At 63.0% G+C, this 205,822-nt stretch carries 217 protein-coding genes, 1 tRNA gene, 5 pseudogenes and 1 other annotated feature (1 of these 224 cut by a window edge); of the genes and pseudogenes, 157 read left to right on the top strand and 66 right to left on the bottom strand.

Translation table 11 applies throughout. From position 1 onward, the window contains the following. Nucleotides 1-92 (top strand): annotated as a pseudogene (locus V8359_RS12960) (IS200/IS605 family transposase); the annotation flags it as partial. Next, nucleotides 79-1,383 (top strand): IS1182 family transposase, encoded by a 1,305-nt coding sequence (locus V8359_RS12955; protein ID WP_442970374.1) that lies wholly within the window; start codon nt 79-81, stop codon nt 1,381-1,383. The pseudogene V8359_RS12960 and the gene V8359_RS12955, both read left to right, overlap by 14 nt. A 549-nt stretch (nt 1,384-1,932) precedes the next feature. Here the strand turns inward: V8359_RS12955 and pgeF are convergent. The 3 genes from pgeF to lgt are packed head-to-tail and all read right to left on the bottom strand — an operon-like array spanning nt 1,933 to nt 4,645. Beyond that, a complete protein-coding gene (gene pgeF / locus V8359_RS12950; RefSeq protein ID WP_336429367.1) occupies nt 1,933-2,688 on the bottom strand; it encodes a peptidoglycan editing factor PgeF in 756 nt (251 codons plus the stop codon). Next, on the bottom strand, nt 2,685-3,758 hold the full coding sequence (locus V8359_RS12945; RefSeq protein ID WP_336429366.1) for a class I SAM-dependent methyltransferase: 1,074 nt from the start codon (nt 3,756-3,758) through the stop codon (nt 2,685-2,687). The genes pgeF and V8359_RS12945 overlap by 4 nt, the downstream gene beginning before the upstream one ends. Continuing rightward, nucleotides 3,755-4,645 carry a prolipoprotein diacylglyceryl transferase gene (gene lgt / locus V8359_RS12940; protein ID WP_336429365.1) on the bottom strand — a complete coding sequence of 297 codons (891 nt, stop codon included), beginning with the start codon at nt 4,643-4,645 and terminating at the stop codon, nt 3,755-3,757. Before lgt ends, V8359_RS12945 begins: the two co-directional genes overlap by 4 nt. Before the next feature lie 95 nt (nt 4,646-4,740). Between lgt and V8359_RS12935 the strand changes: the two genes are divergently transcribed. Continuing rightward, entirely contained in the window at nt 4,741-4,989 is a 249-nt protein-coding gene (locus V8359_RS12935) for an accessory factor UbiK family protein (RefSeq protein WP_336429364.1), read from the top strand. Between the two features lie 15 nt (nt 4,990-5,004). Here V8359_RS12935 and V8359_RS12930 read toward each other — a convergent pair whose 3' ends face one another. After that, nucleotides 5,005-5,658 (bottom strand): hypothetical protein, encoded by a 654-nt coding sequence (locus tag V8359_RS12930; protein ID WP_336429363.1) that lies wholly within the window; start codon nt 5,656-5,658, stop codon nt 5,005-5,007. Nucleotides 5,659-5,864: 206 nt separating this feature from the next. Here V8359_RS12930 and V8359_RS12925 point away from each other — a divergent pair, with 206 nt between their 5' ends. The 7 genes from V8359_RS12925 to V8359_RS12895 all read left to right on the top strand — a co-directional run bounded on the left by V8359_RS12925 (nt 5,865) and on the right by V8359_RS12895 (nt 10,895). Beyond that, the gene (locus V8359_RS12925; RefSeq protein ID WP_336429361.1) at nt 5,865-6,071 is read left to right on the top strand and encodes a hypothetical protein; all 207 of its coding nucleotides are present in this window, start codon (nt 5,865-5,867) and stop codon (nt 6,069-6,071) included. A 275-nt stretch (nt 6,072-6,346) separates the two neighbouring features. Beyond that, on the top strand, nt 6,347-6,847 hold the full coding sequence (locus tag V8359_RS12920) for a YbjN domain-containing protein (RefSeq protein ID WP_336429359.1): 501 nt from the start codon (nt 6,347-6,349) through the stop codon (nt 6,845-6,847). A 113-nt stretch (nt 6,848-6,960) separates the two neighbouring features. Beyond that, on the top strand, nt 6,961-7,776 hold the full coding sequence (gene proC, locus V8359_RS12915) for a pyrroline-5-carboxylate reductase (protein ID WP_336429358.1): 816 nt from the start codon (nt 6,961-6,963) through the stop codon (nt 7,774-7,776). After that, nucleotides 7,769-8,107: a tRNA-binding protein gene (locus V8359_RS12910; protein ID WP_336429356.1), complete on the top strand. Its 339-nt coding sequence runs from the start codon at nt 7,769-7,771 to the stop codon at nt 8,105-8,107. Before proC ends, V8359_RS12910 begins: the two co-directional genes overlap by 8 nt. After that, complete coding sequence (locus tag V8359_RS12905) at nt 8,104-9,057, top strand: 2-hydroxyacid dehydrogenase (RefSeq protein ID WP_336429355.1); 954 nt, start codon at nt 8,104-8,106, stop codon at nt 9,055-9,057. Before V8359_RS12910 ends, V8359_RS12905 begins: the two co-directional genes overlap by 4 nt. 135 nt (nt 9,058-9,192) lie before the next feature. Then, nucleotides 9,193-10,314, top strand: a complete 1,122-nt coding sequence (locus tag V8359_RS12900) for a beta-ketoacyl-ACP synthase III (RefSeq protein ID WP_336429353.1) — start codon at nt 9,193-9,195, stop codon at nt 10,312-10,314. Nucleotides 10,315-10,436: 122 nt separating this feature from the next. After that, nucleotides 10,437-10,895 (top strand): hypothetical protein, encoded by a 459-nt coding sequence (locus tag V8359_RS12895; RefSeq protein WP_336429352.1) that lies wholly within the window; start codon nt 10,437-10,439, stop codon nt 10,893-10,895. A gap of 76 nt (nt 10,896-10,971) precedes the next feature. On the opposite strand, the gene V8359_RS12890 is transcribed toward V8359_RS12895, so the two are convergent. After that, nucleotides 10,972-11,913 carry a GlxA family transcriptional regulator gene (locus tag V8359_RS12890; protein WP_336429351.1) on the bottom strand — a complete coding sequence of 314 codons (942 nt, stop codon included), beginning with the start codon at nt 11,911-11,913 and terminating at the stop codon, nt 10,972-10,974. 77 nt (nt 11,914-11,990) lie between these two features. On the opposite strand from V8359_RS12890, the gene V8359_RS12885 reads away from it, so the two are divergent. The 12 genes from V8359_RS12885 to V8359_RS12830 all read left to right on the top strand — a co-directional run bounded on the left by V8359_RS12885 (nt 11,991) and on the right by V8359_RS12830 (nt 26,078). Next, nucleotides 11,991-12,902 (top strand): 3-keto-5-aminohexanoate cleavage protein, encoded by a 912-nt coding sequence (locus V8359_RS12885; RefSeq protein WP_336429350.1) that lies wholly within the window; start codon nt 11,991-11,993, stop codon nt 12,900-12,902. Between the two features lie 88 nt (nt 12,903-12,990). Then, nucleotides 12,991-13,755 (top strand): SDR family oxidoreductase, encoded by a 765-nt coding sequence (locus tag V8359_RS12880; protein ID WP_336429349.1) that lies wholly within the window; start codon nt 12,991-12,993, stop codon nt 13,753-13,755. A 67-nt stretch (nt 13,756-13,822) separates the two neighbouring features. After that, nucleotides 13,823-15,229 (top strand): carnitine 3-dehydrogenase, encoded by a 1,407-nt coding sequence (locus tag V8359_RS12875; RefSeq protein ID WP_336429348.1) that lies wholly within the window; start codon nt 13,823-13,825, stop codon nt 15,227-15,229. 1 nt (nt 15,230) lies between these two features. Then, nucleotides 15,231-16,394 carry an acyl-CoA dehydrogenase family protein gene (locus tag V8359_RS12870; protein ID WP_336429346.1) on the top strand — a complete coding sequence of 388 codons (1,164 nt, stop codon included), beginning with the start codon at nt 15,231-15,233 and terminating at the stop codon, nt 16,392-16,394. A 227-nt stretch (nt 16,395-16,621) separates the two neighbouring features. Then, on the top strand, nt 16,622-18,655 hold the full coding sequence (locus tag V8359_RS12865; protein WP_336429345.1) for an acetate--CoA ligase family protein: 2,034 nt from the start codon (nt 16,622-16,624) through the stop codon (nt 18,653-18,655). Beyond that, nucleotides 18,652-19,254: a DJ-1/PfpI family protein gene (locus tag V8359_RS12860; RefSeq protein ID WP_336429344.1), complete on the top strand. Its 603-nt coding sequence runs from the start codon at nt 18,652-18,654 to the stop codon at nt 19,252-19,254. The genes V8359_RS12865 and V8359_RS12860 overlap by 4 nt, the downstream gene beginning before the upstream one ends. A 4-nt stretch (nt 19,255-19,258) precedes the next feature. Then, nucleotides 19,259-20,044: a carnitinyl-CoA dehydratase gene (locus tag V8359_RS12855; RefSeq protein WP_336429343.1), complete on the top strand. Its 786-nt coding sequence runs from the start codon at nt 19,259-19,261 to the stop codon at nt 20,042-20,044. Nucleotides 20,045-20,235: 191 nt separating this feature from the next. After that, nucleotides 20,236-21,270, top strand: a complete 1,035-nt coding sequence (locus V8359_RS12850; RefSeq protein WP_336429342.1) for a BMP family protein — start codon at nt 20,236-20,238, stop codon at nt 21,268-21,270. After that, entirely contained in the window at nt 21,267-22,805 is a 1,539-nt protein-coding gene (locus tag V8359_RS12845; RefSeq protein ID WP_336429341.1) for an ABC transporter ATP-binding protein, read from the top strand. Before V8359_RS12850 ends, V8359_RS12845 begins: the two co-directional genes overlap by 4 nt. Next, nucleotides 22,795-23,847 carry an ABC transporter permease gene (locus tag V8359_RS12840; RefSeq protein ID WP_336429339.1) on the top strand — a complete coding sequence of 351 codons (1,053 nt, stop codon included), beginning with the start codon at nt 22,795-22,797 and terminating at the stop codon, nt 23,845-23,847. Before V8359_RS12845 ends, V8359_RS12840 begins: the two co-directional genes overlap by 11 nt. A 3-nt stretch (nt 23,848-23,850) precedes the next feature. Next, nucleotides 23,851-24,798 carry an ABC transporter permease gene (locus V8359_RS12835; RefSeq protein WP_336429337.1) on the top strand — a complete coding sequence of 316 codons (948 nt, stop codon included), beginning with the start codon at nt 23,851-23,853 and terminating at the stop codon, nt 24,796-24,798. Next, the gene (locus tag V8359_RS12830; RefSeq protein ID WP_336429336.1) at nt 24,798-26,078 is read left to right on the top strand and encodes an amidohydrolase family protein; all 1,281 of its coding nucleotides are present in this window, start codon (nt 24,798-24,800) and stop codon (nt 26,076-26,078) included. Before V8359_RS12835 ends, V8359_RS12830 begins: the two co-directional genes overlap by 1 nt. Nucleotides 26,079-26,183: 105 nt before the next feature. Here V8359_RS12830 and V8359_RS12825 read toward each other — a convergent pair whose 3' ends face one another. The 7 genes from V8359_RS12825 to V8359_RS12795 form a co-directional block, all read right to left on the bottom strand. Then, nucleotides 26,184-26,831 carry a DUF1523 family protein gene (locus V8359_RS12825; RefSeq protein ID WP_336429335.1) on the bottom strand — a complete coding sequence of 216 codons (648 nt, stop codon included), beginning with the start codon at nt 26,829-26,831 and terminating at the stop codon, nt 26,184-26,186. A 12-nt stretch (nt 26,832-26,843) separates the two neighbouring features. Then, nucleotides 26,844-27,110, bottom strand: coding sequence for a hypothetical protein (locus tag V8359_RS12820; RefSeq protein WP_336429334.1), 267 nt, complete (start codon nt 27,108-27,110; stop codon nt 26,844-26,846). Between the two features lie 5 nt (nt 27,111-27,115). After that, nucleotides 27,116-28,462, bottom strand: a complete 1,347-nt coding sequence (locus V8359_RS12815; RefSeq protein WP_336429333.1) for a DUF6638 family protein — start codon at nt 28,460-28,462, stop codon at nt 27,116-27,118. Then, the gene (locus V8359_RS12810; RefSeq protein WP_336429332.1) at nt 28,459-29,199 is read right to left on the bottom strand and encodes an HNH endonuclease; all 741 of its coding nucleotides are present in this window, start codon (nt 29,197-29,199) and stop codon (nt 28,459-28,461) included. Before V8359_RS12810 ends, V8359_RS12815 begins: the two co-directional genes overlap by 4 nt. After that, on the bottom strand, nt 29,196-31,130 hold the full coding sequence (locus V8359_RS12805) for an AAA family ATPase (protein WP_336429331.1): 1,935 nt from the start codon (nt 31,128-31,130) through the stop codon (nt 29,196-29,198). Before V8359_RS12805 ends, V8359_RS12810 begins: the two co-directional genes overlap by 4 nt. Nucleotides 31,131-31,205: 75 nt before the next feature. Further along, the gene (locus V8359_RS12800) at nt 31,206-32,351 is read right to left on the bottom strand and encodes a hypothetical protein (protein ID WP_336429330.1); all 1,146 of its coding nucleotides are present in this window, start codon (nt 32,349-32,351) and stop codon (nt 31,206-31,208) included. Nucleotides 32,352-32,438: 87 nt separating this feature from the next. Then, nucleotides 32,439-33,515 (bottom strand): hypothetical protein, encoded by a 1,077-nt coding sequence (locus tag V8359_RS12795; protein WP_336429329.1) that lies wholly within the window; start codon nt 33,513-33,515, stop codon nt 32,439-32,441. A gap of 203 nt (nt 33,516-33,718) precedes the next feature. Here V8359_RS12795 and V8359_RS12790 point away from each other — a divergent pair, with 203 nt between their 5' ends. From V8359_RS12790 to V8359_RS12740, 11 genes and pseudogenes are all read left to right on the top strand, one after another. Then, a complete protein-coding gene (locus V8359_RS12790; protein WP_336429328.1) occupies nt 33,719-34,597 on the top strand; it encodes an MBL fold metallo-hydrolase in 879 nt (292 codons plus the stop codon). 133 nt (nt 34,598-34,730) lie between these two features. Then, nucleotides 34,731-35,018, top strand: a complete 288-nt coding sequence (gene yajC, locus V8359_RS12785) for a preprotein translocase subunit YajC (RefSeq protein ID WP_336429327.1) — start codon at nt 34,731-34,733, stop codon at nt 35,016-35,018. A 66-nt stretch (nt 35,019-35,084) separates the two neighbouring features. Further along, nucleotides 35,085-36,653 (top strand): annotated as a pseudogene (secD, locus tag V8359_RS12780) (protein translocase subunit SecD); the annotation flags it as partial. Between the two features lie 153 nt (nt 36,654-36,806). Continuing rightward, nucleotides 36,807-37,809: pseudogene (gene secF, locus V8359_RS12775) on the top strand (protein translocase subunit SecF). Nucleotides 37,810-37,831: 22 nt separating this feature from the next. Further along, entirely contained in the window at nt 37,832-38,554 is a 723-nt protein-coding gene (locus V8359_RS12770; RefSeq protein ID WP_336429326.1) for a sulfite exporter TauE/SafE family protein, read from the top strand. 26 nt (nt 38,555-38,580) lie between these two features. Continuing rightward, on the top strand, nt 38,581-38,934 hold the full coding sequence (locus tag V8359_RS12765; RefSeq protein ID WP_336429325.1) for an Mth938-like domain-containing protein: 354 nt from the start codon (nt 38,581-38,583) through the stop codon (nt 38,932-38,934). 6 nt (nt 38,935-38,940) lie between these two features. Further along, a complete protein-coding gene (ccmA, locus tag V8359_RS12760; RefSeq protein WP_336429324.1) occupies nt 38,941-39,570 on the top strand; it encodes a heme ABC exporter ATP-binding protein CcmA in 630 nt (209 codons plus the stop codon). Next, on the top strand, nt 39,567-40,223 hold the full coding sequence (ccmB, locus tag V8359_RS12755; RefSeq protein WP_336429322.1) for a heme exporter protein CcmB: 657 nt from the start codon (nt 39,567-39,569) through the stop codon (nt 40,221-40,223). The genes ccmA and ccmB overlap by 4 nt, the downstream gene beginning before the upstream one ends. A gap of 11 nt (nt 40,224-40,234) precedes the next feature. Further along, nucleotides 40,235-40,966, top strand: a complete 732-nt coding sequence (locus V8359_RS12750) for a heme ABC transporter permease (protein ID WP_336429321.1) — start codon at nt 40,235-40,237, stop codon at nt 40,964-40,966. Continuing rightward, entirely contained in the window at nt 40,963-41,121 is a 159-nt protein-coding gene (gene ccmD, locus V8359_RS12745; RefSeq protein WP_336429320.1) for a heme exporter protein CcmD, read from the top strand. The genes V8359_RS12750 and ccmD overlap by 4 nt, the downstream gene beginning before the upstream one ends. After that, a complete protein-coding gene (locus V8359_RS12740) occupies nt 41,114-41,653 on the top strand; it encodes a DsbE family thiol:disulfide interchange protein (protein WP_336429319.1) in 540 nt (179 codons plus the stop codon). The genes ccmD and V8359_RS12740 overlap by 8 nt, the downstream gene beginning before the upstream one ends. 93 nt (nt 41,654-41,746) lie before the next feature. Here the strand turns inward: V8359_RS12740 and V8359_RS12735 are convergent, their stop codons facing one another. Then, nucleotides 41,747-41,881: a hypothetical protein gene (locus V8359_RS12735; RefSeq protein WP_336429318.1), complete on the bottom strand. Its 135-nt coding sequence runs from the start codon at nt 41,879-41,881 to the stop codon at nt 41,747-41,749. Nucleotides 41,882-42,090: 209 nt separating this feature from the next. Then, complete coding sequence (gene acnA, locus V8359_RS12730) at nt 42,091-44,865, bottom strand: aconitate hydratase AcnA (RefSeq protein WP_336429317.1); 2,775 nt, start codon at nt 44,863-44,865, stop codon at nt 42,091-42,093. 216 nt (nt 44,866-45,081) lie between these two features. On the opposite strand from acnA, the gene V8359_RS12725 reads away from it, so the two are divergent. Beyond that, on the top strand, nt 45,082-45,780 hold the full coding sequence (locus tag V8359_RS12725; protein ID WP_336429315.1) for a DUF1223 domain-containing protein: 699 nt from the start codon (nt 45,082-45,084) through the stop codon (nt 45,778-45,780). Here V8359_RS12725 and V8359_RS12720 read toward each other — a convergent pair. The 5 genes from V8359_RS12720 to purB all read right to left on the bottom strand — a co-directional run bounded on the left by V8359_RS12720 (nt 45,777) and on the right by purB (nt 50,233). Further along, complete coding sequence (locus V8359_RS12720) at nt 45,777-46,745, bottom strand: lysophospholipid acyltransferase family protein (RefSeq protein ID WP_336429313.1); 969 nt, start codon at nt 46,743-46,745, stop codon at nt 45,777-45,779. The genes V8359_RS12725 and V8359_RS12720 overlap by 4 nt on opposite strands. A 188-nt stretch (nt 46,746-46,933) precedes the next feature. Next, entirely contained in the window at nt 46,934-48,004 is a 1,071-nt protein-coding gene (locus V8359_RS12715) for a flagellar motor switch protein FliG (RefSeq protein ID WP_336429311.1), read from the bottom strand. 110 nt (nt 48,005-48,114) lie between these two features. After that, the gene (locus tag V8359_RS12710) at nt 48,115-48,279 is read right to left on the bottom strand and encodes a hypothetical protein (protein WP_336429310.1); all 165 of its coding nucleotides are present in this window, start codon (nt 48,277-48,279) and stop codon (nt 48,115-48,117) included. 57 nt (nt 48,280-48,336) lie between these two features. Beyond that, complete coding sequence (locus V8359_RS12705; RefSeq protein ID WP_336429308.1) at nt 48,337-48,864, bottom strand: hypothetical protein; 528 nt, start codon at nt 48,862-48,864, stop codon at nt 48,337-48,339. Between the two features lie 64 nt (nt 48,865-48,928). Next, a complete protein-coding gene (gene purB, locus V8359_RS12700; RefSeq protein ID WP_336429307.1) occupies nt 48,929-50,233 on the bottom strand; it encodes an adenylosuccinate lyase in 1,305 nt (434 codons plus the stop codon). 81 nt (nt 50,234-50,314) lie between these two features. Here purB and V8359_RS12695 point away from each other — a divergent pair, with 81 nt between their 5' ends. After that, entirely contained in the window at nt 50,315-50,722 is a 408-nt protein-coding gene (locus V8359_RS12695; RefSeq protein WP_336429306.1) for a DUF6314 family protein, read from the top strand. Nucleotides 50,723-50,752: 30 nt separating this feature from the next. On the opposite strand, the gene metG is transcribed toward V8359_RS12695, so the two are convergent. From metG to V8359_RS12680, 3 genes are all read right to left on the bottom strand, one after another. Continuing rightward, nucleotides 50,753-52,465 (bottom strand): methionine--tRNA ligase, encoded by a 1,713-nt coding sequence (metG, locus tag V8359_RS12690; RefSeq protein ID WP_336429304.1) that lies wholly within the window; start codon nt 52,463-52,465, stop codon nt 50,753-50,755. 102 nt (nt 52,466-52,567) lie between these two features. Continuing rightward, entirely contained in the window at nt 52,568-53,803 is a 1,236-nt protein-coding gene (locus V8359_RS12685) for an MFS transporter (RefSeq protein ID WP_336429303.1), read from the bottom strand. An 89-nt stretch (nt 53,804-53,892) separates the two neighbouring features. Further along, nucleotides 53,893-54,462 (bottom strand): YceI family protein, encoded by a 570-nt coding sequence (locus V8359_RS12680; RefSeq protein WP_336429302.1) that lies wholly within the window; start codon nt 54,460-54,462, stop codon nt 53,893-53,895. 167 nt (nt 54,463-54,629) lie between these two features. On the opposite strand from V8359_RS12680, the gene V8359_RS12675 reads away from it, so the two are divergent. Beyond that, nucleotides 54,630-55,673, top strand: a complete 1,044-nt coding sequence (locus V8359_RS12675; protein WP_336429300.1) for an aldo/keto reductase — start codon at nt 54,630-54,632, stop codon at nt 55,671-55,673. A 90-nt stretch (nt 55,674-55,763) separates the two neighbouring features. Here V8359_RS12675 and V8359_RS12670 read toward each other — a convergent pair whose 3' ends face one another. Beyond that, nucleotides 55,764-56,639: a helix-turn-helix domain-containing protein gene (locus V8359_RS12670; RefSeq protein WP_336429299.1), complete on the bottom strand. Its 876-nt coding sequence runs from the start codon at nt 56,637-56,639 to the stop codon at nt 55,764-55,766. Nucleotides 56,640-56,746: 107 nt separating this feature from the next. Between V8359_RS12670 and V8359_RS12665 the strand changes: the two genes are divergently transcribed. The 3 genes from V8359_RS12665 (at nt 56,747) to V8359_RS12655 (ending at nt 59,020) form a co-directional block, all read left to right on the top strand. Beyond that, nucleotides 56,747-56,953: a DUF2061 domain-containing protein gene (locus V8359_RS12665; RefSeq protein WP_336429298.1), complete on the top strand. Its 207-nt coding sequence runs from the start codon at nt 56,747-56,749 to the stop codon at nt 56,951-56,953. Between the two features lie 283 nt (nt 56,954-57,236). Next, nucleotides 57,237-58,097, top strand: coding sequence for a fatty acid desaturase (locus V8359_RS12660; protein ID WP_336429376.1), 861 nt, complete (start codon nt 57,237-57,239; stop codon nt 58,095-58,097). 20 nt (nt 58,098-58,117) lie between these two features. Further along, nucleotides 58,118-59,020 carry a DMT family transporter gene (locus V8359_RS12655; RefSeq protein WP_336429295.1) on the top strand — a complete coding sequence of 301 codons (903 nt, stop codon included), beginning with the start codon at nt 58,118-58,120 and terminating at the stop codon, nt 59,018-59,020. 15 nt (nt 59,021-59,035) lie between these two features. Here V8359_RS12655 and V8359_RS12650 read toward each other — a convergent pair whose 3' ends face one another. Both V8359_RS12650 and V8359_RS12645 read right to left on the bottom strand, forming a co-directional pair. Further along, nucleotides 59,036-59,755, bottom strand: a complete 720-nt coding sequence (locus V8359_RS12650) for an NUDIX hydrolase (RefSeq protein WP_336429294.1) — start codon at nt 59,753-59,755, stop codon at nt 59,036-59,038. A 41-nt stretch (nt 59,756-59,796) separates the two neighbouring features. After that, entirely contained in the window at nt 59,797-60,204 is a 408-nt protein-coding gene (locus V8359_RS12645; protein WP_336429293.1) for a DUF983 domain-containing protein, read from the bottom strand. A gap of 225 nt (nt 60,205-60,429) precedes the next feature. On the opposite strand from V8359_RS12645, the gene V8359_RS12640 reads away from it, so the two are divergent. From V8359_RS12640 to V8359_RS12625, 4 genes are all read left to right on the top strand, one after another. Continuing rightward, on the top strand, nt 60,430-60,903 hold the full coding sequence (locus V8359_RS12640) for an EF-hand domain-containing protein (protein ID WP_336429292.1): 474 nt from the start codon (nt 60,430-60,432) through the stop codon (nt 60,901-60,903). A 71-nt stretch (nt 60,904-60,974) separates the two neighbouring features. Next, the gene (locus V8359_RS12635; protein ID WP_336429291.1) at nt 60,975-61,562 is read left to right on the top strand and encodes a sigma-70 family RNA polymerase sigma factor; all 588 of its coding nucleotides are present in this window, start codon (nt 60,975-60,977) and stop codon (nt 61,560-61,562) included. Then, entirely contained in the window at nt 61,552-61,923 is a 372-nt protein-coding gene (locus tag V8359_RS12630) for a hypothetical protein (protein WP_336429290.1), read from the top strand. The genes V8359_RS12635 and V8359_RS12630 overlap by 11 nt, the downstream gene beginning before the upstream one ends. After that, entirely contained in the window at nt 61,923-62,420 is a 498-nt protein-coding gene (locus tag V8359_RS12625; protein WP_336429289.1) for a periplasmic heavy metal sensor, read from the top strand. Before V8359_RS12630 ends, V8359_RS12625 begins: the two co-directional genes overlap by 1 nt. A 62-nt stretch (nt 62,421-62,482) precedes the next feature. On the opposite strand, the gene V8359_RS12620 is transcribed toward V8359_RS12625, so the two are convergent. After that, nucleotides 62,483-63,886, bottom strand: a complete 1,404-nt coding sequence (locus V8359_RS12620; RefSeq protein WP_336429288.1) for a diguanylate cyclase domain-containing protein — start codon at nt 63,884-63,886, stop codon at nt 62,483-62,485. Between the two features lie 86 nt (nt 63,887-63,972). Here V8359_RS12620 and V8359_RS12615 point away from each other — a divergent pair, with 86 nt between their 5' ends. The 10 genes from V8359_RS12615 to V8359_RS12570 all read left to right on the top strand — a co-directional run bounded on the left by V8359_RS12615 (nt 63,973) and on the right by V8359_RS12570 (nt 73,236). After that, entirely contained in the window at nt 63,973-64,260 is a 288-nt protein-coding gene (locus V8359_RS12615) for a DUF3572 domain-containing protein (RefSeq protein ID WP_336429287.1), read from the top strand. Next, nucleotides 64,257-64,988 (top strand): HAD family hydrolase, encoded by a 732-nt coding sequence (locus tag V8359_RS12610; protein WP_442970372.1) that lies wholly within the window; start codon nt 64,257-64,259, stop codon nt 64,986-64,988. Before V8359_RS12615 ends, V8359_RS12610 begins: the two co-directional genes overlap by 4 nt. Beyond that, nucleotides 64,985-65,884, top strand: a complete 900-nt coding sequence (locus V8359_RS12605; RefSeq protein WP_336429286.1) for a DMT family transporter — start codon at nt 64,985-64,987, stop codon at nt 65,882-65,884. Before V8359_RS12610 ends, V8359_RS12605 begins: the two co-directional genes overlap by 4 nt. Before the next feature lie 299 nt (nt 65,885-66,183). Next, nucleotides 66,184-67,746 carry a trimethylamine methyltransferase family protein gene (locus V8359_RS12600; RefSeq protein WP_336429285.1) on the top strand — a complete coding sequence of 521 codons (1,563 nt, stop codon included), beginning with the start codon at nt 66,184-66,186 and terminating at the stop codon, nt 67,744-67,746. 13 nt (nt 67,747-67,759) lie between these two features. After that, nucleotides 67,760-68,134, top strand: coding sequence for a GFA family protein (locus tag V8359_RS12595; RefSeq protein ID WP_336429284.1), 375 nt, complete (start codon nt 67,760-67,762; stop codon nt 68,132-68,134). Between the two features lie 132 nt (nt 68,135-68,266). Beyond that, entirely contained in the window at nt 68,267-70,012 is a 1,746-nt protein-coding gene (locus V8359_RS12590) for a DUF4153 domain-containing protein (RefSeq protein ID WP_336429283.1), read from the top strand. A gap of 62 nt (nt 70,013-70,074) precedes the next feature. After that, nucleotides 70,075-70,662, top strand: coding sequence for a heme NO-binding domain-containing protein (locus tag V8359_RS12585; RefSeq protein ID WP_336429282.1), 588 nt, complete (start codon nt 70,075-70,077; stop codon nt 70,660-70,662). After that, nucleotides 70,663-71,715 carry a GGDEF domain-containing protein gene (locus tag V8359_RS12580; RefSeq protein ID WP_336429281.1) on the top strand — a complete coding sequence of 351 codons (1,053 nt, stop codon included), beginning with the start codon at nt 70,663-70,665 and terminating at the stop codon, nt 71,713-71,715. 279 nt (nt 71,716-71,994) lie between these two features. Then, the gene (locus V8359_RS12575; protein WP_336429280.1) at nt 71,995-72,831 is read left to right on the top strand and encodes an ADP-ribosylglycohydrolase family protein; all 837 of its coding nucleotides are present in this window, start codon (nt 71,995-71,997) and stop codon (nt 72,829-72,831) included. Nucleotides 72,832-72,846: 15 nt separating this feature from the next. Further along, nucleotides 72,847-73,236, top strand: a complete 390-nt coding sequence (locus V8359_RS12570) for a carboxymuconolactone decarboxylase family protein (RefSeq protein WP_336429279.1) — start codon at nt 72,847-72,849, stop codon at nt 73,234-73,236. A gap of 95 nt (nt 73,237-73,331) precedes the next feature. Here V8359_RS12570 and V8359_RS12565 read toward each other — a convergent pair whose 3' ends face one another. Next, nucleotides 73,332-73,961, bottom strand: a complete 630-nt coding sequence (locus tag V8359_RS12565) for a ribonuclease T2 (RefSeq protein WP_336429278.1) — start codon at nt 73,959-73,961, stop codon at nt 73,332-73,334. Nucleotides 73,962-74,092: 131 nt separating this feature from the next. Between V8359_RS12565 and V8359_RS12560 the strand changes: the two genes are divergently transcribed. Further along, a complete protein-coding gene (locus tag V8359_RS12560; protein WP_336429277.1) occupies nt 74,093-74,854 on the top strand; it encodes a DUF1013 domain-containing protein in 762 nt (253 codons plus the stop codon). A 161-nt stretch (nt 74,855-75,015) separates the two neighbouring features. Here V8359_RS12560 and recR read toward each other — a convergent pair whose 3' ends face one another. From recR to V8359_RS12535, 5 genes are all read right to left on the bottom strand, one after another. Beyond that, entirely contained in the window at nt 75,016-75,609 is a 594-nt protein-coding gene (recR, locus tag V8359_RS12555; RefSeq protein ID WP_336429276.1) for a recombination mediator RecR, read from the bottom strand. Nucleotides 75,610-75,748: 139 nt separating this feature from the next. Further along, on the bottom strand, nt 75,749-76,093 hold the full coding sequence (locus V8359_RS12550) for a YbaB/EbfC family nucleoid-associated protein (RefSeq protein ID WP_336429275.1): 345 nt from the start codon (nt 76,091-76,093) through the stop codon (nt 75,749-75,751). A gap of 91 nt (nt 76,094-76,184) precedes the next feature. Beyond that, nucleotides 76,185-76,538: a TM2 domain-containing protein gene (locus V8359_RS12545; protein ID WP_336429274.1), complete on the bottom strand. Its 354-nt coding sequence runs from the start codon at nt 76,536-76,538 to the stop codon at nt 76,185-76,187. Nucleotides 76,539-76,634: 96 nt separating this feature from the next. Then, entirely contained in the window at nt 76,635-78,440 is a 1,806-nt protein-coding gene (locus tag V8359_RS12540; RefSeq protein ID WP_336429273.1) for a DNA polymerase III subunit gamma/tau, read from the bottom strand. Between the two features lie 127 nt (nt 78,441-78,567). Beyond that, nucleotides 78,568-78,954 (bottom strand): YidH family protein, encoded by a 387-nt coding sequence (locus V8359_RS12535; protein WP_336429272.1) that lies wholly within the window; start codon nt 78,952-78,954, stop codon nt 78,568-78,570. Between the two features lie 156 nt (nt 78,955-79,110). Between V8359_RS12535 and V8359_RS12530 the strand changes: the two genes are divergently transcribed. The 9 genes from V8359_RS12530 (at nt 79,111) to V8359_RS12490 (ending at nt 86,624) form a co-directional block, all read left to right on the top strand. After that, nucleotides 79,111-79,275 carry a hypothetical protein gene (locus tag V8359_RS12530; RefSeq protein WP_336429270.1) on the top strand — a complete coding sequence of 55 codons (165 nt, stop codon included), beginning with the start codon at nt 79,111-79,113 and terminating at the stop codon, nt 79,273-79,275. 10 nt (nt 79,276-79,285) lie between these two features. Further along, nucleotides 79,286-79,765 carry a phosphatase domain-containing putative toxin gene (locus tag V8359_RS12525; protein ID WP_336429269.1) on the top strand — a complete coding sequence of 160 codons (480 nt, stop codon included), beginning with the start codon at nt 79,286-79,288 and terminating at the stop codon, nt 79,763-79,765. A 267-nt stretch (nt 79,766-80,032) separates the two neighbouring features. Further along, entirely contained in the window at nt 80,033-80,821 is a 789-nt protein-coding gene (rpiA, locus tag V8359_RS12520; RefSeq protein WP_336429267.1) for a ribose-5-phosphate isomerase RpiA, read from the top strand. A gap of 29 nt (nt 80,822-80,850) precedes the next feature. Further along, on the top strand, nt 80,851-81,312 hold the full coding sequence (locus tag V8359_RS12515) for a hypothetical protein (RefSeq protein WP_336429265.1): 462 nt from the start codon (nt 80,851-80,853) through the stop codon (nt 81,310-81,312). Then, nucleotides 81,309-82,664: a glutathione-disulfide reductase gene (gene gor, locus V8359_RS12510; protein WP_336429263.1), complete on the top strand. Its 1,356-nt coding sequence runs from the start codon at nt 81,309-81,311 to the stop codon at nt 82,662-82,664. Before V8359_RS12515 ends, gor begins: the two co-directional genes overlap by 4 nt. A gap of 79 nt (nt 82,665-82,743) precedes the next feature. After that, nucleotides 82,744-83,910 carry an FtsH protease activity modulator HflK gene (gene hflK / locus V8359_RS12505; RefSeq protein WP_336429262.1) on the top strand — a complete coding sequence of 389 codons (1,167 nt, stop codon included), beginning with the start codon at nt 82,744-82,746 and terminating at the stop codon, nt 83,908-83,910. Between the two features lie 4 nt (nt 83,911-83,914). Beyond that, nucleotides 83,915-84,793, top strand: a complete 879-nt coding sequence (hflC, locus tag V8359_RS12500; RefSeq protein WP_336429261.1) for a protease modulator HflC — start codon at nt 83,915-83,917, stop codon at nt 84,791-84,793. Further along, nucleotides 84,790-84,987, top strand: a complete 198-nt coding sequence (locus V8359_RS12495) for a DUF2065 domain-containing protein (RefSeq protein ID WP_336429260.1) — start codon at nt 84,790-84,792, stop codon at nt 84,985-84,987. Before hflC ends, V8359_RS12495 begins: the two co-directional genes overlap by 4 nt. Before the next feature lie 245 nt (nt 84,988-85,232). Then, complete coding sequence (locus V8359_RS12490; protein ID WP_336429374.1) at nt 85,233-86,624, top strand: Do family serine endopeptidase; 1,392 nt, start codon at nt 85,233-85,235, stop codon at nt 86,622-86,624. A 165-nt stretch (nt 86,625-86,789) separates the two neighbouring features. Here V8359_RS12490 and V8359_RS12485 read toward each other — a convergent pair whose 3' ends face one another. After that, nucleotides 86,790-88,616: a BCCT family transporter gene (locus V8359_RS12485; protein WP_336429258.1), complete on the bottom strand. Its 1,827-nt coding sequence runs from the start codon at nt 88,614-88,616 to the stop codon at nt 86,790-86,792. A 511-nt stretch (nt 88,617-89,127) separates the two neighbouring features. Between V8359_RS12485 and V8359_RS12480 the strand changes: the two genes are divergently transcribed. From V8359_RS12480 to V8359_RS12425, 12 genes are all read left to right on the top strand, one after another. Beyond that, nucleotides 89,128-89,547, top strand: a complete 420-nt coding sequence (locus tag V8359_RS12480; protein ID WP_336429257.1) for a universal stress protein — start codon at nt 89,128-89,130, stop codon at nt 89,545-89,547. 67 nt (nt 89,548-89,614) lie between these two features. After that, the gene (locus tag V8359_RS12475) at nt 89,615-91,315 is read left to right on the top strand and encodes a BCCT family transporter (RefSeq protein WP_336429256.1); all 1,701 of its coding nucleotides are present in this window, start codon (nt 89,615-89,617) and stop codon (nt 91,313-91,315) included. Nucleotides 91,316-91,408: 93 nt separating this feature from the next. Beyond that, nucleotides 91,409-92,635, top strand: a complete 1,227-nt coding sequence (locus tag V8359_RS12470; RefSeq protein ID WP_336429254.1) for an aminotransferase class V-fold PLP-dependent enzyme — start codon at nt 91,409-91,411, stop codon at nt 92,633-92,635. A gap of 54 nt (nt 92,636-92,689) precedes the next feature. Beyond that, nucleotides 92,690-94,114 (top strand): cryptochrome/photolyase family protein, encoded by a 1,425-nt coding sequence (locus tag V8359_RS12465; protein WP_336429253.1) that lies wholly within the window; start codon nt 92,690-92,692, stop codon nt 94,112-94,114. An 87-nt stretch (nt 94,115-94,201) separates the two neighbouring features. Beyond that, the gene (locus tag V8359_RS12460) at nt 94,202-95,410 is read left to right on the top strand and encodes a cyclopropane-fatty-acyl-phospholipid synthase family protein (RefSeq protein ID WP_336429252.1); all 1,209 of its coding nucleotides are present in this window, start codon (nt 94,202-94,204) and stop codon (nt 95,408-95,410) included. 2 nt (nt 95,411-95,412) lie between these two features. Then, complete coding sequence (locus tag V8359_RS12455) at nt 95,413-95,871, top strand: TrgA family protein (protein ID WP_336429251.1); 459 nt, start codon at nt 95,413-95,415, stop codon at nt 95,869-95,871. A 4-nt stretch (nt 95,872-95,875) separates the two neighbouring features. After that, the gene (locus V8359_RS12450; protein ID WP_336429250.1) at nt 95,876-96,826 is read left to right on the top strand and encodes an NUDIX domain-containing protein; all 951 of its coding nucleotides are present in this window, start codon (nt 95,876-95,878) and stop codon (nt 96,824-96,826) included. Nucleotides 96,827-96,878: 52 nt separating this feature from the next. Continuing rightward, complete coding sequence (locus V8359_RS12445; RefSeq protein WP_336429249.1) at nt 96,879-97,910, top strand: cysteine synthase A; 1,032 nt, start codon at nt 96,879-96,881, stop codon at nt 97,908-97,910. After that, nucleotides 97,907-100,378, top strand: a complete 2,472-nt coding sequence (locus V8359_RS12440) for a DUF3772 domain-containing protein (RefSeq protein ID WP_336429248.1) — start codon at nt 97,907-97,909, stop codon at nt 100,376-100,378. The genes V8359_RS12445 and V8359_RS12440 overlap by 4 nt, the downstream gene beginning before the upstream one ends. A 3-nt stretch (nt 100,379-100,381) precedes the next feature. After that, complete coding sequence (locus V8359_RS12435) at nt 100,382-101,098, top strand: alanyl-tRNA editing protein (RefSeq protein ID WP_336429247.1); 717 nt, start codon at nt 100,382-100,384, stop codon at nt 101,096-101,098. A 63-nt stretch (nt 101,099-101,161) separates the two neighbouring features. After that, nucleotides 101,162-101,251, top strand: a tRNA-Ser gene (locus tag V8359_RS12430). Between the two features lie 182 nt (nt 101,252-101,433). After that, nucleotides 101,434-101,766, top strand: coding sequence for a hypothetical protein (locus V8359_RS12425; RefSeq protein WP_336429246.1), 333 nt, complete (start codon nt 101,434-101,436; stop codon nt 101,764-101,766). A gap of 611 nt (nt 101,767-102,377) precedes the next feature. On the opposite strand, the gene V8359_RS12420 is transcribed toward V8359_RS12425, so the two are convergent. After that, a complete protein-coding gene (locus tag V8359_RS12420; protein WP_336429245.1) occupies nt 102,378-102,716 on the bottom strand; it encodes a hypothetical protein in 339 nt (112 codons plus the stop codon). A gap of 803 nt (nt 102,717-103,519) precedes the next feature. Between V8359_RS12420 and V8359_RS12415 the strand changes: the two genes are divergently transcribed. The 4 genes from V8359_RS12415 to V8359_RS12400 all read left to right on the top strand — a co-directional run bounded on the left by V8359_RS12415 (nt 103,520) and on the right by V8359_RS12400 (nt 105,629). Then, nucleotides 103,520-103,774 (top strand): hypothetical protein, encoded by a 255-nt coding sequence (locus tag V8359_RS12415; RefSeq protein ID WP_336429243.1) that lies wholly within the window; start codon nt 103,520-103,522, stop codon nt 103,772-103,774. Further along, nucleotides 103,764-103,952, top strand: a complete 189-nt coding sequence (locus V8359_RS12410; RefSeq protein ID WP_336429241.1) for a hypothetical protein — start codon at nt 103,764-103,766, stop codon at nt 103,950-103,952. Before V8359_RS12415 ends, V8359_RS12410 begins: the two co-directional genes overlap by 11 nt. Nucleotides 103,953-104,253: 301 nt before the next feature. After that, nucleotides 104,254-104,754 carry a hypothetical protein gene (locus tag V8359_RS12405; RefSeq protein ID WP_336429240.1) on the top strand — a complete coding sequence of 167 codons (501 nt, stop codon included), beginning with the start codon at nt 104,254-104,256 and terminating at the stop codon, nt 104,752-104,754. Between the two features lie 218 nt (nt 104,755-104,972). Beyond that, nucleotides 104,973-105,629 (top strand): recombinase family protein, encoded by a 657-nt coding sequence (locus V8359_RS12400; protein WP_336429239.1) that lies wholly within the window; start codon nt 104,973-104,975, stop codon nt 105,627-105,629. Between the two features lie 71 nt (nt 105,630-105,700). On the opposite strand, the gene V8359_RS12395 is transcribed toward V8359_RS12400, so the two are convergent. Then, on the bottom strand, nt 105,701-105,940 hold the full coding sequence (locus V8359_RS12395; RefSeq protein ID WP_336429238.1) for a hypothetical protein: 240 nt from the start codon (nt 105,938-105,940) through the stop codon (nt 105,701-105,703). 235 nt (nt 105,941-106,175) lie between these two features. Here V8359_RS12395 and V8359_RS12390 point away from each other — a divergent pair, with 235 nt between their 5' ends. From V8359_RS12390 to V8359_RS12350, 9 genes are all read left to right on the top strand, one after another. Then, on the top strand, nt 106,176-106,454 hold the full coding sequence (locus tag V8359_RS12390) for a head-tail joining protein (RefSeq protein WP_442970373.1): 279 nt from the start codon (nt 106,176-106,178) through the stop codon (nt 106,452-106,454). After that, a complete protein-coding gene (locus V8359_RS12385) occupies nt 106,451-107,083 on the top strand; it encodes a DUF6441 family protein (protein ID WP_336429236.1) in 633 nt (210 codons plus the stop codon). The genes V8359_RS12390 and V8359_RS12385 overlap by 4 nt, the downstream gene beginning before the upstream one ends. A gap of 283 nt (nt 107,084-107,366) precedes the next feature. Beyond that, a complete protein-coding gene (locus tag V8359_RS12380; RefSeq protein ID WP_336429235.1) occupies nt 107,367-107,795 on the top strand; it encodes a phasin family protein in 429 nt (142 codons plus the stop codon). A 215-nt stretch (nt 107,796-108,010) separates the two neighbouring features. Further along, a complete protein-coding gene (locus V8359_RS12375) occupies nt 108,011-108,430 on the top strand; it encodes an acyl-CoA transferase (protein WP_336429234.1) in 420 nt (139 codons plus the stop codon). 28 nt (nt 108,431-108,458) lie between these two features. Further along, nucleotides 108,459-109,403: a phage tail tube protein gene (locus V8359_RS12370; protein WP_336429233.1), complete on the top strand. Its 945-nt coding sequence runs from the start codon at nt 108,459-108,461 to the stop codon at nt 109,401-109,403. Then, nucleotides 109,403-109,840, top strand: a complete 438-nt coding sequence (locus V8359_RS12365; protein ID WP_336429232.1) for a hypothetical protein — start codon at nt 109,403-109,405, stop codon at nt 109,838-109,840. Before V8359_RS12370 ends, V8359_RS12365 begins: the two co-directional genes overlap by 1 nt. 38 nt (nt 109,841-109,878) lie before the next feature. Next, nucleotides 109,879-110,079 (top strand): DUF7697 family protein, encoded by a 201-nt coding sequence (locus V8359_RS12360; protein ID WP_336429230.1) that lies wholly within the window; start codon nt 109,879-109,881, stop codon nt 110,077-110,079. Nucleotides 110,080-110,082: 3 nt separating this feature from the next. Next, on the top strand, nt 110,083-112,329 hold the full coding sequence (locus V8359_RS12355; protein WP_336429229.1) for a phage tail tape measure protein: 2,247 nt from the start codon (nt 110,083-110,085) through the stop codon (nt 112,327-112,329). Continuing rightward, nucleotides 112,322-113,515, top strand: coding sequence for a hypothetical protein (locus V8359_RS12350; protein WP_336429228.1), 1,194 nt, complete (start codon nt 112,322-112,324; stop codon nt 113,513-113,515). Before V8359_RS12355 ends, V8359_RS12350 begins: the two co-directional genes overlap by 8 nt. 144 nt (nt 113,516-113,659) lie before the next feature. On the opposite strand, the gene V8359_RS12345 is transcribed toward V8359_RS12350, so the two are convergent. Continuing rightward, nucleotides 113,660-114,025: a helix-turn-helix domain-containing protein gene (locus tag V8359_RS12345; protein ID WP_336429226.1), complete on the bottom strand. Its 366-nt coding sequence runs from the start codon at nt 114,023-114,025 to the stop codon at nt 113,660-113,662. A gap of 303 nt (nt 114,026-114,328) precedes the next feature. Between V8359_RS12345 and V8359_RS12340 the strand changes: the two genes are divergently transcribed. The 11 genes from V8359_RS12340 (at nt 114,329) to V8359_RS12290 (ending at nt 122,993) form a co-directional block, all read left to right on the top strand. Further along, nucleotides 114,329-115,189 (top strand): phage BR0599 family protein, encoded by an 861-nt coding sequence (locus tag V8359_RS12340; protein WP_336429225.1) that lies wholly within the window; start codon nt 114,329-114,331, stop codon nt 115,187-115,189. 39 nt (nt 115,190-115,228) lie between these two features. After that, on the top strand, nt 115,229-115,477 hold the full coding sequence (locus V8359_RS12335) for a hypothetical protein (RefSeq protein ID WP_336429224.1): 249 nt from the start codon (nt 115,229-115,231) through the stop codon (nt 115,475-115,477). Continuing rightward, complete coding sequence (locus V8359_RS12330; protein WP_336429223.1) at nt 115,474-115,725, top strand: hypothetical protein; 252 nt, start codon at nt 115,474-115,476, stop codon at nt 115,723-115,725. The genes V8359_RS12335 and V8359_RS12330 overlap by 4 nt, the downstream gene beginning before the upstream one ends. Further along, the gene (locus V8359_RS12325; protein WP_336429221.1) at nt 115,712-118,843 is read left to right on the top strand and encodes a phage tail protein; all 3,132 of its coding nucleotides are present in this window, start codon (nt 115,712-115,714) and stop codon (nt 118,841-118,843) included. The genes V8359_RS12330 and V8359_RS12325 overlap by 14 nt, the downstream gene beginning before the upstream one ends. Nucleotides 118,844-118,865: 22 nt before the next feature. Further along, nucleotides 118,866-119,615 carry a DUF2793 domain-containing protein gene (locus V8359_RS12320; RefSeq protein WP_336429220.1) on the top strand — a complete coding sequence of 250 codons (750 nt, stop codon included), beginning with the start codon at nt 118,866-118,868 and terminating at the stop codon, nt 119,613-119,615. Next, the gene (locus V8359_RS12315) at nt 119,615-120,520 is read left to right on the top strand and encodes a hypothetical protein (RefSeq protein WP_336429219.1); all 906 of its coding nucleotides are present in this window, start codon (nt 119,615-119,617) and stop codon (nt 120,518-120,520) included. Before V8359_RS12320 ends, V8359_RS12315 begins: the two co-directional genes overlap by 1 nt. A gap of 3 nt (nt 120,521-120,523) precedes the next feature. Continuing rightward, nucleotides 120,524-121,522, top strand: coding sequence for an FscB (locus tag V8359_RS12310; protein WP_336429218.1), 999 nt, complete (start codon nt 120,524-120,526; stop codon nt 121,520-121,522). After that, the gene (locus tag V8359_RS12305) at nt 121,519-121,812 is read left to right on the top strand and encodes a hypothetical protein (protein ID WP_336429217.1); all 294 of its coding nucleotides are present in this window, start codon (nt 121,519-121,521) and stop codon (nt 121,810-121,812) included. The genes V8359_RS12310 and V8359_RS12305 overlap by 4 nt, the downstream gene beginning before the upstream one ends. A gap of 80 nt (nt 121,813-121,892) precedes the next feature. After that, complete coding sequence (locus V8359_RS12300; RefSeq protein WP_336429216.1) at nt 121,893-122,564, top strand: YcbK family protein; 672 nt, start codon at nt 121,893-121,895, stop codon at nt 122,562-122,564. A gap of 11 nt (nt 122,565-122,575) precedes the next feature. Further along, the gene (locus V8359_RS12295; protein WP_336429214.1) at nt 122,576-122,821 is read left to right on the top strand and encodes a hypothetical protein; all 246 of its coding nucleotides are present in this window, start codon (nt 122,576-122,578) and stop codon (nt 122,819-122,821) included. Continuing rightward, on the top strand, nt 122,793-122,993 hold the full coding sequence (locus V8359_RS12290) for a hypothetical protein (RefSeq protein WP_336429213.1): 201 nt from the start codon (nt 122,793-122,795) through the stop codon (nt 122,991-122,993). Before V8359_RS12295 ends, V8359_RS12290 begins: the two co-directional genes overlap by 29 nt. A gap of 19 nt (nt 122,994-123,012) precedes the next feature. On the opposite strand, the gene V8359_RS12285 is transcribed toward V8359_RS12290, so the two are convergent. Beyond that, the gene (locus tag V8359_RS12285) at nt 123,013-123,429 is read right to left on the bottom strand and encodes a MerR family transcriptional regulator (protein WP_336429212.1); all 417 of its coding nucleotides are present in this window, start codon (nt 123,427-123,429) and stop codon (nt 123,013-123,015) included. A 76-nt stretch (nt 123,430-123,505) separates the two neighbouring features. Here V8359_RS12285 and V8359_RS12280 point away from each other — a divergent pair, with 76 nt between their 5' ends. The 25 genes from V8359_RS12280 (at nt 123,506) to V8359_RS12160 (ending at nt 141,635) form a co-directional block, all read left to right on the top strand. Continuing rightward, nucleotides 123,506-123,895, top strand: a complete 390-nt coding sequence (locus tag V8359_RS12280; protein WP_336429211.1) for a mercuric transporter MerT family protein — start codon at nt 123,506-123,508, stop codon at nt 123,893-123,895. A 16-nt stretch (nt 123,896-123,911) separates the two neighbouring features. Then, nucleotides 123,912-124,217 carry a heavy-metal-associated domain-containing protein gene (locus V8359_RS12275; protein ID WP_442970369.1) on the top strand — a complete coding sequence of 102 codons (306 nt, stop codon included), beginning with the start codon at nt 123,912-123,914 and terminating at the stop codon, nt 124,215-124,217. 128 nt (nt 124,218-124,345) lie between these two features. Continuing rightward, nucleotides 124,346-124,570, top strand: coding sequence for a mercury resistance system transport protein MerF (merF, locus tag V8359_RS12270; protein WP_336429209.1), 225 nt, complete (start codon nt 124,346-124,348; stop codon nt 124,568-124,570). Between the two features lie 12 nt (nt 124,571-124,582). Next, on the top strand, nt 124,583-124,741 hold the full coding sequence (locus tag V8359_RS12265; protein ID WP_336429207.1) for a hypothetical protein: 159 nt from the start codon (nt 124,583-124,585) through the stop codon (nt 124,739-124,741). Further along, the gene (locus V8359_RS12260; RefSeq protein WP_336429205.1) at nt 124,738-126,093 is read left to right on the top strand and encodes a dihydrolipoyl dehydrogenase family protein; all 1,356 of its coding nucleotides are present in this window, start codon (nt 124,738-124,740) and stop codon (nt 126,091-126,093) included. Before V8359_RS12265 ends, V8359_RS12260 begins: the two co-directional genes overlap by 4 nt. A 61-nt stretch (nt 126,094-126,154) precedes the next feature. After that, nucleotides 126,155-127,606: a mercury(II) reductase gene (gene merA / locus V8359_RS12255; protein WP_336429204.1), complete on the top strand. Its 1,452-nt coding sequence runs from the start codon at nt 126,155-126,157 to the stop codon at nt 127,604-127,606. A 144-nt stretch (nt 127,607-127,750) separates the two neighbouring features. After that, a complete protein-coding gene (locus V8359_RS12250) occupies nt 127,751-130,300 on the top strand; it encodes a heavy metal translocating P-type ATPase (protein ID WP_336429203.1) in 2,550 nt (849 codons plus the stop codon). A 10-nt stretch (nt 130,301-130,310) separates the two neighbouring features. After that, nucleotides 130,311-130,715: a Cu(I)-responsive transcriptional regulator gene (gene cueR, locus V8359_RS12245; protein ID WP_336429202.1), complete on the top strand. Its 405-nt coding sequence runs from the start codon at nt 130,311-130,313 to the stop codon at nt 130,713-130,715. Continuing rightward, nucleotides 130,715-131,158: a hypothetical protein gene (locus V8359_RS12240; protein ID WP_336429201.1), complete on the top strand. Its 444-nt coding sequence runs from the start codon at nt 130,715-130,717 to the stop codon at nt 131,156-131,158. Before cueR ends, V8359_RS12240 begins: the two co-directional genes overlap by 1 nt. 138 nt (nt 131,159-131,296) lie before the next feature. Beyond that, nucleotides 131,297-132,754 (top strand): multicopper oxidase family protein, encoded by a 1,458-nt coding sequence (locus tag V8359_RS12235; protein ID WP_336429200.1) that lies wholly within the window; start codon nt 131,297-131,299, stop codon nt 132,752-132,754. 4 nt (nt 132,755-132,758) lie between these two features. Then, nucleotides 132,759-133,691, top strand: coding sequence for a WD40/YVTN/BNR-like repeat-containing protein (locus V8359_RS12230; RefSeq protein ID WP_336429199.1), 933 nt, complete (start codon nt 132,759-132,761; stop codon nt 133,689-133,691). 16 nt (nt 133,692-133,707) lie between these two features. Further along, the gene (locus V8359_RS12225) at nt 133,708-134,187 is read left to right on the top strand and encodes a DUF411 domain-containing protein (protein WP_336429198.1); all 480 of its coding nucleotides are present in this window, start codon (nt 133,708-133,710) and stop codon (nt 134,185-134,187) included. A gap of 132 nt (nt 134,188-134,319) precedes the next feature. Next, nucleotides 134,320-134,496 (top strand): hypothetical protein, encoded by a 177-nt coding sequence (locus tag V8359_RS12220; RefSeq protein WP_336429197.1) that lies wholly within the window; start codon nt 134,320-134,322, stop codon nt 134,494-134,496. Continuing rightward, on the top strand, nt 134,493-134,975 hold the full coding sequence (locus tag V8359_RS12215; protein ID WP_336429196.1) for a c-type cytochrome: 483 nt from the start codon (nt 134,493-134,495) through the stop codon (nt 134,973-134,975). The genes V8359_RS12220 and V8359_RS12215 overlap by 4 nt, the downstream gene beginning before the upstream one ends. Beyond that, on the top strand, nt 134,972-135,544 hold the full coding sequence (locus tag V8359_RS12210) for a DsbE family thiol:disulfide interchange protein (protein WP_336429195.1): 573 nt from the start codon (nt 134,972-134,974) through the stop codon (nt 135,542-135,544). The genes V8359_RS12215 and V8359_RS12210 overlap by 4 nt, the downstream gene beginning before the upstream one ends. After that, nucleotides 135,541-136,071 (top strand): TlpA family protein disulfide reductase, encoded by a 531-nt coding sequence (locus V8359_RS12205; protein WP_336429194.1) that lies wholly within the window; start codon nt 135,541-135,543, stop codon nt 136,069-136,071. The genes V8359_RS12210 and V8359_RS12205 overlap by 4 nt, the downstream gene beginning before the upstream one ends. Further along, nucleotides 136,068-136,340, top strand: coding sequence for a hypothetical protein (locus V8359_RS12200; protein WP_336429193.1), 273 nt, complete (start codon nt 136,068-136,070; stop codon nt 136,338-136,340). Before V8359_RS12205 ends, V8359_RS12200 begins: the two co-directional genes overlap by 4 nt. A gap of 28 nt (nt 136,341-136,368) precedes the next feature. Beyond that, nucleotides 136,369-136,674, top strand: coding sequence for a hypothetical protein (locus V8359_RS12195; RefSeq protein WP_336429192.1), 306 nt, complete (start codon nt 136,369-136,371; stop codon nt 136,672-136,674). 63 nt (nt 136,675-136,737) lie between these two features. Further along, on the top strand, nt 136,738-137,394 hold the full coding sequence (locus V8359_RS12190; protein ID WP_336429191.1) for an SCO family protein: 657 nt from the start codon (nt 136,738-136,740) through the stop codon (nt 137,392-137,394). Further along, nucleotides 137,391-137,831 carry a copper chaperone PCu(A)C gene (locus V8359_RS12185; protein ID WP_336429190.1) on the top strand — a complete coding sequence of 147 codons (441 nt, stop codon included), beginning with the start codon at nt 137,391-137,393 and terminating at the stop codon, nt 137,829-137,831. The genes V8359_RS12190 and V8359_RS12185 overlap by 4 nt, the downstream gene beginning before the upstream one ends. Next, the gene (locus V8359_RS12180; RefSeq protein WP_336429189.1) at nt 137,828-138,430 is read left to right on the top strand and encodes a cytochrome-c oxidase; all 603 of its coding nucleotides are present in this window, start codon (nt 137,828-137,830) and stop codon (nt 138,428-138,430) included. Before V8359_RS12185 ends, V8359_RS12180 begins: the two co-directional genes overlap by 4 nt. Further along, nucleotides 138,427-138,927, top strand: a complete 501-nt coding sequence (locus V8359_RS12175; RefSeq protein WP_336429188.1) for a hypothetical protein — start codon at nt 138,427-138,429, stop codon at nt 138,925-138,927. The genes V8359_RS12180 and V8359_RS12175 overlap by 4 nt, the downstream gene beginning before the upstream one ends. Then, nucleotides 138,920-139,648: a cytochrome c biogenesis CcdA family protein gene (locus tag V8359_RS12170; RefSeq protein WP_336429186.1), complete on the top strand. Its 729-nt coding sequence runs from the start codon at nt 138,920-138,922 to the stop codon at nt 139,646-139,648. Before V8359_RS12175 ends, V8359_RS12170 begins: the two co-directional genes overlap by 8 nt. Before the next feature lie 4 nt (nt 139,649-139,652). Next, nucleotides 139,653-140,267, top strand: coding sequence for a class I SAM-dependent methyltransferase (locus tag V8359_RS12165; protein WP_336429185.1), 615 nt, complete (start codon nt 139,653-139,655; stop codon nt 140,265-140,267). Between the two features lie 531 nt (nt 140,268-140,798). Further along, complete coding sequence (locus V8359_RS12160) at nt 140,799-141,635, top strand: DUF3883 domain-containing protein (RefSeq protein ID WP_336429184.1); 837 nt, start codon at nt 140,799-140,801, stop codon at nt 141,633-141,635. Between the two features lie 87 nt (nt 141,636-141,722). On the opposite strand, the gene V8359_RS12155 is transcribed toward V8359_RS12160, so the two are convergent. The 9 genes from V8359_RS12155 to V8359_RS12115 all read right to left on the bottom strand — a co-directional run bounded on the left by V8359_RS12155 (nt 141,723) and on the right by V8359_RS12115 (nt 149,753). Then, the gene (locus V8359_RS12155) at nt 141,723-142,385 is read right to left on the bottom strand and encodes a hypothetical protein (protein WP_336429182.1); all 663 of its coding nucleotides are present in this window, start codon (nt 142,383-142,385) and stop codon (nt 141,723-141,725) included. Nucleotides 142,386-142,512: 127 nt separating this feature from the next. After that, a complete protein-coding gene (locus V8359_RS12150; RefSeq protein WP_336429181.1) occupies nt 142,513-142,896 on the bottom strand; it encodes a hypothetical protein in 384 nt (127 codons plus the stop codon). Continuing rightward, a complete protein-coding gene (locus V8359_RS12145) occupies nt 142,896-144,221 on the bottom strand; it encodes a recombinase family protein (protein ID WP_336429180.1) in 1,326 nt (441 codons plus the stop codon). Before V8359_RS12145 ends, V8359_RS12150 begins: the two co-directional genes overlap by 1 nt. Next, entirely contained in the window at nt 144,218-144,715 is a 498-nt protein-coding gene (locus V8359_RS12140) for a DUF2924 domain-containing protein (RefSeq protein WP_336429179.1), read from the bottom strand. The genes V8359_RS12145 and V8359_RS12140 overlap by 4 nt, the downstream gene beginning before the upstream one ends. After that, on the bottom strand, nt 144,712-144,930 hold the full coding sequence (locus V8359_RS12135; protein ID WP_336429178.1) for a hypothetical protein: 219 nt from the start codon (nt 144,928-144,930) through the stop codon (nt 144,712-144,714). The genes V8359_RS12140 and V8359_RS12135 overlap by 4 nt, the downstream gene beginning before the upstream one ends. A gap of 242 nt (nt 144,931-145,172) precedes the next feature. Beyond that, nucleotides 145,173-147,791 (bottom strand): S8 family peptidase, encoded by a 2,619-nt coding sequence (locus V8359_RS12130; RefSeq protein ID WP_336429177.1) that lies wholly within the window; start codon nt 147,789-147,791, stop codon nt 145,173-145,175. A 3-nt stretch (nt 147,792-147,794) separates the two neighbouring features. Then, nucleotides 147,795-148,829: an AAA family ATPase gene (locus V8359_RS12125; protein ID WP_336429176.1), complete on the bottom strand. Its 1,035-nt coding sequence runs from the start codon at nt 148,827-148,829 to the stop codon at nt 147,795-147,797. Further along, entirely contained in the window at nt 148,777-148,968 is a 192-nt protein-coding gene (locus V8359_RS12120) for a hypothetical protein (protein WP_336429175.1), read from the bottom strand. Before V8359_RS12120 ends, V8359_RS12125 begins: the two co-directional genes overlap by 53 nt. 107 nt (nt 148,969-149,075) lie before the next feature. Then, nucleotides 149,076-149,753, bottom strand: coding sequence for a LexA family transcriptional regulator (locus V8359_RS12115; protein ID WP_336429173.1), 678 nt, complete (start codon nt 149,751-149,753; stop codon nt 149,076-149,078). 109 nt (nt 149,754-149,862) lie between these two features. Between V8359_RS12115 and V8359_RS12110 the strand changes: the two genes are divergently transcribed. From V8359_RS12110 to V8359_RS12030, 17 genes are all read left to right on the top strand, one after another. Next, entirely contained in the window at nt 149,863-150,546 is a 684-nt protein-coding gene (locus V8359_RS12110) for a hypothetical protein (protein WP_336429172.1), read from the top strand. Between the two features lie 211 nt (nt 150,547-150,757). Then, nucleotides 150,758-150,970 (top strand): helix-turn-helix transcriptional regulator, encoded by a 213-nt coding sequence (locus V8359_RS12105; RefSeq protein WP_336429171.1) that lies wholly within the window; start codon nt 150,758-150,760, stop codon nt 150,968-150,970. Further along, the gene (locus V8359_RS12100; protein ID WP_336429170.1) at nt 150,970-151,332 is read left to right on the top strand and encodes a hypothetical protein; all 363 of its coding nucleotides are present in this window, start codon (nt 150,970-150,972) and stop codon (nt 151,330-151,332) included. Before V8359_RS12105 ends, V8359_RS12100 begins: the two co-directional genes overlap by 1 nt. Nucleotides 151,333-151,360: 28 nt before the next feature. Further along, nucleotides 151,361-151,849 carry a hypothetical protein gene (locus tag V8359_RS12095; protein WP_336429169.1) on the top strand — a complete coding sequence of 163 codons (489 nt, stop codon included), beginning with the start codon at nt 151,361-151,363 and terminating at the stop codon, nt 151,847-151,849. After that, a complete protein-coding gene (locus V8359_RS12090; RefSeq protein ID WP_336429168.1) occupies nt 151,846-152,724 on the top strand; it encodes an ATP-binding protein in 879 nt (292 codons plus the stop codon). Before V8359_RS12095 ends, V8359_RS12090 begins: the two co-directional genes overlap by 4 nt. 13 nt (nt 152,725-152,737) lie before the next feature. Then, on the top strand, nt 152,738-153,331 hold the full coding sequence (locus V8359_RS12085) for a hypothetical protein (protein WP_336429167.1): 594 nt from the start codon (nt 152,738-152,740) through the stop codon (nt 153,329-153,331). 10 nt (nt 153,332-153,341) lie between these two features. Continuing rightward, nucleotides 153,342-155,009 carry a DEAD/DEAH box helicase gene (locus tag V8359_RS12080; RefSeq protein ID WP_336429166.1) on the top strand — a complete coding sequence of 556 codons (1,668 nt, stop codon included), beginning with the start codon at nt 153,342-153,344 and terminating at the stop codon, nt 155,007-155,009. Further along, on the top strand, nt 155,006-155,434 hold the full coding sequence (locus V8359_RS12075; RefSeq protein WP_336429165.1) for a DUF6511 domain-containing protein: 429 nt from the start codon (nt 155,006-155,008) through the stop codon (nt 155,432-155,434). The genes V8359_RS12080 and V8359_RS12075 overlap by 4 nt, the downstream gene beginning before the upstream one ends. Continuing rightward, nucleotides 155,434-156,201 carry a PD-(D/E)XK nuclease family protein gene (locus V8359_RS12070; protein WP_336429164.1) on the top strand — a complete coding sequence of 256 codons (768 nt, stop codon included), beginning with the start codon at nt 155,434-155,436 and terminating at the stop codon, nt 156,199-156,201. The genes V8359_RS12075 and V8359_RS12070 overlap by 1 nt, the downstream gene beginning before the upstream one ends. Next, nucleotides 156,198-158,495 carry an AAA family ATPase gene (locus tag V8359_RS12065; protein ID WP_336429163.1) on the top strand — a complete coding sequence of 766 codons (2,298 nt, stop codon included), beginning with the start codon at nt 156,198-156,200 and terminating at the stop codon, nt 158,493-158,495. Before V8359_RS12070 ends, V8359_RS12065 begins: the two co-directional genes overlap by 4 nt. Before the next feature lie 384 nt (nt 158,496-158,879). Next, nucleotides 158,880-159,416, top strand: coding sequence for a crossover junction endodeoxyribonuclease RuvC (locus V8359_RS12060; protein WP_442970368.1), 537 nt, complete (start codon nt 158,880-158,882; stop codon nt 159,414-159,416). Then, nucleotides 159,413-159,610 carry a hypothetical protein gene (locus V8359_RS12055; protein WP_336429162.1) on the top strand — a complete coding sequence of 66 codons (198 nt, stop codon included), beginning with the start codon at nt 159,413-159,415 and terminating at the stop codon, nt 159,608-159,610. The genes V8359_RS12060 and V8359_RS12055 overlap by 4 nt, the downstream gene beginning before the upstream one ends. Beyond that, a complete protein-coding gene (locus V8359_RS12050) occupies nt 159,607-160,035 on the top strand; it encodes a DUF6362 family protein (RefSeq protein WP_336429161.1) in 429 nt (142 codons plus the stop codon). The genes V8359_RS12055 and V8359_RS12050 overlap by 4 nt, the downstream gene beginning before the upstream one ends. Before the next feature lie 453 nt (nt 160,036-160,488). Continuing rightward, nucleotides 160,489-161,808, top strand: coding sequence for a site-specific DNA-methyltransferase (locus tag V8359_RS12045; RefSeq protein ID WP_336429160.1), 1,320 nt, complete (start codon nt 160,489-160,491; stop codon nt 161,806-161,808). Then, complete coding sequence (locus tag V8359_RS12040; protein WP_336429159.1) at nt 161,808-162,803, top strand: DNA cytosine methyltransferase; 996 nt, start codon at nt 161,808-161,810, stop codon at nt 162,801-162,803. The genes V8359_RS12045 and V8359_RS12040 overlap by 1 nt, the downstream gene beginning before the upstream one ends. After that, nucleotides 162,800-163,009 carry a DUF7220 family protein gene (locus V8359_RS12035; RefSeq protein ID WP_336429158.1) on the top strand — a complete coding sequence of 70 codons (210 nt, stop codon included), beginning with the start codon at nt 162,800-162,802 and terminating at the stop codon, nt 163,007-163,009. Before V8359_RS12040 ends, V8359_RS12035 begins: the two co-directional genes overlap by 4 nt. Before the next feature lie 57 nt (nt 163,010-163,066). Next, nucleotides 163,067-163,507 (top strand): hypothetical protein, encoded by a 441-nt coding sequence (locus V8359_RS12030; protein WP_336429156.1) that lies wholly within the window; start codon nt 163,067-163,069, stop codon nt 163,505-163,507. 20 nt (nt 163,508-163,527) lie between these two features. Here the strand turns inward: V8359_RS12030 and V8359_RS12025 are convergent, their stop codons facing one another. Further along, nucleotides 163,528-164,115 (bottom strand): DUF3489 domain-containing protein, encoded by a 588-nt coding sequence (locus V8359_RS12025; protein WP_336429155.1) that lies wholly within the window; start codon nt 164,113-164,115, stop codon nt 163,528-163,530. Nucleotides 164,116-164,209: 94 nt separating this feature from the next. Continuing rightward, nucleotides 164,210-164,479 carry a hypothetical protein gene (locus tag V8359_RS12020; RefSeq protein ID WP_336429153.1) on the bottom strand — a complete coding sequence of 90 codons (270 nt, stop codon included), beginning with the start codon at nt 164,477-164,479 and terminating at the stop codon, nt 164,210-164,212. 113 nt (nt 164,480-164,592) lie between these two features. On the opposite strand from V8359_RS12020, the gene V8359_RS12015 reads away from it, so the two are divergent. The 8 genes from V8359_RS12015 (at nt 164,593) to V8359_RS11980 (ending at nt 172,275) form a co-directional block, all read left to right on the top strand. Next, complete coding sequence (locus tag V8359_RS12015; RefSeq protein WP_336429152.1) at nt 164,593-165,144, top strand: hypothetical protein; 552 nt, start codon at nt 164,593-164,595, stop codon at nt 165,142-165,144. After that, nucleotides 165,095-167,089 carry a phage terminase large subunit family protein gene (locus tag V8359_RS12010; RefSeq protein WP_336429150.1) on the top strand — a complete coding sequence of 665 codons (1,995 nt, stop codon included), beginning with the start codon at nt 165,095-165,097 and terminating at the stop codon, nt 167,087-167,089. The genes V8359_RS12015 and V8359_RS12010 overlap by 50 nt, the downstream gene beginning before the upstream one ends. A gap of 2 nt (nt 167,090-167,091) precedes the next feature. Then, on the top strand, nt 167,092-167,298 hold the full coding sequence (locus V8359_RS12005) for a phage head-tail joining protein (protein ID WP_336429148.1): 207 nt from the start codon (nt 167,092-167,094) through the stop codon (nt 167,296-167,298). Next, nucleotides 167,298-168,845, top strand: coding sequence for a phage portal protein (locus V8359_RS12000; protein ID WP_336429147.1), 1,548 nt, complete (start codon nt 167,298-167,300; stop codon nt 168,843-168,845). Before V8359_RS12005 ends, V8359_RS12000 begins: the two co-directional genes overlap by 1 nt. 13 nt (nt 168,846-168,858) lie before the next feature. After that, nucleotides 168,859-170,910: a prohead protease/major capsid protein fusion protein gene (locus V8359_RS11995; protein WP_336429146.1), complete on the top strand. Its 2,052-nt coding sequence runs from the start codon at nt 168,859-168,861 to the stop codon at nt 170,908-170,910. Nucleotides 170,911-170,984: 74 nt separating this feature from the next. Continuing rightward, a complete protein-coding gene (locus V8359_RS11990) occupies nt 170,985-171,320 on the top strand; it encodes a DUF2190 family protein (RefSeq protein WP_336429144.1) in 336 nt (111 codons plus the stop codon). Continuing rightward, nucleotides 171,320-171,631 (top strand): head-tail joining protein, encoded by a 312-nt coding sequence (locus tag V8359_RS11985; protein ID WP_336429143.1) that lies wholly within the window; start codon nt 171,320-171,322, stop codon nt 171,629-171,631. Before V8359_RS11990 ends, V8359_RS11985 begins: the two co-directional genes overlap by 1 nt. A 5-nt stretch (nt 171,632-171,636) precedes the next feature. Continuing rightward, nucleotides 171,637-172,275: a DUF6441 family protein gene (locus tag V8359_RS11980; protein ID WP_336429142.1), complete on the top strand. Its 639-nt coding sequence runs from the start codon at nt 171,637-171,639 to the stop codon at nt 172,273-172,275. Nucleotides 172,276-172,294: 19 nt separating this feature from the next. On the opposite strand, the gene V8359_RS11975 is transcribed toward V8359_RS11980, so the two are convergent. Then, on the bottom strand, nt 172,295-172,972 hold the full coding sequence (locus V8359_RS11975; RefSeq protein ID WP_336429141.1) for a hypothetical protein: 678 nt from the start codon (nt 172,970-172,972) through the stop codon (nt 172,295-172,297). 308 nt (nt 172,973-173,280) lie between these two features. Here V8359_RS11975 and V8359_RS11970 point away from each other — a divergent pair, with 308 nt between their 5' ends. Then, a complete protein-coding gene (locus tag V8359_RS11970; protein WP_336429140.1) occupies nt 173,281-173,700 on the top strand; it encodes an acyl-CoA transferase in 420 nt (139 codons plus the stop codon). 24 nt (nt 173,701-173,724) lie between these two features. Beyond that, nucleotides 173,725-174,312 (top strand): annotated as a pseudogene (locus V8359_RS11965) (phage tail tube protein); the annotation flags it as partial. Nucleotides 174,313-174,366: 54 nt separating this feature from the next. Here the strand turns inward: V8359_RS11965 and V8359_RS11960 are convergent. The 5 genes from V8359_RS11960 to V8359_RS11940 form a co-directional block, all read right to left on the bottom strand. Next, entirely contained in the window at nt 174,367-175,299 is a 933-nt protein-coding gene (locus tag V8359_RS11960) for an IS5 family transposase (RefSeq protein ID WP_336429139.1), read from the bottom strand. A 150-nt stretch (nt 175,300-175,449) separates the two neighbouring features. Beyond that, nucleotides 175,450-178,119: a TnsA endonuclease N-terminal domain-containing protein gene (locus V8359_RS11955; protein ID WP_336429138.1), complete on the bottom strand. Its 2,670-nt coding sequence runs from the start codon at nt 178,117-178,119 to the stop codon at nt 175,450-175,452. Continuing rightward, nucleotides 178,112-180,001 (bottom strand): site-specific DNA-methyltransferase, encoded by a 1,890-nt coding sequence (locus V8359_RS11950; RefSeq protein ID WP_336429137.1) that lies wholly within the window; start codon nt 179,999-180,001, stop codon nt 178,112-178,114. The genes V8359_RS11955 and V8359_RS11950 overlap by 8 nt, the downstream gene beginning before the upstream one ends. Next, on the bottom strand, nt 180,001-182,919 hold the full coding sequence (locus tag V8359_RS11945; protein WP_336429136.1) for an ATP-dependent helicase: 2,919 nt from the start codon (nt 182,917-182,919) through the stop codon (nt 180,001-180,003). The genes V8359_RS11950 and V8359_RS11945 overlap by 1 nt, the downstream gene beginning before the upstream one ends. Further along, nucleotides 182,916-183,134, bottom strand: a complete 219-nt coding sequence (locus V8359_RS11940) for a helix-turn-helix domain-containing protein (protein WP_336429135.1) — start codon at nt 183,132-183,134, stop codon at nt 182,916-182,918. Before V8359_RS11940 ends, V8359_RS11945 begins: the two co-directional genes overlap by 4 nt. A gap of 212 nt (nt 183,135-183,346) precedes the next feature. Here V8359_RS11940 and V8359_RS11935 point away from each other — a divergent pair, with 212 nt between their 5' ends. Further along, nucleotides 183,347-186,559, top strand: coding sequence for a sacsin N-terminal ATP-binding-like domain-containing protein (locus V8359_RS11935; RefSeq protein WP_336429134.1), 3,213 nt, complete (start codon nt 183,347-183,349; stop codon nt 186,557-186,559). Nucleotides 186,560-186,804: 245 nt separating this feature from the next. Here the strand turns inward: V8359_RS11935 and V8359_RS11930 are convergent, their stop codons facing one another. The 3 genes from V8359_RS11930 to V8359_RS11920 are packed head-to-tail and all read right to left on the bottom strand — an operon-like array spanning nt 186,805 to nt 190,144. Beyond that, nucleotides 186,805-187,722 (bottom strand): plasmid partitioning protein RepB C-terminal domain-containing protein, encoded by a 918-nt coding sequence (locus V8359_RS11930; RefSeq protein ID WP_336429133.1) that lies wholly within the window; start codon nt 187,720-187,722, stop codon nt 186,805-186,807. Next, nucleotides 187,719-188,627 (bottom strand): plasmid partitioning protein RepB C-terminal domain-containing protein, encoded by a 909-nt coding sequence (locus V8359_RS11925; protein WP_336429131.1) that lies wholly within the window; start codon nt 188,625-188,627, stop codon nt 187,719-187,721. Before V8359_RS11925 ends, V8359_RS11930 begins: the two co-directional genes overlap by 4 nt. Continuing rightward, nucleotides 188,627-190,144 carry a recombinase family protein gene (locus V8359_RS11920; RefSeq protein ID WP_336429371.1) on the bottom strand — a complete coding sequence of 506 codons (1,518 nt, stop codon included), beginning with the start codon at nt 190,142-190,144 and terminating at the stop codon, nt 188,627-188,629. Before V8359_RS11920 ends, V8359_RS11925 begins: the two co-directional genes overlap by 1 nt. A gap of 150 nt (nt 190,145-190,294) precedes the next feature. Between V8359_RS11920 and V8359_RS11915 the strand changes: the two genes are divergently transcribed. Continuing rightward, nucleotides 190,295-190,696, top strand: coding sequence for a hypothetical protein (locus V8359_RS11915; RefSeq protein ID WP_336429130.1), 402 nt, complete (start codon nt 190,295-190,297; stop codon nt 190,694-190,696). Beyond that, nucleotides 190,653-191,048 carry a DDE-type integrase/transposase/recombinase gene (locus tag V8359_RS19335; RefSeq protein WP_442970366.1) on the top strand — a complete coding sequence of 132 codons (396 nt, stop codon included), beginning with the start codon at nt 190,653-190,655 and terminating at the stop codon, nt 191,046-191,048. The genes V8359_RS11915 and V8359_RS19335 overlap by 44 nt, the downstream gene beginning before the upstream one ends. Nucleotides 191,049-191,283: 235 nt before the next feature. Here V8359_RS19335 and V8359_RS11910 read toward each other — a convergent pair whose 3' ends face one another. The 3 genes from V8359_RS11910 to V8359_RS11900 all read right to left on the bottom strand — a co-directional run bounded on the left by V8359_RS11910 (nt 191,284) and on the right by V8359_RS11900 (nt 196,061). Then, nucleotides 191,284-193,020, bottom strand: coding sequence for a calcium-binding protein (locus V8359_RS11910; protein WP_336429129.1), 1,737 nt, complete (start codon nt 193,018-193,020; stop codon nt 191,284-191,286). A 78-nt stretch (nt 193,021-193,098) separates the two neighbouring features. Further along, entirely contained in the window at nt 193,099-194,421 is a 1,323-nt protein-coding gene (locus tag V8359_RS11905; RefSeq protein ID WP_336429128.1) for an HlyD family type I secretion periplasmic adaptor subunit, read from the bottom strand. Further along, entirely contained in the window at nt 194,418-196,061 is a 1,644-nt protein-coding gene (locus tag V8359_RS11900; RefSeq protein WP_336429127.1) for a type I secretion system permease/ATPase, read from the bottom strand. The genes V8359_RS11905 and V8359_RS11900 overlap by 4 nt, the downstream gene beginning before the upstream one ends. Nucleotides 196,062-196,820: 759 nt before the next feature. After that, nucleotides 196,821-196,877 (top strand) — a sequence feature (sul1 is cis-regulatory element that is thought to sense ions involved in sulfur or methionine metabolism; They are found in Alphaproteobacteria). A 67-nt stretch (nt 196,878-196,944) separates the two neighbouring features. Between V8359_RS11900 and V8359_RS11895 the strand changes: the two genes are divergently transcribed. Continuing rightward, on the top strand, nt 196,945-198,435 hold the full coding sequence (locus V8359_RS11895; protein ID WP_336429126.1) for a SulP family inorganic anion transporter: 1,491 nt from the start codon (nt 196,945-196,947) through the stop codon (nt 198,433-198,435). A gap of 14 nt (nt 198,436-198,449) precedes the next feature. Then, nucleotides 198,450-199,304, top strand: a pseudogene (locus tag V8359_RS11890) (universal stress protein). A gap of 38 nt (nt 199,305-199,342) precedes the next feature. Here the strand turns inward: V8359_RS11890 and V8359_RS11885 are convergent. The 5 genes from V8359_RS11885 to V8359_RS11865 form a co-directional block, all read right to left on the bottom strand. Then, a complete protein-coding gene (locus tag V8359_RS11885; protein ID WP_336429124.1) occupies nt 199,343-200,062 on the bottom strand; it encodes a hypothetical protein in 720 nt (239 codons plus the stop codon). Nucleotides 200,063-200,864: 802 nt separating this feature from the next. Further along, nucleotides 200,865-201,638 (bottom strand): SDR family NAD(P)-dependent oxidoreductase, encoded by a 774-nt coding sequence (locus V8359_RS11880; RefSeq protein WP_336429123.1) that lies wholly within the window; start codon nt 201,636-201,638, stop codon nt 200,865-200,867. Further along, nucleotides 201,635-202,564: an SDR family oxidoreductase gene (locus V8359_RS11875; protein WP_336429122.1), complete on the bottom strand. Its 930-nt coding sequence runs from the start codon at nt 202,562-202,564 to the stop codon at nt 201,635-201,637. Before V8359_RS11875 ends, V8359_RS11880 begins: the two co-directional genes overlap by 4 nt. Continuing rightward, nucleotides 202,561-203,457 (bottom strand): bile acid:sodium symporter family protein, encoded by an 897-nt coding sequence (locus V8359_RS11870; protein ID WP_336429121.1) that lies wholly within the window; start codon nt 203,455-203,457, stop codon nt 202,561-202,563. The genes V8359_RS11875 and V8359_RS11870 overlap by 4 nt, the downstream gene beginning before the upstream one ends. Further along, nucleotides 203,454-204,770: a flavin-containing monooxygenase gene (locus tag V8359_RS11865; protein ID WP_336429120.1), complete on the bottom strand. Its 1,317-nt coding sequence runs from the start codon at nt 204,768-204,770 to the stop codon at nt 203,454-203,456. Before V8359_RS11865 ends, V8359_RS11870 begins: the two co-directional genes overlap by 4 nt. 59 nt (nt 204,771-204,829) lie before the next feature. Between V8359_RS11865 and V8359_RS11860 the strand changes: the two genes are divergently transcribed. Then, the gene (locus V8359_RS11860) at nt 204,830-205,498 is read left to right on the top strand and encodes a TetR/AcrR family transcriptional regulator (protein WP_336429119.1); all 669 of its coding nucleotides are present in this window, start codon (nt 204,830-204,832) and stop codon (nt 205,496-205,498) included. Nucleotides 205,499-205,710: 212 nt separating this feature from the next. Here V8359_RS11860 and V8359_RS11855 read toward each other — a convergent pair whose 3' ends face one another. Beyond that, on the bottom strand, nt 205,711-205,822 hold the 3' portion of the coding sequence (locus V8359_RS11855; RefSeq protein WP_336429118.1) for a DUF6064 family protein. Its footprint extends 566 nt past the window's final position; only the last 112 of its 678 coding nucleotides appear in the window; its start codon lies beyond the right edge, outside the window; the stop codon is at nt 205,711-205,713.

Here is a 205,822-nt window from a genome sequence, read left to right as displayed (position 1 = left end):
GCTTTTGGGCGCGTGGGTATTTCTCCACGACCTCTGGGAACGTGACTGACGACGTCATCAGGCAGTACCTGGAATTACATTCCTCCAAATGATGCCTCCGGCGTCAGCCGGTGCGTCCTTCACTTCGGCTTCATCCGGGAGATGACCGAAGACCTTTATTGCCCGGATAATGGCCGTCCGCCGATTGCGCCGGAGGTGCTCTTCAAGGCGCTGTTTGTCGGATACCTTTTCGGCATCCGCTCGGAGCGTCAGTTGATGCGCGAGATCGAGGTAAACGTGGCCTACCGCTGGTTCATCGGTCTGCGCCTGACGGACCGGGTGTTTGATGCCTCGACCTTCAGCCAGAACCGCCGCCGCCGGTTTGACGGCACGGAGGTTGCGCAGCGCATCTTCGATCACATCGTCGAGCAGGCGATCGCGCGCGGGCTGGTGGGCGGTGAGGTGCTTTATACCGACAGTACCCATCTGAAGGCCAACGCCAACAAGGGCCGCTTTGACAAGGAGATGGTGGCCAAATCCCGCGCCGCCTATTGGGACGATCTGGATGCCGCGGTCACCGCCGACCGGGTGGCGCATGGCAAGACGCCTCTCAAGCCCGGGGACCGCCAGCCGCCCATCAAGGAAACCAAGATCAGCCGCACCGACAGGGACGCGGGATACATGGTGCGGGACGGCAAGCCGAAAGGGTTCTTTTACCTTGATCACCGTACAGTGGACGGGAGATTCGCAATCATCACCGACACCCATGTGACGCCGGCCAATGTGCATGACAGTATTCCCTACCTGGCGCGGCTCGACCGGCAGCGCGCGCGGTTCGGGTTCGACGTGCAGGCGGTCGGGCTGGACGCAGGCTATGCCAGCGCGCCCATCGCCAAGGGGCTGGAGGACCGCGATATCCTCGGTGTGACCGGATACCTGCGCCCGTCAAACCCAAAGGGGAGGCTGGCCAAGCGCGCCTTTGCCTTTGATGCAAGCGTGGATGCCTATCGCTGCCCCGAAGGCCAGATCATCCCCTATGCCACAACAGACCGGACCGGCTACCGCCACTATAAGTCCGATCCGTCACAGTGCCGCACCTGCCCGCTGCTGGCCTCCTGCACGACCAATGCCAAGGCGCAGAAGACCGTCACCCGCCACGTTTGGGCGGATGCCCGCGAACGCACCGACGCGCATCGCCTGACCGACTGGGGCAAGCGGCTCTACAAGCGACGGAAGGAAACCGTCGAGCGCTCCTTCGCCGACGCCAAACAGCTCTTCGGCCACCGCTACGCCCGCTTCCGATCCCTCGAAAAAGTCCAGACCCAAGCCCTCCTCGCCGCCGCCGCCCAGAACATCAAGAAAATCGCAATGGCTCTGTGGATGGCCCCAATCCGGGCGGCCTGAACCGGCCCTGAGCCGGAGTCTTCAAAACAAAACCCCGCCAAAATAACGGGGTTTGTCAGTGGTCTGAGGCCCCTCCGGTTGGGAGGGGCCTTCTGATACTCGGTAACACTTGGGGGCACTGGTTAAATGACTGGTTCGTCCCGCCGTCCCAAGGGGATCAGGCGCTGCGCGACAGGGTGGGTTTCATCTGACGGTAACCGCGCTGAAACGGGAGGATGGTTTTCTCGGACTTGCTGGCCTCGATGACCGATTTCATCCAGCGGGGGTGCTTTTTCATCTGTCTCTTCCTCATTCACTGCCCGGGTAATGCCGGGTCGGTTTGTGTTCCGTTTGAGATCACTATGGCGGTGCAATGGGGCCGGGATTTGGCGAAACTCTCGCATTCACCGAAAATTTTCGGATATTTTTGGTGATGGAATTGTGGCGGGGAACAAAGGCGTCTTGCGCCTTTGAAAACGGGGGTTTTGAGGCGTGGGGAGATCGCCGCAGCGATGAAATCGGGCTGGAATGCGGCGATGAGCGGGGTGATTTGCCCCGATCCCGCCGGATTCAGAGGCGGATCGCCGCGATGAGCCGACCGTAATCGGCTTCGCCCGCATGAGTGGCGCGCCGATAGGAAAAGAATCGCGCCGGATCGGAATAGGTGCAATGGCCGGTCCATTCGGCATCGCCCACCCCCGCGGCGCGCAGCCGTGCCAGCCCGTAGCCGGGCAGGTCGAACTGAACCCGGTCACCTTCGCCACCGGCGAAGAAGCGGTCGCTGTCGGGATCATCGAGGAGAAAATCCTCCATGAACTCGGGGCCGACTTCGTAGGCGCGCTGACTGATCGAGGGGCCGATGACGGCGCAGATGCGGGCGCGATCAGCTCCGAGCCCCTCCATCGCGTCGAGCGTGGCTTCCAACACCCCGGCCTGTGTCCCCTTCCAGCCGGCATGTGCCGCGCCGATGACACCGGCCTTCGTGTCGGCGAAAAGCACCGGCTGACAATCGGCGCTCAGAACGCCGAGAGCGAGGCCCGGTGTGGCCGTGACCATCGCATCGACCTTGGGCTTCTCGGAAAAGGGCGCGGTCAGTGTCACGACATCGGGGGAATGCACCTGATGGACCGACACGAGATGCGAAGGCTCGACCTCCATCGCGCTTGCGACCCGAGCGCGGTTGATCGACACGATCTCGGACTGATCCGACGACCCATGCCCGCAATTGAGGCCGTGGAATATCCCTGAGGACGCGCCCCCCCTGCGTGTGAAAAACCCGTGACGCAGGGGCGCGAGACAATCGGCGGTTATGATCTCGAGTGTCATGAATCGGCCTTTTTGGGATCGAGACCCGGTGGCGGTTCGGCGCCGCGTGGATAGAGCGCCATCACCTTGAAGAGCGTCCCCATTTCATCGGGGTGCGTCAAGCGGCGATGTGCGGCGACATGCTCATTCAGCGTTGCGCCGCTGAGGCGTTTTGCAAGCGCCTGTGCGCGCGGCGTGATGCCGAGACGTTCGAGGAATACGCCCTGTGCGGTCGCGTCGGTATGCGACGCGGGGGCGGCGGCGCGGGCGAGATTTTCAAAATCCACATGGGCGGTGAGGTCGGCCATACCCGGCGCCCCGAGCGGGTCGGCCTTGGCGTGATCGCGCACGGCCTGAAACGTGTCGCCCGATGTCCGCCAGTCGCCATAGTCGATGATGAGTGCCGCGCCGCCCCGGTCCGCGATCCGCGCGCCGAGTGTTCCGACCACGGCTGCGGCGGGGGTGCAAAGGTTGACCATGTCGCCTTGGGACGTGTCGCCAAGGCGGTGGTCGAGCGCGGCGAGCGGCAGTGGCGCGGAGAGGCCGAAGGCAAGGTCGCCGTCGGCGAGGCCCACCATGCGTTCACGCCACTGATCGCCGTCGCGGATGAATTGACGGATGGGCAGGGCATCGAAGAATTCGTTGGCGACCGCGAAGAGCGGCAGATCGGGGAGGGTTTCGGGGCCGTCGTGATGCGTGACATCGCTCAGAAGGTTGGCTTGGGCATCGCGCAAGGTTGGCGAAGCCTCGATCAGGTGGAGGTGCGCGGCTGCGTGAAAGCCCGGAACATCGCGCGTGGCGCGCAGGAGATCGGCCATAAGCGTGCCGCGGCCCGGCCCCAGCTCGACCAGTGCGAAGGGCGTGGGCGCGCCCTGATCCATCCAGACCTGCGCGAGGGCCAGTCCGACAAGTTCCCCGAACATCTGGCTGATTTCCGGGGCGGTGGTGAAGTCGCCCTTGGCCCCAAGCGGGTCACGCGTGATGTAGTAGCCATGTTCGGGGTGGAGCAGGCAGAGGGCCATATACTCCGCAATGCTGAGCGGGCCGGTTGCCGTGATCTGGCGGGTGATCTGTGCCTTGAGCGGCGTCATGCCCGCCCCGCGCGGCGGGCATGCAGCACGAGGTAAAGGCCAAGTGCGATCATCGGGAGCGAGAGGATCTGACCCATGGTCAGGCCGTAGCCGCCCACATGCCACGCAAGACCCAGCGGATTGCCCGGAGAGACGAACTGTGCATCCGGTTGGCGAACGAACTCCACGATGAACCGTGCGATGCCGTAGCCCATGATGAAAAGCCCGGTGATCAGGCCCGGCTGTTTGAAGGCCCCGCGCCGCCCTGTGAGCCACATCAGGAGCGCCAGCAGGAGCGCGCCCTCGAGCAGCGCCTCGTAGAGTTGTGAAGGGTGGCGCGCACAGAGCCCGGCAACCGTGGGACAGTCCTGTGCCGCCGGGCCGGGAAAGATGACGCCCCAAGGCAGGTCGGTCGGGCGGCCCCAAAGCTCGGCGTTGATGAAATTGGCGAGCCGGCCCAGCAGCATGCCCACCGGTGTCACCGCGGCGAGCGCGTCGGCCCCTGACAGAACCGGGATGCCATGTTTGCGCCAGAACAGGATGCAGGCCAGCATGACGCCCAGAAAACCACCGTGAAAGGACATCCCGCCCTGCCAGACCATCAGGGTTTCGGACGGATTCGCGAGGTAATAGCCCGGCTGATAGAATAGCACATAGCCAAGCCGCCCGCCGAGGATCACGCCGACGATCACCCATGTCAGCAGGTCGTCGGCCTGTGCGCGGGTCATCGGCGGAGTGTCGTTGGGCCAAAGCGCCGGACGTTTGAGCGAGGTGATCACCAGCCACCAGCCCAGCAGGAGGCTGACCACGTAGGCCATCGCATACCAGCGCAGCGCAAAAGACATGCCAAAGACCGAGAACGAGACGATCTCGGGCGAGATTTCGGGGAAGGGGATCGCAGCCAGCATAACGCCCTTTGGCCCCGAGTGGCGGGGGAAGTCAAGGTTGTGGCCGGGATCGAAGCACCCCATATAGAGCGAAAGATCAGGACCCGGAGGCCGACATGCAAACCCGCAACAAGGTATTGGACGATATCTCGCAGCTCATGACAAACGCGATGGGCGTGGCGCAGGGCGCGAAAGACGAGGCCGAGACAGCGATGAAGTCGATGATCGACCGTTGGCTCGCCGAGCGCGATTTCGTCACCCGAGAAGAGTTCGAGGCGGTGCGCGCCATGGCGCAGAAGGCCCGCGAGGAAAACGCGGCGCTGTTGGCCCGGATCGAGGCGTTGGAAGCCAAGAGCGGGCGCTGAAGTCTGACCGGCGGGTCAGAGCGGTTTGGGCGCGTTCGCGCCATACCAGACAACACGGCCCAGAAGGCGCAGCCCGTCAAGGTCTGGCCCTGAACAGACCCGCGGCGTGGCCGCCGCGAGCGGGGTCGCGATGACCATGGTGCCGGGTTTGGGCTGACTGATCAGATCGAGTCTGAGCCGGCCTGCGTCGAGATGCGCCCAGATCGCCTGAGCCGCGACAAGGCGAAGTGATGTATCGACAAGGCAGAGTGTTCCGGCGGGCATGAACGGACCGAGCCTGTCATCCGGGGCGGTCACGAAGGTGAGGTTTTCGGGATCGAGCGCCTGCGCCGCCAGCCACTCACGCGAAAAGGCGACCGGCGCGCGCGCCGAATAATCACCGCAGGCGGGATGGAACGGAATCGGCAAATAGCCCATACGGGTCGCTTCGGGCCCCGAGGCCGGGGTGTCGCGCCCCTCGGCAAAGCCTGAGGGGGCGGACTGTGTCTTGCGTGCCGTGCCGGTGCGCAGTTCGATCTGCATCGCCCGGAGTATCCGTAGAAGTTTGGAAACCTGAATGTCGCGCCCGTCGCGCAAGCTACGCAACGTGCCGAGATCGAGGTCGAGCTTGCGCGCGTAGCCGCGCAGACCATAACGGGCAATCCCCTCTTCCGCGAGGGTGCGTAACATATTGAGATCAAATTCCGACACGCCTGCGGTTTTGCATGGAAAAGCTGTGGTTGACTAGGCGGATAAAATTTAGCACAATGTGTAAAAAATCACACATTACAATGACTTGCACGCTATGATTGTGGTATATTCGGGAGTTCATGGTTTGATTGTTCGTTGTTTCATTGCAGGGCTGTCGCGCGGCTCTTGGCTGCGGCTGTTGATGCATGGCCTATAAGGACCGCGATCCTTTCGGGGACATACGTGCCCTGATCCTCAAGGCACGGTTGCTGCGCACCGTCATTCGCAATGATGACAGCCAGAAAAGCCGCGACAACGCGATCCGGGAATACACCCATACGCTCGATGCGCTTCTTGACCGGCTGAGCGAGATGTATGATGCAGGCGACCTTGACGCGCCTGACGACCATTAACGCGGAACTGACTTCGATCGCACGGTGCGCCCCGGTGTCCTAACCCGATGCGGCCCGCCGGACTGCTGCGATGCGCCCTGTCGCAATGACTTGGTGCCTGAACAGACCCATCCACAACTTATTGCGGTTATCCACAACAAATCGCTTTACAGACGGTTTTCCGTGTCCCACCATATCTGGTAAGGACAGGCGGAATAGCCCCTGTCCATAGAGCAGGCACCTAGCGCTTGGGGCGCTGCCAGGCCCCGGCGCTAACAACAATAAGAGGTGGCGCCATGGCCCTGTCCGAGCAGTTTTTGTCAGATGAAATTCATCCCATCGACCTTGTGGAGCACATCGCGGCCCACCACGATTGGGATTTCGACCGGATCGGAGACGATCAGATCGCCATGGCCGTCGAGGGCCAGTGGCGCACTTATTCGATCACCCTTGCGTGGTCGGGATACGATGAGACCCTTCGCCTTGTCTGCACCTTCGAGATGGAGCCGCCCGAGGAGAAGCTTGGCGAGCTTTACCATGTCCTCAACGAGGTTAACGATCGGTGTTGGGCCGGTGCGTTCACCTATTGGCGTGAACAGAAGCTGATGGTGTATCGGTATGGCCTGCTGATGACAGGGGGTCAGGAAGTCGGTGCCGAGCAGCTTGATACGCTGATCCGGGCCGCGGTGCTGAGTGCCGAGCGGTTCTATCCCGCCTTCCAGCTTGTCGTATGGGGCAACCGCACGCCCGAAGATGCGATGCAGGTGGCCATAGCCGAAGCATACGGGCGCGCTTGACGCGTCATCCCGGCAGCGCCTTGTCCGCGGCTTTTCGCGGGCTTGCCTGAAACCGGATTGCCCTTGGAGAAGGTGCGCCGTAACGTCTGGCCAAAGATGATTGGAGGGACAAGATGGCGAGTTCGGAACTCACCCGGCGCGGGTTGGTCCTGTTGGGCTGTGGCAAGATGGGCTCGGCGATGCTCGAGGGATGGCTGGCGGATGGATTGCCCGCCACATCGGTCTGGGTGATCGACCCGAAGCCGTCGGATTGGCTGACATCCACGGGCGTGACGATCAATGGCGATCTTCCTGAAAGCCCGGCCATTGTCCTTATTGCCGTAAAGCCGCAGATGATGGGGGACGCGCTACCCGCGATCGCCGCAATGGGCGGGGGCGATACGCTTTTTGTTTCGGTCGCGGCAGGCACGTCCATCGCGGCCTATGAAGACGCGTTGGGCGAGACGAGCCCGATCATCCGCGCCATGCCGAACACACCTGCCGCCGTGGCGCGGGGCATCACCGCGATCATCGGCAACGCACAGGCGACGGCGGCACAGCTTGACCTTGCCGAGGATCTGTTGAGCGCGGTGGGGCAGGTCGTGCGGCTGGAAAGCGAGAGCCAGATGGACGCGGTGACGGGAGTGAGCGGATCGGGACCCGCCTATGTCTTTCACATGATCGAGTGCATGGCCAAGGCGGGTGAGGCGCAGGGCCTTGCGCCCGAACTGGCGATGCAGCTTGCGCAGGCCACGGTGGCCGGGGCGGGCGCGCTGGCCGAGGCGGCGGACGAGACGCCCGAGCAATTGCGCGTCAACGTCACGAGCCCAAATGGCACGACACAAGCAGGGCTTGAGGTGCTGATGGATGCGCAAAACGGCCTGCCACGCCTGATGGCGCGCACGGTCGCCGCCGCTGCGGACCGCTCGCGGGAGTTGTCGCGTGGCTGAGATCGGGATCGAAGACTTTCTTAAGGTGGATATCCGGGTGGGCACCGTGCGGCGGGCCGAGCCGTTTCCCGAGGCGCGCAAGCCCGCGATCAAGCTCTGGGTGGATTTCGGCCCCGATCTGGGTGAGAAGAAAACATCCGCGCAGATCACGGCGCAGTATGCGCCCGAGGACCTTTTGGGCCGGCAGGTGATGGCGGTGGTGAACTTTCCGCCCCGCCAGATCGGGTCGTTCATGTCCGAAGTTCTGGTGCTGGGCCTGTCGGACGAGGGCGGCGATATCATCCTTCTGGGGCCGGACAAGAAGGTGTCGGACGGGGAGCGGATGCATTGACCCGGGTTCTGATCACGCGCGCGCTTCCGTCTACCGTTTTGCGTGAGGCGGAAAAGCACTTCGAGATCGAACTGCGCGAGGATCCCGCGCCGCTCAAGCTTGGTCAGATGCGGGGGGCGCTGTCGCTTTATGATGGGATACTGCCGACGCTGGGCGACCTCTTCGGCGCGGAGGTATTCACCGATGCCGAGAACCCGCGCTGCAAGATCCTTGCCAATTTCGGGGTTGGATATAACCATATCGACGCCGCCGCCGCACGTGAGGTGGGCATCACGGTGACCAACACGCCCGGTGCGGTGACCGACGCGACCGCCGACATCGCGATGACGCTGATGCTGATGAGTGCGCGGCGCGCAGGCGAGGGCGAAAGGCTTGTGCGGGCAGGGCGCTGGACCGGGTGGGAGCCCACGCAGATGCTGGGCCTGCATATGACCGGTAAAACTGTCGGCATCTATGGCATGGGCCGCATCGGTCAGGCGATCGCACGACGCTGTCATTACGGGTTCGGGATGGATGTGCTTTATGCCAACCGCTCGGAAAAGGCGGTGGATTTCCCGGCTGAACACCTGCCGCCGCTGGCCATGGCGGCGCGGGCCGATATCGTGGTGGTGGCGGTGCCGGGTGGGCGCGCGACCCATCACCTTATCGATGCGGAGTTTCTGGATGCGATGCAGAGCCACGCGCATTTCATCAACATCGCGCGCGGGGACGTGGTGGATGAGGCCGCCCTGATCGCCGCGCTGGAGGCGGCGGGGATCGCCGGGGCCGGGCTGGATGTCTATGAACACGAACCCAAGGTGCCCGACGCGTTGAAAGCGATGGAGAATGTCGTGCTGTTGCCGCATCTGGGCACGGCCGCACTCGAGGTGCGGGAGGCGATGGGATACATGGCCGTGGAAAATCTGCGCGCCTTATTTGCCGGAGAAACGCCGCCCAACCTTGTGAACTGAGCCACGGGCGACCGGCGTTTCCGGGCTGCTGTTCCATGGGGAAACTGGCTGTTTTCCGCGCCCTTGCGGGGGTTTGGCGGCTTGACCTTGGCGGGGTGCTCGGGTCATGTGATCAAACGCTATCGGGAGCCCTTCATGATCACACCAGCCATCACCGGAACCGGCGTCTTTACGCCGCGCGAGACGATCACCAACGATGAGTTGGTCGAGGCGTTCAACGCTTATGCCGAGAAGTTCAACATCGAGAACGCCGAGGCCATCGAAGCCGGAGAACTGGAAGCCAAAAGCCCGTCATCGACCGAATTCATCCTAAGCGCCTCGGGGATCGAGCAGCGGTATGTCATGGATAAGTCCGGTGTGCTGGATCCCGAAGTCATGCACCCGGTACTGCGCCCGCGGGCCGACGAAGAGCCGGGCCTGATGGCGGAGATGGCGCTGAGCGCGGCGCGCGACGCGCTGGCGCAGGCGGGGCGCACAGCCGAGGATGTGGACCTCGTGATCTGTGCCGCCTCAAACCACGAGCGGGCATATCCGGCGATTGCCATCGAAATTCAGGAGCTTCTGGGCGCGGGTGGGTTTGCCTTCGACATGAATGTCGCCTGTTCGTCTGCGACGTTCGGGATTCAGGCGGCCGCGGACATGATCCGTGCCGGTTCGGTCAAGTGCGCGCTTATCGTGAACCCCGAGATATGTTCGGCGCATCTGGAATGGCGCGACAGGGATTGCCATTTCATTTTCGGCGATGTGTGCACCGCCGCCGTGATCGAACCCGCCGAGGCGGCGCAGGGCGCGCATTTCCTGATCCGCTCGACCCGCTGCGCGACGCAGTTTTCCAACAATATCCGCAACAATAACGGGTTTCTGCGGCGCACCCGCCCCGGTCAGATGGAGGACCGGCGCGACATGCAGTTCATGCAGGAGGGGCGCAAGGTTTTCAAAGAGGTGCTACCGTTGGTGTCGCGCCACATCGCGGATCATATGGCCGAGGAGGGGGTCGCGGCGGACGACCTCAGGCGGCTGTGGCTGCATCAGGCGAACAAGTCGATGAATGATTTCATCGGGCGCAAGGTTTTGGGACGGGTACCCGCGCCGGAAGAGCAGCCCAATATTCTTCAGGATTATGCGAATACATCTTCGGCGGGGTCGATTATCGCGTTTTCGAAATATTCCGACGACCTGAAACCGGGCGACACCGGCCTGATCTGTTCGTTCGGGGCCGGCTATTCCGTGGGCTCTGTTCTGGTGGAGCGCGCCTGAAGGGGACAGATCACAGATTTGGCATTACTCTGCGTCAAGGGTTTACATAGAAGTTTTCAAGCCTGAAATGATTGCACATATTGGATACACGGTTACCGGGAACCGTATTTGAGAGGTGAATTATGTCTGCTATTCGCGGATACCTTAAGAAACATACCGAGGCGTTGGTCAAGGATGTGGGGATCGAGCCCGCCTGTGAATTGACAGGCAAATCCAAGGCGACGCTGGGGCGTTATTATTCGGATCACGAGGAACATGCCGACCGGTTCATGCCGATCGACGCGGTTGCGGCGCTGGAAGAGGCGGCGAGTTATCCGCATGTGACGGCGGCGCTGGGGGAATTGAAGGGTATCAGCCTCAATTTCAGCGGTGAACGGCGCAACGCCAGCGAAAAAGGCGGGGTAAATTCGGACGTGATCGCGTTGAGCCAACGGTTCGCGATGCTGATGGCCGAGTATCAACAATCCATCGAAGACGGGGTCATTACCGTGAACGAGGCCAAGCGCCTGCTGCGCGAGACCTCACAGCTTCAGCAGGTGTTGATCGACATGAAGCTGCATCTGGAAGATGAGACGATCTGAGTGCGGCGCGCCGTCCGTGCCGTGAGGGCGCAGATGGCAAGGGGGTGAGACCTCATAAGCGCCGCCTGCAAACCCGTCAGAGCGTGCGCTTGCGCAGGGCCGAGGGCGTTGCGCCGAAGCGGTCACGCACCGCGCGGGCAAGGGCCGCAGGTGACTCGTATCCGCATCTGAGCGCGATTTCCGCAACGCCAAGCCCCGTGCCTTCGAGCATTTTTCGCGCCGTGGACAGGCGCAGATGGCGATAGACGGTGCCCGGAGGCGCCCCGAGGCTACGGCGGAAATGCCGGTCAAGGGTTCGGGGCTGACAGGAGAGCCGGTGGGCCAGAGCCGGAAGGGAGAGCGGACGTTCGACATGATCGCGCATGAGGTCGAGCGCGCGTGACACGAGAGGATCGCCGGGGCCGGTCCCGTCGGTGCGGGGCGGATCCTTGATGAACTGATCCTCGACATCAAGGCGCGCGGCCTCGCCCAGATGTGCGCTGACCAGATCGAGCACCATGTCGAGCGCCGAGAGCGCGCCGGCGCAGGTCATGACCGGTCCGTCGCGCAGATAGCGGGCGCGCACCACCTCGACATCGAGGAAGCGTTCGGAAAAGGCGGTCAGCATGTCCCAATGCACCGTCGCCCGCCGACCGCGCAACAGCCCCGAGGACGCCAGAAGCCAAGGCCCCGCATCGAGGCCGATCACCGTCACGGCGCGCGCGGCGGCGGCGCGCAGGGCTTGTCGCGTCGGCCGGGTGTCGTGGCCGGTATGGCCATAACTGGCGTGGACGAAGAGGTAGTCGCAGGAGGTCATGGAGCGCAGTTCGCCATGCGGCACGATCTGAATTCCCGACGAGGTGCGGGCCGGCGAGCCGTCGAGCGTGAGGATGCGCCAGTCGAACATGTGGTGGTGCGTCACCGCGTTGGCGGCGCGCAATGGCTCAAGGCAGTTGGCCATGCAGAGATTCGAGAAATCATCGAAGACCAGAAAGGCGATTCGCACCGGCGACGTGATGGTTTTTGTCCATTTCTGCATCATGAATGTCCGATACTGCAAAATCCGGGGCGTGGCCAGCGCAGTAGGCTACGCGCAACCAGTTATCGGAGGATTCCATGCCGCTTACCATGAACCGCGACGTTTTCATCACCTGTGCCGTGACCGGATCGGGCGGCACACAGGACCGCAGCCCGCATGTGCCACGCAGCCCTGAACAAATCGCAGAGAGTGCGATCGCTGCTGCCAAGGCGGGCGCGGCCGTCGTGCATTGCCACGTCCGCGACCCCGAAACCGGCGCACCGAGCCGGGACGTGGGCCTGTTCCGCGAAGTGACCGAGCGCATTCGCGCCGCCGATACGGATGTGGTTCTGAACCTTACCGCCGGAATGGGCGGGGACATCACCTTTGGCAACACCGAAAACCCCCTGCCTCTCAATGAGATGGGCACCGACATGGCAGGCGCGACCGAGCGTGTGGCGCATGTGGCCGAGTGCCGCCCCGAGATCTGCACGCTGGATTGCGGGACGATGAATTTTGCCGAGGCCGATTACGTGATGACCAACACGCCCGGCATGCTGACCGAGATGGGGCGGATGATGACCGAGCTTGGCGTGAAACCCGAGATCGAAGCCTTTGACACGGGCCATCTTTGGTATGCCAAGCAATTGGTGAAGGACGGCGTTCTCGACAGTCCCGCGCTGGTTCAGCTTTGCATGGGTGTGCCGTGGGGCGCGCCCGATGACCTCAACACCTTCATGGCGATGGTCAACAACGTGCCGGATGACTGGACGTTTTCGGCCTTCGGGCTGGGGCGCAATCAGATGCCTTACGTGGCGGCGAGCGTTCTGGCCGGTGGGCATGTGCGTGTGGGCCTTGAGGATAACCTGATGCTGGACAAGGGCGTTCTGGCCGAGAACTGGCAACTTGTTGAACGCGCACGGCAAATCATCGAGCGCATGGGCGCGAAGGTGATGGGCCCCGAGGCGGTTCGCGAGAAGCTGGGCCTGACCAAGCGGGCGCCGGTCTGAGCCGGGTTAACGCGGCGCACGTAACGTCGGTATCCACGTCGGTATTCACGTCAGTATCGCGTCGGTGCGATTTCGGAGGACTGAGGACATGGCGAATCGCAGGGTTCTGATCACCGGGGGTGGATCGGGCATCGGCTATGCCCTTGCCCGTCGGTTCGAGGCGGAAGGCGCGCGTGTGGCCATCTGTGACGCGAGCGCCGACGCCGTGGCCGAGACCGCGCGGGCGCATCCCGGCATGATCGCCGAGACCGTCGATGTGCGCGACGAAGCGCAGATGACAGCCTTCCTTGATCGGGTCGAGACCGAGTGGGACGGGATCGACGTGGTCTGCGCAAATGCGGGCACCGGCGGCCCGGCGGGCCGGATCGAAGATCTGGACTATCAGGAGTGGCAGGATTGCGTGGGCGTCAACCTTTTCGGCACCTTCCTCACCTGTCGTTGGGCGGCGCGCGTGATGCGGGCACAGGGTGAGGGGCTTGTCCTGATCACCACGTCCACCTCGGGCCTTTGGGGCCATCCTTACCGGTCGCCTTATGCGGCGGCGAAGTGGGGCCTTGTCGGGCTGACCAAGACGCTGGCGATGGAGCTTGGCCCCGCCGGTGTGCGGGTGAATGCCATCGCCCCCGGCGCGGTCGAGGGGGACCGGATGGAACGGGTTCTGCGCAAGGAATCCGAGGCCAGTGGCAAAAGCGTGGACGAGTTGCGCGCCGATTACGTGGCCTGCACCTCGCTCCGCAGTTGGGTCAGCGCGGATGACCTTGCGGACATGGCGCTTTTCCTTGCGTCGCCTGCCGCCGCCAAGATCTCGGGGCAGGTGATGGCCGTGGACGGGCACACGGAGAGTATCAATTGACCGGGGCAAGCCCCCGCGATCAGCCGGGCTGTCCCGCCCGGAACCGGGCATTTGAGGAGAGCGACACATGACCAAGACAGCGGCCATCATAGGGGGTGGCGTAATCGGGGGCGGCTGGGCCGCGCGGTTCCTTCTGAACGGTTGGAATGTGCGGATTTTCGACCCGGACCCGGAGGCGGAGCGCAAGATCATGGACGTCATGGAAAACGCCCGAGGCGCCCTGCCGATGCTGTATGATTATGCCTTGCCCAAGGAGGGCACGCTTAGTTTTTGCCCGTCGATCACCGAGGCGGTGGCGGATGCGGACTGGGTTCAGGAAAGCGTGAGCGAGCGGCTCGACCTCAAGCACAAGGTGATGGGCGAGATTCAGGCGGCCAATCCCGGTGCCGTGATCGGGTCATCAACAAGCGGGTTCAAACCCAGCGAGTTGCAGGAGGGCGCGGCGGATTCATCGAAGATCATGGTCGCGCATCCGTTCAACCCGGTCTATCTTTTGCCCCTGATCGAGGTGGTGCCGTCCGAGGCGACGGAGCCCGAAGCGGTGGACCGGGCGACCGAGCTTCTGACGTCGGTCGGGCTTTATCCGCTGCGGGTACGCAAGGAAATCGACGCGCATATCGCCGACCGTTTCCTTGAAGCCGTGTGGCGCGAGGCGCTTTGGCTGGTCAAGGACGGAGTGGCCACCACGCAAGAGATCGACGACGCGATCCGCTTCGGCTTTGGCTTGCGCTGGGGTCAGATGGGCCTTTTCGAGACCTACCGCGTGGCGGGTGGCGAGGCGGGGATGCGGCATTTCATGGCGCAGTTCGGTCCCGCGCTCAAATGGCCGTGGACCAAGCTGATGGATGTGCCCGAGTTCACCGAGGAGCTTGTGGATACGATCGCCGATCAGTCCGACGCGCAATCGGGGCATCTTTCGATCCGCGAGCTTGAGCGCAAACGCGACCGCAACCTGATTGCGATGATGCGCGCGCTCAAGCAGCAGGGCAAGGCCTCGGGCCGCCTGATCAAGACGCATCAGGCCGCGCTGCGCCCTGCGTTGGAGGACACATGTCCGATGCTGTCGATGCGCCGGGTCGTGCCGGTGGATTGGACCGATGTGAACGGGCATATGAACGAGGGCCGCTACGGGCAGCTTTTCAGTGACGCCGCCGAAGAGGTGATGGCGCATGTGGGCGCCGATGATGCCTATATCGCCGCCGGCAACAGCTATTTCACCGTTGAGACGACGACGAAATTCATAGCCGAGACCCATGCCGGCGAAATGGTGGATGTCTGGACCACAGTGACAGTGGGCGAGGGCAAGAAGCTCCGCTGTTTTCACGAGATGAAACGCACGAGTGACGGCACGCTGATGGCGACCTGCGATCAGTTCATGTTGCATGTGAATCTCGAAACGCGGCGCACCTGCGATCCGCTGCCGCATGTGCGTGACAAAGTCGAGGCGCTGGCGGCGCTTCACAAGGAGGATTGAGATGCAGTTTGATGTGACCGAAGAACAGCAGATGATCATCGACACCACCCGGGCCTTTGTCGAGAAGGAGATATATCCGCACGAACTCGAGGTTGAGCGGAGCGGCCATGTGCCGATGGAGATCGTCCGCGAGGTGCAGGCCAAGGCAATCGAGGCCGGGCTTTATGCCGCGAACATGCCCGAAGAGGTTGGCGGTGCCGGGCTCGATACGCTGACATGGCTGATGTATGAAAAAGAGCTGGGGCGCGCGAATTATGCGTTGCACTGGACCTGTGTGGCACGCCCGTCGAACATCCTTCTGGCTGGCACCGAGGAGCAGCGCGAGAAATATCTCTATCCCTGCATTCGCGGCGAGAAGTGGGACTGTCTTGCGATGACCGAACCGGGCGCGGGCTCGGACCTCAGGGGGATGAACGCGACGGCGCGTGCGGATGGCGACGATTTCATCCTGAACGGCACCAAGCATTTCATCAGCCACGCCGATATCGCCGATTTCGCGATCGCGTTCATGGCGACCGGAGAAGAGGACACGCCGCGCGGCAAGAAAAAGCTGATCACCGCGTTCTTCGTGGACAAGGACACGCCGGGCTTTGCGGTGCGCGAAGGGTACCGCAACGTGAGCCATCGTGGCTATACCAACTCGGTGCTGGAGTTCGATGATTGCAGATTGCCCAAGACGGCCGTTCTGGGCGAGGTGAACAAGGGATTTCAGGTGGCCAATGATTGGCTCGGGGCGACACGGCTTCAGGTTGCCGCCTCCTGCCTTGGGCGGGCCGACCGGGCGTTGCAGCACGCGGTGGAATATGCCGCCGACCGGCGCCAGTTCGGCCAGCAGATCGGCAAGTTTCAGGGTGTCTCGTTCAAGCTCGCGGATATGGCGACCGAACTCAGGGCGGCCGAGCTTCTGACATGGATGGGCGGCTGGAAGTTCGATCAAGGCACCGTCACCGAGAGCGATATGTCCATGGCCAAGCTCAAGGCGACCGAGATGCTGGCGATGGTCGCGGACGAGGCGATCCAAATCCATGGCGGCATGGGGCTCATGGATGAGCTGCCGCTTGAGCGGATATGGCGGGATGCGCGGGTCGAGCGGATCTGGGAGGGGACGTCCGAAATCCAGCGCCACATCATCAGCCGCGAGATGCTGCGGCCATTGGGTGCATGAAAAGCTTTCCGCCTCCGGCGGGGATATTTGGAGCAAGAAGAAAGGGAGAGGTGCGACCCCCTCCCCCGAAAAAGACCAGCGGGCTTTCTCCTTGCACGGTCATCGGCGTCCCCGCCTGTACCGTGGTGTCAGCTTGGACCAACTTGGTTAAGACTAGGTTAGTGGCCCTTCTTCTTGCAGATAAATATCCCCGCTGGAGGCAAGAATCCTGTCGGAGCCTGTGACCGATGCGTGACCTCAGCCGTCTTTTTCAACCCCGGTCCATCGCCGTCATCGGCGGCGGTTTCTGGTGCGCGAACGTGGTCGCGCAATGTCTCAAGATGGGGTTCTCGGGCCCGATCTGGCCGGTGCATCCGAAACGTGCCGAGGTGGCGGGGGTTGCGGCCTTTGCCTCGCTCGAGGAGTTGCCGGGCGTGCCGGATGCGGTCTTTGTCGGTGTGAACCGCGCGCTAACCGTCGAGATGGTGGCCGCGCTCAACGCGATGGGCGCGGGGGGTGCCGTCTGTTTTGCCAGCGGATTCCGCGAGGCGCAGGCCGAGACGGGAGATGGCGACAGCCTTCAGGCCGCGCTTCTGGAGGCGGCGGGCGAGATGCCGATTGTCGGGCCGAACTGTTACGGGTTCATCAACTATCTTGACGGGGCGCTGCTCTGGCCTGACCAACACGGTCATACCCGTCAGGACAGCGGCGTGGCCATTCTTACCCAAAGCTCCAACATGGCGATCAATCTGACCATGCAGGCGCGGGGCCTGCCACTGGCGTATGTGGCGACGGCAGGCAATCAGGCGCAGGTCGGCGGGGCCGAGATCGGAGCCGCGCTTCTTGAGGATGAGCGTGTTACCGCGCTTGGCCTGCATGTCGAAGGGGTGGGCGATCTGCGCGCATTCGAGGCTCTGGCGGCGCGCGCGCAGGCGCTGGGCAAGCCGATCGTGGCGCTGAAGGTCGGGAAATCCGAACAAGCGCAAAGCGCGGCGGTGTCGCACACAGCGTCGGTGGCGGGATCGGATGCCGGAGCGCGGGCCCTTCTGGCGCGGCTTGGCATCGCGCAGGTCGAGAGCCTGCCCGCGCTTCTGGAGACGCTGAAACTTTTGCATTTCGCGGGGCCCTTGGCATCGAACCGGATTGTGTCGATGTCGTGCTCGGGCGGTGAGGCGAGCCTGATGGCCGACAGCGCGATGGCGCATGACGTTGTGTTCCCGCCGCTGGGCGATGCGCAGCGCGCGGGGCTTCGGACGGCGCTGGGACCGATGGTCGCGCTGGCCAACCCGCTGGATTATCACACTTATATCTGGGACGACGCGGATGCGATGACGCGCACTTTCAGTGCCGCCCTGCAGGGCGATGTGGCGCTGGGTGTGATCATCGCGGATTTCCCACGCAGCGACAGGTGTTCGGATGCGCAGTGGGACTGTGTGATCACTGCCACCGGACGCACGGCGCAGGACACGGGCCTGCCCGTGGCGGTCCTTTCGACACTTCCCGAAACGCTGTCGGAGGCGGTGGCGGGCAGGCTCGTCGCGGCCGGGGTGGTGCCGATGACGGGGATCGACGACACGCTCACGGCCGTTGCCTGTGCCGCGTGGCTGGGCCGGGCGCGCGCGCCTGCCGCGCCGCTGTGCCTTCCGGGAGAGGCGGGAGAGGCCTTTACGCTGAGCGAGGCCGAGGCCAAGGCCGCGCTGGCGGCGCATGGCCTTGATGTGCCGAACGCCGCACAGGCGGCGAGCCCTGCCGAGGCGACCGGGATTGCGGAGCGTATCGGCGGGCGGCTCGTGCTCAAGGGGACGGGAGCGGCGCACAAGACCGAAGCCGGGCTCGTGGCGCTCGACCTTGGACCGGGCGACGTGGCGGAGGCCGCCCGCGCCATGCCTTGCGAGACGTTTCTTGTCGAAGAGATGGTCACGGGGGGGGTGGCCGAGCTTCTGATCGGGGTCGTGCGCGATCCGGCGCATGGGTTTGTTCTGACGCTTGGGGCGGGGGGCACGCTGACCGAAATCTTGCGCGACAGCCGGTCGCGTTTGTTGGCGGTCATGGAGGCGGAGGTGCTTCAGGCGCTCGGGGGGTTGCGTATCGCGCCTGTCTTGCGCGGATATCGCGGCAAGGCGGGGGCCGACATGGCGGCCATCGCGTGCGCGGTGTTGGCGGTGCAGGCGTATGTCGTGTCGCGGGACGATGCGCTTGAGGAGGTCGAGATCAATCCGTTGATCGTCACGCCGCAGCGCGCCGTGGCTGCGGATGCGCTGATCCGGACGGCGCGGCCATGAGGCGGCGGAGACTGGGGGCACTGATCTTTCCGGGGTTCGAGATGCTTGACTTATACGGCCCGCTCGAGATGTTCGCCATGCGCCCGGACGCCTTCGAGATCGTGACCGTGGCCGAGCGCGCCGGGCCGGTCGTGGCGGCGGGCGGGCCTGCGACCGTGGCCGACGTGGCAATGGGCGACGTGCGGTTTGTGGATGTGTTGCTTGTTCCGGGTGGCCCCGGCACGCGCGACGCCCTTGGCGATGCCGCGTTGATCGGGTGGTTGCGCGAGACCGCGGCACATGCTGAGATCGTGGCGTCTGTTTGCACCGGTGCGGCGCTTCTCGCGGCGGCGGAGCTTCTGGACGGGGGCCTGGCCACGACGAACAAGCGCGCCTTTGACTGGGTGGCCGGAACGCGGCCCGATGTTGATTGGCAGAAGCGCGCGCGCTGGGTCGAAGCGGGGCCGATTTTCACCGCATCGGGGGTGAGCGCGGGCATGGATATGGCGCTTGCCATGATAGCGCGCCTTATGGGCCGCGACGCCGCAGAGGACGCCGCGCACGAGGCCGAATATATCTGGAACCACGATCCGCGAGAGGATCCCTTTGCCAAGGAGTGATGAGATGTCAGACAGTTCAGTAAAGACAGAGCGGCGGGGCCATGTCCTTGAGGTGACGCTTGACCGGCCCAAGGCCAACGCGATCGACCTCAAGACGAGCCGCGAGATGGGCGAGATATTTCGCGACTTTCGCGACGACCCGGAGTTGCGGACGGCGATCATCACCGGCGCTGGTGAGAAGTTTTTCTGCCCGGGTTGGGATCTCAAGGCCGCGGCGGATGGCGACGAGGTCGACGGCGATTATGGGGTGGGTGGTTTCGGCGGCATTCAGGAGATGCGCGCGATGAACAAGCCCATTATCGCTGCGGTGAATGGTATCTGCTGTGGTGGCGGGCTTGAATGGGCGCTGTCGGCGGACATCATCCTTGCCGCCGATCACGCGAGTTTCGCATTGCCGGAAATCCGGTCGGGCACGGTTGCGGATGCGGCTTCGGTTAAGCTTCCCAAGCGTATCCCTTATCATATCGCGATGGAAATGCTGCTGACCGGGCGTTGGATGGACGCCGAGGAGGCCGCACGTTGGGGCATGATCAACCGGGTTCTTCCGGCGGGCGATCTCATGCAGGAGGCGCGTGATCTGGCCGATCATCTGGCGAGCGGTCCGCCGCTGGTTTATGCTGCGCTCAAGGAGGTCGTGCGCGAAGCCGAGGGCATGACCTTTCAGGAGGCGATGAACAAGATCACCCGCCGGCAATTCGAAACGGTCGATGTGCTTTATTCCAGCGAAGATCAGCTTGAGGGCGCGCGCGCATTCGCAGAAAAGCGCGATCCGGTCTGGAAGGGCAAGTAGGCGCGTTGTGCGGCGGGCATGGGCCCTTGTCCTGCCCGCGCATTTGCCGCACAAATTCGAGAGGGTGACCAGAGGTCCCGTTTGAGCCCGATTTCGCGGGCCGGGCCAAGAGCGTTGCCACGAATCGCTTTAATCTTTACCGTTTGGTCAAAAGTGCAAACCAAACAACCAACTGGGACGGGATGAAAACCATGAAAACGAAAAAGCCACTGATCGCGCAGCCAAGCCGCCGCGCCATTTTAATGGGAAGTGCCGCGCTTGTTGCGGCGGCCGGGGCCGGAAGCCTTCCGGGCAAACTTCTGGCGCAGGAGCCGATCACCGTTGCCGCGATCTATACCGTGCCGGTGGAGCAGCAATGGGTGAGCCGCATTCACAAGGCGGCGGTCGCGGCCGAAGAGGCCGGACAGATCTCTTATGAATATAGCGAGAACGTGTCGAACACCGACTATGCCCGCGTCATGCGCGAATACGCCGAAAGCGGCGTGGACATGATCATCGGCGAGATGTTCGCGGTGGAACAGGAGGCCCGCGAGGTCATCGCGGAATATCCCGATACGGCGTTCCTGATGGGCTCGTCCTTCCCGCCGGATGACAGCTATCCCAATCTCGGGGTGTTCGATAACTATATCCAGGACGCCTCATACCTGACCGGGATCATCGCCGGCGCGATGAGTGAGACCGGCAATATCGGCATGGTCGGCGGCTTCCCGATCCCCGAGGTGAATCGCCTGATGCATGCGTTCATGGCGGGCGTGCGCGAAGTGAAACCCGAGGCGGTCTTTCAGGTGAGCTTTATCGGGTCGTGGTTCGATCCGCCGAAAGCCAAGGAAACGGCCTTTGCGATGATCGAAAATGGCGCGGACGTGCTTTATGCCGAGCGGTTCGGCGTGTCGGACGCGGCGCAGGAAGAGGGTGTTCTGGCCATTGGCAACGTGATCGATACACAGTCGGAATATCCTGACACGGTGGTCGCCTCGGCCATCTGGCATTTCGAGCCGACGCTTCAGGCCGCGCTTGAGAAATACCGCGCGGGCGAGTTCGAGGCCGACAACTACGGCGTCTATTCGTTCATGAAGGAAGGTGGCGCGTCGCTGGCTCCGCTTGGCACATTCGCAGGCAAGGTGCCCGCCGACGCGATGGAGCTTGTGCGCGAGCGCGAAGCCGCGATCAAGGCCGGCGAATTCACCGTGGAAATCAACGACGAAGAGCCGACATCGACACGATGACAAACAAACGAGAGGCGCAGGACACGGTTCTGCGCCTTTCCGGCATTACCAAGCGCTTCGGCGCGCTTACCGCCAATGACGCGATCAGTTTCGAGCTGAAGCGTGGTGAGGTGATTGCGCTGCTGGGCGAGAACGGGGCCGGAAAGACCACCCTCATGAACATCCTTTTCGGTCACTACACAGCCGATGAGGGCAGGGTCGAAGTTTTCGGCCAGCCGCTTCCTCCGGGGGCGCCGGGCGCGGCGTTGGCGGCAGGTGTCGGCATGGTGCATCAGCACTTCACGCTGGCCGACAACATGAGCGTGCTGGACAATATCCTTCTGGGGACCGAGCCGCTTTGGCGGTTGGGAATGGGGCGCGGCGCGGCGCGGCGCAAGGTCGAGACGCTGGCGCGGGATTTCGGCCTTGTTGTTGACCCGGACGCCAAGATCGGCGCGCTTTCGGTGGGCGAGCGGCAGCGGGTGGAAATCCTCAAGGCGCTATACCGCGATGCACGCATCCTGATCCTTGACGAGCCGACGGCGGTTCTGACGCCGCAGGAAACCGATGCCTTGTTCGAGACGCTGAGGAAAGCGGTGGCGCAAGGCCTTTCGATCATCTTCATCTCGCACAAGCTGCATGAGGTGATGTCGATCTCGAGCCGGGTGCTCGTGCTCAGGCATGGGCGGCTTGTGGGGGAGGTGAAGACCGACGAGACCGACCGGCACAGGCTGGCCGAACTGATGGTCGGGGCCGAGATCAAGGCAGTGGCCCCGAGCGAGGCGACGCCGGGGGAAGTTCTTTTGCGGCTCAGCGGTGTCAGCACCCCGGCGCAGGGCAACCGGCCCGGCCTCAATTCCGTCGACCTGGACCTGCGTGCGGGTCAGATCACCGGGCTGGCCGGGGTGAGTGGCAACGGGCAGGGCGCACTGGCCGATCTTCTGTCCGGGCTGGAGGCCCCCACAGAGGGGGAGATGGACGTGGCGGGCACGCGGGTGCGCGGCTGGTCGCCACGGACGGCCGTGGCGCATGGCATCGGGCGCATCCCCGAGGACCGTCACAGGACGGGCACCATCGCGGAATTCACCCTGACCGAGAACGCGGTTCTTGAAGGATACATGAAACCTCCCTTTTCGAATCGTGGCTGGATGGACTGGAGCGGCGCCGAACGACACACCGCCGAGATCATCGACAAATACGACGTGCGCTGTCCGGGGCCGGACACACGTATCCGCCTGTTGTCGGGCGGCAATATGCAAAAGCTTATTCTCGGGCGTGTCTTTGAAGCGGGGCCGAGTATCATTCTGGCCAATCAGCCGGTGCGCGGCCTTGATATCGGGGCAGTCACCTATGTGCAGGAGCAGCTTATCGCGGCGCGGGACGCGGGCGCGGCGGTGCTTCTCATCTCGGAGGATCTGGATGAGGTGCTGGCGCTTTCGGATGTGATACGGGTGATGTCGGAGGGACGCCTTTCGCCTGAATTCGCGCGGGGTAGCATGACGCCTGCGGAACTTGGTGTCTGGATGGCGGGACAAGGGTTTGAAGATGCGGCTTGAGCCTGTGGCAAATCCGACATTGGGACGGTCGATCGGGTTTCCGGCGGCGGCGCTGGCGCTGACGGTGGTGGTGGCCTCGCTGCTGACCCTTCTGGCAGGGGCCAATCCGTTCGAGACGCTGGGCCTGATCCTTGCGGGGGCGGCGGGATCGAAATTTGCGCTTCTGGAGACGTTGAACCGGGCGACGCCGCTTATCTTTACCGGGCTGGCCGTGGCCGTCGCGTTCCGCGCGAAGCTCTGGAATATCGGGGCCGAGGCGCAGTTTTACGCGGGCGCCCTTGTGGCGGTTCTGCTTGGCACCGGAGCATTGGGCTTTCTGCCTTGGTTCGTGCTTGTTCCGGTGATGGCCGCGGGCGCCATGCTGGCCGGTGCGCTGATGCTTCTTGGGCCGGTTGTTCTCAAGGTCAGGCTGGGCGTCGACGAAGTTGTGACGACGCTTTTGCTCAACTTCATCATGTTGCTTTTCATCTCGATGCTGCTTGAAGGGCCGCTCAAGGATCCGATGGGCATGGGCTGGCCCAAGTCCGAGCCGCTGGACCGGGCCGCGCGCCTGCCGCGGATCGTGGACGGGTTGCGCCTGCATTGGGGGTTTGGCATCGCGCTCATTTCGGCGGGGGTGATCTGGGTCATTCAGGCGTGCACGACGCTGGGGTATGAAATCCGCGCCGTGGGTCAGAACCCGCAAGCCGCGCGTTTCGCGGGCATTCCGGTGGGCTGGGTGCTGATCAAGACGGCGCTTTTGTCAGGCGGGCTGGCGGCGCTGGCGGGCTGGTCCGAGGTGGCGGGCCTCAAGGGCAACCTGACGCTCGATATCAGCCCGGGCTTCGGTTATACCGGCATCATCGTGGCCATGCTCGCGCTTCTGCATCCCGGCGGGGTGGTTGTGTCGGCCATTTTCGTGGCGGGCATTTTCGTAGGCGCGGACAGCATGAGCCGCGCAGCCGAAGTGCCCACCTATATCGCCGACATTCTACTCGCCACCGCGCTTTTGTTCATGGTGCTGGCGATTTTGCTCACGCGGTTTCGCGTGGTGAGGGGGTAGGCCATGGCCGAGATCATCGACATCCTGTTGTCGGCCAGCTTCTGGGCCGCAGCCGTGCGCATCGCCTCGCCGCTGATCTTTGCGACGCTGGGCGAGATGATCTGTGAGCGCGCGGGTATCCTCAATCTCGGGATCGAGGGGATCATGGTGCTGGGCGCGTTCGCGGGGTGGATGGCAGTCTATTCGGGTGCGGGGCTCTGGACCGGGGTGGCGGTGGCGATGGGGGCCGGGATGCTCTTTGGGCTGCTGCATGCCACGCTGACGGTGCCCTTTGGCCTGTCGCAGCATGTCGTGGGCCTTGGGATCACCTTGCTGGCGACGTCGGTGACCTATTACGCCTACCGGCTCGCGCTTCCCGAGGTGACGAGCCCGCCGCGCATTGAGCCGTTCCAGCCGCTGGAAATCCCGCTGCTGTCGGAGATACCCATTCTCGGCCAAGCCCTTTTTGCGCAAACACCGCTGACCTATCTGGCGTTCGTGCTGGCGGGGGTGACATGGGTGGTTCTTTATCGCTCTCCCTTGGGACTTGCCTTGCGCGCGGTGGGCGAAAACCCCGGCGCGGTCGAGGCGCAGGGCCTGTCGGTCACCGGTCTCAGAATGGGGGCGGTGATCGTCGGTAGCGGCTTCATGGCGGTGGGGGGCGCGTTTCTCACGATGTCGGCCTTCTCGAGTTTTTTCTTTGAAATGGTGAACGGGCGCGGATGGATATGTATCGCGCTGGTTGTGTTTGGTGCCTGGAAGCCCGGCAAGGCCGTGTTGGGTGCGCTTTTGTTCGCGGCGTTTGACGCGCTGCAAATCCGGCTGCAACAGACGGGGTTGGGGGCGGAAATCCCTTATCAGGTGTTCCTGATGATCCCGTATGTCCTTTCCATTCTGGCACTTGTTCTAATGTCGCGGCGGGCCGAGGTGCCCGCGGCCCTGATGGTGCCGTATAACCGCGGAGAAAGATGATGGCGGGTTTCGACCTTGTCGTGGCCAGGGGCACGCTACCCGATGGCCGCGTCGCCGATATTGGTATTCGGGGCGACCGTATTGCCGCACTGGGCGATTTGGCGGGCGCCGAGGCGGGGCAGGTGATCGACGCGGGCGGCGACCTTGTAAGCCCGCCCTTCGTGGACCCGCATTTTCATCTTGATGCGGTCCTGAGCTATGGCCAGCCACGCATCAACGAAAGCGGCACCCTGCTTGAGGGGATCGCGCTTTGGGGTGAGCTCAAGCAGGTCATGACCCAAGACGAGATGGTCGACCGCGCGCTGCGCTATTGCGATTGGGCGGTGAGCATGGGCTGTCTTGCGATCCGCAGCCATGTCGATGTCTGTGATGACACGCTCAAGGGTGTGGAGGCGATGCTGCATGTGCGCGAGATGGTGAAACCCTATCTTGACGTGCAACTGGTCGCGTTTCCGCAGGACGGGTTTTACCGCGACCCGACGGCGCGGGAGAACACGTTGCGCGCGCTCGACATGGGGGTCGACGTGGTCGGCGGTATTCCGCATTTCGAACGCGGCATGGCCGATGGCGCCGCTTCCGTCCGCGAACTGTGCGGCATCGCGGCCGAACGCGGACTGCAGGTGGATATGCATTGCGACGAATCAGACGATCCGATGAGCCGCCATGTCGAGACGCTGGCCCAAGAAACACAGCGGCTCGGGCTTCAGGGACGGGTGGCCGGATCGCATCTCTCCTCGATGCATTCGATGGACAATTACTATGTCTCCAAGCTTCTGCCGCTGATGGCCGAGGCGGAGCTGTCGGCGATCCCGAACCCGCTCATCAACATCATGATCCAGGGGCGGCACGACACGTTTCCCAAACGGCGTGGCCTGACGCGGGTGCGAGAGATGCAGGCGCATGGCATCCGCGTGGGGTGGGGCCAGGATTGCGTGCGCGATCCGTGGTATTCGCTCGGCACCGGTGACATGCTTGACGTGGCGTTCATGGGTCTTCATGTGGCACAGATGTCGTCACCCGATGAGATGCATCGGTGCTTTGACATGGTGACATCCGAGAATGCGGCGATCATGCAGCTTGAGGATTATGGCCTTCACGAGGGGGCCGTGGCCTCGCTTGTGGTGCTTGATGCGGGCGATCCGATCGAGGCGGTGCGATTGCGCCCTGACCGGCTCTGCGTGATCTCAAAGGGCAAGGTCGTGGCCGGAAAATCGCGCAACGACAGCAGCCTGTGCCTGCCGGGACGGCCCGGTCATGTCAGGCGGCGGCACCCTCTCTGAGATAGCGCGCCGGACGCGTTGGCGGCTTTGAGTATTTACAGAAAGATGAAGCACGCCCAGCACTTCATCTTTCTGTAAATACTCAATGCCCGTCCGTGGATTTGGTTACTTCGCCCGCCAGCTGTCGAGCCAGCGCTTGGCGCGTGATCTGCGGTCGGCCACGGCATCGCCCGCCGCATCCCAGCTTTCGGTCATGTCCTCGACCATTGGATCGATCCGGGCGGCGCGGAAGCGGCGCCAGCGCACCCAGATGGCCCAGACAAAGGCGAAAAACACCGTCAGGATGATGATGTTGAGCCACGGGATACCGGTGCCCGCATCGGGCCCGGCGACCGGTTTCACGCTGACCGCGTTGGGAAAGATCGACATGAATTCGTTGCGCCAGCCGTAATGTTTGATCATCACCCATTTCGGTGCATCCGACGTGGATTTGAGGTCGGCCGCCTCGGCCTGAAGGTTCGAGGTGTCGAATTTGAAATAAGGGGGCCAGCCCCAGCCGGTATCCTCGTTGCGATAGACCATGACGCGGTCGTTCGTGCGCACCGTCTGAATGAAGAACACGTCGCGGTTTACGGTTCCGGTGTCATTGCCCACATCCGCAGAGGCCCAGAAGATCGAGTTTTCACCGAAATCTATGCGTTTTTCATAGGTGTCGGTGATGCGCGCGATGTCGTGCTGGGGCAGCGTGTAGTGAAAGAACGCGGCGACAAGACCCCAGAAGGTGATCCAGAACGCCCATTTGATGTAAACCATTCAGCTGGCCTTTCAGTGGAAATTGGTCAGGTAGATGATGAGGCCGACAATGCAGACGGGTATGATATAGACCCCAAGGATGAGTTTGCGCCGGAGCGAGCCGTCATACGCCTTGAGCCCGGTCTCGACAAAGGTTTCGCGGTCGCCGGGGCGGCCTTCTTCTTCCCATTCGCGGCGCAGCTTGCGGCGGCGGAGAGCACGCGACCAGAACGACACGATCACGTAAATCACGGTAAGCGCGACGAAACCAATGACGATGAGGCGGGTCAGCGCGAACATCTTCTCTATCTCCTTACTGCGCCCCACGGGCCGACGTGTGCGATGGTCGCCTCGGGTATCGGCGGCGGGGCGGTCTCCTGCATGGGTGCCTCATGGCCGAAAAGTGCCGTGCGCGTGCCCAGCTTGTCCACCTGATACTCGTTTACCAGAAAATCGACCACATAGTCCTTCTTGGTGTCCGACCAGCCGGCGTAGCGCGCGTAAAAGGCGGGTTTGTGGCAGATGAACAACTGCCGGATGTCCTTTGGCGCAAGTTCGCTCAGCAGCATGTTTACAAGGTCGGCATCAGGATGATCGGCGGCGCGGAACGTATAGAAATAGGCCGGGTGCCGCGACGTGATCGCGGGCCACGGCCCGTCATTCTCGGCCCAGTTCACCAGTGCGGCAAGCGCGTGAAACTCGGGTGGCAGCCTTTCGGCGTTCTGACGGGCGAGGCGGCGCATGTCGGCGCGGGTGAGGCCGCGCAGGGTGATGCCGCTGTCGGCGAGCGTATCGACCACGATGAAATCCATCTTCTGACGCAGGATCGCCGCCGCGTCGATGCCGCGCGCCTTGACGATGGGCTCGACAAGGCTGTTTTTCTCGAGGAAGCGCGCGATGGCATCGCGGTCTTCGAAGCCGTGGAGGGCGGCGATGGGCAGGTCGTTGAATATCGACGTGTCGCCGGGGGTGATCAATCCGGGGTGGGCCACGTCCTGAAAGACATAGGCGCCGCCGAAATGGTCGGTCCAGAAATTGCGCTGCTCAAAGCTCATTTCCCTGAGATTGACCGGGTTGCGGACGATATCGCCTGTCTCGCCCGCGAGGGTGATCATTTCGGCGATGAGCACATCGTCGAACCATGCGTCCTCTTCGTTGAGAAAGCGATCGACCTTTTCGTCCAGCCGCGCGGCCTGTTTGATCGCGCCGCCGGTGGTGTCGGCCTCGATGCGCACGCGCCGGATATCAAGAAGGCGCGCGGGGGTGGCTATGTCATAGACGGAATTGGCAAGCTCTCCGGCCACGGCATCGCGGGTGGTGAGGGCAAAGAGCGCGGGCTCGTTTTCCTCGATGAACTGCCGCAGGATGCCCCGGGAGGTGGAAAACCTCGCGTTGAGCAGCGGCGCGGTTTTCTGCTGTGTCGTGAGCAGGATGAACTGCCGGTTGACGCCCGCGTGGTTGAGATAATGGTGGTCATCGAGTTCGTGCCCCACCTCGGGGGAGTAGCCCGAAATATCGATGTAGAAATCGGTGAGGGCGGTGGTGCGCCCGGTCAGATGTTCAAGCGCGCGGTTATACCGTTCCACGAGGGCGGGGGAGTCGACGTGGATCAGGTTGCCGAACATGAGGCCGGTGCGGATGAGGCGGTTCATTGTTTCATTTTGGCCTTTTCAGCCATCATGTCTTTCAGTTCTTGGACCGAGAAAGGCGGAGTTTGTTTGTGCAGCATCGCATGGCAGTTTGGACACACCGGAACCAAATCCTCGGCGGGGTTTATTTTGTATTGTGTTTTACGGTCCGCAACCCGAACAATGTGATGAACGTGGATGAAGCCTGAACCGATGTCCCCATAAATGCTTTGAAAATCCATTTCACAAACAGCGCAAACTGGACCATTTATTTCAATACATTTGTCACGTGCTTGGCGGTTTCGCTCGAAATGTGTTTGCACCACATCGAATCGAGCACCCTCTGAATACATAGTGGGCTCGATTTCAACGGTTGATGCCTGCGGGTCTGTTGTCTTCACTGCGAAGTAATCTGTTCCAACGACAACGAGACGTCGTTCTTCAAGAGTATCGTCGAAGTGGTCAATTCTCGGTATTTCATTTGGGTTTTCGGACACTGCATATTGGCGAAATGTATAAAGCGAATATCCGTCTTCTAGAACGTGCTCGATATGTCTGAGTGAGGGGCCATAGCTTGCAGGCCTTCGACTATTCGCGTCTTTGTCCCACAACTTGGAGAACACCAATTGGCGATCACTTTCCTCATGGTGCGACCACGCTCCGAATAAGACAAACCGCTTGTCGTGGTTTACATACGACCAAGCGTTTCGGGCGTTATGAGGTTCAGCTCCAAAACGCCGAGCAAATGCTAATCGACTCACCCCTTCCCCTCCAGATACCGCTTCTTCGCCTCTTCCGTGCGCTCATACTCCCGCACCATGGCCTCGATGGCGGCCTCGTCGGATTTGTCAGCGTAGCGGAATTCGCTGTCCGCGTAGCGGTTGATTTCCTGAATGACCATGTCGATGGTGATGGGCTGCCGCAATTCTTCGATCATGGCCGTCTTCTCGTCGTAGGATTTGAAGAGGAACAGCTCAGGCTCTTCCATCCATTCATCCGGCAGTTCGAAATCCATCGCGCGGACCTTCACCGCGTCGGTGATGTTCTTGATCGCGCGGCCGGTGAAGCGGGGGTCGGCCTGTTGGATACCTTTGAGATAGGTGCCGAGCTTGGCGATAGTATCGAGCGCGCCGATCTCGGACGAGACGCGGTCATAGACGTTGAGCAGTCCGTCTTCGTGGGGTTTGGAGTGGCTTTCTAATGAGGCGGCCACGGCCTTCTTGATCTCCTGCGCGGCATAGACCTCGTGATCGCCCAGCGGGATGTCGTGGTTGCGGCCCATGAGCAGGTAGAGGATGTCGATGTAATCCTCGCGCGTCTGCGGGCCGTCCACGAGGAAGCGCGCGCCGGCGCGTTGGCGCAGCGCATCGTCCACGTTCTCGGGATAGTTGGAGAACATGCCGAAGGTGCAGTTGCCGCGCACGACCGTGCCCGCGCCCGAGAAGCTTTCCATCAGGACGGCGGTGATTTCGAGCTGGCCCGCGCTTGACTGCCGATCGCCGCGCTTGCCCGCGAGCTGGTCAATATCGTCGACGGTGCCGAAGCCGATGACGCCCGGATCAAGCACGTTGTTGATGAACGCCTTGGCGTTTTGGGCCGATTTGCCCTGATAGCTGTCGATGCTTTCGGTCGAGAGGTTCTGATAGCGGAAGGGATAGCCCGCATTGTCGCAATAGCCCTTGATGAGCCCTGCCATCATCTGAATGAGCGTCGTCTTGCCGGTGCCGGGCATCCCGTCGCCCATGAAGGTGAAGATAAACCCGCCCAGTTCGGCGAAGGGGTTGAGCCGGCGGTCGAAATCATAGGCCATGAGCATCTTGGCCAGTTTGAGCGCCTGATACTTGGCGATGTGGTTGCCCACCACCTCGTGCGGTTTCTTGAACGTCATGGTCAGCGTTGAGGATTTGCCCTTGGACGACGGCGCGAAGCCGCGAATGGTCAGGTCATCGGCCTCAATGCGCCAGCTTGCGCCGGTGAAGGGAGCTGTGCGGGGGGCGGTCTGGGCGCGCAGGGCGGCCTTTTCCATCAGTTGTTCGGCATAGGCGGTGACTGTGGCGACAAGGCGCGCCTCGTCCCCGGCGTGGAGGGTCAGCTTCTGATCCAGCTCCCAGAGGGCGCCGTGCAGGGCAAGCTGTGTGTTGTCGGCCAGAAGCTCTTCGGCCTCGCCCACCTCGACCGTGGTTTCGCCCGCATGGGGGGCCAGCAGGAAAGCTGTGGCATTGGCGAAGACATGCGCGGCGATGAGCGCCTCGGCGGTCATGAGTTCGGTGAACTCGGTCTTGGCGTGGGCGGGGAGGGAACCGGCGAGGTTCTGACGGCGCAGATCGGCAAGGCCGGTGGTCTCGGCGTAGGTCTCGGCTATGGCCAACGCGATGGCGAGCGCGCGGCGCAGGCTGTGCATTACATTGGCCTGAAGCGGGGAGGTGAGCGGGTCATCCCCGTCCGTGCCTGTGATCCGGTCGATCAGGTGGACGCCCTCGGGTCGGGCGGAGGACCGGGTGACAAGGCCCGGTGTGGTGGTGCGGAAACGGCGGCGGGTGCCGAGACCGGAGGAGCGTTCGTTCTGCGCCGCATTGGCCTGTTTCGCGATCCGGGGCGTATGGTCGAACCCGTCGAGCATCGCTGTGGCCGCATCGTAATGCTTGGCGATGTCGCCTTCGCGTAATTCCATCGTGTCGGCGGTGAGGGTCATGTCATCTTTCTCCATCGCGGCGGGCTGAAGCCCGCCCTACGTCTCTCCACGGTCCGGGCGTTGGCCCGGTGCGGTTCAATATCTGAGCACCCGGCCTGTCGGTCCAACAACATATTTCGTCACGCTGGCAAAGCCGGGCGGGGTCTTTTCCGCCAGCACCTGATAGGGGCGTTCGGGCAGAATGATCGCGCGGTCCTGCCGGGTGGCCCCGGTGTCGGCACCACGGCCCGAAAAGGGATCAAGCGCGAAAATCTCGCGCTCGACCGTGCCGAACCAGCCGGATTTCTCTTCCTCGACCCGCTCGCTCTCGAGGAGTTCGTCGGTCCAGGCGAGGGCCCAGTCCTGACCCTCGGGGGCGTTGGCATCGGCCAGAACTTCGCGGATTGGGCCGGATTGCCGTGTGTAGGTGTGCGAATACATCGGCCCGACATGCAGCCGGCGCAAGCGTTTGGGATGCAGGTCATCGAAGGCGCGGTCAAAGGCGCGCGCGATGGTGACAAGCTTGAGCCCGCCAAGCGCCTGCCCCATGAGATGCGCCTGCACCTCGGGCCAGCGGCGCGTGTCACGGCCAAGCGCGGTACCGCCTGTATCTTCGACCTCCATCAGGTAGATCGTCGGCAGGTTCACCTGACTGTCATAGACCGCCCAGTGAAGCAGGTAGCGCAGCCGCCCCGGCGTGGTGTCAAGCACCTTGCCGCGTGGGTCGTTCGAGGCCCAGAATAGTTGACCCTTGGCCAATTCCTCGTAGTAGAGCCGCTGTGAGAGGGCGAATTGCAGGCGGCTGGGGAGCGTGCGGGCCCCGATGATCTCTTCGATCATCTGTTTCTTCAGGCTGTCTGCGGATGGCATGTTTTCAAGATGTTGCGCGGCCTGTTGTGCGTCATTTGCCATGACCAGAAGTTCGTTGAAGACCGGAAACCCACTTTCCTGTGCATCCATCTTGAGCGTTCCAAGCCGGTTTCCGGCATCGCGACCCACCAGAAGATATTTCATCGACAGCGCCCGGAACGTGTAGCTGAGCCCTTGCACGTAAGCCGCCAGTGTCTCGACCTCGTGCTTGTTGAGGGCGCCATCCGCGTGCATCACGGCGGCGACGCGGCCCAGATGGCCGGTGATGCGTTCGAACTTGGAAAAATAGCGGCGTGAGGCGAAGAGGTCGGACAAACCGACATGATCTCGGGTCAGGCGGTCATCGGCGGGATCTTGGGTAAACTCGCTCATTCCGGCCTCATCGGGATTGGTCTGTGACGCGGGCTTGCGCAGGGTGCGAGATGTTCCCCCGCCCACCGCCGAGATGGGCAGGTGTCCTCACGCCCCATACAGGTTCTTGTCGTGTTTCTCGATGATCTCGGAGAAGCGGCGGGCAAAGCGTTCGTCGGCCTTGGCCTTGGCCTCAAGCACGTCGCGGGCAAAGACCATGTGATCTTCGTGCGCCTCGAGCATGTCGGCCATCTTCTGATTGGTGGCAGCCCCGATGCCGGCCATGGCAGATTGCGCCTCCTGATCGGTTTGCACGCCGATTTCGTTGATGCGGTGGGCCACGTCCTGTTGTTGCGCGGTCTTGAGCGATTTCGAAAGCGCGTCATAGAGCACCACGCGCTGCTTGGTGTCGGTTTGCAGCTTGTTGATGAGGACCATCTGGGTGGCGGCCTGATTTTGAAGGGAATCGACCCATGTCTTGCCCTTTTCGATATACCGCTCGAGTGTCTGGGATTTGGCCAGCTTGACCTGTTCGTCCTGAACCATCGCGTTGTAGCGGGTGTTGAGGTCGGCCAGTTCGGTTTCCAGTTTGGTGCGCTTTGCCGCGTCGGTCTCGTTTGCGATGGCATTTTCGAGCTTGATGATCTCGGGGTCCAGCGCCTTGATTTCCTCGCGCAGGCTCTCGAGTTCGCCAACGGTGAATTCGCGTTCGTCCAGGGTTTCGGTCAGGTTGGTCTCGACCTTCTGTTTCTGATCTTCGAGCACGGCAAGCTGACTGTCGAGCAGCCGGGTGATGACGTCCGACTTGGCGATCAGGTCCTGCAACTTGTCGTCGATATTGGCGGTGCGCATCCGGTCCTGCCGCATCGATTCGGATTTGGCGCTGGAAAAGATGCCCACGAAGCTTTCCCAACCGGTCTTGTTGCGCATTTCGTCGAAATCGCGCGAGAAGGCGGCGGTCACATCGTCGAGGCCCATGATCAATTCGGCGATATTGGCGTTCATCACCTCGGTATGGGCGTGGACGTCCTCGAGCGTGGCATTCTCGATGTCGAGCGCCGCGTCTTCGCCGGATTTGATCTTGGCGCGCGCGGATTCGATCCGGCTGGTGATCTCGGCGATCTTGGTCTGGGCCTCTGCGACCTCCGCCTGGCTTTCCTTCACCTGTGTTTCGAGATTGGCCATGTATGTTCCTGTCCCTGTTTGGCGCCGGACCGGATATCATAATGGCCGCCGCATGTTTTCATGTTGGCAGCAATATATGCGTATCTGACGCCTGTTGGAATGTTTTGCTGCTTTGCGTCAAAGAAAAAGGGCCCCGGCCCTTTGACGGATCGACTTTGGAGGTTAGCATATTCAAAGCGCGCAGATCAGGAGAGGGTCATCCCATGCAAAGCCCGGACATGAAGCACCACCCGGATGCCACGCCTTTTTTCGATGAAGGGTCGAACACATTCAGCTATGTCGTGCGCGACCCGGAAAGCCAGGCCTGTGCCGTGGTCGATAGCGTGCTTGATTTTGACTATGCCGCCGGTCGCCTTGCCTTTGACGGCGCCGACCGGATCATCGCGCATATCCGCGAAGCGGGGCTGACGCTTGATTGGTTGATCGAGACCCATGTGCATGCCGACCACCTGTCGGCGGCGCCCTATATTCAGGAGGCGCTGGGCGGCGAGATCATGATCAGCGAGCGGATCATCGACGTGCAGGACACTTTCGGAAAAGTGTTCAACGAGGGCACCGAGTTTCAGCGCGACGGAAGCCAGTTCGACCGCCTTCTCAAGGACGGCGACAGCTATGCGATCGGCTCCTTGCCGGGCTTTGTCATGTCGACCCCCGGCCATACCCCTGCCTGCATGACCCATGTGATCGGGGACGCCGCGTTTGTGGGGGACACCCTGTTCATGCCCGACGGCGGATCGGCGCGGGCGGATTTTCCGGGGGGCGATGCCGGGCAGCTTTACGATTCGATTATGCGAGTGCTGTCTTTGCCTGATGAGATGCGGCTTTTCATGTGCCACGATTACGGGCCGAATGGCCGCGATATCGCCTGTGAGACGACAGTGGCCGATGAGCGCGCGCATAACATCCATGTGGGCAATGGCCGCAGCCGTGCAGAGTTCATCGAGATGCGCGAGGCGCGTGATGCCACGCTTGCCATGCCCAAGCTCATCATACCGTCGCTTCAGGTCAATATGCGCGGCGGCGAAGTGCCCACGGACGCAAGGGGCGACATGGTCCTCAAGGTGCCTGTGAACAAGCTTTGAGCCTTTGCACGGGGGGTGCGACCGGATAGTCGGGCAAGGCGGGTCATAGCGCCTTGCAAATATAGCCGCGCGCCCATAGGTTCGCCCGGAATTTCGCGGGCGTTAACGCCCCCATCGGACAAGGAGCATTCCCATGGAAGGCGGCAACGCACTGGCCCAGTTTCTACCCCTCATCCTGATCTTCGCGATCATGTATTTCCTGCTGATCCGGCCACAGCAGAAAAAGATGAAAGAACATCGCGCAATGGTCGAAGCCCTGCGCAAGGGCGACCGTGTCGTCACCCAAGGCGGCATGATCGGCAAGGTGACACGCGTGCAGGAAGGCGAGCTTGAGATCGAAGTGGCCCAAGGCGTCAAGGTGCGGGTGGTCCGCCACACGATTGCCGAGGTCCGCTCCAAGACAGAGCCTGCGGAAGGCTAATTTGGCCGCTTGACCACGTTTTGACTCGACCCTGCTTTACACGCCCCTGCCGGAAAGCCCCAAGACATGCTGAAGATCGACCTGTGGAAACGAGTTCTCATCTGGGGCGTGGTGGCTCTGGGGCTTTTGCTCGCGGCGCCCAACGCGTTCTACAGCCGCGTCGAGACACATAACGACGCGGTCAAGAGCGTTGAGCAAGGCACCGCCCCGGCGCAAGTTGCCGATGCGCTTGGGCAGTGGCCCGATTGGCTTCCCTCGGGGTTGGTCAATCTGGGTCTCGACCTTAGGGGCGGGGCGCATCTTCTTGTCGAGGTCAAGGTCGAAGAGGTCTATGAGGCGCGGCTTGAGGGGATGTGGCCCGAAGTGCGCAACCTGCTTCGGGAAAACCGTGACGAGGTCGGTCCGATCCGATTGCAGCGCGAGACCGGCGACAGCCTTGTGGTGCGGTTGGTCGAAAATCCAGACGCGGTGGGACAGGCGGCCCAGATCGTGCGCGGACTGGCGCGACCGGTCACATCGCTTTCCGGCGCCGGATCAAGCGATATAGAGGTCACGACCGAAGGCGACAGTGTAATTGTCCGTCTGAGCGAAGCCGAACAGCGCGCCACAGACGAACGCACGGTGCGCCAAGCGCTTGAAATCATTCGCCGCCGGATCGACGAGGTGGGCACGCGAGAGCCGACGATTCAGCGCCAAGGCTCGGACCGCATCCTGATTCAGGTGCCGGGCATCGGCAGCGCGGCCGAGTTGAAGGACTTGATCGGAACCACCGCGCAGTTGACCTTTCAGCCGGTTGTGAGCCGAACCTCGGACCCGGATGAACGGCCCGGCGCGGGCAACGAAATCCTGCCCTCGCTCGACGAAGAGGGCACGTATTACATCCTTGAGCGCGCGCCGGTCGTGACCGGCGATGAACTGGTCGATGCGCAGCCGGATTTCGATCAGAACGGCCGACCTGCGGTGTCGTTCCGGTTCAATCCCACGGGCGCGCGCAAGTTCGGTGATTACACCGCAGAGAATATCGGCAACCCCTTTGCCATCGTTCTGGATAACGAGGTGATCAGCGCGCCGGTGATCCAGAGCCATATTCCGGGTGGGTCGGGCATTATCACGGGCCGTTTCACGGTCGAGGAATCGACCAACCTTGCCGTTCTTCTACGGGCCGGTGCCCTGCCTGCGGGGCTCGATTTTCTTGAAGAGCGCACCATCGGCCCGGAATTGGGCGCCGACAGCATCGAGGCGGGGCAGATCGCCTGTATCGTGGCTTTTGTCCTTGTGCTCGCGTTCATGTGGGCGAGTTACGGCACCTTCGGGCTTTTTGCGAATATTGCGCTCATCATCAATGTGGGGCTGATATTCGGCCTATTGAGCATGATCGGCGCGACACTGACATTGCCGGGGATCGCGGGGATCGTTCTGACCATCGGGATGGCGGTGGATGCCAATGTCCTTGTCTTTGAGCGTATTCGTGAAGAGGCGAAAACCGCCAAGGGCCCGGCGCGCGCGATCGAGTTGGGCTATGAAAAGGCGCTGAGTGCGATCGTGGATGCCAACATCACCACGCTCATCACCGCCGTGATCCTTTTCGCCATGGGGTCAGGTCCGGTGCGGGGCTTCGCGATCACGCTGGGCCTTGGGATCATCACATCGGTCTTTACCGCGATCTTTGTCACCCGTCTGCTGATTATCATCTGGTTCGAGCGTAAACGGCCCAAGACGCTCTTTCAGGGCCGTTCGCTCCGCCTTGTGGCCAAAGATACGGCATGGGATTTCTTTCGCCGTTGGAAGATGTGGCTTGGGATTTCGGGGCTTCTTATCGTTCTTGCGGCCGGGTCCTTCATGCTTCAGGGGCTGAATTTCGGCATCGACTTCAAGGGCGGGACAACGATCCGCACAGAAAGCGCGCAACCTGTCGATATCGGCGAATACCGTGATGCGATCCAGCCGCTGGAACTCGGGGATGTGACGATCACCGAGGTGTTCGACCCGACATTCGGGCCCGACCAGAACGTCGCGATGATTCGCATCCAGGCCCAGGAGGGCGAAGAAAGCGTGAGCGCGGATGTCGTGGCCTCGGTCGAGGCGGCGTTGCAGGAGGCGGTGCCGGATATCAATTTCACCTCGGTCGAAAGCGTCGGACCCAAGGTCTCGGGTGAGTTGATCACCACGGCGGCAATCGCGGTTCTCTTGGCCATCGGTGCGGTGCTTGTCTATATCTGGCTGCGCTTTGAATGGCAGTTCGCGCTCGGGGCCGTGGCCGCGCTCGTGCATGACGNTCTTGGCCATCGGTGCGGTGCTTGTCTATATCTGGCTGCGCTTTGAATGGCAGTTCGCGCTCGGGGCCGTGGCCGCGCTCGTGCATGACGTGGTGTTGACCATAGGGATTTTCTCGGAGCTTCAGATTCAGTTCGATCTGGCCATTATCGCGGCCTTGCTGACCATCGTCGGTTACTCGCTGAACGATACGGTCGTGGTCTTTGACCGGGTTCGCGAAAACCTGCGCAAATACAAGAAGAAGCCGCTGAGCGAGATCCTCAATATCTCGATCAACGAAACACTGAGCCGCACTGTCATGACCTCTGTTACGACGCTTCTGGCACTGCTGGCACTGTTCGCACTGGGTGGCGACGTGATCCGTGGCTTTGTCTTCGCGATGATCTGGGGCGTGATCGTGGGCACCTATTCGTCGGTGTTCGTGGCTTCGACGGTGCTCTTGTGGCTGGGGGTCAAACGGGACTGGTCCAAGCCCGACGCCAACGCGGGCACGCAGTTTGCCAACGTGGATGCCTGAGGGGCTTATACAGACCTTCCAGATGCCCGGAATCTGGTGGCTGATCGCCACGATGTCGATTGCTGGGGTTGTGCGCGGGTTCACAGGGTTTGGCACCGCACTCATCTTTGTGCCGATCGCGGGCATGTTTCTGCCGCCGGCGGCTGTTGTGGGCACGATAACGATGACCGGCATCGCCAGCACCGCAGCCCTGTTGCCGCGCGCGTGGCGGCAATCGGACCGGGGTGAGGTCGGGATTCTGGTGCTGGCGGCGCTGCCATTGGTGCCGGTGGGATTATGGCTCATGCAGATCATGGATGTGCAGACGGTGCGCTGGACCGTGGCCTGCATCGCCGCAGCCACGCTTGCCGCGCTCGTGTCGGGCTGGCGCTATACGGCGCGGATCAATGTGCCGGGCATTTTGATGATCGGTGCCGCGGCGGGCCTTGTCGGCGGGATGACCGGACTGACCGGGCCTGTGGTGATCCTCTTTTACCTTGCTGGCCAAGCGTTGGTTCAATCGGTGCGGGCCAATACCATCCTGTTTCTTGCCGCGCTTGACGTGGTGATCGTCGGCAACCTTTTCCTCAGCGGGAGCATTGAGACACGGATCATCTGGCTCGCCATTGTGCTGGCGGTGCCCTATTTCATCACCACGATGATCGGTCAGTCGTTATTTGATCCCAAGCGCGAGAGAAGCTATCGCTTTCTTGCCTTCGCACTGATCGGGCTTTCGGTGGTGAGCGGATTGCCCATCTGGCAGTGATCACGACAGGACGAGAGGGGACCGCCATGCAGCTCAACGAGATAGAATTCAGCAGCGCCACGCCGATTGACGGCTATGGGCCCGGCTTTTTCCGCGTGGGAGGCCAAGTCTTCGAGGGGCCGGTGATCGTTACCGAGACAGGCGCGAGAGGCTGGAGCGGATACCAAGATCAAGCTCCGCTTGAGGCGCTTGCCGGACAGGTCGATGTGATCTTTTTCGGTACGGGCGTCGAGATAGCGCCTCTACCATCGGGCCTTCGCCGAGAGCTTGAGGAGAAGGGTCTTGGTGTTGAGATCATGGCGTCGGATGCGGCGTGCCGGACGTTCAACGTGCTTTTGTCGGAAGGGCGCCGCGTTGCCGCAGCGCTCATCCCGGTCTAGGTGATCATGGCGCGCGCGCCCTTGTTATCGGTACGGAACCTGCGCGTGGCGCGGGGCGGCGTGGACGTACTCGAAGGGGTGACGATGAGTGTGGCGCCGGGCGAGGCCGTGGTTTTGCGCGGGCCGAACGGGGTGGGCAAGACGACGCTTCTTCGCGCTCTTGCCGGGGTTCAGCCGCCACGCGAGGGCAACGTGGAGCTTGAGCCGGATAGCGCCGTTCTGACGGGCCACAAGGACGGGGTGAAAGCCACGCTGAGCGTGGCGGAGAATCTTGGCTTTTGGGCTGATGTCTTTGGAACCAAAGATATTTCTGCGGCGCTGGCAGCGTTCGATCTGACCGGTTTGCGTGACCGGCTGGCCGGGACGCTCTCGGCCGGGCAGACGCGGCGGCTTGGCCTTGCGCGGCTTTTGGTGAGCGGTCGAAAGCTCTGGTTGCTGGATGAACCGACCGTATCGCTCGATACCGGCGCGGTCGGAATGTTCGCCGCTGCGGTGCGCGCGCATCTGGCGGTTGGCGGCGGCGCGGTGATGGCGACGCATATCGCCTTGGGGCTCGACGGTGTGGCAGAGATGGACCTGAGCACGTTTCGGGCCCGTGCGCCCGCACATGATGATTTCGACGAGGCCTTTCTGTGAAGGCCCTGCTGATCCGTGATCTGCGGCTCGCGGTGCGAGCGGGGGGTGGCTTTGGGCTCGGGCTCGCGTTCTTTCTTATTGTCGTGATGCTTGTGCCGTTTGGCGTTGGCCCGCGCGCCGACCTGCACGCAGCCATCGCGCCGGGCATCCTATGGCTTGGCGCGCTTCTGGCCTGCCTTTTGTCGCTCGACCGTGTTTTCGCGCTCGATTGGGAGGATGGAACGCTCGACCTGTTGGTGACGTCTCCGCTACCGCTCGAGATGGCGGTAAGTGCGAAGGCGCTGGCCCATTGGCTGACCACGGGGCTGCCGCTGGTTCTGGTGGCGCCGGTGTTGGGGGTGTTGCTCAACCTCGCGCCGGAGGCCTATGGCACGCTTGTCCTGTCGCTTCTTCTGGGCTCGCCCGCGCTCTCTGTGATCGGGACATTCGGGGCGGCGCTTACGGTTGGGTTACGGCGCGGCGGCCTTCTTCTGAGCCTGCTTGTCCTGCCGCTTTATGTGCCGACACTGATCTTCGGCACCGAGTTGGTGCGGCGCGCGGCGAGCGGTGGCGACATGCTCACACCGCTTCTGATGCTGGCGGGGATCACCTGCGGCGCAATCGCTCTTTTACCCTTTGCCTCGGCTGCGGTATTACGGGTCAACCTGAGATGAGGAGTGAGCCCATGAATTCGCTCTGGGAATATGCCAATCCGCGAAAGTTCATCGCCACTGCCGAACGGTTTTTGCCATGGGTTGGGGGTGGTGCGCTTCTGTGTCTCGTCGTTGGCCTTTTCTGGGGCTATTTCCTCACGCCCGATGCGGCGCGTTTCGGGGCGACGGTCAAGATCATCTATCTGCATGTGCCCAGTGCGATGATGGCCATCAGTGCGTGGTTCATGATGCTTGTCGCCTCTCTCATCTGGATCATTCGCCGCCATCATGTAAGCGCGCTGGCGGCGCGCGCAGCGGCGCCCATCGGCGCGGTGATGACGGTGATCGGTCTCGTGACGGGCGCGATCTGGGGTCAGCCGATGTGGGGCACTTGGTGGGCGTGGGATCCGCGGCTGACCGCGTTTCTCATTCTTTTCCTGTTCTATCTTGGTTATATCGCCCTTTGGGAGGCGATCGAGGATGACGACACCGCCGCCGACCTGACCAGTATCCTGTGCCTTGTCGGATCGGTGTTTGCCGTGCTGAGCCGCTATGCGGTGAATTTCTGGAATCAGGGCCTGCATCAGGGCGCGTCGCTGAGCCTTGATAAGGAGGAGAACGTCGCGGACGTGTTCTATCTTCCGCTTCTGGTCTGTATCGCTGGTTTCGTGTTGCTGTTCGTGGCGCTCGTGCTGTTGCGGACCGTGACGGAAATCAGGGCCCGACGAATGCGCGTTCTGTTGGCGCGGGAGCGGATGAGATGATGCCTGATCTGGGGAAATACGCACTTGAGGTGCTGGCCTCTTACGTGGCGTCTTTGGCGCTGATCGCCGTGCTTGTGGGGCTAAGCCTTAGACGGGCGCGCAAGGTGCGTGACGCCTTGAACGAGGTTGAAGCAAGGAGACGCAAGGATGGCTAAGGTGTCACCGCTGATGATCGCGCCACCGCTCATTTTTCTGGCGATTGCGGTTCTGTTTTATGTCGGCATGCAGCGCGACAACCCGCAGGCGCACCGGTCGGTCCTGATCGGGAAACCCGCGCCGGCCTTGCCCGAGGCTGGTTTGCCGGGACGCACGACGCTTCGTGATGCGGATTTGCGCACCGGCGAGGTGACGATGGTGAATTTCTGGGCAAGCTGGTGCCCGCCATGTCGGGCCGAGCATCCCACGCTTCAGGCGATGAGCGATGAAGGGCTGCGTGTGGCCGGGGTGAATTTCAAGGATACGGTGGATCAAGCGACCGGCTATCTTGTTGAAGAGGGCGACCCGTTCTTTGCCAATGCGTTCGACCCCAAGGGACGGACCGCGCTTGACTGGGGTGTGACGGCGCCGCCCGAAACCTTCATCGTGGACGGTGATGGCACGATTCTGTTCCGGTATGCCGGCCCGTTGATCGGGAGCGATTATGAGCAGAGGTTCAAGCCGGAACTTGAGAAAGCGCTGGGGGAGTAAGCTACAGCGTTCCGCGAAAGGCTTTAAGCAACTTTCACTTACTCAACATCAACTGGAGTTTTACCCACATAATCAAGCAGACCGCTTGACCTTTCACGAGTCACAATGCTCATCGTGCACAATTTCGGCGGCAGGGCAGATCGCCTTGGCTTCGCCATCGCCATAGGCGCCCATCACGGCCAGCAAGGTGAGCAGACCGGCCTGAACGGCAATCAAAATACCACGCATGAAAAATCCTCCGACATTCTATGACATCAGATGCGCCCTGCCGGTTGATTTGGGAAGTGTGGAAAACCCGACCCGCGCCGCAAGAGCGGTGAGATCGGCGGAAATCCGATCATCGCTATGCGCGATTGGCGAAGTGCCGCCTAAAGTGGCGAAAACCAAAAGACCCCGGTGGGTTACGCCGGGGCCTTGATGTTGGGTTCGACACCCGGTCAGGCGGATTTCGCAAGGTTGCGCAGCACATAATGAAGCACGCCGCCATGTTCGATATATTCGATCTCGATGGCGGTATCGATGCGGCACTTGAGAGTGATTTCCTTGACCGTGCCATCGGCCATCTTGATCTTGCAGGGTGTGTCCTGCTGCGGCGTGATGTCTTTGAGACCTTCGATCGTGACCTCTTCGTCGCCTGTTAGACCCAGCGATTTACGCGTGTCGCCGCCGGTGAATTCAAACGGGATCACCCCCATCCCGACAAGGTTCGAGCGGTGAATGCGCTCAAAATCCTCGGCGATGACGGCACGGACACCCAAAAGCGCGGTGCCCTTGGCCGCCCAGTCGCGGCTTGAGCCCGCACCGTATTGTTCGCCCGCGAAGATCACGAGAGGCTTGCCTTGCTCCTGATAGGCGATTGCGGCGTCATAGATCGAGGTCTGTTCGCCATCGGGACCCTTTGTATAGCCGCCCTCGACACCGTCCAGCATCTCGTTCTTGATGCGGATGTTGGCGAAGGTGCCGCGCATCATCACTTCGTGGTTGCCCCGGCGCGAGCCGTAGGAGTTGAATTCACGCACGGGCACCTGATGTTCGATCAGGTATTGACCAGCCGGAGTGCTTTCCTTGAACGATCCTGCGGGAGAGATGTGGTCGGTGGTGACCATGTCGCCCAGAAGCGCCAGCACCCGCGCGTTCTCGATATTCGAGATTGTGCCCGGATCTTTGGACATGCCCTGAAAATATGGCGGGTTCTGCACATAGGTCGATTGCGGTGGCCAGTCGTAGGTTTCGCCTTCGGAGGTTTCGACCGTGTGCCATTTTTCGTCGCCCTTGAAGACGTCGGCATATTTCTCTTGGAATGCCTCGCGCGTCACAGTCTTTTCGACGAGGTCCGCGATTTCTTTGGTGTCGGGCCAGATGTCCTTGAGAAAAACATCGTTGCCGTCCTTGTCCTGTCCCAGCGGCTCGGTCGTGATGTCGACATTCATGTCGCCCACCAGAGCATATGCGACCACGAGCGGCGGCGAGGCAAGATAGTTGGCGCGGACGTCCGGGCTGATCCGGCCTTCGAAGTTGCGGTTGCCCGAAAGCACGGAAACACCGATGAGGTCGTAGTCGCTTATGCACTTCGAGATTTCTGGCGCGAGCGGTCCCGAATTGCCGATGCAGGTGGTGCAGCCATAGCCGACGAGGTTGAACCCGATGGCGTCGAGATCCTCCTGAAGGCCCGCGGCCTCGAGATATTCGGACACGACCTGCGAGCCCGGTGCGAGCGATGTCTTGACCCATGGTTTGCGGTCAAGGCCCAGTTCGCGTGCCTTACGCGCCACGAGTCCCGCACCGATCATCACATAAGGGTTCGACGTGTTCGTGCACGAGGTTATCGAGGCGATCACGATCGAGCCGTCATGCATTTGGTAGTTGTGATCGTCGGTCAGGACATAGCCACGCGCATGATGACCCTGATCGCCGGGAATGTCGCGGGGTTCGGGCTGTCCGCCTTCGCCTTCCCAACGCACTTCGGAGTTTTCCGAGGTGTCGCGACATTCGCGGAAGCCTTTGACATATTTACGAAATTCGACCGCAGCCCTATCAAGTGCAATGTGGTCTTGCGGCCGCTTGGGCCCCGAGATCGCAGGGACGACAGTGCTCATGTCAAGGCCGAGCGTGTCTGAATAGACCGGCTTATAGCTCTCCTCGCGCCACATGCCGTTTTCGCGGGCGTATGCCTCGACCAAAGCGATGCGATCCTTGTCGCGGCCGGTCAGTTCGAGATAGCGAAGCGTTTCCTGATCGATGGGGAAGAAGCCGCAGGTCGCGCCGTATTCGGGGGCCATGTTGCCGATGGTCGCACGGTCGGCTAGCGGCAGATTGTCGAGCCCGTCACCGTAGAATTCGACGAATTTGCCCACGACGCCCTTTTCCCGGAGCATTTCGACAACCTTGAGCACGAGGTCGGTGGCGGTGGTGCCTTCGACCATCTTGCCGGTCAGCTCAAAGCCCACAACTTCGGGGATAAGCATCGAGATCGGTTGACCCAGCATCGCTGCCTCGGCCTCGATTCCGCCAACACCCCAGCCAAGCACGGCAGCGCCGTTGATCATGGTGGTGTGGCTGTCGGTGCCGACGAGCGTGTCGGGATAGGCCACCTCTTCGCCGTTTTGATCCTTGTCGGTCCAAACCGTCTTGGCGAGGTATTCAAGATTGACCTGATGGCAGATGCCGGTGCCCGGCGGCACAACGCGGAAATTGTTGAAGGCACCCTGACCCCATTTGAGGAACTGGTAACGCTCCATGTTACGTTCATATTCACGGTCCACGTTCATCTGAAACGCGCGGGGATTGCCAAACTCGTCGATCATCACCGAGTGGTCGATCACGAGGTCCACGGGGTTGAGCGGGTTGATCTGCTGAGCATCGCCGCCCAATTCGAGAATTCCATCGCGCATCGCGGCGAGGTCCACCACGGCCGGAACCCCGGTGAAATCCTGCATGAGAACGCGGGCCGGGCGATAGGCGATTTCGCGCGGGTTCCTGCCACCCTTTTCCGCCCATTCGGAAAATGCCTTGATGTCATCGGTCGTGACGGTTTTGCCGTCCTCGAACCGCAGCATGTTTTCCAGAACAACCTTGAGAACGGCGGGCAGGCGCGAAAAATCACCAAGTCCGGCGGTTTCAGCGGCGGTGATGGAGTAATAGGAAACAGTTTGTTCCCCGACAGTCAGGCTCTTGCGTGCCTTGGCTGTATCTTGGCCTACTGTGATGGGCATTGGCTTTCCTCCCGGCTGGAAAATGGGTCTGGCTTGGCTTTGGTATTGACTGATTTAGGGGCCTTGTTCAAGGGAGAAGGCGGGTTTTGTATACCACAGTATGCAGAAAATTGCAACTTCGAGCGTTACAGTGCCATCGCGCAGGTGTGATTGGTGCCCGGCATATGCGATGTCTAGGTAATGAGGGTGGGCGAAGCCCCTTACGGAGGATTTGACATGTTGCGAAAGCTGTGGGCGCCTGTTGTCGCTCTGGTTCTTTTGGCGCAGGCCGCGCTTGCCGGGGATGACCCGGTGGTGGTCGAGCTTTATACCTCTCAGGGGTGTTCCTCCTGTCCGCCCGCAGATGCGTTGATGCATGAACTGGCGGCGCGCGAGGATGTCATCGCACTCGCGCTGCATGTGGATTACTGGGATTATATCGGCTGGAAAGACATTTTCGCCGATCCCGATCATGCCAAGCGTCAAAGGAAATATGCCAAGAACTGGGGGCAGCGCATGGTCTATACGCCTCAGATGGTTGTGGCGGGGCGCAGCGGCATTGTCGGGAACAAGCCAAGGGATGTGAATGCCCTTATTGCCAAACATGCCGCGCGCGAAGATCGCGCCGAACTGAGCATATCGCGTGTGGGTGACACATTACGGATCGAAGCGTTGGCCCGTGAAGGATTGACCGGTCCGCTGGATGTTCAGGTGGCACGGTTCGATCCGTTGCGCACCGTGGATATTACGCGCGGCGAGAACGCGGGACGCCGGCTAAGCTATGCGAATGTCGTGACCGAGCTGCGCGATGTAGGAGATTGGCTACCGGGCACGCGCCTTGATCTCAGTGTTGCATTGTCAGGCGACGATCCGGTCGCCGTGTTTTTGCAACAAAAGGGCATAGGGCCGATCGAGGCGGCGGCGGTTCTGCGCTAAAGTTTCTCAGGGGGCTGAGCGTCTTGGCCGCCGGTGGAGCGCGCATTGCTGCGTCCGACGCGATAATCGGCCAAGGGCCCTGTGCCATCCTTCCAACGGCGGTGTATCCAGAGCCATTGACCCATGTGATCGCGCACCTGCGCCTCAAGGCGTGAGTTGAATTCCTGTAGCATCGTCTTGGGATCGGAATGTTGGATCGGCTCTTCGACGATGATGTCGAAATCGATTCCGTTTTCGGCACGCAACCCCCACACTGGCACCAAAGGCGCATTGAACTTGAGCGCGAGTTCGGCCGTGACAAGAGATGTCAGGGCGGGTTTGCCAAAGAACTCAAGCGGATATCCGTCATGTGCGTTAAGGTCGGCGAGGATGGCCAGAACGCCACCGCCGCGCACGTGTTTGACCATCTGCACCATGCCACGCTTGCCCTGTTCGAACATCGGTTCGCTGAGCGCGGCCATTGCGCCGATATAGTGCCGGTTGAAATAGCGGTTTTTCATCGGACGGTAAAAGACGCCCATGTCAAAGCCTTGCTCGATCATGGCGATGCGCGCGGCATTGAAATTGCCGAAATGCCCCGTCACGAAGATGACGGGGCGCTTTTCGGCGCGGGCCTCGCGGATGGCGGGGAGACCCGGGCCGCGCACCTTGGATGTGCGGGCGCGCTGGGCAAAAGACTCTGGTGAATAAAGCTCGGCGATGTTGCGCCCCGCATTGTCCGGCACATCCCGGGTCAGGCGGCGGATCTCTGCTTCGGGCAGGTCGGGACAGGCATGAGCGAGGTTTTCACGCACCCGCCGCGAATACCCGGCAAGGGGTGCGACGAGACGCGAGGTGAGCCAGCCCATGGCGGGCACGCGCATCCGGTAAGGCAGCAGTCGCACGAGGCCCAGCAGGCCGCGCAGGAACAGGTTCACGACATATTCGCCGGCGCGCATGGGAAGGGGATCTTTTGGAGTGGTCATCGGGGCTCGCGTCGCAATGTGGCTTCGGCATGTCATAGAGCGCGTGTGGAGCAGGGACAAGGCGGCGCGGTGCGTCGCCCTTGATGCGCGGTCTGCCGCAATGCATTGGGGTCGGGGCCCAGGGCCTGTCTGGTGCGGCTTGCATGCGCCAGAGCGTGCCGTGTTCATCCGCACTACTGCGACATGTTTTAATCCTCGTCCGGCTCGTCCGGGGAGATCAGGGTGATCTCGCCCGTGGCCTCGAGCCGCCGGATGGCGTTTACGAATTCGGTCATCGCTTCCTCTCCGGTTTTGGGGCGGACCTTTCCCAATTCCTGCATCTCTTCTCGCAAGCTTCCGGCGAGGCGTTTGGACATGTTGTCGAGGATGAAGTCCGTAACCTGTTCAAGCCCGGCAGGCCCGGCGGCGGCGAGGGCGGTGACAAGCCGTGTTTGATCAACCTCGCGCGCGATGCGGGGCATGTCGGTCGGGGCCACCCGGTCGGGGACATGCACGAAGGTGAAGATGGCCTTGCGAACGCGGGTCGCAAAATCCTGATCCTCTTGGTCGAGGCCGGTCAGAACCTCGTCACGGGTGGCGGATGGTGAGGAGTTGAGGATCGCGCCCACACGTTCGACCGAGCCTTTGTCAAAGGCGACAGGTGGTTTGTCAGCCAGTTGAGACGCCAGCGCGAGGCCTATCCGGTCAACCGCGGCAGGGCTTACCGCCTCGGTCTGGGAGACGGCATAGGTGATGCGGCGCGCGGTGCCGCCGGGCAGCTGGCTCAGAAGTTCGGCGGCGCGCGTGACGTCAAGCTTGGAGAGCAGCACCGCCGCCACCTCGGTGCTTTCGCGGGTGAGCATGGGAATGAGATCATCAAGCTGTGCGGTTCGCACTTGTTCCCATGGATCGCCGATCTGGCGAACCCCGGCCTCCTTGCGGAGGCGGGCGGCGGTTTGCGGGCTGATCCGCCCGTCGAGTGCCGACAGGGCGCCCGCCATGCCGTGGGGAAATGTCAGGCCCAGCGCCTCAAGCTCGGACGAGAATTCGCCAACGACGGCGACGAGCGTGTCACGATCCACATAGCGCATGGCGCCCATTTGCGTTGTCAGGCTTTCCTGAAGGGGTTCCGGCAGATCGGTCAGAGAGATATCCGCCCCTTCGTTCAGCAGAAAGCGCACGATGATCGCCGCCTTCTGCCGCCGGGTGAGATGCGCACCATGAACGGGTGCCCCCACCGCATGAGTGGGTTCTATACGCGCGATGCTGGTTCTGCTCATGCCATTCCCCGGGTGAGTTCTCGGGGAAAGTAAGCCATGAGAGGTAAAGATTTTCTAAGGCCGGCCGGATTTTCCGGCGGCCATCCTCGGTAACCCTGCGGCCCGGCGGATCAGCCCGTGGGAACAGGTGTGCAGGTGCTGGACTCAGCGTCCCATACTGTGCCGTTGGCACAGCTCATGACGTGTTTATCATGGGCGCCGCTACAGCCCGGCCCGGCAAGCGCCGCCGAGCCGAAACAGGCTGCGATGGCGGCGATAATCAGTGGCTTGGTCATGGAAATCTCCCGCGTTGTGCGCTCCAGTGTAGCATGAAACGGGCCAAATTCCTAATCTCAGTAGGCGTAGGTCGCGCCGGTCGTGATCGCCTCGCGCAGCGATGCCTCGGCCCATGTGCCTGCACCACCCTGATCGCGTATGATCAATAGCTGTTCGCGTGCGCCGACCAGATCACCCTGTTCAACAAGTGCCTGTCCCATATAGGAGCGCGCGAGGATGTTGGTGGGGGTCTTCTCAAGCGCCTTTGAGTAGTAGGCCATGCCAAGGACCATATCACCCGCTTTGCGGTGGGTGAAACCCCAGTAGGTCAGCACACGGTCCTCGGTTTGGTCGGACATTTCGCGCAGAACATTCTGAGCGTGGATGATTTGACCGTCATGGGCCAGTTCGCGCACCGCCGCGTATAGCGTGTCATCGTCAAGTGTCTCGGTCGCGGCGGTGACGCAGGATTTCGTTTTCTTGTCCCAGATTTTGCCGTCTGTGCATGTCTTCGTCGTTTCGGTCGGTTCCGGGGCGCTTCCGCCTCCGGCGGCGAGCGCGATGGTCGGGACCAGAAGGGCGGTGGCAAGTATGGCTCGGAACATGAAAAACTCCCTGCAAAGACATGCTTTGCAGAGAGTTTAGCGCGGTTCGGAACCGGGGCGAGGATTATTCGCCGAACACCCGCGAGAAGATCGTATCGACATGCTTGGTGTGATAGCCCAGATCGAATTTTTCTTCGATCTGCTCGGGGGTGAGGGCGGCGAGCACATCGTCGTCGCCCAAAAGCTCGGTCTTGAAATCCTTGCCTTCTTCCCAGACTTTCATCGCGTTGCGTTGCACCAGTTTATAGGCGTCCTCGCGGCTCACTCCGGCTTGGGTCAGGGCAAGTAGCACCCGTTGTGACATCACCAGCCCGCGGAATTTATGCATATTGGCCAGCATGTTGTCGGGATAGATCACCAGCTTGTCGATCACCTGGGTGAGGCGGGCCAGCGCGAAATCAAGGGTGATCGTGGCGTCGGGGCCGATGTTGCGCTCGACCGAGGAATGCGAGATGTCGCGCTCGTGCCAGAGCGCCACGTTTTCCATGGCGGGCACGACCGCCATCCGAACAAGACGTGCCAGACCGGTGAGGTTTTCGGTCAGCACGGGATTGCGCTTGTGCGGCATGGCCGACGAGCCTTTCTGACCCTTTGAGAAGAACTCCTCGCCCTCCAGCACCTCGGTGCGTTGCATGTGGCGGACCTCGATGGCGACGTTTTCGATCGAGCTGGCGACCACGCCAAGCGCGGCAAAGAACGCCGCGTGACGGTCCCGGGGAATGACCTGAGTGCTGATCGGTTCGGGTTCGAGCCCGAGTTTCTCACAGACATGTTCTTCGACGCGGGGATCGATATTGGCGAAGGTGCCGACCGCCCCCGAGATGGCGCCGGTGGCAATCTCGTCGCGCGCCTTTTCAAGGCGGTTCAGGTTGCGGTCCATCTCGGCGTAGAAGCGTGCGAAAGTCAGGCCCATCGTGGTCGGTTCGGCGTGAATGCCGTGGCTGCGCCCGATGCGGACCGTGTCCTTGTGCTCATGCGCCCGCCGCTTGAGCGCCTCGAGCAGCCCTTTCATATCTTCGATGAGAATGTCCGACGCGCGCACAAGTTGCACGTTAAAGCAGGTGTCGAGCACGTCCGAGCTTGTCATGCCTTGGTGAACGAAGCGCGCCTCGTCGCTGCCCACATGTTCGGCGAGATGCGTGAGAAAGGCGATCACGTCATGTTTGGTCACGGCCTCGATCTCGTCGATGCGGGCCACGTCGAACTCCACATCCTTGGCTTTCCAGACGGCGTCGGCGTTTTCGCGGGGGATGACACCCAAGTCGGCCATGGCGTCGCAGGCATGGGCCTCGATCTCGTACCAGATGCGGAATTTCGTCTCGGGCGACCAGACGGCAACCATTTCGGGGCGCGAATAGCGGGGAATCATGCTAGCGGAGTCCTTGGATAGGTATGAAATTAGCGCGGGTTTAGACCCCTGCGCAGATGGGAACAAGGCAGGAGCGGGACATTGCGGTGTTTTGAGCCGGTTCTAAAGGATTTCATCGGATCATGGCAGGTGTCGCGAGAGATCGCGCACGCGGACGGGAGCGGCGCCCGGTTCGACGGTCATGCGGTCTGGACTGTGGCGGATGACGGCGCGCTTTACGAGGAAACGGGCGAGATGCGGTTGCCGGGCCAGCCCCCGATGCGGGCCACCCGGCGCTATTTTTGGGGTGCCGACCTTAGCGTGCGATTCGAGGATGGCCGTTTTTTTCACGATGTCCCGACGAGCGGCGAGCAGGCCGAACACTGGTGCGAACCGGACATGTACCGCGTCGCCTATGATTTTAGCGACTGGCCCGTGTTCCACACCACATGGCAGGTGCGGGGGCCGCGTAAGGATTACCGGATGACGAGCCTTTATCGCCGGATATGACCGGCTTCGCGTCCGGGGGGCACGCCCGTCTCAGTCGCGCGTGCCGGAAAACCGCTCCTGCCACTCTTCGCGAGCGTCGTTGGTGATCTTGGCGAACAAGACATCCGGCACCGTGAAATCGTGACCCGGGCCGAGTGTTTCAAGCGCCGCGCGCACATCGTCGGGCCAGCCAGCATCCTGCGCCTTCATCGCCGCCAGCATCGCGCCGGCCGCGTCGGGGACGAACGGCGCGCTGAGCACGGCATAAAGACGGACGAGGTTGAGCGCGAGGCGCACCTGCATCGCGGCCTGCTCGGGGTCTTCCTTGTAGGTGGCCCAAGGTGCGGCGGATTGCAGGTATTCGTTGCCAGCGACCCAGATGGCGCGCAGCTCGGTCGCGGATTTGCGCACCTCCATCGCCTCCATGTGCGCCTCGTAGGCACGCACGCGGGTTGTCAGCGTTTCGATGAGTGCGGCCTCGGCCCCACCCTGCGTGCCGCCCGAGGGCACTTCTTCGCCGAATTTCGAACGGCAGAACTTGGTCACGCGGCTCACGAAATTGCCCAGAACGTCGGCCAGATCCTTGTTCACCGACGCCTGAAAGTTCTCCCATGTGAATTCGGCGTCCGAGCTTTCGGGCGCATGGCTCAGAAGCCACCAGCGCCAGTAATCGGACGGCAGGATATCAAGCGCCTGATCCATGAACACGCCGCGGCCCTGCGAGGTCGAGAACTGGCCACCGTCATAATTGAGGTAATTGAACGACTTGATGTAATCGACAAGTTTCCATGGCTCGCCTGAACCAAGGATGGTGGCCGGAAAGCTGAGCGTGTGGAAGGGCACGTTATCCTTGCCCATGAACTGCGTATAGGTCACGTCATCCGCGCCCTTGTCGGTGCGCCACCAGCGTTCCCAATCGTCACCCTTGCCAGCTTCGACCCATTCCTGCGCGCTCGCGATATATTCGATCGGCGCGTCGAACCAGACATAGAAGACCTTGCCCTCCATGCCGGGCCAGTCCTCTTCTCCCTTTTTCACCGGCACGCCCCAATCGAGGTCACGGGTGATGCCACGATCCCTAAGCCCGTCGCCATCGTTGAGCCATTTGCGCGCGATCGAGGTGGTGAGCACGGGCCAGTTTGCCTTGCTGTCGATCCATGCGTTGAGTTCATCGCGCATCAGGGATTGGCGCAGATACAGGTGCCGCGTCTCGCGCACTTCGAGATCGGTGGAGCCGGACACGGCCGAGCGCGGATCGATCAGGTCTGTCGGGTCAAGCTGCTTGGTGCAGTTTTCGCACTGGTCGCCGCGCGCCTTGTCGTAGCCGCAGTTGGGGCAGGTGCCCTCGATATACCGATCGGGTAAGAAGCGTTTGTCAGCGTTGGAATAGACTTGTTTTTCAACGACTTCTTCGATCAGGCCCTCATCGGCCAGACGGCCCGCGAAATGCTGAGTAAGCTTGTGGTTCTGTGGGCTGGAGGATCGGCCGAAGTGATCAAAGCTGAGGCGGAAGCCTTTGGCGATTTCGGCCTGCACCCCGTGCATCTCGGCGCAATACTGATCCACCGGTTTGCCCGCCTTGGTGGCGGCCAGTTCGGCGGGCGTGCCATGTTCGTCAGTGGCGCACAGAAACAGCACTTCGTGGCCACGAGCGCGCAGGTAGCGGGCGAAAAGGTCCGCGGGCAACTGGCTGCCGACGAGGTTGCCCAAGTGCTTGATCCCGTTGATGTAGGGGATCGCTGAGGTGATGAGATGCCGTGCCATGTAAGTCCCTGTCTTGCGCGTAGTTCGCGGGCCTGCTGTAGCGCAAGGTTGCGGATGCTTCCAGTGGTTCCGCGAGATTGGTGCCGTCTGTGGCGTCGGACTCTAGTCCTGTTTGTCGTTTTTATCGCGCGAGGCCCCGGTCAGGCGCCCGATAATGAACGAGGTGCGCGGTGACCAGACATAGCGCGTACGGTCGCTTCGGGTGGGGCGTGCGCGCATCCGGCCCAGCCCGAATATGACAAGGGCAAGGTGCCCCACGGCGATCATGACGAACATGGCCTGTGGGCCATACGCTTCGATCAGCGCGGCGGCGAGGGTCGGGGCCGCTATGGCACCAAGCGCATAGAAAAACATGAGCGCCGCCGAAAGTTCGACCCGCTGCGAGGTGTTGGCAAAATCATTGGCATGAGCCGCCGATACCGAGAATATCGGAAACGCGGTCAGGCCGAAGACGAAAGCCGAAAGCATCACCCCCGACGGGGTGAGATTATGCGCCATCGCGGTGACAAAGCAGCTTATGATCGCCGCGATGGAAAACCCGATGAGAACGACCCGGCGGTCATACTTGTCCGAAAGCCATCCGGCGGGATATTGCGCCACCGCGCCACCCAGCACGAAACTGGCGAGGAACCACGCGATCTGATCCACGGCAAGGCCGACCTGTTGGCCATAAAGCGGCCCGACCATGCGGAAGGTCGCGCTTGAGAGGGCGGCGACCACGACCCCAGCCGCCGCCAGCGGCGAGCATGCGATCGCCAGCATCGGGCGCAGGCGCGGCGCGGTCGGGGTTTCGGGCTGTTGCCTACGGGTGAGGGTCAGCGGCAGAAGCGACGCGCAACACAGGATCGCAAGCAGATTGTAGGAGATGTAGGAGGCAGGTTCGAGCACCGAGATAAGCATTTGCGCGACCAGCGACGACCCCATGTCGACAACGCGGTAAATACCCATGGCGCGACCGCGTGATTCGTTCGTGAGCTTGGCTTGAAGCCAGGCTTCGATGATCGTGTAGCAGCCCGCGACACACAGGCCGGTGGCCACCCGCATGACAAGCCAGGCCGTCGGATCGATGATGAGCATATGCGACAAGAGCCCGATCGAGCCCGCTGCTGTGAAGGCCGCGAAGGCCCGGGAATGCCCGACGGACCCCATGAGCCGTGGCGCCCACCAGCATCCCAGGAAAAAGCCGAGAAAATGCGCCGACCCCAGAAGGCCGATCTCTTCTGTGGTGAAGTCGAGGGCAAGGCCCGACAGCGCGTCGAGCGGACCCACGCCACCGGAGGAAAGCTGCATCAAAATGATGGAGAGGAAGAGGGCGGCAAAGGAGATGATCATACGCATGGTGGGGCCACCATGCCACGCCGGTTTTACGGTTGTATGCCAGAATTCGACGTGACGGTGTCGTATCTGGTGAGCGTTCTGCGGGTGCTCTACCTGACGATGCGTGCGAGGATCCTGAGGGCAATGGTGTCGCCGACATATCCCGGAAAGCCGCCGGCGCCGAAGGCCGAGCGGCTGATGCGCCCGGTCAGTAGCACGGTCAGCCGGTCGCGCGAGCCCGCCTCGGTGCCGCGCTGACGGTAGAGACCGGCCTGCATGGTCACGGGCCGGGTCACGTCGCGCACCGTGAGCTCGCCTATCACCGAGGCCGAGGCAAGGGTGCCAACGATCCGTGTGGCGTGAAAGTGGATCGTCGGAAACTGTTTTGTATCAAGGACTTTCGGGCCTTTCATCGTCTGAGTCGCAAAGAAGAACCCGGCCCGTGCGCCGCGCGCATCAAGCGTTACGTCCACCTCTGATGCGCTGATCCGATCAAGATCGAGCCGCATGCGTGCCGCGAGGACGGGCATGGTTCCGGTGGTGGCCGTGCCCTGAAAATCATAGGTGAAATTAACCGAGCTGCGCGCGGCCTCAAGGCGATAAACCTCGGGGTCAGCGATGGCAGGAAGGGCCAGAAATCCAAGAAGGAGCGGTGCCAGAAGGCGAAGACATATCGTCATGTGCGCAGCTATACCGTAGTTTCGCGCCGGGGCGGGACAAATCGTGTCACGCCGCTGTTATTTGCCGGAAAAACTTCTTGGCTTTTCATGTGGCGAGGCCTTCCATCCCGGCACGATCACGTTAGGCTCGGCCCTGAGACGGATACAACACGAAAGCAGGACAGTTCATGAACCGGAATACCCTTGGCCGCACCGGCATCGAGGTGAGCGCGCTGTGCCTTGGCACAATGACCTTCGGCACGCAGACAAGCGCAGAGGACAGCCATGCGCAGATCGACCGCGCGCTTGAGGCGGGCATTGATTTTCTCGACACCGCCGAGATGTATCCGGTCAATCCGGTTCGACCGGAAACCACTGGAAAATCAGAGGAAATTATCGGTGACTGGATTGCGAAAAGCGGCCGCCGGGATGAGGTCGTGGTGGCCACCAAGCATTCTGGCGCAGGCTTCAAGGGGGCCCGTGACGGGGCTCCCATCTCGGGCGAGACGATCCCGGGGGCCATCGAGGGATCGCTGAAACGGCTCAAGACCGATCATATCGACCTTTACCAGTTTCACTGGCCCAATCGCGGCAGCTACATGTTCCGGCAAAACTGGCGCTATGCGCCGTGGGAACAGGACCGCGAGGCGACGCGGCAGCATATGGAAGACGCGCTGGGCGCGCTCTCGCGCGAGGTGGAGCGGGGCACGATCCGGGCCTTTGGCCTGTCAAACGAAAGCGCATGGGGCACGGCGGAATGGCTGCGCCTTGCCGAGGCCGGACATGGGCCGCGCGTGGCCACGGTGCAGAACGAATATTCCCTGATGTGCCGCCTATATGATACTGATATGGCTGAATTAAGTGTCAACGAGGATGTTGGGCTTTTGCCTTTCTCGCCTTTGGCCGCCGGGCTTTTGACGGGTAAGTATCAGGGCGGCGAGGTGCCTGATGGATCGCGCATGACTTTTGTCGACACCCTTGGTGGGCGCAAGGGCGCGCGGGCCTTCGAGGCGGTCGACGCGTATCTTGAGGTGGCGCGCGAATATGGGCTTGATCCTGTGCATATGGCGCTGGCCTGGACGGTGCAGCGGCCCTTCGTGGCGTCGTCGATTTTCGGGGCGACCACGCTTGCGCAACTTGAGCATGTGATCGCCGGAAAAGACCTTGTTCTGAGCGATGATGTGATGGGCGCGTTGGACCGGGCGCACAAGGCGCATCCGATGCCCTACTGAGAAGGTTAACGCGGCGCACGGAACGTCGGCATCCACGTCGGTATTCACGTCGGTATCACGTCGGTGCGCGCGCGGATGGGCCGGATAGCATTAACCGCTGCGGTCGCTGCTTCCGCCGGTCCAGATGGCGCGCATGTGATCGGCAAAGCCACGCGCGGTCACATGCGCCTCCCGCACGAGATGGTCGAAATGTTCGGTCAGCGCGCGGACACGCTCGGTATCGCGGAAGACGATATAGGACTGACCCATGTAAATCGCCCCAAGCAGCGGGCCAAAGATCGTCACGGGCGAGGAATAGAGCCGCCGCGCATCAAAAAGCGTGATCCTCAGGCGCGGATAAAGCTGTTCGGTGACCGTGATGAATTGCTGCACCTGCGCATCGCGCATGTCACGCGGCAGGCCGGTGTAATACCCTTCCCCGCGCACGAAGGAATGCACCTCGTAAAGGGGCATCGCGATTTCGTAATCCGACTGGGTGCGCCGCATCCAGTCGAGCCGATCCTCGGACGCGCCGACCGCCTGATCTATGCTGCGGCCAAGATGCGGCGTGTATTCCCATTCGAGCACGTCGCGTGTCTTGAGCATGTCGGGGAGGCCGGCGGGCACATGGCGGATCTTGTAGCCTTCCGCCTCGGTGTGCCAGCGGAATATCTGTTCATCGGCGGCGGCCCGGCGGGCGCGCGTCAGGGTCAATGAATGGGCGAGGATATCGGCTGCGGTTTCAGGCCGGTCGGTCAGGCCGAGCAGCCAATCGGCGGAAATGCCGAGCGCCGCCGCGCATTCGCCCACCACTTGCGCATTGGGAAGCCGCGCGCCTTCGCCACCCAGAAGCTGTGACACGGTGGAGCGATCCACGCCAATGCGCCGGGCCAGTGCGCTTTGCGAAACGCCACGGTCTGCCAGCGCCTCACGGAGGCGGGTGCGGAAAAGTCGGGCGCGCGCGCGTTTGTCAATTTTTTCAGTCATGCGTTTACTAATGTCATCAAAGTAGAGAAATGTTAACCAATTTTCGTCTGTCGCAGCGGTCCCGATCAGCATAACTGAGGACTCACATCATTCAAAGGAGGACGAAAATGGAGACCCGCAGCCGGACTCTGACTAAGGCGATCATCTGGCAGCTACTGGGCTTGTTGACGATGACGGTCGTTGGCCTGCTTGTAACGGGATCCGTGCTTGAAGGTGGGGCTGTCGCGGGGACAAACGCCATGATCGGTCTTGCCACCTATATTTTTTACGAGCGTCTCTGGGCGCGGATCAACTGGGGCCGCCGCTTGATCTGATGCAGTGAGATGAGTAATTTATTAAACAATTGATGGTAAAAACCAGCATATGAGCGAAATGTTAACTGTTTTCGGGCTGCCCTTATTGCGTTCTGTAACGTAACGATTTTGTGAAGGGAGAAATGGACAAACGATGACTCACTTTCACGAAACGCAGCGTCAGGGCGCGTATGATGCTGTCTCCGAGCAGGCCGTCCAGACGGCGGTACATCCTGGGCCGACACCATTGGAGGACATCCTCGAAGACGCGCGACAGATTGAGCGCGCGGTGGAATGGCCGACCATGCTTGTCATTCTGGGCGTCTACTGCGCTTGGATATGTGCGACACTCTTGCTCACCCAAGTCTGGTTGCCGCTTGCCGTGATTGTCCTGATGCCGGTGCTGGCGCTGCATTCCTCACTGACCCATGAGGCGGTCCACGGTCATCCGACACGCAATGCGCGGGTCAACGCGGCGCTGCTGTTTCCCTGTCTCATTATGTTTGTCCCCTATCTGCGGTTCAAGGATCAGCATCTTGCGCATCACGTGGACAGCGTGCTGACCGATCCCTATGACGATCCGGAAACGAACTTTCACGACCCTGCGGTCTGGGTGCGGCTTCCGCGCTGGTTTCAGGCGGTGCTGAATTTCAACAACACGCTTCTGGGGCGCCTTACTGTCGGGCCGCTTCTGGGACTCGTGAGCTTTGTGCGGGACGATTGGCGTGCGATCCGGGGCGGTGATGCACGTGTCCTGCGCGGCTGGCTCTGGCATTTGCCCGCAGCGGCGATCGTGCTGGCCTGGGTGGCGTGGACGCCGATGCCGCTTTGGGCCTATGTCATCGCCTGTTATGGCGGACTCTCGATCCTGAAAATCCGCACATTCCTTGAGCATCGGGCGCATGAGCGTGCCAGCGGTCGCACCGTGGTGATCGAAGATCGGGGGCCGCTCGCTTTTCTCTTTCTCAACAACAACCTGCACGTGGTCCACCACATGCATCCGCGTGTCGCGTGGTATCGTCTACCCGGCGTATACGAGGCCGACCCGGACAGGTATCTGCAGCGCAATGACGGCTATCGCTACCGCTCATATGCCGAAATTTTCGGTCAGTATTTTCTGCGCCCCAAAGATCCGGTTCCGCATCCGCTCTGGAAAGATCGCTGAATTGAGGCCATGAGGAGCCCATGGACACATGGGTCATCCTATCGGTCGCGGCGGCGGCGTTTCAGACGCTGCGCTTCATGGTGCAGAAATCCCTGAGCATGGGCACGCTGTCGGCCGGGGGCGCGACCTTGGCGCGGTTCGTTTATGCCGCGCCGGTGGTGATCCTGCTGACGGCGCTTTATGCGGTTTCGCTGGGGGTGTCGGTCGCCCTGCCGGATGCGGTATTCTGGGCTTATGCGCTGACCGGGGGTTTGGCGCAGATATTGGCGACATGGTGCGTCGTGGCGCTATTCTCCATGCGCAATTTCGCGGTTGGGATCACCTTCAAGAAAACCGAAGTCATTCAGACCGCGCTTGTCGGTCTGATCGTGCTGGGCGACCGGATCAGCGGTGCGGGACTTGCCGCGATCCTGATCGGACTGGCCGGTGTGATGATCCTGTCGCTTGGGGCCCCCGCGAGAGGCGGCGCGCGCGGTGGTTTCGCCGACCGGGCGGCACTGCTGGGGCTGATCTCGGGGGGATTGTTCGCGATCTCTGCGGTGGGCTACCGGGCTGCGACGCTGGAGGTGGCATCGGACGACCCGCTTTTGCGGGCGGGCCTGACCCTTTGCGTAGTGACAAGCGCGCAGACACTTGGCCTCGGGCTCTGGCTTCGGCTACGCGAGCCGGGGCAGATCAGCCGCGTGTGGCGGGCCCGGCAGCAGGCGATCTGGATGGGATTGATGGGCGTGGGCGGGAGCCTGTGCTGGTTCACCGCCTTCACGCTTCAGAACGCGGCTTATGTCTTTGCGGTGGGGCAGGTCGAAGTGATTTTCTCGATGCTGGCGTCGGTGCTTTTCTCCCGGGAGCGTATAACGGCGCGCGAATATAGCGGCATCACGCTTTTGACCGTGAGCATTCTGGCGCTGGTGATGCTGGGGTGACGAAAGCGGGCCCGGTCAGTCGTCCGCTTGGGGCATGAGCCCGCGCAGACGGAGAAAGAGGCTTTCTTCGTCGTCATTGCGAAAAAACGGCACAGAGGCGGGCGGTTCAGGATTGCGGGCATAGGCCGCAAGCTCGGCCAGGACCACCTCGGTGATAAAAGGCAGTTCTAATTCGCGCGCTCGGGCGAGCGGAAGCCATTGCAGGTGGCTTAACTCATCGCAGGCGGCGGAAAAATCATCCGGGTCGCCGATGATCTCCGAGGCATCCACCACGAAAAACCTCGCATCGAAGCGGCGGGGGCGGCCCGGTGGGGTAATGGCGCGGAAAAAGAACTGTAGCGCATGGGCCGAAGGCACGCAGCCGGTGTCGGCATAGCCCTGCCAGTCGGTCGGCACAGTGCCCGCCCATGTGCCGGGGATGCCGAGGGCGAGGCCGGTCTCCTCCCATAACTCGCGGATGGCAGTGACGGGCAGCGCCGCGTTCAGGTTTTCGTCGCTGTCTTCGCTCAGGCGGGTGGCGCAGGGGTCCGGCAGGGGCCGGGCCAGCGTGATATCGGCGTCCCCGGGGTCAACCGCGCCACCGGGAAATACGAATTTCTTGGGCATGAAGGCGGCGTTGTCCCCACGCTGACCCATCAGAACCCGTGGGGTTGTATCGACGTCGCGCAGCACGATGATGGCGGCCGCGTTGCGGATGGCGGATTTGTCTGTGTCAGCCTGTGATCTGTCGGTCATCGCGTTGCGCGCTCCTGTCGGTCCCGGGGCGCGCGCGCCGGTCAGTCGTCATCGTGTCCGAACCCGTGCATGCGGCGGGCCCACTGGAACGCGACAATCGCGCCCTTTAGTCTAGGCAGAAGGTAAAGCGAAAGCCCGACACAGCCAATGGTGAATGTCGTCGCCAGCACGAGGGGTTCGGGCCGGAACTGAACGAACATGATGTGCAACAGCGGGGCCATGATGTGACCGACCAGCAGGATCGTGAGATAGGCCGGACCGTCATCGGCGCGATGATGGCTGAAGTCCTCGCGGCAGACGGGACAGGTGTCGCGCACCTTGAGATAGCTCTTGAGGATCGGGCCGGACCCGCAATTGGGGCATTTGCGCTGAAAGCCGCACCAGAGGGCGGGCCAGAGCGGGCGCTCGGTCTCGGAGGAGGAGGCGGTGGCGATGGTTTCGTCGGTCATGGGACCCTCGTGTCTGACTTTGCGTAATGTGATCAATGCGGCGGCAAATAGAAAGGGGTGTGAGGGGGCTTGCGGCGGGATGTCGCGCGCAGCCAGAAAATTTTGCATGAGGCGCGACGGAATGCGCGCTGCGCTGCGTATAATGGGGGACAGCGGGCAGATACCTGATGTCATAAACCGAAATTCGCCCGGAGGCACCGGGTGCAGGATACGGAGAAACAAGAGATGACAAGCCGAAACATCACACGGATGACAGTCCTTGCCGCGGCGATCGCGGTGGCGCAGACAGGTGGCGCGATGGCTCAGCCGGACGGCAAGCATCCATCCTTTGAAATGCTTGATACCAATGGCGATGGCAAGATCGAGAAGCATGAGATGCAAGCGCATGGCAAGGCGCGCTTTGACCGGATGGACACCGATGGCGATGGCAAGCTCAGCGCCGATGAGATGACGACCGCCGCCAAGGCGCGCGCCGAAAAACGCGTCGCGCGCATGATGAAGCGCCTTGATGCGGATGGCGATGGGGCCATCAGCATGGACGAGATGGAAAAGCGCGGCAAAGGCAAGGGCAAGGGCCGGCATTTCGACCGGGTGGATACGGATGGTGACGGAGCTCTGTCCAAGGCCGAATTCGAGGCCATGAAAAAGCGCCACGGCAAGCATGGCCATGGCAAGCATGGTGACGACAGCGAGACCTGAGCCAAGCGCCGCGGCGGGCCCGCCCCGCTGCGGATCGCGCAGCGCACAATCAAGGAGTGGGCCGCCTCGGCATGGCGCAAAGCACGACGGATGAGGCAGGGGGCGCGGAGGACGATGCATTGTTGCAGGCCGTCGTGGATGGCGACATGCGCGCGGCGCGCGCGCTGAGCGAGCGGCATCTTGCGCGCGTTCTGGCCCATGCCGCGCATCTGCTGGGCAATGCTGCCGAGGCCGAGGATGTGGCGCAGGAGGCGATGCTGAGGCTTTGGCGGATTGCGCCCGACTGGATGCCCGGACGTGCGCGGGTTTCGACGTGGCTTTATCGTGTGGTGGCCAATCTCTGCACGGATCAGCTTAGGCGGCGGCGCGGAGTTGCACTGGACGATGTGCCCGAGCCGGCGGATGAGCGACCGGATGTCGAGGTGGAAATGCATCGCGCAACGCGGGCCCGCGCGCTTGGCCACGCGTTGATGCGTCTGCCGGAGCGGCAGCGGCAAGCGGTCGTCCTGCGCCATCTTGACGGGTTGGGCAACGCGCGGATCGCGCAGATCATGGAGATCAGTGTGGACGCGGTTGAGAGCCTTTTGGCGCGGGGCAAGCGGACGCTGAGCAGCGATCTTTTGGACCAACGCGAGGAATTGGGGTTGCATGATGGGTGAGCAAAGCGACACCGGCAAGAGGCCGGAGATGGAGCTGGAGACGTATTTTGCGGCGGCGCGCGACACCGCGCCTGTGCCTGATGCCGCCCTTCTGGGCCGGGTGCTGATGGATGCGGGCCGGGTCCGGCTTCCATGGCACCGGCGTCTGGTGCGGCGCTGGCGGGAGATGCGTGCCGCGATGGGCGGCGCGCCGGCGATGGCCGCGCTTGGGTGTGCGCTTGTGGTCGGGTTATGGCTTGGCGTGGCCCGGCCCGATGGGGTGGCTTTGATTGCGGCGAATGTCGTTGGGGGCGATGACGCGGCGGTCATGGTTGATGTGATGGCGGGCGATGCCTTCGCCAGTCTGGAAGGAGCGTTCTGATGTCGGAAACCGAAAGCACGGAAACCGAAAGCACGGGAAACGGGCGCACGCGGCGGTGGCTCGGGATCCTGCTCACGCTGTCGCTGGCGATCAATCTGTTGATCGCCGGGGCGGTTGCGGGGGCCCTTTGGATGCGGAGCGGTGATGGTGACCCGGGCCATCCGCGCAGCGGCATGGTGGGTGGGCCGTTGACCCGGGCGCTGGAACCGGAGGCACGGCGCGAGATCGGCCGTGCCCTGCGCGCGGTGCGCGCGGAAGCCGGCGGCAGCCGCGCGGCGCGGGTGGCCTCGATGGATCGTATTCTTGAAGAGTTGACGCGGGTGCCGTTCGAGCCCGAGGCGCTGGATGCGGCGCTTAGCGCGCATCGGGCGGCCTTTCAGCGGGATGTCGCGGCGGGGCAGCGCCTTCTGGTGGCGCATCTCGCCGGGATGACCGATGCCGAGCGGGCCGAATTTGCCGAACGTGTCGCGCGGCACCGGCACCGCAAGCGGCACTAGAGCGGGGCGCGTCACGGGGATGCGTCTGGAGCGCGCGCCGACCGCTCTGAAGCGTGGCGGGCTCAGGCGGCGGGGCGGGCGCTTCGGAAGGTGACGGTATTGCGGCCCTGCGCCTTTGAGGCATAGAGCGCGTGATCGGCCTGAGACAAGAGCGCCTTGGCGCCGTTTATCGCACCTTCCGGGTCTTTGGCATCTCCGCCCATGACCATCCCGATCGACACGGTGACCGTGATCGGCTCGGGCGCGCCGGAGACATGGATCGGCATTTCCGCGATGCAGCGGCAGAGCCGGTCGGCGGCGATCCGTGCTTCGCTTGGGCAGAGATCCGGGAAGATCAGCAGAAATTCCTCCCCGCCGATGCGCGCGACGACATCCTGCGGGCGCAGCGCCCCGCGAAGCCGTTCGGCCACATGTTCGAGCACCCGGTCGCCGGCGGCGTGGCCATAGCTGTCGTTGATCCGCTTGAAATGATCGAGATCGGCGAGCATCACCGCAAAAGGGGTGCGTCCCTCGTGCGGGGTGCGCGCCGTGCAGAGCCGTTCGAGATACGGAATGGCGTAGCGCCGATTGTATAGCCCGGTGAGCGGGTCGGTGACCGAGGCGCGCAAACCGTCGGTCAGATGGGCGCGCAGCCGGTCATTGGCCTGAGCATGAGTGACCAGCCGGTCGATGCGCGCCGCAAGCTCGGGGAGCGCGGTGACGCCGAGCAGGACATCATCAAGCCCGGCATTGAGAAGCTGTGCCGCAGTTTCCTCGTCCTCGGCATCGAGCATGGCGATGGTGGTGGCGTGGCGTGTATCGGGGGCAGCGCGCAATTCGGCCAGAAGCCTCAGCGCATCGCCGCGCGGCAAATCGGCAAGGTAGAGCAGCACGGCATCGGGCGCACGCCCCTTGGACAACGCGGGAAAGGGACGGCGCGCATCCACAAGGTGAAGCCGGTGCGCCAAGTGCGCATCGAGACCCCGCAGCAGAAGCGTGGCGGGGGCGCCTTCGGGGGCGACGATGGCCACCTTGCCGGGATGCCCGAGCGGCGCGTGGTCTTCGGCGAAGCCGGCGGTGCCGGTGCTGACCTGCTGCCGCAACTCACGCAGGCTGTTGCGGCGAAAGAGCAGACCGCGCAGCCGGGCGAGGAGGAGCGCGTCATGGGCGGGCCGGGCGATCACCGCATCGGCGCGCGACATCAGGCGCAGCCGGGTGTCGGCGTCTGCCGCATCGGCCAGAAGCACGGCGACGGGAATGTCGGGCAGGCCGGGACGGGCGCGCAGCGCGTCGATCAGCTGGTCGGCGGAGAGATCGGGCAGTTCGTTGCTGATGAGGATGAGATCGGGTTGCAGCGTTTGCGAAAGGCGCAGAGCCTCGGACGCGGTCGCGGCTTGCGATACGTCAAAATGCCCGGCGGAAAGCTTCACCTTCAGGACGATCCTGTTGGTGGCGACCGGGTCCGCGATGAGAATTTTTCCTGGCATCGGCGGGATGGCCTTTCTGACTTGCCCTTTTGCTGTGACCCACTATCCATGCGAGGGGTTAAGAAAACCTTTCCAAGGTATTTACAATGCGAACCGATCCGCCGAATTCCGCCGAAACACTGGGCCTCGAGGCACTGGCCTGGCTGGTCGGGCATGACGAGCTGTTGCCTGTGTTCCTTGGGTCCACGGGCGCTTCGGAGGATGATCTGCGCAGCGGTGCGCGGGATCCGGCCTTTCTTGGGGCGGTTCTGGATTTCGTGATGATGGATGACGATTGGGTGCAGGATTTTGCAAAGGCCACCGGACATCCGCCCGAAACGGTCATGTGGGCCCGCCAGACCCTGCCGGGTGGCGCGCAGGTCAACTGGACATGAACAACGGGTCAGCACAGGATGAGCCGGGAGGGCGGATGCGGGTGATCGAGGCCATCGTTTTCGACAAGGACGGCACACTGTTCGATTTTCATGCCACTTGGAGCGCATGGGCACAGGGCCTGATCGGCCACCTGAGCGAGGGGGATGCCACGCGCGAGGACGCATTGGCGCGGGCGATGCATTTCGACCTTCGGGCGGGGCGGTTCCGGCCCACAAGTCCGATTGTCGCAGGCACGAACCGCGAGGCGGCGGAATGTGTGACCGAAGGATTGGGCGGTGGCGATGTCGCCGCGATGGAGGCGCTTTTGATGACAAGCGTGGCCGATGCTCCGCTGGCGCCTGCGGTGCCTCTTGCGGATTACCTAGACGCGCTGAAGGCGCGGGGCCTGAGGCTGGGAGTGATGACCAACGACACCGAAGCCGGCGCGCGGGCGCATCTTACCCGTTCGGGTGTCGAGGACCGGTTCGATTTCATTGCCGGCTTCGATTCAGGCCACGGGGCCAAGCCCGATCCCGATCCGCTTCTGGCCTTTGCGCAGGCGGTGGGGATTGCGCCGGCCCGCGCGCTCATGGTGGGTGACAGCCTGCACGATCTTGTCGCGGGGCGCGCCGCGGGGATGCGCACGGCGGGGGTTTTGACCGGCACGGCGACGCGCGCCGATCTTGACCCGCATGCCGATGTCGTGTTGCCGGATATCGGACATATTCCCGCGTGGCTTGACGGATGAACGGTTCGTCCCGGCTTGGATTGATCATGGCGCTTGTGGGGACTCTGATCCTCGCGCCGGATGCTATGCTGATGCGTCTTTCAGAGATGGACGGCTTTCAGATGGTGGGATGGCGCGGCCTGTGCATGGGCACGGTCATGATCACCGGCTGGGCCCTGTTCACACGGGACCGGGGGGCTGACCTTCGGGCCCTCGGCTCGCGGCCCGGGCTGGGGGTCATCCTGTGCCAGTTCCTGAATTCCATCCTTTTTTGTCTGGGCATCGCATTGGCCCCGGTGGCGATTGTCCTGCTGGGCATCGCGACGGTGCCGGTCTGTGCCGCTGTGCTTGGCTGGGTCATTCTGGGCGAGCGTACGCGGGCCGTGACATGGCTGACCATCGCGGCGGTCATGGCGGGCATTTTCTATGCCATCTCGGAAGAGGCGGGCAGCGGTGTCGTGCTTGACGCCACATCGGCGCTCGGCGCGGTTTTGGGCGTGGGCGTTGCGGTGGTGCTGGCGCTCAACTTCGTGATCCTGCGGGCCAACCCGAAGGTGCCGATCCCGCTGGCCATCGGATGTGGCGCGATGACGGCGGGGGTGGTGTTTTCCATCGTCACCGGGTCCGAACAGATGATGGATGGCAAGATATGGGCGATGCTTCTCACCGGACTCGTGGTGTTGCCGGTGTCTTTCTCGCTCCTGTCATTTGCCTCGCGCTATACGGTGGCGGCGAATGTGAGCCTTCTGATGTTGCTTGAGACGGTTCTGGGGCCGCTCTGGGTTTGGGTGGGGGTGGGTGAGGCGCCGACCACGCGGATGATCACCGGCGGCGGCTTTGTCGTTGTTGTGCTGGCGCTTTATGTGAGCAACCAGTCGCGCAGGCGCAGGCCCGCATCGCGTATTACCGGCTCTTGATCCGGCGATAGCCGCGCCCTTGGGGCCGTGGCGCCTATGCCATCTTCACCCCACTCTGCCGAGGGCCGGGCCGATTCGTGCCGCGAGCCGGAGAGTGGGCGCGCGCGGCCAATAAGGCCCATTCCAATCATATCTCACCGTATGCTCATGCCGGTTTCCCTTCTGTGTCGCTATCACCGGGGCGCTTCGGAGCCATGTGGCGGATGGTGGAATAAATGCGACACACTCTGTCGCAAAACCGCATTCGGTCGGCTTTGGCGTGGTGTCTTGTGAGGGCGACGACGAACAGGGAGGCCCAGATGGCAGAGCGCAGCACACGCAGAAAACGCGGCGGAGGACGGGCCGGCAATGCCGAGCGCCGGGGAACAGCAGCGATCGAACAGATGCCGTGGTCGCCGCCCATCAACTGTGACCGCCCTGTGGAGCCACTGGGCGAGGAGGGCGTGCAGGCCATCCATAACGGGGCGATGCGTATCCTCGAAGAGATCGGGATCGAGATCCTCAACCCCGAGGCGCTTGAGATTTTCCGCGCGTCGAGCGGTTGCACCGTGGCCGGCGAGAACCTTCGCATGGGGCGTGATTTCGTCATGGAGCAGGTGGCCAAAGCCCCGAGCCAGTGGTCCATCACGCCGCGCAACCCGGCCCGCGCGATCACCATGGGCGGGCAGCACCTTAACTTCGGCAATGTGTCCTCACCGCCGAGCTATTGGGACATGGAGCTTGGTCGGAAGGTGACGGGCACGCGAGAGATGTGCCAGAACCTCCTGAAACTCAGCCAGTATTTCAACTGCATCCATTTCGTCGGAGGCTATCCGGTGGAGCCGCAGGACATCCATGCCAGCGTCCGGCATCTCGATGTGCTCTATGATAAGCTCACGCTCACCGACAAGGTGGCGCATGCCTATTGTCTCGGAAAGGAGCGGGTCGAGGATGTGATGGAGATGGTGCGCATCGCGGGCGGGCTTAGCCATGAGGAATTCGAGGCCAAGCCGCGCATGTATACCAACATCAACTCAACCTCGCCGCTCAAGCATGATTATCCGATGCTCGATGGCTGGATGCGGCTGGCACGGCGGGGTCAGGGCCTTGTCGTGACGCCCTTCACGCTGGCGGGTGCGATGGCGCCGGTCACCATGGCGGGCGCGGTGGCGCAAAGCCTTGCCGAGGGGCTGGTGGCGGTTGTGCTCGCACAGCTGATCCGACCGGGCGCGCCCTGTGCCATCGGCACGTTCACCAGCAATGTGGACATGAAATCGGGTGCGCCTGCTTTTGGCACGCCGGAATACATGCGCGCCACGCAGATGACCGGGCAACTGGCGCGGTTTTACGGTCTGCCCATGCGGGCGAGCGGTGTCTGTGCCGCGAACGTGCCGGACGGACAATCGGTCTGGGAGACATCGAACAGCCTCTGGTCGGCGGTACAGGCCGGGGCGCATATGGTCTATCACGCCGCTGGCTGGCTTGAAGGCGGGCTGATCGCGAGCCCGGAGAAATTCGTCATGGATTGCGAGATTTTGCAGCATATTCAGCGGTATATGGACCCGATGCTGACCGCGACGGGGCCTGATGAAATCGCCGTCGATGCGGTGCGGGAAGTGGGCGATCAGGGCCATTTCTTTGGCATTCAGCACACGCAGGACCGCTATACCACCGCCTTTTACCAGCCTTTCCTGAGCGATTGGCGCAACTATGAGGCATGGGAAAGCGCCGGGGCGGTCTGGACCACGCAGCGCGCGCATCAGACCTACAAGGATATCATTGCCAGTTACGAAGAACCGCCCATGGATGACGCCATTCGCCAAGAGCTTGCCGAGTTCGTTGTGAAGCGCAAGTCCGAGGGCGGGGCCCCCACCGATTTCTGAGGAAAGGTGTCAAATGGCGCATGCACGGGGAAGCTGCCTTTGTGGGCAAGTCACATACGAAGTCACAGAGCCCTTGCGCGAGGTGATCGTCTGTCATTGCGGCCAGTGCCGCAAGACGAGCGGGCATTACGTTGCCGCGACATCGGCGGCGCTTGGGCATCTTCACATCACGGGTGAGGTGACGTGGTTTCGATCCTCCGAGACGGCGCGACGGGGGTTCTGTGGCACGTGCGGGAGCAATCTTTTCTGGTGGCCGGATGCGGAGCCGGGCATGTCGATCTTTTCGGGCACGCTTGACGGGGCGACCGGGCTTCGCGTGACCTCGCAGATATGCACCGCCGACAAGGGCGACTATTATGACCTGCCCGATGTGCCGATCCATGGATAGACGGGGGCCTGAATTCGCTTAGACTTGCGCCCCGGTCCGCGATATATCGAAGATCGGCGCAATCGCGTGGTGTCAGGCGAACAACCGGGTCTCGGGGTCTCGTCTCGGCACCCCGCAAAGAGGCAGGGCGACATGAGCAGCAGACCCGATGAAAGCACCATGGATCGCATATCGCTCGCAGCTGTGGGGGCGGTGGCCGGCATCGCGATGTATCTGCTCTTTGACCTGATCCCCGAGCTTGTCGACAATCAACGGCTTGTTCTGCTTGCTGCAACGACGGGGGCGAGTTTCTTTTCCGTGCTTCTCGCGCTACTTGGCCCCACACCCTTGCGGCGGGCGGCGCTTGCGGCGGCGACGGTGAGCTTTCCGGCAACGCTTCTCTTTATCTGGGCGAGCTTCCGCTATGGCGATGTCGAGCAGTTCCTTGAGCGCGGGCATGCGATTTTCGCGCTGATGGTGCTTCTCGGCGTGGCGACACCTTTCATGGCCGCCGCACTTGAGGAGGACGGGGGGTGGAAACGCTATTCCCGGCTTTTCGACAACGCCTGGAGCATTGTCGTGCGCTACACTGCCGCGGTGCTTTTCGTCGCTGTCCTCTGGGCGGTGCTTTTCCTGTCGGACGTGCTTCTGAGCCTTGTGGGCGTGACGATCATTGATGACATCATCGACATGGACCCGATGCCGTGGCTTGTCAGCGGGGTTGGGCTGGGTCTTGGGCTGGCCATTGTGCATGAGCTTCGTGATTACATATCCGCCTTTCTTTTCATTCAGTTGCTGCGCGTTCTTTTGCCACTTCTGCTTGTGGTTCTGACGGTCTTTGTTGTTGCCTTGCCAATTCAGGGGCTTTCGGGGCTGTTCGGGAACCTGTCGCCGGCTGCCACGCTGGCCGCCGTGACCTTTGCCGCGATCACCCTGATCAGTGCGGTGTTGCACCGGGATGCGGAGGCCGAATCCGATGGCCGGTTTCTTCGCATCGCGGCACAGGCGCTTGCGGTTCTGATCGTCGTGCCTGCATCGCTGGCGGTCTACGCGGTGTCGGTGCGTATCGGGCAATATGGGCTGACGCCCGATCGGGTTGCCGCGCTTGTGGTGTGCGGTGTCATCCTTGTCTATGCGATCTGCTATGCGGGGGCTGTCGCGGTGCGCGCCGATTGGACGGCCCGGATACGGCGCGCCAATCTGGGGGTTGCGGTTCTGATCGTTGCGCTGGCGGCGCTTTGGCTGACCCCGGCACTCAATGCCGAGCGAATGAGCGTGACGAGCCAGATTGCCCGGGCCCAAGCGGGAGCGGATATCGCGGATCTGCCGATCTGGGAGTTTCATCGCGAATGGGGCCTTGCCGGCAAACGCGGGCTTGAGACGCTACGCGACATGGAGGCGCATCCCCGGCACGGTGATCTTGTGGCGGCAGTCGAGCGGGCGGAGACCGCGACCTATCGCCACCAGTATGAAGATCAGCGCGAGGGTGAAACACTGGCCAGTCTCGAAGGGGTCGTGCCGATCGTTCCCGAGGGTGCGCGCCTTCCCGAGGGGGCGCTTGATGCGCTGAGGCCAGATGAGCGGAGCCGCATACTCGAAGCTTGCCAGCGGAGCGTGCCCGGAGGCGGGCCGGGCTGCGTTATGGTCGTCGGGCAATTCGATCCACGGGTTGATGGCGCGCAGGCCATCGGACTGTTCCTGCATTCGGGCAATTATGTGCGCGTCACGGGGTTTCATTTCCCGCAAGAGGGCGCAGCCCGGTCAACCGGAGTGAACGGCCTTGCCGGACGTATGAAAGATCAGACGATTGCGGATATTCAGGCAGGGCGTTTCACGCTCGAGCCAATAGAGATTCAGGTGCTTGACGTCGACGGTTTCAGCCTTTTTCCAAACAATTGAATTCATTCGCGGCCTGTTAACGATGCTGTGCCAAGCTTCGGCCACACAAGATGGAGGCTGGCATGCATGGCATGATCAATCGGGCGATCGAACGGTTTGTGCGCGATACCTATGGGCGGGATGCATGGGGGTTGATCACGGCCCGGGCCGAATTGGACTTCGCGGAGTTCGAGGCGATGCTGAGCTATGATGACCATGTGACGGAGGATGTGCTTGGCGCGGCCTGTGACGTGTTGAACAAACCGCGCGAGGCATTGCTCGAAGATATCGGAACCTATCTTGTCTCGCACCCGAATGTTGAGGCGCTGCGCCGCTTGCTGCGCTTTGGCGGGGTCGATTTCCACGAATTCCTTCATTCGCTTGACGACCTGCCGGAACGCGCGCGCCTTGCCGTGCCCGACCTGACGTTGCCGGATATGGAATTACGTGAACATGGCGCAACCACATACAGCCTGATCTGTCGCGGGGCGCATCCGGGGTTCGGCCATGTGATCACCGGCCTGTTGCGGACGATGGCGGATGATTATGGCGCGCTTGTCCTGCTTGAGCACAAAGGCCGGCGCGAGACTGCGGAAATCATCGAAGTGCATCTGTTGACAAGTGCCCATGCCGAAGGGCGCGCCTTTGAATTGAGTGTCGGGGCGGCGTGAATGGCGGCGGCCGGGCCATATCTTGCGGGTCTGCTCGATACGGTGTGTCCGATGCATGCTCTGATCTCGGCGACCGGGCACATCCAACATGCGGGCCCGACCTTGCGAAAGCTTTTTCCGGGGGATGAAGTGCTGGGCCAGCGGTTCCTGGAGCTGTTTGAGATCAAGCGCCCCGGTCATGGCGGGACGATGGCCGGTCTGCGCAGGCTCACGGGGCGGAAACTACATCTGCGGATGCGCCACGGTCCACGCACGGAGGCCAAGGGGGTTCTTGTGGCCCTGCCAGAGGAGGAGGCTGGCATCGGGCCGTCGGGCGGCGCGCTGATCAACCTTTCGTTCGGGATTTCGGTGGTGGAGGCGATCCGCGACTTCGGCCTGACCGGGGGGGATTTTGCCGCAACCGATCTGACCATCGAGATGCTGTATCTGATCGAGGCGAAAACCGCCGCGATGGAGGCGTCGCGCCTTTTGAACCTACGGTTGCAGGGGGCGAAGATCGCCGCCGAGGAACAGGCCTATACCGACACGCTCACGGGGCTCAAGAACCGTCGGGCGCTCGATCATCTGCTGGAACGGCTGGTGATGAGCGAGCAGGATTTCGCGCTGATCCATCTGGACCTCGATTATTTCAAGGCGGTGAACGACACGCTGGGCCATGCGGCTGGCGATCATGTCCTGCGCGAGGTGGCGCGCGCCATGGTTCAGCAAACCCGGAGCGACGATATCCTCGTGCGCACCGGCGGCGACGAATTCGTGCTCGTCCTGTCACGTCTGACGGACGCCGCGCGCGTGCATGAGATTGCCAGCCGTCTCATTGCGCAGCTGGAAGAGCCGGTGGTCTTCAATGGTGACGTGTGTCGAATATCCGCGAGTGCGGGTTCGACCCTGTCATGCAGATATCCCCGGCCGGGCCTTGATCTTGACCGGATGATGGAGGATGCCGATACCGCGCTTTATGCGGCCAAGGCGGCGGGTCGCGGCTGTCACGTTTCGTTCGATCCCCCGATGCAAGGCAAAGGCGCGACAGGGTGCCGCGGCAAATCCGCGGTCTGAACCCCGGCATGGCCGCGCCGGGTGTGACCGTTTCGGGCCGTGCGCCCGGCAGACATGGCGGCGTGCCCTACACGCAGGGCTCCATGCGGGACGGGCGTAATGTCGAACTTTCTGGCGCGCCTTGTGCGATGTCGGGCCTTGCGTCAGTTCGGCGGCAAGCACGCCGCGTGGGCAGATGCGAGTGCAGATGCTATTGTCCCAAGGCCCCCCGAGAGAGCGGCACGCAGGGCATTGAGATGTTGCTGACCCCGCCCTACGCTTGGGGAAAAGGGGCGCATCATGCAGAAACCATTCTCCGAGGATCAGGCACATGGCATGCTTGTGGGGCTTGCGGTCGGCGATGCGCTGGGCATGGCTGTCGCGGGACAGGCGCGTGGTTGCTTTGCGCTGGTGACGGGACTGGGCGCGGGCGGACCGGCAGAGCCACGGGCTGCGCAGTGGTCCGGGGCGGTGTCGATGGCGCTCTGCCTTGCGCAGATGCTTCGGTCGGCCAATGGCTGGGATGCCGAGGACGCGATGAAACGGTTCGTGAACTGGCGCGACTTCGGCTATCTTGCTGCGCCCGGCCGGCACGCGGACCCCGACAAGGAGACGCGCGCGGCACTTCTGGCGTTCGAGGCGAGCGGCAATCCGTATTCAGGGGGCGCCGAAACCGAGGGCAGTGCCGGCATCGTGCGATTGGCCCCCGTGGTGCTTGGCTATGGGGCGGTGAAAGAAAGCGCAATGGCCGTGGCGCAACTTCAAAGCCGCCTGACCCATGCCAGCCCGATCTGTCAGCGCGCGGCGGCCAACCTTGCCGAGGTGCTTGTCACAGGCGAGCATGGGCGGCTGCCGCGCCCAGACGCCCCGCCCGGCGCGGTGACCGGCCATGTGCGCGACACGTTGCATGCGGTGTTCTGGGCGATGGCACAGGGCCGGACCTTTCGCGATGTGGTGCTTGCGGCGGTCAACCTTGGTGGAGATGCCTGTGCAACCGGGGCGGTTGCCGGGCAATTGGCCGGGCGCGTTTGGGGGTATGAGGGCATTCCCGGTGACTGGCTCGAAATGCTGTGGGATCATGACAAAATCCTTGTCACCGCCGACGATCTCTATGCTATGCGCCCCATAGACCAATGACCGGGAGGGTGAACAATGAGTGTTTTTGACGAAGAGCTTTTTCTCAAGGGACTGGAACAGCGCAAGGCCACGCTGGGTGCGGAATATGTCGAGAAGAACCTTGCCGCCGCCGATGAGTTCACCCGCCCCTTTCAGGAGGCGATGACCGCATGGTGCTGGGGCTTTGGCTGGGGCGATGACGTGATTGATCCCAGAACCCGGTCGATGATGAACCTCGCGATGCTGGGCGCTTTGGGCAAGATGCATGAATGGGAGGTGCATTGCCGTGGCGCGCTGACCAACGGGGTGAGCGTCGAGGAAATCCGCGCCATCGTGCATGTGATCGCGATCTATTGCGGGGTGCCGCAGGGCATCGAATGTTTCCGCTCGGCTCGCAAGGTGCTTGAAGAGGCAGGTGAACTCTAAAGCGGCTGGCCTTTGACCTGAGACATCAGGGAAAGGCGAAACCGGTGCCGGACCTGAATGTCGCGCTGCGTTGCGCATCGCAGGACGCCCCGCAATCACGGGATCGGAGCGAAAAGAGCGTCCTTGAGCCGGCAATCGGTGATCACGTCGCTCCCGCATGGCACCGGGTCGAGCGATTTGGAAAGACAGAGCCGGGCCTCTTGGATGTGGCCCGCGCGGCAGGTGATGGTCAGCATGTCGGCCTCCCAGCCCTTGTTTTCCTTGAGGAACGCCTCTTCGATCACATGAGCAGGCAGACGCACCGGAACCTGCAACTTGCGAAAGATCGCGGGACGGGTGACGCGGTCATACGCCTCGCGGGCGAGGGCGAAATAGGCAGGTGCCGAAAGCCCTGAGCAGGCACCGTGCTTTTCCCACTGATACCAGGCGAGGCCCGGACTTCCCATGATGTTGGCCATGTCGCGGGTCATCGCACGCGAGGGCGGGCGTTCGGCGCTTTGACAATACGAGGGCCAGCCACGGTGAAACTGTGGCCAGAGACCATGCAGCACCCAACCGTGATCGGCCTGCGGGGCGCACTGTTCCGCCGCGCGCGCATCGCCTTCGAGCGCGCACCATGTGGGCGACCAACTCAGCGAGAGGACATAATAGTCGAACTCACCTGCCCGGTCGCCGCCGGCGCAAGCCGCGGAGGCCGTGAACAGCCAGATCAGCAAAGCCCGCATGATTTTTCCTTTCATTTCGATCCGTGGCTGACTATATAGCCGCCAAGTTCCCCGACAACGGCAACCCGTCCCGACCCCCGGGACAGCCTTTTCAGGCGACGGGACAGATTTGCGCAAAGGAGGCGTGAGACATGGCAAAACCGATTATGGCCAAGGCAACAGCCGTTTGGCTTGTGGACAATACGACACTCAGTTTCAAGCAGATTGCCGATTTCACCGGCATGCACGAGCTTGAGATTCAGGGTATCGCGGATGGCGACGTGGCCGCCGGCGTCAAGGGCTTTGATCCGGTTGCCAACAATCAGTTGACCCAAGACGAGATTAGCGCGGCCGAAAAGGATCCGATGCATAAGCTGCGGCTCAAGCACAATCCCGCCGCCGTTGGCGAGGAAAAGCGCCGTGGTCCGCGCTATACCCCGCTCAGCAAACGGCAGGATCGTCCGGCCTCTATCCTGTGGCTGGTAAAGTTTCACCCCGAACTGGCGGACAGCCAGATCAGCAAGCTGGTGGGGACAACCAAGCCGACCATCCAAGCGATCCGCGAGCGGACGCACTGGAACATCGCCAATATTCAGCCGATCGACCCGGTCGCCCTTGGCCTGTGCAAACAGTCCGAGCTTGATGCCGCCGTTCAAAAGGCCGCGTCTAAGAAGGTCCGCGAAGGCGAAGCGATGAGTGACGACGAGCGCCGCAAGCTTTTGTCCACCGAGCAGAGCCTTGCCATGGAGGACGAGCCGAAGATTCCCACCGCGATCGAGGGGCTTGAGACCTTTACGCTTGGTGAAGGTAGCGGCGACGATGACGACAAGAGCGACGCCGTGCCCGATGCCGACAGTTTCTTCAACCTGCCCGAGGGCGGGGATGACGACGAGGATGACGACGACACCAAGTAAGGCGGCGGTCGGGTTAGTTCCGGTGCCGTTACAAAAAGCGCCCCGATGCTGGTCATCGGGGCGCTTTGCGTTTGGCGGTGGGTCTGTGGCGACCGACCGGTCTGCTGATGCCTCAGATCAAAGGTTAAACGCTTTGGATATGGCGTGACCTCCGGCCATCCTCAGAAAGCTTTGCGAGCTGAAAGGGCTGCGGTGATCGTTCCATCATCAAGGTAATCCAGCTCCCCGCCGATAGGCACCCCCTTGGCCAGCGAGGTGAGGCTGACCATGCTTTCGATCTGATTGGCGATATAATGCGCCGTGGTCTGACCATCCACTGTGGCGTTAAGCGCAAGGATCACTTCGGTGATCCCTTCCGCCGGGATACGCGCGACGAGGCCGGGGATACGAAGCTCGTCCGGGCCCACCTGATCGAGCGCCGAAAGCGTGCCGCCCAACACGTGATAGCGCCCCTTGAAGGCCCCCGCGCGCTCCATCGCCCAGAGATCCGCGACATCTTCGACCACGCAAATCTGGCCGTTGGCGCGTTTCTCGGACAGGCAGATATCGCAGGTTTCGGAGGTGCCGATATTGCCGCAATTGCCGCATTCACGGGCGGTGGCGGCAACGATCTGCATGAGGTCGGCCAGCGGTGTGAGCTTGAGTTCGCGCTTGGCGATGAGATGCAGCACCGCGCGCCGCGCCGATCGCGGACCAAGGCCCGGAAGCTTGGCCATCATGTCGATCAATGTGTCGATGTCGCGGTTGGAACTCATCTGGTGTCCAATCGGAAAGGTGATAGGGCACAAGGGCAGCCCACCCGGCAAAACGCACGGCGTTTTCAGGGCGCCCCCGGGGATGTCATTGACGCGCAGACAGGCCGCGCCGCGCCGGTGGCAGGCCCGGCGAGAGCCGTCAGAACGGTAGTTTCATGTCCTTGGGCAAGCCCATTTCTTCGGTGATCTTGCCCATCTCTTCCTGTGCCTTGTCAGAAGCCTTGCCCTGCGCGTCCTTGATCGCGGCAAGGATCAGATCCTCGACCACTTCCTTGTCGTCAGAGTTGAAGATCGAAGGGTCGATATCGAGCGCCTTCAATTCGCCCTTGTAACTGGCCGTAGCCTTGACGAGGCCCGCACCGCTTTCGCCGGTGACGGTCATGTTGTGCATTTCTTCCTGCAGATCGGCCATCTTCTGCTGCATGTCTTGGGCGGCCTTCATCATCTTGGCCATATCGCCCATCTGGCCTAATCCTTTGAACATCTCGCGGTCTCCCGTTTTCGCGTCTTGCATCCTAGATACGGGCGGTGGGGCCGGGGGACAAGGCCACAGATGCAAAGGACCAAAGCGACGTTCAGGTGTCAGGGGGATTGGCGGCCTGTGTCATCAGGTTGACCTCTTGCGCGATGACGAGGCGGCGTGCCTTGACGTCGCGGTCGATCATGCCGGGGATGAGAAAGATATCGACAAGCAGCCAGATTGCCACGGGCAGCAAGATGAAAAGCCCCGCGCCATAGACGGGCAGGGTGAAAAACCCAAAGACCGCGAGCAAGAGCATGATCACACCGCTGGCGATACGGCCGATATAAAAGCGGTGCACGCCGAAGAGGCCGAAGAAGAACCAAAGCAGATAGGCCACACCTACCGATTTACGTTCGTTGCCTAAGCGTTGTTCGACAAGCATCTGCTGTTCGGTGGTGAGCGACATATTCCGCGATCTCCTTATGGCCGTCGCGGTATCGTGTCGTGGATCAAGCTTTGGGTGCAAGAAAAATCTGGGATTCTGAGGGCCGTTCGAGGTGCTTCAGTCCTCTTCGAATGGATCCCATTCGTCCTCGACCTCGGGAAGGGCCTCGGTCTCGGCCTCCTGCTCCACGTCCTGCGCGGTGCGGATGTCGATGATGCGCGCCTTGGGAAAACTGCTCATCACCGCCTGAACCAACGCGTGCTGGCTGGCCTCTTCTTCGAGCGCGCGCTTGGACGCGTCGCGGTTTTCGGCGATGGTTTCGCCGCCGCCCTGATTGACGACCGTGACCGCCCAGCGATTCCCGGTCCAGCGTTGAAGCGCAGAGCCGAGCCGCGCTGCAAGATCGGAGGGGGCCGCCTCGGTGGGCACGAATTCGATCCGCCCCGGCTGATAGGCGGCTAGGCGGAGGGTGTTCTCGATTTCAACGAGAAGCTTCACATCGCGGTTGGCGCGGACCAGTTCGACCACATGCTCGAAGCTTGGAAAGCGGGCGAGGGCCTGCTCGGCGGCAAGCGCCGGTTGCGGCGAAGATGACTGAGAGGTGACCCCACGGGACGGAACGTCGGTATCATGTCGGTATTGCGTCGGCATTGCATCAGTGGATTGCGGGGCCGGTGCGCCCCCCGACAGCGTGCCCCCCGGCGCAGAGCCGCCCGATGTCGCGCCGCCCACAGGTGGCTGGCCCGGTGCGGTGACCGGCATGTCCTGAAGCTTGCGCACGAGATCTTCGGGGCTGGGCAGGTCGGCCACATGGGTCAGTCGGATTACGGCCATTTCGGCGGCCATCATGGTGTTGGGAGCCGATGATACTTCTTCCAGCGCCTTGAGCAGCATTTGCCACATGCGGGTCAGCACACGCATCGGCAGCGCCTCGGCCATGGATTGGCCACGGGCGCGTTCGTCGGGCCCGATGGTCGGGTCTTCGGCGGCTTCGGGCGTGATCTTGACCACGGAGACCCAATGCGTGACTTCGGCAAGGTCACGCAGAACCGCGAGCGGGTCGGCGCCGTCGGCATACTGGGTGCTGATCTCGGTCAGGGCGCCAGCTGCGTCGCCCTTGAGAATGAGATCGAAGAGATCGAGAACCCGGCCGCGATCCGCGAGGCCAAGCATCGCGCGCACCTGATCGGCGGTGGTTTCGCCGGCGCCATGCGAGATGGCCTGATCAAGGAGCGAGGTCGCATCTCGTGCCGATCCTTCGGCAGCGCGGGTGATGAGGGCGAGCGCATCTTCGGCGATCTGGGCGTTTTCGGCGTCGGCGATGCGGCGCAGCAGGTTGATCATCACTTCGGGTTCGATGCGGCGCAGATCAAACCTTTGACAGCGCGACAGAACGGTGACCGGCACCTTGCGGATTTCCGTGGTTGCGAAGATGAACTTCACATGCTCGGGCGGCTCTTCCAACGTCTTGAGAAGCGCGTTGAAGGCCGAGGTGGAGAGCATGTGCACCTCGTCGATGATGTAGATCTTGTAGCGCGCCGAGGCGGCACGATAGGCGACCGAATCTATGATTTCACGGATGTCGCCCACACCGGTGCGCGATGCCGCGTCCATTTCGAGCACATCCACATGACGCCCCTCCATGATCGCCACACAATGTTCACAGACGCCGCAAGGTTCGGTGGTCGGGCCGCCCTGACCGTCGGGACCGATGCAATTCATGCCCTTGGCGATGATGCGCGCCGTGGTCGTCTTGCCCGTGCCGCGGATGCCGGTCATGATGAAAGCCTGAGCGATGCGATCGGCCTGAAACGCATTTTTCAACGTGCGCACCATCGAGTCCTGTCCGACGAGGTCGGCAAAGGTTTCGGGCCGGTATTTCCGGGCGAGCACTTGGTAGGGGCCTGTGGCCGTGTCCTGCATGAAAGTATCCTGAAAGGGATTCGGGTTTGACCCAAGGTAGAGGGTTTCGCGGCAAACCTGAATCAGAGATTTCCCCGGCCTTTGCGCATTCCGTTTTGGCGCGCGCCGAAACGTGATCCGGAGGCGGTTACAGCCCCCAGAGGATAACGCCGGTGCCCAGCGTGGCGATGGTCATGACGATCGTGACCACTGTGAAATTCTTGGTCGGCATCGGTTCGGAATCGTAATCGTCAAGGCGGTTGAGCGCTCTGATGGCCTGTCGCCACGCCGACCAGTAGATCAAAAGTGCTGTGACGAGAAACGCGCTGGCCACCAGCTTGGCGGCCCATTTTGGATCGAACTCGCCAAAGACGGCCCTGAGAGCGATGGCCACACCCACAGCCCCGAGCCCGACGCTCATCCACGAATTGAAGGTGCGTTCATTGGCCAGAATGGTGCGTTCATTGGCCCAGTCGGTCCGCTTTTCGGCGTCTTGGGTACGTTGTTCGGCCTTTTCGGTTTTGCTTTCGCTCATATCCGCGTGTCCGTCATTGCCGTCGTGACCCAGAGTTAGGCGGGACCGACACCGATGGATGGTATTTTGAGCACGGGCCGTCATGCAACCGGGTTTGTGATTGTTCCGGGCGTGGCTATACTCCGTGCCTGAACTGGTTTCACCCGGGAGTGTCAGATGCATTTGAGAGGTATCCGGAGCCGCCGGACTGTCGAGGATCGGCGGCAGCGCGGCGATGTTGAGGCGGCGACGACCGCTATGCATCAAACAGAGGGTGATCATCTGCACCGCAGCGCGCGTCATGTGCCGGGCTTTGACATGTTCCGCACCAAGACGCTCTGAGCATCGCGTCATGGGGTTTGTCATTCATGCCGTATCCGTGTCTCGAGGCATCGTGGCGCTTTGTCCGTTCCCCGGGCGAGGCGGCAATTTCGAGGCCGATATGGACCATATTCGCGATTGGCGGCCGTCGATCGTCATGACGCTGACCACCGATGCCGAGATGGCGCGGCTGGGGCAGCCGGCGCTTGGACAGTCGTTCATCGCGATGGGCGCGCGGTGGATTCACTTGCCCATCGAGGACTACGCGGCACCCGTGGGCGACACCTTGACGGCGTGGCCTGATGCGTGCCGCGCCGCGCTGAGCGCGTTGCGGGGCGGGGGCCGTGTTCTGGTGCATTGCAAGGGCGGATGCGGGCGCTCGGGGATGATCGTGCTGCGGCTGATGGTGGCGGCGGGCGAAGCGCCTCTGGTGGCGTTGGAGCGTTTGCGTGGCATCCATCCCGAAGCGATCGAAACGTCCGGGCAATTGAACTGGGCCACCGCGAAATAGCGGCTTTTGGGCAAGACCGGAGCCGGATTAACGCCGTTTTTACAATCGTGGGCGATCATGGACGCGCTCTGTGAGGGAGGCTCTGATGCGATTGAACGCAAGGCTGTTCTGTGTGCTGCTGATCTTGTCCGTGCCCGTGGTGGCGTATGGCGGATCTTTGATGCCCTAGAAATGGCGAAGGGCGTGTGAAACTCACCGATAAATGACCCCTCGCGCGGGCGCGGTCTCTCGCCTATAAGGCCAGAGAGAAAACGAGGAGTCGCTGTCATGTCCGGAGATTTGTCGCCTATCGACAAGGCCAAGTTTGTCGCTGCGAAGAAGGCGGTCGATTATGTCGAGGATGGCATGCGCGTGGGTCTTGGAACCGGAAGCACCGCCGCGTGGATGGTCCGCTGTCTGGGGGAGCTGGTGCGCGAGGACGGCTTGCGCATCAAGGGTGTTCCGACATCGACCCGCACCGCCGATCTGGCGCGCGAGGTGGGGATCGAGGTGATCAGCCTTGATGAGGCCAAATGGCTGGATATCACCATCGACGGCGCGGACGAGTTTGACGGCGAACTGAACCTGATCAAGGGGGGCGGTGGTGCGCTCTTGCAGGAAAAGATCGTGGCCACGGCCAGCGACCAGATGATCGTGATCGCGGATGTCGGCAAGGAAGTCGAAAGTCTGGGTGCCTTTCCGCTTCCGATCGAGGTCATTCCCTTCGGCTGGCAGACGACGCGGGCCCTTGTTGAGGAAATGCTTGTTTCGATGGATGTGCTTGGCCGTGACGTAAGCCTCCGCATGAGCGGCGATCATCCTTATGTCACCGATGAGGGTAACCATATACTTGACCTGCATCTTGGGCGGATCGGCAACCCCCGACAGCTTTCGATGGTGCTCAACCAGGTGCCGGGTGTCGTTGAGAACGGGCTTTTCATCGACATCTGCGACGTGGTTTCGGTGGGCTATGGCGATGGCCGGGTTGAGCTTCGCGATATCAACGAAGGCACGGTGGAAACCGATCGACTCGATTTCGTGGAAAATGAGAACCTGTTCCGCGACCTGGCGGATTGAGCATGGGCAAGCGGGGACAGGCGACGACCATGACGTTCGAGCGTACAGGAAAGCAGACGGTTATGATCGTCGTGAACCTCGTGCTTGTGGCCGGGCTTGCGGCGTGGTCGCTTTGGCAAGGGGTGAGTGCGGGGCGCAACGGGATGCTGATCCTCGGGGTGGGCCTCGCGCTTTGGGCGGCATTCATCGCCATCGGTCTTGTGCGCCGCAGAACGTTGGGCGCGCTGACGCGTGACGGGCTGACCCTGCGCCACGTGACCCACGATAAGCATGTCACCTGGGATCGGATGCAATGGGCCGATATACCCGAAGGCGGAAACGGCGCGATCATCGGATATCGCGCAGATGATGGACACCGGGCGCGCATGGCCGCGTTCAGCCAGAGAGCGCTGGGCCCCGAGGCCGTGGACGCAATCCGGCAGGCGATCAGGACGCAGCGGCCGGACCTGCCGCATGGACCCCCACATGAACAAGGGAAAACAGGCAAATGAGCTTTGACTACGACCTTTTTGTCATCGGTGGAGGATCGGGCGGTGTGCGCGCCGCGCGCGTGGCCGCGCAGACGGGCGCCAGGATCGCGCTCGCCGAAGAGGACCGGTATGGCGGAACCTGTGTCATCCGGGGATGCGTGCCCAAAAAGCTCATGGTCTTTGCCAGCGGCTATCCGCAGATGATGCGTGAGGCCGGGGAATATGGCTGGACCGTGCATGCCGGTGGGTTCGATTGGCACGCCTTCCGGTCAAAGCTTCAGGCCGAGCTTGACCGTCTGGAAGGCGTTTACCGCAAGATCCTGAGCGGAAACGAGGTCGACACCTTCGACGCGCGGGCGACAGTGGTCGACGCACATACGGTGCGGCTTGGCTCGGGCGAGGAAAAAAGCGCCAAGCATATTCTTGTCGCCGTTGGCGGACATCCGATCAAGCCCGACATGCCGGGCGCGGACCACGGTCTGACCAGCAACGAGATTTTCCACCTCGATGAATTGCCGCGGTCGATCCTGATCGTGGGTGGCGGATATATCGCCTGTGAATTCGCCTGTATCCTCAATGGTCTGGGCGTTCAGGTGACACAGTATTACCGGGGCGCGCAGGTGTTGCGCGGCTTTGATGAAGAGGCGCGCGGCCTTGTCGCCAACGAGATGATCCAATCGGGGATCGACCTGCAATTGGGCACCAACATCCTTGAAATGGAGCCCGCCGAGGGGGGCTTCCGCGTCAAGAGCACCGATGGTGGTGAAAAGATCTTTGATCAGGTGCTCTTTGCGACGGGGCGCAAGGCCAATACCGGGGGGCTGGGCCTTGAGGAGGTCGGGGTGGAATTGGGCCGCAACGGCGAGATCGTGGTCGACGACTATAGCCAGACGGCGGTGCCCTCGATTTATGCCATCGGGGATGTGACCGACCGGGTCAACCTGACCCCTGTGGCCATCCGCGAAGGTATGGCCTTTGTGGAAACGGTATTCAATGGTAACCCGACCCCTGTGGACCATGATCTGATTCCCACGGCAATTTTCACGCAGCCCGAGATGGGCACGATTGGCCTGAGCGAAGAGGCCGCGCGTGAACAGGAGGAGATCGAGGTTTATGCCACCTCGTTCAAGCCCATGCGCCAGGCATTTGCCGGATATGATCAGCGCGTGTTGATGAAGTTGATCGTGTCGAAGGCGAACCGCACAGTTCTGGGGTGCCACATTGTCGCGCCGGAAGCGGGGGAAATGATCCAGCTTGTGGGCATCGCGATCAAGAACGGCGCCACGAAAGAGGAGTTCGATCGCACCTGCGCCGTTCATCCGACAATGACAGAAGAGCTTGTGACGATGCACGACCCGGTGCGAACGGCTTGAATTCTGGGCATTAGCCTACAGGTTATGACATAATACGGGGATAAGACCCGTAAGAGATATGGAAAAAGGAAGGTAATCGATGGCTGGACATTCGGGCGGCCCCTGGGGCGGCGGCGGAAACTCGGGCGGTGGCGGTGGAAACCGCGGCGGCAATAACGGCGGCGGTGATGATCGCGGCGGCCGGAAACCGCCCGAAAGCGGCCTTCCCGAAATCGACGAACTGATGCGCAAGGGGCAGGACCAACTTCGCGTTCTCATGGGCGGCAAAGGTGGTGGCGGCAAAGGCGGCTCTGGCGGCAGTGGCGGTGAAGGCCCGGCTTTCGGCAAGGGCGCCATCGGTCTTGCGGCGCTTGGTGCCGTGGCGCTCTGGGTATTTGCCAGCGTCTACACCGTGAAGCCCGAGGAACAATCCGTCGAACTGTTCCTCGGCGACTTCCACCAAGTCGGCAATCCCGGCCTGAACTTTGCGCCATGGCCGTTGTTTTCCTACGAAATTGTCAACGTCACCTCCGAGCGGACGGAAGATATCGGACAGCGCCAGACGCGCGGCAATGAAGGGCTGATGCTGACGACCGATGCCAATATCGTGGACATCAACTTTCAGGTGGTCTGGAACATCGCCGATCCCTCGAAGCTCCTGTTCAACATCCGCGATCCGAAATTGACGGTGCAGGCGGTGTCCGAGTCGATCATGCGAGAGATTATCGCGGCGTCGACCCTCTCGCCGATCCTCAACCGGGACCGTGGACTCATCGCGGATACCGCGATGCGCGACATTCAGGAAACACTTGACGAATATGACAGCGGCATTCGCGTCGTTCGTGTCAACCTCGACAAGGCCGATCCCCCGCGCGAAGTGATCGACAGCTTCCGCGAGGTGCAGGCCGCCGAGCAGGAACGTGACCGCCTGCAACGTCGGGCCGATGCCTATGCCAACCGCGTGTTGGCCGAGGCGCGCGGCCAGGCTGCACAGATCCTTGAAGAATCAGAAGGCTATCGCGCCCGCGTGGTCAACGAGGCCAGCGGTGACGCGAGCCGGTTTACCTCGGTTCTCGAGGAATACTCCAAGGCCCCCGAAGTCACGCGAAAGCGCCTCTATCTCGAACGCATGGAGCAGGTCCTGGGCGATATAGATAAGACAATCCTGGATCAGTCCATCATCGGAGGCGAGGGCGGCAGCGGTGTTGTGCCGTACCTGCCGTTGAACGAACTGCGCCGCGATACCACAACCAATCAAGGAAACTGAGATCATGGGTAAGACGAAATTTATCATTCCGTTCCTCGTCGTGGTCGTATTTCTCGGCCTGTCCGCGATTTTCGTGGTGGATGAGCGCGAAAAGGCGCTGGTCCTGCAATTCGGCCAGATCAAGGCCGTGAAGGAAGAGCCGGGGCTGTCGTTCAAGATTCCCTTCATTCAGGAGGTCGTGCGCTATGACGACCGCATCCTGTCGCTTGATACCGACACGATCGAGGTCACGCCATCAGATGACCGTCGCCTCGTGGTCGATGCTTTCGCGCGCTATCGGATCAACGATGTTGTGCAGTTCCGGCAAGCCGTAGGCGTTGGTGGCCTTGCTGTCGCTGAGGACCGATTGTCCTCGGTTCTGAACGCCCAGATCCGCGAGGTTCTTGGTGCCGATCAGGTGACATCGGACAGAATCCTGTCTCCGGACCGTCGAGATCTGGCACGCCGCATTCGCGCGCAGGCTCGCACAAGTGCCGAGGGGCTTGGCCTTGAGATCGTCGATGTGCGGCTCAAGCAGACCAACCTGCCGGAACAGAACCTCGACGCGACCTTCGCCCGGATGCGCGCCGAACGGGATCGTGAAGCCGCCGACGAGATCGCCCGTGGTAACGAGGCCGCGCAGCGCGTGCGCGCCCTCGCCGACCGGACCGTAACCGAGACCCTGTCGGATGCCGAGCGCCAGGCGCAGGTGACCCGAGGCGAGGCCGATGCCGAACGCAGCGCGATCTATGCCGACGCTTACGGCTCGGATCAGGAGTTCTATTCCTTCTACCGCTCGCTGGAAGCCTATGAAAAGGCGCTTCAGGGCAGCAATTCTTCGATGGTGATGACGCCGGACAGCGAGTTCTTCGATTACCTGCGTTCGGCCAACCCGGACCAATGATCGAAACCGCGCTTCTGGCTCTCGGGCTGGTGCTGATAGTGGAGGGGCTGGTCTATGCGCTGGCCCCTTCGCTTGTTGAGCAACTTCTGGCGGCCCTAAAGCAGATGCCGGAGGAAACCCGGCGGATCGTTGAGGTGGTGGCCATTGCGATTGGCCTCTTCCTTGTCTGGGTGGCCAAGGCGCTTGGAGCATAGCCGCGCTGAGCGCATTCACCAGAGGCGCATCACGCGCGCGTGATTATCATGTCGCAAGCTTTGCGTTCTCGCCAAGCGTTCCTACATTGTAGACAGAGGCCGGTCCCAGGCCGCGGACCGACACGGACTAACCAAACCAAATCCAAGAGGAGAAACGCGTGAGAGCAATAGCCTTTTCCGCACCACAGGATACCACCAGCGCCTTGCGTGCGCTGTGGCTCGGGGTGATCACGATTGCCCTGTTGATGGCACAGGCCATCGCGGCGCAAGCCCGCCCCGAAAGCTTTGCCGGTCTGGCCGAGAACGTCAGCCCGGCGGTGGTGAACATCACCACCTCAACCGTTGTTGCCGCCAACAACAACACGATGCCGATGGTTCCCGAAGGATCGCCCTTCGAGGATTTCTTTCGTGAATTCCGTGACCGGGGCAACAATCAGGGGCGTCCGCGCCGCACCTCGGCGCTCGGCTCTGGCTTCGTGATCAGCGAAGACGGGTATATCGTCACAAACAATCACGTCATCGAACGTGCCGATGAGATCATCATCGAGTTCTACGAAGGCGGTGAACTTGAAGCCGAGGTGATCGGGACCGACCCGAAAACCGATATCGCGCTTCTCAAGGTCGAGGCCGACGAGGCGTTGCCGTTTGTCAGCTTTGGCGACAGCGACACCGCGCGCGTCGGGGACTGGGTCATGGCCATGGGCAATCCGCTCGGTCAGGGCTTCTCGGTCAGCGCGGGCATCGTTTCGGCGCGCAACCGTGCTCTGAGCGGGACGTATGACGACTACATTCAGACGGATGCGGCGATCAATCGTGGCAACTCGGGCGGTCCCTTGTTCAACATGGATTCCGAGGTCGTCGGCGTGAACACCGCGATCCTCAGCCCGAATGGCGGCTCGATCGGGATCGGGTTCTCGATGGCGTCGAACGTCGTCACGCGGGTTGTCGATCAGCTCAAGGAGTATGGCGAAACGCGGCGTGGCTGGCTGGGTGTTCATATCCAGAATGTCTCGGATGACGTGGCCGAAGCCATCGGCCTTGACGAGGCAAATGGCGCGCTTGTCACTGATGTGCCGGAAGGCCCGGCAAGCGAGGCCGGCATGAAAGCCGGTGACGTCATCCTGTCCTTCGACGGCAAGGACGTGGCCGATACCCGCGAGTTGGTGCGCCGCGTCGGCAACGCCCAAGTGGGCAAGACAGTCCGCATCGTGGTGTTCCGCGATGGGGAAACCCAGACGCTCAAGGTGACGTTGGGCCGTCGCGAAGAAGCCGAGGGCGCGGTTCCTGCCGCGCAACCGGGCGGCGGCGTGGACGGCGATGCGGTCGAGGGTGTCGTGATGGGCATGACCCTCACGCCCGTGACCGACGAACTGCGCGAGCAGCTCGAGCTTGACGCGAAATCCGAAGGCCTTGTGGTGACGGATGTCGATCCTCTGTCGGAAGCTCATGAAAAGGGCATGCGCGCGGGGGACGTCATCACCGAGGCGGGGCAGCAGCAGGTGATGACACTTGCCGCGCTTGAGGACCGCTTTGAGGAGGCGCGTGAAGCTGGACGCAAGTCGATCCTGCTTCTGGTGCGCCGCGCAGGCGAGCCACGTTTCGTGGCGCTCTCGCTTGAGGAAACCACCGAAGACTGAACCGGCTCCAAGGTTCTGTCGCAACAATCGGCGTCGCCTTCGGGCGGCGCCTTTTTTGTGCCTGTGAGTGCGGGCGCGGGTATGAACCGGGCATGAAAAAGGCCCCTGCCGGAACAGGGGCCTTGATCGGAGTTTACAACGCTTTAATCAAAGCGTTTGGCCGTTTCACTCGGCGGGTTGCTCGTAGATGCCGAGCTTTTCGCGCTTCCCATCCCGGAAGAGCGCCTTGGCCAAGGATGCGCACATCAGACCCATGACCACCGTGAAGGGCAACGCCCCGATGATCATCGCGTTCTTGAGCGCGTCCATCGGATTGTTTTTCCCCGCCGTCAGGATCAGCGAGCCGATGACCGCGGTGAGGATCAGACCCCATACGATACGGTGCTTGATGCCGGTTTCCTGGCTTCCGCCCGACATGATCGTGTTCATCACGAGGATACCCGAGTCTGCCGATGTGACGAGGAAGGTCATGATCAGCACCACACACATGATGGTGAGTGCCGACAACAGCCCGCCGTCGATCATCTGTGCCAGCGTGACAAAGAGCTTGTTGGTGTTCGACGCGCCGATGATGGCACCGTCGGCCACGCCCGAAAGCTCAAGGTCGATGGCCGTGCCGCCAAGGATGGTCATCCAGGCGAAACAGACAAGCGAAGGTGCAAGGACACAGCCCACGATGAATTCGCGCACGGTACGACCTTTGGAGATGCGCGCAAGGAAGAGACCCACGAACGGTGAGAACGCGATCCACCATGCCCAGTAGAAGGTTGTCCATGCCGACTGCCAGCCGAATTGACGACCATCATTGCCAGCCTCGTAGGCCGCGGCGAGGGTTGCCTCGTCAAGTTCGGCAGCCGCACCTGTCAGACCTTCCTTGAAGCCACCAAAGCTTCCCCAGGGGTTTGTCGCTCCGGGGCGAAGCTCGGCTGCGAAGGGTTGTGCCGCCTCGGGTAGCCCCGAAACGAACTCGGGTGCGGATTGCGGACCCCAAGCGCCAAAGCTGATCTGTGCGAAGTGGATGATGTAATCCACGAAAGCCGCGCCGTATGTCGTCATGGCGAACGCGAACGATCCGAAGATCACGAAGGTCATCAGAAGGACCAGCGACAGGACGAGGTTGAGGTTCGAGAGGTATTTCACCCCGCGTCCAACGCCCGACACCGCCGAAATGATCGACATGCCCATGATCGCGACAAGACCTGCGATGAGACCCACCTTACCGGGAGCCGGAGGGCCATCCTCGGGGAACGCCATCAGCCAGTCCATGCCGGTGATGGCATAAAGACCGTCGATGAACTGACTCACACCAAAGCCGATCGTCACCGAAACGCCAAGGATTGTCGCGACGACGCCGAGAACGTCCACGACATGACCGAGAAAGCCGTTCATCAGCTTGCCGAAGAGCGGCGTCAGAGCCGACCGGATCGTGAGCGGCATGTCGCGCGTATAGGCGTAGTAAGCAAGGCTAAGGCCCGTCACCACGTAAATCGACCACGCGTGAAAGCCGTAATGGGCGAAGGTGTAGCGATAGCCCGATTGCAATGCCTCTTCGGTATTGCCGGTCACTTCGCCGGCAACCACGAGGGGGTTAGACCCCCAAAGGCCCAGCGGTTCGGCCGTTGCGAAGACCATGAGCCCCACGCCGAGACCGGCGCCGAACATCATCGAGAACCACGAGAAATTGGAAAACTCGGGTTTCTGGCCGCGGGTGCCCATCACACGCGCGCCGGTGCGCGGCAGGACCGCGATGGCGAGCAGGAAAAAAGCGAAAATCCCCGTAATCACGATGTAGAACTGGTTGAATACCCCGAGAAGCATGCTGTTCCAGCTTCCCAGAGTGCCATTGGCGTTGGCCGGCCAGATCAGCGCCCAAAGCACGAGCGCGACCATGATGCCCTTTGATATGAGCGCGATCGGCAGACTGTTATCTTTATAGAAGCCGGCATCCTGTGTCTTGATGTCCAGCTCCGTAAATGGAGGTTTTATACTCATTTCATGTCCCTGACTGTTGTTATGATAAAATGGGGCGGACCGCTCTGATTGTGCGTCATTTCGCACCCGGCGATGTGTCCCCGATGCCCCCCTCAGGCCCCATTCGCGCCAACTTGTCACAGGGGGGGAGGGGGGTTGGGGCGAATAACGGCATTGCTTTGTCTTATTGCGACCTTTTGGCGCGCATGCGGCAGTGTGAATCAGCAATCACAACGACCGACGGCGATGTTCCGCGCGGCCCGTCACTATGTGCCCGAGTGGCGATTCCCGGTTCTCTGACATGTCTTTTGATGGATCGAAAACGACCGTGAATCCGGGAAATCTGACGCTTTTGGCCGAGTTGGGTTTGCGAAGCCTGACGATTTCGCGTTACCATCGAGTCATCGGATGGCCGACCCAGCATACCGCATGTCGGTCCGGACAAACGAACGCACGAAGTCAGGCTGTGACCAGACCGCACATGAAAAGTGCGCGTGCAGCTTCGGCCTATCGTGCGAAAGGAGGGAGCGACGTGTTCAAAAAGATAATGGTGCCGGTTGATCTGGCGCATAAAGAGGATCTCGGAAAGGCGCTGAAATGCGCGGCAGATTTGGCCGGGCATTACGGGGCGGAAATCGTCTATGTCGGCGTTACCACAAACACCCCCAGCAGCACCGCGCACAACGCCGAGGAATACAAAGGCAAGCTTGACGCTTTTGCGGACGAACAGGCCGAGGGCCAAGGGTTCACGGCCGGTGCGGAAGTTCTCGTCAGCCATGATCCACGGTCGGATGTGGATGACGTGCTGCTTCAGGCGGTGACGGATACCGGCGCTGACCTGGTGGTCATGGCAAGTCATATGCCGAACATTCTGGATTATGTCTGGCCGTCCAACGGTGGCAAGATCGCGGAGCACGCCAAGTGTACGGTGATGGTGGTCCGTGGCACCTGACGCCACGGCCAAGAGCCGCGACATCGCGTGGCGCCACGATTCCCAAGAATAAAATAGGAGGCCGCACATGGCCGATGAAAATACAAACCAAGGTATCCCCGAGCCGGAAGGCGCGTCGGATATCATCGAAACGGAGTACGAGGTCGGACAAGATAACGTCTCGCCCTTTGGACTCGACATACACAACCCCGTCTTCTTTATCTCGGGGCTGGCGATCGTTGTCTTCGTCTTTTACGCGCTGGCGTTGCCGGAGCAGGCGAATTCGGTCTTTGACTGGCTCTTTGCGTCGGTCACCAAAGGCTTCGACTGGTTCTTCCTGAGCGCGGCCAACATCTTTGTCCTGTTCTGTCTGTTCCTGATCGTAAGCCCTTTTGGCTCCATCAGGCTGGGCGGTGTGGATGCGCGGCCCGACTATAGCTATGTGGGCTGGTTCGCGATGTTGTTCGCGGCGGGCATGGGCATTGGCCTCATGTTCTTCGGCGTATCCGAACCGATGAGCCACTTTTCAAGCTCGCTCGGGGGCACGTCCATGGAAGACGGTGTCCGCACCGACTGGGCGCCGCTTGGCGCTGCGGGGGGCGATGAAGCTGCGGCCACGCGCCTTGGCATGGCGGCGACGATTTTCCACTGGGGTCTGCACCCTTGGGCGATCTACGCGGTCGTGGCACTGGCATTGGCGCTTTTCTCCTATAACAAGGGTCTGCCGCTGACGCTTCGCTCGGCTTTTTATCCCATCTTCGGCGATGCGGTTTGGGGCTGGACAGGCCACGTGATCGATACGCTGGCGGTGTTTGCGACGCTCTTCGGGCTTGCCACGTCACTTGGCTTTGGCGCTGAACAGGCGGCATCGGGCCTCACCTTCCTTTACGGGTCGGGTGACGCGGTCGAAGGTACGCGGTCATTCATCGGGATTCCGTATGGCAACACCGAAGAATCTGGGACCGAAAACTCGAGCACGCTTCTGGTGCTTCTGATCTCGGCGATCACGGCTGTCGCGCTTGTCTCGGTGATCCGGGGTCTGGACGGCGGTGTTAAGGTGCTGTCGGAAATCAACATGGGCCTCGCCGGTCTTCTGCTTGTTTTCACGCTGTTCGTTGGCGGGCCTGTTTTCCTGCTGACATTCTTTGCTGACAGCCTTTGGGCCTATCTTCAGAACTTGATCCCGCTCAGCAATCCGTTTGGACGTGAAGATACGAACTTCATGCAGGGCTGGACATCGTTCTACTGGGCCTGGTGGATCAGCTGGTCCCCCTTCGTGGGCATGTTTATCGCCCGTGTGAGCCGTGGCCGCAGCGTGCGTGAATTTGTGATCTGCGTGCTCTTGATCCCGAGCCTTGTCTGCGTGCTGTGGATGAGTGTCTTTGGCGGCACAGCCATCAGCCAGGTCGTCAATGATGGCTACGAGGCAGCCCAGAATGCGTCGCTGGAACTCAAGCTGTTCTACATGCTGGACCAGTTGCCGCTGGCGACGATCACGTCGACCATCGGGATCATCCTGGTGATCGTGTTCTTCGTTACCTCGTCGGACTCGGGTAGCCTTGTGATCGACACGATCACGGCGGGCGGCAAAGTGGATGCGCCGGTGACACAGCGTGTGTTCTGGTGTGTGTTCGAAGGTGCGGTGGCGATCGTGCTGCTGGTTGGGGGCGGCCTTGCGGCGCTTCAGTCGGCGGTGATCTCGACCGGATTGCCGTTCACGCTTGTCCTGTTGCTCATGTGTTGGGCCATCTTCCGCGGTCTGCAGTCCGAACGCCGCGAAATCAAGTAAAGACGCCGACACAGGCGAAATGAAGGCCCCCGATGCTTGCGCGTCGGGGGCCTTTGCTATCTTCTACGCAAGGAAACAGAGAGGGGTGATTTCATGAACCGGACACTGGATGTCGATTTTGTCAGGGCGCAGTTCCCGGCCTTTGCGGAACCGTCACTCAAGGGGCAGGCTTTCTTTGAAAACGCGGGTGGGTCGTTTACCTGTGCGCCGGTCGTTGATCGCCTGACGCGGTTCTATAAGCAGCGCAAGGTTCAGCCTTATGCACCCTACGAGGCCAGCCAACTGGCGGGCGGCGAGATGGATGAGGCGCGCACGCGGCTTTCGGCCATGCTGGGCGTTGGTGAGGATGAACTGAGCTTTGGGCCCTCGACCACGCAGAACACCTATGTTCTGGCAAGGGCGTTTGCACAATGGATGCAGCCGGGCGACGCCATCATCGTGACCAATCAGGACCACGAGGCCAATAGCGGGCCGTGGCGGCGGCTTGCTGACGAAGGGTTCGAGGTGCGCGAATGGAAGCTCGATCCCGAGACCGGACATCTGAACACGGACGATCTTGAAAAGATGCTGGATGAAAAGGTTCGGCTTGTCTGTTTCCCACATTGTTCCAACGTGGTCGGTGAGGTCAATCCGGTGGTCGAAATCACCGCGCTGGCCCATGCCGCCGGGGCGTTCGTCTGTGTCGACGGGGTGAGCTATGCGCCGCACGGATTTTGCAATGTCGGCGTGATGGGCCCTGATATCTATCTGTTTTCGGCCTACAAGACCTATGGCCCTCATCAGGGCATCATGGTGATGCGCCGTGACCTGGCGCGGCAATTGCCCAATCAGGGACATTTCTTCAACGAGGCGTCGCTTTACAAGAAATTCACGCCCGCGGGCCCCGATCACGCACAAATCGCCGCCTGTGCGGGGATGGCGGATTATATCGACGGCCTTGCGCAGCATCATGGCATCGAAGGTGAGGCCGCAGACCGCTGTGAGGGCGTTCACGAGATCATGCGCGCGCATGAAAGCACGCTTTTGCAACCGGTGCTCGATCATCTGAGTGACCGAAATTCGGTGCGCCTCATTGGTTCGGACCGGGCCGAGGGGCGCGCGCCTACCGTGGCAGTGAAGCTCAACATTCCGGGCGAGGAGGCGGCGGCAAAGCTTGCCCCGATGGGTGTGATGGCGGGAGGCGGTGATTTTTATGCGGTGCGCGCGCTTGAGGCCATGGGCGTTGATCCCGCACATGGCGTGCTTCGGCTGAGCTTTGTGCACTATACGACGCGCGATGAGATTGATCAGCTTCTGAGCGCGCTCGACGACATTCTTTGATCCGGAGGAGGGGCGGTCTACGTGTCATCTGGCACTGACACGTTGCGAGGACAGATGAGCGATACCCCCACCACGATCCTGTGGCTGCGCCGCGATTTGCGGCTCAGCGATCACGACGCGTTGCGCGCCGCAGTCAAGCGCGGCGGGCCGGTTATCCCGGTCTATATCCGCGATCAGATGGTCGATGATCTTGGTGCCGCGCCAAAATGGCGGCTGGGCCTTGGCATCGAGGACATGGCCGAGGCGCTGGACGGCAAGGCAAGCGGGCTTGTCCTTCGGTCGGGGGATGCTTTGGCTGTGCTGCGCGATCTGATCCATGAGACCGGGGCGAACGCGGTCTATTGGTCGCGGCTTTATGACCCTGAGGCGATCGCGCGGGATACGTCGGTGAAGTCCGCGCTCAAGGAGGATGGGATCGAGGCCGAGAGCTTCACCGGTCATCTTCTGTTCGAGCCTTGGACGGTCGAGACCAAGGAGGGTGGGTTCTACAAGGTCTATTCCCCGATGTGGCGCAACGTGAAGGACCGCGATGTTCCTGCTGCCGAACCCGCCCCGTCGCACATTCCCGCACCGGAGCACTGGCCCAAGAGCGAGACGCTTGCGGAGTGGCGCCTTGGTGCGGCGATGAACCGGGGTGCCAAGGTCTGTCGCCCCTATCAGAGGGTCGGAGAAGAGGCCGCGCAAGGCCGCCTTGGATGGTTCATGGGGCATGCCATCGAGGACTACAAGGATGCGCGTGACAAGCCCGCTGTCGATGGCACCTCGGGGCTGTCGGAGAACCTGACCTATGGTGAGATATCGCCGCGTCAGTGTTGGCATGCGGGCATGCGGGCCCGCCACGAAGGGCACAAGAGCGCCGAGGCGTGGCTAAAGGAGCTGGTTTGGCGCGAGTTCGCCTATCACCTGCTGTATCACACCCCGCAGATTGCCTGCCGCAACTGGCGCGAGGAGTGGGATGACTTTCCTTGGAAAGACGATGAGCGCGCAGCCGAGATCAAGGCATGGAAACAGGGCCGCACAGGTGTGCCTTTTGTGGATGCGGCGATGCGCGAAATGTATGTGACCGGCAAGATGCACAACCGTGCCCGGATGGTGGTCGCATCTTACCTGACCAAGCACCTGATGACCCATTGGAAAGTTGGGATGCACTGGTTCGATGATTGCCTGACGGATTGGGACCCCGCATCAAACGCGATGGGCTGGCAGTGGGTCGCGGGCTGTGGCCCGGATGCGGCACCTTATTTTCGGGTCTTCAACCCGGAAACCCAGCTCGACAAGTTTGATCCGGATCACGCGTATCCCGACCGCTGGATCGCGGAAGGTCAGCAAAACCCCGGAGAGGATGCGCTTGCCTATTTCCGGGCCATTCCACGGTCATGGCCAATGTCGCCCGATGATCCATATCCCGACAAGCCCGTTGTCGGCCTGAAGGAAGGACGTGAGCGTGCATTGGCGGCGTATGAAGATCGTAAAAGTTGAGACGCCTGTGTGTCACCTCGCGAAAAACCTTGTGAACGAGGGCGGGGCGGCAATAACTTGGGTGCGTTATTGAGGAGAGGCGGGTTCATGATCCTGACTGATACGGCCGGACAGGCCAACCTTCCGAGGTATTTCAAGCCGGTGTTCGCGACACTCAAGAAGGCGCGATACGGTCGTCTTGACGTGCGTCTTCCCGATGGTCGCGTGTTTCGCGCCGAAGGGGCCGAGCCCGGACCGGTGGCCGAAGTCGAGATCCATGAGCCGGATTGTTTCGCGCGGCTTGTCCGTGAGGGCGATATGGGGTTCTCGGATGCCTATCTCGAGCGGTGGTGGAGCACACCCGATCTTCAGGCGCTCATGGATTTCTTCACGATGGAGAACGATGACATCTATGAGGGCTTCCCCGGTATGGGGCTGGTGCGGTTCTATGAACGGCTCAGACATTGGATGAACGGCAATTCCAAGCGGCAATCCAAGCGGAACATCAGTTATCATTATGATCTGGGAAACACGTTTTACGGTCTCTGGCTTGACGATACGATGACCTATTCCAGCGCCTATTTCGAGACAGGGCAGGAAAGCCTCGAAGCCGCGCAAACGCGAAAATACGCCAAGCTGGTTGATCAAATGGGCGTTCAGCCGGGCGATCATGTGCTTGAAATCGGCTGTGGCTGGGGCGGTTTCGCGGAATATGCGGCGCGGGAACGGGGCCTCAAGGTGACGGGCCTCACGATCAGCCGCGAACAGATGACCTATGCCGAAGAGCGTATCGCCAAGGCCGGTTTGGGCGACATGGTAAGCTTCAAGTTGCAGGATTATCGCGACGAGCGCGGCACCTATGACGGCATCGCCAGCATCGAGATGTTCGAAGCGGTCGGTGAAAAATACTGGCCGGTCTATTTCAAGACCGTGCGAGACCGGCTTCGCCCGGGGGCGAATGCCACGCTTCAGATCATCACTATCGCCGACAAACGATGGGAGGCATACCGAACGCGCGTCGATTTCATACAAAAGCACATTTTCCCGGGAGGCATGCTTCCCAGCCCGTCCGCGCTTCGACAAGAGATCGAGCGCGCGGGTCTGAGCGTGGTGTCCTCGATCGAATTCGGCCAAAGTTATAGCGATACCTTGCGCCGCTGGTACGAGACATTCAACGCGCGCTGGGATGATGTGGCACGGCACGGGTTTGACGAGAGGTTCCGGCGGATGTGGAATTTCTACCTTACCTCTTGCGCGGGGTCGTTCAAAGCGGGACATTGCGATGTGACACAGATCACAATCGCGAGGTCCGGCTGAACATGCGCCCTTCTGACAAGATGCCCACAGCCGCGCGCCTTGTGGCGGCGCTGTGTCTGGCCGCGATCGGCTGGATCGGGTCCGAGATGATCCGACCACTCATGCCGCCAGAGACGAATTTCGGCTGGTTCAACTATGTGAATGCCGGGCTGGGCCTGATTTGCGGTTGGTGGGTGATCGGAAACCGGCTTGGCACCGGGTATGTCGATGCGATCAGCACGGGTTTGACGGGGGTTGGGGCGCTGGTCTTCTGGGCCCTGTTCGCACAGAGCTTCAACCTGATGCTCGCACAAGCACTGGAGCGCAAGTATGACGGTCCGGTCGAGGGGATCATGGGTATGATCCAGAATGCGCTGGATTATGGGCAATACCTTCTCAACTGGCCCCTTGCGGCACTGCTGGTCGGTGGTGGCATCCTGACGGGGCTTCTGGCCGAGCGGTTGCAGAGACGCTGGAGTTGATCCGATGACTCGTGTCAGGCTGAACGGCCCATTGCGCGACGCCGCGATGCGCCGCATTGTTCTGGGCCGCGACGTGGCCTCGGATGAGGCGGTTGCCTTGACCTCCGAGGAGGTGGCCCGTGTCGAGCATTATGTGACGGCGGCGGGCCTGAGCCGGGAAGGCGAGGAGGCTTTCGGTGCGGAGCGGGATGGCGGGGCAGGCGCGCTTGAACGGCTGGCCGCCGAAGAGATCATGGAGGGGTTCGGCCGGTTGGATGCTGGTCTGCTGCGTGAGCGCCGCCCGATGATCCTGTCGCGCGCCGCTTCGCGGATTGCCGCGCGGGAGACGGTTCCGGCCGATGTTCGCAGCGATGCAAACGCGGGCGACGTGGAGCTTCTGCTCCGAGAAAACCTGCATGACGGGTTCTTTGTCACCCGCGCGATGGAATTGCGGCATCCGACCTTTTCGGGCGGGATGGGCCCACGTGTTCGGCGCGAAGTCTTTGTTGCAACGGATGCGGCCATCGTTCTGCCATATGATCCGAGGCGTGACCGGGTGCTGCTGGTCGAGCAGTTTCGCATGGGCCCTTACGGGCGCGGCGATCCAAGGCCCTGGACACTGGAGCCCATCGCGGGGCGGGTGGATGCAGGAGAGATGCCAGAGCAAACTGCGCGGCGCGAAGCCGAGGAAGAGGCGGGGCTTAAACTGTGCCGTCTTGAGCCCGTTGGGGGGCATTATTGTTCGCCGGGATGTTCGACCGAATATTTTCATCTGTTCGTCGGTCTGTGCGATCTGCCGGACAAGGCGCGGGGACGTGGCGGGCTTGAGACCGAGAACGAGGATATCCGCACACACACCTTGCAGTTCGACCGGGCCATGGGCCTGCTTGATACCGGCGAGGCGGATAACGGCCCGCTGATCCTGTCGCTCTTGTGGCTTGCAAGGGAGCGCGACCGTCTGCGCGCAATTGGTTGAGTTTCGGATCGGCGCAGCCTACATCGGAGATCACGCAATGGGGAGCCTGAACATGCGCATCGCGAAGGATTTGGCCGAGGCCGTCGGAAACACACCCATGATAAGGCTTCGCCGGGCCAGTGAGGAGACGGGCTGCACCATTCTGGGCAAGGCCGAATTTCTCAATCCCGGTCAGTCGGTCAAGGACCGTGCGGCGCTTTATATCATACGCGATGCGATGAAGCGGGGCGAGTTGAAACCGGGCGGCACGATCGTCGAGGGGACGGCGGGCAACACCGGGATCGGTTTGTCGCTTGTCGGGGCCTCAATGGGGTTCAAGACTGTCATCGTGATCCCCGAGACCCAGAGCGAAGAGAAAAAGGACATGCTTCGCCTTGCCGGAGCGGACCTTGTGCAGGTGCCGGCGGCCCCCTATTCGAACCCGAACAATTTCGTCCGCTATTCCGAGCGCCTAGCCAAGAAATTGGCCGAGAACGCACCGAACGGTGTGATATGGGCCAACCAGTTCGACAACACCGCGAACCGGCAGGCGCATATCGAAACGACGGGCCCCGAGGTTTGGGAACAGACAGGCGGTAAGGTGGACGGCTTTGCCTGTGCCTGTGGATCGGGCGGCACCCTCGCCGGTGTGGGCATGGCGCTTCAGCCCAAGGGCGTGAAGATCGGCCTTGTCGATCCGATGGGGGCGAAGCTTTATTCCTACTACACCACCGGAGAGCTTGAAAGCGAAGGCAGCTCGATCGCCGAGGGGATAGGACAGGTGCGGATCACCAAAAACCTTGAAGGGTTCACTCCGGATTTTGCGTATCAGGTCACCGACGAGGAGGCGCTTCCGATCGTTTTCGACCTGCTTGAACATGAGGGTCTTTGCATGGGCGCGTCGACCGGGATCAACGTGGCCGGTGCGATGAAAATGGCCCGCGACATGGGACCGGGGCACACCATCGTCACCGTCCTTTGCGATTATGGCACGCGCTATCAATCGAAACTGTTCAACCCGGAGTTCCTGCGCGAGAAGGAGCTTCCGGTTCCCCGCTGGCTTGACGAGGCCCCGCGGTCGATACCCGGAGTGTTCGAAAAATGACGCGCCTCTTCCGCTGTCTTGCGCTTCTTCTGGTGCTTGGGATCGCACCAGCGGTGGTCTCTGTCGGATTGACGTCTGTCGCGGCCATAGCGCAACAACCGCCTTCGGGGCCGGACTACGAGGCATGGGAGCGCACGGCGGCGCGTGCGGAAGAGACGATCGAGGCATCACGCGCCTCCACCTCGGCGCTCGAGGATCTGCGTAGGCAGCTGGCCGAATGGCGTGACGTTTTTTTTGCGTTGCAAAACCTCAACTCCGATGCCATCGCGACCGCGAAGGCACAGCTTGAAGCGCTTGGACCCGTCCCCGAGGCCGGGAGCGAAGACCCCGAAATCGCCAACCAGCGCGAAAAGCTGAATACGGAACTCGCGCGTTTGCGGGCACCCCAGCAGCGCGCCGAGGCCGCCTATAGCCGTGCCAGCGGGATGATCCATTCGGTGGACCGCATCATCCGCGAACGACAGACCGCCGAACTTCTGGAACTTGGGCCGTCACCGCTCAATCCGATGCATTGGCCCGAAGGTCTCAACGCGCTTTATTTCACATTTGAAAACGTGCGGACCGAGGTCGCGAAATCGCTGCAAAGCGACATTCAGCGCCAAGAAACCCGCAGCACACTTCCGGTGGCGATCCTGTTGGGGTTGATCGGTCTCGTGCTGATTGTCCGAGGGCGCTATTGGGTCGAGCTTCTGGTGCGGATGATCATGTCGCGCGAGTCGCTCTCGGTCAGATGGATAGTCACCCTCGTGGTCTCGGTCGGCGAGATCGTGGTGCCCTATATCGGCTTTGTGGCACTTACCGAGGCATTCCATATTACCGGGCTTGTCGGGTTCTATGGCGGTCTCATGCTCGAGGCGCTCGCGCCGGCGTTTCTGATCTTTCTCGTCTCACGCTGGCTGGCACTCAGATGCTTTCCGCGCAGCGACACGCTGCGTCTGCCGCTGGTGCTGAATCCTGAGGACAGGCGGGCAGGGCGGCTTTATGGCGGGGCACTCGGGTTCGTCATATCCGTCTTCTACTTCACCACGCAGCTCGCGGAGCTCAGCGACTGGAGCGTCGCGGCGACGAATGTCATCCTTTTTCCGGTCATAGTCATCGCCGGTCTTTTGCTGGCGCGGCTGGCCCGCATCCTGACCAAGCATAGCCATGCTTCGGGCGAAAGCGAGGAGCATGATACCTATCGCAACCGCCTCACGCGGCTTCTTGCGCGGGCGCTTTTTCTTCTGGCGGTGCTGTCGCCGGTTCTGGCCGCCATAGGGTATTTCAAGGCGGCGACGGCGACGATGCTGCCATCGCTCCTGTCACTGTTGCTTTTGGCGGCACTTCTGGTCCTGCAGCGGATGATTTCCGAGGTCTACGTTCTTTTGACACGACACAGGGGCGGAACGCCGGACGAGCTTTTCCCGGTTCTGGCGGGCTTCGGCATGATGATTCTGTCGCTGCCTCTCTTTGCGCTGATCTGGGGCGCGCGGGTGGCGGATCTGTCGGAGATGTGGGGGCAGTTCACGCGTGGCTTCACTGTTGGCGGCTTTACGCTGTCGCCTACGGTTTTCCTCACGCTGGCGATCGTGTTCACCCTCGGCCTTGTCCTCACCCGACTTTTGCAGGGGACGCTCAGGAATACGGTCCTTCCCAAGACCAAGATGGACCCCGGCGGCGCGAACGCGCTGGTTGCCGGGGTCGGCTACCTGGGGATTTTTCTGGCCGCGGTCATCGCGATCACCAGCGCGGGCATCGATCTTAGTTCCATCGCGCTTGTCGCGGGGGCGCTCTCGGTCGGTATCGGTTTTGGCCTTCAGAACATCGTATCGAACTTCGTTAGCGGGATCATCCTGCTTATCGAGCGCCCGATAAGTCAGGGCGACTGGATCGAGGTCGGCGGTCAGCACGGCACCGTCAAGGAAATCTCGGTGCGGTCGACCCGGATCGAAACCTTCGACCGCTCAGACCTGATCATCCCGAATGCCGATTTTGTCAGTGGCACGGTCACGAACTATACCCGTGGCAATACCGTTGGCCGGGTTATCGTGCCCGTGGGCGTGGCCTATGGCTCTGATACCCGCAAAGTAGAAGGCATCCTTCAGGAGATCGGAGAGGCGCATCCGATGGTGTTGGCAAACCCCGCGCCCTATGTCGTCTTTCGGAGGTTCGGGCCGGATTCGCTGGATTTCGAGATACGGGCCATCCTGCGGGATGTGAACTGGGTTCTGAACGTGCATTCCGAAATGAATCACGAGATCGCCCGGAGGTTCGCCGAGGAAGGAATCGAGATCCCGTTTGCACAGCGCGACATCTGGCTGCGCAATCCCGAAGTTCTTGGCCAAGCGCGAGGCAGTGCCACCCCCGAAGAGGACACCGGCAGCACACCGGATGTTCAGGTCAGGGACCGCAAGGGTGCGGCCCATATCACAGAAGAGGATTTGGAAGACGGCGCCACACCCCAGGATGGTGATGGGGACGGGAGGTAGCACATGACATATCCGCTATTCAGGGATGACGCCTATCTTGCCGATGCGGATGGCACGGTGACGGCGCATACCCAAGAGGGCGGTATCGTCCTTGATCGCTGTCTTTTCTATCCAACCGGGGGCGGTCAACCCGGCGATAGCGGGGCTGTCACGTGGAATGGTCATAAGCTTGCCATCGCGACAACGGTCAAGGGCGCGGGCGGTGAAATCGTGCTGGTTCCCGCCGAGCCCGCAACCTTGCCGCCGGTCGGAACCGCGCTGTTTCAGCATCTCGACTGGTATCGCAGACACAGGCACATGCGCATGCACACGGCGCTGCATCTTCTTTCGACGGTGATCCCCCTTCCGGTTTCCGGCGGTGCGATCGGTGAGACGAAAAGCCGTCTGGATTTCGACATGCCCGAGGCCCCGCAAGACAAAGAGGGCCTTGAAGACCTTCTGAACGAGGCGGTTGATCGCGACCTGCCCGTGACGGAAGAGTGGATCACGGACGAGGAACTCAAAGCCAACCGGTCACTGGTGAAAACCATGTCGGTCGCGCCACCCACAGGCGCCGGCAGGGTACGGCTCGTCCGTATCGGAGAGGGCCGCCACCAGATCGACCTGCAGCCCTGTGGTGGCACACATGTGGCGCGAACCGGTGAAATAGGCACTGTGCGGCTCGGCAAGATCGAAAAGAAAGGCCGGCAAAACCGGCGGGTCTATATCACGCTCGACTGAACAATGCTCAGGCATAAATGCCCCTTGCAGCCGCCCCGTCACTGACGATAGAAGCACAGCCACGGAGCGGTGGCCGAGTGGTCGAAGGCGCACGCCTGGAAAGTGTGTAGGCGGGAGACCGTCTCCAGGGTTCGAATCCCTGTCGCTCCGCCACTTAATCTGTAATTTCCCATATATTTCAGTCGTTTAAGGCGATACCGGGCAAAGGGCGGCGCATCCTACCCGCCAACGCGCGACGCGTAGTTTTTTTGCCGCTTGCTCGGATTCGCCATGCACAACTCATTGACACTGCTCAAACCCGCATGCTTTGTAACCTCATTAAGCTCGGAGGAAAAATGAAACCTGTCCTTCCCATTGCCGTGGTGTTGCTCAGCAGCCTCGCAGCGTGTGCTCCGAGGCCAGACGATATATCTGCTGCAGACGTTGGCGATAATCAGTATCGTAGTTTCTCTTGCTCTCAGCTTGCCGAGGCCGAGACTAAATATTCGCAAGCGCTGGCCAACCTAAGCGCCGACCAGAACCGTGCAGCAACTGGGGACGCCTGGGGTGTTTTCCTTTTGGGGCTTCCTCTTTCGAGTATGTCGGGTGCTGACAAAGAAACGAAGATTGCGATTACCAAAGGACACTTGCAGTCGATAGATCGTGAGCAGCAGCGCGAAAACTGCTGACTAGCTCCTTGACGGAAGTGTTCCGCTAGCTGCCTTGTTGCCAGCCCACCAGCTTCATTGCCGTGTCAGCATCAACGCCCGCCTCTTTCGCTTGCCAGTCCACCAACCTGAGCGCCGTTTCAGAACCCAGCTGGTCGCCTTATGTTGAGTCGGACCCCGAGTCCCTTGGCCTCATGGCCAACGATCCGTCCTTTGACACGGCATTTTTGTCCAACTTGATCAACTCGCTGGAGCGCGTCGTGCACCTCTGAAGTCATAGACGCTGGAATGTAACCGACAAGTTTCCCCTCATATTGCAGTTGCAACGCGTCTCGGTCATGCTGGTTCGTCGGCTCAGGCACCACGTCGAAAAAAATATCGGGATTAGAATGTTTCCTGAATCCAGTTTTTATTTCGACCAAGGCTTCTTGATAGCGAGAAGTGCCAGCGGCTTTCTCGCTAAACTCTCCATCCCCTCGTAGCCTGCGGATACGGTTTGGATCACGCGTGTTGACAACCTTCTCAGGTTTGGAACCCGCCCCGAAAAGCCCCTTAAGAAAGCCTAGCAAAAACAAACTCCTTTCTTGCGAATCTTCGTGTCAGCCTCGGTCTGGTTTTCAATCTTGGCACGATCAGTCTTCCCAATCCACCAGCTTGAGCGCCATTGCCGGATCAACGCCCGCCTCTTTCGCCTGCGCCAGCGCCCGGACCACGCCCGCCGCCGCTCGGGCACGTCCGCCCGCGTCATAGGCTTGGAGCGGCTGCATCACGTCCACCGCGACCGGCTGGCCCAGCTTTGCCGTTGCTTCCTCGGCCAGGAGCGCCGCGACCGGCTGGAGCGTGTATTGCGCAAGGTGGCGCTGTGCTTCGCGCACAAGCGGCCCCGTGGTCGCGTTGTAGAGCAAGCCGGGCAGAACGCCGAAGGCCCCACACACGCTATCCCGCGCCGCTGTGAGCGTCTCGCGCGTCATGGCCCGACTCAGGTCCGGGGTCACATCGCGCGGCCTCCAGTCCTGCGCCGGGGCAGGCCCGCGTTGTGCGCCAGGCCCGGGCGATCACCTTCCAACTCTCCGAGGCCGCAGTGTCCGGTCCGATGGTGCGGGCCATACTTGCTGCCATCCGCCGCCTTCGGGCGTCTCCGTGATGTGTATGACCGCGATCCAGGCCGAAACTCAACGAAAGAGGCTCGACAGGCCTGTCAGCCGCGCTGAAAAACGCCTCAGAGGGCCAAGGAAGACCCCGCCGTTTGGCCTCAAATACCCACAGTTGGAATTCCGGGCGAGGCCAAGCGAGGTCCGGAGAGAGGAAATGCTTGACCGCACGGCCTCGTCCGGCATTTTTTCATCCAACGGCAGGCCACTTGGGGAATGTCGGTTGGATGGTGCGGCGGCAAAGATGTCCCTGGTCAGGCACGAGAACAGATAGAGGGGCAGACTATGTTAAAGTGGCTTTTTGGAGGGCGCGCGTCACACGTTGAGGGACAGATTGCGCAATGCTGGGGCACCGATGGAACTGACAGACGGTATTGGAGGCTGGAGTTCTGTTGGTGGCGTGGGAACGAAATACGGGCGCGGCTACGATTTGGAGTTCAAGCGTCGTCACTTGGCATCCATAAAGCGCGGACACTGAAGCGATAAACGGTATCCGTTCAGTTTTTGGGGCGCTGATGGGTGATCTGGGGGAAATGTCGGGTCAGATTGGGCTGCTCAAATCGGAGAAACTATGAAAGCTACTATCATTTTCATTAGCGCCATCGGGTGAGCGGCGCTGCTTGATGCGAGGTAACCCGCCTGCGAAGGTGCATGATGGTTGGGGCAAATCGAAGCGCAAGATCACGAACGCAGGCGAGTGCAAAACAGAGATGGCCCGGATTTATCGCCGCACGGCTGCGGGCGAGATGGATGCTGAGGACATGAAAGCGGCGATATGGGCTTTGCGCCAGATGGCCGAGATTGCCGAGCGGGCCGAGCTGGAGGCCAAAATCGCCCGTCTGGAGCAGAAACTCAGCGAGGTCGAACGTGGTCGCTAAATCGAAAATCGACACCATCGAGGCCCGGATCGACAAGCTACATGCGCAACGCTTCGTGCCCCCGCTGATGAAATGGATCGAGCAACAGGACATCGACACCTTAGAGACCCTCCGCGAACGGCTTGAGGCCGGTCAGGATATCGTCACAGCCATGAAAGGTTTGCCCCATGACAACTAACACGCCCGCGCATTAGGTTGTCCGGGTTTCAAAACTTGCACTTTGCCAGTCATTTAACAGGTTCCTTTTAGGTGGGGCTGCGGTCCAACGTGGAGGGAAAACCGCAGCCCCGAGGCGAGAAAAAGGGGTGAAGAAAGCCCCTGTGATCTTTATAACACACCAATATTCAGATTGCAAATAGTGACCTGTTTTCAAGGGTTTAGTTAAACCTTTATTAACAGACTCTAAGCGGTATTATACAGGTCAAGGGCGCTGGGCTTTGCGTCGATCTTATGGGGGCTTTGCGATGTCGGATTATACTTTGGGCATGGCGGCAAAGCGGCTTGGATTGAGCAAACCCACCGTGTCGAAGCATTTGAAGGAAGGCCGGATCGCTGGTGAGAAAATGTCAGACGGGTCGTATCGCATCACGGCGGGTGAGCTGACGCGGTTTGAACGGGAATACAAACGGCCTGTTGCTGGAAAGCGTCAAGGGGAAGGCCCTAAGGACAAGCGCGACCAGGTGGGCGTTCTAACTGCCGAAAACGCAGCTTTACAACGCCAGAAAGACGCGCTCGAGGCTCAGCTGTCCAGCATCGAGGGGCTGCACGACCGCGAACGGGCGTTCATGGAAAAGCAGATCGCAGACGGGGCAGAGCGTTTGCGCGAAGTCACACGGGACCGCGACCAGCTGCGCCGCGATCTGGACAGGGCGCAAGAGCGGGCCGACAAGCTGCAAGCGGACCTGAGCGACATTGCCAGAGGCATGATTGAGCGCGGTCAGGTGCCGTGGTGGCAACGGGTGATCGGTGTTAAGCGTTGATTAACCTTTAGGGCTATTTTCCTAGAAAATTTCTGGTTGGGGGTAAGGCAAGGCTGTGAGGCAGTTTCGCGGGACGTTTTAGATGACTACTCAGCGGGCAGGTGATGGGGGCAGAGCGCTGGGCGTTCATGAGTGCAAAAAAGTGGTAGCGACTCACCGTGTAAGGGGTTTATATAAATCACAACGAACGTTGATGATTTATATAAGAGGGGAATCCAATGGAACGGTTCATCATTTACCGCCGCGTCAGCACAAGGAAGCAAGGCGACTCGGGGTTGGGCTTGGAAGCGCAGGATCGCGACGTGTCGATCTTTCTGGAAAGCTATGCCGAAGTGCCGTTCGAAGTGATCGGCACGTTCACGGACGTGGAAAGTGGATCGAAGGCGGATCGCCCTGAGTTGACCAAGGCGCTGGAGCTGGCCCGCAAGGAAGGGGCCACGATCCTTGTGGCCAAGCTGGACAGGATCAGCCGCTCAGTCGCGTTCATCGCGACCTTGCTTGAGGATAAGCGCGTTGGCCTGCGCGTTGCGGCCATGCCCTACGCTGACAAGTTCCAACTACACATCTATGCCGCGTTGGCTGAGCAGGAACGCGAGTTCATATCAAAGCGCACCAAGGCGGCGTTGGCGGAGGCGAAGGCGCGCGGTGTGAAGCTCGGGGGCTTGCGCCAGCGCACGGCAGAGGCGAATAAGGTAGCAGCGGTGCAGGCCGATCTGAGGGCCAACAAGATCGCCCCCACGATCAACGAACGCCGCAAGGCCGGTGCGACCTATCAGGCCATTGCCGACGAGTTCAACACGCTGGGCGTGACCACGGCACGGGGCGGCAAGTGGCATCCGACCACGGTGAAGAACGCGGAGGCGCGGCTGGCCTGAGGCCCCGATAGTAGAAAAGACCGTACCCCCCGACGTGATAAATCGAGGCCCCCGCGATAGGAAAGCGGGGGTTATTTTTGTTCGATATGGGGGAACATTACCCTCGATATACGTAAGGCGTCCTCAAGTCGCTGGGGGTATGCTGCCGGGTCTAACTCTTTTAGGGTTTGCAGAGCCTCAAACGAAAAAGGGGTAGTTCGCCCCATACCAGCAGGAAATTCGGCAAGCTGCTCTTTCGTGATCTGCCCGCTATCAATCGCCTGCTTGTAAAGTTCGAGCGCAGCTTCCATCTCCTCGATACTCTCGGCCATCACTTTACCCCCTGATATAAATTCGAGTTCACCTTAACCCGGCACCAGTTCCACCGGCCATCCTGTAGCACCTCGAGCACGTCACGGGCAGCGGCCAGCATGTCAGCGGCTTTCGCTGTCGCCTCATCCTGATCGAAAATATCGAACGTCCCAAAGCCCTGAGGCGATCGCAGATGGAGCCAGTCAGCTAGCGGCACCTCCCCCTTAGCATCGGTGTCTGCTGTCGTGACGTCCGATAGCTCCAGAAGATCACCGGCGACAATCAGTTCGTCTGTTAGTTCGTCGAACGCCGGTTCTCGTCCGTGTGGTCACCCGCCGCGCGGACGATATCACCGGGTTTGGCGATGCCCGCATCTGGTCGGAAACCACGCGTGTCGATCTGCGGGTGGCCGAAGTGCCCCAACCCCGGCCCGGTGACAGGATCGAGATAGACGGCGAGGCTTTTCTCATTCAGGGCGAGCCGGTGCGTGATCGCGAGCGGCTGGTCTGGACCGTGGAGCTGCGCCCGGCATGAAACTGAAGCTCGACGTCACCCCGGATCTGGTCGCCATCATGGCCGCGGAGATCAAGGCGGGCGAGAAAGCTGTGTCCGCCGCCACGCGCGAAGCCGGCACCAATCTCAAGACGGCTTGGCGTGGCCAGATTACAGGCGCGGGACTCGGCCAGCGCCTGTCCCGCACCATCCGGTCGGCGCAATATCCCAAGGGCCAGCCCAGCCTGAACGCAGCCGCGCTGGTCTGGTCGAACGCGCCGGACATCGTCAGCGCCCACAATACTGGCCCGCTGATCCGCTCGAAGACCGGGTTCTGGCTGACCATACCGCTGCCCGCTGCCGGTCGCGGCCGGCGCGGTGGCAAGATTACCCCCGGCGAATGGGAGCGGCGACGCGGGCTGCGCCTGCGTTTTGTCTATCGCCGGTCCGGGCCGAGCCTGCTCGTGGCCGACGGGCGTCTGAACAGCCGGGGGCTCGGGGTTGCGTCACGGTCCAAGACCGGTCGTGGCCTGACCACCGTTCCGATCTTCCTGCTGGTCCCGCAGGTCAAGCTGCCGAAGCGGCTGGACCTCGACCGCGACGCCGAGCGGGCGCATGATAGCGTGCCGGGGTTGATCGCGGCGAGGTGGGTGGAGCAGAAGGTCGGTTGAGGCAGCAAAGCGGAGGGAGCCGAATTCCGATTAAAGGCAATTCTTCTTGCGGTGCCAGAACCGCCGCTTTCTGTCGCGGCCATATAGCCCCGGTCAGAACGTCCCTATGCCTGGTCACATCCGTCCTCCCGGCAGTGTCTTTGTGGTGGCATCGGTGCTCTCTCCTAGCTGGACTTCTCAATTTCTTGCTCCACCGCAACGCGGCGGGGGTTGAAAATGCTGCACTGCAGCATGATGTAGGGTGTAGAACGACACGACATTCACTCTCGAAAGGAGCCCCGACATGGCCACGCAGACCAAGAAGACCGCCACCACCGACGCGCAGAACCTGCTCGACCTGCAGGGATACCAAGACGTCCTCAAGACCATCGCCAACATGAACGAGCGCATGGCGTCGATCACCATTCAGGCCGGGACCCGGGCAACCGACGTTTCAAGCGAGGCCGCAAAGGAAGCATTCGCCAATGTCCGCGACCTGACAGGTGTCCGCGACGAGCCGGCCGAATACGGCAAGGCGTTCACGGAATTCGCGCAGAAGCAGACCGAGCTTTTCACGCGCACCGTTCAAGCCTTTGCGACCGACATGCAGAAGGCGAGCAGCGAGACATCCGACCTGGCGTCCAAGGCCGGCGAAGAGATCACCACCAAGGTGACCAAGAGCGCCGAGAGTGCTGCACAAAAGGTCAAAACGGCGGCGAGCAAGGCCGCCTGAAGTTTCCAGTTTCGAACGTGTAACGATCATGAGCGGTGGGCCCTGAGATGGGCTCGCCGCTCTTCGTTTGAGCAGGCGGCACAGTCTCCTACAGACGACGCATCCGGGGCCGCTAACGTCGCGACGTTTGCAAACTGGCAAAACCCTGCGGCCCCGCCCGGGTCAGTTCGGGCTCGACGTCGATATCGGCCACACTCGCACCTTAGCGGATAACCATGCCCACCTTCCGCGAAACCATCCTCGCCGCGCTGCATGCACGGCTCTCGGCGCTGCCCGCCACCGCCCTGCGCGGCGAGGTGTTGCCCGAGCGCGTGCCGGCCGAGGGGCTGCTGATCCTGCGCGACGGCGAGCCGGGAGAGCCGGAAGTGACGCTTTCGCCGCTCACCTATCACTACCAGCACCGCGCCGAGATCGAGGCGGTCGTGCAGGGCGGCGACCGTGACACGGCCTTTGACGCGCTCTGCGCCAGCATCGGCACGGCGCTCGCCGCCGACCGGACGCTGGGCGGGCTCTGCGACTGGGTCGAGGCGGAAGCCCCACGCCCGGTCGATCTGCCGGTCGAGGGTGCAGCAAGCCTGAAGGCGGCCGTTATTCCGGTCATCCTGCACTATTCCACGGCTGATCCCTTGGCCTGACCCACAAGACCATTTGAGGAGTTGAGACATGGCACGCGCATATGGCTCGCGGGCGCAGATGGCGCTTGCGTTCGAGACGACGTATGGCACCGCCCCCGCGAGCGGCTTCACGCGGATGCCGTTTGCCAGCACCACGCTGGGGGCCGAGCAGCCGCTGATCGACAACGAGCTTCTGGGCTACGGCCGCGACCCGCTGGCCCCGATCAAGGACGCGATCACGGCGGACGGCGACGTGGTGATCCCGATCGACGCGGCGCATTTCGGGGTCTGGCTCAAGGCGGCGTTCGGCCAGCCTGCCACCACCGGCACGGCGCCGGGGCCGTTCACGCATGTGTTCACCTCCGGGGCCTACGAGCTTCCGAGCATGGCGATCGAGACCGGCATGCCGGAGGTGCCACGCTATGCGATGTATACCGGCTGCCGTCTCGACAGCCTGTCGTGGCAGATGCAGCGCAGCGGCCAGCTGCAGGCCACCGCGAGCCTCGTCGCGCAGGGCGAGAGCCGCGCGGGCACGGCGCAGACCGGCACGCTGGCGACGCGTCCGCTGAAGCGCTTCGGCAACTTCAACGGACAGGTCATCCGCGACGGGAGCGCGCTCGGCAATCTCGTCTCGGCGCAGGTCACTTACGCCAACAATCTCGACCGCATCGAGACCATCCGCTCGGATGGCCGCATCGACGGGGCCGACCCGACCATCGCCGCGCTCACGGGCCAGATCGAGCTGCGCTTCGCCGACGAGACGCTGGTCGACCAGGCGACGAACGGCACCGCCTCGACGCTCGAGTTCGGCTTTGCGCTGCCTGGCGGCGAGAGCTTCACGCTCACCGCGCACGAGGTCTACCTGCCGCGCCCGCGGGTCGAGATCACCGGGCCGCAGGGGGTGCAGGCAAGTTTCGACTGGCAGGCGGCGCTCGATTCTGCCGCCGGCGTGATGTGCACCGCCACCCTGATCAACGACGAGGAGACGTATTGATGATCCATCTCGACATGAAGGCCGGGCCGTGGTGGCTCGAACTCGGGCGCGGCGTGCGCGTGCAGGTGATGCCGGCGACCACCTCGCTGATGATCGCGGCGCGCGGCGAGCCGGAGCTGCGCGATCTGCCCGGGGACGCGGGCGACGAGCAGGCGGGCTACGTTTTCGCCCGCGCGGTTGCACGGCGCGCGATCGTGGACTGGACGGGCGTTGCGGACAGGGACGGCGCGCCTGTCGAGATCACGCCTGAGGCGATCGACGCGCTGCTCGAACACTGGCCCGTCTTCGAGCGCTTCCAGGAGGATTATCTGCTGCCGGCGCTGGACGCGGAGCAGGAAAAAAACGCCTCGGCGCCCTCGCCGCGTGGGTCTACGGCGGGGGCGAAGGCTACTGCGAAGCGTGCCCGCAAACCTGCCCGGACTGCCCGAAAGTCCTGAACGCGCCGCGCAGTCTCGAGGGCGCGGCCGTCTGGCGCTTGACGGAGCTCATCGAGGGGCAGCTGCGCGTCTCGGGCGGCGTGGTGATCGGCTTCGATCTGACGGCCGCGCTCGCGGCGGCCGGGGCGCTCGGCATCGATCCGGTAGCGGTGGTCGAGCTGCTGCCGGTGATCGAGGCGCGGATGGTCGAGGCGGCGCATGCGCAGGTCAACTGGGCGACTGAGCGGGAACAGGAGTGAGCAATGGCGGAAAAACGCGTCTCCGTGCGGCTTGCGGCCGTGGGCGGGCGGCAGGTCCGCCAGGCGCTGGAGGGGATCGGTACGGCCGGGCAGCGCGGGATGGGGCGCGTCCGGCGCGAGATCGATGCGGCCAACAAGCGGCTGGATCGGTTCGGCCGCCAGCTGCAAAGGACCGGGCGCGTCGCGGCGGCGGCGCTCGGCGCGGCGGCCACGGCGATGGTGCGCTCGGGGCTGCAGGTCATCGACGCCCAGGCCAAGCTCGCGCAGTCGCTGGGCACCACCACGGCGAGCGTGCAGGTGCTCGCGCGCGCGGCGGACCTCACGGGCACGCAATGGGAACGGCTCGAGGGCGGGGCCACGCGGCTCACGCGGCGGCTCTCGCTCTTTGCCGCGGATGGTTCCGGGCCCGCGGCGGGCGCCATCGAGCGGCTGGGGCTCAATGCCGAGCGGTTGCTCGCGCTGCCGCTCGACCAGCGCATCATCGAAGTCACCGAGGCGATCCGGGCGCAGTCGAGCGCGGCCGCGCAGGCGGCGAACTTCTCCGAGCTCTTCGGCGATCGCGCCTTCACCGCCTTCCAGCGGCTCGACCCGGAGGTGATCCGGCTGGCGCGCGACGATCTCGCGCGCTTCGGCGCGCTGGTCTCGGAGATCGAGGCCGATCAGATCGAGCGGACCAACGACGCCCTCACCCGGCTGGGGCTGGTGTGGCGGGGGCTGTCGAACCAGCTCGCGGTCGCGCTCGCCCCGGCGCTCGAGCGCACGGCCGGGTTCATGACGCGGCTGGCCGAGACCTCCGGCCCGCTGGGGCGGGCCATCGACTGGCTCGGGCGCAACTTCGAGCGCGTGGCCGCCTACGCCGGCGCCTTCGCCAGCGTGATCGGGGCGCGCCTCCTTGGCCGGGTCGCGGCTTTTGCCCTGGGGCTGCGGGGAGCGGCCACGGCGCTGGTGGCGCTCAGGCGGGTGCTGGTGCGTCTGCCCTTCATTGGGCTTGTCGTCGCCGCGACCGAGCTTGCGCTGCAATTCCCCAGGCTGGTGCGCGGGGCGGGCAGCTTCGGGGAGGCGATGACGCTGCTGGGCGATCTCGCGGGCAAGGTATGGGAGGGGATCGGGACCGGGGCCAGCGCGCTCGGCCCGGCGCTCAAGGCGGTGTGGACACGCATCCAGGCGGGGTTTGCGGCGATGATCGCGTCGCTGCAACGCAGATGGGCGGGCTTTCTGCGCGACATGGCCGGGGCGGCGGGGTCCATTCCCGGCATCGGGGACCGGCTGCAGGAAAGCCTTCATGTCGCGGGCGTGCGGGCGCAATCGCGCAGCTACGAGACCGATCTCGCGGCCGGGGCCCTGCGCGGTAAGGCGGCAGCGCAGCGCGCCGAGGCAGGCCGGCGGCTTGTCGCTGGGGGCGCGGAGATCGCGGCGGCCTGGGAGCGGCTGCGCGCAACCGTCGCGGCGGGGGCGACGGCGGCGGAGGGCGGGCTCGACGGTGCCGCCAAGGCGGCAAGGACGCTCAGGGACGCGATCGACCAGGCCGGCGGCCTCGGGACCGGCGATGGCCGGAAGGGTGGCACCGGCGGCCCGCTCGGCAAGCTGGGCGAGGCCGCGCGCGCGACCGGCGCGGCCATGTCGCAGGCCGCGGGCGAGAGCAAGCAGTCCTGGCAGGAGGCCATGCGCGAGATCGGGCGGCAGGCGGAGCGGCAGCGCGCGACGGCGCGGCGGCTCGCGGAGGACATCACCGGGCCGCTCAAGAGCGCGCTCGCCTCGGGTGAGTTGTCCTGGCGCAGCTTTTCCGATGCGATCTCGCAGATCGCGCAGAGCCTGGCCACGCGGCTCATAAACCTCGCCTTCAAGCCGATCGAGAACGCGTTGCTGAGCGCCTTCTCCGGCGGGGGTGCCGGTGGCGGTGGGGGCGGCTTCCTGGCCAACCTCTTCGGCTTCGCACGAGGCGGCGTGTTCGACCGCGCGGGCGAGGTGCATGCCTTTGCCCGGGGCGGCGTGGTGGACCGGCCGACGCTCTTTCCGATGGCGCGCGGTGTGGGTCTGATGGGCGAGGCCGGGCCGGAGGCGGTGATGCCGCTCCGGCGCGGCCGCGGCGGCCGGCTGGGCGTCGAGGCGGGCGGCGCGGTGCGCGAGAGCCCGATGCGAATCGTCAACGTGCTCGACCCGTCGGTGGTGGGCGACTACCTCGCCACGCCCTCTGGCGAGCGGGCCATCCTGAATGTCATCCGCCGCAACCGGAGTGCCCTGAATGCCTGAACTCTGGCCGTTTCCAGCTACGCAGGACGTCACGGAAGTGCTGGAATGGCGTACCGATGTGCTGCAGGCCCGGGAGGGCGAGCAGCGCATCGCGCTCCGGCCCCGGCCGCGGGAGATCGTCACATTCCGGCACAGGCTCGACGCGCTCGGGATGGCGAGGGCGGCGGAACTGGCGCGCGCCGGATTCGCCGGCGCGTGGCGCCTGCCGCTCTGGCACCTGGCGCTGCAGCCGGGGGCCGATCTGGCGCGAGGTGCGACCGAGATCCCGCTCGACACCGGGCTTTCGGATTTCCGGGTGGGTGAACTGGCCGCGATTGCGGTGGATGGCGGGGCGGCGGCCCCGGTGAGCGTCGCCGACGTTCAGTCCGACCGGCTGATCCTGGCCGAGCCGCTGGACGCGCAGTTGCCCGGCACGACCGTCGCCGCCGGGCGCATCGCGGTCACGCCCGTTCGCGAAGGCCTGCTGACCGCGGCCGTCGAGATCGCGCGGCGCAGGCAGGGCGATGGCACGGTCACCGCGAGCCTGCTGCTGTGCGACGCGCCGGAGATCGCGCCGCTGGTGCTGCCCGTCTATCAGGGGCAGCCGGTCCAGACCGACCCGAGTCTCATGCGCCGCCCGCTCACCGCCAGCCTGCGCCGGGCGGTCGAGTATGTCGACAACGGCTTCGGGCCCGTCGTGGTGGAGCCCGTGCGCGATGTCTTCGAGCGCAGCGAGACGATCACGCTCAAGGCGCACGGGCCATCCGCACGCTGGGCACAGCGCCGCTGGCTGTGGTCCCTGCGCGGCCGGCAGGCGAGCTTCTGGCTGCCGACCTGGGGGCACGAGCTGCAACTGCGGAGTCCCATGAGTTCGGGATCGGTGCTGATGCGCGTGGCGCCGATCGCAACGCCCGGGGCGTATGTCGGGCGGCGGATCATGCTGGAGATGCCGGGCGCGCCGCGGTTCCGGACGATCACGGCGGCACTCAAAGAGGGGACTGACCATAGGCTGACCCTGTCATCGAGCCCCGGCGAGCCGGTGCCGATAGGAGTGAAGGTGCATTTCCTGACGGCGATGCGATCGGCGGCCGACCGGATCGAGATCCGGCATGGCCCGGTGGCGAGCGAGGTGACCGTGCCGGTCGTGGAGGTTGGGCATGCAGAGGACGGGCAGAGCACCCCACCCGGTCCGGAGGCGCCGCAGTGATCGCCCATTGCATCCGGACGGCGCCTGCGGAGAGTGGCTGGTGCCGCGCGATCGAGTCTGTCGACCATGGCTTCGGCGCTGTCGTGGTGGCGCCGCTCCGCTACCTCTCCGAGCGCGGCAAGACCATCATGCTGCAAGGGCGTTTCAACCCGCCTCGCTCAGAGCGTGGGCGAGGTCGAGGAGGCGTTTGTGCTGCGCCTCGGGGATTGCGTACCAGGCCCTGACGAGCTCGATCGCCTCCTTGTCGGCGAAGATATCGGCGGGTTGCGTCTTGCCCGCTTCCTCGCCCTTCCTGGCGAGCCCCTCGAAGAAGAAGCTGATATCAACCTCGAGCGCCGCGGCCACGCCCCACAGCCGCGATGCGCTTATCCGGTTGGCGGCGGTTTCGTATTTCTGGATCTGTTGGAACTTTACGCCGACCGCATCGGCCAGTTGCTGCTGGGACATGCCCGCAAGCCACCGGCGGTGGCGGATACGTTTGCCCACGTGAACATCGACGGGATGCGGCATGTCTTTTTTTCTTCGATCATTCTGCGGTCTGGACCGGCATCTCTCCAACACGATCCAGGCTCGGCACCCAATGTCGCGCAGCCCGGCCGCGCATCTGACTGCATAGCGAAACAACCCTGAAGTGCAATCGGTTTCGCCGTGTTGTGGTGGGCTACCGCCAGCCCACTGCATCCAGAGCCAGAGGGGCACGGCTGACTGTCCATTGTGACCCATTTTCGCCGACCTTCGACAGCTGCGCGCCGCCCATCCGACGCACGCGCACCTGCGAGCGCCATACCCGGTCATAACCGCTGAGCCCGCCCCATGACCTACGCCACCATCGACTCCTCCGCGGCCGAGGGCCGCCCATACTTCCTCTACCAGTTCATGGAGGATGCGCAGGTCTGGCGATTCACCAGCCGCGCTGCGACCTGGAGCAGCACGGGCAGTGGCGGGGAGACGTTTCCCTGGGAGCCCGCCGCGGTGGCCCATGGCGAGGTGGTGCAGACGAGCGAGATCGAGCGCGGGCGGCTGGAGCTGACCTGGCCGCTCTCGCATCCGTTCGCGCGGCGGTTCCTCGCGCCGATGGGTCCCACGCCCGTGACGCTGACCATATTCCGCGGCCACGAACAGGTGCCGGGCGAGACGGTGGCGCACTGGAAGGGCCGCGTGGTGGGCGCGGAGGTCGAGGGCCAGCGGATCCTGCTGCAGGCCGAGTCGGTGTTCAGCACGCTGCGCCGGGCTGGCGTGCGGGCGAAGTACCAGCGGCTCTGCCGGCACGCGCTTTACGGGCGCGGCTGCGGGCTCGATATCGCGCTCTACTGGCAGTCGGGGGTGGTGAGCGCCAGCAGCGGTCCCGTCGTGACCGTCCCCGCAGTGGCGGACCAGTCCGATGGCTGGTTCCGCGGCGGGGTGCTGCGGTTCGGGCCGCAACTGGGGTTCATCACCGGGCACGCGGGCGACACGCTCATCCTGTCGCGTCCGATGCCGGAACTGGCAGCGGCACTGGCCACGCCGGAGACCGACCCCGACACGGGAGATCCGCTGCCCGTCCAGGTCGGGATCGCGCCGGGTTGCGATCTGCGCGCCGCCACCTGCGCGGGCAAGTTCGGCAATCTGGCCAATTTCGGGGGGTTTCCCGAGATCCCCGGCCGCAACCCGCTGGGCGGCGGCTCCATCGTCTGACGCGCCCGCGCGCGCCACTTCCACATTCGGATTTTCCCCATGGCCTGGACCTTCATCGCGCGGCTCGTGCTCGGGCTGGTGCTCTCGGCGGTGTCCTATGCGCTCGGGCCCCGCCCCAAGACCGACACGCCGCAAGCCGCGGGGCTCGACGATTTCACGCTGCCCACGGCGGAGGAAGGCCGGCCGATCCCGGTCGTCTTCGGCACGGTGCTCATCACCGGGCCCAACGTGGTCTGGGCCGGGGACCTGCGTGTCGATCCCATCCGCAAGAAGGGCGGCAAGAAGTGACGACGCCCGATCAAACCGCAGCGACGCCCCTCCGTGTCACCGTGCAGGACCTGCGCACGGCCCGCTACTGTATGGCCGGCGCGCGCCCGTGGTTTCGCCGCCACGGGTTTGACTGGCAGGCGTTCCTCACTCACGGCATCGCGGCCAAGCGTCTCAGGGAAGCCGATGCGACGCTCGCCCGCCCGGTGATCCGGGCGGCCGCAGCCCGCGAGGCTGCAGAAGGAAAGGCCCGGGATGGGCGGGCGTAGCAAGCGACAGACCGTCGGCTTTCGCTATTCGCTGGGCATGCACCTGGCGCTCTGCCACGGGCCCGTCGATGCCATCCGCGAGATCCTCGTCGATCGCCGCACCGCCTGGTCGGTGACCACGGGGGCCGGTATTGCGGGCACGGGCGCGGGCGTGGAGACACGCCTCGGGACGGTCGCTGCCATGCAGGCCACGGCGGCGCAGGCGGGCGAGACCGCCGCCACCGTCGCGTTTCCGGGCCGCCTTGCGGGTGTCCGCCTCGGGCAGGACTACCGGCTCGTTCTGGCCGACGGGTCGCGCCACGCCGTCACCGTGCAGGGCGTCGGCTATGATCCCGCGAGCGACACCAGCTCCTGGTCCGTGCAGCCCGACACGCTGAGCTTTCCCGCACAGTCGGTCGAGGTGGTCGAGGCCAGCAGTGCGGTCAGCACCGCCGGCGCGGGCGGCGGGCGCATCCGGATCGACAAGCCGCAGCTTTTCGGCGGCGAGAGCCGCGAGGGCGGGATCGTGGGCGATGTCGATGTGCTCATGGGCGGCCCCGGCCAGGGAACGAACGATTACCTGGCTGCGCGCATGGGCGCGGAGGTGCCGGGGTTTCGCGGGCTCTGCAGCCTCGTGCTGCGGCAGGTCTATCTCGGCCTCAACCCCTACCTGAAGCCATGGGCGGTGCGCGTCACGCGCGTGCTGGCGGGCGAAGCAGGCAGTCCCCAATGGTATCCAGAGACCGCGCCCATCGTGCCCGAGGCCAGCATCTCGGATGCGGCCATCTACATCGCCCTCGATGTCTCGGGCTCGATGTCGGGCACGCGCATGGCAGCACAAAAGGCGGGCGTCGCGGCGCTCATCCGCGAGATCGGCGCAGGCGTCGATCCCGACCGGCCCAACGACATGGCGGTGGTGCTCTGGAACTCTTCCGTGGCAGACATGATCGAGCGGCGCAACATGGGGCCCGCGGACTACGCCGTGCTCGAGGACTGGATGCTGGCGCTTTCCAGCTTCACCGCGGGCGGCACGAGTTTCGATGCGGCCTTTGCCGAGGCCGGCGCCTTCTTCGCGGGCAGCGGCGAGAAGCGCCGGATCGTCATCTTCGTGACCGACGGGGAGCCCTCGCCGGTATCCTCCGTGGAGGCCGCGCTCGCGAGCATCGCCAGCCTGCCGCCCGCCGACATCTTCGGCTTCAACATCGCGCTGTCGGACACCACCCATACCGCGCGCCTCGACACCACGCCCGTCGACGGCGTCCCGGTCATCCCGCCCGGCGACAGCCAGGCGCTCGTGGCCTCGCTCCGGGGCGCGTTCGGCAACGGGCCGGACATGAACCCCGCCCATATCATCCGCGAATGCCTCACCAACCGCGACTGGGGACTGGGGTATTCAACGTTCGAGATCGGCGCGAGCTTCACGGCGGCGGCGGACACCCTCTTTGCCGAGGGCTTCGGGCTGTCGCTGATCTGGCAGCAGGACAGCTCCATCGAAGAGTTCATCGTGAGCGTGCTCGACCACATCGATGCCACGCTCTTCATCGACCGGCGCACGGGGCTGTGGGAGCTCAGGCTCATCCGCGCGGATTACGACCCCGCCACATTGCCGCTCCTTGACGAGACCAATGTCGTCGACTGGGGCCGGCTGGGGCGGCGCGCACCCTCCGATCTGGTGAACTCGGTCACCGTGCGCTTCACCGATGCCTGGACCGACGCGCCCGGCTCGGTCTCGGTGACCGACACCGCCCGCGTGCAGGACATGGGCCAGGTCATCGCCACCACGCTCGACTACCCCGGCGTCCGCTACCAGGGGCTGGCGGTGCGCGTGGCCGAGCGCGACCTGCGCGCGCTCTCGGTCCCGCTGCTCACGGGCGAGATAGTGGTCAACCGCGCGGGCGCCGGGCTCGGGCCCGGCGACGTGATCCGGCTGCGCTCGCAGCGCCGCGGGCTCGACGATGTGGTCATGCGCATCTCCGAGATCGGCCAGGGCGACGGGCGCGACAACGGCATCCGGCTGAAGATCGCCGAGGATGTCTTCGCCCTGGGCGCCACCGCCATCGCCGGCGGGCGCATGTCCCCGGGTAGTGGCATCGCCGCCCCGCCGCGCGCGCTCGCGCACCGCATGGTCACGGAGGCGCCTTACTGGCTTCTGGTGCGCGAGCTCGGCCACAGCGAGGCCGACCGCATCCTCGCGGAGGACCCCGATTCGGGCGCGCTCATCGCCACCGGCGAGCGCCCGAGCGCCGATGCGCTCGCGGCCGAGCTCTGGATCGATCCCGGCACCGGCCCGGTGCAGGACGGAACGGTGGATTTTGCGCCCTCGGCGGTTCTGGCCGCCGACGTCACTGACAACCCCGAGGATCGCGTCCTCCCCGTCTCCGGCTGGCGCGGCCTTGGCGAGGTCGGCATCGGCACGCTGGCGAGCATCGGCGGGGAGCTCGTGCGCATCGACGGGATCACCGCGGACACGATCACCGTGGGCCGGGGCTGTCTCGACACGGTGCCGCTTGCCCATCCCGCCGGCACGCCCGTCCTCTTCTTCGACGAGAGCGCCCGGATCACCGACGGCGCCTATGCGGCGGGCGAGACCCTCGCCGTTCGGCTGCTGCCCGAGACCGGGCGCGGGACGCTGGCCTTCGCGCTGGCCCCCGAGGACCGCCTGACGCTCGCAGGCCGCGCCATCCGGCCGCTGCCGCCCGGGCGGGCGATGGCCAATGGCGGCTACGGCATCGACAGGCGCGCACTTCTCGCGGGCGACGTGACGCTGAGCTGGGCGCATCGCGACCGGCTCGCGCAGACCGGGCCGGTGCTCGACGACTACACCGCCGGCGATATCGGCCCCGAGCCGGGCATCTCTTACGTCGTCGACATCCGCTGGGTGGACCCGGCAACAGACGCGACCATGACGCCGGTTGCGGCGCGCATCCCTGCCGGCACGGGAACCAGCCACACGATCACACTCGCCGGCATTCCGGTCGGCGCCGCGCCGCCGGCCGTCTCGGAAGTCGAGATCCGCGTGCTCGCGGTGCGCGATGTGGACGGCAGCCCGCGCGAGAGCCGCACGGGGCGGGCCTTTCGCCTCGCCATCCTCGAAGGCTGGGGGGCGGCCTGGGGCGAGGACTGGGGCGCGCCCACCTGATCAGACAGCAACGAGGTAGCACATGCCAGAGCGCATCATGCCGGGGCTCGGGCTCCGGTCCTTCTACGATCCCGGTCAGAGCGACTGGGGGACCAGCGTCAGCGAGGACCTGCGCAGGCTCTCAGCACTCGTCCAGCTTGCCGCCAGATCGCGCAGCACCGCGCTGCCCGCCTCCGGCAGTGCCGGGGACATCCATATCGTGCCCGAAGGTGCCCCCTCGAACGCGAATGCCATCGCGCTCTGGGACGGGCCCGCGGGCGCGGAGGACTGGGTCCATCTCACGCCGGCCGCCGGCTGGGAGGCGTGGATCGCGGATGCGGGCGAGCGGGTGCGCTTCGACGGCACCGCCTGGCAGGTCGTCCTGCCGGCGCTCGCCGGCAAGGCCGGCCGCCTGCTGGGCGTCAACGCCACGGAGGATGCGCTGGCGTTCCTGCCGCCGCCCGCCGAGGGCGCGGCGGAAGTGGTCGCGGATGGCGCGACCACGCGCATGCTCACGCTCGCCGACAAGGGCGCGATCGTGGAGATGACCGCCGGTGGCGCCAACACGGTGACGATCCCCGCCGAGGCGAGTGTCGCCTTCCCGGTGGGCAGCCTCATCAATATCACCCAGGCCGGCGCCGGCCCCACGACCATCGCCGCCGCCGCGGGCGTGGCGCTCAACAACGTCCCGGCCGGGTCCTGCACCATCGATGCGCGCTGGTCCGGCGCGGCGCTCTACAAGCGCGGACCCGACGCCTGGGTCGTGCAGGGCGCGATCTCCGAGGTGGCGTGATGGCGGGGCTCTACCTCGCGCGCGCCGGCCTGCTCATGGGCGGGGCCAGCGGCGGCGGCTCCGGCGGGGACGGTTCCGGCGGGGACGCCTCCGGCGGCGTCGGTGTCCGGCTCGACGCGAGCAAGGCCGGGGCCGGACACACGCTCTCCGACGAGGACCGGACGCTGATCAACACCGGCGGCGGGGCCGACTACCGCCACTGGGTGCCGGCCCTGAAGCGGCTCCCCGGCACGCATCCCGTCCCCTTCTACTGGGAGATCGCCTGCGCGCCGGGCGGGCCGGCGCAGTTCAACGGCTACGCGGGCGTCGTCTCCCAGGCGCAGCTGGACGACCCGGGCAGGACCTTCGACAGCGGCGAGAACCCGGTCCATGCCGGCTCGATCTGCTCCCGTGGCAATGGCGACGTGTGGGGCAACACCGCGTCGCGGCTCGGCTCCTACACCGCCTATGGCGCCGGCGACATCGTGATGCTCGCGTTCGATCCCGCTTCGGGCGGGTTCTGGATCGGCGTGAACGGCGCGTGGCAGAGCGATCCCGCCACCGATCCGGCCACCGAGGTGAGCGACGCCGCGGGCGGCGACTTCCGGCCCGTCCTGCAGGGGCGCGAGCCGGGCGAGGGCGGCACGCTGCGCTCGCTGCCCGGCCAGTTCTCCTACCCCGTGCCGGGCAACTGCATCGCGCTCGGGCACAGCCTCGGCATCGCCGATGGCGTGGCCGTGCAGGCGGCCTCGCACTGGATCGAGATGGGCGGCACGGCCGCGCTGAGCGTGGCCCGGGTCGATATCTGGCACGAGATGGGTGGCGGCACAGCACTCGGCCTGCCGACCGGCGAACTCTGGCACGAGATCGGCGGCGGAGAAGCCGCCTCCGCCGTCGCGCATGAACTCTGGATCGAAAGGACGTAATCCATGACCATCCTTCATCTCGGCCATCAGCCGGCCGATCTCGGCGGGATCGAGCCCGCGCTGATGAGCACGGACCCCGCGGGGTTCGACGCGGATCTCGACGTGAACGCCGTGAAGTTCACGGGCGGCAGGTCCCACAGCTCGGCCTTCAGCCTCGCCTTCCCGCCGCCCGCGGGCGATCTGTGGCTCCAGGTCCGTCTCCGCGCGCCGGACACGTCCTCCGCGGATTTCTACTACAAGGACGTCTCCGTCCTCGCGTTCCGGGATGCCTCGGGAAACACCGTGGCAGAACTGCGCGGTCGAAAGAGCACGCCCACGATCTTCGCGCGGGCAAGCGGCGACACGGTCACCGATGGCGCGAACGGCATCGACAAGGGCACGGGCACCGTTCACTGGATCAATGTGCGCGTCGCCGTCGGCGCCGATATCACCATCGAGCTCCACGACGGCGCAGGCCTGATGAGCAGCGCCACCGCGGCCAACACCGCCGGCAAGGGCAAGCCGGTCTCCGCCGTGTTCGGCAATACCAACATGCACAGCCATTTTGGTGACGCGACCTGGTATTACGCCCATATCGCGGTACTCGACGGCACCCCGACCATCGGCCGGCGCTTCGCCCGGCAGGTGCCGGGCATGGCCGGGGCCCACAGCCAGTGGGCCGGCACGCTCGCCGCCCTCGGGGACGGCAACATCGCCACGCGCATGTCGAGCGACACCGCCGGCCAGCGCCAGAGCGCGACGCTCGCCGGGCCTGCGGGGCCGTCGGGCGCGGCCATCGCCGCCGTGCACATCAAGGCCGTCGCCCAGGCCGGCACCAGCGGGCCGGGCAGCCTCGCGGGCTTCCTGCGCATCGGCGGGGTCGATCACGACGCGAGCGCCGCCGCACTTTCCAGCGCGGTGCCCGAACAGGTGATCTTCTCCTGGCCGCAGAACCCGGGCGACGGCGCCGTCTGGACGGACGCCACGCTGCCTGCCGAGATCGGATTGCTCAGCGCACCATGACGGATCGCCCCACGCTCATTGCCCAGATCGCGGAGGCGCTGCGCGAGAACGGTCTCACCGCCGCCATCGGGGCGGTGGCGACTGCCCTCGTGGGGCTCGCCGTGGCGGTGACGCGCAAGGCGTTTACCAACGAGGCCGAGGACCGGGCGTCCGAGCAGGCGCATCGCGCGCGCCTCGAGCAGGACCTCTACCAGATGCGCCAGCTGCTCTTCACCGTCTTCCAGCACGCCCCGCCGCAGATCGTCGATCCGCCGCCACCGGCCAACCCGCCGCAATCGACCGACGAGTGAGCTCTGTCGGGCGAGCCCACCCAACCTCACCACCCATCAGGCCCGCCTCGGCGGGCCTTCTGCGTTCAAAGGAGACAAGGATGCCCCGGTTCCACGATCACTACAGCGCGGTCGCGCCCGACACCTGGCGCTGGCCCGACTTCTCCCCCGCCGAGATCGCCTGCCGCGGCACCGGCACGCTGCTTGTCCACGAGGGCGCGCTCGATGCGCTGCAGGCGCTGCGCGACCGGCTGGGCAAGCCGATGATCGTCCGCTCGGGATATCGCAGCCCCCAGCACAACCGCGCCGTGGGCGGCGCGCCGGCCTCGAAACACATGGAGGGCACGGCGTTCGATATCTCCATGGCGAACCACGACCCCGAAGCCTTCGAGCGGGAGGCGCGCGAGGTGGGCTTCCGCGGCTTCGGCTTCTACCCGCGCTCTGGCTTCATGCATGTCGATCTGGGGCCGGCGCGGCAGTGGGGCGAGCGGTTCCCGGCGCGGGCGGCGCCGTTTGCACAGGAGGTCCCGCCCGCGCGCGAGGTGCTGGCGGAAAGCCGCACGCTCAGGGGCACCGGCGCGGCGGGCGTCGCCACAATCGGGGCCGGCGGCGTCGAGATCGCACAGGAGCTGCTGGCGGAGGCTCAAGGGGCCATCCTGCCGCTGGTGCCGTATCTCGATACCCTGCGCTGGGTGTTCATCGCCCTGGCGCTCGGCGGGATCGCGGTGGCGGTCTGGGCCAGGCTCGACGACTGGAAGCGGGGGCGGCGGTGATGTGGGGCGGTATGCTGGTCGGGCTGCTGTCCCGGCCATGGGCGCGGCGGGTGGCGGGGCTCGCCCTCGTCGCGCTCGCCGTCTTGCTGTTGCTCATGAACCTCCGCCGCATGGGCGAGCGCGCCGGGCGCGCCGCCGAGCGGCTCGACCAACTGGAGCGGATCAATGCTGTGCAACGACACATGCTGGACGCCGCCGCGCGTCGCCCTCGTGATCGGGACGATCTTGTTGAGCGGTTGCGCGGAGGGCGGTTTTGATCTGGGTGCGCACGTGGTGTGTCCGCCGGTCGTCGAGTACAGCCGGGAGGTCCAGGCGCGGGCGGCGGAGGAACTGCTCCTGCTGCCGGAGGGATCGGTGGTCGTGGAGATGCTGGCGGACTATGCGATGATGCGGGAGCAGGTGCGGGCGTGCAAAATGTCGAGTCGGTGACGCGGCTGGATTGCCGTTTTCACTCTCCGGCAAGCGTCTCGAGTACAGGACAGTGCGGCACTTGATCGCCGGAACATTTCGCTGAAGTCGTTGCCAACACGGCCTCAATACGTAGCAGGTCCGCAATCTTGGCGCGGACATCCGCGAGATGCCGCTCGGTCCGTTCCTTGACATCGGCACAAGAGGGTACGGCGCCGTCGTCGAGGCCGACAAGACCGCGAATGTCATCAATCGTGAATCCAAGTTCGCGCGCGCGGAGGATGAACCGCAAGCGTGCGACGTGGGCTTTCGAATAAACTCGATAGCCCGCAGCGGTCCTTGGCGGGTCAGGCAGCATACCAGTCTTTTCGTAATAGCGGATCGTCTCGATATTGCAGCTTGTGGTGCGCGCTAACTCGCCGCGCGTGAGGCCGCTCTCACCCTCGTGATCAGACATGGCGCATTTTCCTCTTGAGCCTGTAGTTGCTACAGACCCTACACTAAGGGTGAGCGAGTGACGAGAGGAGCGTGACATGAGTATTGCTGACCATCAAACCGAGGCCTCGCCAGCGGATCGCCCCGCCCGCAAGGGCTGGCTCGCGGCGGGCGGCGTACTCGGCGCTTTTCTCGCATCGGCCTGCTGTGTCGGGCCGCTGGTGCTCCTCACGATCGGAATTTCCGGGGCGTGGATTGGCAACCTCACGGCGCTGGAGCCTTACAAACCGATCTTCGCTGTCATAGCGTTCGGCTTCATAGCGGCCGGATTCCGGCAGGTGTATTTCCGCAAGCCGACTGTCTGCGAGCCCGGTTCCTACTGCGCACAGCCAGCCTCAGCGCGGATCACCAAGACCGCGCTCTGGGCTTCCTTCATCCTCGTTGTCGCCGCGCTCACTATCGACTGGTGGGCGCCGCTTCTCTACTGACCTGAAAGGACATCTCATGATGAAAGCTCCTGTGCTCGCGCTGTTCGGACTGACCGCCGTGGTCTCGATGGCCGCCATCCCTGCCGCGGCGCAGTCCGTTGCCGCCGAGCAGACCGTGACCTTCGCGGTCGAGAACATGACCTGCGCGCTCTGTCCCATCACGGTGAAGCGCGCGATGGAGGGTGTCGAAGGCGTCACCGCAGTCGAAATCGACTTCGAGGCGCGCACGGCCACGGTCCTCTTCGACACTGCCGCGACCAGTGCCGATGCCATCGCCGAGGCCTCGGCCAATGCCGGATATCCGGCCGTGACGGGAAGTTGAGATCATGAGCGATGACCTCATGGGCGGAGTGCTCGCGACGGCAGTGGCGCTGACCTGGCGCACAATGCGCCGCGGCAGGAAAACTGGCGAATGCTGTATGCAGCTGGGTACACCAGGGGGAGCGCAGGATGGCTGAAAGCTCTGACCACAAGCTGCTGCTCACCGGGATCGTCGGCACCGTCGTTGCGGTGCTCTGCTGCTTCACACCAATCCTGGTCGTGCTGCTGGGAGCTATCGGCCTCTCTGCAGTGCTGGGCTGGATCGACTACGCTCTGCTGCCCGCACTGGCATTCTTCATCGCGCTAACCGTCTACGCCGTGTGGCGCAGGCAACGGCACCAAGGCAACACCTGAAAGGAACGACCCATGATGACTCAATGCTTTTCTGCGATGGCAGCGTTTGGCCCCGGCTGGACCCTCACCGTCGCCCTGATCGCGGCAACGACCGCACTGACCTTCCTTGTGACCAGGCGCGCAAATGCGCAGCGCGACCGGACGACCAGGATCGACACGAGCACGGCATGAGTGACGCATATGACCATGATCTGATCGTGATCGGGGCCGGCACCGGCGGCAACGGGGTGGCCCGGATGACCGCGGCGGCGGGCTGGAACGTGGCCAGCATCGACAGCCTGCCCTATGGCGGGACGTGCGCCCTGCGCGGCTGTGATCCCAAGAAGATGCTGGTGGCTGTCACCGAGGGCGTGGACTGGGCCGAAAACCTGGCGGGCAAGGGCCTCAAGACCCAGATTTCCATCGACTGGGCCGAAATGATGGCCTTCAAGCGCACATTCACGGACGTCATGCCGGGGCGGATCGAGGCCGGATTGGAGAAGGCGGGCGTCACGACGCTGCACGGCGCCGCGCGCTTCACCGGCCCGGACACGATCGAATTGAACGGCAAAACCCTGCGCGCAGAGCACTTCCACATCGCCACCGGCGCGCGGCCGATGACGCTGGACATTCCCGGCGAAGAACATCTGATCACCAGCACCGATTTTCTTGAACTGACCGAACGTCCCGAGCGGATCGTCTTCGTCGGCGGCGGCTTCATCGCCATGGAGTTCGCCCATATCGCCAAGCGCACCGGGGCGGCAGAGGTGACGGTTCTGGAAATGATGGACCGCCCCTTGGGCAATTTCGATCCCGATCTTGTTGCGATGCTGGTCGAGGCCACGGAACATCTCGGCGTCGACCTGCGGACAGAAGCGAAAGTGCTGAAGATCGAGAAACATGGCGGTGAATTCGCCATCACCGTCGAGCGGCCGGGCGGCACGGAAATCGTCATCTGCGACACCGTGGTTCATGCGACCGGACGGGTGCCCAATATCGACGGGCTGAATCTTGAGGCCGCCGGAGTGGAATACGGCCCGCGCGGCATCACGGTCAGCATCGCGATGCGCTCCACCAACCCGGCCATCTTCGCGACCGGAGACTGCGCCGACAGCGGCCCCCAACTGACGCCTGTCTCGGCCAACGAGGGCCGTGTTGCGGGCAAGAACCTATTGGCGGGCAAGGATGCGCGCGAGGTGTCCTACCCGCCGATCCCGAGCGTCGTCTTCACCCTGCCGATGGTCGCGACCGTCGGCCTGTCGGAAGCTGCAGCCCGAAAGAAGGGCCTGAAGTTCGACACGCATTTCGAGAAGACCGACGGCTGGTATTCCTCGCTGCGGGTCGGCGCAAAATGGTCGGGCTACAAGGTTCTGGTCGAGCAAGAGACCGGAAAGATCCTCGGTGCGCACCTGATCGGACCAGGGGCCGAGGAGCAAATCAACCTGTTTGCCATGGCGATAGGAGCGGGCCAGACAGCCAACCAGATCAAGGCGATGATCTTCGCCTATCCGAGTTACGCCTCCGACATAGGCGGGATGGTCTGACACACGACTTTCGGGGCGTCGCGAGGTCGATTGTTCCCACAAATAGTGAAGGAAAACGACAATGGACCAGCAAGTGGACCCCCATGACTGCTGCACACCGGGCGGCGCGGGACGCCGCGACTTCGACCTTGCCGTGATCGGCGCCGGATCGGCTGGCTTCTCAGCCGCGATCACCGCCGCCGAAGGGGGTAAGCGCGTCGCGCTTATCGGCCATGGCACCATCGGCGGCACCTGCGTGAACGTCGGCTGCGTGCCGTCCAAGACGATGATCCGCGCCGCCGAGGCGGTGCATGGTGCGAAAGCCGCTCAACGGTTTCCCGGCTTGCAAGGTGAGGCGCAGGTGGATGATTGGGCGGCGCTGGTCGCGGCCAAGGACGATCTCGTCGCGACGCTGCGGCAGAAGAAATACGCCGATCTGCTGCCGGGTTATGAGACGATCACCTACATCGACGAAGGCCCGGCGCGGTTGGCGAAGAGCGGGGTCGAGGTCGGCGGGCGCAAGATCACAGCGTCCAAGGTGATCATTGCCACCGGCGGTCGGCCTGCCGTTCCCGACATCCCCGGTATCTTGGACGCGCCGACGCTCGACAGCACGTCGCTTCTGGAGCTGGACCAATTGCCCGAGAGCCTGATCTTCCTTGGCGGCGGTTATGTCGGTGTCGAGCTTGCGCAAATGATGGCGCGGATGGGCACGCGCGTTACCATCGTCTGCCGCTCGCGCCTCTTGCCGCGCACCGAGCCGGAGGTGTCCGAGGCGCTCACAGAAATCCTACGCGCCGAGGGTTTCACGATCCTCGATGGCGCGAGCTACGTCGCCGCGCGACGCGACGGGGAGCGCGCGGGCCTGACCGTGACGCTGGACGGTACCGCACGCGATCTGACGGCCGATCACCTCGTTCTGACGACGGGACGCGCGCCCAATACTGAGGGGCTGGGCCTCGCCGAGATGGGCGTCGAGACCGACACACGCGGTGCGATCCACGTCGGCGACGACATGCAGACCACGAAGCCCGGGGTCTTCGCCGCCGGTGACGTGACCGACCGCGACCAGTTCGTCTACATGGCCGCCAACGGCGCCAAGCTCGCGGCCCGCAACGCTGTGCTGGAAGGGACGGAGCGCTACGACAACGCCGCGATGCCCTGGGTGGTGTTCACCGATCCGCAGGTCGCCGGCGTCGGGTTGACCGAGGCCCAGGCGCGCGCGGCGGGTCATGACGTCAAGACCAGCGTGCTGACCCTCGACAACGTACCCCGCGCGCTCGCCGCCCGCGACACGCGCGGGCTGATCAAGCTGATCGCGGACCGGGCAACCGACCGCCTGCTGGGCGGCGTGATCATGGCCCCCGAGGGCGCCGACAGCGTTCAGACGCTTGTCATGGCCCTGAAGTTCGGCATGACGACAAAATCGCTCGGCGAGACGATCTTCCCCTACCTCACCACCGTCGAGGGTTTGAAGCTCGCCGCGCAGACCTTCGACAAGGACGTGGCGAAACTGTCCTGCTGTGCAGGGTGAGGCAGGAGCGCCCGAGCGCTCGCCACGACAGGTGTACCGCCTCTCGGAGTACTTGCGCATCAAGAGACTGCAAGAGCGTCGCAGACCGGTAGAATGTAATTACTTTCTCAGCCATCTTGACCTTCCAGTTGAAGGAACCCCCATATGGAAGAAAACCGCGCAAGCTGGAAGGCCGAGATCATGGACACGCAGCATATCAAGATAGCCATTGAGGGCATGACCTGCGCGTCTTGCGTGGGGCGGGTCGAAAGAACGTTGGCGGATGTGAACGGGGTCAGTGACGTTTCGGTCAACCTTGCCAGTGAGTCTGCGCAATTCAACATCACGGAGGGTACCGATTTCACTCAGGTCGCTACGGTGCTTGAGAGCATTGGCTATCCATTGCGCACCCGGACCGTGAAGCTGACCCTGACGTCGATGTCCTGCGCCTCTTGCGTGGGCCGGGTAGATCGCGCGCTCGGCGCGCTGACCGGCGTTCTGGACGTCAACGTGAACCTCGCCTCCGAGAGCGCGACGGTGACGATTGCCGAGGGGGCAGTGACTCCGCAGGAACTTTTGACTGCGACGCGCGCGGCTGGCTATCCGGCGGAGCTTGCGGAGACGGGCGAGGGCCTCTCGGCGGTTGCGCGTAAGGAAGAAGACGCTCGTCTGATCGCCCGCAAGACCCTGATCGCGGCCCTGCTGGCGCTGCCAGTCTTTCTGATCGAAATGGGCAGCCACGTGATTCCCGGCGTTCATGACCTGATCGCAGGGACGATCGGACATCAGGCAAGCTGGTATCTCCAGTTCGTGCTGACGACCATCATCCTCGCGGGGCCGGGGCGGGTGTTCTATGCCAAGGGCTTTCCCGCTCTCCTGCGGGGCGCGCCGGACATGAACAGTCTTGTTGCCGTGGGCACCGGCGCGGCCTGGGCCTATTCGGTGGTGGCGACCTTCCTGCCCGGCCTTCTGCCCGAGGCCGTGCGCGCGGTCTATTTCGAGGCGGCCGCCGTGATCGTCGTGCTGATCCTTCTGGGCCGCTGGCTGGAGGCGCGCGCCAAGGGCCGCACCGGGGCGGCGATCGAGCGGTTGCTCGGGCTGCAGGCACGCACGGCCCGCGTGATCCGCGATGGCGAGGCCAGGGACGTCGATATTGACGATATCCGTGTCGGCGACACCCTTCTGGTGTGCCCCGGCGAACGAATCGCCCTCGACGGCGAGGTCACGCAAGGCGAGGCCTATGTCGACGAGAGCATGATCACGGGCGAGCCCGTGCCGGCCGCCAAGGCGCAAGGTGACGCGGTGACCGGCGGCACGGTCAACGGGTCCGGCAGCCTGTACATTCGCGCCACGCGGGTTGGTGCGGATACGACGCTGGCGCAGATCATCCGCATGGTCGAAGATGCGCAGGGCGCCAAACTGCCCATCCAGGGGCTAGTCGACCGCATCACGCTGTGGTTCGTGCCCGTCGTGATGGCCGTGGCCGCGCTCACGGTGGCGATATGGCTGGCGCAGGGGCCTGACCCTGCCGTGACGCTGGCGCTGGTGGCCGGGGTGTCGGTGCTGATCATAGCCTGCCCCTGCGCGATGGGGCTGGCCACGCCGACCTCGATCATGGTGGGCACCGGGCGCGCGGCGGAGATGGGCGTGCTGTTTCGCAAGGGCGATGCGCTGCAGGCGCTGGCGTCGGTCGATGTGGTGGCGCTCGACAAGACCGGCACGGTGACCGAGGGCCGCCCCGAGATGACCGATCTGCTGCTGGCCGACGGGTTCGACCGGGCCGAGGTACTGTCGTTGATCGCCGCGGTCGAGAGCCAATCTGAGCATCCCGTGGCCGAGGCGATCACCCGCGCGGCGCAGGCCGAAGGGGCTGCGCGGGTCGAAGTGGACCAGTTCGAGTCAGTCACCGGCTACGGTGTGCGTGCCCGCGTGTCGGGCCATGACGTGCTGGTCGGGGCGGATCGGCTGATGGCGCGCGAGGGGCTGGACACCGGCGACCTTGCCACGGCGGAGGCCGACCTCGCCGCAAAGGGCCGCACTGCGCTCTTTGCGGCCATCGACGGGCGGGTCGCCGCCGTGATCGCCGTGGCCGACCCGGTCAAACCGTCGAGCGCCGGGGCGATCCGCGCCCTGCACGCCGCCGATCTGCGCGTGGCGATGATCACCGGCGACAAACGCGAGACGGCGGACGCCATCGCCCGCGAGGTGGGGATCGACACGGTTATCGCGGGCGTGCTGCCGGATGGCAAGGTGGCCGCGCTCGACACGCTGCGCGAGGGCGGCGCGCGCGTGGCCTTTGTTGGCGACGGGATCAACGATGCGCCGGCGCTGGCCCATGCGGATGTCGGCATCGCGATCGGTACCGGGACCGACGTGGCCATCGAATCCGCCGACGTGGTGCTGATGTCGGGCGACCTGCGCGGCGTCGTGAACGCCTTTCAGGTCTCGCGCCACACGATGCGCAATATCCGGCAGAACCTGGTCTGGGCCTTCGGCTACAACACCGCGCTTATCCCGGTGGCGGCGGGAGTGCTTTATCCTGCGCTCGGGCTGCTGCTGTCGCCGGTTCTGGCGGCCGGCGCCATGGCGCTCAGCTCAGTCTTCGTGCTGACCAACGCGCTGCGCCTGCGCCGATTGCGCCCGGCGATGGATGAAAGCGCACGCGCCAGCCGCTCACATCACCGGTCCGCGGCCCAACCAGCCCCGGCGGAATAGGAGACACTCCATGAATATCGGAGATATCGCGCGGATCACGAATCTGCCCGCCAAGACAATACGGTATTACGAGGATATTGGCCTGGTTAATCCGGCACGCGATGACAACGCCTATCGCCGTTTCAGCGATAATGATCTGCACAAGCTGGATTTCATCGGGCGCGCCCGATCTCTCGGCTTCGCGATCGAGGATTGCCGCGCTTTGCTAGCTTTGTATGAGGACAAGGACCGCGCGAGCGCGGATGTTAAACAGATTGCCCAACATCATCTGGATGTTATCGACGCCAAGATCGCCGAACTGACCGCGATGCGCGCCACCGTCGGTCACCTCATCGAGAGCTGCGCAGGCGATCATCGGCCAGATTGCCCGATCCTCGAGGATCTGGCTGTTGTCTCGAATAAAGAGCCTAGCTGATGCACGTCATACACTCCAATGTTCGGATTGCCGCAGCGCGAAAGGTCGCAGGCTCCTGGCTGGACAGGCCCACCCCTTCAGCCTATCTTCTTCGTATGCGCCGCCTATCATCCATCCTGCTACTGGCATTTCTCGCGGTCTTTGCCGTGGGCAATATCGCGCATGCGGTGAGCGCCAATGATATGGCGCTCGAAATGGCCGTGATGGATGACGGCGCGATGGCCATAGAGGACTGTCAAGGCTGTCCGACAGATGGCGAAGGTGCTGACGACACGACGCTGTGCCAACTCGATTGCACTGCACCCGGCGCGATGGCCCTGACGGCGGCTGCGTCTATTGAGTATATGATACCAACCCTTCGTCATGACCGGCCCCTGAGCGTGACCGTGCCGCATGGTCAGCGTTCACCACCGGATCCTTTCCCTCCCCGACCCTTCGTCTGATCCGACGCCACGGGCGCTGACACCAGCGTTTTCGTGGCCGTCGGACTGCGTCTTCCGAAACCTTAACGGTATCGGGGCGCACTCGATCGCGCGACTTGTGCGCGACCCCCGATGGTAGAGATCAGATGAGACAGACACATGAAATCGACATTCACACCGGCGCTGTCGCGCCGCGGCTTTCTGGCCGGTAGTGCTGCGGCAGGTGCAGCAGTTTCCGTGCGCCCGGCCTGGGCGGACACTACAACGCCCTTCACCCTGCGCGCCGCCCCGGGACGGGCGCGGCTTGTTCCCGAACCCTGGGGCGAGACTGACATCTGGTGCTATGGCGGCGCTGTCCCGGGCCCCGAGATCCGGGTGCGGCAGGGCGACCGGCTTAGCATCGCGGTCGAGAACGCGCTGGACGAGGAAACCACCGTGCACTGGCACGGGCTGCGGGTGCCCAACGCCATGGACGGTGTGCCGCATCTGACGCAGGCCCCGATCGCGCCGAGTGAGACATTTACCTACGCGTTTGATGCCGTCGATGCCGGAACCTTCTGGTATCACCCGCACCAGCGCAGCTTCGAGCAGGTCGGGCGCGGGCTTTACGGCGCGTTGATCATCGAAGAAGCAAACCCGCCGCGCGTGGACCGCGAGATGGTCTGGGTGCTCGACGACTGGCGCCTGACCCAAGAGGCCGGGATTGCCGACGGTTTCGGCGGATTTCATGACATGAGCCATGGCGGACGGTTGGGCAATACCGTGACGATCAACGGGCGTGTGCCGGATGCGGTACAGGTAAAGGCGGGCGAGCGGGTCCGGTTGCGCCTGATCAACGCGGCCAATGCCCGCATCTTCGCACTGGATTTCGGCGATCTGGCACCGCAGGTCATCGCGCTTGACGGGCAGCCGGTAACGCCGCACGCACCTCAAGACGCGCGCGGATGGGTGGTGATCGGCCCGGCGATGCGGGTCGATCTGATGCTCGACATGACGGGCGCGCCGAGCGAGACGCTGACCGTCACCGACCGATTCTATTCGGACCGGAATTTCGAAGTGGTCGATCTGGCCTATTCCGAGACGCCCCTGCGCGATGCGCCGCCCGACTGGGACATGGCGCTGGCCCCGAACCCGCTGCCCGAGCCCGACATCGCCCGTGCCCGCCACCACGAAGTGACCTTCACCGGCGGCATGATGGGCGGGATGGTCGAACGCCAGATGGGGCTGACATCCGAGGGCGGCATGATGGGTGGCGGAATGATGAACCGGATGCACGACGGCGGCATCTGGTTCATCAACGGCGTCGCAGCCGAAGGGCATATCCTCGACCCGATGCTGGTGCTGGAACGCGATGCCAGCCACGTCATCGCCATGACCAACGCCACGGCGTTCCACCACCCGATCCACCTGCACGGCCATTCCTTCCGCGTGATCAGCCGCAATGGGACGCCCACTGTGCATCATGAATGGCAGGACACGGTGCTGATGGCCCCGCGTGAACGCGTCGAGATCGCCTTCGTCGCCGACAATCCGGGTGACTGGATGTTCCATTGCCACATCCTCGAGCATCAGGCGGGCGGGATGATGGGCGTGATCCGTGTCGCGCGAGGAGGATGAGAAAATGAACGTCAATCATCCGACCACACGGCCGCTTGGACGGCGCTGCGTGCTTGGCATGCTGGGCGCTGTGGCCGCCGCCGGGCTGATGCCAGCGCGGCGGGCGCAGGCCAAAGGCGCGGCAACCTCTGCCTTGGATTTCGACGGTGAAGCGCTTGTCGTCGTTGGCACGCGTGTTCAGCGGTTTGATCCGTCTGGCGACGCAACCCGCCTGCCTGCGCCGCGCACCCCGATCAGGGCTTTGGCCTGTCACCCAGACCGTCCGGGGCAGCTTTTCGCGGCGCTGGACGGCGGCGGGCTGGACCGGTCCGAGGATGGTGGCCGGACATGGAGCGCTGCTTCGGGCGGCCTGCCGCAGGCACAGATCACTGCACTCGCCATCGCGGCGGGTGCACCCGATTCGGTCTATGCCGCCATCGCCGGCGACGGGCTGTGGCGCAGCGAGGATGCAGGGACCAGATGGTCTTTCGTGATGGACCGCCCCTGGATCGCCGAAGCCGAGCGCGAGATTCTGACCCTCGCTTCGGTCAATCTCGCCAGCGGTATGGGCGGTATCTGGATCTATGCCGGGACCGACCAGGGCGTGACCCGAGTACCTGACTGTTTCTGCCGCTGGCAGGACGTGGTGGCGGGTGACGCGATGGATGCGCTGGTCGCGGGAACGTCGCCCGCGCCGGAAGCCCCGTTGCCTGAAGGCGAGCCCGTCAAATCGCTGGTCTCAGCCAATAGTGCGCCGGAACGGCTTTACGCGGCGCTGCCTTCGGGGCTTTGGGCCTCCACGGATGGCGGCGTTGCCTGGGAGAACAGGTCCAGCCTGCACGCACAGGCGCTTGCCGTTGATCCGGCAGACCCCGACCACATCGCCGCCACCTCCGCGACCAAACTGAAACACAGCCGGGACGGTGGCGCCACGTGGGCCACGCTTGCCGCGCTCTGAGAAAGGAACACCGATCATGAAAATGGTACTTGCCGTCACCCTGGGGATCGCAGGCGCGGCCACGGCCGCCTATGTCGCGACAGATCGCGAGACCCCGTCACCGGTTATCGCATCCGCCGCCGCGCAGGGCGCGGAACCGGTCACCATCTGGCGCAGCCCCGGCTGCGGCTGCTGCGACGCCTATGCCGAATATCTGCGCGCCGAGGGCTTCGCGGTCAATGTGATCGACGACCGCGATTTCGACCAAAGGTCGATCGAGATGGGCGTGCCCGAGCGGGGCATCGGCTGCCACCTCGCCATGATCGATGGCTATGTCGTCAGCGGCCTCGTGCCGTCCGAGATCATCGAGCGGTTGCTGGACGAACGTCCCGACATCACTGGCATCACCCTGCCGGGCATGCCCGGTAACGCGCCGGGGATGGCACCTGCGAAAACCGGAACTCTGCGCACCTATGCTTTCGGGCCGGAAGGTGTCGCGGTCTATTCCGATGAATGACGGCGCGGGCCTGTTGGCTGACACGCTCGGGACCGCGTTTGCGATCCTCGCGATGACTCTCGGTCCCATTTTCGCCGTGGCAGCTCTTTGCCTCGCGATTTGGGCAATCTGTAAATACATAAGGAGTTCAACATGAACGGCACTGTAGATGGCCCGGGAACGGGAATGATGAGCGACTGCATGGGCCAGATGATGGGTGGCCCAATGATGGGTATGATGTTGGGTGGTGGGCTGGTCTTCTTGCTGCTTATTGGGGTGCTGATCCTCGCGGCGGCGGCGTTGATCAAATATCTGCGGCGGCCGACATGACACGCGTTGGATTTGTTGCCGGAGGCGCCCTCGTACTGATCGCGGGTGTGGCCGCCTGGGTCGTGGCGGCCGCGCCGCAGGACACCCCGGAAGGGTTGACCTTTCTGGGCGCGCCGGTGACGGCCGAACAGGTCGCACTCGGGCAGGATCTTTATGCCGCCAATTGCGCGTCCTGTCATGGGGTCAATCTGGAAGGTCAGCCGGATTGGCGCAGGCGGAACGAAGACGGTCGCATGCCAGCGCCGCCGCATGATGCCAGCGGTCACACCTGGCACCATGCCGACCGGCAGCTGTTCACGATCACGAAGCTGGGTGTCGGCGCGGTGGTCCCCGGCTACGAGAGCGACATGCCCGCATTTGAAGGCATTCTCTCGGACGACGAGATCACCGCGGTACTCGCCTTCATCAAGAGCACATGGTCTGAGCGCGAACGCGGGTTTCAGACAGAGGTAACGGCCAATGACGGGGACGGATCATGACCGCGGAGGCACAGCCAACCACGCGCCGGGTCTCGCCGCTGGCGGTGTTGCCCGTCGTAATCTTTGCAGGACTCGCTGCCGCCTTCTACTGGGGGCTTTTCAATAACGATGATCGGCTGCCCTCGACCCTGATCGGCAAGCCGGTGCCGGAATTCGATCTGCCGCCCATAGAGGGGCGCAGCGATGGGTTGGCCACCACTGATCTGACGGGCGAAGTGTCCATCGTCAATGTCTGGGCGTCCTGGTGTGTGCCGTGCCGCGCCGAGAACCCGCTCTTGGTGGCGCTTGCCGAGACCGCCGCGGTCCCGATCCATGGGATCAACTACAAGGACGCACCGGGCGCCGCGCTCGCGTTTCTGGATGAGTTGGGGGATCCCTTCACCCGCATAGGGGCGGACCGGAATGGCCGCGTTGCCATCGACTGGGGGGTTTACGGCGTGCCGGAAACCTACGTCATCGACGCCAAGGGTCGCATCGCGATGAAACATGTGGGCCCATTCAACCGGAATATCCTGGAAACCGACATCATGCCCGTGGTCCGGGCGCTGCAAGCGGAGGCAACCCCATGAGACGCCGAGACTTCCTTGTCGCCACGGCTGCGGCGGCATTGGCCACGCCGGTCGCCGCGGGCCCGGTAATGCCACTTCGGGACAGCCCGCGAGAGATGCCCTCGCCCCCCTTCGTGAACGGCGCCGGGCGCGACCTGATGCTCGATGATTTCCATGGCAAGGTTGTGCTGCTGAACATCTGGGCCACTTGGTGCGCGCCTTGCCGCGAGGAGATGCCGACGCTCGACGCCCTCCAGGCCCGGCTTGGTGGCGACGATTTCCATGTCCTGCCGCTGTCGATCGACCGGGCGGGGCTGGGACCGGTGCGCCGCTTCTACGACGAAATCGGGATCCGGCATCTTGGAATGTATCTGGCCGATCAGACCCGCGTGATGATGGCTTTCGCGGCCTACGGCTTGCCGACAACCATTCTGATTGACCGGCAGGGCCGCGAGCTTGGCCGTCTCGTTGGTCCGTCCGAGTGGGACAGCCCGGAAAATATCGCACTTTTTGAGACAATCATAGCAAAAGGAAAAGACACGCCATGACAAACATACCGCTTGTGCGCCGCCGTCAGGCTGCGCCCGCCCGTTGGGCGCTGAGCCGCCGTCAGACCGTGATCGCGGCGATGGTGGTGGTCGGCGCGGGGCTCTGGCTCAACTGGGGCTGGCTTGCGGCCATTGGTGTGGCGCCCCTGATCCTGAGCCTCGCGCCCTGCGCGGTGATGTGCGCCACCGGATACTGCGTCATGTGCAAAAGCAAGGGCTGTGACGCAGCAAAGACCCCGGCCGATATGCCGGACACGACGAGGGACTGACCTCTGAACTCAACCCAAGGAGACGACCATGAAAACGACCAAGACACTGAGCCTCGCTGCCACGTTCGCAGCTCTTATCGCTGCCCCGATGGCCTTTGCACAAGACGACACCGCACCCGCGCAGATGGACGGGCCGATGATGCAGGACGGCGGCATGATGGGCGGGGATATGTCCGGCATGCAGAACATGATGGGCATGATGAAGATGATGGAGCAGATGGGCCCGATGATGGAGGCCTGCACCGAGATGATGCAACAAATGGCCCATCACAGCCCCCAACATGACATGCCGCCGGCCGGGACCGATGCGGACCCTGCACCGCAGGGCGGTTGAGCGAACGTTGCCCGGGCCACGGTCCTGGCCCGGGCGGCCCCACCTTTTGAAAGGCCCGATCACATGAACCAAACTTCGAACGGTTACGGATTGAGCCGCATCCGTCGCGGTCTCTGGGCACTGACTGGCGTTGCCGCAGTCGCGCTCGGGGCCGCCTTCCTCTGGCAGGCACAGACCCCGGCAGACCTGCCCGCCCCCCGCGTCACCGGCGAGGCGGCGATCACCAATGCCTATACCCTGACCGACCATACCGGACGATCGGTGACGGCGGACAGCTTCGACGGCCAGTGGCAGCTGGTTTTCTTCGGCTTTACCCATTGCCCGGATATCTGCCCGACAACGCTGGCCTACATGGCGCAGGTGATGGACGCACTCGGCCCCAAGTCCGCGCAGGTAACGCCGATCTTCGTTACAGTGGACCCAGCCCGCGACACGCGCGACGTCATGGCCGCCTATGTCGAAGCCTTCCATCCCCGCATGGTCGGCCTCACGGGGACGGAGGCGCAGATCGCTGAGGCCGCAGGCAATTTCCGCGTCTGGTACGAGCGCGCCGAGGATACCACCGCACCCAACGGCTACACCATGGCCCATTCCGGACACATCTATGTCATGGCCCCAGACGGCGGCTTCGTCGATGTCTGGCTGGAGGGTGACGCGCCCGCTGAAACCTTCGCCAATAATCTCTCGAACCTCATTCAAACGACAGGATCCTCCTCGTGAAACCCATTGCTCTCGCCGTCTTCTGCGCGGCCCTCCCGACTCTCGCCGCCGCCGATGTGAGTGTCACAGACCCGTGGGCCCGCGCCAGCATCCTGGCCAGCCGCCCCGGCGCCGCATACCTCACGCTGGAAAGCGATATCGCGGACCGGCTCACGGCGCTTGAAACGCCCGCGGCGGGCCATGTGATGCTGCATGACACTGTAACGGATACCAACGGCGTCTCCCGCATGAACCATATCGAAGCACTCGATCTCACCCCCGGCACACCCGTCACCTTCGCCCCCGGAGGAATGCACCTGATGCTGATGGATCTGACCGGGAAGCTGGAGGAGGGCAGCACCTTTCCGCTGACCCTGACCTTCGAGAATGCCGGGGAGATCACGGTCGAGGTGCCGGTTCTGAGCGTGACCGCGACCGGGCCGGGAAACGCGGAATGAGACGCATCCTGTTCATTTTGGCCATCCTGTTCCCGGCAGGTTCGGCAATCGCGCATCATCCAGGCGAGCGGATCGACGAGGTGATGGCCGAGCGGGAACCTGCGTTCGAGCCGACCGACCTGCGGCGCACGCCGCGTCTGCGCGGGACCGATGCCGATGGCGGAGCCCTGCGGCTGGAAGCCCTGCAGGACCGGATCGTCGTGGTAACCTTCGCGCCCGAGGGCTGCGACGCGCCGTGCGAGGCCCAGCAGGCGCTAGTGCGCAAGGTGCAGGAGGGGGTAAACATCACCCCGATGCGCGAGTGGGTTACTTTCCTGACCGTTGGCCCCGCCACAGGAGTTGGCTGGGATCGAGCGAATTGGCATGCGATAACGTCGAAGGGAGACGCGGGCAAAACAAGGGCGAACTTTTCCGCCCTTTCTGATCGAAATGGCAGCACGCCAATGGTTCACATCATTGATCGAGGCGGGCGACATGCTGCCATTTTCCACGGCACCGGGTTTGGCCACGTGAATCTCATCCTGTACCTTAGCGAGCTGGCTAACGCACCACCCCCGGAGCCTGGCTGGTTCGACAGCATCTTGGGACTATTCCAATGACGGCAGTCCCGTTCACCCATGTGGCGGAGACGCGCAACTGGCTGGTCACCCTGCGCCGGTATCTCGTATTCTCCGCCATTGCGCACCTGCTCTGGGAGTTCGCGCATATTCCGCTTTACACGATCTGGCTGAGCGGAGCGCCCGGGGAGATCGTCTTCGCGGCGGTGCACTGCACCGGGGGCGATATCCTGATCACCCTCAGCACCTTCACGATCGCGCTCTTGCTGTTCGGCCGACCCACATGGCCGCAGACGCAAGGGCCCCGTGTTCTCCTTGCTGCGCTGATCTTCGGTGTCGGCTACACGATCTTCAGCGAATGGCTAAACATCGAGATCCGTGAGGCTTGGGCTTACCGCGATCTCATGCCTGTCATTCCCGTGATCGATGCAGGGTTGAGCCCGATCCTGCAATGGGTGGTCATTCCGACTGCGGCCTATTCCTATGCTCTTGGTTGGTGGCCATGGCGACAGAGAACGCTGGAGGCGACGCATGGCTGACCTCTCGCTCATCGGGATGACCGCGGCCCTTCTGGCAGGTGCGATATCCTTCGTCTCACCCTGTGTGCTACCATTGGTGCCCGGCTATGTCTCCTATATCGCCGGGCGCTCGGTAGGCGGCGCGGTGGCACCCCGGCGCGGTCAGGTCGTCTGGCTCAGCCTCTGGTTCGTGCTGGGTTTTTCCACGATCTTCATGATCCTCGGAGCCTCGGCCACCGCCCTGGGGCAATCCTTGCTGCGCTGGCGGTACGAGCTCAACATCCTGGGCGGCGGCATTATCATCCTGTTCGGGCTGTTCATGCTGGGCGCGGCCCGCATCCAGGCGATGGAGCGGGATTTCCGCTTTCGCCTCGACCTGCCCGGGGGGCGCCCCACAGGCTCTTACGTGCTTGGGCTCGCCTTCGGCTTTGGCTGGACCCCCTGCATCGGCCCGATCCTTGGCGCGATCCTGACAGCGAGCGCGACAAGTGCAACGATCGGGCAGGGCGTGGCGCTCCTTGCGATCTACTCCGCCGGGCTTGGCGTACCGTTCCTTGTTGTCGCCGCCTTCACCGACCGCCTGACGGGCCGTCTGCGCGGAGTGGGTCGCGTGGGGCACCGTCTGCATCAGGGCGCGGGCGTCGTGATGATCCTGATGGGGCTGGCCATGATCACCGGACAGTTGAGCGCGCTCTCATACTGGCTGCTCGACACCTTCCCTCTCCTCGGCCGGATCGGGTAAACCGATGAGATGCTACGACAGATACATCCTCCCTCGCCTGACGCATCTGGCCATGGGTCAGGACCAACTCCTTCCATACCGTCGCCGGGCCGTCTCCTCGGCAAAAGGCCGTGTTCTGGAAATCGGGATTGGCTCTGGCTTGAACCTCGGCCTTTACCAGAATGGAGTGCGCCACGTCATAGGCATCGATCCCTCGCCCGAGCTCATCAGGTTCGCCGAAGAAGCAGCCCTTCGAGCTGCACGTGAAACGGAGCTGGTTCAAGGTCGGGCTGAGGAACTGCCGCTTAAAACGTCAAGCGTCGATTGCGTAATTGCCACTTGGACGCTTTGCAGCGTCTCTGATCCCAGACAGGCACTTTCGGAGATCCGACGCGTTCTGAAGCCAGACGGCATCTTCAGCTTCGTCGAGCACGGACTTGCTCCGGAGCCTGGTGTTCAGCGGTGGCAGAAATGGCTGACGCCCGTTTGGCGTCGTTGCGCTGGGAACTGTCATCTTGATCGGCCGACTACGGCACTTGTCGAAGAGGGTGGCTTTCGGCTCCACGATCTCACGACAGGCTACGCGACCGGCCCGAAACCAATGGTCTTCATGTATGAAGGTTGCGCGCGGCGTGCCTGAGTGCCGCTCTTTCCTCGCGGCATACCGATGCGCGAATTCTCTCGTCTTTGCCGGCGGATCAAAGGGCGGCTAAGTAGATTAATTTATGCAAAACAGGGGCTTAAGAAGTAGAGAACGTCCGATCCCAGTCCCGTTCCCTCCGCCACTATCACCCTTTCGAACCAGTTCAGGCCGCGCGCCTGCGGCGGATTTTCTCCTGTTTTCAAAGGGGTTTGCCGGATGGGTGCGAACCGCTGAGACGCGGGCGTGGTGCGATTTCCGTCTCTGAATGGCCTTTCGTCTCTGGTCGGGCGAACCGCGCCGATTTCGGTTCGGTCGAAGATTTCCTCGTCTTTCCAATGGCCTGACTCGCAAGCCCGCCAAAACTGCGCGCCTTGTTTCCATCGCTATCGACCGAAACGGAGACCCAACAAGCAGGAGGCGCAGGCCGTAGGGCTGGAACAGGCGAGCGCGTAGCGGAGAGTTTCAATCGGCGGCGGGTTTGTCGAAGCCATTGATGACAAACGCACATCGCGCCTCTAGCCTGGCGGCATGGCGAGTGGCCCCTGGACCGATGAAGAAAACGACCTAATCGTCGCGGATTACTTCGCGATGCTGGCTGACGACATCGCCGGGCGCCGCTACAGCAAGGCCGAGCATCGCCGGGCGCTCCTGCCGCTTCTGAACGAACGGTCTGAGGGATCGGTCGAGTTTAAGCACCAGAACATCAGCGCGGTGCTGAAGGGGCTCGGCGAGGACTGGATCCTGGGCTACAAGCCAGCCTTCAATTTCCAGATGACGCTGGTCGACGCGGTGGCGCGATGGCTGGACCTGCATCCGGATTGGCTCGGCCGGTTGCCAGGAACGCTCCCTGCGACCGGCATGCGCGAGGCGGCGCAGATCTGGATCGGTCCTCCGCCCACGCTCTCCAACCAGCCTCCGCCGCAAGAGCTGGACCAGATGTTGCACATCGCGAGGAAGTTCGACGTGGCGGGCCGGGACGAGCGCAATCGCGCCCTTGGCCGCGCGGGTGAGGAGCGCGTCCTGGCGCACGAGCATGCTACTCTGAAGGCCGCGGGGCGCGATGACCTCGCGCGAAAGGTCCGCTGGGTCTCAGAAGAAGACGGCGATGGCGCGGGCTATGACATCGCCAGCTATGCGCCGGACGGCCGGCCACGGCTGATCGAGGTGAAGACGACGAACGGCTGGGAGCGCACGCCTTTCCACATCACACGGAACGAGCTTGCCGTTGCCGACGAACGGCGCACGGACTGGTGCCTGTTCCGGATGTGGAATTTCTCGCGCGAGCCGCGGGCGTTCGAGCTGCACCCGCCGCTCGATGCGCATGTCTCGCTGACCCCGACGTCGTTTCAGGCCAGCTTCAATTAAACAGTCTCGTAGAACGCTGCCGAGGTTTGATCGCCTCGTAAAGGTGAGCCCGACCATTCAAAGGATTCTTGTTGAACCGTCACGGGCCTATTCTTCAGGGCTCCTTATCCAGCCACCCTTGATTGGTTCGTCAAAAGCCTCAGGAATGCGCTCCTTTATCTCTGAAATCAGAGGAACGAGGGCCTTCCAAGCTTCAGCCGCCAGTCGGTTCACCTCGTTGATCTCGGATTGATGGTGTTGCGCAACATTCATCTCGTCGAATTGGTTTGCGGGGATTACCGACTGTAACGTGACGCTGCCGAACCTCTCCGGAGAAGAGTGCATGCCGAAATAATCCACGAATGCTTTGAGGCGATCAGCGAAGTCAAGATACTTCTTCTGTACCTTTTTGTCCTGAAAGTGGGCGATACCTAGCTCTGTCTCGCTGACAAGGAATGATGCCTCAGTCAGAAATCGTGGGTGGATCCCGCGATGATAATCGTGGTCCTTCAGAAGCTCCCGGAAGTTCCATGTGCCATAAGCAAAAATTTCCCGACCGAACCGAATGTCATTGGGCGTGGACGCTCGATAGATAACCTCCTCACTCAGTTTGAACTCAGAGAAAGCCCAGACGACGAAAGCAACGCCAAAACCGAAGAACGGCTCAGGTTCAAATTGCCACGTACTACTTGGCCATAAGAACCACAGCAGCATCGCCATGGCCGCCAGGCCAAAGCCGATCCGAGCGAGGGTTTGATAGTATCTGTTCATGAATCGAGAAATGCTTCCGGGTGTCCGATTGCTGCGAGACCTATCATGGCCTGCGATGCGACGGTAGGCGGCAACCTGGCGGCAGAAAAGGACTTTTACTTTGAAGGATCGACTCGGGCGCTCTCTATCAATCGAACACCCGCGCCGGCTGCTCGTCCCATGGTAGGGACACGACGAAGCACAGGTCGTAGAGGCTGATCGCGCAGGGCTCGCGGCGCACGACCAGCCGCTCAAGGACGTCCGGCGACAGCCATGCGAGGCGCAGGAGGCGGCTGACGTAGCGGTCGGAGAGGCCTTCCTCGGCGGCGAGATCGGCGATGGTCGTGATCTCGCCGCGCTCCATCCGCCGCCGCCACGCCCATGCCCGGCCGATGGCGCGCAGCACGCGGGGATCCTGTCCCCGAGGGGCCTCCGTCGTCTCGATGTCCCGCGGCGGCAGGATGCGCGGCCGCCCGCCGCGCTTGCGGACCATGAGCGGGATGTGGACGCGGATGGTGTCGTTCGCGGGCATCAGGCGGCGTCCTCCCGCGCGGGCGTCATGAGGCTCGCGAGCGCGCCGAGTCCGTCATGGCGCAGGTCGATGTCGAGCCCGTCCTCGCCCACCGTCACGCGCGCCACCAGCAGCTGGACGACCCGGGCCTGCTCGGCCGGGATCAGCGCCTGCCAGAGGTCGTCGAACTGCGTGAGCGCCGCAGTCACGGTGCCCTCGTCGAGGTCGGGCCGCTCCTTCTTCAGCGCCCGCGCGGTGCGCGCGATGATTTCCGGCGTGCGCAGTAGCCGCCGGATTTCGCCGATGACGGCTTCCTCCACCATGGCCGCGGGGAGCCGCTGGGGCCCGCGCAGCTCGGCCGTCGGGCGCTTCTGGATCACGTCCATCGAGACGTAGTAGCAGTACCGCCTGTTGCCCTTCTTCGTGTGGTGCGGGGTCATCGCGGCGCCGGTCTCGGTGAAGATCAGGCCGCGCAGCAGCGCCGGTTCGGTGCTCCGTGTGCGTCCGGCGCGCTGGTTCCGGTTGCCGGCCAGCACAGCATGGGCCGCGCCCCACAACTCTGCATCGACGATCGGCTCGTGCATGCCGGGATAGGTCTCGCCCTTGTGGGTGATCTCGCCGCGGTAGATGCGGCTGTGCAGCAGCTTATAGAGCGCCCCGCGGTCGATGGGCCGGCCGCGCTTGGACCGGATGCCGCGGGCGTTCAGCTCCCGGATCACCGCTGCGGTGGAGTCGGAGCGCGCGAAGAGCTCGAACATGGTCCGGACCTGCGCAGCCTCGGCCTCGTTCACGATCAGCTTCCGGTCGACAACGTCGTAGCCGAGCGGGACATAGCCGCCCATCCACATGCCCTTCTTCTTCGAGGCGGCGACCTTGTCGCGGATCCGCTCGCCGATCACCTCGCGCTCGAACTGGGCGAAACTGAGCAGAATGTTCAGCGTCAGCCTGCCCATGGACGTGGTCGTGTTGAAGGACTGCGTGACGGAGACGAAGGTCACGCCGTGGCGATCGAAAATCTCGACCAGCTTCGAGAAATCCATCAGCGCGCGGCTGAGGCGGTCGATCTTGTAGACCACGACCACGTCGATCAGCCCGTCCTCGACATCGGCGATCAACTGCTTGAGCGCGGGGCGGTCCAGCGTGCCGCCGGAGAATCCGCCGTCGTCGTAACGCTCACGCAGGCAGGCCCAGCCCTCGGCGCGCTGACTGGCGACGTAGGCCTCGCAGGCCTCGCGCTGCGCGTCGAGGCTGTTGAATTCCATGTCGAGCCCTTCTTCGCTCGACTTGCGGGTGTAGATAGCGCAGCGCAGGCGACGCGCCGGTTCTGGCCGGGTCTTTCTGGTCATCGGGCGCCTCCAGTCTGGTCGATTCCGAAGAAGCGCCAGCCATTCCAGTGCGCCCCGGTGATCGCGCGGACCGCGGCCGAGAGCGACTTGAAGCGCCGCCCCTGCCATTCGAAGCCGTCCGCAAGAACGGTGACCATGTGCTCCTCGCCGCCCCACTCGCGGACCAGCTTCGTGCCGGGCGCCGGCTTGCGCGGGTCCGCCACCATCCCGCCCAGCTTGCCGCTCATGACCTCGTCGGCCAGCGCATCGAGCGTTCGGCGCGTCTCGCGGCGCAGCCCGCCATGGGCCAGTTCCTGGATGCGGCAACCGAGCCGAAGCTCGAGACTGCCGCGGCTGGCGTTCGGCGCACGCTCCCCGAAGATGGCCTGCCACTTTTCCTGCAGCTCGGGCACCGTCATGGTCTTGAGCCCCGCCAGTTCGGCCAGGACGTCGATCCCCGCCGCCTGGCATTTGGGCGCGGCGTTTGCGCCTGATTTCCTTGGGTTTTTCCTCATGTGTCGTCTCCAACTCGGTTTCGAACCTGTCTCCGACGACGGCGTCTTAGGGTGAGGATGTCCAGCGAACTGTCTCCGTCGAGCGGAGAATTCTCGTTCGTTTTCGGTGCGTTGGTGCGCGCGATGGCGCCGGCGAGGATGGCGGCCAGCTCCGCCAGCCGTTCACCGGTGGTGAGCGTCTCGGCGGGCGGCGCGAAGGTGCTGTTGTCGTGCATGGGAAGCGAACGTCCTGAGGTGGTTTGCTCCGTATTCGCCGTTCACGTGGAGGGATTTCAACTTGAAACAGCCAGTTGTCGTGGCAGGTGGTAGCCGAGCGCACCATATAGGGTTTGGCCGTCAACACAGCTGGAGCAGCGCAAATCCTCTTAATTTCCGGCCGACCAATTGCAAAACTGAAAGTAGCGGAAGCCGAACTGGCCGATTCGCCACGTAAAATGTGTTCGGCCAGAACTCCGCGCTACCGAGTTGGTACTGCCACCTGCTGACGGAGACGTTCTCTAATCCGCTGGTACACTGCGACTGGCACATCAACGCCCACCTCGAGTGTCACAGCTACAGCATATGGAATCGGCACATCCAAATCCCCGGCGGGCGGCTTGCAGGATAAATTCAAGACGATACTTCCGCCATCCACGAAAGGCTTTGCATCTTCTCCCGCCCAGCGCCGATGAAACACGGTCCCACGTCCAAAGGAATTGTGAGAGGGCTGGTCTTTTGCATTGCCCACCCCAAGCGATAGGCCTTTGTCGCTGCCATGATTGATTTCCAGCTTGGCCATTCGATACATCCGATGAGCAGCATTAAGTGGCGAAAGCCAGGCGGCAGTCGCTGTCACTGCACGAAATCCACCAAGATTCTCGAGTTCTGCTGGAATCGGGATCCGAAACTCGTCCGTTTCCTTAGCGTGTATCGTATTCCACCCAATCAGTGTTGCCCTATTTTCCGCGCAATCAATAACACGTTCAATGTCTACAAGCCCAAATCCAAGCAGCCGGGCTGCGTCATCGCGCCGATGCTCCCAGTAGCTCGTCCCGTTTTCCTTGGAGATTTCTTCTATTTTTTCAGCAACTTCCGCATCCCATCTCGCTGCGTGGACCAGTAATGCCTTGAGTACGACTGCATGGAATGAAGGCTCCACTGTGGGATGTGGCGGTTCTGCCGGGAGTTCTTCCAATGCTTTCAAGATGCGCAACGCACCGTGTGTCGCCAACGCAGTTGCAACACTGGTGCCGCTAAAATTCAACTTCTTTGCAGTCTCACCCGCAGGGCCTGGGGCGGCTGCCCCGATCCCAAAAAAGCGCCCCGGTTGTCGTACGGGTATTACTGATATCGGTGCAGTATTCCTATTTGTTCGAACGTGCTCGCGTCCGCCCGGCAGTAAGAGCTCAGGCTTTACACCCCTCATGTAGCCGAGTCCCTGCGCTGAGCTTGGGTTTGGAAGGCAGGGGTTAGCATACGGATCGACAGCCATCGTGCCGGCGCCGTTAGGGGCGATCTCGTCGTAGTGCGCCGCACCGATCGTTAGGCTATTGAGCCCTTCCGAGGGGGCGAGAAGGCGGCGATGTGCGCGGTTTTGCAGGATCGCCTTCAAGAGAGTCGTTTCCCGCTCTGCAGGTTCTGCATCCTCGAAGTCCGACCAGGCCGCAACTTCTGCAAGCGGTACTGGGTCAGGGATATTACCGGCACTCACCAGAATGAGAACACCATGTTGCCAGGCAAGGTAATCAATCAATCTTGCCCAAGGACTCAAAACACCCGCGAATCGACGTTTCAAATCTCCCAACGACATATTCACGACCCGCACTGTGGGTGCCGTGGGCTCTTCGTCGCCTTCGCCTTCAAACATACGGATAAACGCGCGCCAGATCAGGTCGATCGCCAGCTTGTCCGGGGGCATTCGTTCTTCGAACGCGTCAAAACCAACCTGCTGCGGGTACATCACCGGACGCACATAGAGCCGACGCGTAACCGGGCCGGTTGGCGCTGTGCTGTTCAAATCGCCGTGCAGGATCAGCGAGGCCATACTCGTACCATGTACCTGCTGAGCTGCTTGCCCGTACTGCGCAGCGAAGTCATCAGGATCATCTATTTCGAGCCGACCGGCAAGCTTCTGGTGTTGAGCCATCGGCATGCCGTCAAGGAGAGCAGCAACTGGCGCTGCCAGTTCTTCCTCTTCATCAGGTTCAGTATCGCTGGCTTCTTCCAGGTCGGGACCATGAGGGTCTGCGACGAGGGATTGAGGCCTCAGTACCATCACTTCGTCGAATGCGGCGAGGCCAATATCTGGATTGTCCAGAATGTCTTGCACGAATTCCGGGAGAACTTCGACTAGCGCCGCGTCATAACGTATTTCCGGGATCGTCGCGCGATCGAGTAGTTGGCCCCCAGCATCCCCAATTACTGCTGCAAGGCGCTGATGCGCCCGATCACGGAGGGCGGCGGTCGCACGGTACCAGAATTCCACCTCAAAACGGACCGGATCATCAGGTAACTCGCGGAGACGTTCCAGCCACTCCTGCTTGGCATCTTCCGTCACCCTGTCCTGGGGCCCCCACGGCCGAATATCAGACAGATGCGCGAAGACTCTTTTCCATTCCGTATGAGGCCGGGCAATTTCCTCACCGTTCTGGTAACGGTTCCATAGGCTCACCAGCTCTCGCAACGCGGCCGCGTCAGGCAAAGTAAAATATAGACGGCGTGGAACGGGTTTATCTACGCGGCGGTTGCCATCTTTATCGGTTGTCGCGAAGTCGTCGTCTGGTTCGAATTCATCTTCGTCTTCGCCCAAGAGTTCGAGTCCGCTGACCTGTCTAAGCGCGCGATGAAAGTCAACCTTGCTGCTGGCAATTTCAAAAACAAGAGCCCGCTCGGGTGCAATGGCCGCAGGATCTTGCCTTAACTCTGAAAGTCGCTGTGCATCTGGAAGGGCTTGCGAAAGCCGGTCAAATTTTGGGCCGAGGCGTTCAGCTTGCCGCCCTGCTGAAGGCGCAACAACTTTTTCAGGAACCGGCCTAGCGGACCCTTTCGGCGTTTTGCGGTTGGGTCGCATCAATCCCAAAAGAGGACGTTCAGCCATGGATTACCTCGCGCTCTCTTCTTGCCCCATGGGTTTCGCACGATCTTCCCACGCCTTAATCTGATCCGCAAAGATGGTTTTCAGAGGGGTCTCCAGCATGGAGAGTACTTCCCGACGCCTAACATCAAGAATGAACTCCTCGGCCTCTGCATAGCTAATCGGGCCAAGACGTTTCGCCAATGTCGCAGGCGCGATACCCGGCTTACCGTCAAAATTCTGGATATGCCGATCAAAAAAGACTGCCAGCTCTTTCTCAGTCGGAGCCGGCAAAGGCAAACGGAGTTGGAATCGGCGCCAAACGGCTCGGTCGAGCAGTTCCGCATGGTTGGAGGCCGCAATGATTACCGCGTAACTTGGGAGCTCATCGACATGCATAAGGAGTGACGACACCACTCGCTTAATTTCTCCTGTTTCATGGGTGTCTCCACGTTCTTTCCCTACGGCGTCGAATTCATCGAAAAAGACCACGCAGGGCGTTGTGCGTACATAGTCAAAAACGCGTTTCAGCCGGTTCGCAGTTTCGCCCAGGTAGCTGCCAATCAACGCCTCATATCGAATGACAAAGAATGGAACGGCGAGAGCTTCTGCAATCGCTTCCGCAAGAGATGTCTTGCCATTGCCGGGAGGACCGACCAGCATGATCCGGTGGCGAGGGTCCAGACCATGAGATCGCAGCAAACTTGCTCGCTGTTGCTCTTCGATCAGTTGGTCAACCGTCTTTCGTGTCTGGTCAGCTAGGACCATGTCACTGAGCTGATGCCTTGGAGTCAGCTCGGCGAGAAATTCGCGGCCGCGGATTCCAGTGTCATGAGCCATTTGATTCATAGCGCGTGTACCGTTCCCGTTGGTGTGCAGGGCGCGGGTGAGGCGCTCTGCAAGTACCCGATGCTGCTTTCCTTTCTCATCAGCAATTATGCCCTCAACAGCGGTTCGGACGGCGTTTTTATCGCCGCTGACGCTCGCCTTTACGAGGGAGAGGAGAAGATCACTTCGCGCCATCTGCACCGGTTCCGTTTTTTGTTCTTTTAAGTCTTTCAATCAGTGCTTCAACGATCCAGTGGTTTCGCGAGACAGGCACTTCTGCGTTGCCCACGCACGAGTCGATTTCCTTCAGGATCCGTTCTGGCACCCGGACTGTCACCGGAACACGACCGTTATCGTCTTGTTGATCGCTCATTGCTTGACGCCATTGTGATGTCACACTGGAGTCATAGCTAGTCGCGGCTCCTGCGTCGACCTGATATTTTGTAACTAGTATCGTCCGTGCACCTCAAAGCAGTCACCTCAGATTTCCCGCGCGAACCATCGGATACGGCCGACGATGTGGATCTCGTCGGCCGTTCGCTCGTAGGGGCTGTAGAACCCGTTGTCCGAGATGACGCGCACCGCGGGCGGGTCGCTGTTCGGGATGTGTTCGAGCCGCTTGGCCACCAGTCCCACGCCATCGTCCAGTACGAAGATCCCCGGCGGGTTCGGCGCGCGCCGCGCCATGTCCACCAGCACCGCGTCACCGTCGAGCAGCGTCGGTGCCATGCTGTCGCCCTCCACATGCATGATGCGCAGCTGCGAGGGGCTTGCCCGCAGGCTGTGCCGGATCCAGGAGCGGCGGAAATGGTAGGCGCGGTCGGCCGTGTCCTCGTGCTCCTCGACCACGGCGCCGCCTCCCATCGACGGCCGCGGGCTCGCATGTGCGATCGAGACGAACGCCTCGTCGGGGCTCTCGATGAAGGGAGACGTGCCCTCGACCTCGCCGATCCCGTGGATCAGCCAGTCGCGGTCCACCTTCAGCACGCGGGCGACGCCGCCGAGCTTCTCCATGCCGGGACGTGTCGAACGACCGCGGAGGATGTCGTAGACGAAGGAGCGATTCACGCCGGCCATCTCGGCGACGTGGGCGGGGCTGATGCCGAGCTGCTGGGCCCGGGCCCGGAGGCGATCGGCAAGCGTGTGGTGCTCTGCCATGTTTTCTCCAAGAGATTGTGGATGAAATAGGATAAGACAGGATTGATCGGAGGTCGTCAAGCGGATAGGAACAGAAGGTAAACACGTAGTGCGGGAATCGGAGGGGCGGGTGCATATCGAGAAGCTGTATTTCACGCTCCCCGAGGTGATCGAGCGCTGGCGGATCTCCGAGACGGACCTCGTCTACCTCGCGGAGAACGACAAGCTGCGATTGTCGGTGCGCGTGTTTCACGCAGCCGTGGAGTTCGGCGACTTCGAGGAAGGCGCGGATGGCGAGCGCTTCCGTGTCCCCTGGGAACGGAAACCCTTCAGCGGGCTGCTCGATCTGCATGCCTGCGACGTGTTTCAGCTGTTCCGCTGCGGCGAACTTCACGTGAGCGAGTTTCGCACTCCGCGGGCGGACTATGCCGCGCTCTATGGTGAGGCCGAGCCGATCTTCGTGCTGATCGGCGATCTGCTGCTAAGGCGCGACGAACGCGACCGTTTCGAGCGCCAGTCCGGCTTCTCTCCCGGCGGCTCGGCGATGGAGGCGAGCACCTTCATCGCGTCAGCCGATTACCAAGATGTGCGCTGCAACGGGTGCCGCTTCCGGCTCGGCCCGATCCAGGCGCAGGTCGTCCGCGCCCTGCATGAGGCCGCGCAGCGGGGCGAGCCGTGGCAGAGCGGCAAGGCCATCCTGTCCTCGGCCGGCTCGAAGAGCCTGCGAATGGCCGACGTCTTCAAGTCGCAGAAGAACTGGCGCGAGCTGATCCGCTCCGACCGCCGAGGCGGCTACCGTCTCAACGTCGACTGAGTCGCATGCGATCCCCCTAAACGCGGTCTCGGAACGCGTCCGGTGTGGGATCGGCTGGGGGATGGAGGGGGATGACGATCCCCCGGCGCGCCGTCCAACCCGCTCCTGCAAGGCCGAAACGATCCCCCTCCACATCCCCCTGCGATCCTGACGACATCCCATAGCGGGATTTCGCATTCTCTCTCCGAAGCACATGCAAACGGAGAGAGCCATGCAGCAGAAGCATTGTCTGAACCAGAAGGAACTCGCGCGGCGCTGGACCATCTCGCACCGCACGCTGGAGCGGTGGCGGTGGGCGGGTGAAGGCCCCGCCTACATGAAGATTGGCGGCCGGGTCGTCTATCGGCTCGAGGACATTGTCGCCTTCGAGCGCGGCCAGCTTCAGGACACCGTGGACACCCAGCCGCGCGCCGGGGCGGCCTGATGGGACGCCTGTCGCCCGTCACCGAGGCCGAGGTAGTACCATTGCACGGTGCGGCCGGACCGGGGCTCGACGAGGTCGGCCTTTCGGCCTGGATCGCGCAGGCCGAGCCCGGCGAGGCGCTGGTCTATCACCGCGGCTTTCTCGCCGTCGATGCGATGGCCGTCATCTCCAGGCTGCCTGCGGACCGGCAACGGACGCTCCAGCAGGTTGCCGCCGCCGCCCGGCGCGCGGCCGATCAGAACCTCGTCCATCTGGTGCAATCCCGGCTCGGTCCCGACGCCTTCGCTTACATCGCCGTCGCCCGCCCCAAGCCCGGCCCGCCGGGCGCCGCGCTCTCGATGCGCCTGCTCGAGGCGGCCTGATCCCCATCCCCCCATTCCGGAGACCCAAATGCCCTATCCCGAGAACACGCCCACGCCCGATGACCTGCCGGGCCTCAGCCCGCAGGAGATCGCCGGGCTGCCCGTCGAGCTGCTGGCCGTCCTCCAGCGCGAGATCGAAGAGCGCCTGAAGCGCGACAAGGCCGCGAAGACCCGGCTCGATGCCGCGCTGACCGTCCGCTACGCCACGCGCGCCGCCGAAGAGCGGCAGGCACAGGCCAAGGATACCGGCACGGTCCGGTTCGACGACGGCGATTTCACCGTGGTTGCCGACCTGCCGAAGCGCGTTGAGTGGGACCAGTCCCGGCTGGCCTCCATGGTCGAGCGAATCCGCGCCGCGGAGGACGACCCCAGCCAGTATGTCGACATCGCCTTCAAGGTGCCCGAGCGCAAATACGCAGCCTGGCCCGACGCGATCCGGCAGGGTTTCGAGCCTGCGCGGACCGTAAAGACCGGCGCGCTCAAGGTCGAGATCCAGCCACAGGGAGGCGACGCATGAGCCTCCCCATCATCAGCGCCGACGAGCGGCTGGCCGAGATGCGCGGGGTCAAGGCCGCCATCTTTGGGGCGAGCGGCCGCGGCAAGACCACGCTGCTGCGAACCCTGAACAGCACGACCACGCTGTTCTACGACCTCGAGGCCGGCGATCTCGCCATCGAGGGGCTGGCGGTCGACACGATCCGCCCGCGGACATGGAAGGAATGCCGCGACTTCGCGGTGTTCATCGGCGGCCCCAACCCGGCGCTGCGCAAGGACCAGCCCTACAGCGAGGACCACTACGAGGCGGTCTGCGCGAAGTATGGCGACCCGGGCGTGCTCGAGAAATACGACACGATCTTCGTCGACTCGATCACCGTGGCGGGGCGGCTCTGCTTTCAATGGTGCAAGGGCCAGCCCGAGGCGATGTCGGAGAAGACCGGCAAGCCGGACGTGCGCGGCGCCTACGGCCTGCACGGCCGTGAGATGATCGCCTGGCTCACGCATCTGCAGCACACGCGGGCGAAGAACGTGATCTTCGTCGGGATCCTCGACGAGAAGCTCGACGATTTCAATCGCAAGATCTTCCTCCCGCAGATCGACGGATCGAAGACCGGGCTCGAGCTGCCCGGCATCGTCGACGAGGTGCTGACGCTGACCTCGCTGCCCGACGACAAGGGTGTGCCGCAGCGCGTCTTCGTCTGCCACACGCAGAACCAGTGGGGCTACCCGGCCAAGGACCGCTCCGGGCGGCTCGAACTGCTGGAGCCCCCGCATCTCGGTCGGCTCATCGAGAAGATCCGCCAGCCGCTGCCGATCGATGCGCGCCCGCTCGTGACCGACGCGCCGCGCATGCCGGCGCCGGCCGCCACCCCTCAAGACCATCCCTCCAACTGAAAGGACCCATGCCATGACCGGTCTCTGGAACGATTTCAACGACGCGCAGTCCAACGCCAACCTGATCCCCAAGGGCACGCTCGCGAAGGTGCGGCTGACCATCCGCCCCGGCGGCTTCGACGACCCGTCGCAGGGCTGGACCGGCGGCTATGCCACCCGCGGGACCACCGGCTCGGTGTATCTCAACGGCGAGTTCACGGTGCTCGAGGGGCCCCATGCCCGGCGCAAGATCTTCACGCTGATCGGGCTCTACAGCCCCAAGGGCCCGGACTGGGCCAACATGGGCCGCAGCCTGGTCCGCGGCATGCTGAACTCGGCGCGCGGGATTTCCGACAAGGACACCTCGCCGGAGGCGCAGGCGGCGCGGCGGATCAACGGTTTTGCCGACCTCGACGGGCTCGAGTTCGTGGCCCGCATCGACATCGGCACCGACGCGATGGGCGAGGACAAGAACGAGATCCGCGCAGCGGTGACGCCCGATCATCGCGACTACACGCAGGTCGCGGGCGCAGCGCCAACCCGTGGGCACCAGCCGCCCGGGCAGCCCGCGCCGGCCCAACAGCCCGCAGCGCCGGCGGCGCCCGGCCGCCCCGCTTGGGCGCAGTAAGGGGCGAGCGATGCGCCTCCGTCCACGCCAGAAACTCTTCGTGGAGCGCAGCCTCGCTGCGCTCTCGAAGCACGGCAACACGCTCGGCGTCGCCCCGACCGGCGCCGGCAAGACGATCATGCTCTCCGCCGTCACCGGCAACCTGGTCGCGGACACCGGGGCCACGGCCTGCGTTCTCGCCCATCGCGACGAGCTGACCAGCCAGAACCGGGCGAAGTTCGCCCGGGTCAATCCGGAAGTGACCACCTCCGTCGTCGATGCCGGATCGAAGTCCTGGGGTGGCCAGGTCACCTTCGCCATGGCGCCGACGCTGTCCCGGGCGGGAACCCTGCAGGCGATGCCGAGGCTCGATCTGCTGGTGATCGACGAGGCACATCACGCGGTGGCCGACAGCTACCGGCGCATCGTCGACCGGGTGCGCGACGCCAATCCAGACGCCCACGTCTTCGGCGTGACGGCCACGCCGAACCGGGGGGACCGGAAAGGACTGCGTCAGATCTTCGACAATGTCGGCGACCAGGTGACGCTCGGGGAGCTGATCGCCTCGGGCCACCTGGTGCCGCCCCGCACCTTCATCGTGGATGTCGGCGTGCAGGAACAACTCCGCTCCGTCCGCAAGACGGCCGCCGACTATGACATGGGCGCCGTGGCGGAGATCATGGATCGTGCGCCCGTCACCGACGAAGTGATCCGTCACTGGCGCGACAAGGCGGGCGAACGCCAGACGGTGGTCTTCTGCTCGACCGTCGCTCACGCGGAAAATGTCGCGGCGGCTTTCAACGAGGGCAGCATCCCGGCCGGCGTCATCCATGGCGATCTCGGCTCCGAGACGCGCCGCCGGATCCTCGCGGCCTATGCCTCCGGGGACATTCGGGTCGTCGTCAACGTCGCGGTGCTGACCGAAGGCTGGGACCACCCGCCCACCTCTTGCGTGGTGCTTCTGCGGCCGAGCTCCTGCAAGTCCACCATGATCCAGATGGTCGGACGCGGGCTGCGCACGATCGATCCGGCCGAGCATCCGGGCGTCGTCAAGACCGATTGCATCGTGCTGGATTTCGGGATCTCGAGCCTGACGCACGGCACGCTCGAGCAGGATGTCGATCTCGACGGGCGCGATCCGACGCCGGGCGACGCCCCGACGAAGACCTGCCCGAAATGCGAGGTCGAGATCCCGCTCGCGTCGCGCCAATGCCCGATCTGCGGATACGAGTTCCTGAGCGACGGGCCGCAGCCGCTCGACAGCGTCATTCTGACGGAGATCGACCTGCTCGAGCGCTCCAGTTTCGCGTGGGAGGATCTCTTCGGCGACGATGCCGCGCTGATGGCGAGCGGGTTCAACGCCTGGGGCGGCGTGTTCTTCCTCGAGGGGCGCTGGCACGCCGTGGGCGGCGCCAAGGGCGAGGCGACGCGTCTCCTCGGCGTGGGAGAGCGCACGATCTGCCTCGCGCAGGCCGATGACTGGCTGAACGAGCACGAGACCGACGAGAGCGCCTTCAAGTCGAAGCGCTGGCTCAACCAGACGCCGACCGAAAAGCAGCTGCAATACCTACCAGCCGCGCAACGCCGGGACTACGGGCTCACCCGCTACCGCGCCTCGGCGCTGATCACCTTCCAGTTCAACCGCCGCGATATCCGGCGGCTGGTGATGGCGGCCGAGCCCGAGCGGAGGGCCGCGTGAGCCATGTCGCGCAAATCCCATCCCCGCCCGCAGAGGCTGCGGATCGACCGGGCCGTGATCGCCTCTGGCATCCGCGGCCGGTGCTCTGCGCCATCTGCACCGCGCGCACCCGAGGCTTCGGCTGGTTCGATCCCCACCGGCCGCGGCCCCACCGCACACGCCACTGGTTCTGCTCCATGGGCTGCCAGGCGGCCTTCACCCGCAAAGCGAAGAGAGGACTGAGCATGGTCGATTTCACCGAGGAGGAAACCCAGGCGCTTCCCGCCGTCATGCGCGCGCTCGCCCCCGAAATGGAACGGATCGGCTGGGACCGTCCGCTGGGCCAGCTGACGCAGAACGACATGCACCGGCTGATCGTCACCACCGTCGAGGCGTTCCGAATTGAGATGGCCGAGATCGCCAGCCACTCGGAGATCCCGTTCTGATGCTGGACTACAATCATCGACCCGGCATCGCCGAGCGCATCAACGCGGCCGTGGACGCGGCACTCGAGGCCGAACGGGCTGCCACGCCGCTGCGGGACTACCTCGGTGGCTCCCGGCTGGGCCACCCCTGCGAACGCGCGCTGCAGTTCGAGTTCGCGGGCGCGCCCAAGGACGAAGGCCAGGACTTTCCGGGCCGCGTGCTCCGGATCTTCGCCATCGGGCACGAACTGGAAGAACTCGCCATCCGCTGGCTGCGAGCGGCGGGGCTAGACCTCTACACGCGCAAGGGCAACCGCACCGATGGCGCGCAGTTCGGCTTCTCGGTCGCGGGCGGGCGCATCCGCGGTCATGTCGACGGGATCGTCGCCGACGCCCCGGCAGCGCTCGGTCTGCGCACCCCCGCGCTCTGGGAGTGCAAGACCATGAACGCGAAGAACTGGCGGACCTGCGTGAAGGACGGCGTCACGGTCTCGAAGCCCGTCTATGCCGCGCAGATCGCGCTCTACCAGGCCTACATGGAGGCGACGGTGCCCGGCATTTCGGCAGCACCTGCGCTCTTCACCGCGATCAACAAGGACACGGCCGAGCTGCACCACGAGCTCGTGCCCTTCGACGCCGATCTCGCGCAGCGCATGTCCGACCGTGGCGTACGGATCCTGCGAGCCACCGATGCGGGCGATCTGCTCCCGCGCATCGCGGCCAACCGCGACTTCTTCGAATGCCGCTTCTGCCCGTGGGCAGAGCGCTGCTGGAGCTTGCCGGCATGAGCGACGACAAGATCGTCCACTTCAACCCGTGGCGGGATTTCAACGACGCGGCGCCGCTCGATGACCCGTTTTCAGTCGAGCCCGATCCCGCCCAGATCGCGAGCTTCGTCGATGTCGTCTTCGGCTATTCCGAGGGCCTGATCCCTGTGCGCGGCTTCGTCGACAAGGGACAGGGCAAGGACGGGCGCCCGCACAACATCTGGATCGACGCGGACGCCACGGCGCCCGAGAAACTCGCCACCTTCGCGGGCTGGGCCGCGCGCGAGGGCGCGGCGGTCTACGTCATCCCCGGCACGGTCGAAGCGACGGGACAGGCGCGCGCCGCGGACGTGCAGCAGATGCAGAGCCTCGTGGTCGATCTGGACTCGGGCGACATCCCGGCCAAGCTCGATCACCTCGTCCACCACCTTGGCCGACCGACGCTGATCGTCGAGAGCGGCGGGCGCACGCCGGAGGGCGCCACCAAGCTGCATGTCTGGTGGAAGCTGACCGAGCCTGCCGAAGGCGCGGCGCTCGCGCAGCTCTGCCAGCTGAGGGGCGAGATCGCGCTCAAGGTCGGGGGCGACACCCATTTCCGCTCCGCCCACCAGCCGATCCGGGTGCCCGGCACGGTCTATCACAAGGGCGGACTCACGCGGCTGGTGCAGATCCGCGAGGCGTCCGAGGTCGAGGTCGATCTGACCGAGACGGCGGAGCGCGTCGCCGACATGCCGCCCATGCCCGGCATCGGTATGGCCACGGCCGAGCCGCGCGAGAGGCCCGCCATCGACGAGGTGCTGGTGACCCCGGTGCGCGAGGGCGGCACGGATGACTGGTCCCGCTTCGAGGGCGCCTCCGCCGCCATCGGGCATTTCATCCGCATGGTTCACGAAGGCCGGATGTCGAAGAACGCGGGCTGGGAGGCGATCTGCGGCTACAACGCCGCGATGCTGCGGCCCACCTGGCCGCTCGACCGGCTGAGGCGCGAGTCCGATCGTCTCTGGGAGCTTCACATAAAGCGGCACGGGCCGCCGCTCGTGCGCCTCGACAGCCCGGCGCTGGCGCCAACCGACCTGCCGACCTTCACGCTGGGCGCGCTGCTCGACGACACCAGCCCAATGCCAGACGATATCATCGGACCGCGTGTGCTGACCCCGGGCGGAATGCTCGTGCTGGGCGGCGCGCCCAAGGTCGGCAAAAGCGACCTGCTGATCTGCTGGCTCGTGCATATGGCCGCCGGGCAGCCCTTCCTCGGCTTCACCCCGCCACGGCCGCTGCGGATCTTCTACCTGCAGGCCGAGATCCAGTATCACTACCTGCGCGAGCGCCTGCAGCAGATCGGCCTGCCGCCAGAGCTGATCGCCGCCGCGCGCGACAACCTGATCGTCACGCCGAAGCTGCGCATGCTGCTCGATGCCGAGGGCAGCGCGCGCGTGGCCGAGGCGATCAGGGCCGCGTTCCCCGACGCACCGCTCGACATCCTCTGTATCGACCCGATCCGGAACCTCTTCGATGGCGGGCCAGACGGCGGTGGCGAGAACGACAACGCGGCGATGATGTTCTTCCTGAAGGACCGGGTCGAGGTGCTGCGCGACCACGTTAACCCGGATTGCGGCGTGATCCTCGTCCACCACACCAAGAAGCTCTCGAAGCACCAGGTGAAGGAGGATCCGTTCCTCGCCCTCTCGGGCGCGAGCGCGCTCCGAGGCTTCTACACCACCGGCCTGATCCTGCACCGGCCCGAGGAGGACTCGACCCAGAGGCGGTTGGAAATCGAGCTGCGGAATGGCCCGGCACTGCCGGCGAAGCTTGTCGACAAGCTGGATGGCGAATGGGTCGAGATCAATCCGATGAACGAGAGGCTGGTGCGTGCGGAGGTCGGTGCGAAGCACGATGCCGAGCGGATGCGCAAGAACGACGTCGTCCTCGGTCTGCTCTACGACGAAGCACAGCGCGGCAAGCTCTACACCATGGCGCAGTTCGCGGAGGCCTTCGAGAACACTGCAGGGCTCGGCGGGCGGAGCATCACCCACGACCGGCTCAGCGTGCTCGCGACCAAGGGCAAGGTGAAGTTCGTCCGCGGCGCTGCCGCCACCGGCATCGGACTCGCCACGGAGCGGAGCAAGTACGGCTACCTCTGCGTCGAGGGCATGGTGCTCGGGACCGGCGGCGAAACCGTCGATCCCGCGACCGGTGAGGTTACGCCCGAGCTGATCCCGGTCCTGCCCAGCCACTACAAATGCCCCCAGACCGGCGCGGTGCTCCCCGTCGAGAACCCCTCCGTCTGGGTCTACCAGGAGGAGGACGAGGCATGATCCGAACATCCGCTCACTTCCGGAATCTGGTCCAGAATCCGCAGAATCTGCATGTCCTAAAAATTCTGGAATCTGGCTTTTATCAAGCGAAGTCAGTGCCTTGGAAAGCCCTGTCCAGAATCCTGAAGGTCCTTTCTGGATTCTGTTCCGGAATCTGGAATTTCGATTTCAGATCAATGCTTTGGAGCAGATTCCAGATTCCGCCCAGGTCCCCCCTAGAGGGGAAGGTGGCCTCCCCGCTCAGCGCGGGAGGCACACCACCTTCCCCGGGGCCTGCGCTCGGCGCCCGAGCCATCCCGATCCGACGACGGCGGCCCGCACCGCCAAGCACGAAAGCCGCCGTCGTCTTCCACCCGAGCAGCCAACCAGAAAAGGAGACCACCCATGGCTGACCTGACTCTCGCCACCGCGATGCAGGAGGCAATCCCCGATCTGCCGCCTGCCTTCCGCGCCGACCGCACATTGCTTGCGCTCGATCTGGGCACCACAACGGGCTGGGCGCTGCACGGCGCCGACGGGCTCATCACCAGCGGCACCGTGTCCTTCCGCCCCGGCCGCTTCGACGGTGGCGGCATGCGCTTCCTGCGGTTCACCAACTGGATGGGCGAACTGGACCGGCTGTCCGGGCCCATCGCCGCCATCTGGTTCGAGGAAGTCCGCCGGCATGCCGGCACGGACGCGGCGCACGTCTATGGCGGCCTCATGGCCACGCTCACCGCGTGGGCCGAGCTGCGCGGCGTGCCCTACGAGGGCGTGCCGGTCGGCACAATCAAGCGCTTCGCCACCGGCAAGGGCAACGCGAACAAGGACGCCATGATCGCCGCTGCCCGGGCGCGCGGGTTCAGCCCGGCCGACGACAACGAGGCCGACGCCATCGCTATCCTGCTCTGGGCGCTGGAGACCAAGGGGGGCGTGCAATGAGGTTTTATCCCAATGGCTACGGCGGCCATCGCCGCGATCCCGAACAGGTCAAGCGCGAGGGCTGGAAGGAACAGGGTGTGCTGGCGGTTTCCCTTGACGACCAGCGCCTGACTTGGCCTGAGCGGGAGCTGGTACGGCAACTCGGCGAGCGTCTCTACGGCGCACGCCCGGTCGATCGGGAGGCGCGGCAATGACGAACTGGACACCCGCCATGATCGAGGAACGTCTGGCCGAGGCGGCCCTCGTCCTGAAGCGCCTGCCGGAGCCGAGACGCCACGGATACTTCAGCACGTGGCCCGAGATCGTCCACAGTTTCGCGGACAAGGTCGGCCAGGAACCGAGGCCCCTGCGCGTGCTGGCCTCGCCGCAGGACATCAGCCGGATGGAGGAGACCCTGACCTGGACCGGCTGCCTCGAGCCCATCGACGGCAAGATCGTCTGGATGAAGGCGCATGGCGAACGCTGGAAGGAGATCTGCTGGTCCGTGGGTCTGCAGCGCTCCGCGGCGCATCTGCACTGGCAATACGGGCTTTGCGTGATCGCGCTGACCCTGAACCGGCAGCGGTTCAATCGCAGCCTGTCGAAGCGCAAGGTGATCGCGCTGGCCGCTGGCGCGTAAGCCCATGGGGGCAATAGGAAAGTGTCCGCCGGACAGTTTTCGCTGAGACAAAAACGGCTCTCCCGGGTTAGAAAACGGATATACTCGGGAGAGGCGCGCGCGGGACAGCCCGCAACGCTGGCTTCCGGGGTCCAGCGCAGGGTCCGGCCGGGGTCCAATCGGCCAACCCCTTGAATCGATGGTTCCTTCCTGGCGACTTTGTATGCTGGCGGGCTTGGCGCGGAATATCGCCAGCGACAGGGCCGATTTTTTGGGGAGCCACCGGAGTCCGGGGTCCACCCGCGACAACATGAAACCCGCTTAAAATCAAACACCTGACCGGCCGCCCGGGGTGGTTACCCCGCGGATGCCGGAGTCCAGCCGGAAGCCAGGGTATCCACCCCGGTGGAGTCCACGCCGCGGGAGTCCAGCGCGGCGAAGGCCACCGCGCGAACAGCATCGACAGGATCACGCATGACCTTGAGCTTCGCCCCGGAGGGGATCGAGACGTGGCCGCTGGCCAAGCTCCAGCCCTACGCGAAAAACGCGAAACAGCACGGGGCGGACCAGGTCGCCAAACTCGCCGCCAGCATGGCCGAGTTCGGCTGGACCGTGCCGTGCCTCGTCGGCGAGGATGGGGATCTGATCGCGGGCCACGGACGGGTGCTGGCGGCTGAGCAACTCGGGCTGACGGAAGCGCCGGTCATCGTGCTCGGCCACCTGACCGAAGCACAGCGCCGGGCCTATCGGATCGCGGACAACCGACTGGCTGAATCGCCATGGAATGAAGAACTGCTGTCGGCAGAGTTGCAGGACCTGCTTGCAGACGACTACGACCTGTCGCTGGTGGGCTTCTCGGATGGCGAGTTGGACAAGCTGCTGGCCTTCGATGCGGATGGGGGCGGTGACGAAGAGGGTGGCGCCGGGGGCTCTGTGCCTCCGGTGACCATCCCCGAGCCGCCGCGCAACCCGGCCTCGCAGACGGGCGATCTGTGGATCCTCTGCGACCATCGCCTCCTCTGCGGCGACAGCACCAGCCATGACGACGTACGCCGCCTGATGAACGGCGAGCGGGCCGTGCTGTTCGCGACCGACCCGCCCTATCTCGTGGACTACGACGGCTCGAACCACCCCACGCGCAACAAGGATTGGAGCCAGAGCTACGGCACCACCTGGGACGACTCGAGCCAGGGAGCCGAGCTTTACGACGGGTTCATCGCCGCCGCCGTCGCTGAGGCCATCACCGACGACGCCGCCTGGTACTGCTGGCACGCCTCGCGCCGCCAGGCGATGCTGGAGGCCTGCTGGGAGAAAGCCGGCGCCTTCGTGCACCAACAGATCATCTGGGTGAAGGACCGGGGCGTCCTGACCCGGTCCCACTACCTCTGGAAGCACGAGCCCTGCTTCATGGGCTGGCGCCGCCCGAACCGCCCGCCCAAGGTCGCCGAGGAAACGCTGCCCTCGACCTGGGAGATGCCGTCCTTCGCGAAGGATGAGCGCCCCGACCATCCGACGCCGAAACCGCTCGACGCCTTCGCCATCCCGATGCGCCAGCACGTTGCCCGCGGCGGGCTCTGCTACGAGCCGTTTTGCGGCTCCGGCTCGCAGATCATGGCAGGCGAGGCCAACAGCCGGCGCGTCTTCGCCATGGAGATCAGCCCGGCTTACGTGGACGTCGCCGTGGAGCGCTGGCAGGCGGAGACCGGCAAGGACGCGATCCTCGACGGCGATGGTCGGGCTTTCGCGGCAGTGAAGGAAGAGCGGCTGGGCAACAAGGCCGATGCAGCCGCCTGATGGCCGTCTACTACAACGATGCCGATCCCGCGGCCTGCGCATGGCTGCGGGAACTGATCGCGGCCGGGCTCCTGCCCGCTGGCGAGGTGGATGGACGCTCCATCCTCGAGGTGGAGCCCGCCGACCTGCGCGGCTTCGCTCAATGTCATTTCTTCGCCGGCATCGGCGGCTGGCCTTATGCGCTGCGACTCGCCGGTGTGACCGAGGATCTGTCCGTCTGGACCGGCTCTCTGCCCTGCCAGCCGTTCAGCCAGGCCGGGCAGCGCAAGGGGCAGGACGATGACCGCCATCTCGCACCCGCTTTCCTGCGGCTCGTCGCCGCCTGCCGACCGGAGTTCGTCTTCGGCGAGCAGGTCGCCAGCGCGGCGGTGCTCGGACGCGTTGGCCGGACGCCTCGCGCGGCAGTTGAGGGCCCGGCTGGCTGGGCGTGGTTCGACGCTCTGGCGGCTGACCTGGAAGCGGCATCTTACGCCGTCGCGGCGGCCGATCTGCCGGCTGCGGGCATCGGCGCGCCGCACATCCGCCAGCGCCTGTTCTTCGGCGCCATCGCCCTTGAGCAGGGCGGGCTGGGCGACAGTCTCGGCGCGGGATCACAAGGACGGATCGGAATGCCGAGCCGTTCCGATCAACGCGTTGCTCGGCAGGCAAGTCTGGCTGGCGGGCTGGCCGACGGCAATGGCGGGCGCGCCCGCGACGGCGAACTACAATGCGGCCGGCAACACCGATGCGAGCCGCAGGACGGTGAAGCTGGTCGACTGGTCGAAGGCGCCGACCCTGTCGGGACCGATGCGCCGGACAGCGTCTGGCGAGATCCGGACTGGCTCCTCTGCCGCGATGACCGCTGGCGGCCCGTTGAGCCCGGAACATTCCCGCTGGCTGATGGGATACCCGGCCGCATGGGGCTCCTGCGGGGCTACGGCAATGCAATCGTGCCGCCGCTCGCGGCGGAGTTCGTGACGGCGTTTCTGGAAAGCGTGCCGGAGGAGCTGGGATGAGGCAGAGCCGCGTCATGTCCATGATCGAAGCCGCGACGAATGTCGTCGTCGGCTATGTGCTGGCCATCGCCACGCAGATCGTCGTGTTCCCGTGGTTTGGGATCGAGACGGGGCTCGCGGAGCACATGACCATCGGACTCGCCTTCATCGGCGTGTCGCTGGCGCGGGGTTACCTGTTGCGGCGGTTGTTCGAGTGGCTTGCTTGACCGGGGGTCCGCCCGATGGTCTACGCCCACCGAAATCGTATCGTTCGGGCAGGTTGAATGAGGGATCAGGACGACATCCGGGATCGGCTGGCAAAGCTCGAGGCGCTTTTTGCCCGAGGCGCGACCGAGGGCGAGCGCGCGGCGGCAGGTGCCGCGCTGGAACGGCTTCAGGCGAGGCTCGATCCCGCAGGATCTCCGCGGGACGAACCGGAGATCGAACTGCAATACTCGCTGCCGGATGTCTGGGCGGTGCGCCTGTTCGTGGCCCTCTGCCGCAAGCACGGCGTCAAACCGTATCGCTATCCTCGCCAGCGCCGTACGACGGTCATGGTGCGGGTTCAGCAGGCCGCGTTCGAGCAGACTATCGCGGCCGAGTTCCAAGCGCTGCACCGCGAACTGACGACCTATTTCGACGAGACGGTAAACCATCTCATCGCCAACGTGATGAAGTCGGACGGCGACGACGAGACCCTCGAGCAGCGCCAGATCGGTCGCTAGGCCTCGTCGCCGCCGCATCGTTATGCGTCGGTGATGCGGTAGGCCCTACCGCGCCCCTCGATTTTCTCGGAGGTGATGGTCAAGCCGAGCTTCTTTTTCAGCGCGCCGGACATGGCGCCCCTAGCCGTGTGAGCTTGCCAGTCGAGAGCCGCAACGATCTCGTCGATGGTCGCGCCGCCCTCGGCGCGGAGCATCTCGATCAGCTTGGCCTGCTTGGTGCCCGTGCGCGGTGTGCGCGCCTTGGGCGTGGCCTCCGGCTCAGTGGGGGTGTCCGGCGCGGGCTCCGCGGCCGGCACCTCGTCGGCCCCCGTGGGGGCGGCGTCAGTGCGCTCCGGCTCGATGCCGATGGCGGCGAGGCCCGCGTCGGTGATGTGCAGGAGGATGGCGCGGCCGTTCTCGTCGTTGCGCCAGATGCGGTTGAGCGCCGCGTCGGCCTTGGTCTGGCTGTCGATCGTCGTCTCTGCGATCAGCCCGCTGGAGAGCAGCGCGCCGACTACCTTGGCGGCGGCGTCGCCGCGCAGGGTGCCGGGCAGCGGCAGGACGTTGCGGTCGTCGCGCTGTGCGGCGGCGCTGAGGATGATCGCTTGCGTGTCGGAAAGCTTGGTCATGGGGTCGTCTCCTTGGTCGGGGCCGCGACCGTCGCGACCCTCCTACGACCCCGAGCCGCGCAGGGCGCGGCGGGAGTTCCGACCATGCCGGATATCAGCGGGCGTGTTCGCCCTCGCCGAAGGCGCTGTCGGTGATGCGCTTCAGCAGGCTGGCGTAGTGGTCAAGGGTGCCGACCATCGCCCAGCCGACTTCGTCGGGGTGGCAATTGAAGTGGTCGTCGCTGAGCGCCTGCAGGCGGGCGAGCATCTCGTCGATTTCGGCCTTCTTGCCGATGAAGGCGTTCAGAGCGGCTTCCCTGTTGCGTCGTGCCTTCTCGGCGCGGAGTTCGTGGCGCGGGGTGGTGATCGGGTTCAGGCGGGTCATGGCGGTGGCTCCGTGGTGAGTTGCATCGTCTTTCTGATGGGACGTTCGCTCCACGCGCCCGGCTTATCAACTCGGATCAAGCACCTGATTTTGAATAATAATCGGAGCTGCCGATGCAGGGCATGAGCGAGCGCCAGTACGCTGCCCATGTCGGGTTGTCGCGGGGCGCGATCCAGAAGGCGAAGGCCGCCGACCGGCTGATCCTGCACGAGGATGGCAGCATCGACGCCGCGGCCTCCGACCGGCTGCGGGCCGAGGCGACCGACCCGTCGAAGACCAGGAAGGCGCAAAAGCTCAAGCCGGTGCCGGAGGCAGCCGTCTCCGCCGTCGGCGACACGCTCAGGGAACAGGGCATGGCCGCGCCGGTCGCGGGCGGCGGCACGACATTCCTGCAGGCGAAAACAGCACATGAGGTGCTCAAGGCGCAGGAGCGGCGCATCCGGCTTGCCAAGCTGAAGGGTGAACTCGTCGACCGCGATCGCGCCACCGCGCTGGTCTTCCGGCTCGCGCGCGAGGAACGCGACGCGTGGGTCAACTGGCCGGCGCGGGTGGCTGCGCTGATGGCGGCGGAGTTGGGAACGGAAACGGCGGCCATGCAGAAGGTTCTGGAGGCCCATGTCCGCGCCAATCTCGAGGAACTCGCCCAGCCCCGGATCGCCCTCTGACGAGGTCACGCAGTTCGACGGGGCGGAGGCGCTGTTCCGGGCCTGGGGCCGTGGGCTCACGCCGGATCCCTGGCTGACCGTCTCGGAATGGTCGGACACGCATCGCTGGCTGAGCTCGCGCGCGAGCGCCGAGCCCGGCCGGTATCGCACCGAGCGCACGCCCTACATGCGCGCGATCATGGACGCGCTCTCGCCCGGCGATCCGACCCAGCGGGTGGTGTTCATGAAGGCCGCGCAGGTGGGCGCGACGGAGGCTGGCAACAACTGGATCGGCTTCGTGATGCACCATGCGCCGGGGCCGATGCTGGCGGTCCAGCCGACGGTGGAGCTGGCCAAGCGCAACTCGCGCCAGCGGATCGACCCGTTGATCGAGGAGAGCCCGGCGCTGAAGGAGCGGGTCCGTCCCGCACGGGCGCGCGACAGCGGCAACACGCAACTGTCGAAGGATTTCCCCGGCGGCGTGCTGGTGATGACCGGCGCCAACTCGGCGGTGGGGCTGCGCTCGATGCCGGCGCGCTACGTCTTCCTCGATGAGGTCGACGCATATCCGGCCTCGGCCGACGAGGAAGGCGATCCGGTCGGGCTGGCCGAGGCCCGCTCGCTGACCTTCGCGCACCGGCGCAAGGTGCTGCTGGTCTCGACGCCGACGATCCGCGGCGTCAGCCGGATAGAACGGGAATACGAGGCGAGCGACCAGCGCCGCTTCTTCGTGCCGTGCCCGCATTGCGGCGAGATGCAGTGGCTGCGCTTCGAGCGGCTCCGCTGGGAGAAGGGCAAACCGGAGACGGCGGCTTATTACTGCGATGCCTGCGACGCGGCCGTGGAGGAGCACCACAAGCCGGCGATGCTGGCCGCGGGCGAATGGCGGGCGACCGCCGAGGCCCGCGATGCGCGCACGGTGGGGTTCCATCTCTCGGCGCTCTATTCGCCGCCGGGGTGGAAGAGCTGGGCCGACATCGCGCGCGACAAGGAGGCGGCGGTGGGCTCGGACGAGGCCGAGCGAGTGTTCCGCAACACGGTGCTCGGCGAGACATGGATCGAGACCGGCGACGCGCCCGACTGGCAGCGGATCGCCGAGCGGCGGGAGGACTGGCCGGCGGGCACCGTGCCTGACCAGGGTCTGTTTCTGACCGCCGGCGCGGACGTCCAGAAGGACCGGATCGAGGTCGATGTCTGGGCCTGGGGCCGCGGACTGGAGAGCTGGCTGGTCGACCACGTCGTGATTGAGGGCGGGCCGGCGCAATCCGACGCGTGGGCTGCGCTGACCGATCTGCTTGGCCGCAGCTGGCGTCATGCGGGCGGCGCGGAGCTGGGGCTCGCCCGTCTCGCCATCGACACGGGCTACGAGACGGCTGCGGTCTATGGCTGGGCGCGCTCGGCCGGCTTCGCACAGGTTGCTCCGGTGAAGGGGCTCGAAGGCTTCAACCGGGCGAGCCCGGTCTCGGGCCCGACATACGTGGACGCTACCGCGGCGGGCAAGCGCCTGCGCCGCGGTGCGCGGCTCTGGACCGTGGCGGTCTCGACCTTCAAGGCCGAAACCTACCGTTTCCTGCGCGTCGACCGGCCGACGGCCGAGGAGCTGGACGCAGGCGCGGCGTTCCCGCCCGGCACGGTGCATCTGCCCGGCTGGGCCGACACCGAGTGGATCCGGCAGCTGACGGCCGAGCAGTTGGTGACGGTGCGCAATCGGCGCGGCTTCGCCCGGCTGGAATGGCAGAAGATGCGCGAGCGCAACGAGGCGCTGGACTGCCGGGTCTATGCCCGCGCCGCCGCCTGGATCGCCGGCGCGGATCGCTGGCCCGAGGCGACATGGGCCGATCTCGAGGCGCAACTCGGCGTCCCGACCGGGACGGATGCGCCGGCCGGCATGATCGGGCGCCCGACATCGGGCAAGCAAGGCAAGCGCCGTTCCGACTGGCTCGGGCGGCGGGAAGGATGGTTCTGACAATGGCGGACTGGACGGGAGCGGAGCTTGCGGCGCTCCGGCGCGCCTATGCGAGCGGGACGACGCGGGTGAGCTATGACGGCAAGTCCGTCGATTACGGGTCGGCCGAGGACCTGCTCGGGCGCATTCGGACTATCGAGCGCCAGATCGCCGGAACGACGGCACGTCCCATCGCTGGCTTCGCCGGCTTCTCGCGCGGGGATCGCTGATGTCGCTCTCCTGGATGGATCGAGCCATCGCCTCGGTCGCCCCTCGGGCGGCCACGAGGCGCGTTCTGGCGCGGCAGGCTTTCGAGGGACTCGCGCGCTCCTACGAGGGCGCGGCCCGCGGCCGGCGCACCGATGGCTGGCATGCGCCGGGATCTTCGGCGGATGCCGAGGTCGGCCGGGCCGGCGCGCTGCTGCGCGACCGCATGCGGGACCTGGTGCGCAACAACCCGCATGCGGCCAAGGCGGTCTCGGTGCTGGTGAACAACATCGTCGGCGCCGGGATCATGCCGCGCGCGGCGAGCGGGGACGCCGATCTGGACCGCGAGGTGGACCGGCTCTTCGAGATCTGGGCGCGGGGCTGCGACGCAGACGGCCAGCTCGACTTCTACGGGCTCCAGACGCTCGCCTGCCGCGAGATGGTTGAGGCGGGCGAGGTGCTGGTCCGCCGCCGCCCTCGGCGACCCGGCGACGGCGTTGTGCCGCCGGTCCAGCTGCAGCTTCTCGAGGCGGATTTCCTCGATGCCACGCGCAACGGGGCGCTTGGGACTGGACAGGCGGTGCAGGGGATCGAGTTCGATGCGCTCGGTCGGCGCCGGGCCTACTGGCTCTTCGGTGCGCATCCGGGCGCCGCGACACTCAGCCTGACCGGTGGGCTCAACAGTCGGGCTGTGCCGGCGACCGAGATCGCCCATGTCTACGAGAAGCAGCGCACGCAGGCGCGCGGCGTGCCCTGGGGCGCGCCGGTGATCCGGTCCTTGCGCGATCTCGACGACTACGAGGTGGCCGAACTGGTCCGCAAGAAGACCGAGGCCTGCGTCACCGCCATCGTCTTCGGCGACGAGGAGGCTCAGCAGGGGATCGCGCCCTCGGTCGTCGATGCCGACGGCAACCGGGTGGAGCAGTTCGAACCCGGGCTGATCGCCTATGCGCGTGGCGGCAAGGACATCCGCTTCAACCAGCCCTCCGCCACCGGCGGCTATGGCGAATACAAGCGGGCCAGCCTGCACACGATCTCGGCCGGGTTCCGGGTGCCCTACGAGCTGCTGACCGGGGATCTCAGCCAGGTGAACTATTCCTCGATCCGGGCGGGTCTCGTCGAGTTCCGCCGGATGATCGGCGCGGTCCAGTGGCAGCTCTTCATCCCGATGTTCTGCGCCCCCGTCTGGCGGTGGTTCACGGAAGCCGCGTGGGCGGCGGGGCGCATTCCCACGCCAGACGTGCCGGTCGAATGGCAGCCGCCGAAGTTCGAGGCGGTCGATCCGCAGAAGGACGCGATGGCGGACCTGCTGGCGATCCGCTCCGGCACCATGACGCTGGCCGAGGCCATCGCCCGGCAGGGTCGCAACCCCGACGCGGTGCTGGCCGAGATCGCGGCCACGAACGCGAAGCTCGATGAATTCGGCCTCGTGCTCGACAGCGACCCGCGGCGCGTCACCAAGACCGGCAGCGCGCAGGCGAATGCGCCGGCCGACCCCGTGACCGATCCGGATGACACCGCCTCAAGCAGCGAAGCGGTAGGCGACGAAACACCCGGCGACGGGACCTGACGAGGAACCATCCATGGAGCAGACGATCGAACTGCCGGCGTTCCGCCGGTCGGCGGAGCTTGCGCCGCACAGCATCGACCCGGAGACGCGCAGCGTCGAGGTGATCTGGTCAACCGGCGCCCGGGTCCGGCGCGCCGCGCTCTTCGGCGAGCCGCATGATGAAGAGCTCAGCATGGCGCCCGACCATGTGCGGCTCGAGCGGCTGAACGCCGGCGCGCCGTTCCTGAAGGTGCACGAGGCGCATGATCTCGATGCGGTGATCGGCTCGGTCGAGCCCGGCTCGGCGCGGATCGAGAACGGACAGGGCATCGCGCGCATCCGGCTCTCGGAACGCGACGCCGTCGGCGACATCTGGCGCGACATCGAGGCCGGGCACATCCGCGCGGTCTCCATCGGCTACCAAGTCCACCGCTTCGAGATCTCGAAGCCCGAGGGCGCACGGGAGCTCTGGCGTGCGGTGGACTGGACCCCCTTCGAGATTTCCGCCGTGCCGGTCGGCGCGGATGCGGCCGCTGGCTTCCGCGCGAAGGGCGAACACAACGACTGCGTCCTGCATCGCAGCGCCGCAGACCAAACTCAGCAGAGGACCAATGTGATGCACGACACCGATCAGACCGACGAGACCATCCGCGACGCGACCGACGCGGCCGCGGAGAAGGATACCGAGACGAAGTCCGCCGAGACCAGGCAGCAGCCGCAGAGCACGGCTGCCCGCCGCGAGCCGAAACCCGCGCCCGATCCGGCGCCCGGGGACCGGGCGCGCAGCGTCGATACCGACGCACTGGTGACCGAGGCCCGCGCGCAGGAGCGCGAGCGTGTGTCCACGATCCACGGCCTCTCCGACAAGCTCCACCTCGAGCGCGGCTTCGCCGACGACCTGATCAAGCGCGGCGTCTCCATCGACGAGGCCCGCCGGCTGATCCTCGATCAGGTTGCCGCAAAGTCCGACGAGACGCGGACCTTCCCCCATGTCTCGGTCCCGCTCGGCGGCCGCGATGCGACGGTCACGCGGCGCGACGCGATCTCCAGCGCGCTGCTGCACCGCTACAGCCCCACGCTCTTCCCGCTGGAGGACGCCGCGCGCGAGTACCGCGGCATGACGCTGATGGAGCTCGCCCGCGAAAGCCTCGAGACGGCCGGCGCCAGCACCCGCGGTCTCTCCCGCGACGAGGTGGCGACGCGCGCGCTGCACTCGACCTCGGACTTCCCCGAGATCCTCTCTGCGGTGACCAACAAGACGCTGCGTCAGGCCTACGAGGCCTATCCCCGGACCTTCCCGCTCTTCTGCCGGCAGGTGCTCGCCACCGACTTCAAGGCGATGCACCGCGTCCAGCTGGGTGAAGCGCCCCAGCTTCTGAAGGTCGGCGAGAGCGGCGAGTTCAAGCGCGGCACGCTCGGCGAGTCGAAGGAGAGCTACCGCATCGAGACCTACGGCCGCGTGGTTGCCATCACTCGGCAGGTGCTGATCAACGACGATCTCGACGCCTTCACCCGGATCCCGGCGATGTACGGCAACTCCATCGCCCAGCTCGAGAGCGATGTGGTCTGGGATATCGTGACAACCAACCCGGCCATGGCCGATGGCACGGCACTGTTCCATGGCACCCACAAGAACCTCGCCGGCACGGGTGCCGCGCTCGGGGTGGACAGCGTGGGCGCGGCGCGCGCGGCGATGCGCAAGCAGACCGGGCTCGACAAGAAGACGGTTCTCAATGTCCGCCCGGCCTTCCTGATCGTGCCCGCCTCGCTGGAGCTGAAGGCCGAGCAGCTGGTCGCCCAGAACCTCGTGCCTGCCCAGAGCGGAAGCGTCGTGCCGCAGTCGATCCGGACGCTCGCGCCCATAGCCGAGCCGCGGCTGGACGCGGCAAGCGAGACGGCCTGGTATCTGGCCGCCAGCCCGAACCAGATCGACACCATCGAGTACGCCTATCTCGAGGGCCAGCAGGGCGCGTACATCGAGACCCGCAACGGCTTCGACGTCGACGGCGTCGAGATCAAGTGCCGCCTCGACTTCGGCGCCAAGGCCATCGACTGGCGCGGCCTCTACAAGAATCCGGGCGCGTAAGGCGCGCTTACTGAACGCTGACACACGGGCGGCCCAATCGGGCCGCCCTTCGTCTTTCCACGAGGAACCCCATCATGAAAAACTTCGTCCAGCCCGGCAACACCATCACCCTGACCGCGCCCTATGCCGTCGCCTCCGGCGATGGCCTGCTCGTCGGCTCCATCTTCGGCATCGCTGCTGGCGCCGCCGCCCTCGGCGAGAGCGTCGAGACCGCGCTCGTCGGCGTCTTCGACATCACCAAGGTCGGCTCGCAGGCCTGGACCGTCGGCGCCAGGGTCTATTGGGACGACACCAACAAGCGCTGCACCACTGTCGCCACCGACAACACTCTCATCGGCGTGGCCGTCGAGGCGGTGGCGAGCGGCGCGGGCGACACCGTTGGTCGGGTGCGCCTGAACGGCAGCTTCTGATGACCGCCTTCGCCGCCGCCCTTGACGCACTCTTCGCCGACGCACATCTCGCGCGCGACGTCGTCTACACCGCAGAGGGCGGCGCGCCATCGCTGGTCCGTGCGATCCTGCGTCGGCCGGACGACGTGACAGGGTTCGGCGATGCCCGCATCTGGTCGGAGACCTCCCGGCTGGACCTGCGCCTCGCCGAGGTCGCCACCCCGCGCCCCGGCGACCGCATCGAGATCGACGGCGAGGCCTTCCTCATCCAGGGCGAGCCCGCCCGCGACCGCGAGCGGCTCGTCTGGACCGTGGACCTGCGACCGGCCTGATCGAGATGAAGCTGAAGCTCGACATCACGCCGGATCTTGTCGCCGCCATGGCCGCCGAGGTGAAGGCCGGTGAGAAGGCTGTCACCGTCGCCATGCGCGAGGCCGGGACCGGGCTCAAGACCGCCTGGCGCGGCCAGATCACCGGCGCCGGGCTCGGCCGGCGGCTCGCGAACTCGATCCGGAGCCAGACCTACCCGAAGGCTGGCAAGAGCCTGAACGCCGCGGCCCTCGTCTGGTCGAAAGCCCCGGTCATCATCAGCGCCCACGACACCGGCCCGCTGATCCGCTCGAAAGACGGGTTCTGGCTGGCGATCCCGCTGCCCGCGGCGGGCAAATCCCTGCGCGGCGGCAGGATCACGCCCGGCGAATGGGAGCGGCGACGCGGGCTGCGGCTGCGCTTCGTCTATCGCCGGACGGGCCCAAGCCTGCTGGTCGCCGAGGGTCGGCTGAACACGAAGGGCCAGGCGGTGGTGTCGCGCTCAAAGACCGGACGCGGCAAGGTCACCGCGCCGATCTTCCTGCTCGTGCCGCAGGTGAAATTGCCGAAGCGGCTGGACCTCGCGCGGGATGCAGACCGGGCGTTGGACAGCGTGCCGGGGCTGATCGTGGCAAACTGGGTAGAGGGGCGATCGGTAGGCAAGTGAACGGGGCTGTGAACGCTTTCTAGATTTCCATGAATTGCCCAAATGGCGCTGGAAGGAGCAACCCTGCCTCGGTCTTATCGCCCGATTGGTTGAATTTATGGACGTGCACCCCATCCGGCATCGTTTGATAATCTGGAAAAACCCACAAAGAAGGCCTTCCTTTGTTTGCGCGACCAAAACTGAGTATTCGCCCGAGCGCAGTCGTCCGATTTCTATGCTCCATCTTCGCATGGTACGCGAGGCTTTGCATTAGATCGAGTTTGGAGTCGGCCCTAACCAGAAAGAGGATGATTTGAGCTTGCGCGTGGGCGTCAGTGCTCTGAACGTGAATGTTTATCATAACTCGAATAGATCGCTCTCCAATCCTATGCTCTTCAGGATCAATAGAGAACACTTCGCCAAGCGATTCACAGTTAAACGCCTTTATCGTTCCCATATCGTGAGTGATCTGAAGCTCGCCATGATCCTCAACAATCCGTCGATCCGTATCAACCCCTTTGATTTCCCCGAGCTCGGTTGTCTTCTCAGCGGCGATATTGCTTGAAGTCACGAGACGAAGGGTGACCTCGTTGGAAGGCTTGTCTCCGTTGTTGCAGACGGTGATTGGGAGAAAAAAGATATGCTTGCCCATGTTCTGGGAGATGTTGACCGCCACGCATGGTGGAGGTTGCATCACCACGGGATAGACTGATGCCATCCGGACGGCTCCTGGCGGCCCGAGGACCTTCGAAAATGCCGGCACTCGATTTCCCATTGGCAGAAGCTGGGGTATCGAAACTGTCAGTAGTAGCTGTTCACGTCGGTATGCGCCCTGTCGCTTAGCGATGTTTATTGCAACTCGAATGCCAATTGCTGTGAGGAGCAGGGTGAGGATTGCGATTGCTATCGTGAATGCTTCCATCGGCAGTTCCACACTTCTCCATCACCTACGCCAGTCTCAGTTGTGTCCATGAAAAAGTCCATCAGGCATCCTAAGTTTTCCGTAGCATAAGGGCCTTGATCCCGATGCCCACCCCTCGCGAAACCATCCTTGCCGCGCTGCACGCGCGGCTCTCGGCGCTGCCCGCAACCGCCCTGCGCGGCGATGTGCTGCCCGAGCGTATCCCGACCGAGGGGCTGCTGATCCTGCGCGACGGCGAACCGGGGGAGTCGGAAGTGACCCTCTCGCCGCTACGCTACCACTACCAGCACCGCGCCGAGATCGAAGCAGTCGTGCAGGGCGCCGACCGTGACGCCGCCTTCGACACGCTGACCGCCAGCATCGGCACGGCGCTCACCACCGACCGGACGCTGGGCGGGTTCTGCGACTGGGTCGAGGCGGAAGCGCCGCGCCCGGTCGATCTGCCGGTCGAGGGCGGGGCGAGCCTTAAGGCCGCCGTGATCCCGGTGGTGCTGCATTATTCCACGGCCGACCCGCTGGCCTGATCCCGACAATCCGAGGAGAACAAGATGGCACGAGCCCAAGGGGCGCGAGCGCTGATGGCGCTTGCGTTCGAGACGACCTATGGAACGCCCCCCGTGGGCGGCTTCACCAAGATGCCCTTCGCCAGCACCTCGCTTGGGGCGGAGCAGCCGCTGCTCAATTCCGAACTGCTGGGCTACGGGCGTGATCCGCTGGCGCCGATCAAGGATGCGGTGACGGCTGATGGCGACGTCGTGGTGCCGCTCGATGCGGAAGCTTTCGGGTTCTGGCTGAAGGCAGCCTTTGGTGACCCAACCACGACCGGCACCGGCCCCTGGACGCATGAGTTCCAGTCGGGGTCCTGGACGCTGCCCAGCATGTCCATCGAGACCGGCATGCCCGAGGTGCCGCGCTACGCGATGTACTCGGGCTGCGTGCTCGACCAGATCACCTGGCAGATGCAGCGCTCGGGCCTGCTGTCCGCGACGGCGCGGCTGGTGGCACAGGGCGAGATGGTCGGCACGATCACCAGCGCCGGGACACCCGCCGCACTCGAATTGCAGCGCTTCGGCCATTTCAACGGGGCGATCACCCGAAACGGTTCTGCCCTCGGGAATGTGGTCTCGGCCGAGATCGGCTCTGTTGCACAAAGCCTCTGATGTCGGAGGCTCCCCTTTCGCCGGACGGATTCATCCCACGGTCTCTGTGACAGGTATGCCAAGGGCGGTGTAACCGTTCATGACGGCGATGCGGATCTGGACCTCCGCGACCTGTCGGTCAAAGCTCCGCGCCATGAGGCGCTGCCCCAGCAGTTTCATACAGTGCATCTTCGTTTCGGCACGGCTTCGTCGGTGGTATCCGCTCCAGTTTCGCCAGATCGCACGGCCGAGATATTTCGTCGCCCGCAGGGCCTCGTTTCTGGCGGCTGCACCAGCGGTGACGGTCTTCCACGGCTTCGCGTTCTTGCGGGGCGGGATGACGGCGTGGGCGCCGCGGTCAGCGATCGCATCATGGCACTTGCGGGTATCGTAGGCACCGTCAGCGGTGACGCTGCCGATCTCCTCACTTGCCGGGATCTGGCTCAGCAGGTCGTGCAGGACCGGTGCATCGCCGATATGGCTCCCAGTGATCTCGACGGCTCGAACTTCCAGTGTTTGCTCGTCGATTCCGAGGTGGATCTTGCGCCAAACGCGCCGTTTGGGGCCGCCGTGCTTGCGCGCGTCCCACTCGCCTTCGCCCTCAACCTTGATGCCGGTGCTGTCTATAAGCAGATGCAGTGGACCCCTGGAGCCCCGATACGGGATGTTCACTGCCAGTGTCTTCTGGCGACGGGACAGCGTGCTGAAATCCGGGACCTTCCAGTCGAGCCCGACCAGGCGCAACAGGCTTTCGACGAAGCCGGTCGTTTGCCGCAAGGCCATGCCGAATAGAACCTTCATCGAGAGGCAAGTCTGAATGGCTGTGTCGCTGTAAGTCTGCTGGCGGCCACGCTTGCCTGTTGGCGCGGCCTCCCAGATCATCTCAGGATCGAACCAGATCGTCAGTGAACCCCGGCGCTTGAGCGCTTCATTGTAGGCTGGCCAGTTCCTGGTTTTGTAAGTCGGGGGTATGTGTCTGCTCATGCATACCAGCTACCACGCTGGATTCACGAGATGAATCCCTCACAGGATTTGTGCAACAGAGCCCCCTTCAGGTAAAGAGTGACAAGGGGCGTGTTCCGGCTGGAAAAACAGACCTGAGTTCCACAGTTAATCCAGCTTGATGACGGTAGATCACATCAGCATCCGGTACCGACGTGCATCGGCATCACTCGATTTGATGATGCGATACTCCATGCCACTGGCCACGGCGATCTGCTGCGCGAAGTCTTTCTTTGCTTGAACTACGGCGTTGTCGATTTGATGGTCACCCTTCACCTCGACGATAACAAACTTTTCGCTGCCGTCGGGCTCTTCACGGACGAATACAAAGTCTGGGTAGTAGCTACGAACGGTTCGGGAATCCGGGTCGATGTATTGAATGAAGAAATCCGACTGTCCGTGCGTGAGCATTCCGGTGAAGTATATTTTCTTCACCCTTTGCTCGCGCAGCAAATCCCAGAACAAGGTTCTTTCTGGATTTGAGTCAAAACAATAAGTATCTAAATGAAAGCTCTTTCCAATCTCGCCTTTCTTGGCATCGGCGCTCCGCACAATTTTGTCTTTTGCCGCAGTAACCTCATAGTATCCGCTTGGCGGAACTTTGATGAGTTCGACTTCATGCTCTTCCGTTTTTTGGGTTTCGTCGAGATCGAATAGGAGTTCGAAGAGGCGCGGAATGATCTCGTCATATAGAATTTCATTGAATTCATTGACGATTCCTACGAGTTCTTCGGTCCCCTCTTTGGTCGTATCCAGCAGATCCTCGATGTCGGAAGGGTTGAGGTTGAGATAGCGCGCGATCTCGGCCACCAGGGTAAGTCGCGAAAAGACACGCTTCTCACGTCGCTGAGTAAGGTCAAACGAACGGCTGGAAGCTGCCTTGGCCGCGTCGGCCGCCGTGAGCCCTTCCTGTTGAGTTTCAATTAGCCGATACCTTTCGACCAATTCAGCCCAAGCTTCGGTGTCCGAGCGGTTCAGGCCGAGGGATGCCCCGGCCGCTAGCTTCTTCTCGCGAACGCTGTACTGTTTGCGCACACGGACAAGCTTGATCTTTACAGGTGGCTCAACAACGCGGATTTTTACTCGTTCCTTGTCGCTTGCCACGTTTTGAAGTTCGTCGGCGCTGATGCGGAAGTTCTGCTGAAGCTCGTCATTGAGGATCTGGAGATTGTCGTCTGAGAGGAACACGTGACCTGTGTGCTGAGCTTCGCCGATGGCTCGGAGGCAGCGCATGGTTGCCTGGAGAACGAAGACCTTGGACTTGGGGGCACGGAAAAGCCCGACGCCGAAGAGCGAACGACAATTCCAACCTTCACGTCCTTTGTTCACCAGAAGGATGAATTGCTTTTCGGAGTCTGGCGTATCCAACCGGTTGAATTCGCGAATGTCGTCGTTTGTTGTCAGTTTTTCATCGCCAACGTTCACGAGGATCCGCGAGGCAGGAATGCCGTGTTTGGCCAGAGCACGTTCCACTGCGGGGCGCAGATCGCCAGTCAGCTCGTCAATGGTCGCAGCGAAGAACGCCAGCTTGGGCAGCATGCCTTCCGGGCGCAGGTTCTCTGTCGCCTCGAGAAAACGGTCTACCGCGATTTCCACAAACTCTTCGTTGCGCGTGTTCTTGTAGCTGCGCAGGTCCACCTTCTTCAGGAAGCCCTTGTCGATCGCCTCCTTGAGGCCGTAGGCGTAGACGACCTCCGGCAGAACCTCTTTACCGACGTAGGGTGTCCCAGTGAAATTGTAGCAGGCAACGACGCGTGTGCCGGCCTTGTTCAGGCTCGCCGCCAGGATGTCGATAGTCGTGCGAAGGCTAGTATCATTTGCCTTGGTCCCGATCCCCATGTCTTTCGCCAGCTTCTTTCCGAAAGCATGGTGGGCCTCGTCGACAAAGATGCCGAGCTGTTCGAGGCGACACAGCTTCTCAAACCGCTGGTTGGTGGTCAGTTCGGCCTCTTCTTCCGGCTGGTCCCAATCGTAGAGGTCTGAAGCCTCTGCGTAGACGCCGCTCTCGGCGACAGTATTTCCTGTCGCGCCGAAGAGCTGGTCCATCGGCGTCTTTTCCTTCCGCTGACGCTTCAGGATGATCTTCTGCGTGTTCGACACGACGATGTTGAAACGCGAGCGGTCAAGGGTGCTCAGCGACGTCCCGGCTTCCTCGAGATAGTGGAAGCGGAGGTGGGTGGTCAGGAAGTTCACGTATTCAGGCGGTACGACCTGCGCGAGGTCGAAGGACTCGATCTCTTTCAGCGATTGCAGCACGGTTTTGTCCGGCGCGAAGACCAGCGCGTTGTGGCAGAAGCGCTCATCCTTCTCGAATTTGTTGCCGAGCAGGAACTCGTAGAAGATGCACGTCGCCATGAGGATCGTCTTTCCGGTCCCCATGGTCAGCGCGAAGATGTAGTTCGGATAGATGCGGGAATTCTTGCGCATCGCCGCAAAGACGGCCTTGTACTGGTCCTGCGTCACCGCATCGAACATCGACCCCTGGCGGGTGTCTCCGACGATGCCGCCTTCGGCACGGTCCGCGAAGCGGCCAGATTTCTCGAACCAGGCTTTGAAGATCTCTTCGACCTTCGCGTTCCCCATGAATTCCTTAAGGAACACGTACATCTCCAGCGCCTCGAACTGCGGCTCGCGCAGGAAGGCCTTGGGGTTCTTTTCCGGGTTGTTGAAGTCCAGGAACTTACGGGTCAGCTCCTTGTAGTGGGTGCGGACGGTGCCGCGGTTGCCGCGGTAGAACTCCCACAGGAACTGGAAGAAAGCGAAGTCCAGCGACGCGCTTTGGGTTCTGGGACGTCTAGCCATTGGTGACGTTCCCTTCCCACGATTCCGAGAGGAGGTCAGTGATCTTGACGCGGATGGTGCCGGCGTCGTCGGGGACCTTGTAGCGGCCGATCACGAGGTCGGTCTTCTTCTCCGGGATATCCACGATTTCAGGCTGCAGAACCGCGCCATCGTAGTTCCAGTCGATGAGGATGCTCTCGGTCAGTTCGCGCCAGTCGTCCACGGCCTCTTTCTGCATGGACAGCTTTTGCAGCAGGTTCATGGGGTAGAAGCGTTCGATGATCAGCTCGCCGTCCTCGACCACGACCTTGGCATCGGAGTCGCGTTTGAACTCGAGGTCGGCCTTGTCGCGCAGGATGTCCACGACTTCGACATCGATTTTGTAGGGCTTGGCTGCAAGGATCAGGTGTGCTGACAGGTCGGGCTCGTGCCCCATGCAGACGAGTGTAATTTTTTCCACTGGTCGGTTCGGGTTCTCTCCCTGACGCCGCTCCCACGCCTTGTAATCAAAACCGGCGGTCAATTCGTTGAGATCGGCTCGAGTGGCGATCCGGTTGACCGGCATGATCTTGACCATGCGCCCATCCTTTTCACCATCGAAGACTGTGCTCATTTCGAGCGGTTGGACCTCCAAGGTTTCAAGCAGAAGCTCCTTCGCTTGTACCGGGTTCCTGAAAATATCGTACTGATTGACGTTGAAGACTTCAAAGCCCCTGAAAAACTTCGGAACTTCGAAGACTTTGGTCCAGTCAGCATCATCGTCATCGGCCTCATCCAGCGCCAGTCGAGCGTCCTTCTCGGAACGTAAACCGTTCTTGATGTATGGAACATATCCCGGCGCAAGGGTTTCCTCTCGAACATTCAGCAAACGCTTGGTTGTCGTTTGGATTGCGCCCAGGTTTATGTCGTTGCCAATGAAGCGTCGGCCATATTTCAAGCTCACGGCTTGAGCGGTGCCCGATCCCATGAAGCAATCGAAGACCAAACTTGCCGGCTGCGAATACGCAAGAATCAGTCTCTCAAGGAGAGCTTCTGGTTTCTGCGTCGGGTATCCCAAAAGTTCGACTTTGTCGGCAGGCTGCAACATCGGAATGCGCCAAACGTCGTCTACCGTTCGGTGGGTCGCGTTGATATAGATTACATTGCCATTTTCATCTTTTGCATTCACAAGAGACTGTGTTTCTTTGTCCCAGACCCGTTTGATCTGCTGAACAGGCTCTGCGCGCCTTTCTCTTAATTTATTGAAGCTGTATTTCCCTGATTTCTTGTAGACAAGAATAACATCGTGGTTTGAAGCAAACCGGTTAATATTGCCCTGCATTTTATTGTAGTAGTACCAGACAATCTCGTTTTCAAAGGCATCTGGACCAAAGACTTCATCCAAAAGGGCCCGCAAGTAATGAGACTTGTGCCAATCGCAGTGCATACAGAATACGCCATTGTCGCTGAGTAGCTCGCGCATGAGTATCGACCGTTCGTACATGAACTGAAGATACTCATCGTTCGTCCAGACATCGTTGTATTGTTTCTCTTCGAAAGCTGTGTAACCAGTTTCAGCAGGTCCACCCTTAGTCTTGATTTTCTTTTTATATTGGATTTTCGAGTCAAATGGCGGGTCCACACAAATCAAGTCAATCTCGCCTCGGAACTCCTTTAAAAGATGGCTCATCACCTGAAGGTTGTCGCCCCAGAAGATCTTGTTGCGCCAGCCGTCCACTTCCTCTCCGTGCACCTCTTTCAGCTGCGCCGGAAAATACTGGGTTGATGTGAACGGCCGCTTCCCGCGCCAGTTCAGCATCGGATAGCCCTTGATCGGCGCGAACTGGTACTTCTCCACGCTGTCGACACCCGCGTTAGAGGCGCCCAGATCCATGTTTTCTTGCGTGGTCTTTTCGTCGCTCATCACTCGTCTTTCCTGAAATGCCAGTTCTTGGTGTCACAATAGGCGCGCATATCGCAGTTCTCGCACAGCTTCGCGGGGCGCGCCTTGATCCGGTAGTCGCCGTCTTCGATCCGGCCGACGATCTCATCGAACCGCGCGATGGTCTTGCCGATGGCCCGGTCATCCTTGGAGAAGGTGACATACGGGTTCCCGTCCTGCTCGCCGGTATAGTAGAGGTGCATCCGGCTGACCTTGTGGCCGGTGCGCTCTTCGACGAGGTGGGCATAGACCTCGAGCTGGCTCTGGTATTGCCGCAGTCGGTCGCGGTCCTTCTCCATGTCAGGTTTCTTCTCGGACTTGAAGTCCACGACTTCGACCGTGCCATGCTCGCCCCGGATCAGGTCGACATTGCCCTTGAGAATGTAGTCGTCCTTGACCAGTGAAATCTCGACCTCGGTTTCCCGGATCCTGTCCCAGTTCCCGTTCTCACGCTTGTAGTAGCGCATCACGTGGTCCAGCGCAGCCGATAGAGCTACCGGGGCCAGGTAGACGCGCTCTTTCTTCGACAACATCGCGTAGTTCGATGAAAACCAGGATTCGATGGCATCCGGAACAACGGTGTGCTCCTCGCCACGCAGGATGGCCTTGTGGATGTCTTCGATAGTCTGGTGGACCAAAGTGCCGAACAGCATCGGACTGACGCGGATGGCCGCGAACTCGAGCTCCTTGAAGAAGCGGTACTGCTCCGCGCAGTTCTCGAACAGCGTGATGTGCGAGGTGAAGGAATACTCGCGCTTGAGGTTGATCTCCTTCACCTGTTCGAAGGTCAGCTCGGACAGGTCAACGTCGCGCCAGCTGGGCAGGGAACGGAAGAGCGGCTCGAAGTATTTCGAGGGTGACTTGCCCAGCCCTTTGCCGTCCCGCTCCTGCGCGGCCAGAACTAGCAGGTTCTGCGCCCGCGAGAAGGCGGTGTAGTAGAGCCGCTGGAAGTCGAAGTGCTTGATCCGATCCAGCGGCTCGAAGCGTGCCTTGGAGAGGTAGCCGCCATCCTCAAGCAGCTCGTCCAGTGCGGTGTGCTGCTTGCGTGGCACCGCCTCCAGCGAACCGCAGACGACGACAGGGAACTCGAGGCCTTTGGACTGGTGAATGGTCAGGAACGAAACACAGCCCTTGGGCGCGTATTCCGCCTCGTCCTCATACTCGCCGATGCCGCCATCCTGAAGGAAGCGGAAGAACTGGTTGAACAGGTTCCGGATGTCGCGCTCGATGAATTCGGGGTTCAGAACGGTGACATAGTGCAGGTATTCGAACTTGGTCAGCAGCTTGGAGAAAGTCGCCAGATTGCGTGCGGCGCGCCCCTTGTCCACGCCCTGCATGGTTTCTTCATCGAGGAAGCGGGAAAACAGAGGGAACTGAAGGAGCTGATAGAAAAGCCCTGAAAACGCATAGTCGGTCGTCTGGGTCAGGACGGCGTGGCGCTTGGCCAACGGCCGCGCCCACTCCAGCATCCGTCTGTTCTCGGGCTTGCGAAGCTCGTCAGTGAACGCCTTGAAGCACGAATGGTCGTAGTAGTCCCAGATCTGAAGATGGGCGCCTTCAGCCCACTGGCGTACCTTGGGAAACTGAGGAAACAGGAAAATCAGCGCACCGATCATCAACCGGATCTCTTCACGCTCGAAGAACATGTTGGACCGCGGAGAGTAGACTGGCACGTCGTTGGCCTCCAGGAAACGTGCCAACGCCACCACTCGGGCGTTCTTTACGGAACGAAACAGAAAGGCGACCTGGTTCCAGTTCGAGAGCTTCCCCGAGTCCCTGAGCGAATGGAGGAAGGCCAACACTTCGGCGTGCCAATTGTCGTTTTGGTCGGGCTCGTCTTTGGCCGCAAGTCGGACGGCCGTCGGGACCGCCGGGAAGATGTCGTCCCGTGGAATGATCGATTTTTCAAAGCGGAAGGTGCGCTCGCCGTCTGACCAGTCTTGGCCGGCCATCCATTCATTGTACGTGTTGATGATCGCAGGATGAGACCTGTAGTTCACGGTCAGCGAGACTTGCTTGCATTCGCCCTCATCGAAGAGCGTAGGGAACTCGAGAATATTTCGGATCGTGGCTCCCCGAAACCGGTATAGGCCTTGGTCGTCGTCACCCACGACGCAAAGATTTTTTTGCTTACCAGCAAGAAGCAGCAATATGCGTTCCTGAATGGTATTCGTGTCCTGATACTCGTCCACCATGAAGTGTGATAGTTTGCCGCGCAGGCTTTCAAGTACTTCAGGGTGCGTCTCAAGCAGCTTCAGCGCCTCATACTGAATTCCAGAGAAATCCAAGCAGTTGTTCTCTAGTAGAAGCTCCTGGTACTTCTTGAAGCATCCGGCAAGGGCCCTCACTTCTACGTCCGGCGCTTCCACTAGCGTCGTCGGATCAAGCGCTTCTTCGCTGACTTTGTTGAGCCATTTTAGAAGCTGCTCCGATTGACGCCAGCGTCCGGTTTGATCATCACCCATGACCAGCTGGGCATCAGGAAGCTCTCGGAACTCCTTGATCCTTTGGTAAAGAAAATACTGCTGATCGAACTGGTCAAACAAAGTAAAGCTGCGCTTCAACCTCGTGTACTCACGGTAATCCTCAAGTATGCGAAGGCATATTGAGTGAAATGTTCCAAGATACATTTCATTCAGATTGAATTCTATTTTCAGATCTGAAAGCCGGTTTGAAATTCGAGTGGTTAGTTCTCGGGCCGCTTTATCAGTGAAGGTAACAACAAACAGTGACTCCGGGGCAGCACCTTCGTTTTTTATCAGATAGACAATTCTCTCAACGAGCGTGAACGTTTTCCCTGAGCCTGGACCAGCAATGATCAGCACTGGTCCCGTGGTAGTCTTGATTGCCTCCAGCTGCTGAGGGTTGGCGTTTGAAGAGAGTGAGATTGGAGCGTTCATTGATCATCTGCTCCTTGCGCCGTCTTGGAGCCGCCGGAAGCGGTCTCGATTTCCATCCATGCATTCAAATCCGCCCTACGGAACCGCCAAGTTCCACCCAACTTGAAAGCCGGTAACGTCCCATTTGCGGCAAGCCGATAGACCGTTCTCTTCCCCGCCTTAAGGAAGGCAGCGACCTCGTCGACAGTCAGTATCTCGTCTTCCTGATCGCCCATGGGCATCTCTCATCGGTTCGCGCCTGTGCTTCATCTTGCGCAAGATTGCGCAGAAGGGCAAGATTGTACAAACTTGGCAAGATGATTTGATAGGGTTGACGTTCTCCAGATCGGCCCTTCGGAAGTGAGGCGCTGTCGTGGCATCCAACTACGAGTCGATACGTGATGAGAACCGAGAAAGGTATGGCACAGACATCGCTCGGATTGGGCCGATGCTACTTGCTGACCGGTATGACGATCGAACACATTTCATCTTCGAGCTGCTTCAGAATGCCGAGGATGCGCTTCGCCGCCGAGGTGCTTGGGAGGGGCCGCGGCAAGTATCCTTTAAGTTAACCGGAGACTCCCTCACGTTATCCCATTTCGGAAGGCCATTTGACGATGCTGACGTGCGGGGTGTCTGCGGCATCGCCGAAAGCACGAAGGATGAGCATTCAATCGGTCGTTTCGGGATCGGGTTTAAATCCGTGTACACGTTCACAGATTGCCCAACGATCCATTCGGGCGATGAAGACTTTGAGATACGCAACTATGTGCAGCCATCGAAGGCAGGCAAAACTGATCGTGACCCCGAGGAAACCCTAATCGTCCTGCCATTGATAGCCGAAGACAAAACGGCTGAGAGTGAAATCGTAAATGGTTTCAAAAGATTGGGGCCGAGTTCATTATTATTTTTGAGGTCTATCGAGGAAATCAACTGGTCCGTTGGGGACGACGCATCCGGCGTCTACCTGCGGAGCAAACCTGAGTCTGTTGGCCCGAACGTTCACAAGGTGAATTTGATAGGCCAAGAAAGCGGACAGGACGAGGTCGATGAGCAATGGCTCGTGTTTCATCGAGAGGTTTCTTCGCCAGAGGGTAAAGCTGTCGGGCGCGTTGAAGTTGCCTTTTCTTTGCGCAATGAGGACGGTCGATCAGATGTTTGGCACATCGCACCGGTTCCAACGTCACCTTTGGTGGTGTTCTTTCCCACTGCCGTTGAGACAAATTTGGGATTTTTGGTTCAAGGGCCGTATCGGACGACGCCAAGCAGAGACAACATTCCTCGCAACGATCCTTGGAACAAATACTTGGTCGAGGAAACAGCTGAGCTGTTGATCGAGGCACTAAGATGGTTAAGGGATCAATCATTACTCGACACTTCGGCGTTGGCTTGTTTGCCTCTTGATCGAGACAAATTTCCCGAAGGCTCGATGTTCGCTCCCGTGTTTGATGCAGTGCGCGATGCGCTCTTGGAAGAGCCGTTGCTGCCGAAGTTCGGAGGCGGGCATATTGCGGCCAAGAAAACAAAGCTTGGAAGAACAAAGGAGCTACGAGAGCTATTTCGACCGGAGCAGATTGCAGCGCTGTTTTCTGGTGATGTGGATGGGTGGCTTTCCGGAGACATCACCCAGGACAGAACGCCCGAACTACGACAGTACCTGGTGCACGAACTTGAAGTATCGGAGATTACGCCAGCTTCGATAGTTCCGCGTCTCAACCTCGAATTTCTAGAGGCGCAAGCTGACGATTGGACCCTCAAACTCTATGAGTTCCTGAATGGCCAGGGGTCACAATTGCGACGTTCGCTTCAGGCAATTCCCCTGATCAGGCTGGATGACGGCTCGCATGTGACTGCACGCGAGGGCGGCAAAGCTCAGGCATTCTTGCCGAGTAACTTTGAGACCGGTTTTCCTACGGTAAAGTCATCCGTTTCTGCAACTGAAGAGTCTCGGGAGTTTCTTGTCTCCCTCGGAATTACTGAGCCCGATCCAGTAGACGATGTGATCTGGAATGTTCTGCCCACCTACCAGCATGACGAAGTCGATGAGGACGAGGCCCTATACTCACGTGACATTGCGCGGATCCTTTCAGCCTATCAATCGGATTCAAAATTGCAGCGCGAGAAGTTAGTGGCAGCTCTTCGGACGACTTCATTTGTAATGGTGTTGGATGCCGGGGATGGTACGCGTTACGTATCTCGTCCAGGGGAAATTTATCTAGCGACAGATCGCCTTAAGAAGCTTTTTTCAGGCGTTGCCAACGTCATGATCGTCGATGACTCCTATGAATGCTTGCGTGGCGAAGCGATGCGAGACCTGCTCGAAGCCTGCGGTGCCCTAAGGTGCCCGAGGCCCATTGAGGCTCCCGATGCCTTGAGCCACCTAGAACTCCGAGAGATTCGGATTTCCGCGGGTCACGAAGAAACCTCGGGCGTGAAGGACAAGGTCCAGGACTGGGCATTGGACGGTTTCGATGAGTTGATGGAAATCCTCCCGGGACTGGAGCCGGAAGAGCGCACAGCTCGTGCTCGCCTAATCTGGGAAAGTCTAGGGGATTTGGAGGAACGGCGTGGTCGTGGTGTATTCGATGGGCTTTACAGCTGGACCCACTACGGAAGTTACAAGAAGGATTTTCCGTCAGCGTTCGTTCGCCGTCTGAACGCAGCTGCTTGGGTTCCGGATGAGAACGGTGACCTGCAGCCGCCAAACCAAGTGATTTTTGAAAGCCTTGGATGGAAACCCAATCCATTTCTCCAGGCGCAAATAACTTTCAAGCCCCCCATAATCGAGCAGCTGGCGAAGGAGGCGGGAATAGATCCAGACGCCTTGGACCTGTTAAGAAAGTACGGGATTACAAGTGCTTTTGATCTGATGTCGAGACTTGGCATAATCGATCCCGTGCCTGAATGCGTGGACGATGCTGACGCTGAGAATGGTGTGGTCGAAACCGAAGACCCTGACGTCTACAAAGACGCTGAGGATCTTTATGGCGATGACATGCCGGACATCCCCGAAGGAAGCTACGATCCGGCTGGCGACGATGAAGTAGGGAGAAGCAATTCTGGGGGCACCGGAGGCGGGAGCGGGAATAGAGGAGGCTCGTCAGGTAGCGGAACTGGTGGCAAACCGAGTGCTTCGAAGGCTGAAAGCACCGGATCGGGCAGCAGCGCAACGAACAAGACCGGTAACCATCAAGGCAGGCGTTCCCCCGGGTCCAAAGGGGGTAGGCCATTCATTTCTTATTTGGGAACGCATCCCGATGATGAGGGACCAGACCCAGATGGACTCGATCGGCCAAAACGAATGCAACTGGAAGCAAAGGCTATTGAAAAGATAATTGGTCTTGAACCGAACCTCCAAAAGACTGCGGAAGGCAACAAAGGCTTTGACCTCTATGAAGAAGACGCAGAGGGGAATGTCGTCCGTTGGGTTGAAGTGAAATCAATGACCGGATCACTGAATGATCGGCCCGTCGGCCTTTCGCGCGCGCAATTTGATCTCGCCTCGGAGCGACGCGAGGACTTTTGGCTATATGTTGTTGAATACGCATCGGAAATTGAAACTGCACGTGTAGTGAAGATTCAGGACCCCGCTGGCCGTGCCCGCACGTTTACCTTTGATAGCGGCTGGCTGTCGATCGCGGAGACCAGCCCCGAGGCTTAGATCGGCCGCCAATGCAGCGTTTGGTTGAAAGGCAGGCGTGCCGACTCGCGCGCTTCCTCGGCACGCCTGCGAATATCGCCGCCGCTGTGCGGCCGCGCGGCCGGCGAAACCTCGAGCCGGCCTGGTGGGCTCCGAGCGGGTTCGCCGCCATCCCCACCGCCGCGCTCGATCCGGCCCACAGTCCGGCGTCTCCCGCGGTCCCCGCGCTTATCGGGTCCGGGTCCCCATCAACTGCTCGCGATCCATTACTCCGCGTCGGCGGCTTCCGCTGGCGAGATCTCGGTGATCGTCTGGAATTCACCGAGGAATTCGGGATGGTTCTGCGCCAGGTAACGCACGATCCGTGCATTCCCGAGCAGCTTGCCGATGTAGCCCTTGATCACGGTCAGATGCAGATGGTCCTGGCCGTAGGTGTCCTGGATCGAGGCGATTCCCTCCTGCAGGCGGGCCAGTTCCTGTTCCATCCGCGCCATGGCCTCGGGCGTGATGCCCTTGACCTTCTTCGGCTTGGAGGAGTCGATCAGCTGCGCTTGAGGCGTCCCAGCGAGGATCGCGTTCACATAGGCAACGGAATAGTTGTTGGCATTGACGAGCAGCTCGGCCGCCTCGATCTGGCGCATGGTCTTCATCTTTCGCAGTGTATTGAAGACGGCTGACGTGCAGGGCTTGTCCTTCAGGATCGCGACAGCCTCCTCGCAGATCCCGTCCAACAGGCGGACCTTGCGCCGGATGCTGCTCATGTTGAGATCAAGCGCGGCGGCGATTTTTTCCTCCGGCACGCCGCGCTCGATCGCCTTGCGGATCATCTTGTGCTCCTGGATGGGGGCAAGGCGGCTGACCTGCCGGTTATAGGTGAACGCCTCGTCGTCGGTGGAGACGAGGCATTCCACCTCCTGTTTGCCGGCGTCCTTCAGCGCCTCGATCCGCAGGTGGCCATCGAGCAGCAACCAGGTGGCAGACTTGTCCGGGTTCCGGACGACGACGGGCGGCTCGACGATCCCGATCTGGGCGATGGAGGCCACAATCTGGCGATACTTGCGACTGGATTTTGCGGATTTGCCGAGCGTGCGCACCGGTAGGATCGTGTCGATAGGAAGGGTGACACAGTCATCCTCGAATCCACGGGTGACGCTGCGCGGGGGCTCGCTCGACTCCCGTTTCATGTCGCCGCACCCTCAATGACCGACCGGGCGAGATCTGCGGGCATGCTCTCCAGTCCCTCGGCCCTGAGCAGCGTCATGAAGTGCTCGTCCGCGCAGAGTTTGCGGAACGCCTCGCGCACGAAGATCAGGCGACCCTGTGTGAGTTCAGCTTTCTTGATCAGCAGCTTCTGGCGGGCCGCTTCCTGCTGATAGGCTCGGACGAGGCCCTCACTGGTTAGCGCCCGTTTCCCGACCCTGCGCCCAAGCGCGTTGCTCTGTATCTGCGGGCCGCGCAGTTCGCGCTGCTCGAGCAGGCGGCGCACGAGCGTCAGCTTCTTACCGCGCAGCTTCTTCTGCGTGTAGGCGTCCATCAGCGCCTTCTGTGCGCCCTTGGCATCGGTCTTGGCGATCTTGATGGCGAGGTTCAGCGGCAGGAGCCCAGTTTCCACCGCCGAGACCAGGCGCTCTTCTCCCTTCTCGAGCAACTTCGCAATCATATTGACGTACTCTGTGGACACGCCGATCTTCTCGCCGATCTGGCGGTCGTTGTAGCCGCGCCCGCGCAGCGCGCGGATCTCACGCATCAGATCAATGGGGTTGTGCTGCCGCCGCGCGCAGTTCTCGACGAGGCTCATGACGAGGCACTGGCTCTCGTCGGCTTCGATGACGATGGCCGGGATGCGGTCCTGCTTGAGCTCGATGAAGGCCTCAAGGCGGCCCTGTCCGCAGACGAGGTCATATTCCTGCGGATCAGTGTCGGCCCGCGGGGCCACGGTGATCGGGCGCTTCAACCCTATGCGAGCGATGTTTGCCACCATCTCTTCAAACGTCCGCCGGTTGCGCACGCGCGGGTTGAGGACCCGAATCCTGTCGGTCGGGATCAACGTTACCTGCGTCTGGTTGGTCGTCTCCATGTCATCGGGCATCACGCCACCTCCGCGATCATGGCCCGCGAGGCGAGCGCGTAGAAGAAATCGAGGCTGTCGAACCGGTACGCATCCAACGCGAGGCCGTTCTGCTCGGCGAATTTGAGTTTCCCGAAGGTCATGTCGATGCCGGGCAGCACGTAGTAGTCGCGCGGCGCCTCATTTACCTCGTCCATGCGCACAGCGATGGTGATGTCGGGCACGAGGCCTGCGTCGAGGCGGATGCGCCAGCGCAACGATCCAGCCACTGTTGCCGTGCAGCGGGCCAGCACGATGGACACGGTGAACTCGTCATTGACCCGCACCAGATCGGTGTCCTGGTCCTGCACTGCCGACCCGCCATGCCGCGCCACCCCGTCGATGATCTCGGCCACTACCTGCGGGTGGGCCTGCCGCAGGGCGCGATTGATCTCGATGTAGCTGTAGTCGCGGTCCGGCTCGTAGCCGATCAGGCGGTAGGCGCGCAGCAGGCTGCCGAAGCGGCTGCGATAGGCGCTGGAGGGCGGCTGATCATCCTGCTCGTCGATGATCAGCCCTGACAGAATGCCTTGCCGCTTCAGGATCGCGCGCAAGGCGTCGAGCAGTTCCTCGTCGGAGAAACGGCGGCTGCGGGCATCGACGATCTCCCGGGCCCGCAGGAAAAGCGCCTGATCGACGATGGCGGGATAGGCGCCCTCAGCCCGGATCCACATCTCGCGCGGATTCACCACCCGACGCTGTTTCAGCTTGAACGACACCTTGTTGAAGACGTTGTTCCCAATGTACTTTTCGTTCGTCAGTACCTGATGGACGCTCGAGCGCGTCCAGGGGCGGCCGAGGTCAGTGCGGTGACCTGCGGCGTTCATAGTCTCCGCAATCTCGCGCTCGGACCGGCCCTCGTTGACGAACAACTCGTACATGCGCTGGACAACCCGCTGTTCTTCTTCGGGGCCGGGCACCAGGATGACGCGGTCGGTCTGCAGGCTCTTCTGCTCGCCGCGAGACAGCTCGCCCTTCGGGTTGCCGTGCTCGTCGATCAGCACCCGGCGCAGCCCGTATCCGGCCGCGCCGCCCTGGCGATACCCCAGCTCGACGAGGCGGCACTGCCCGGCGAAGACTTTGACCGAAAGTTCCCGGCTGTATTCCCCTGCCATCACGCGCTTGACGGTTTTCAGAAGGTTCGAGCCGATGCTGCCGTCGTTCTCGAACTGCTCGCCACAGTAGTGTACCCGGATCCCTGCGCGGGAGCAGACATGCTCGTGATACGCGCCCTCGTCGGCATCCTGAAAACGGCCCCAGCGGCTGACGTCGTAGACGAGGATCGCTTTGAAGTCGGCATCGCCGGACTGGACTTCTGCCATCAGGTTCTGCAGCGCCTCGCGGCCGTCAAGCCGCAGGCCAGAGCGTCCCGAGTCCTCGAAAGTCCGAAGGATCGTCAGCCCACGGGCCTCCGCGTACTTGCGAATGACGTCCAGCTGGTTCTCGGTCGAGTACTTCTGGTGATCGGTCGACATCCGGACATAGGCGACCGCGGGCACATCCGTCTCCGACTGCCCATTTCCGTCCCGTCCATGGGTCAGTTCCCGACCGCTCACGCACGTTTCTCCTTGTTACGCCGCACAAAACCATCCGAACCACCTGAATCCAGGGCCGAATCCCTCCCATCATGTAAAGCAAGGGAGGTCGGAATGTCGTTTCCGAAAAAGGGCAAGTTCTTTCCGAAAGAAAACGGGTATGATGGGGTGCAGGCCGATGGGGCCGCTGGTTCCTTCGCGCAGGTAATCGCAGCGACGCTTCGCCGTGAACTCGGTGAAAGCAGGGCGGGTGTGAAAACCGTGGAGGGGTGGACGGGCGCCAACGAAAAGACGATCAAGAACTGGTTTGCCGGGAAGTATGGTCCGAGCGGGGAGCATCTTGTTGCCTTGGTGCGGCACTCGGACGAGGTTCTGATCGCCTTCCTCGCGATGGCCGGCCGCGAGAACCTGAAGCTGGCATCGAGCCTCCTTGCCGCCGAACAGGCGGTCACCGGGGTGCTGGAGGTGCTGCGTGAGTTCTCTGAGCGGGCTGCGGACGAAACCTCGGACGACTGAACGGAGCGAACGAGTGAGTATTGGGGTTTTTGCTCGGCCCTTCGCGCGGGTCGCACCGGGCTGCGACAGCTTTCGCGGAGCGGAGTTCTTGCGCGCTCCGTTCCCTCCGCCACTTGCCCAAATCAACTCGTTCTCAGGCCGCGACAAAGATACCCGGCTTGTCGTCGATCACGAGAGTGAGTTTCACGATACCTTTGTTTCCAAAGCCGCAGATCGCAATGTGGCATTGAAATTTCTCAGAAAGTTGATGAAACGCCATAGTCGAACCAAGCAGGTCGTTACCGACAGGCTTCGGTCCTGCTGCATCGTCATGGAAGAAATCCGCAATGTTAACACACAGCGAACCGGTTAGGGGATGCCCCCCACGCGGAAATTGCGCAACAGCCGCTCCGAAGACGAGAACGCGTCATGCGCAGCTTCCGACGCATGTGAATTTCGCACAATGCGCCGCCCGCCATTCTGCCGTCTTTGACCATTTCAATCAGTAACATAGCCTCTCTAGCCAATCTGCGTTGTCTCGGAGCCGCATACAGAACATTCATGCTGCTCCGACGTAGATTGGTTCGAATTCTTCTGACAGAACCAGCTTAACCAATGTAGATCGCCGTCGCCTCGACGTCCGCCACGGTGTCCGTGGTCTCAATGATGGCCAACACATCCGCATCGGAGGATTGCCGAATCTCGATGGTCGCGCCGGTATCCACGAAGTTGTAGTTTCCGGCGGTGCCGTTCAGCAGTACGTGATCTGTTTCGTCGCCGAAGCTGTCGAAATCCTTGATCGTCAGCTCGCCGCCGCCGACGTAATAGTTCGTGTCATCGTTGCCGAGATGGAAGAAATCCGTGCCCGTACCGCCATAGGCGGTGTCGTCGGTGCCGGACGAGCCTTCGCGATCGACGCCGATGATGTGGTCGTCGCCGGCACCGCCGCGCAGCACGTCGGAGCTGAGCCCGCCAATTAGCAGGTCGTCGCCATCGCCCCCGAATAAATGGTCGAGCGACGAGCCGCCTATGATCACGTCGTCGCCGTCGCCACCCTCCATCATAGAGCGATCACCCTTGCCGGTGAGGATATCGTTGCCGGCGCCGCCGCGCAGGATGTCGAAGCCGAAACTGCCCGCGATGAGGTAGTCGTCGCCATCGTCGCCGGTGAGGATGTCGCTGCCGTTGCCAGCCTCCAGCGTGTCGTTGCCAGTCCCGCCGATCAGGTTGTCCTGACCGCTGTCGCCGTGCAACTCGTCGGCGCCCTCGTTGCCGAAAAGCGTGTCGTGGTCATCGCCGCCGTTCACGAGGTCGTCGCCCAGCCCGCCGAGGATGAAGTCATCGCCTTCCCCACCCAGCAGCAGGTCGTCGCCGGCCTTGCCGTCGATCGTGTCGCGGCTCGCCCGGCCGTCGATCGCGTCGGCGGTGGTGGAGCCGGTCAAGATTTCGGTGAAGTCGTTTCCGCCCTGCACCGTCATCTCGGTCAGTTCGCCCGAAACGGGGTCGCGCATCAGAAGCTCCGCGCGGCCGTCATCGTCGAAATCGCCCCCGCCCTCGACACGCAGGTCCCGGTCGAACAGCCCGGTGTCGTAGGCAAATCGCGCGATCTCGTTACTCCCGTCGGAGAAGACGACCTCGGCGCTGCCGATGTCGCCCCCGTTCGTGTCGAGGAACAGGAAATCCGCCTGCCCGTCGCCATTGTAATCCGCGTCGCCGGCATATTCGGCCCCGACAAAGACGTTGAAGCTGTCGGTCACCGAGCGCGCGCCGTTGTCATAGCTTGCGATATCGTACTGGAAATCGGAGGCGTCGAACCACAGCGAATCGAAATCCCGCAGAGACGTGCCATTGAAGGCAGCCAGAAATTCATCCGACGCGGTGTATCCCGAGGAGAAGGAGGAGGATGACGAAACGGCGCTGCCATTCATCGCCCAGCTGGCGACAGTGGTGGTCAGCGGGTCGAACCAGAAAACATCGTCGCGCCCGTCGCCCGTGGCATCCGTGGTGCCGCCCACGTAGTAGGGCGCGCGCACGTTGGCATTGGGCGAGGTATCCTCGAGGGTGCCGGTGCTGCTCAGCAGCACCTTGTTGGCGCCGCTGTCAGGGTTGCGCAGGAACGGGTCGGCGACGCCGTCGCCGTCGAAATCACCTGCGACCTGAACTTCGAACCCCGTGATCGAGGGCAGGTCGGCAACCGCGGTGGTGGCCGCGCCGTCCTGCTGCCAGAGGGTCAGGTCCTGGTTGGCGATGTTCTGCCACAGGATGTCGCCATTCGGATCGCCGCCGAGATTGCGCGTCGAGACGACCTCCCAGGTGCCGTCGGTGAAATTGGGGGTGCTGGCCATGATGGAGCCTCCTTTGCTGATGTGTCACGATGTCTAGCGAGAGCATCATAGCACAAATAGCATTGGCGGCGGGACAGCTCAGCTTTCGCGGAAGGCGCGAGCGATGACATTGCTGAGGGGTTGCAGGAAATAATTCAGCACGCTCTGGCGGCCGGTGACCACCATGACCTCGACAGGCATGCCCGGATAGAGCGTGTCGAGATCAAGCCCCGGGCCCGCCTCCTGCGCCGCCGTCCGGTCCAGCCGCACGTGGATGGCGTAGTAGGGAAGCGTGGTGGCCGGGTCGATTAGCCGGTCTGCCGAGACATGCACCACCCGACCGGGTGCCGTGGGCGTGCTCCGGGCCGAGAAGGCGGTGAAGCGGATCTCGGCGGGCAGGCCCACGCGCACCACATCGATCTCGGAGGGTGGCACGCGAGCCTCGATCATCAGGTCCATCTCTGCGGGCACGATCTCTAAGATCGGTCGCCCCGGCGCCACCACGCCGCCTGGCGTGTGATGTGCCATAGCGATCACTGTCCCGTCCACCGGGGCCGTGATCCGGGTCCGGGCCAGCGTGTCGGTGGCGGCGCGCAGGCGCGGCAGCATGTCGGCGAGACGGGGCTCCAGATCGCTCAGTTCGCCAGTTACCTGGTTGATCCTGCGGGCATCCAGATCGACCCGCTCGAGCCGGCTTTCGCCGATCTGCACCTCTGTCTCGGCCCGCCGTGCTGCCAGTTCGCCCAGCAGGCCCTCGATCTCGGCTTCCTCGCGCTGAAGCGCAAAGAGCCGCGGTGAGCGCTCGAGCCCGCGGTCCACGAGGTCTTGGATATTGTCGCGTTCCTGCCGGATCAGGCGGATCTGCCGCCGTAGCGCATCGGCTTGCGCATCGAGGCCCTTGATGCGCTCACGCAGCTTGTCGATCTTCGAGGCGAGGATTTCCAGCCGGCTGGCATAGGCGGCGTGGCGCGATTGCAGCAGCTCGCGCTCGGCTGCGAGCGCCTTTTGGGCCCGCGGTTGGCCCAGATAAGGCTCAAGCGTGCTTGGAACAGTCAACTCTTCGGCACCCGTGCGCTCGGCCTTGAGCCGCGCCCGCTGGGCCAGAAGAGCGATATATTGTCCCTCGAGCAGTTCCAGCGTGGATCGCGCCATTGTATCGTCCAAGCTGATCAGCAGGTCGCCCGCCTGCACCCGGTCGCCCTCGGTGACGGGTAGCCCGTCGATGATACCGCCTTCGAGGTGCTGCACGACTTTGCGCTGCGCCTCCAGCCCAACTGCGCCGGGCGCCACCGCGGCACTGGTCAGCGGCGCCTTAGCCGACCAGACGCCGATGCCCGCAAAGAAACCAATCAGGATCAGCGCCGCCAGAAGCAGCGGGCCGCGCAAACGCGACAATAGCGAGGGCTGAACGGATGCACTCATCGCTCGCTGCCTTGGCCCGAGACCGCGCGTAGCGGCTGGCCCTTGGTGCCGAGGCCCAGCTTTTTGGCGACGCTTTGCGCCGGACCGAAGGCCTTGATCTGCCCGGCCTCGAGCATCGCCAGCCAGTCGCATTGTCCTAGGACCGCCATGCGATGGGCGATGATGACCAGCGTCACCGACTGCGCGCGTAATTCGTCCAGCACTTTGAGTAACGCAGCGTGGCCGGCCTGATCGAGATTTGTGTCCGGTTCATCCAGAATTATGATTTTTGGCGCCCCGTAGAGGGCGCGAGCCAGCGCCACATGCTGCCGTTGGCCGCCGGACAGTCGGCTGCCGCCGGTGCCGACCTGTGCCTCGTAGCCGCCAGGAATGGCGCTGATAACGTCGTGTGCATGCGCGCGGCGCGCAGCCGTGATCACCCCGTCCAGCGTGTGCGGTCCGAACCGCGCGATGTTCTCGCGCACTGTGCCGGGCAGCAAATCCGCGGTTTGCGGCAGGTAGCCCAGGTGAGGGCCCAGTGCTTCGGGTCGCCAGTCGCGCAGGTCGGCACCATCGAGCCGGATCACGCCCGCCGAGGGCCGCCAGGCTCCGGCGATCAGCCGCCCGAGGCTGGACTTGCCTGAGCCCGACGCGCCGATGATGCCCAATGTCGCACCGGCAGGGATGTCTAGCGAAATGTTGCGCAGCAGCGGCTCGGAGTCGGGCGCGCCAGTGAGTGTGACGCGATCGACGCTCAGCCTTCCTTCGGGAGCAGGCAGATCGAGACCGTCGGGTTCGGCTGCGTGCTGAGTCAACAACCCGACGATGCGTCGCCAGGCTTGTCGGGAGGCCACGAACTGCCGCCAGCTGCCGATCGCGATCTCGACCGGGCTCAACGCCCGGCCGAGGATGATCGAGGCGGCGATCATTTGCCCTGGTGTGATCGCGCGGTCGAGCACCAGATAGGCACCGCCGCCGAGGATCGCCGCCTGCACCCCGAAGCGCACGGTGCGTGAGGTCACGCTGAGCACGCCCAATGTAGTGCCGGCACTCAGTAGGTGCGTACTGGTCACGTCGCGCATGCCGCTCCAGCGATCCGCCACGCCTTGCGCAAGTCCCATCGTGCGCAGGAGCGGTGCTTGGGTCAGAGCGCCGTCGCGCATCGTCTCGCTCTCGGCGGCGGTCGAGGCGGCGGCGCGGGCGGACCTGCGGCTGAGCAGATCGCTGGCAAGCGCCAGCAGACCGAGGAGCAGCGCCGCGCCCAGTGCTACCACGCCGAGCAACGGGTGGATCAGCCAGATCACCGCGATGAAGAGCGGCATGAGCGGCGCGTCGAATAGCGCTGTGACACCGGGCGAGCCCAGAAATTGTCGCACTGCGCCCAGATCGTTCATCGGTTGGGCGGTGGCTGTCGCTGAGGGCCGCGCCGACAATGCCACGCTGGCCAGCATCAACGGACGGCTCAGCCGACGCTCCAGCCAGTCGCCAAACCGGGCCAGCATCACGGTCCGGCAGGCGTCGAGGCTACCCATGACGCCGAGCGCGAAGAAAACGGCGAGGGTCAGCATCACCAGCGTTTCGAGCGATCGACCGCTAAGCACCCGGTCGAAAATCTGCAGCATGTAAAGGGGTAGGGCGAGCATCAACAGATTGATCGCCACGGACATCGCCGCCAGAGTCCCCCCTAGCCATCGAGGAACGCGTAGCAAGTGGGATCGGCCATGAGAACTCATGACCGCATCGTAGCACAGAACCAACCCGGCTCAAGGAGGTGTCAAGTCGATCTGCTTGCGAGAAGCCAGGCTTGCAGCGAAACCTTCGACGATGATCGGATTGCCCCTTTTTTTGCGGCTTCCGAAAAAGCTCCCAACCCTTCGCCTGACTGTGATGCCCTACGTTGGGTTTCCACTCTCGTTTCGAAATTTTGAACACCTACTGCAAGAGCGCAGGATTGACGCGCCCCAAGCATTATCCGGTTCATGTGGTATGAGGTGGGGTCAATGTTTGTTGTTGATATCTGGCGTCGCCGGACTCATTCCCTCCGCCATTACCCGATCCATCCACCAATTTCCTGCACTAAGTTTTTTCCTGCTTTCCATACGGCGCGCGCCATGTAGGCTCCCGGCATCGAGTTGAAGCTTGTTCGCCGTGGGTGTTTCCGATCGGGTGCTTCGGCATAGTTGCAACCGAAATCCTGTCCGCGACCCCCGTGCCGCTGGGGTTCCGGCATGACGGAACTGCGGCTCGCATTGAGGCTGCCGCGTGACAGGCGCCTGTTGCTGCTCGCGAAATCGCTTTGATGAAATGTGGAGGCTGCCCAACCTTGTCCGAGCCGGTGAATGAGACATAGCCGTTTCACCGAGGCGCAGATTATCCGGGTGCTCTTCTCTCGATAACTCTCTATGCGGCGGCGCAGCGAACCTGGACCCGGAACATATACCGGGTGGCTCTTCCGGCCGCCGATCCGCCGGACAACGACAGACAATTGTGCGCGTGCACTCCGGCTTTGCCCTCAAGGCCTTGCCGGTATCGGATACCTGTAACATGATTTCACTCGACGCTTATCGCAGCCAGTGGCTGGGAAATATTCGCGGCGATCTGCTGGCCGGTCTGGTGGTGGCGCTGGCGCTCATTCCCGAGGCGATCGCCTTTTCGATCATTGCCGGTGTCGACCCGAAGGTCGGCCTTTATGCCAGCTTCTCGATCGCCGTGATCGTCGCGATCACCGGAGGCAGACCCGGCATGATTTCGGCTGCGACCGCGGCCACCGCTGTTCTGATGATCACGCTCGTGAAGGACCACGGCTTGCAATACCTTTTGGCGGCAACAGTTCTCGCGGGTCTGTTGCAGATCGCAGCCGGGATTTTGAAGCTGGGCTTCATCATGCGTTACGTGTCGAAATCCGTCATGACAGGGTTCGTGAATGCTCTCGCCATTCTGATCTTCATGGCGCAACTGCCCGAGCTCGATCCACGCCACGTTACTTGGGTTACCTATGTTCTGGTCGCAGCCGGCCTTGCGATCATCTATCTGTTTCCACGCCTGACAAAAGCGATCCCTTCGCCGCTTGTCACCATTGTCTTGCTCACCGCGCTGGCCTTTGCGCTTGGTCTTGACGTGCGCACGGTGGGCGACATGGGTGAGCTGCCCGACACGCTTCCGGTTTTTCTCATTCCGCAGATCCCGCTTACCTTCGAGACCTTGATGATCATCCTGCCTTATTCGGTGGCGGTGGCTGTCGTGGGTCTTCTGGAAAGCCTGATGACGCAGAATATCGTTGATGATCTGACCGACACGAAATCGAACCGCAATCAAGAGTGCATCGGTCAGGGTGTGGCCAACACCGCGACGGGATTCATCGGTGGCATGGCGGGCTGTGCCATGATCGGACAGTCAATCATCAACGTGAAATCCGGCGGACGCGGGCGGCTGTCGTGCTTTGCGGCAGGTGTTTGCCTGCTGTTCATGGTGGTGGTTCTGGGCGATCTGGTCAGCATCATCCCTATGGCAGCTCTTGTGGCGATCATGATCATGGTCTCGATCGGTACCTTTTCATGGTCTTCGATCAAGGCGCTTACGGTGCATCCCAGATCCTCATCCATCGTGATGATCGCCACGGTCGTGACAGTCGTCTACACCCATAACCTTGCGATCGGGGTGCTTGTGGGGGTGCTGCTTTCGGGGATCTTCTTTGCGGGCAAAATCGCGCAACTCTTTAGTGTTCGCTCCGAGATCAGTGATGATGGGCGTGTGCGCACTTATCACGTTGAAGGACAGCTTTTCTATGGATCGGTCGAGGACTTCATGAACGCCTTCGACTTCAAGGAGGCCGCAGAGCAGGTGGTGATCGACGTGAGCCGCGCGCATATCTGGGATATCAGCTCGGTGCAGGCATTGGACATGGCGATCCTCAAGTTCCGCCGCGACGGGGCCGAGGTTGAGGTCGTCGGTATGAACGAAGCGACCGAGACCCTTGTCGACCGGCTTGCCATCCATGACAAGCCCGGCGCGATGGACACGTTGATGGATCACTGAGGGAGGTGAAAATCATGACAAAGAAAATTATCGCGTTGGTGGATGGGTCGATCTATTCGGAAAGCGTGTGTCATCACGCGGCATGGATCGCCAAGAGAACCGAAGCCCCGGTAGAGTTGATCCATGTCCTTGGCCGGCGCGAAAACTCGGCCGACACGGACTTGTCAGGCGCGATCCGACTGGGCGCGCGCACCAAGCTTCTTGAAGAGCTCGCCGATTTGGACGCGCAACGCGCCAAACTGGTGAGTCATCGCGGCCGAGCTGTCCTTGAGGACGCGCGCGCCATCGTCGATCAGGATGGCGTGACAGAAATCACCACACGCTTGCGCCACGGTGATATCGTCGAGGCGATTTCCGAGATTGAAGAGGACGCCCGTGTCATCCTGATCGGCAAGCGCGGCGAAGCTGCGGATTTCGCCAAGGGACATCTTGGCTCGAACCTCGAGCGTATCGTGCGCGCAGCCCATCGGCCGGTCTTTGTCGCATCGCGCGCGTTTCATCCCATTCAGTCGGTGCTGGTCGCTTATGACGGCGGCAGCTCGTCGATGAAGGCGGTGGATCATATCGCGCAAAGCCCGCTTTTTGCGGATCTCAAAGTTACGGTCGTCACAGTCGGCAGCGAAACCAAAGAGATCAAGAAGGGACTGGCAGATGCCAAGGCGTTGCTCAAGGCGGCTGGCATTGAGGCGGATACGCGTGTCATTTCCGGCCAACCTGAGACCGAACTCGGCGCGCTTGTCGAGGAGGAGGGCTTTGGCATGGTCGTGATGGGGGCCTATGGCCATAGCCGCATCTGAAGCCTTGTTATCGGCTCAACCACGACCGAAATGGTTCGAAGCTGCAAGGTTCCTGTCGTTCTGATGCGATAGCGGACAAGGCGGGGCTGGCGCCATCTGGTCTATGCGCGTCATCCACCCTCGGCCCGTGCCAGATAAACTGTTTGAGTGAACGGGTTGCCCGTCAGTGGATTGTCGAAGGTCACAGGTTCCGCCCAAGCCTCGGGAAAGGCAGAGGCAAGACGATCGAGAAAGCGTTGATCGGTCACCTTGTCCGACCATAATCCAAAGACACCACCGGGTTTCAGGTGGCGTTTGAGAGCGCGCAATCCGTCGGGTTGGTAGAAACTGTCGCTGCGCTCATCCAGCAGGTGATCAGGGGCATGGTCGATATCGGCAAGGATCGCGTCAAATTGACGACCCGGTTTCTCATGATCAAACCCGTCGCCCGCGGCCATGGCGAAGAAGTCGCCCTCGACCAATCGGCAACCCGCATTGTCAGCCAGTCGCGTTCCCATTGGCAGGATGCCGCTTTCGTGCCACTCGATAACCGGGGCAAGATATTCGACCACCTGAAGGTCCGCGACCCTTGGCTCGGACAAAACAGCCTCGGCCGTGTAGCCAAGACCAAGACCGCCCACCACGATTTCAAGAGTGTCGCCCCTGCATGCCGCGACCCCCAAGCGACCCAGGGCAACTTCGGAGGCCGTGAAATGGCTGGTCATAAGGAAATCCTGCCCCAGCATTATTTCCCACACATCCACACCAAGCCGCAGATCGCGGCGTCGGCGCAGGCTGAGCGCGCCAATCGGCGTTGGGCAGTAGTCGAGTTCTTCAAAAAATGCGCTCATGTCCTGCCCGCCTCAAAACGGTGCGGTCTCCATTGCGTGGGGTTATGGGGGTGACCCTTTATCGGCCGGGTCGCGGTGAATTTCAATCGTGACGATATTTTTCCAACCCAACCCGCGCAGTTGCCGTTGGGCGCGATGAGCTTGTTGATCGCAGACAATGGCTTTGGCGCGGATAAGCTGATCCTCGTCAGAGGTGGCGCGGTTCGGTCTTGAAACCCGCATCGCCACGCTGGACATTGAACAGGCACGCGGTGATGGCGGCAGGCGGCAGGCCTGGGATTTTCGCCGGCGGGGCGATCGAGTTCGGATTTGCAAAAGCTGCGGATGACGCGAAACTTATCCTTGCATCGGGCGCGAGTGTGCAAGCGGTCGAAGGCGTGTTCGCAGCCGATGACGTAGGCCTTTATGCATTTGGCGGCTCGATTGAGCAGAACGTCTTCAAGGGGATTGTCGAAACGCTGGTTCTGCTCGAGCCCAACGAGGAGGTGGTGAGCAAAACCTTTGTTGCAGAAGGTGACGGTGATGGAATGACGGCCAGAACACCGACCTTGGTGGCTGTGACGATCCGCGGACCGGCGGGCGAGCGTATCGCGCGCCTGCCGCTGATGATTGCCGCGGGGCGCAGGCGAGAGCGAAGGCCAGGATCAAGGCAAAGCAGAGACCGTCTCGATGCCCAAGCTGTGGGCAGACGCCGAACTGCGGCGCAATACGGGATAGCGGGACCAAGTTTTCCTTGCCTGCCAATCCCTTCATTCTGTCCCCCTGTCCCCCTTGAAGGCGGGGGCATACGGGGCGACCCGTTTCACGAGCCGCCCTGGCTGTCCCCGCTGATGTTGCGGCGCATGGCGCGTTGGAAAAGTTTGGGCGACGCCCGCAAGAGCCATGACGAAAGCCGGGCCACGCGGCCCACGGGTATGAATTCCCGGTTTCGCTCAGCCCCCCGGATAATCATTTCGGCCGCGATTTCGGGTGGCATGTAGTCCACCCCATCCGGCGCAGATCCCGGTCGCACGACGCCATCTTCAGAGCGACCCGCATTGCCGATATTCGTGGCAACGAAGCTTGGGGCGACGATCACACAACGGACACCGTAAGGGGCTTCTTCGGATCGCAGCGATGAGAAAAAGCCCTGCAAGGCGTGTTTCGATGCGGCATAGACGGTGCGGTTATGCAGCGGTGCAAACCCGGCAACCGACGAAATGGCGAGATGCGTGCCGCCACTTTCGCGGATCGGTCGAAGGAAAGCCCGCGCCATTTCGACCGCTGCGAAATAGTTGATCTCGAACACACGCCGATGGCTGGCCGTGTCAGAGTCGGCAAATGCGCCGATCTGCGTCACGCCGGCATTATAGATGACCATGTCGATCGAGGGGCGTGCGGCGATGATGCGCGTTGCCGCCTCATTGAGCGCGTGGCCATCGGTCAGGTCCACTTTTACCGGGGACCGGCTGTCCGAGGCTTCAAGGCCCGCAATGTCGATATCCATCAGGACACAATGCCAGCCTTTCGCCTCAAGCACCTTGGCGAGCGCACGGCCCAGCCCGCCATTCCCGCCAGAGATGACCGCCGTCTTCACTGACCCGCCTCGCGTTGCCAGAGGTCGAACACCTCGGCTGAAGAAAGCTCGGGTGTGTATCCGAAGACGTGCTTTAGCCGGTCATTGGCAAGGACCGGCCTATATTGCAGAAATCGCACCTGCTCGGGACCGTATTGCGTGAGACCAAGGGGCCGGCCGATCGCAAGAGCCGCCTTCAACAGCCCGGCAGGCAGGCGCAGGACCGGTTTGTTCAACTTTGCGGCCAAAGCCTCGACCGAGAGCCAGCCATCGCCTGCCACGTTGTAGATACCCGCGGGGCCATCGGTCGCCGCCCGCGTCACGATCCGGGCAAGATCGCGGGTCCAGATGAAGACGAACGGACTGTCGCTGCCTTTTATTGCAAGAAGGCGCTTGCGCTGAAAAAGTGCGGTGATCTGATTGTCGACACCCGCGCCAAGCACAGTGCCGATGCGAAGCACGACCTGTTCAAGCTCGGGATGTTTGCTGCGGGCTTCGGCCAGTAATTCTTCGACCTGCCGCTTGTGATCGGCATAGGCGAATTCGGGGTTGCCCCGACAGGCGTCATCCTCGGTCAGGGGGATCGGGTTGTCTGCGTGATAGCCGTATGCGGCGCCCGAACTGGTGACCACCAGTCGCTTCACGCCATGGGCCAAACAGGCGGCAAGAACGTTGCGCGTGCCCGTGACGTCGACGGCATGCGCTTTTTCACGGGTCATGCCCGGCGGCGGTGTCACGATCGACGCCAGATGCACGACAACCTCGGGGCGCGCGTCGGCTATGACCGCATGGGCATCGTCTCCGGTCACGTCGAGCCGGCGGAACCTGACATGATCGGGCAGGTTGCCACGCGCCAGATCAGTGGCGAGCACGTCGCCCGGCGGCAGCGCCTCGGCCAAGGCGCGGCCGATCGTTCCCGCGCCGCCCGTGATCAGAACGCGGCTCATCGCGCGGCCTCCGTGCGGGACATCATATATGCCAGCGCCAGACCCGAGACCGCGTGCCAGATACCCCAGAACGCCGCCACGACCGCCATACCCCCAAGCCCGCCGAAAAAGCCGAAGATAAGAACCAGCCCTAGACCGGAATTCTGGATTCCGGTTTCAATGGTGACGGCCCGCCGGTCAAAAGGCGACAGCCGGGCCAGACTTGCCGTGGCAAACCCCCCGCCAAGGGCAAGCGCGTTATGCGCAATCACCAGCCCCGCGATGATGCCTGCAAAGCTCAGGAACTGTGCCCAGTTCGCAGCAAGGGCAAGCCCGACAAAGCCCACGAAGATCACCAAGGAAAGCCATTGCAGCGGTCCATGCAGCCGGGCGGCCACGTCCGGGCGTTTGACATTCAGCGCCACGCCCAGCACCAGCGGCAGGATCAGCATCAGCCCGACCGTGATCGCGATGCCGACCGGATCGATGGCCGTCGCGCGCAAGATTTCGGCGGATGGGGCATAAAGGCTTCCCCAGAAAGCGATATTGACCGGTGTCAACAGGATCGCCCCGACAGTCGCGAAAGCTGTCATCGAAACCGAAAGCGCGGCGTTTCCGCCCGCCCTGTAGGTGATGAAGTTTGAGATGTTGCCGCCGGGACAGGCCGCCACCAGTATCAGCCCGAGTGCGACCGACGCCTGCGGCTGAACCACGAGAACAAGCAGGAACGTCAGCGCCGGCAAAACCACGAATTGTGACAAAAGCCCGACGACAAGGGGCTTGGGTGCCTTCGCCAGAACCTTGAAATCCCGTGGCTTCAGGTCAATCGCGATCGAGAACATGACCACCGCGAGGATCCCGTTGAGCAGCAAGAGCGAGGTGGGAGAGAATTGGAGAACGGCGTCGTCAATCATGCCGCGCGGCCTGTGAGCTTGCCAATCCATCGGCGCACGGCCTTCCGGTAGGTCGCCTTGTCCACGTAATAGGCCATGCGTGGCAGGTCGATATAATTCATGCCGCCCGTCGCGCGGGAAAAGTCTTGTGATTTGGTCTGTTGGAGCGCCGTTGCGGCAGGCGCGCCCTCGCGCAGCCCCTTGATATAGCGCACGACCATTTCGGCCTGTTCATGACGCCCTTGCCAGCCAAGGCCCGAAGCCTCGACCATGCCAAGCACAAAAAGATCATCTCGCTGGGGGTGCATGCAGTTAAGGTAAAGATGCGGTGCGTCACCCTGCCAATTGAGCAGCCCGTCACCGATGAACGGATAATCCAGCTTATAGCCGGTGGCGGCAAGAACCATGTCATAGTAGGCGCTTGTGCCGTCCTTGAAGTATACGGTCTGCCCGTCAAACCGGTCGATGTCCGGGCGGATCGTGATATCCCCATGGCCCGCATGGTAGAGCACCAGCGAATTCACCACCGGATGGCTTTCGTAAAGTTTGTAATCAGGCTTGGGAAAACCGTATTTCTGAGGGTCGCCCACGAACCACTTCAGGATCATGCCGTCGACAATTCGCTTCAGGGCCATGGGCAGCTTGATCGCGCCGCCAAGGGTGTCGGCGGGTTTGCCGAAAACGTATTTTGGCACGAAATGATACCCGCGCCGCATCGACAGATCACAGGATATCCCGTGATGGATCGCGTCCACGGCAATGTCGCACCCGGAATTCCCGGCCCCGATAACGAGGACGCGCTTGTCCTTGAACTGATCGGGATAGCGATATTGCGATGAATGGATAAGGTCGCCGTCGAACTTGCCGTCAAAGGTCGGCATGTTCGGCGTGCTGAGTGTTCCGTTGGCGATGAGCAGGCCAGCAAAATCTTCGCTATGCTCGCCCTCGGCATCGCGCCAGATCACCCGCCAGCCGTCGCCGGGGGCGCCAAGTGGCGTGCAGGACAGGACTTCGGCCCCGAAGCGATAATGCCGGGAAATGTCGAAATGCCGGGCGAAATCCTGAAAATACCGTTTCATTTCGCGGTGCGACGGGTATTCGGCCGCGTCCTCGTGCATCGGAAAGTCGGCAAACTCGGTCATGGTTTTGGACGAGATAAGATGCGCGGTTTCGTACATGGTCGAGCGCGGGCCATCTATGTCCCAAAGGCCGCCCACCCCGGAGTTCAGTTCAAACCCCTGAAATTCGATGTCTTGCTCAAGCAGCAATTTCGCCGCTGCCAATCCCATTGGGCCAGCCCCGATAAGGGCAAGCCGATCGCGCGTTTGCTTCATTGTGTGCTCCCTTGAAGGATTAACTTGAACAAATGTTCAAAATAAGGCAAGCTATTTTCATGAGCGAAGTGCAAGAACAAGATTTAAAACGAAAAAGAGCACCATCAAAGCGGGCCCTCGCGACCAAGAAGCGTGTTTTCGATGCCGCCGAACGGGTGTTTGCAAAGCATGGATTCGATGGGGCGACCATCCGGGATATCGCCACCGAGGCCGGGGAGCCGGTGGGAACCATCCACCATCACGGCGGCGGCAAGGACGCATTGTTTCATCGAACGGTTGCGCGCCGGGCAGAGCATCTGTCGCGCGTGCGGCTCGATGCGCTTGACCGGCTGCGTGCCGAAAACAACCTCGCGCTTGTGCCTCTCCTCGATGCCTTCATGCGTCCGTTTTTCGAGCTGTCAACAGAAGAGCCGCGCTGGCGCGATTACGCCCGCCTCGTGGCCTTCGTCTCGGCGGATGACCGGTGGCGCGCCATCTCTGCCGAATGTTTCGATCCCACAGCCGATATATTCCTGACCGAGATCATGGCCCTTTTGCCCGATGCCCCCCGAACCAAGATCGCAGAGGGTTTCGTCTTTTCGGTGTCGGCGATGCTCGCGCTTTTGACGTCACAGGGCCGGATTGGGGCGCTCGGTGGTGGATGCACCTCACAAGAGGGTCAGGTCGACCATCTCGTGTGGTATTGTGCCGCCGGATTGACCTGTCAAACGTCACCGACCTCTTGCTGAGCTCCGCCGGGGCCGGAAAACGGACCTAGCCATTCCATCGGAACCGCCATGAGCAAGCGCCTAAATCGTTCCCCCGCCATCGACCTCAAGGATTAAACCGGTCAGGAACGCGGCCTCGTCCGACACAAGGAAGGCCGCGTCGCGGCTTGGGGCGGTATCCTTTTAGCGCCTCTTCAATGCTAAAAGAGCCTGCCCCATCTATGGGAAAAAGCTTACTCCGGGTTTGCGGGCCGTTTGCCAAGTAAAATCAACCCGACCAAACCAACCCCCAGCCCAAGAGCTGGCGCCATGGCCGCCGGGCCATTCAACGCATAGAGCGTTAGC

Origin of the sequence: Roseovarius sp. E0-M6, assembly GCF_037083845.1 — a bacterium.
In the GTDB taxonomy this organism is placed as follows: Bacteria; Pseudomonadota; Alphaproteobacteria; order Rhodobacterales; family Rhodobacteraceae; genus Roseovarius.
The sequence above is the reverse complement of the archived record's forward strand: the minus strand, read 5'-3'. Positions and strand labels throughout refer to the sequence as shown.

Bases quoted from the DNA above. Each gene is read 5' to 3' on its own strand.
- pgeF (WP_336429367.1), bottom strand. From the start codon at position 2,688: ATGACACTCGAGATCATAACCGCCGATTGTCTCGCGCCCCTGCGTCAC.
- V8359_RS12945 (WP_336429366.1), bottom strand. From the start codon at position 3,758: ATGACGCCGCTCAAGGCACAGATCACCCGCCAGATCACGGCAACCGGC.
- lgt (WP_336429365.1), bottom strand. From the start codon at position 4,645: ATGCTGGCTGCGATCCCCTTCCCCGAAATCTCGCCCGAGATCGTCTCG.
- V8359_RS12935 (WP_336429364.1), top strand. From the start codon at position 4,741: ATGCAAACCCGCAACAAGGTATTGGACGATATCTCGCAGCTCATGACA.
- V8359_RS12930 (WP_336429363.1), bottom strand. From the start codon at position 5,658: ATGTTACGCACCCTCGCGGAAGAGGGGATTGCCCGTTATGGTCTGCGC.
- V8359_RS12925 (WP_336429361.1), top strand. From the start codon at position 5,865: ATGGCCTATAAGGACCGCGATCCTTTCGGGGACATACGTGCCCTGATC.
- V8359_RS12920 (WP_336429359.1), top strand. From the start codon at position 6,347: ATGGCCCTGTCCGAGCAGTTTTTGTCAGATGAAATTCATCCCATCGAC.
- proC (WP_336429358.1), top strand. From the start codon at position 6,961: ATGGCGAGTTCGGAACTCACCCGGCGCGGGTTGGTCCTGTTGGGCTGT.
- V8359_RS12900 (WP_336429353.1), top strand. From the start codon at position 9,193: ATGATCACACCAGCCATCACCGGAACCGGCGTCTTTACGCCGCGCGAG.
- V8359_RS12895 (WP_336429352.1), top strand. From the start codon at position 10,437: ATGTCTGCTATTCGCGGATACCTTAAGAAACATACCGAGGCGTTGGTC.
- V8359_RS12890 (WP_336429351.1), bottom strand. From the start codon at position 11,913: ATGCAGAAATGGACAAAAACCATCACGTCGCCGGTGCGAATCGCCTTT.
- V8359_RS12885 (WP_336429350.1), top strand. From the start codon at position 11,991: ATGCCGCTTACCATGAACCGCGACGTTTTCATCACCTGTGCCGTGACC.
- V8359_RS12880 (WP_336429349.1), top strand. From the start codon at position 12,991: ATGGCGAATCGCAGGGTTCTGATCACCGGGGGTGGATCGGGCATCGGC.
- V8359_RS12875 (WP_336429348.1), top strand. From the start codon at position 13,823: ATGACCAAGACAGCGGCCATCATAGGGGGTGGCGTAATCGGGGGCGGC.
- V8359_RS12870 (WP_336429346.1), top strand. From the start codon at position 15,231: ATGCAGTTTGATGTGACCGAAGAACAGCAGATGATCATCGACACCACC.
- V8359_RS12865 (WP_336429345.1), top strand. From the start codon at position 16,622: ATGCGTGACCTCAGCCGTCTTTTTCAACCCCGGTCCATCGCCGTCATC.
- V8359_RS12860 (WP_336429344.1), top strand. From the start codon at position 18,652: ATGAGGCGGCGGAGACTGGGGGCACTGATCTTTCCGGGGTTCGAGATG.
- V8359_RS12855 (WP_336429343.1), top strand. From the start codon at position 19,259: ATGTCAGACAGTTCAGTAAAGACAGAGCGGCGGGGCCATGTCCTTGAG.
- V8359_RS12850 (WP_336429342.1), top strand. From the start codon at position 20,236: ATGAAAACGAAAAAGCCACTGATCGCGCAGCCAAGCCGCCGCGCCATT.
- V8359_RS12845 (WP_336429341.1), top strand. From the start codon at position 21,267: ATGACAAACAAACGAGAGGCGCAGGACACGGTTCTGCGCCTTTCCGGC.
- V8359_RS12840 (WP_336429339.1), top strand. From the start codon at position 22,795: ATGCGGCTTGAGCCTGTGGCAAATCCGACATTGGGACGGTCGATCGGG.
- V8359_RS12835 (WP_336429337.1), top strand. From the start codon at position 23,851: ATGGCCGAGATCATCGACATCCTGTTGTCGGCCAGCTTCTGGGCCGCA.
- V8359_RS12830 (WP_336429336.1), top strand. From the start codon at position 24,798: ATGGCGGGTTTCGACCTTGTCGTGGCCAGGGGCACGCTACCCGATGGC.
- V8359_RS12825 (WP_336429335.1), bottom strand. From the start codon at position 26,831: ATGGTTTACATCAAATGGGCGTTCTGGATCACCTTCTGGGGTCTTGTC.
- V8359_RS12820 (WP_336429334.1), bottom strand. From the start codon at position 27,110: ATGTTCGCGCTGACCCGCCTCATCGTCATTGGTTTCGTCGCGCTTACC.
- V8359_RS12815 (WP_336429333.1), bottom strand. From the start codon at position 28,462: ATGAACCGCCTCATCCGCACCGGCCTCATGTTCGGCAACCTGATCCAC.
- V8359_RS12805 (WP_336429331.1), bottom strand. From the start codon at position 31,130: ATGACCCTCACCGCCGACACGATGGAATTACGCGAAGGCGACATCGCC.
- V8359_RS12800 (WP_336429330.1), bottom strand. From the start codon at position 32,351: ATGAGCGAGTTTACCCAAGATCCCGCCGATGACCGCCTGACCCGAGAT.
- V8359_RS12795 (WP_336429329.1), bottom strand. From the start codon at position 33,515: ATGGCCAATCTCGAAACACAGGTGAAGGAAAGCCAGGCGGAGGTCGCA.
- V8359_RS12790 (WP_336429328.1), top strand. From the start codon at position 33,719: ATGCAAAGCCCGGACATGAAGCACCACCCGGATGCCACGCCTTTTTTC.
- yajC (WP_336429327.1), top strand. From the start codon at position 34,731: ATGGAAGGCGGCAACGCACTGGCCCAGTTTCTACCCCTCATCCTGATC.
- V8359_RS12770 (WP_336429326.1), top strand. From the start codon at position 37,832: ATGCCCGGAATCTGGTGGCTGATCGCCACGATGTCGATTGCTGGGGTT.
- V8359_RS12765 (WP_336429325.1), top strand. From the start codon at position 38,581: ATGCAGCTCAACGAGATAGAATTCAGCAGCGCCACGCCGATTGACGGC.
- ccmA (WP_336429324.1), top strand. From the start codon at position 38,941: ATGGCGCGCGCGCCCTTGTTATCGGTACGGAACCTGCGCGTGGCGCGG.
- V8359_RS12750 (WP_336429321.1), top strand. From the start codon at position 40,235: ATGAATTCGCTCTGGGAATATGCCAATCCGCGAAAGTTCATCGCCACT.
- ccmD (WP_336429320.1), top strand. From the start codon at position 40,963: ATGATGCCTGATCTGGGGAAATACGCACTTGAGGTGCTGGCCTCTTAC.
- V8359_RS12740 (WP_336429319.1), top strand. From the start codon at position 41,114: ATGGCTAAGGTGTCACCGCTGATGATCGCGCCACCGCTCATTTTTCTG.
- V8359_RS12735 (WP_336429318.1), bottom strand. From the start codon at position 41,881: ATGCGTGGTATTTTGATTGCCGTTCAGGCCGGTCTGCTCACCTTGCTG.
- acnA (WP_336429317.1), bottom strand. From the start codon at position 44,865: ATGCCCATCACAGTAGGCCAAGATACAGCCAAGGCACGCAAGAGCCTG.
- V8359_RS12725 (WP_336429315.1), top strand. From the start codon at position 45,082: ATGTTGCGAAAGCTGTGGGCGCCTGTTGTCGCTCTGGTTCTTTTGGCG.
- V8359_RS12720 (WP_336429313.1), bottom strand. From the start codon at position 46,745: ATGACCACTCCAAAAGATCCCCTTCCCATGCGCGCCGGCGAATATGTC.
- V8359_RS12715 (WP_336429311.1), bottom strand. From the start codon at position 48,004: ATGAGCAGAACCAGCATCGCGCGTATAGAACCCACTCATGCGGTGGGG.
- V8359_RS12710 (WP_336429310.1), bottom strand. From the start codon at position 48,279: ATGACCAAGCCACTGATTATCGCCGCCATCGCAGCCTGTTTCGGCTCG.
- V8359_RS12705 (WP_336429308.1), bottom strand. From the start codon at position 48,864: ATGTTCCGAGCCATACTTGCCACCGCCCTTCTGGTCCCGACCATCGCG.
- purB (WP_336429307.1), bottom strand. From the start codon at position 50,233: ATGATTCCCCGCTATTCGCGCCCCGAAATGGTTGCCGTCTGGTCGCCC.
- metG (WP_336429304.1), bottom strand. From the start codon at position 52,465: ATGGCACGGCATCTCATCACCTCAGCGATCCCCTACATCAACGGGATC.
- V8359_RS12685 (WP_336429303.1), bottom strand. From the start codon at position 53,803: ATGCGTATGATCATCTCCTTTGCCGCCCTCTTCCTCTCCATCATTTTG.
- V8359_RS12680 (WP_336429302.1), bottom strand. From the start codon at position 54,462: ATGACGATATGTCTTCGCCTTCTGGCACCGCTCCTTCTTGGATTTCTG.
- V8359_RS12675 (WP_336429300.1), top strand. From the start codon at position 54,630: ATGAACCGGAATACCCTTGGCCGCACCGGCATCGAGGTGAGCGCGCTG.
- V8359_RS12670 (WP_336429299.1), bottom strand. From the start codon at position 56,639: ATGACTGAAAAAATTGACAAACGCGCGCGCGCCCGACTTTTCCGCACC.
- V8359_RS12665 (WP_336429298.1), top strand. From the start codon at position 56,747: ATGGAGACCCGCAGCCGGACTCTGACTAAGGCGATCATCTGGCAGCTA.
- V8359_RS12660 (WP_336429376.1), top strand. From the start codon at position 57,237: ATGCTTGTCATTCTGGGCGTCTACTGCGCTTGGATATGTGCGACACTC.
- V8359_RS12655 (WP_336429295.1), top strand. From the start codon at position 58,118: ATGGACACATGGGTCATCCTATCGGTCGCGGCGGCGGCGTTTCAGACG.
- V8359_RS12650 (WP_336429294.1), bottom strand. From the start codon at position 59,755: ATGACCGACAGATCACAGGCTGACACAGACAAATCCGCCATCCGCAAC.
- V8359_RS12645 (WP_336429293.1), bottom strand. From the start codon at position 60,204: ATGACCGACGAAACCATCGCCACCGCCTCCTCCTCCGAGACCGAGCGC.
- V8359_RS12640 (WP_336429292.1), top strand. From the start codon at position 60,430: ATGACAAGCCGAAACATCACACGGATGACAGTCCTTGCCGCGGCGATC.
- V8359_RS12635 (WP_336429291.1), top strand. From the start codon at position 60,975: ATGGCGCAAAGCACGACGGATGAGGCAGGGGGCGCGGAGGACGATGCA.
- V8359_RS12630 (WP_336429290.1), top strand. From the start codon at position 61,552: ATGATGGGTGAGCAAAGCGACACCGGCAAGAGGCCGGAGATGGAGCTG.
- V8359_RS12625 (WP_336429289.1), top strand. From the start codon at position 61,923: ATGTCGGAAACCGAAAGCACGGAAACCGAAAGCACGGGAAACGGGCGC.
- V8359_RS12620 (WP_336429288.1), bottom strand. From the start codon at position 63,886: ATGCCAGGAAAAATTCTCATCGCGGACCCGGTCGCCACCAACAGGATC.
- V8359_RS12615 (WP_336429287.1), top strand. From the start codon at position 63,973: ATGCGAACCGATCCGCCGAATTCCGCCGAAACACTGGGCCTCGAGGCA.
- V8359_RS12610 (WP_442970372.1), top strand. From the start codon at position 64,257: ATGAACAACGGGTCAGCACAGGATGAGCCGGGAGGGCGGATGCGGGTG.
- V8359_RS12605 (WP_336429286.1), top strand. From the start codon at position 64,985: ATGAACGGTTCGTCCCGGCTTGGATTGATCATGGCGCTTGTGGGGACT.
- V8359_RS12600 (WP_336429285.1), top strand. From the start codon at position 66,184: ATGGCAGAGCGCAGCACACGCAGAAAACGCGGCGGAGGACGGGCCGGC.
- V8359_RS12595 (WP_336429284.1), top strand. From the start codon at position 67,760: ATGGCGCATGCACGGGGAAGCTGCCTTTGTGGGCAAGTCACATACGAA.
- V8359_RS12590 (WP_336429283.1), top strand. From the start codon at position 68,267: ATGAGCAGCAGACCCGATGAAAGCACCATGGATCGCATATCGCTCGCA.
- V8359_RS12585 (WP_336429282.1), top strand. From the start codon at position 70,075: ATGCATGGCATGATCAATCGGGCGATCGAACGGTTTGTGCGCGATACC.
- V8359_RS12580 (WP_336429281.1), top strand. From the start codon at position 70,663: ATGGCGGCGGCCGGGCCATATCTTGCGGGTCTGCTCGATACGGTGTGT.
- V8359_RS12575 (WP_336429280.1), top strand. From the start codon at position 71,995: ATGCAGAAACCATTCTCCGAGGATCAGGCACATGGCATGCTTGTGGGG.
- V8359_RS12570 (WP_336429279.1), top strand. From the start codon at position 72,847: ATGAGTGTTTTTGACGAAGAGCTTTTTCTCAAGGGACTGGAACAGCGC.
- V8359_RS12565 (WP_336429278.1), bottom strand. From the start codon at position 73,961: ATGCGGGCTTTGCTGATCTGGCTGTTCACGGCCTCCGCGGCTTGCGCC.
- V8359_RS12560 (WP_336429277.1), top strand. From the start codon at position 74,093: ATGGCAAAACCGATTATGGCCAAGGCAACAGCCGTTTGGCTTGTGGAC.
- recR (WP_336429276.1), bottom strand. From the start codon at position 75,609: ATGAGTTCCAACCGCGACATCGACACATTGATCGACATGATGGCCAAG.
- V8359_RS12550 (WP_336429275.1), bottom strand. From the start codon at position 76,093: ATGTTCAAAGGATTAGGCCAGATGGGCGATATGGCCAAGATGATGAAG.
- V8359_RS12545 (WP_336429274.1), bottom strand. From the start codon at position 76,538: ATGTCGCTCACCACCGAACAGCAGATGCTTGTCGAACAACGCTTAGGC.
- V8359_RS12540 (WP_336429273.1), bottom strand. From the start codon at position 78,440: ATGCAGGACACGGCCACAGGCCCCTACCAAGTGCTCGCCCGGAAATAC.
- V8359_RS12535 (WP_336429272.1), bottom strand. From the start codon at position 78,954: ATGAGCGAAAGCAAAACCGAAAAGGCCGAACAACGTACCCAAGACGCC.
- V8359_RS12530 (WP_336429270.1), top strand. From the start codon at position 79,111: ATGCATTTGAGAGGTATCCGGAGCCGCCGGACTGTCGAGGATCGGCGG.
- V8359_RS12525 (WP_336429269.1), top strand. From the start codon at position 79,286: ATGGGGTTTGTCATTCATGCCGTATCCGTGTCTCGAGGCATCGTGGCG.
- rpiA (WP_336429267.1), top strand. From the start codon at position 80,033: ATGTCCGGAGATTTGTCGCCTATCGACAAGGCCAAGTTTGTCGCTGCG.
- V8359_RS12515 (WP_336429265.1), top strand. From the start codon at position 80,851: ATGACGTTCGAGCGTACAGGAAAGCAGACGGTTATGATCGTCGTGAAC.
- gor (WP_336429263.1), top strand. From the start codon at position 81,309: ATGAGCTTTGACTACGACCTTTTTGTCATCGGTGGAGGATCGGGCGGT.
- hflK (WP_336429262.1), top strand. From the start codon at position 82,744: ATGGCTGGACATTCGGGCGGCCCCTGGGGCGGCGGCGGAAACTCGGGC.
- hflC (WP_336429261.1), top strand. From the start codon at position 83,915: ATGGGTAAGACGAAATTTATCATTCCGTTCCTCGTCGTGGTCGTATTT.
- V8359_RS12495 (WP_336429260.1), top strand. From the start codon at position 84,790: ATGATCGAAACCGCGCTTCTGGCTCTCGGGCTGGTGCTGATAGTGGAG.
- V8359_RS12490 (WP_336429374.1), top strand. From the start codon at position 85,233: ATGGCACAGGCCATCGCGGCGCAAGCCCGCCCCGAAAGCTTTGCCGGT.
- V8359_RS12485 (WP_336429258.1), bottom strand. From the start codon at position 88,616: ATGAGTATAAAACCTCCATTTACGGAGCTGGACATCAAGACACAGGAT.
- V8359_RS12475 (WP_336429256.1), top strand. From the start codon at position 89,615: ATGGCCGATGAAAATACAAACCAAGGTATCCCCGAGCCGGAAGGCGCG.
- V8359_RS12470 (WP_336429254.1), top strand. From the start codon at position 91,409: ATGAACCGGACACTGGATGTCGATTTTGTCAGGGCGCAGTTCCCGGCC.
- V8359_RS12465 (WP_336429253.1), top strand. From the start codon at position 92,690: ATGAGCGATACCCCCACCACGATCCTGTGGCTGCGCCGCGATTTGCGG.
- V8359_RS12460 (WP_336429252.1), top strand. From the start codon at position 94,202: ATGATCCTGACTGATACGGCCGGACAGGCCAACCTTCCGAGGTATTTC.
- V8359_RS12455 (WP_336429251.1), top strand. From the start codon at position 95,413: ATGCGCCCTTCTGACAAGATGCCCACAGCCGCGCGCCTTGTGGCGGCG.
- V8359_RS12450 (WP_336429250.1), top strand. From the start codon at position 95,876: ATGACTCGTGTCAGGCTGAACGGCCCATTGCGCGACGCCGCGATGCGC.
- V8359_RS12445 (WP_336429249.1), top strand. From the start codon at position 96,879: ATGCGCATCGCGAAGGATTTGGCCGAGGCCGTCGGAAACACACCCATG.
- V8359_RS12440 (WP_336429248.1), top strand. From the start codon at position 97,907: ATGACGCGCCTCTTCCGCTGTCTTGCGCTTCTTCTGGTGCTTGGGATC.
- V8359_RS12435 (WP_336429247.1), top strand. From the start codon at position 100,382: ATGACATATCCGCTATTCAGGGATGACGCCTATCTTGCCGATGCGGAT.
- V8359_RS12425 (WP_336429246.1), top strand. From the start codon at position 101,434: ATGAAACCTGTCCTTCCCATTGCCGTGGTGTTGCTCAGCAGCCTCGCA.
- V8359_RS12420 (WP_336429245.1), bottom strand. From the start codon at position 102,716: ATGACGCGCGAGACGCTCACAGCGGCGCGGGATAGCGTGTGTGGGGCC.
- V8359_RS12415 (WP_336429243.1), top strand. From the start codon at position 103,520: ATGCGAGGTAACCCGCCTGCGAAGGTGCATGATGGTTGGGGCAAATCG.
- V8359_RS12400 (WP_336429239.1), top strand. From the start codon at position 104,973: ATGGAACGGTTCATCATTTACCGCCGCGTCAGCACAAGGAAGCAAGGC.
- V8359_RS12395 (WP_336429238.1), bottom strand. From the start codon at position 105,940: ATGGCCGAGAGTATCGAGGAGATGGAAGCTGCGCTCGAACTTTACAAG.
- V8359_RS12385 (WP_336429236.1), top strand. From the start codon at position 106,451: ATGAAACTGAAGCTCGACGTCACCCCGGATCTGGTCGCCATCATGGCC.
- V8359_RS12380 (WP_336429235.1), top strand. From the start codon at position 107,367: ATGGCCACGCAGACCAAGAAGACCGCCACCACCGACGCGCAGAACCTG.
- V8359_RS12375 (WP_336429234.1), top strand. From the start codon at position 108,011: ATGCCCACCTTCCGCGAAACCATCCTCGCCGCGCTGCATGCACGGCTC.
- V8359_RS12370 (WP_336429233.1), top strand. From the start codon at position 108,459: ATGGCACGCGCATATGGCTCGCGGGCGCAGATGGCGCTTGCGTTCGAG.
- V8359_RS12365 (WP_336429232.1), top strand. From the start codon at position 109,403: ATGATCCATCTCGACATGAAGGCCGGGCCGTGGTGGCTCGAACTCGGG.
- V8359_RS12355 (WP_336429229.1), top strand. From the start codon at position 110,083: ATGGCGGAAAAACGCGTCTCCGTGCGGCTTGCGGCCGTGGGCGGGCGG.
- V8359_RS12350 (WP_336429228.1), top strand. From the start codon at position 112,322: ATGCCTGAACTCTGGCCGTTTCCAGCTACGCAGGACGTCACGGAAGTG.
- V8359_RS12345 (WP_336429226.1), bottom strand. From the start codon at position 114,025: ATGCCGCATCCCGTCGATGTTCACGTGGGCAAACGTATCCGCCACCGC.
- V8359_RS12340 (WP_336429225.1), top strand. From the start codon at position 114,329: ATGACCTACGCCACCATCGACTCCTCCGCGGCCGAGGGCCGCCCATAC.
- V8359_RS12335 (WP_336429224.1), top strand. From the start codon at position 115,229: ATGGCCTGGACCTTCATCGCGCGGCTCGTGCTCGGGCTGGTGCTCTCG.
- V8359_RS12325 (WP_336429221.1), top strand. From the start codon at position 115,712: ATGGGCGGGCGTAGCAAGCGACAGACCGTCGGCTTTCGCTATTCGCTG.
- V8359_RS12320 (WP_336429220.1), top strand. From the start codon at position 118,866: ATGCCAGAGCGCATCATGCCGGGGCTCGGGCTCCGGTCCTTCTACGAT.
- V8359_RS12315 (WP_336429219.1), top strand. From the start codon at position 119,615: ATGGCGGGGCTCTACCTCGCGCGCGCCGGCCTGCTCATGGGCGGGGCC.
- V8359_RS12310 (WP_336429218.1), top strand. From the start codon at position 120,524: ATGACCATCCTTCATCTCGGCCATCAGCCGGCCGATCTCGGCGGGATC.
- V8359_RS12305 (WP_336429217.1), top strand. From the start codon at position 121,519: ATGACGGATCGCCCCACGCTCATTGCCCAGATCGCGGAGGCGCTGCGC.
- V8359_RS12300 (WP_336429216.1), top strand. From the start codon at position 121,893: ATGCCCCGGTTCCACGATCACTACAGCGCGGTCGCGCCCGACACCTGG.
- V8359_RS12295 (WP_336429214.1), top strand. From the start codon at position 122,576: ATGCTGGTCGGGCTGCTGTCCCGGCCATGGGCGCGGCGGGTGGCGGGG.
- V8359_RS12285 (WP_336429212.1), bottom strand. From the start codon at position 123,429: ATGTCTGATCACGAGGGTGAGAGCGGCCTCACGCGCGGCGAGTTAGCG.
- V8359_RS12280 (WP_336429211.1), top strand. From the start codon at position 123,506: ATGAGTATTGCTGACCATCAAACCGAGGCCTCGCCAGCGGATCGCCCC.
- V8359_RS12275 (WP_442970369.1), top strand. From the start codon at position 123,912: ATGATGAAAGCTCCTGTGCTCGCGCTGTTCGGACTGACCGCCGTGGTC.
- merF (WP_336429209.1), top strand. From the start codon at position 124,346: ATGGCTGAAAGCTCTGACCACAAGCTGCTGCTCACCGGGATCGTCGGC.
- V8359_RS12265 (WP_336429207.1), top strand. From the start codon at position 124,583: ATGATGACTCAATGCTTTTCTGCGATGGCAGCGTTTGGCCCCGGCTGG.
- V8359_RS12260 (WP_336429205.1), top strand. From the start codon at position 124,738: ATGAGTGACGCATATGACCATGATCTGATCGTGATCGGGGCCGGCACC.
- merA (WP_336429204.1), top strand. From the start codon at position 126,155: ATGGACCAGCAAGTGGACCCCCATGACTGCTGCACACCGGGCGGCGCG.
- V8359_RS12250 (WP_336429203.1), top strand. From the start codon at position 127,751: ATGGAAGAAAACCGCGCAAGCTGGAAGGCCGAGATCATGGACACGCAG.
- cueR (WP_336429202.1), top strand. From the start codon at position 130,311: ATGAATATCGGAGATATCGCGCGGATCACGAATCTGCCCGCCAAGACA.
- V8359_RS12240 (WP_336429201.1), top strand. From the start codon at position 130,715: ATGCACGTCATACACTCCAATGTTCGGATTGCCGCAGCGCGAAAGGTC.
- V8359_RS12235 (WP_336429200.1), top strand. From the start codon at position 131,297: ATGAAATCGACATTCACACCGGCGCTGTCGCGCCGCGGCTTTCTGGCC.
- V8359_RS12230 (WP_336429199.1), top strand. From the start codon at position 132,759: ATGAACGTCAATCATCCGACCACACGGCCGCTTGGACGGCGCTGCGTG.
- V8359_RS12225 (WP_336429198.1), top strand. From the start codon at position 133,708: ATGAAAATGGTACTTGCCGTCACCCTGGGGATCGCAGGCGCGGCCACG.
- V8359_RS12220 (WP_336429197.1), top strand. From the start codon at position 134,320: ATGAACGGCACTGTAGATGGCCCGGGAACGGGAATGATGAGCGACTGC.
- V8359_RS12215 (WP_336429196.1), top strand. From the start codon at position 134,493: ATGACACGCGTTGGATTTGTTGCCGGAGGCGCCCTCGTACTGATCGCG.
- V8359_RS12210 (WP_336429195.1), top strand. From the start codon at position 134,972: ATGACCGCGGAGGCACAGCCAACCACGCGCCGGGTCTCGCCGCTGGCG.
- V8359_RS12205 (WP_336429194.1), top strand. From the start codon at position 135,541: ATGAGACGCCGAGACTTCCTTGTCGCCACGGCTGCGGCGGCATTGGCC.
- V8359_RS12200 (WP_336429193.1), top strand. From the start codon at position 136,068: ATGACAAACATACCGCTTGTGCGCCGCCGTCAGGCTGCGCCCGCCCGT.
- V8359_RS12195 (WP_336429192.1), top strand. From the start codon at position 136,369: ATGAAAACGACCAAGACACTGAGCCTCGCTGCCACGTTCGCAGCTCTT.
- V8359_RS12190 (WP_336429191.1), top strand. From the start codon at position 136,738: ATGAACCAAACTTCGAACGGTTACGGATTGAGCCGCATCCGTCGCGGT.
- V8359_RS12180 (WP_336429189.1), top strand. From the start codon at position 137,828: ATGAGACGCATCCTGTTCATTTTGGCCATCCTGTTCCCGGCAGGTTCG.
- V8359_RS12175 (WP_336429188.1), top strand. From the start codon at position 138,427: ATGACGGCAGTCCCGTTCACCCATGTGGCGGAGACGCGCAACTGGCTG.
- V8359_RS12170 (WP_336429186.1), top strand. From the start codon at position 138,920: ATGGCTGACCTCTCGCTCATCGGGATGACCGCGGCCCTTCTGGCAGGT.
- V8359_RS12165 (WP_336429185.1), top strand. From the start codon at position 139,653: ATGAGATGCTACGACAGATACATCCTCCCTCGCCTGACGCATCTGGCC.
- V8359_RS12160 (WP_336429184.1), top strand. From the start codon at position 140,799: ATGGCGAGTGGCCCCTGGACCGATGAAGAAAACGACCTAATCGTCGCG.
- V8359_RS12155 (WP_336429182.1), bottom strand. From the start codon at position 142,385: ATGAACAGATACTATCAAACCCTCGCTCGGATCGGCTTTGGCCTGGCG.
- V8359_RS12150 (WP_336429181.1), bottom strand. From the start codon at position 142,896: ATGCCCGCGAACGACACCATCCGCGTCCACATCCCGCTCATGGTCCGC.
- V8359_RS12145 (WP_336429180.1), bottom strand. From the start codon at position 144,221: ATGACCAGAAAGACCCGGCCAGAACCGGCGCGTCGCCTGCGCTGCGCT.
- V8359_RS12140 (WP_336429179.1), bottom strand. From the start codon at position 144,715: ATGAGGAAAAACCCAAGGAAATCAGGCGCAAACGCCGCGCCCAAATGC.
- V8359_RS12135 (WP_336429178.1), bottom strand. From the start codon at position 144,930: ATGCACGACAACAGCACCTTCGCGCCGCCCGCCGAGACGCTCACCACC.
- V8359_RS12130 (WP_336429177.1), bottom strand. From the start codon at position 147,791: ATGGCTGAACGTCCTCTTTTGGGATTGATGCGACCCAACCGCAAAACG.
- V8359_RS12120 (WP_336429175.1), bottom strand. From the start codon at position 148,968: ATGAGCGATCAACAAGACGATAACGGTCGTGTTCCGGTGACAGTCCGG.
- V8359_RS12115 (WP_336429173.1), bottom strand. From the start codon at position 149,753: ATGGCAGAGCACCACACGCTTGCCGATCGCCTCCGGGCCCGGGCCCAG.
- V8359_RS12105 (WP_336429171.1), top strand. From the start codon at position 150,758: ATGCAGCAGAAGCATTGTCTGAACCAGAAGGAACTCGCGCGGCGCTGG.
- V8359_RS12100 (WP_336429170.1), top strand. From the start codon at position 150,970: ATGGGACGCCTGTCGCCCGTCACCGAGGCCGAGGTAGTACCATTGCAC.
- V8359_RS12095 (WP_336429169.1), top strand. From the start codon at position 151,361: ATGCCCTATCCCGAGAACACGCCCACGCCCGATGACCTGCCGGGCCTC.
- V8359_RS12090 (WP_336429168.1), top strand. From the start codon at position 151,846: ATGAGCCTCCCCATCATCAGCGCCGACGAGCGGCTGGCCGAGATGCGC.
- V8359_RS12085 (WP_336429167.1), top strand. From the start codon at position 152,738: ATGACCGGTCTCTGGAACGATTTCAACGACGCGCAGTCCAACGCCAAC.
- V8359_RS12080 (WP_336429166.1), top strand. From the start codon at position 153,342: ATGCGCCTCCGTCCACGCCAGAAACTCTTCGTGGAGCGCAGCCTCGCT.
- V8359_RS12070 (WP_336429164.1), top strand. From the start codon at position 155,434: ATGCTGGACTACAATCATCGACCCGGCATCGCCGAGCGCATCAACGCG.
- V8359_RS12065 (WP_336429163.1), top strand. From the start codon at position 156,198: ATGAGCGACGACAAGATCGTCCACTTCAACCCGTGGCGGGATTTCAAC.
- V8359_RS12060 (WP_442970368.1), top strand. From the start codon at position 158,880: ATGGCTGACCTGACTCTCGCCACCGCGATGCAGGAGGCAATCCCCGAT.
- V8359_RS12055 (WP_336429162.1), top strand. From the start codon at position 159,413: ATGAGGTTTTATCCCAATGGCTACGGCGGCCATCGCCGCGATCCCGAA.
- V8359_RS12050 (WP_336429161.1), top strand. From the start codon at position 159,607: ATGACGAACTGGACACCCGCCATGATCGAGGAACGTCTGGCCGAGGCG.
- V8359_RS12045 (WP_336429160.1), top strand. From the start codon at position 160,489: ATGACCTTGAGCTTCGCCCCGGAGGGGATCGAGACGTGGCCGCTGGCC.
- V8359_RS12040 (WP_336429159.1), top strand. From the start codon at position 161,808: ATGGCCGTCTACTACAACGATGCCGATCCCGCGGCCTGCGCATGGCTG.
- V8359_RS12035 (WP_336429158.1), top strand. From the start codon at position 162,800: ATGAGGCAGAGCCGCGTCATGTCCATGATCGAAGCCGCGACGAATGTC.
- V8359_RS12030 (WP_336429156.1), top strand. From the start codon at position 163,067: ATGAGGGATCAGGACGACATCCGGGATCGGCTGGCAAAGCTCGAGGCG.
- V8359_RS12025 (WP_336429155.1), bottom strand. From the start codon at position 164,115: ATGACCAAGCTTTCCGACACGCAAGCGATCATCCTCAGCGCCGCCGCA.
- V8359_RS12020 (WP_336429153.1), bottom strand. From the start codon at position 164,479: ATGACCCGCCTGAACCCGATCACCACCCCGCGCCACGAACTCCGCGCC.
- V8359_RS12015 (WP_336429152.1), top strand. From the start codon at position 164,593: ATGCAGGGCATGAGCGAGCGCCAGTACGCTGCCCATGTCGGGTTGTCG.
- V8359_RS12010 (WP_336429150.1), top strand. From the start codon at position 165,095: ATGTCCGCGCCAATCTCGAGGAACTCGCCCAGCCCCGGATCGCCCTCT.
- V8359_RS12005 (WP_336429148.1), top strand. From the start codon at position 167,092: ATGGCGGACTGGACGGGAGCGGAGCTTGCGGCGCTCCGGCGCGCCTAT.
- V8359_RS12000 (WP_336429147.1), top strand. From the start codon at position 167,298: ATGTCGCTCTCCTGGATGGATCGAGCCATCGCCTCGGTCGCCCCTCGG.
- V8359_RS11995 (WP_336429146.1), top strand. From the start codon at position 168,859: ATGGAGCAGACGATCGAACTGCCGGCGTTCCGCCGGTCGGCGGAGCTT.
- V8359_RS11990 (WP_336429144.1), top strand. From the start codon at position 170,985: ATGAAAAACTTCGTCCAGCCCGGCAACACCATCACCCTGACCGCGCCC.
- V8359_RS11985 (WP_336429143.1), top strand. From the start codon at position 171,320: ATGACCGCCTTCGCCGCCGCCCTTGACGCACTCTTCGCCGACGCACAT.
- V8359_RS11980 (WP_336429142.1), top strand. From the start codon at position 171,637: ATGAAGCTGAAGCTCGACATCACGCCGGATCTTGTCGCCGCCATGGCC.
- V8359_RS11975 (WP_336429141.1), bottom strand. From the start codon at position 172,972: ATGGCATCAGTCTATCCCGTGGTGATGCAACCTCCACCATGCGTGGCG.
- V8359_RS11970 (WP_336429140.1), top strand. From the start codon at position 173,281: ATGCCCACCCCTCGCGAAACCATCCTTGCCGCGCTGCACGCGCGGCTC.
- V8359_RS11960 (WP_336429139.1), bottom strand. From the start codon at position 175,299: ATGAGCAGACACATACCCCCGACTTACAAAACCAGGAACTGGCCAGCC.
- V8359_RS11955 (WP_336429138.1), bottom strand. From the start codon at position 178,119: ATGGCTAGACGTCCCAGAACCCAAAGCGCGTCGCTGGACTTCGCTTTC.
- V8359_RS11950 (WP_336429137.1), bottom strand. From the start codon at position 180,001: ATGAGCGACGAAAAGACCACGCAAGAAAACATGGATCTGGGCGCCTCT.
- V8359_RS11945 (WP_336429136.1), bottom strand. From the start codon at position 182,919: ATGAACGCTCCAATCTCACTCTCTTCAAACGCCAACCCTCAGCAGCTG.
- V8359_RS11940 (WP_336429135.1), bottom strand. From the start codon at position 183,134: ATGGGCGATCAGGAAGACGAGATACTGACTGTCGACGAGGTCGCTGCC.
- V8359_RS11935 (WP_336429134.1), top strand. From the start codon at position 183,347: ATGCTACTTGCTGACCGGTATGACGATCGAACACATTTCATCTTCGAG.
- V8359_RS11930 (WP_336429133.1), bottom strand. From the start codon at position 187,722: ATGAAACGGGAGTCGAGCGAGCCCCCGCGCAGCGTCACCCGTGGATTC.
- V8359_RS11925 (WP_336429131.1), bottom strand. From the start codon at position 188,627: ATGCCCGATGACATGGAGACGACCAACCAGACGCAGGTAACGTTGATC.
- V8359_RS11915 (WP_336429130.1), top strand. From the start codon at position 190,295: ATGTCGTTTCCGAAAAAGGGCAAGTTCTTTCCGAAAGAAAACGGGTAT.
- V8359_RS11910 (WP_336429129.1), bottom strand. From the start codon at position 193,020: ATGGCCAGCACCCCCAATTTCACCGACGGCACCTGGGAGGTCGTCTCG.
- V8359_RS11905 (WP_336429128.1), bottom strand. From the start codon at position 194,421: ATGAGTGCATCCGTTCAGCCCTCGCTATTGTCGCGTTTGCGCGGCCCG.
- V8359_RS11895 (WP_336429126.1), top strand. From the start codon at position 196,945: ATGATTTCACTCGACGCTTATCGCAGCCAGTGGCTGGGAAATATTCGC.
- V8359_RS11885 (WP_336429124.1), bottom strand. From the start codon at position 200,062: ATGAGCGCATTTTTTGAAGAACTCGACTACTGCCCAACGCCGATTGGC.
- V8359_RS11875 (WP_336429122.1), bottom strand. From the start codon at position 202,564: ATGAGCCGCGTTCTGATCACGGGCGGCGCGGGAACGATCGGCCGCGCC.
- V8359_RS11870 (WP_336429121.1), bottom strand. From the start codon at position 203,457: ATGATTGACGACGCCGTTCTCCAATTCTCTCCCACCTCGCTCTTGCTG.
- V8359_RS11865 (WP_336429120.1), bottom strand. From the start codon at position 204,770: ATGAAGCAAACGCGCGATCGGCTTGCCCTTATCGGGGCTGGCCCAATG.
- V8359_RS11860 (WP_336429119.1), top strand. From the start codon at position 204,830: ATGAGCGAAGTGCAAGAACAAGATTTAAAACGAAAAAGAGCACCATCA.